Source organism: Sphingobacterium sp. 1.A.4 (assembly GCF_002734245.1).
In the GTDB taxonomy this organism is placed as follows: Bacteria; Bacteroidota; Bacteroidia; order Sphingobacteriales; family Sphingobacteriaceae; genus Sphingobacterium; species Sphingobacterium tenebrionis.
In genome coordinates this window covers 57,672-288,357 of sequence record NZ_PEAZ01000001.1, presented here as the reverse complement: position 1 = coordinate 288,357, position 230,686 = coordinate 57,672, and the positions used below count along the sequence as shown (strand labels likewise).

The window sequence follows — 230,686 nt, the reverse complement described above, 5'->3', positions numbered from 1 at the left end:
AAATGTATAAATGCTCCGGTACACCTGTAGACTGTGTTAAACTTGCTGTTAACAAGATATTCAAGGGTAAAAAACCTGACCTATGTGTATCGGGAATCAACCATGGACTAAATTATTCCATCAATGTACTTTATTCCGGAACGATGTCTGCTGCGGTAGAGGGGGCAATAGAAGGGATTCCATCGGTTGGCTATTCATTAGATGATTTCGCCTACAATGCCGATTTTTCCCATACAAGACCTTACGTAAAAGCAATAGCGATGCAGGTTTTGGAACATGGACTCCCTAAAAACAGTCTACTGAACGTGAATTTCCCTAATGTGAAAAAGGAAATTAAGGGCATAAAAGTATGTCGGCAAGCAAATGCCAAGTGGTTTGAGGAGTTTGATGAGCGCCTAGACCCCTACCAAAGGGAATATTTTTGGATGACGGGTAAGTTTGATCTACAGGATCGTGGCGAAGATACCGATGCTTATGCCATCAACAATAGTTTTGTTTCGATCGTTCCTACGCAATTTGATATGACGGCACACCATGTGATTCCGGAGTTGAATTCATGGAGTTTTGATATTAAATAGATGAAGAATAATTTATTGATCGGCTTTGTGCTGGGCTTAATTTTTCCGGTCTTGGCCTTTTTCCTGACCAAGCATACGGATGTTCAGATGCAGCTTTTCCCCGATAAGCCAACAGGATTGTATGTTATTGCGGGAGCCATCAACCTGATGAGCTGTTATGTTTGCTATAAAAAAGGATTGGATAAAGTTGGAAACGGTTTTGTGTTGGCTACCTTTCTAGGCATGTTGCTGATGGTCTTCAGCAAAACCTTGTTCATTCCAACGGAATAAGATGAAGAATATGGAATTAACATTAGGGTTTTCACCCTGTCCGAATGATACGTTTATATTTGATGCATTGATCCACAATAAGATAGCTTGTGATGATCTGTCGTTTCACGTGGAATATCATGATGTGGAGACCTTGAATGAAAAGGCTTTCCGTGGAGAGTTGGATATTACCAAATTGAGCTACCATGCATTTGCTTATGCCACAGAAGATTATGAACTTTTGGACGCAGGAAGTGCTTTAGGCTTTGGTGTTGGGCCTTTGTTGATCAGCAAGGATCCTGCTTTGGCCGAAGAGCTGCGTGCTTATGCTGGCAAACCTCTTCCAGAACACTTGCGTGGGCTGAAAGTGGGCATTCCTGGAAAATTTACCACCGCCAATTTCTTATTAGGATTGGCCTATCCGGAGCTGACCAACAAACAGGAAATGGTTTTTTCGGATATTGAAAAATCGGTATTGGATGGTTCCATCGATATTGGCCTGATCATCCACGAAAATAGGTTCACTTATATGGATCGTGGGCTGTACAAAATCCAAGATCTTGGCGATTATTGGGAGAAAACAACCGGCTCCCCGATTCCATTGGGCGGTATTGTGATCAAAAGATCATTGCCTGAGGAGGTAAAGCTCCAGGTGAATCGGCTAATAAGGGAAAGTGTGTCTTTTGCATTTGCCAACCCCAAATCAGGGATTGACTATATCCGTTCTCATGCGCAGGAAATGGATGAAGCCGTGATGTATAAGCACATCGAACTGTATGTGAACAAATATTCAGAGGATCTTGGAGAAGAGGGTAAAAAAGCTGTAATTGAATTGTTTGAACAGGCTAGGGCCAACAATTTAATTCCTTCGAGCACTAAAAGTATATTTTTAGTAAAATAATTGATAAAAAAGGTTTTGGGTTTTGTTAGTTATCAACCTTAATAACTAAATTTGCCCGATTAGTGTCAAAATGTCTGCATCTTTTGTTTGGAGTCATTATTGTACAAGCGATTACAGAAATAAAAAATTATGTTAAAGTTTTTAAGCAAATTATTCGGTAGTAAGTCTGAGCGAGATATCAAGGCTATCATGCCTTTAGTAAATAAAATCAAGGAAGAGTATGAGAAATTGGCTGGCTTATCACATGATGAGCTTCGTGCGAAAACTCAAGATTTTAAAAATAGAATCAGCGCTTACTTGCAAGACATAGATAATGAAATCGCAGATTTAAAAAAGAATGCAGACTCGACAGAGGATATGGAAGAAAAAACTTCCATATACGATAAGATCGATAAATTAACAAAAGACCGTGATAAAAAGCTTGAGGAAGTATTGTTAGAGATATTGCCTGAAGCTTTTGCTGTTGTTAAGGATACGGCTCGCCGTTTTACCGAAAACAAGGCAATCGAAGTTACGGCTTCTGATTTTGATAGAGAAATTGCTGCCCGCAAACCGAACGTGACCATCAATGGCGATAAAGCTGTTTGGCAGAACTCTTGGTTAGCGGCAGGAACCGAGGTAACCTGGAACATGATCCACTACGATGTACAGTTGATCGGTGGTATTGTGTTGCACCAAGGAAAGATCGCGGAGATGTCTACGGGTGAGGGTAAAACCTTGGTAGGAACACTACCAACCTATTTGAATGCATTGGCTGGTCAAGGTATCCACATCGTAACTGTGAATGATTACTTGGCACGTCGTGACTCGGAGTGGAACGGACCAATCTTTGAATTCCACGGAATGAGTGTGGATTGTATCGACAAGCACCAACCGAACTCCCCACAACGTCGTCAAGCCTACCTGAGCGACATCGTTTATGGTACGAACAACGAATTTGGTTTCGATTATCTACGTGATAACATGACCAACACGAAAGAGGCCATGGTTCAACGTAAATTGCACTTTGCGATGATCGATGAGGTGGATTCGGTATTGATCGATGATGCGCGTACGCCTTTGATCATTTCTGGTCCTATCCCAATGGGTGACCAACATGAATTCCATCAGTTGAAACCAAGAATCGAACGTTTGGTAAATGCACAGAAAGCATACATCAACACGGTATTGAACGAAGCGAAGAAAGCAATCGCTGCTGGAGATACGGATGTGGAGAAAGGTGGTTTAGCTTTATTACGTGCTTACCGTGGTTTGCCTAAGAACAAAGCGTTGATCAAATTCCTATCGGAAAGTAACCACCGTCAGGTATTGCAGAAGGTAGAGAACTACTATATGCAAGAGCAGAACCGCCAGATGCCTAAAGCTGATGCGGAATTGTTCTTTGTAATCGATGAGAAAAACAACCAAGTAGAACTTACGGAGAAAGGTATTGAACTGATCACGGCCACAGGTGAGGATCCAAGCTTCTTCATTCTACCGGATGTAGGTTCGGAGATTGCAGAAATCGAGAAAATGGATGTTGCTTTGGAAGAGAAAGCAGCCAAAAAAGAAGAGTTGATGCGTGATTATTCCATCAAATCGGAGCGTATCCATTCGATTAACCAACTTTTAAAAGCGTATACCCTATTCGAACGCGATGACCAATACATCGTGGATGAAGGTAAGGTAAAGATCGTTGATGAGCAGACCGGTCGTATCATGGATGGCCGTCGTTATTCTGACGGATTGCACCAAGCGATCGAGGCTAAGGAAAACGTGAAAGTAGAAGATGCTACGCAGACCTATGCAACGATTACCCTTCAGAACTACTTCCGTATGTACCACAAATTATCAGGTATGACGGGTACCGCTTCTACAGAAGCTGGTGAGTTATGGGAAATCTACAAGCTAGATGTTGTTGAAATTCCAACAAATAAACCAATTCAACGTGATGACCGTCAAGATTTCATCTACCGTACAGCACGTGAAAAATATAATGCCGTAGCGCAAGAGATCCAAAAATTGACAGAAGAGCATAGACCAGTATTGGTGGGTACTACTTCGGTTGAGATTTCGGAATTATTAAGCCGTATGTTGAAATTACGTGGTATCAAGCACAATGTCTTGAACGCGAAATTGCACCAGAAAGAGGCTGATATCGTTGCGGAAGCGGGACGTCCGGGACAAGTAACGATTGCTACCAATATGGCGGGTCGTGGTACGGATATTAAGCTTATTGAAGAAGTTATCAATGTAGGTGGTTTAGCGATCATCGGTACAGAGCGCCATGAGTCTCGTCGTGTTGACCGTCAGTTAAGAGGTCGTGCGGGACGTCAAGGAGATCCGGGTTCTTCCCAATTCTTTGTTTCCTTGGAAGATCCATTGATGCGTTTATTTGCATCGGAGCGTATTTCGAACCTGATGGTTAAAATGGGTGTTGAAGAAGGCGAAGTGATGCAGCACAGCATGTTGACCAAATCTATCGAACGTGCGCAACGTAAGGTAGAGGAGAACAACTTCGGTATTCGTAAGCGTCTATTGGAATATGATGACGTGATGAACTCCCAACGTTCTGTAATCTATACCAAACGGAAGAATGCTTTATTTGGAGAGCGTTTAGACGTGGATTTGAACAATACCATCTATGATGTTGTTGAAGATGTGGTATTACAGGCGAAAGAAGATAATTCTTACGATGAGTTCCAAATTGAGGTGATCCGTATTTTTGCGGTTAACCCAGAAATCTCCCAAGAAGAATTCAGCAGCAGTACAGCGAACAGCTTGGTAGAGAAACTATTTGATCAGGTAATCAATTTCTATCACCGTAAATCGGAGCAAGTGGCTATACAGACTTTGCCTGTGTTGACCAATGTGCTTGCTGAGCGTGGTGGAATGATCGAAAATATTATAATTCCATTTACAGATGGTATTCGTGGCATCCAAGTTGCTATAAATTTGGTTAAAGCTGTAGAAACTGAGGGTAAGGAAGTTTTCAAATCATTTGAAAAGGGAATTGTGTTGGCATTGATCGATGAGGCTTGGAAAGAGCACTTACGTGAGATGGATGATTTAAAACAATCTGTTCAGAATGCGGTTTATGAACAAAAGGATCCGATCATTATTTATAAGATGGAAGCCTATAACTTGTTCAAAACCATGTTAGCAGGTATGAACAAAGATATCGTTAGCTTCTTGTTCAAAGGAGAGATCCCTGGACAGGAGCAACAACCGCAGAACATTCAGGCAGCACGCCCAGAGCAAAAGGTAAAAGTAGTGGAATCTAAAGCGGAAATCAGCTCTCCGACAGGTGTGAGTGAAGAGGATCTGAATACTCAGGAGCCTCAGGTAACTCAGCCGATCCGTAAAGAGCAAGCGATTGGAAGAAACGACGAATGTCCTTGTGGTTCTGGTCAGAAATATAAGAACTGTCACGGAAAACAAGCATAAAAAAATGATTAATAAAGGATTTATTGTAGGTTGCATCATCTTATTGTCTACACAGATTACGAAGGCACAGGATGGAAAAGTAGAGGTAGTAAAGGACACATTGATTAGCCTATTACAAGACTTCAGAGCATTTCATGCAATAAATCCAACTGCTTCTAAAGCACCAGTAAGTTTGGAACCTAAAATCTTGGACAAATCGAAGGCACGCCGGGTGAAAGTGCGAGGTTTTAGGGTACAGATTTATTCTGGTGGTAATAGGAATGAAGCAACCAATGTTCAGAATAGCTTTATTCGCCAAAACCCTGATATGAACGCTTATCTTGATTACGTGGAACCGAATTACAGGGTAAAAGTTGGTGATTTTACCAGCCGTTCTGAAGCTACAGCATACATGAGACGTCTTCGTGGTACATACAGCAATGTATTTGTATTTGTAGAGGATGTCTGGACGTGGCAATAGTGGAGGAAAATCATGTCATCAATCAAATCCAGGATTCAAGAGCTAGCGCAATCCTATTTTCAAGATACGGTCAATAACCGTAGGTTTCTACACCAAAATCCAGAACTTTCTTTTGAGGAATACCAAACATCTGCCTTTGTAAAAAGGGTTTTGGATGATTTGCAGATCCCTTATGAATCCATGGCAAACACGGGAGTGGTGGCCTTGATAAAAGGTGATTTACCGTCTGACAAGGTATTGGCCTTGCGTGCGGACATGGACGCTCTACCGATCACCGAGGTAGAAGGACGCAGCTATGGTTCACAGAACATTGGCGTAATGCATGCCTGTGGGCATGATGTGCACACTTCTTCCCTATTGGGTGTTGCGAAGATTTTATCAAGTTTAAGAGGTGACTTTGGAGGAACGGTCAAACTGATTTTCCAACCTGGAGAAGAACGTTTGCCGGGAGGAGCTTCCCTGATGATCAAAGAAGGGGTATTGCAGAACCCAAGCCCTCAAGGTATTGTTGGTCAGCATGTGATGCCTTTCATCGAGGCAGGTAAAGTTGGCTTTCGATCCGGTAAATATATGGCCTCCTGCGATGAGTTGTTCATGACGGTTCGCGGAAAAGGTGGTCATGGCGCTCAACCCCATCAAAATATCGATCCAATTGCGATAACCGCACAAATCATCACGGCTATGCAGCAGATTGTTAGCCGCAATGCCGATCCACGTACGCCTTCGGTTTTATCCTGGGGTAAGATCGTGGGTAATGGCGCTACGAACGTTATTCCAGATGAGGTTTACTTGGAAGGAACGTTTCGTACGTTTGATGAGGCTTGGCGTGCAGATGCGCATGAGAAGATGCTGAAGATGGCGGTAGGTATTGCGGAAAGTATGGGCGCAAGTTGTGATTTTGAGGTACGTAAGGGCTATCCTTTCTTGATCAATGAACCGGTTATTACGGAAAAGGCACGTTCTTATGCCGTTGAATATTTAGGAGCAGATAACGTGTTGGAACTGGATCTATGGCCTGCAGCGGAGGATTTTGCCTATTATTCTCAGGAAACCAATGCCTGCTTCTATCGATTGGGTACTGGAAATGTAGAAAAAGGAATCAATTCAGCGGTGCATACCCCGACATTTGATATCGATGAAGAAGCATTGAAAACCAGTATTGGTTTAATGTCTTATATTGCTGTTTCCTATTTAGCGGATTAGGCCATGTCTTCCCACCACATCGTTCGAGAAAACCAAGAGCCTGCTTTATTTATTGGAGATCCACATCTTTTGGCGGATGAATATGTCAATCAATTGTTGGAGTGGAGCCCAACCATTATTACTTTATCTTTCCATTACGAAACGCTTAAATCCAGAGGGATCAAGATCGATGTGCTTTTGAATTCGGAGGAGTTGATTCGGGAGGAATTGGAGGAAAATCTAGTGGTTATTCCTTATTGGGAGGATTATTTGGCGGTGCTTTTCCAATATTTGAAAGAGCGGAAGAATTATGCCGTGAACCTGATTATGGATCAGATAGGTTGCAAGGACCTTCTGCCCTATCTGCCTGATTTCACAGTCAATGTTTTTAATGGATCGTATAAGTTGATCTTCATCAAACAGTATGATAAATGGTTGCCGGAAGGCTATCAATTATGGATCCCTGATTCGGAGTCTCTTCGTATTTCGAACGTGCGATGGATTACTGAAAGCCTATTCGAGGTTGAATCGGATGGTTTTGTAAAGATTGCCCCTTTGTCGGATTACATCATGTTAGGAGAAGAATTATGATTAAGATTATTCCAGCGACCGTAAATGATGCCCGGATCATCCACGAATTGGCCCATGCCATCTGGTATCCGACCTATAAGGATGTGATCAGCCTAGATCAGATTGATTTTATGTTGGAGAAATCCTATACGGAGGAAGCACTTATTGCGGCGATGGAAGCTGATGTTTCCTTTTATATCTTATTAGAAAGAGGCTTTCCGGTGGGTTTCATGTCCTTGGAACCGCAAAAGGAATGTTTACGAATCGGGAAACTTTATCTTTTGCCCAATACGCAGGGAAAGGGATATGGTAAGGTGTTTATTGATTTTGCCGCCGAACAGGCTCTGAAAGCTGGAATTACTGCGCTCGAACTGAATGTCAATAGAAATAATCCGGCTTATGGCTTCTACCTAAAACAGGATTTTGAGGTAGTAGAGTCTGTGGATATCCCCTACTACCAATATGTTCTGAACGATTATGTGATGCGCAAGCCGCTTCAACACTAATGTATTAATCTCTTAATTTTTCTACACGAGAAGGTGTCTGTTCGCCTTTGATGATCCCTCCCAATCCTGCTGCAATAGCTTCAATACTCGATTTGATATTCTGGATATCCAAGGTTTCTACTTCATCATCCACGGTATGGTAATAGATGTCCTTATCGATCTGGGATGTAGAGAAAGTATGCGCAGGTACGCCCAATGCGGCCAGAACTGCATTATCGCTGCGATAGAATAGGTTCTGTGTTTTGTAAGGATCCGGATGGAACGTAAAAGCGGAACCCTTAAGGTTTTCCTGCATCAGTTTGCCTAAGTTGGAGGCATCATATCCGGTGATGTAAAGGCTGTTCGGCCCAAACTTCGAATCCTTTCCGATCATTTCGATATTGATCATCGCAACGACCTGCTCCGGATTGATGTTATTGGAGAAATATTTTGAACCAAACATACCGATCTCCTCTCCTGTAAAGGCCACAAAAATCAATGTTCTTTCGTTGTTGTCCAGCTTTTTGTAATATCTCGCCAACTCGATCATAGCTGTTGTGCCGGAAGCATCATCATCTGCCCCATTAGCAATAGAATCCTGGTTAACTGCTGGCAGGATGCCAATATGATCGTAATGTGCAGAAATCACTACATATTCATCTGGTTTTGATTTTCCTGGGATAATACCGGCCACATTGAACATGGGATGTTCGGATTCATTAGTTTTTTGAGATATTTTACGGTTTGCTGGAAGTTCATCCGCAATGATAAAGATCTTTCCTTTTGTGGTTTTCGGAGCCTGTTCCTTGAAATAGATGTTTTCTCTGCCCATCATCCGTTTGAATCTGGCCAAGAAAGCAGCATGCGCCTTATCGACCAAGACAATAGCTTGGTTGGTATCCTTTTGTACAATCTCCCGGAATCTTTTGGAGAAATCCTCCTCAGCTGATATTCTCAGTTGTTTGACATCCACATTATCTTGATGGATTTGTGAAGGATAATTTCCAATGATCAGGAATTCCTCTGGTTTAAGAGCTTTCCCATCAAATTCAACCGACTCTTCCCCTTGTTTTTTTCGAAGGACCTTAAAAGATTGTCTGTAATTCGCTTCTGCATAAGGTTTAAGGCCAATACTTTTGAATTCCGAAGCAATAAAATCGGCTGCTTTCTCGATATCCGGAACGGAAAGGGATGATCTTCCTCGCATATCGTCGGAGGCCAGGGTATTCAATATTCTGGTAATATTTTCTTTGCTGCTGATTTCAGTGGTTTGGGCAAAGGATAGCTGGCAGGCCAATCCTACTCCTAACAAGGAAAGTAATAACTGTTTCATGTTTATGGTAATAAAGTGAACAATAATGTCATAATTTAAATTGTAGGTTTGAATTTAAAAATTTGGACAGACATTTGCTGTAAATGTAGCTGTAAAATTAATTATATTTGATAAAAAGCAGATCATGAAAGAAATAAGTGTTCAAGAATTAAAGGATATGATGGATCACAACGTTGAATTCCAATTAATCGACGTACGTGAGCCATTTGAATATGAAGTATCGAACTTAAACGGTGTAAATATCCCATTATCGGGCGTGGTGATTGAAAAGGACAAGATTTCTAAGGATATTCCTGTTGTTATTCAATGCCGTTCTGGAAAGCGTAGTGCACAGGCAGTTATGCTTCTGGAGCAAGAAGGTTATACCAACCTTTCCAATCTTTCAGGCGGAATTTTGGCTTGGAAGGAAGCCTTTGACCCAGAAATGGATGTTTATTAAGAAATAATATTCAAAGGAAATGCCCAAGTATACTTGGGCATTTTTGTTTTTATAGATTTTCATTGAAGTTCTGTTAAAATAATTTAGGCTTTATTAAAAAAAGATTAAAAATGATGTTTTCTGAGGCTTTGTTGTTATAAAAATTTTAAAAGAACTAACTTTATAATATTATACCAAAATGTAAACAAATACATTATTTATGTCTAAAGAAGCCAATATAACACAGAGTTTCTTCCAAGGAGTAGCACGTAATTTTGACAAGGCTGCAAAATTCACCAAATTCTCTCCAGGAATCCTAGATCAGATCAAAGCATGTAATTCAATTTTAAGGGTAAAGTTTCCGGTGAAGATCGGAGATGGCATCGAAGTGATTGAAGCCTATCGTGTACAGCATTCCCATCACAAGCTGCCGTGTAAAGGTGGTATCCGTTTCAGTATGGAAGTAGATCAGGATGAAGTAATGGCTTTAGCCTCCTTAATGACCTACAAATGTGCCATTGTGAATGTGCCTTTTGGAGGTGCCAAGGGAGGTATTAAGATTGATGCCAAGAAGTATAGCGAATATGAGCTAGAAAAGATCACACGTCGTTATACGACAGAATTAGTGAAAAAGAATTTCATTGGTCCGGGTACAGATGTTCCTGCTCCGGATTACGGTACTGGTGCGCGTGAAATGAGCTGGATCGTGGATACTTACACTACTTTAAATCCAAATGAAATCAATGCTCAGGCCTGTGTGACGGGCAAACCTATTTCCCAAGGTGGTGTTCGTGGTCGTACGGAAGCAACGGGTTTAGGGGTTTTCTTCGGTGTTCGCGAAGCATGTAAGGTGCAGGAGGACATGGATGCCTTAGGTTTGACGGTAGGTGTGGAAGACAAAAGGGTAATCGTTCAAGGGTTAGGCAATGTGGGCTATTATGCGGCCAAGTTTTTCCAGGAAGCGGGTTCTAAGCTTGTCGGTTTGATCGAATATGAAGGAGCAATCTATTCAGAAGATGGATTGGATTTGGAGGCTGTTGTGGCGCATCGTAAGCAGACAGGGTCTATTTTAAACTTCCCAGGAGCAACCAATATTGAGGAGTCGGCTAAAGGATTGGAATATCCATGTGATATCTTGATCCCTGCGGCTTTGGAGTCTGTTATTCATAAAGGAAATGCGGATAAGATCCAAGCGAAGATCGTTGGTGAGGCGGCAAATGGTCCATTGACACCTGATGCGGACGAAATCTTCTTGAAAAAAGGAATCATGGTAATTCCAGATATCTATCTGAATGCTGGTGGTGTAACGGTTTCCTATTTTGAGTGGTTGAAAAACCTGAGCCATGTGCGTTACGGACGTTTGGAGAAACGCTTCAGCGAAAATATGTATGCTGAGATCCTGAACATCATTGAATCCATGACGAACCAAAAGGTATCTAAATTGGAAAGAAAGATTATTCTAAGAGGCCCTGATGAGGTTGACTTGGTGTATTCAGGATTGGAAGACACCATGATCGGATCGTACCAGGAGATCCATCAGATCTTGAAAAACACAGAAGGAGTGGATGATCTACGGACTGCTGCCTTTATCTGTGCGATCAATAAAGTGGGCGAATCCTATAAAGAATTAGGCATCTTCCCGTAGGTAAGCGTTATTATCCTTACCTTTGTTAGTATGAACAAGATGTTTCACCAGACTAAGCAGGCATTTATGTTTAGTCTGGTTTTTTATGCTTTATCTTTTCTATTGCTACTTTTTAAGGTAGGCATGGCCCCAATTATGTTCAGCATTTCCATGTTGTTGTCTTTGGTATGGGTAGTGCTGGTGCTCATGGAGATTATGAAATCAGGGCGCATATCGAATTCAGAAAGACTTTTATTAGCCCTATTTATCATCGTATTCAATATTGTCGCTGGAATCGTTTATTTTTACCTTTTGAGGGAACGGGTTACCGGCATTAAAATCATAAAAAAGAAATGACAAAGAAATTTATATTAAACATTGTACTGAATTTATTCATCGTATTCTTGGTACTTAGTGGCTGGGCGGCTTTTAACAGCGGGAATATGTTGATCTTGGGGATTTCCATCGCCTTAATGGTTGTTCTGATCTATTTAAAAGTAGTTTTATTGAAGCAGGTGAAGCGAGAGGTAAAAACGAAGCAGAATGAAAGATTCCAACAACAACAGCAAAGTGTAAAGCATAAAAAAGGGGCTAGAAAATAGCCCCTTTTCAATTATAATTTATTCTATTTTACGAAAGGAGGTTTTTTAACCACCGCTTTGATCGGTTGATTACGGATCGAAATAAAGATTTCGGTTCCTTCTTTTGTAAATGCTGTATCCACATAGCCTAAGCCAACAGATTTTTTAAGGGAAGGTGATTGTGTTCCAGATGTAACACGACCAATTTTATTACCTTCTGCATCTACAATCTCATAATCGTGACGAGGAATACCTCTATCGATCATTTCAAATCCTACCAATTTTTGGGATACTCCTTTTTCCTTTTCTGCTTTCAGGTTTTCCGAGTTTACAAAATCCTTGGTGAATTTAGTAACCCATCCCAAACCTGCAGCTAATGGAGAGGTGTTATCGTCGATATCATTTCCATATAAACAGAAACCCATCTCTAAACGTAGGGTATCACGAGCACCTAAACCGATAGGTTTAATGCCATAAGGCTTACCAGCTTCCATGATCGCATTCCATACTTGTTCTGCATGTTTATTGTCCACATAGATCTCGAAACCACCTGCACCAGTGTAACCTGTAGCAGATACCAATACGTTCTCTACACCTGCAAATACCCCTTTTTGGAAGGAGTAATACTCCATTGGTGACAATTCGATATCTGTTAAACCTTGAAGTGCATCAGCAGCTTTTGGTCCTTGAACGGCGAATAAGGAAGTTTCGTCGGAGATGTCTTTCATCTCTACGCCAAATTCATTGTATTTGCTGATCCAGTTCCAATCCTTCTCGATGTTGGAAGCATTGACAACCAATAGATAGGTCTGATCGTCGATTTTATAGGTTAAGAAGTCATCAACAACACCACCGGTTTCATTCGGAATGTAGCCATACTGTACTTTTCCATCATAAAGTTTGGAAGCATCGTTTGAAGAGATCTTTTGGATGAGGTCTAGGGCTTTTTCGCCTTTTAGGATAAATTCTCCCATGTGGCTCACATCAAACATACCTACGCCCGTGCGCACGGTTTCATGCTCGTCGTTGATACCTGAATATTGCACAGGCATATTAAAACCAGCAAAAGGAACCATCTTAGCACCCAAAGCGATATGTACGTTTGTTAACGCAGTATTTTTCATGATAATTCAATGAGTTTTAGTTCTTACAAAAATAGGAATTTAAACGACAAAAGGACGTTGTTTTACTAAAAGTTAAGTATACTATAGGGAAATATTCAGGATTTGGAGTGCTTTTAGGAATTCAGGTTGCAAATCGGCCTGTATAAGGATCTCTTTTCCGGTTTTTGGATGATTAAACTTCAACTGGCTCGCATGCAAAAGCATGCTGTCATGGTTAAAAGTTTCTTTCCAAAGTTTGTTCTGTTTGTTGCAGCCATGTGGCCGATCTCCGATAATGGGATGGAAAATATGGGCAAAATGCCTTCTAAGCTGGTGCATCCTTCCTGTCTCGGGCATCGCTTTGACCAAACTGTATCTTGATGTGGGGTGTTTTCCGAAAGGAAGATCGATTTCAGCTTTTCTTAGCAGTTGGTAATGGGTCAATGCATCCTGCAGGAGCCCGTTCTCTTTTTTCAGCGGATAGTCAATAGTTCCCTGATCTTCTGGATGGCCTCGCAATATGGCCAGGTATTCCTTTTTGACCAGGTTATTGGCGAAAGCCTGTTGGATAAGGATGTCCATCTCTTTGTTCAGGGAAAACAAGAGCACCCCACCTGTTTTTCGGTCGAGGCGATGGGCTGGGTAAACGGCCTGTCCAATCTGGTCACGGAGTTTTTGCAGGGCAAATTCTGAGGTGTCGGCAGCAATGGATGAACGATGAACCAAAAGACCATGCGGTTTATTGATCGCGATCAGTTCTTCATCTCGGTAAAGAATCTCTAACATTATTGGTTTTTGAGTACTTCGATCAATTTATCTGCTTTTTCATCCAGTTTAGGGCTTATCCAGACTTGGCCAAAGGCCCCTCCACCCACTATGACCTTCTCTCCATTCCAGTTGATCTTCGACAAAGAAAACAGATAATAATTGGAGGTAGTGGTATAGGAATTGACGAATTCGCGGATCACCTGGTCTCCGAAAAGCATCATGCCCAGTTCTACAGCACCTTTATCTTCGTATTTCAATTGCTTTTGCAAGATATCCTTTGCCTTGGTGCTCAAGGCAGCCTCCATTTTTTCTTTGGAAGGGTTGGTGAATACAGCCGCCAACATGATCACCACTAAGGTAATCGCGAAGATTCTGGTTTTGCTCATGGGGTAAAGTTAATGCTATTTGGGCAGATAACTAAAAAATCAAACCAATTAACCATAAGGTCAATGCATACATCAGGAACAGGAATACCAACACGAAAGCAAATAGGATAATGCCTATGGTCAAAAGAATGCCGACACCAGATCCTTGATGCTTGTTTTCATAATAGTGTTCCCGAAGTAGTTTGATGTTCTTTTCATTTGCCTTGTTGAAAAAATCGAAGATGTTTCCAAGCAAAGGAATGGATCCCAAAATAGCGTCATAGGTTACATTGAGCAACATTTTAATGGTCAGTTTTCCACTTGCCCCGTTTCGGTACATGACCGTTACGAGCACCAGGGAAATGATCAATGTGGCTGCCTGTCCAGCAAATGGGATAAAATTAAGAATGGGGTCTAGGCCAAACTTGAAGTTTCCAATGCGGAAACGACTATCCATTAAAACAGATAGCCGTTCCACCCATTGGAAATCCTGGGATATTCTTTCTTGCTTACTTACGTAGCGATTTTCCATATTATTTTAACTCGAAAACTGCATCAATGTTGCAGGTCAATTTGATAGGACGAATGTTCAGGTCCAAGCCCTCTCCTGCAGCATCCATTTCTGCATTTGCCGTTTTGGCCATGCTGTACATTCTTGGTTGTGGCATGATCTCGTTCCAGTTAACATTACTATTATCATTGATCATTAAGGCCTTCCCTACCGATCCACCATCAGCATTCGCTAATATTTCAGCATTCGTACGGGCATCTTTGACCGCTGCGGTTTTCAATTCCTTTTCGATCTGTCTTTTTTGCGAATGATCATAACCCGAAATCGATGTGCTCTGCAGTCCTTTAGGATCAACTTCGTCCATCATGGTGTTCAGGTTGTTCAAATTAGTTACCTTAATGCGGTACTGTCTAGATTGCAAAAGCTCATTGTTCTTCTTTTTGGTCTCTGCATTATAGCTATAGATGTTCTGGATGGTAAAATCGTCCTTCCTTACACCATTTTTCATGGCCGCATCAAAAAGTTGTTTTTCCAATGTTTCGATACTTACTTTCTTCTTGCTGTTGCCATCTTGGTAATATTCTTTCAATGAGATGGATAAGTAAATGATATCCGGGGTTACTTCTTTTTCTGCATAACCACGAGTTGAAACTCTTCTGCTATTTTCCATAAGTGAATTTTGGGCTTGTGTACTAACAACTGCGGTTAATAAAACAAGGAGTGTTAATATTTTTTTCATATTATTTTTTGTTTCTTTAAGGTGATTGACAAAAACCTTTCCAAAATAGACAGATAAAAATTTAGATTGTTTAAAAGGAAAGGGGAAAAAATTAATTCATTTTTAGAAAAAATATAATATCTTTAAAAAAAACAATAATTAATAACATGCAAGAAGGAGTAGTAAAATTCTTTAATGAAGCCAAAGGTTTCGGTTTCATCATTCCAAATTCTGGCGAAGGTGAAATCTTTGTTCACGTTTCAGGATTAGTAGACAAAGTTCGTGAAAAGGATCATGTGTCTTACGAAGTGGAACAAGGCCGTAAAGGTCTTAACGCGGTAAATGTAAAACTTATCTAAGGAATAGATTCAAAATATATTTATTGTGGCAAAGCTCATTGGTTCATCATCAATGGGCTTTTTCATTTGTAGGGAATGGAAAACTTAACTAAAGATTTCCTCCAAAATGTACAAAGCATTCAATTCGCCAAAATTCTCCGTATGCAAACGATAATAATCGATTATTTTCTGTAATAAATACGATCGATCCTCTTTATTTAGTTTTATTTTGTTACAATCGTTAAAATTTGTTTGCAGTAAATCCCTTAGGATCTGGCTGTAAGGTTCCTGAATGACCTGTACATGCCCAGGTAAAACCGAGGTAAACACCCCCTCTCGAAGATCAAAATAAGGTTTATTGCTGATGGCGGGTCTAAAGCCGAGGTAATGGCTCAATTTCAGGAGGAATACCAGATGGTAGTTGGCAAGTCCTTCAGAACTTTCATCCAACCAGATGATGGCATTTTCCAGAAAATGAAATAACTGTGGATCGGAATGCTGATGACGCAGCACCTTATATAAAACCTCATTGAGGAAAATGGCCAAGGAACTTTTTACGATATCCAAAGGAATGGATCGTAAGGTAGGCACCTGATGCGCCTCTTTTATCCGTTGCAGGCTGCCACCCTCTTTATTATAGACCACCAATTCCAATAAATGCAGGGGTTGCAGCATATTCGTTGGAATCTTGGCCTTAGGCTTCCGAGCGCCATTTATTAAATACGATTGAAGCCCGAGTGCTTCTGTATAAATCTGTGCAACGACAGAGCTCTCCGAATAATTGGTGATCTTTAATGGAATACCCTTGGTTTGGATCAGCATATCCCCTATTCTTTCTCCTGATTCTGTTCTTCCTGTTTTTTATTCCGATCATCGATCAGGGTTTTCCGGTCGATCTTACGAAATATGCGATACACCAAAAGAACAAATCCATATCCAAACAAGATCACTCCTACGGTCATGAGTATCTTATACCAATGATTTTCGGCTTCCATCAGGTCGTAACTGATGTAAACGGCGATTATCCCGGTAATTGCGAGTGATAATCCTTTAACTAGATATTTATTCATTGTGAATTGTTGAAAACTATTGTTGGCAATAGCTATTAATGCTTATGCAAAATACAGTATTTTTGTTGACTTCTACAGACTCCACAGATATTTTTAAAATATTTCCTAAATTTCTATTGTATTTCCCAAAAGAAATATAGATATTTGCACACTCGTTTCTAAGAGACGTTTACAAATAAGAACAACAATAAAAAATCGAATATCATGTCAAGAATTTGTGATTTAACAGGCAAGACGGCATTAAAAGGAAATAACGTATCTCACTCGAACGTTAAAACTAAACGTAAATTCTATCCTAATTTACAGACTAAACGTTTTTACATTCCTGAAGAAGACCGTTGGATTACATTGAAGGTGTCTACATCAGCAATCAAAACTATCAATAAGAACGGTATTACAGCAGCGATCGATAAATTCATCAAAAAAGGTCATATTTAATAGATAGACGCCTGTTGTATCAACAATAATAAGAATCATGAAATTCACCCGTGAGGGTATAAATAAGTAAGACAATGGCAAAAAAAGGAAATAGAGTACAAGTTATCCTTGAGTGTACTGAACACAAAGAAAGTGGTCTTCCGGGAATGTCTCGTTATATTACCACGAAGAACAAAAAGAACACAACTGAGCGTTTGGAATTGAAGAAATTCAACCCAGTATTGAGAAAAGTAACTGTTCATAAAGAAATTAAGTAATTAACTTTGGATAGCGCGCTATCCTGATAAAAATATAATACCATGGCAAAGAAAGCGGTTGCATCATTACAAAAAGGTGGTGGTAAGGAATACACTAAAGTAGTTATCACTACTAAATCTGCAAAAACTGGCGCTTATACTTTCAAAGAAAGTATGGTACACAACGACAAAGTAAAAGAGGTTGTTGCTGCAGCTACAAAATAAGCAGATCGATATTCCTTTTTTTAAAGTTTTTCTTTAAAAATCTTATTCATAGCCGTTTTGGTATATCCAAAAGGGCTTTTTTAGTATCTCGTATTTCAGTATATTTGGTTCAACATCATCCGGTATTATAACACATTAACATCATGGGATTATTTGATTTTTTCAAGAAGAAACAGGAGACCGTAGAGGTACAAGAGGCCTTGGATAAGGGCTTGGAGAAAACCAAAGAGGGGTTCTTTTCCAAGATCACAAGAGCCGTAGTAGGGAAGTCGACCATTGATGATGATGTGTTGGATAACCTGGAGGAAGTATTGGTGACTTCTGATGTCGGTGTTACCACCACATTGAAAATCGTAGACCGTATCCAAAAACGGGTAGCGGAAGATAAATATGTATCTACGGATGATCTTAACCGTTTATTGAAGGATGAGATCCAAGGATTATTGGCCGAGAACAACAGCAATGATTTCGAAACCTTTGAGTATGGAAATCAGAAACCCTATGTGATCATGGTGGTGGGTGTGAATGGCGTTGGCAAAACAACGACCATTGGTAAGTTGGCCCACCAACTGAAAGAAGCAGGAAACAAAGTGGTACTCGGTGCTGCCGATACCTTTAGAGCGGCGGCAGTCGATCAGATCCAGCTTTGGGGAGAACGTGTGGGTGTTCGTGTTGTTGCTCAACCGATGGGGTCCGATCCGGCATCCGTTGCCTATGATACCGTTAAATCGGCGGTAAGTAATGGCGATGATGTAGCGATTATCGATACTGCAGGACGTTTGCACAATAAAGTAGGCTTGATGAACGAGCTGACAAAGATCAAGAATGTGATGCAGAAGGTCATTCCGGATGCTCCGCATGAGATCTTGTTGGTATTGGATGCATCGACGGGCCAAAACGCGATCGAACAGGCAACCCAGTTTACCCAAGCTACCGATGTAAATGCCCTGGCATTGACCAAATTAGATGGAACAGCAAAAGGTGGGGTGGTCATCGGGATTTCAGACCAATTCAAAATACCTGTAAAATATATTGGAGTAGGGGAGAAGATCGGTGATTTACAGTTATTTAACAAAAAAGACTTTGTAGATTCTCTATTCAAATAGGGGTAGATTCTCTATTCATATAGGCTACAACATTCATATGAAAACAAAGAAAGCACAAATCGGTTCAGCGATCCAAAAACCACGCGTCAATGTGGTTACTTTGGGCTGTTCCAAGAATATACACGATAGTGAAGTATTGATGGGTCAATTGAAGGGCAACCAATTAGAGGTTGTTCACGAGGCCAGCAACATCCAATCTTCGGATATCGTGGTCATCAATACCTGTGGATTTATCGATAACGCCAAACAGGAATCCATCGATACGATTCTACAATTCTCCGAATTGAAAGATCAGGGGAAAGTGAACAAGGTGATTGTAACAGGCTGTTTATCCGAACGCTATAAGCCAGAGCTGCAATCGGAGATTCCAAACGTGGATGCCTTTTTCGGCACCAATGATCTTCCGGAATTATTGTCCAGTATCGGAGCGGATTACCGCCACGAATTATTGGGAGAAAGATTATTGACCACGCCTTCCCACTATTCTTATTTCAAGATCGCAGAAGGGTGTAACAGGCCTTGTTCTTTCTGTGCCATTCCTTTAATGCGCGGAAAGCATGTGTCCAAATCCATCGACGACCTGGTAAAGGAAGCTAAATTTTTAGCCTCCAATGGTACCAAAGAATTGATCCTGATTGCTCAGGATCTTACCTATTATGGGTTGGATATTTATGGTAAGCGTAATCTTTCGGACCTGATGCGTCATTTATCGGATGTGGATGGAATCGAATGGATCCGCTTACAATATGCTTATCCTTCTGGATTCCCCATGGATATCCTGGATGCAATGAACGAGCGTTCCAACATCTGTAACTACCTGGATATGCCTTTACAGCATATCTCCGATCATATGTTGACCTCCATGCGCCGCGGTACCAATAAGCAAAAACAGATCGACCTGGTGAACAAAATCAGGGATAAGGTGCCTGATATTGCGTTGAGAACAACCTTGATCTGTGGTTATCCAGGCGAAACAGAAGATGATTTTCAAGAGATGTTGGAATGGGTAGAAGATACCCGTTTCGATCGTTTAGGATGTTTTACCTATTCCCACGAAGAAAAAACCCATGCTTATTCCTTGGAGGACGATGTTCCTGAGGAGGTAAAACAAGAGCGTGTAGACCAGATCATGGAGGTGCAGCAGGAAATTTCCTACGACATCAACCAGACGAAAGTCGGCAAGGAATTTAAGGTCCTGGTGGACCGTGTGGATGGTGATTTCTTTATCGGCCGTACCGAGTACGATTCTCCGGAAGTGGACAACGAAGTGGTATTTGATGCAAAAACAAATTATGCTCGAATAGGAGATTTTGTGCAAGTGAAGGTGGATCGGGCTGAGGACTTCGACCTCTACGGATCTATTGTCAGATAACTTACTCCCTCTTCAATTTAAATAAGACCAGGATTAGATGAAGGCCACTTATATAGACTACAGTGACACCAATAGTTTTTCAAAAACCCTATTGGCCTATTTAGGGAACAATGAAAAATTGGCGCCCTTTTATGGCAATAAGCCTGATATAGCCGGATTTGGGGAGCAGATCAAACTGAAAAAGGGATTTGCTCACCGAGAATTATTGGCCAAGGAACTGAAAGAACAGTATAAGGACCTGTTGGAATCTTCTCCACAGGTGGCCCAACATATTCAATTATTGTCCGATGAAAACACCTTTACGGTAACCACGGGCCATCAATTGAACATCTTTACAGGGCCCCTTTATTTCATCTTCAAGATCGTAACGGCTATCCGTTTAGCAGAGGATCTGAAGAAAGCATACCCCCACAAAGAGTTTGTTCCTGTTTATTGGATGGCTACTGAAGACCACGATTTTGCAGAGATCAACCATACGCGGGTGTATGGCAAAAAGATCGAATGGAACGAAGATGGAGTTTCTGCTACCGGCCGGATGAGCACAGATACCATGGCAGAGGTCGTGAAGCAATACACCAATACGTTTGGATTATCCGATACGGCAACCAAGCTTACCGAGATGGTTCAGGAAGCCTATCTAAAAGGAAGGTCCTTAGCGGATGCCACCCGAGTCTTTGTCAATGAAATCTTCAAAGATTACGGTCTAATTATTATCGATGCTGATAGAAAGGCATTCAAGGAGCTTTTTGCGCCCATCATGACCGAAGATGTCCTACAGGAAAAAAGTTTTAAAGCGATCAACAAGACGTCTGAACAATTGGAGGAGGAGGGTTTTGATACCCAGGTTCATGCGCGGGAAATCAATTTCTTTTACTTAACGGATGAATTCAGGGAGCGTTTGATAAGAACTGAAGACGGACGCTTTGAGGTACTGCATCAGAACCTCTTTTTTACCGAAGCAGAACTCTTGGAAGAGATCAAGAATTTCCCGGAAAGGTTCAGCCCGAACGTGGTCATGCGGCCGATGTACCAAGAGATCATTCTTCCAAACCTGGCCTATATAGGAGGGGGAGCGGAGATTGTTTATTGGTTACAGCTGAAAGCAAATTTTGATCAATATAGCGTACCTTTCCCGATCCTGATCCCGAGGAACTCGGCCATGATCAGCGACGATGGTTTGGCAAGTAAGATCTTCCGGTTGGATTTTACCTTTAAAAGTATATTCAAGCCTTTGAATTCCCTGAAGAATGAATATGTAAAGCGGAAGACCAAACAGCGCTTGCAGCTTCAGGATGAATGGATGGAAATGAATGCCATTTTTGGACGCATCAAGTTAAGGGCCCATAAGATAGACCCCACTTTGGCGGCAAGTACCGATGCGGTAAAGGCAAGGCTGAAGAAGGCCATGAACAACCTGGAGAAGAAATTCCTGAAAGCGGAAAAGAGAAACCACGAAGATGCCTTGATCCAGATCGAGCGCATCAAGGATAGGTTGTTCCCTGGGGGAGGATTACAGGAACGTACCGATAATTTTGCCGTGCTATACCTAAAATACGAGGAAGATTTGGTCAAGGAATTGGTCAAGGCATTCCATCCGTTGGATTTTAAATTCACCATCCTTTATTAGTTTTTTTATCATGACGGAAGAGCAATTAAAAGGCAGTAATTTTTATAGCTACTATAGTGAAAAGGCTGGCTTAACAGATGCTGATTTCCAGGCCCTTCAGCCGTATTATGAACTGAAGGAGCTTTCGCACAATCAGTATGTGATGCGGTCTGGTGAAGTATGCCGTTCCGTGCTGTTCGTGGAAGAAGGTCTCCTGCAGTTTTTATCCCTGGATGAAAAAGGAGGGGAGCATATCCTTCAGTTCGCCCCGGAAAACTGGTTGATCTCCGATCGTTCCAGCATGTACTTTGATGAACCTTCCTTGTATTTCATAAAGGCCATTGAACCCAGCAAAGTGGTGTTCATTCATCCGAATTTCTTTACAGAAGCCGGTAAACTGAATTTTGATTTCAGCATGTTCACCGAAAGGTCATTGCAACGGAGTATCTATTACCTGCAGAAAAGGATCAACTCCTTGCTGGCGATGACCGCTAAAGAGCGCTATCTGGAGTTCATGGAGCTTTATCCAAGCCTTTTGTTACGGGTTCCATAATGGATGATCGCTTCTTATCTAGGCATTACCCCCGAAAGCTTAAGCCGTGTAAGAAGAGAGATCGCTAAAGACAGTTTTTAAGTAGCAAAATAAAGAAGGCAGCGCCATTCTATTCATAGAACAACTCTGCCATCATGCATCTCGCACTTCCGCCACCATATTTCTCAATACTATATAGCGGGGCATGCAGTATTTTCCCATGCTTCTCCAAATGCTTGATCTGCTCCTCATCCAACGCTTCAAATGCCTGACTACTCATACAGATATAGGGCTCCCCATCCGTGTTTTTTACTTCAAGGATATTGCCGGCAAATTGATGCATCTGCTTTTCGCTAATGCGGATGATCTCTTTTCCCGTTTCCTTAAGCTTATCAACAACCAACATCCTTTCCTTTTCTTCCTTGATGCTATCCAGGCAGATCAAACAGAAAGCTGTCCCTACGGACATCATCACGTTGGTATGGTAGATCGGAAGGTATTGGCCATCGACCAACTGAACGGCATGGAAAGCGATGGTTTGATACCCCTGATCTTCGCCGTACTGTTGGAGCACCTGTTCATCCGCACGGTCGGAAATAGAGCAGTAGGCAACCTTGTTCACGCGATCCAAGATCAGGACACCCGTTCCTTCCAGAAATTTGTTCTGATCTTCAAAATGGGTGTAATCCGTTAGTTTGTCAAAGTGATAGCCCAATTTGTCCAATTTTCCCAAGTAGTTCAATGTCCTTTCACGGCGTCTGTTTTCGGCAAACATCGGATAGATTATGGCTTGGTTCTGATGGAAGGAGATCACGTTGTTCGGGAAAAGACTATCGGGCGTATCCTTACTGCCGTCATCTTGAATAACAACAACCTTTATACCTGCGCTTTTTAGCGTGCTCACAAAATTATCAAACTCAGCTAAGGCCAGTTCGGCCAATCGTTTCGATTCGCTATCATCTGATTGGAAATAGTTGTTTACCGCAGTCTCTTCATTTTTTCGAAAGCTGGATGGCCTGACCATCAAGATGCTATCCGTTGTTTGCATATATGATATCTAAAATAATTATCCTCTGTATAAAGGAAGGGTTGAACAGCGCAAAAGTCCCTCTTGTTTACCGATTTCATGGTAGGGAATGGGTTCCACCACAATGCCCTGTTCCGTTAGCCAGTTGTTCAAACGGGTGAACCGCTGCTCGGATACTACTACCTTTTCATCGATAGAGAACACATTGGAGAACATCTGGTACATCTCATCAGCTGTAATATGGAACAGGTTTTCCTTGCCAAATAGCTCAACGAGGTAGGTATAATCTTCCTGATCCAAAAATCCACCCGGATAGATGATCCCTTTATCCTTGCCAACAGGTTGGAAACAGCAATCCAGATGAAGGGCATTCTCCCGGGCATTGCTCATGGACTTGACCAAATTGAATTCTTTTACTTTTTTGCCCGGAAAAAGATCCCGTATAAATTCGACACCCTTCATGTTGGTCCTGGCCGTATTGTAATCCGCGTAGTCCGCTCCTTTATAGGTACCGATAAAGATATGATCGTTCCAGAGGATAACATCTCCACCTTCCATATGGATATCCTCAGGTGCGGTAATGAGCTTTTCCGAGGGGATTTCTTTGACCAGGTATTGGATAGCTTCCCACTCTTGAGCCCGATCGGGCAGGATATTGGATTTTATAAAATAATCGTCGATCACGAAACCGATATCGCGGGTAAAAATCTGGTTCAGGTTGGGGATAAGCTCAGGACGGTATACCTTGACCTCATAACTTTCAAGAACCGTTTTAAAGGCATCCATTTCTGCTACCATATCGCGTTCGGTGGGGTATGTTCCAGCCAAGATATGTTCCAAAGATTTGGGGTCGTAAGCCTCTTCGGCCTTGGGGGTAGGACCATTTTGATGGGCAATACCCAGGATAACAGCTTTTAATCGGTTTGTTTCATTGTTAACTTGTAGTTTCAGCATAAAATTTTTAATTGGCTTGCGCCTAAATTAACAAAGATTCCTATCATTATTAAAAACGGCGATATTATTATAAATTCTTAATTTTTAAGGCGTTAATGCTGTTATTTCTTTATAGAATGGGCGGTCCTCAATAGCGAAAATGAAAGGAAATTGTTTATTGATTGTCTTTTTTTTAAAATATAGGTATACATTGATTTACGATAATTCAGGAAGCGTATTGCTGTAAAAACAAGGAATTAACCGCCTTTTTAAAATTCTTGTATCGTATTGGGTTTGAAATTGTTTTGCGCATAAAATTATACGCAATCGTTTGATATAATTATAAAAGTTTTGCACCCTATTGTAGGTTAAGAAATTCGCGTGAAAAAGCGTATCTTTGCACATCAGTTCCAAAAAGTTACAATAAATACAACAATGAGTAACGTATTTTACCAAGAGAAATTTGAGGATCGCCACAACGGTCCAAGTTCTACGCAAGTAGAAGAGATGTTAACCGTTTTAGGCGTGAGTTCCTTGGACGAGTTGATCGAGCAGACAGTTCCAGCGCAAATTCGTAAGAAAGAGGCATTAAAGCTTCCAAAAGCACTTAGCGAAGTGGCTTACCTGGAAAAGATTGCTCAAATCGCAGAGAAGAACAAGGTTTTCAAGTCTTATATCGGTCAAGGGTATAATGATGTGATCCTTCCTGGGGTTATTCAGCGTAACGTGTTTGAAAATCCAGGATGGTATACGCAATATACGCCCTACCAAGCGGAGATCGCACAGGGCCGTTTACAGGCTTTGTTGAACTTCCAAACGATGGTGTCTGATCTGACCGGATTGGAAATTGCTAACGCTTCCTTATTGGACGAGGCTACAGCAGCAGCCGAAGGGATGTTCATGTTGTACAGCGCACGTAAGAACAAGGATGCCAATGTATTTTTGGTTACTCCAAACATCTATCCACAAACATTGGATGTATTGCAAACAAGAGCGGTTCCATTTGGTGTGGAAATCCGCGTAGCAGACCTTACGGTAGAAAATCTTACCGATGAGGTGTTTGCTGCCTTCATCCAATATCCTGCAGCAGATGGTTCCATCGCTGATTATAAAGAATTCACGGCATTTGCCCATGATAAAAACATCACGATCTGTGTTGCTACCGATCTGATGTCATTAGCATTATTGACGCCTCCAGGAGAATGGGGAGCAGATGTAGTGGTAGGTAACTCCCAACGCTTTGGTGTACCAATGGGTTTTGGTGGTCCTCATGCGGCATTCTTTGCTACAAAAGATAGTTTCAAACGTAATATTCCTGGTCGTATCATCGGGGTAACCTCTGATTCGAACGGGGAATACGCTTTGCGTATGGCTTTACAGACCCGTGAGCAACATATCCGTAGAGATAAGGCATCTTCCAATATCTGTACAGCACAGGCATTATTGGCAATTATGGCCTCTTTCTACGCGGTTTACCACGGTCCAAAAGGCATTAAGAACATTGCATCAAGAATCCATGACCTTGCTCGTTTGACTTCTAAAGCCATCCAAGCATTGGGCTATAAACAAACCAACGAAGCTTACTTCGATACCTTACGTTTTGATGTAGCGGATCAGTTTGTGGCGTTGAAGTCTGAGGCGTTGAACAACGAATTGAATTTCTTCTACGGTGAAGGTACCGTAGGGATCTCCATCGACGAAACGACTACTTTCCAAGATGTGGAAACCATCGTAAAGGTATTCGCTAAGGTAATTGGCAAGTCCTTGAACGAAGTGGATGTACAGAGCTTTGTAAACGAATTAGAGGTGGTTATTCCGGAGAACCTAGAGCGTGCTTCAGAATACCTTACCCACCCTGTTTTCAACAGCTACCACTCCGAAAGTGAGATGCTTCGTTACATCAAATCATTGGAAGCTAAGGATCTTTCTTTATGCCATTCGATGATTCCTTTGGGGTCTTGTACCATGAAATTGAATGCAACTACGGAAATGGTTCCTGTAACATGGGCTCGTTTTGGTGGTCTGCATCCATTTGCTCCGGTTGACCAAACAAGTGGTTACATGCAATTGATCAACGAATTGAACGATTGGTTGTGTGAGATCACCGGATTTGCAAAAATGTCCTTCCAACCAAACTCTGGTGCACAAGGTGAATATGCTGGATTAATGGTAATCCGTGCTTACCACCATAGCCGTGGAGATTTTGATAGAGATATCTGTTTGATCCCTGCTTCGGCACACGGAACCAACCCTGCATCCGCTTCTATGGCCGGATTGAAAGTGGTTGTGGTAAAATGTGATGATCGCGGAAACATTGATGTGGAAGACCTTAAGGCAAAAGCAACAGAGCATGCCGCTAAGTTGAATTCCTTAATGGTGACTTATCCATCTACCCACGGTGTATTTGAAGAGCCGATTGTAGAGATCTGTAATATCATCCATGAAAATGGTGGTCAGGTCTATATGGATGGTGCGAACATGAATGCGCAGGTTGGATTGACCAGCCCAGGTTATATTGGTGCAGACGTTTGTCACTTGAACCTGCACAAAACTTTCTGTATTCCACATGGTGGTGGTGGTCCAGGTATGGGTCCTATCGGTGTGGCAGCACACTTGGTACCATTCTTACCTAACCATGAGGTTATTGAGATCTCTGGCGAGGAAGGTATTTCCGCAGTTTCTGCGGCTCCATTCGGTTCGGCTTCCATCTTGGTTATCTCCCATGCCTACATCGCTATGATGGGCGGAGAAGGCCTAACAGAGGCTACCAAAACAGCGATCTTAAATGCCAACTATATCAAAGCTCGTTTAGAGCAACATTATCCGGTATTGTATGCGGGTGCCAACGGTCGTTGTGCGCACGAGATGATCTTGGATTGTCGTTCTTTCAAAAACGTAGGTATTGAAGTAGCTGATATCGCAAAACGTTTAATGGACTATGGATTCCACGCTCCTACGGTTTCTTTCCCTGTGGCAGGTACCTTAATGGTAGAACCAACTGAGTCGGAATCTAAACCAGAATTAGATCGTTTCTGTGATGCCCTGATCGCTATCCGTAAGGAAATTGCTGCGGTTGAAAATGGTGAGGCGGATCAAAAAGACAACGTACTTAAGCATGCGCCACATACAGCGCGCGTAGTGACAGGTGATGAGTGGGATAGACCTTACTCCCGTCAGACTGCAGCTTATCCAATCGAATATTTGAGGGTGAATAAATTCTGGCCTTCTGTAGGTAGGGTGAATGATTCTCAAGGAGATAGAACATTGATCTGTTCTTGTCCTCCAATCGAGGCTTACGCGGAAGCATAAGCTTAGGTAAAATAAAATTTTTTTAGAAGCCGTATCAATCTTGTTGATACGGCTTCTTTTTTATCCCCGAAGTTTCGTATACTAGTTGAGCAAAAATCTTATGTTTTCCTATGGTAAAACCATGATTTCGCTGTGAAATCATGGATAAAGTATGTTTAAAGCATGTTTTAATATGTACAACATAGGATTTACATACTTTCACCATGCTTTCACTATGGTTTCGGAGCGAAGCAAATTTTTCTTATTTTAGGTTCAAATCAACCCCTTGACCATGAACAAATACGCCTACCTTATCCTATCCATCCTTACCTTTAGCCTTTTTTCCCTACCCTTACATGCCCAGAAGAAACTATTCCAGTTCGGTATGGAAAAAAACTTTGATGAAAGCATCATCAACCCCAAAGCGAAAGGGAAAGCCATTACCTGGTATGATGTAAACACCTCCGATACCACCTGGAAAGCCAAGGGAAATCTCCTTAAGAATTTGGGAAACCCAATCGGAGTGGTTCGATCGGAGAAAATGTATGAGAATTTCATCATGCATGTAGAATGGCGGCATTTGGAAAAGGGGGGCAACTCGGGGATTTTTGTATGGTGTGATGCCAAGGCGGATCCCAAAACCCGATTACCCATGGGGATGGAAGTGCAGATGTTGGAGCTGGATTGGGTGAACATCAATGCGGTAAATGGGGTTCAGCAGCCTATCGCCTATGTACACGGCGAGCTGTTCGGAGCCGGTGGCATGACCGCATCCCCCGATAATCCCAGAGGGAGCAGAAGCAAATCCTTGGAAAACCGTTGCCTAGGTGTAGGGGAGTGGAATAAATACACGGTGGTCTGTATTGATGGGACAGTGAAACTCGCGGTGAACGGAAAGTTTGTCAATAGCATCCGTTTGGCCTCCAAGAGGAAGGGATACCTCTGTCTGGAAGCAGAGGGAGCCAAGATGGAATTCCGCAATCTGCAGATCATCGAATTGGAACCGGGAATAGAAAGATCTGAATTCGTTGTAGATGCGCTCTAAAACCTTATATTTGTTTACCTATTTAAAAAGACCATGCTAAAAAATACCCTAACATATTTGTTCATCGCCCTGTTGGCTACCTCCTGTGGTGGCGGAAAATATGCGGCAACAGAAAAGGTTTATAAGAAAAAGGCCAAGGAATACGCGGCCATCTATAAAGAAGCCCCTGTAGAAAGCCAGATCGCAAAAATAGCTGCAGCCAACAAGGAATGGATCGGTTCCATCAATTTCGGGATGAGGAAGCCGAATTATGTCATGATCCACCATACGGCTCAGAAAGACCTGGACCAGACGGTAAGAACCTTCCATAGTGAAAGAGCTGCGGTAAGTTCGCATTATGTTATCGGTAGGGAAGGAAAAATCGTTCAGATGGTGAATGATTATTACCGAGCGCACCATGCCGGGGCAGGAAAATGGGGAAATGATACCGATCTGAATTCCTCTTCCATCGGGATTGAGTTGGACAACAACGGTACAACAGATCCTTGGCCGGAAGTACAGATCAATGCTCTGATCCAGCTATTGGCTTACCTAAAAGAAAGCTATAAGATTCCGCAGGCCAATTTTATAGGACATATGGACTATGCTCCAACCCGCAAGAACGATCCTTCCCGGTTTCCTTGGAAAACATTGGCCGATAAGGGATATGGGTATTGGTACGATGGGGTGTTGGAAACTCCTCCAGTAGGTTTTGATCCTAAAATTGCGTTACGCATTATTGGATTTGATGTGAAGAATCTGGATGCAGCCATTAAGGGATTCAAATACCATTATATTCAAAAAGACGTTACATCCGCTACCTTAACGGAAGAGGATATGAAGATTCTGTACGCCATATTCAAGAAATTTCTATAGGAAAGCCAAGGGAAAATACGTAAATTAGGTAGCAACCATAGATCCTTTTTTTATGAAAAGATGCCTGATTATCTGTCTGCTGTTGGTACAGTACATTTTTGTGCAAGCCCAAACAGCAAAAATCACCTTTGAAAACACGCTGTCCAAAACTGGGGAAGTCGGTTTCTATTTACCCGGACCTCCCAAATCCTCTTTCCAACTTTTTGGGGATTCAGCCGAAGGAAATTACTTTTTTAAGGATGGGATATTAAAGCAGGATATCCATGTTAAGGAATTAACCCCCATCTATTATTATGCTGGAAAGCTGAGAGGATACCTGTATGTTTCGCCAGGGGATGATCTTCATGTAAAATTTTCCAGAATAGGAGACAAAGACAGTGTTACCATCACGGGTAAAGGGGCAAACAATAATCAATACCTAGGATTAACAACTTCGCTAAATAGGGAGGCCTTTAAAAATGATACCCTTCCGGATCGGGTATTAGCCGAAATCAAAAAAATGGATCTCCAGAACCAAGTAGCTATTCAGCGTTATATCAAAAAGCATAAGCCTACAAAGGCTTGGAAAGATATGATGGCGCTTAACCAGAAATATACTCCCCTCGACCTATTTGTAGGTTTCAGTGGCAACCAAAAATTCAGCTATCGAAATAAAAAGAACTATAGGGAACTGAAAGCGGTATGGGACAAAAAGCAGGATAGTTTATTGAATGCTGTGGATATTCAGGATACGAAAGCCGTCAAATCGGAAGTCTTTTACAGTTTCTTGAGTGATTACCTACTGCGTAAAAAGGAATCCTTATGGGAACAGATGAAAGATTCTACCGTGATGCAGAAATATTATCCAGGCATGACTCGGGAAGAGGCCTTAAAAATGCATTCCAGTGATTCAGAAAACCAATTTGTAGAGCGGATGATAAACCAGGAATTTCAGGGCAAGGTGAATGAATTGGCCTATGCCAGTTTGTTGAACAATATCCAGCGTGACAAGAAGACCAATGCTGCAGCAATCATTGACAGATTCGAAAAGAAATATCCAGACAGCGAATACCTGAAAGTATTTGCACCGATGATTTCGGAAGTAAGGACCAATGAAGCCAGGAAATTGAACGATAAAATGATTTTCATCCCTGGCGGAACCGAATTCAGCAATTTCGATCAGGTATTGGAAAAAGTGAAGGGGAAAACCGTATTGATCGATCTTTGGGGCAGCTGGTGTGGGCCATGTCATCAGGAGATTCAAAAAAATGCTGGGCCATTGAAGAAACACTTCGCAGACAAGGACGTCACGTTCATGTACATTGCCAACTATGATGAAGGCAAGGACGAGCAGCTTAAGAAACTGATTGCCTACTATAACATGGAAGGCTTACATATCAATGCTAATAGAACACTTACGGACGATATCTTAAAAAAAACGGGAGCCTCTGGCTTCCCGTCTTATATCATCATCAAAAAAGATGGTTCTTATGAACTGTCCAAGGCCGGTTACCCGATGAAACGGGATGAGCTCATTAAACAGATCGAAGAAAGTCTTTAGACTGTTTTTACGAACTTCTCATCGAAGTTCTCGATATCTACAATGTACTTGTTGTTGATCAGGAAGTCGAACAAAGGTTTTGCTTCCTCGGATACCGGTACGTTCTTCGTCGTTACGATCTTATTGTTTTTCTTGTCCAAATAAGGATAAGCATATAATTTCACGTTTTTACTGAACATGCCGGAAATATAGGATAGCAATTCGTTGGTGTACTGCTCCTTGTTGTAATTATCGGTATTGAAAATATTCTTCAGGTTGGATACGTTGGTCGCAATTCCTACATTCTTCGGTTTGAAGGTCTGTACGAATTCTGCCAAATGATTGTTCCTACGGAAGTTGGAAACCAGGATATTGTTCCCTGTGGAACATAGGTATTCAGCGCGTTCAGCGAAATACACCAGATCCTCATCTGTAATGCTGGCGTTCTCATCCAATACATTCCCCATCAATACCTCAATAAGCACCACGCTATCTTCCGGAACTGCGCCGGTGTTCTTCCGGAATTCCTCCACCGCTAGGTTGAAGAGGTCAAAGTTTGGATTGGACTTTTGGCGGTATTTGGTACGAAGGATAATGATGTTCTTTTTGTAGAGGTAATCCTTGATCTGCGCGGCTTTTCCGTCGGGCCTGAAGATGGCTGCCTTGGCGAATCCTTTTGCGATCAGGTATAGGTTCAACAGACGCTCATTCGCATTGGCAAACAAGGGCCCGGATACTTTGACCAGGTCAATCTCTACCGAACCTACCGAAAGGTTGTCTACCAGCGATTCGATCATGGTCTGCAGGTTCTCTGCGTAGTAATAGGCCGCAAATACCAGGTTTACCCCTAAGATACCCAATACTTTGGATTGTAGCCTGTTGTCACTATCCAACAAACGAACGTGCATTACGATGTCATTGGTCGGTCCATCCACCTCATGTTGGAAACGGATCCCGATCCAGCCGTGCGGCTCGTTGGTCTTCGTGAAATTCAAGGTGGTTACCGTATCGGCAAAGGCAAAGAATTTTTTGGTCTGGTATTTATCACCCTGTAAACGTTCGGTCAGGAGGTCGAACTCATGGGTCAACATTTTATTCAATCTGGTACGGCTCACATATCTTCCGGACTCTTCCACGCCATAGATGGCGTCGGAGAAAGCCATATCATAGGCCGACATGGTTTTTGCTATGGTACCTGAGGCAGCACCGGCCTCAAAGAAGTTCCTTGCTACTTCCTGTCCGGCTCCAATTTCAGCAAATGTACCGTAGATATCTGCGTTGAGGTTGATTTTAAGCGCTTTTCGCTTGGTTTCGTAAATTTCTCTAGCCATACGGCAAAGGTAACAAAATACCGCTAAATATTGCTTACAGCAGGCCTAACTTGTTAAAGGTATAGAATAGGGCAGAGCTGTGTAGCGCCTGCCCAATCTTGTTGTCCAATAGAAATTGTTTGGCTTCATTGATGCTCATCAGCACGACCTCGATGTCCTCCGAAGCGTCAAGTTCCTGTTCCTGAACCTTCTTGCCCCCTTGAAGTAGGTAGGTATAGGTCAGGTTGCCCGATGTGGCCGGATTGGCGAACAGTTCGCAGATATATTCGATGTTATCAAAAGCGTAGCCGGTTTCCTCCAACAATTCCCTGCGGGCAGCGAGTTCCGGATCTTCCCCCGGCTCTACCACACCAGCAGGCAATTCGACCATGATTTCATTTGCACCATGTCGGTATTGCCGCACGAAAAGGATTTCCTGGTCTTCGGTAATCCCTACCATATTTACCCAGGTAGGGTATTCCAGCACGTAATATTCTTCTTTGATATTCCCATTGGGCATCTCCAGCTTATCAATGCGAAGGGTGGCCCAAGGGCGTTGGATGATATAGTCACTTGATAAAACTTTCCACTTTTCCATCTGATCGGTTTAATCTCTTGTTCCGTTTGTTCCTTTATTCCAATTAGTCTTTTACAATATCGGCCATCATCTGCCTTACCTTATCGTCTAATCGGTTAGAAAACTGACCATAATCCTCGGTAAATTCCAAGGGTTCTCTTACGGAGCAATAGAATTTTATCTTAGGCTCGGTGCCGGAAGGTCTTGCTGAAATAACATCCCCATCCATGGTGATGAACTGCAGCACATCAGATTTTGGAAGATCGATCTTGCTTTTCTGCCCGGTCTTCATATCTGTAGCTTCGCCTTTTTCATAATCACGCACTTCCGAAACGGCGATTCCACCCAGTTCTTTGGGAAGATCTGCCCGTAGATCGGCCATCATCTGTTTGATCTCATCAGCTCCCGCTTTCCCTTTTTTCGTTAAGGAGATCAACTTCTCTTTGTAGTAGCCATATTTCATGTAAAGGGAGATCAGTACATCAAAGAGCGATTTCCCTTGGTTCTTGAAATAGGCCGTCATTTCGGCGATGAAAGCACAGGCATTTACCGCATCTTTATCGCGAACCAGGTCGCCTACCAAAAAGCCATAGCTCTCTTCGCCGCCTACCAGGTAATTTTCCTTTCCCTGTACCTTGGTCATTACCTCCCCGATAAACTTGAATCCGGTTAGGGTCTCATAATACTTCACATCAAAACTTTCGGCGATATCCGAGAAGAGGTTTGAGGTAACAATGGTTTTGACGATGTAATCGTTTGATTTTAGCTGTCCCAGATCCTTTTTGCTGGAAAGTACATAATAGGTCAACAGGGAACCGATCTGGTTTCCATTGATCAATTGGTATGCTCCTGATGGCAATTTGATGGCTACACCGACACGGTCAGCATCAGGGTCTGTGGCCATGACCACATCGGCATCCAGTTCCTGGCCTTTCTGCATGGCTTTGGACATGGCTTCTTCTTCTTCCGGATTTGGATAAACCACAGTTGGGAAGGTTCCATCGGGCTGCGCCTGTTCATCGACCACAGCCACCTGCTCAAATCCCCAAGCGTTCAGCATCTTCGGAACAATGGTGATACCTGTACCGTGGATCGGAGAATAGACAATTTTTAGATCCTTTTGGGCTTTGACCGCTTCCGGATGTATGCTCAAGGCCAGATTGGCATCGATATAGATCTGATCAAAATCCGCATCGATCAATTCGATATTGGAATCTTTACGCTCAAATTTTATTTCTGATACCGATTTGATCGCATTGACCTCGGTAATGACATTCTTATCATGTGGAGCCACCAATTGGCCACCATCATTCCAGTAGGCTTTATAGCCATTGTATTCTTTGGGGTTGTGGGATGCGGTCAGCATCACACCACCCTGGCATCCGAAATGGCGCACGGCAAAGGACAACATCGGCGTAGGACGTAATTCCTTGAACAGGTAAACCTTGATGTCATTGGCAGAGAATACATCCGCCACCAGATGGCCAAAGGCCTTTGAGTTATTACGGCTATCGTAAGAAACGGCTACACTGATCTGTTGGTCTGGGAATTGTTTTTTGAGGTAGTTGGCCAAGCCTTGGGTTGCTTTTCCGATGGTGTATTTGTTCATCCTATTGGATCCTACTCCCATAATACCACGCAATCCTCCAGTTCCGAACTCCAATTCTTTATAGAAGGAATCCAACAGTTCGGTTTCCTCATTCTGATCTACCAATTGTTGGATTTTGGAAACGGTTTCCTGATCGTACTCACTGCTCAACCATTGGTTGATTCTGTCTTGTGTTTCTTTATCTAAAGTGCTCATAAAGCGTATTTTGGCAATATTAATAAGTTTTTGTGTGTTTAGTGGTTCCTGTGGTGATTTTTAGTTGTTGTGTTTAGGCGTCGCAGCCGGCATAGGCACGATCCAAAATGGTCACATACCAACTCCTATCAAATTTCTTCACATGGAAAATAAGGTGGTCATTTTCTTGGGCCAGAATAACGCGATAAGCACCATCTTCTAAGGCTGCTATTTCTTTTTTCTCCGCAGCATCAAATTTGGTATCCTCGAATTCTTCCAAGAATTTGGCGATGGCTTCCAAAGGTCTATTTACAGTTGTTGCTGTTGTATCGCAAAAGAAACCGATTTTGTCCCATTTCATGGTTCCGCAATCATAGCTTGGAAGGGATTCGAATTTCAACACCTGGTTATTGACGAAAACAGGATAGGCATAATAATGAGGCATCGGGTTTTTAAAATCGATGCTATCGATGATGGTATAGGTATCTGCTGCACCTGGCCGATGGATTACCGCAATACCATGTTCCGGATGGATCAAGGCATTGATCTTTCCATTGTCCTCACTCAGGTAAGCCCTTGCGAAACGCGTAATCACCTCGGAAATCTGTTGTATTTCTTCCGGATTGTTCATCTCAACACGTTGTGTGCTATCCTGATGGGCTTCCACTTTTTTGCCCGAATTGTTACATCCCGTAACGAACAATAATAGTAGGCCAAGTAGGCCTAACAAATTCTTTTTGATCATGTTATTTGTTGTTTTTACGGATCATCTCCTCAATGGAATCCCACATGTCATTTGGGATAGCTTCCAGCCCGCTCAACTGACCGGCACCTTGCAACCATTCGCCTCCATCGATACTGATGATCTCTCCATTGATATATCCGGCAAAATCTGAAATCAAAAACGCAGCCAAATTCGCCAATTCCTGATGCTCACCAACACGTTTTAAAGGTACGCGTGTTTTGAAGTCGAATTTCTTGGCGAGATCGCCGGGTAATAGCCTATCCCAAGCCCCTTTTGTAGGGAAAGGTCCAGGAGCGATGGCGTTGTGACGGATTCCATATTTTCCCCATTCTACCGCCAAAGAACGGGTTAATGTTAAGACCCCACCTTTGGAAACGGCCGAAGGTACAACATATCCAGAACCTGTGAAAGCATAGGTCGTAATTATGTTCAGTACGTTTGCAGCCTGTTTTTTCGCAATCCATTCTTTACCAAATTCTAGGGTACAATTGATGGTACCTTTCAGCACGATATCAATAATGGTCGAAAAAGCATTCGCCGACAATCGCTCGGTTGGGGAAATGAAGTTTCCCGCGGCGTTGTTCACCAATACATCCACTGCACCGAAGGCTTCTTCCGCTTTAAGGCGTAATTGTTTCACGTCTTCCACATCGCGGATGTCGCAGGCAACAGGTAATACGGGGTTTCCGGTCTTGTCCGAGATCTCCCTTGCGGTAGCTTCTAGGACATCGAGTTTCCGGCTACTGATGACCAGGTTTGCGCCCAGTTCAGAAAAATAGGTAGACATGGCTTTTCCAAGTCCGGTTCCTCCGCCCGTAACCACGACGGTTTTCCCTTTTAGGGCATCCTTTTGTAGTGCTCCTTGTACTGCCATATTATTTTTTCGTTAAGTTATCGATGATTGTCTGTAGGATGGCCCGAGTAGATGGTGCCCACCATTGTTTCAATACCTGTTCAATGGCATCGCCTTTTGTTTCCATCACCTGGGACAAGAGGTTTTTTCGGATGTTCAGTTTGGAAGCCTGCCAGGCTTTCTTGTCGTACTGCATATATTGCTTGGCTTTTCGGCCAGCTGCGGTCTGAATCCGATCAAAGGAAACAACCTCATCGATAAGCCCTACTTTCAAGGCTTCTGCAGGAGGCAATAGTTTTCCTTCTAACAAAAAGCGCGCGGCATTGGCAGAACCTATCCAGAAGCTATATAGTTCGAAGATGCTGCTCGGCACGATGATGCCTACAGGAACCTCGTTCAATCCGATGATGTAATCACCTTCGGCCATGATCCGATGGTCGCAGCATAAGGCGAGTACACAACCTCCTGCTGGGCTATGCCCTGTAACTGCAGCGATGCTTGGCTTCGGAAAGGAAGCTAATTCGTAGATCAGGTTGATGAATTTTTCCCAAAAGGTACGCATCTGTCCTTCGTCGTATTGAAAAAGAGTGATCAGGTCCAATCCGGAGGTGAAGAAAGCTTCCTTGCCCTGAAGAACGATGGCTTCTATAGCTGCATCTTCCCTTTGTGCGATCAAAGTGGCTGTTAATTCTTCGATCATCTCCAAATGCATGGCATTGGATTTCCCACGATCCAGCTGTATATGACAAATATGATCGGTAACTTGCGTTTTTATGAATGTTCCCATTTTTTACTGTAAACGTTGTTTTAGGGTAATTTACATAAAAATTTTATTTTACTTCAAAATCCAGGACTTTCCTGACCAATCGGCCATCGATATCCACGCCTTCCACGATCATGCGGTAGGTGCCGATTTCATCAGAAGTATAGAAGTCAAAGCTGGTTTTCCCGTCCTGTTTCGTTACGATTCCCGGTTCCCAATGTATGGTCGTGCGGAGATCCTGATCGAACTGGGTTTTGGAATCCACTTCATATGCTGGTTTATAGTATTCTTTCATCAGGGAGATTCCTTTTGGAGTGATCGCCAATAGACCTCGAGGTTGGAAATTGCTGCGGCTGGCATCACGACCGGTTTTACTGGTGATGATGATCAATCCGTTTGCACCATAAGATCCATAGATGCTGGTATGGTTAATATTTCTTAATACCTCTACGCTGGCTACATCAACGGGATTGATGGTGGAAAGCATGTCGGATTCCACATACATACCGTCCAATACGATCTGCATTTCTACCATTCCGCGGGTGTTCATGGCCTTACCACCTTGAAACATTACCCCGAGTAATCTGCCGTTCAAACACATCTCCAAGGTTGTACAGGTGGAAAGGTCATCCGCGGTCAAGATCTGATCGGCTCGTCCAGGACCGTTCAGGTTGGAAGAGTTTTCAGGTACCTTAGGTCTTTCAGCGCGAACCACGATCTCCTCAATTTCCGTCACCTTATCCATCAGACCACGGTTTTCCAATTGGCTGTAGAATAATTTTCCGGCCAGAAGCTGTTCACGGAATGCAGCATTGACATCATTGAGCATGTTCGGCTCGTTCTTCGCCATGTTCAACGGCGGGTTTTCAAATCGTTCCACCGAAATATCGATGTTCTTTTTCCCTTTTTCATCCTTGGCACTGACCAAAAACTTCACGCTATCTGGGAAAATCAGGTTGTCGAACACAAATTCTCCTTCTGCATTGGCGGTGGTATCGATATAATCCATAAAATTTTTGGTGGAGATCAATTGCATCTGCGCATTGGGAACTGGAGCTTTACGGCCCAGTTTTTTCGCTTGACCAACAATACGTAGGCCTTTTTCCGCCTCGTATTTTACCGGATTATTCAGGGAATCCAATTGTTTCCAATCGATCTTCCGCCAGCCCTGGGTCAATAGGAGGTTGTCCAGTTCAAATTCTTTGATACTGCCATCCTCGTTAAAATAATAAGCTGGATTTTCGAGGTATCCTTTCAGGTCTCCATTCAAGTATAGGCTACTGAGGATACTCACTTCATCTTTTGCGTCCTTGCCATATTTTGTCAGGTTCAATACGGATGCCGAAAGACTGGCTATCCTTATGGAATCATTCGTATTTCCCACCTCGACCTGGGTAGTCACCTTACTGCGTTTGCCATAGCTGTCCTTATCCAGATTAAGCTTCAGCGGCAGATTGCTGTTGCGGTTGAAATTAAACACCACTCGCTCTACCAGAGGGGTAAAGTTGCTGTTCAGGATACTGATGGTAAATACTCCGGTTGGCAACCTGTCTTTGGTCAGGCTGAAAAGCACGTTTTTACTGGATGCTTTTTGTTTAGCGATGTAGAATACATTTCCTAGATGTTGTATGGCAATGTAAATTTCCTCATTGTTTACTTTATCTTCCGAAAGATTTACCTGGGCAAAAAGTTTGGAGGCACTGCTCTGATTAACAGAAATGGAGTAGCCACTTTTGGTGATTGCCGGTAGGTTGATGGTCTTTTCGGTATTATCGTCGAATTTGACATGGACGGTATAGCTCTCAGCATTCGAAATGTAACAAGGAACGGATGCCATTCCTAATATATTGGTCTCCACCTGTGCGGCGGTATCTTTAGAGCCCGTTAGTAAAAGGATCTTTGCCTTGATGCCCTTGCCTTGCGGGTTGAGGGTTTTAAAAGCCATTCTGTTCAGCTCATCGCCGAGGATATAACCTCCTTCAGGAAATACCTGAATACTGTTTTCGGAAAAATAGGCTTTGGTATTGATGGTTTTCTTTACCCTTCTTTTTTCGGGGTTCAGGAAACTCAATAAGAGAAGTTTCCCTCTGTTTTTATCGGTGACTTTGATCTTGAGTTGACCGTTGGCATCAATGGATTCCCTTCCTTTATCCACTGTTTTTTCGCCATCTATGAATTCATAATTGATGGATGTCTTTGGGATGGCAGCGCCATTGATATTGTTCAGTTGGACCAGGTAATAATCTACGCCATTCTCTTGGATCACTGTGCTTTTCGTCTCTACATTATCAGAGCGAACATTTCCGATATTGATGACCTTTTCGAAGAAATAGTCGGGATCATCGTTTCGCATCCAATTGGTATAGGCGCGAAGTCGGTAGGACCCTTCGACCAGGGAATCTACGAGTTCTATATTTCCCACACCCACGCCGGAGAATAGTCCATTTATTTTTTGATTGACGATCTTTCCTGTTGGGCTTACCAACTCTACATAACCGATATTGGATAGGACGGATAGTTTATTTTCCAGACCGATGACACTGTAGATCTTGTACCAGATGGTTTCTCCGACACCGTAGAAGTTTCGGTCTGTCTGTAGGTGTAATTTTTCTTGGGGTCTTTTGGCAACATACTCGCTGAGGATTTCTTGTGCTTTTTCTACCTGTTGGGCCATCAGGAAATGGGTCGTGCAGCAGGCAATTAAAGTCAGAAGAAAGATCGATAGTCTCTTCATAATCAATTTGGCTAATTTCCCATAATGTTACGAAAAAATAGACGTATTTCAATATATTTGCGCTATGAATATTCTGATCATTGGTTCAGGAGGTAGAGAGTCTGCCTTTGCCTATAAAATCTCTAAAAGCCCAAAACTTAATCAATTGTTTATTGCTCCTGGAAACGCGGGTACTTCACAATATGGACAAAATGTTGCCCTTAAGGTGACCGATTTCCAAGCAATCGGTGAGTTTGTTTTGGCTAACCAGATTGAAATGGTCGTGGTAGGACCGGAAGAGCCTTTGGTAAAGGGTATTCATGATTATTTTCTAGCTGATGAGGCTTTGAAAGGAGTTGCGGTTATCGGCCCACAACAAGAGGGTGCTCAACTGGAAGGATCCAAGGATTTTTCCAAAGAGTTTATGATCCGTCATCAGGTTCCAACGGCTGCTTTCCGATCTTTTGATAAGGATTCCTTAGAGGCAGGATTAGCGTATCTGGATACACAGAAACTGCCGATCGTGTTGAAAGCAGATGGTCTTGCACAGGGTAAAGGGGTATTGATCTGTGAAACGTATGAGGATGCCAAAACGGAGCTGAAGGCAATGATTGCAGATGCAAAGTTTGGGGATGCGAGTAGTGTGGTGGTTGTTGAGGAGTTTTTGAAAGGGATCGAGCTTTCGGTCTTTGTATTGACTGATGGCGAAAATTATAAAGTATTGCCTTCGGCTAAGGATTATAAGCGTATTGGTGAGGGGGATACGGGATTGAATACCGGTGGTATGGGTTCAGTTTCGCCGGTTCCGTTTGCTGATCAGTCATTTTTGGATAAGGTGGAAGAGCGTATCATCAAGCCTACCGTGGAAGGTTTGAAGAAGGATAACATTCCTTATAAGGGTTTTATTTTTATCGGCCTGATGAATGTGGATGGGGAGCCTTATGTGATTGAATACAATGTGCGAATGGGCGATCCGGAAACGGAATCGGTGTTGGTGCGTATTGAGTCGGATTTGGTGGATCTATTGGAAGGGGTAGCAAAAGGTGATCTGGATAAACGGAATTATACGGTTACTCCAAAGACAGCTGCTACGGTGATGATTGTTTCAGGAGGATATCCCGGAGCCTATGAAACCGGAAAAGTGATCACGAATATGGAGAATGTGAAGGAGTCTATTGTGTTCCATGCGGGGACCAAGCAGGAAGGTGGAGATGTGTTGACGGCTGGTGGTCGAGTATTGGCGGTTACGGCTTTGGAGGATGATCTTTTCTCGGCCTTGCAACAGGCAACAGCGGATGCGGGAAGGATATTTTTCCAAGGAAAATACTTCAGAACGGACATCGGATTCGATTTGATCTAAAAATATCGATTTAAAAGCCAGTGAGTTATATTTTTGCGGTGTAAAATATTTTGGGAGTATGGATAAAGAGGCTATATTTGCATCACCAAAGCAAAAAGGCCCGTTCGTCTAGGGGTTAGGACGCAAGATTTTCATTCTTGAAACAGGGGTTCGATTCCCCTACGGGCTACCAGATCGAAGATTAAAACATACAAAAGCTTGCAAATTGAACATTTGCAAGCTTTTTTGTTTTTATGGCAGATCAAAATGTTCAGAAATTCGCAAACTTTTAGTGAGTCATTCGGTGAGTCATTAAATTTGATCGAAGTACTCACTGAAACGTATTCAATTCACTGATTTACAACATGTTTTATAAATAAACATCTTGATATGTTTTCGCTTCAAGGCTAATTTTGTTACACTTTTAAATGTTAAATAATGAGTACAAATTATTCCTTGCTCTTCTACTTGAAGAAACCAAAGAATTATGTCAGTGGAGCTAAGCCCATTTACATGAGAATTACGATTAATGGATCGGTCTGTGAAATCTCCACAGGAAAGAACTGTGACCCCAATCGATGGCATTCCAAAGCAAATCGATCAAAAGGAAATACCGAGGAGGTCAAGACTTTAAACAGCTATCTAGAGATGTTGAATCTGAAAGTTGCAGCCATCCATCTTGAAATCCTGAAAATGGGAAAAACCCCAACAATTGAATTGTTAAAGGCTAAACTTACAAGTAAGTCAGAAAATCAAAAGACATTATTATCGGTTCTAAAAGATCATAAACTTAAAATGGAATCATTGCTGGGCAATGGATTTCGGGAAAACACACTAAAGGGTTATAGGACGACTTATTCGCATTTAGAAAATTATATAACAAAGGAATATACAATTGCAGATATTGAACTCCGCAGAATTGACCATTCTTTTATCGTAGGCTATGAATACTATCTTCGGTCGGAAAAAGCCTGTTCGGATATTTCAGCAGCAAAAAACATCAAGCATTTAAGAAAAATTATTAATTTATGACTAGCACATGGATGGATCTCGGGCAATCCTTTCAAGTTTTATAAGACAAATGCAAAGCCTAAGGAAAAATCCTATCTAAACAAAGCGGAACTGACAAGAATCGAAAATAAAAAGCTTGATATTCCAAGACTTCATCAAGTCAGGGATATTTTTGTGTTCTGCTGCTATACCGGACTTTCCTATGCTGATGTTACAAAATTGAGTAGAGATAATATTGAGGTTGGTATTGATAATAAATTTTGGATTAAGATCAGAAGACAAAAAACAAACACACTTTCTTCTATCCCGATTCTTCCAAAGGCTCTTGAAATCCTTGAATCCTATCGAGATTATCCGCCCTGTCAATCAATTGGCCTAATGTTACCCATATTGAGTAATCAAAAGATGAATAGCTATCTGAAAGAAATTGCTGATCTCTGTGGAATAACGAAAGAACTGACCTTTCATATTGCTAGACATACATTTGCAACTACGATTACTCTTTCAAATGGAGTACCAATTGAAACCGTTTCAAAAATGCTCGGCCATCTTGATATTCGTACTACACAGCATTATGCCAAACTATTGGACAATAGAATCAGAAAGGATATGGAAAATTTAGAGATTAAATTATATGGATCAAAATAAGAAGATTATATCATTTTAAAAGTAGTCCCAAGGAAGAAACCATTCTGGGATTATTTACTATCTACCCTTCTTCAGGTTCCAGAGCGGAGGTCAGCGAACTAAAGAGGAAGAGAGAAGAAGATTGGGAGGTGCTCCAATCAGTCAAAAAAGACAAAAGTGATCTCTGGGAACGACTCTCAAAGTTTGTGGACAGCGACAACGAAGGTGCGACCGAATCCATAAAAAACAACAAGTTGAGGATGTATTACCTGTACAAGCTTGGTTTTTTGAACGATGCCATTTGGAATGAAAAGCTCGGTGACGAACAGCGGGCCAAAATATTGTGCAAAATACTGGAAGGAGGGCGGTTGAAAATAGGCACAGCTCTGCAATATTACAAACTGTTCAATTCCATAAGTTCAGCTGAACTTAGAGCCTATGTGGTGGATAATAAAAAGGTCGTCTTTGATTATATTAAAACTATATGTTCTGATATTGAATTAAAAAGAGGTGAATTCATCAATAGCTTGAGAAAAAAATAAGAGGGACCAAAGGATTCGCAGACTTGTTAATCTGGATTCCCACAAAAAGAAACAGATTTATCCGTTTGGATGGACACGGACAGGCCCAGTAGAGATCATTGCTAATTTGCATAAAAGAATGAACTTATGATCAACTCAAAAACTTTCTATCTCGCAATGCTCATTGTGGCAAGTTATTTTACCGCGTCAGCACAGGTAAGCACAGCCACAATATCCAATAGCAATATCAATCAATTGTACAATCGTTTAGACACTGTCATTCAGCAGGAACATATTCCTGGTCTACTGGTTGCTATTGTAAAAAAAGACAGTATACTATATTCTGGTGGACTGGGGTATGCACATCTGAAACAACGTCTTCCAGTAGAAAATCAGACACAATTTCACTTTGCTTCCGTCACCAAATTTTTCGTGGCAATGGGTATACAACAATTAGTTGCTAACAGGAAGCTAAAGCTCAATGACCGTATTCGTGATATAGCGCCTGAAATACCTTTTGACAATCATTGGGAAGCTACAGATCCGGTACGGGTAGTTCACTTGCTCGAACATACCGCGGGCTTTGACGATGTTCAACTCAACAGCATGGTGGATACAAGAAAAAAAAATGCACTTGCTGGTATCGATGCCATTAAAGCTGTTAGCAATTCACTTACGGTGCGCTGGCGGCCGGGAACCATGATGTCGTATTCCAACCCAGGTTATAATGTACTCGGCTATATAATTGAAAAAGTTTCGGGCATGCCTTGGGATAGGTATTTAAAAGAACAGATTTTTTTACCATTGAACATGCAAAACAGCTTATTTGATCTTGATGGAACTCATAGACCCAGCTTTGCCACAGGCTATGACTTTCAAAAGGGAGAATACAGGCCAATGCCATTCTATCGTCCGAGCGGAAATGGGGCCGGAAGCGCGTTGGTATCCAATGCTGATGACATGGCAAAATTCATGCTTTACCTGCTCAATGGTAGTGCCGACATCAGGTTATTGGATAATGCCGGCCTGAAGGAAATGGAGACCATTCACAGTACCTTAGCCAGCCAAGCTGGATTACAAACGGGATATGCCCTCGGCAATGATCTATTTCCGAATAATAAAAAGGTCAGTTTAAGGGGCCACAATGGTAAAGGGGAAGGCTTTGTATCCTGGTTATTCTTTAACCGTGAAGCTGGTATAGCCTATGCAATAGCAGCGAATAGTGTTGTCAATCTTTGGCCAATCTCACAGGCTATTGAAGAATTTTTGACAAAGGACATATCTGCTCCAAAACCAGTCAGCGTACCGATAGATGAACAAAAAATTAAACCACTACTCGGATACTATCAATTTATGAATCCCAGAAACGAACGCTGGGAATTTTACAGACGCATCTTTGGCGGCATTGAACTAACGGCGGTCAGCAAAGATAGACTCGTCGTAAGAAAAGAAAACGGACAGCTCGATTCTCTTGTCCATATGGGCAATGGCATCTTCCGGCTAAAAGATGATATTCTCCCGGCTTTTGTGTTAGCCAAAGATCCCAACGGCCAGCCCTTCTTTCAAGGTTATGGCAATAGTTTCTATCGTAAAGTATCTCGGGCTTCTGTTTTAATCCAAAAGTTGCCTATCTATCTTGGACTTATGGCTATTTTAATTTATCTCATCTATAGCTTTATCGGAATATTTCTTACGCTCTTTCGAAAAATGAAACTGATAGACCTGGCCATTCCTTTATTGCCAATAGTAGGAACATGCTGTTTTCTCGCTGCTTATCGACTTATGGGACAAACAGACGCCAGCCATAAAGAGTTATTTGTCTCTTTTAATGGAACAAGTTTTTCGATATTTCTGGGCATGATCTTATTTGCTATTTTGGTTGCCGTAAGCAGCATGTTGCTTTATAGCCGCTGGTCTCGACTGAACCCATTATGGCTTCGTCTGTTTTTAGCCTTCAATAACTTCTTTTTATGCTATCTCGTCGCCCTTCTATCCATCAATGGTTGGATCGGAGTACCTATATGGATGATGTAGCTCCCTTTGATCAATTATGTTTAAATTCACATTACAATGATAACTTGTTACTGCCCATGATCAATATACTGTATACCTTTCATGCTTTTTCAGCAGGTGCATTTCTGCTGCTCGGTACCTTAATCTTTATGGGTATCAACCACACTTGTTCCCAGGCGGATCGATGGCTAGGAACATGGTATTATTTGATGGGATGCTTATTTACCCAGCTTTTTCTAGAAGGTTTTCATATCGAGAGCGAAGGATTGATCCATACGCTGGAACTCCCACGGTGGGCTACACTTCCCTGCTTCTACCTGGCCGTTCACTACATGGTCAAACCAACAGCAAAAATGCGGTATTGGGGACTACATTTTATTCCGTTCCTCGCTTACCTTTTCTTCTCCATCATCTATTTAATACCCGGCCTTTTTAATAGTCACATCCATCCGCCGCAGTTACCGCAGTGGATCATATTTGCTATCAAATATTTCTTTTTTGCACAATGTATCTTTTATTGGATTGCATGTTATAGGCTCTTCAAAATACACCAGAAAAACATTCGCCAGCTATCTTCCTATACGGAAAAGATAAACATGGCCTGGCTGAAGTATCTTTTGATCGCGCTATTATTGATGATTGTAGCCCGTCTGCTGGCTATGGTTCATTTAGTTTTTAGCTCAGTGGCTCCAATTCTATATTTTATGGGCACAGTGGCGCTTGGGTACGCAACGCTAACACAACGGTCAATTTACACAATTGAGTCTACAGAAAACCTGATCAACGAAACGGAGCATAAAAAGGTCAAGGCCGAAGAGCGGCTGACAGCACAACAGGTAGACACATTAAAAGAAAAATTATTGCAGAAAACAACAGCTGAAAAGCTATATCTCGATCCTGGATTAACACTATCATCCCTTGCGGACCATATCGGAATCAATCCGCATGATCTTTCCTATATCATAAACAATGGATTGGAAAAAAATTTTTACCAGTTTATCAACGAGCTTAGGACGGAGAGAGCGAAAAAACTTTTATTATCCGACGAAGCCAAACAACTTGATATGTTTGGTATCGCAATAAGGGCAGGTTTTAATTCAAGAACAACTTTTTATAGCAGCTTCAAAAAAATAACCGGTATCACGCCAACAGAATATATGAAAGTCTATAGGAAACAATCAAATTAACGGTGCACAATGAAGTTTGTTCGATTGCATCCATTCGGACTGTTAGCCGATCAAAAAGACCTACTCTTGCATCATATCAACAAAAAGAATTATGATACAATACATCAAACCAAGCGGGAGCTCGAAAGCGATCCGCCAATTTTGCACAGCAACATATGGTCTTCTGGTGGGAGCATGTTGCCTTTTTTCTTCGATCGATACATTCGCACAGACCGCCCCTAAAGATGCCTCCCAGCAACAACAGCTTGTTCCGCTAAAATCATTTCAGGGCTACTACCAGCTACCCAATAAAGTGGCTTTCATTGCTTTCGAGGAGCAAGATAATAACCTTTATGCCACACAGCTGTGGGATCAGAAAAAAAGATATCGGCTGGTCCGTAAAGATGATACACATTTTGAATCCAAAAATGAAGGATATTCAATTGAGTTCTTAAAAAATAGCTCAGGTGATTTTAGCCAAACCAAGATTCTGGGTAGAATTATCTGTGAGCGCGTGCCATTTGACCCCAATAAAATTGCGAGTTTAACCACATCTCAACTGAAACAGCTTGCCGGAACTTACCTAAAGGTAAATGACAACAACTTTAAGATTCAAATAGACCCCTCCTCAACAGGCTTAACGCTTACACAATTGTGGGATAACAGAACAATTTCATTTACTCCTCGCTCGGAATTTTTCTTCCTCAATGATGATGGCACATTTCCATTGACATTTTCTGTTGCCAATGGAAAAATAGAGCAGATGCAGTGTTTCGAAAATGATGTTTGGATAAAAACTGACCAATAATCCTATTCAAAAAAATAATATGAACAGATTTATTTCCAGTTTGTTCCTACTGCTGGTGGGTACAGCTCAGCTTAGTGCACAACAGATAGCAGATGAACAGTTCCATTATCCCATCACCGATCCGCGGCACCGGATAGGTGATGGACCGATACTCCTATTTGACGAGGCACACAACAATCCAGTTACTTTGAGAGGAGCTTACGCACCATTTTCAGATCTCCTGCAAGCTGACGGATATCGTCTCCAAAGTGCGAAGGAAAAAATCTCTTACGATCAATTAAAGGAGGTGAAAATCTATATCAGCATAAATGCCTTATATAATCTGGAAAACTGGAATTTACCCACATATTCAGCCTTTACCGATCAGGAGATAGAAACTCTCCGTCAATGGGTATCTGATGGCGGAAGCCTATTTCTAGTCACCGACCATATGCCATGTGGAGGCTCAGTGCAAACTCTTGGTGCGGCATTTGGCATTCATATCGTGAACGGTTATGCGTTACCTAAGAATGGACGTCCGGAAATATTTTCAAAGCATAGAGAAACACTGTTATCCAACGAAATAACTACGGTACCAGGTAAGGAAATAGACAGTATCATGTGCTGGAGTGGAACGGGATTTATAGTCCCAACGACCGCATATATTATTTCTCTGTTGAACGAAGAATATGAAATTTTTCTACCTAATGATGCGGATCAGATAAAAAGGCCTATTCCAGACAATATTCCCCGATTGTCGGGCAAAGGGTTTGCAAACGGTGCTTATCTCCGCTTTGGGAAAGGGAGGATTGTGATCTTCGGGGATGGCGCTCCTTTTTCGGCACAACTCCATGGCATCAAAAGTGAAAAAAGAGGAATGAATCATCCTTCTGCTTACCAAAATGCACAGTTTCTGCTTAATATCGTTCATTGGCTTGACCAATGAACTGATTTGTCTAAAAGACATTCAACATATGACCTTCGAGGGGTGTAAAGAGAAGAGCAATCAGATTAGTAAACCTATAAAAACTTTTAAATGGTCGCAATTATTGAGTTGTTTTCCTTTTTGTGATTCATAAAGCGTTTTATAATCTATTACCAACGCTAATTTTCCTTAGATCAAGTCAATGATTAAAAATCCAAAAATATCTGAAAAAATAATCGATGATGGTCTCAAGCTTCTCTAGATATAAGGAAATCTATTGAAAATGTGTAAAAACTTAATGGTATAGACCTTGTGAAAAATCCCAAAAGAATAGATAGTGACCAATCCCATAATGAATCCCTCTGAACATTGTGCTATACAAACGTATTTCGTATGAAACAGATACTTACATATCCATCGTCGTCGCTGGACGGTCCTGGATACCGGACAGATCATCACAAGGGATTGGATCCTGGTGAGTGAGGGTGCTTGAATGACTACGGAATTCGGGCTTTTTTTAAAGAAGATATTTGGATAACCATCCAGTAAGCGCCCAGTTGGTAGGTCTGTTCTTCCAAATGGACGGTAAGCAACTATAGGATCAATACAAGAACGATCTCAGCGACTTTCATGCCTAGGACCAAAAGCTCACGCAGAGAGCTGGACCTTATTCCCTGATAACATATCGGAACACCTGAGCATCGAAATAAACAATCTTTCAGTCCAAAAGCCCATCATCAAACTGCAGCGATATAGCCTTGATCAGCAAATCACAAGAAAAAGGACTTAGGATGTAAAATGCATCACATCCCAAATTCTTCAGTTAGACCGGTCTTTGGTACCAATTCTAAAACTACTGTTTTTCTCCCTCAAAGCTATATGGGATTTCCAGTGTATTCACAACCAAAGTTAATTTTTTCTCCGCAATCTTGTAACCAAATAGCCCTTGGGCATCATCTCCATTGACAAGCCCTGGAACATCAGCTTTTGCCCGAATGGTCCTGGAAGCTGCATGTGAATATGGTTCTCCAGCTTTAGCGTCGAATTTTAGGCGATTATCATCTACTTTCGAAACAATTAAAACAGCATTAAAATAATTGACACCATCAATTCTATAGGCGCCCTTATATGTACCTACTGCAACGTCAATTGAACCTGTTCCCTGATTGGGGTTATCATCATCTTTGCTGCAACCCACAAAGTTTATGAGTGCAACCATCAAAACTAAAGTCTTGCAAAATCTAATTTTAAAATTTGTCTTTTTCATACTTTACTATGTTTATTATTAATTAATGTTAAACCAAATGTTTCAGAATAAACCGCGATCTGTTAATTGATTCCATCAGTCCCATGCTGCAAAGGGTATCAGATTATATGACCAGAGTGTTATAACGAATTGTGAAACCAAAACCATCAGCCAAAAATCAATGCGTTTTATACTTTTACTTAACGTTGATCCATAATTTATCAGAGATATAAAACAACCAGCCGGAAGTAAAAAGGTACACGCATAGATCAGCATAGTAGGAGGGGATTTATTTCCTATTCTTATCATATCAATACTTGATACTAATAGTAAGGATAACGTGAACAATATCAACGTCGAAATACAGAACATAGACGTTGATCTGAAATATTTCCATTTTCTCCTGAATAAATTAATGATGAAACCAAGGATGAGGAATAATGCCGCTACGACCCCAAGAACAACACTAATGGTGGTCAGGTAAATTTTCCAGCCGCCTATCTTTTTTAAGGTCATTGCGCCGGTGGTGAGAAATGTTTCGCCCGATCCATCATTATAGAACAAATAGGAAGCTGCTGTTCTAGCCTGTGCAACAAACAGCGCGTTACCTATTGTCTTTGCAAAAATTTCTTTCTTTTGAAAGGGTCGGATAGAAATATCGTTTCCGATATTTTTCACAACAGTATATCCGCAGATGACATCAATGAGTTCCATGGGATGAATCTTTGTAAAGACAGGGACATAATAACCTTCCCATTCGGAATCCTGTACAACCGACGACCTCTTTACGGAACCGACATGCAATTGTAAAGTATCCATATCCAGATGATCAATTAAGGCTTTATTGAACAGTTCATAATCGGCCGTTTCGCTGTCCATATTATGCGCTATGAAAAATGCTTTTTTTTCTTTTGGAAAGAGGTAATACATCGCCCGGAAGCCAATCGTGTTTCCCGTATGGGCTACCCCGACAACACCATGGCGATCTCTGGAGAGAGCTCCCAGAGCATAGCCCAATCTCAGTCCATTTTTTGCGGCAATGGTATTTACCGGTCTTCCCATTTGATCGATGAACTCCTTTCTGATGAATTCCTGGTCATTTAATCGCCCACCGTTGAGCAAAAACTGCAAAAATTTTCCCATATCCTCAGCTGTAGTTGTAAACTGGCCTGCTGGACGCACATATATCGGCATTGCAAAGGCAGGATCTCCATTGTCAAAATGCCCCATGGCCAGCTTTTTGTCTTTTTGCTGGGATCTGAAATGGAAAGTGCTGTTCTTAAGACCAATGGGCCGGAGAAGGTTTCTGTCGAGATAATCTTCGTATGGTTCCTTTACGAAAGTTTCTATCAGCATGCCAAGCAGCGTGTACCCCATATTGGAATAAGAAAATAATGATCCGGGCTTAACATGTATATCCAGTAGCTCGGGATTCCTTTCGTAAAACTCTTTTAATGGTGTTAGGGCGGTTGAGCCCGTACTGAAGAAGTGCCACAGTCGAATGTCGGACATGCCAGAAGTATGGTCGAGCAGATGCCGAATCGTAACAGGGTTTGAATTTTCCCAAGGGTTGTCCATCGGCAGGTCTTTCAAATATTTCTTTATCGGGTCATCCAGATTGAGCATATTCTGGGTAGCCAATCGCAAGATCCCCATTGCAAGGAAGGTCTTGGTTAAGGAACCGACATGTACCTTATCGTCCCTAAGCATTGGGTCGCCCGTACGTCTGTTTTTGAGTCCGGAACTATACGAAGTAATCTGTCCGTTATTAACAACCGAATAAACAGCCCCTGAAAGATTTTCCTTTTTTAGAAGAACATCTATTTCCTGTAACGATTGAGCGGCTGCAACTGAAGGCTGAAGTAAACATAACACGATATAACTCGTTACCTTCCAAAAGTTAACCGGCTTCTCCAAAAGTGAAATTTTACGCGACAGGTATTTGAAGATCATTACTTTTGATTGAAAAAATTCCACATATATTCATTGATATCAAGTTCCTTCGATGTAGGTCCGATCGGCAGGCCTATGTTGAAGTCATCCGCTCCTGGCCAGGTGTGGCCCCCGTCTTCGATCGTGATCAATGTCAGGATTCGATCTGTATTTTTTGTTTCCAAAATCGTTATCGATTTTCCATTTTCTGTTTTTCTGTCTGTATAAAGAGGTTTAATTTTTTCAATAGTAAAGAGGTTCGTTTTCCAAAAACTATAGGTATCCAGAGCAGAAAAATAGCCACCTTTTTTTCCATCATATTTGACAATCTGATCTGCCTTTCCGTTCACCATCAGGACAGAAATCGGGTTTTCCGGCTTATGGTGGTAGGCTACCGAATCGGGAAGATTTGCCCCGATGCTTGCGATTGCAGAAAACCGATGTGGCAGTTCCGATGCAATCCTATGGCAGAAAAATCCTCCACGTGACAGTCCGGTAGCAAAAACTTTATTCTTTATAATGTTATGTTCCTTTTCGATATGCGAGAGAAGGCTGTCCACGAAACCTATATCGTCAGTCCCGTCTTTGTAGGACATTCCATAACCTACATTCCAATCTTCGTTTACTCCCTTTGGATAGACAACGATAAATCCATGCCTATCAGCCGTTCTGTTCATACCTGTATAGAGCATCTGCTCGGCAGGCGTCATTCCTCCGCCATGAAAATTGAAGACTACCGGGTAAGATTTGTCAACGGAATAATTTTTCGGAGTATAAATAATGTATTTCCTGTTAACTCCATTGACCAAGATGCTTTTTGTTTGGCCAAACACGAAAATCGGTATACAAACAAGTAAAAGGAAAATAATATTTTTAATCATATTGGAAGATTTCTACTATTTTGGATGATAGTCTTTGGTTCTTTCTTTTTATCCTTTTCGAGAGGATGGGTTTCAAAATTATCCATACAAAGCTTATAAGGGTCAATAAAAGTGTTGATGAAAGCATAACGCCGGCAGGAGATTTAAACATTGAATCTAAAAAATGTAGATAAACCGAAATAAGAAAGAATGTGGTTACAATACAGAACATCATCAGGTCACGTTGCCCTTGCTTCAAATAGATATCCGGAAGAGTCCGTATAAAATCGGTACTGTTCGACAGATATTCTTTCCGTTCTCCGGTAATCCTGCCCCAGGAATATCCGAACAGATGAACCGAAATCACGAGCAGGATGATTTCTGAAATGCTTTTATAAATGCTGTTCAGTTCATCTGTATGTATAACGTAGGCAAAGCATATTGCCGAAAAAAATATAGCGGCAATGAACCAAAGGAGAATAGCCATCCTTTTCCTTTTTCTCCATTGTTGCAGGGTTTGGCTAAATTCATTGAACGATTCGTCCGCGTCCACCTCCAATGATTGCCAGGTTTTTTTTAAGTCCAAAAAATTATTCATCTTCCTTCATTTTTTTTGATAGTACTTCTTTTATTCTATGGATACGAACCCGTACGTTGGAGTGGCTCAGTCCTAATATTTCAGCGATTTTATCCTGCTTTAGATCTTCCAGATAAAAGCCGATGATCAGTCTGTCCATATCCGGAAGTTCAGCAATGCACCGGTGTAGCCTGACAAAGTTTGCGTCTTCCACACGGTGATCTGTTTCCTCATGATTTAAAAAACTATATTCACTACCAAGTTGTTTTTTCTTTTCATTCTCGATTTGTCTCAGGCATTTGTTACTTGCGATTCTGTAGATCCATCCGGCTATATTTTCTTGATGTTTGATCTCTTTCAGGTTGGTAAATACCGTAATAAAAGTATCCTGCATCACGTCCTTGGCCATTTCTGTATCATTGAAATAGCCAAAGCAGACCCTGAATATTTTACTAGAGTATTCTTTATATAGATGTTCGAATTCCATTACGATAGATTTCCATTATACTTTGATAAATACAGAACTACTCAAAATGTTACAGATTATTGAAAAAAATCCTAATCTGTTCTCTTTGTTGCTTAATTTCCAAATGGTCTTTCCACCCCACCCCCGAATTGCTTAGTATCTAATTTGAAAAAAAGCCATAAGCTGCTTTGACTTTAAATAGTATAGTTAGAAAAAGTCTCGATATTTCATGGTCCACCAGCTTTACAGATTTTTGAAATATATTGAATACAAATACTTGTTAAAAAACTGGTTAAAAAAAGGTCAGTCTCTGTACACTATGATATTATTTCGATATCCAAACCAACATACAGAAGACAAACTATTGATCCTACAAATCAAAATTAAATTCGAATTAGTGAACAGTCCCTCAGTGAGTCTCGTCGAACATTGTGCTATTCAAACGTATTCCGTATGGCACAGATATTCTCAAGTTATTCGGATTCAGAGTTTAAGGAACTTCTATTCGTGAATTTCAAAAGGCTGTCAGGGAACCCATTGATGGTAATCCAATAGCAAAAGTAAATCCTGACACCGAAGGGATAGGATACAGAACAAGGTCAGAAACCAGAAAATTGTTGGGGGGAATATTCCAACACTCACTATTGGGAAAAAGCTGGGATTTTGATTTCCCACAGAATAGGCCAAAAAGTATTCTATTGGATCGGACAATCCGGGAGGACCTATCAAAGGCAGGAAGGGAGGTTAAGGATGGGACGGATGGACAACATTCCGAACGCAATACCATCCAATATATCTGCATACCACGATATAAACGTATCCGAATATCTATTAATCCGTGTATGTACATACATATGTATTTATGTATCCGGATATGATCTATACCAATGTATGGATATATAGTTATATTGTTATATGCTTATCCAGATATAAGTTAGGATATACCATTGGCAGGTTAATTAGCTCGGCCAATAACCTAACAACATACCCCTCTACTCTTTTCGAGAGACAAAAACGGCCATGCTATTCCTTCATTCTTCCAATCCCCATTTGTTTGGAGAATGAGGATCTTGGACGTAAGAAGCCTTTTAACAATAGTAATGGAACTTTAGAAATATGGAAATAGGAGGGAATTCCAATTTTGAAAGTGTCAATAAAATGGCTATTGTTATTCCAGGAAATCATTATCAATTTATCAATATCCCTAAAACTAATGGATTTATTGAGTATACCAGTTCTAGAAAGGTTTTAGATATTTACATTTAGGAGGATTTTTAATTTGAATTGCTTAAAACACAGGGTTGTTCCGAAAAACAACTGCAGGAACATTTTATATTAAAGAATTATACCTTTTACCGGGATGCAGCCCTGATCAATGAATATCAATAAAGTTTAATCGAGGAATTGTTGAATCATTCCTATCAATCAGAATTTGCCAAACAGTTTATTAGAACAAAGGCATTAGAATTTATCATTACTGTTTTTGCTGGCGCAAATAATCAGCTGACCGTTAAAAAATGGTCTCAGCATGATGTGGAAATTATTCATAGTATAAGTAGGTGTTTAAATGAACATTTTCATGAGGATTACATTTAAAAACAATAATGCGTAAATTTGGAATCAATGAATATAAATTGAAAAATGCGTTCAAGGATATATTTGGTGATACGGTTTTCAGCTTTATCCGAAAGCAAAAATTAAAGCGTGCAAAAGATCTTTTATTAAACTCTGAATTAGAAATCAAGGAGATTGCTTTCTTGACCGGTTTTAAATATTCGCATCATTTCTCCAAGGTGTATTTTGTATATTTTCATATGAAGCCGCAAGAAGTGCGAATTCATCAGTCTTGTTAGCAATTCTTTTCTAGCCACTGGCATATTTTCCATAGGGCAGCTTTCGAATTAAAAACGTAATACCTATGGAAACTATGATCGTGCTGATGGTTGCTAGAGGGATAACCCAAGCTGTGCTGAAAAATTTGTAAATCAGTGGATGCAAGAAGTTTAACGGAATAATATGGCAAAGGTAAATCCCAAAGCTATATTTGTCAATTGTTGCTATCCAAGCTGGAACTTGAAGATTCTGGGTCCATTCCTTAACCCAAAGAAAGAGTGATCCGGCGGCGATGGTAGTGGTTACAAAAACATAATTATAAAAGAAGGGATCCAGCCTTTTAGCTCCTTGGTTAAGGATGTTCGTGCCGACGGCGCCGATGACAACCATCAATAAATAAAGAAAAGCAAATACAAACCAGCTCTTTTTAAAATCAAAGTTTTTCACGCTTAAGTAGTATCCCAAAACCAAGTAACCAACATAACCCGAAAAAAAGGTCAGATCAAATTTGGGCATGACTTTGTACAATGATTTATTGCTGAAGCACATCGATAATAACCACAGAACCAAAAACACTTCCATTTCACTGGTGGAAGATCGTATCAGTAATTTTCTTAGAAAGGGGATCGCCAGGTAAAGCCCTATGATCATATATAGATACCATAGGTGGGCATTGGCTCCATGCAGAATCTTATCAAAACTAATGGACCATATTTTTTCTGTGGATAGTGACTCAAAATTGGTATACCGGTAGAAATAATAGATCAAGTAGACAAGGGTCCAGAAGGCAAAAGGATAAAGTAACTTCGGAACACGTTTTTTGTAGAAAGTCCAGGTGTCTTCATCCTTAGGGATCAGCAAAAACCCGGAAATGATAATAAAAATAGGTACAGAACATCTGGTGGCAGCATTGATCCAATTGGCGTAATTCCAATCAAATCCCGCTGTATTGATCCGGTAAAGAAAGCCTGTCGAGGCATGTATCAAAACTACAAAGATGGTTGCAATAACACGTATATAGATCAAGTAGTTGTTTTTCTCTGTCATGCCCTTAATTTCCGAAAATATAATTGAATCCAATGAGAATCCGCAAATTTGAAAAACATTATTTTAAATGATCGGTTTATGCGTATTATTTCAAGATTGCGATCATGCCTTTCTTGTTTAAAGCTAAGAAAAACTAAAATCAACAACATTTATTGGATAGAAGGGGCTATTAAAACTGTTTTAATTGTATTAACTAATAGGAAACGACTGCTTTAATCGTGGTCATCTACTTTATTTGGGTTTGGAGGCAGGGGATTAGTGTCCTTTTCTGGCCTTTTTCCTGTATTGTCTTCCACGTTGGTTTTCTTTTCCTCTGGAGTGGGATATTTCCTGTTTTTCTCCGTTTCCTTGATTTGTTCTGATTCTCTGTATGGGGCTTTTTCCTGTTTGCTCATGATCGCTCTTTCTATTATAACAAAGTGGGGAAAGGAATGTTCTGATAATTGCCAAATTGGCTTTAAATGCAATCACCAAATAAAAATAGCGACCCCCGAGCGTCGCTATTTTTATATTTAATTGGTGATTTCCATTCGGAGTTCCTCTTGCATGAGGATTGTTTTTTTGTTGATGGTATATTCATAACTCAATAGAAAAACATGGAATTTTCTTCCATAAATCTCCTCTAAAGTATAGGTGTTTGGATATCTGCTGTCCCCATCGAGCTGTTTGATCTGAAGATCTTTAAAGGGTTTGATGGTTACTTTTTTATCTTCGTCCACCTCTAAAACCATGGAAGTTTTATTGATGTGCTCCAGATTGTTTTCAAAGGCTTCCGTTCCGGTAATTAATCTTACGGTGTTTTTGGCTAGAGGGAACATTTTTTTGTTTCCTGCAGTGACTATTTCATTTGCAGCTCCGGTCATGGTGTAAAGGGAGTTCGTCGCCTGAGATGCATAATCATTCCTTATCTGGATCTGGTAAAGAATAGTGCTCTTTAGTGTGTTAAGTTCCACTCCAGGGGTTTCCGTGGCTTTTAGGGAAATAAAATAAGTCGAATCAGGAGAAAGACCATCAGCACGTAATTTAACCATGGTCCTTCCTGTGCGTTCGCCAGCATTGATCTGGATCTTATAATCTTCGATCACATACTTGTCGCGAGGAAGAAGCTTTGCATAGAGTTTTTCATCCGCATCATAAAGGGCCCTATTGTATTTATCCAAGGCAGCTTGGTCTTCCTCCAATTGGATGACCATATTGCTTGCCGGAACATCTGTACCGCCAGAGGAAGCTGCGATATACCCGGTATATTCTTCCCCGGTTAAAGGGACTACTTCCTGAAAAGTATTATGGTAACTGCTGCTGATCAAGGCCACCACATTTTTATACATTTCCTTTTCAAAAATCTCGTTGTCCTTGCATGAAGTCAGCACCAATGGAAGTGCCAACATCGCTATATATTTACGTTTCATGTTGCTCTATTTTAAATTTCCTAATAACCTGGGTTTTGATCCAAAGAAGGCAATCTTCTCATTTCTGTACGTGGAATCGGAACCCAAACCAGTTTTTTGTCCACTACACGGGTTAAGAAAGAGGAAGTACCAGGGATTACGCGTTGGTAATAGGTCTCCTTCGTAGCACCATCCGGGTTCATACCACGGATAGGTTCACGTTCGGTTTCTTCCATGATTCCCCAGCGTCGAACATCATAATAGCGTCTGTTTTCCCAAAGGAATTCTACCATACGTTCGCGTTCAATCTGTTTCTGAATTTCAGCTCTGCTTCCTGTTTGTGAACTTGTCAACCCTGGAAGTCCTGCTCTATAACGTACCTGGTTGAATGCTTTCTGGATCTCTTCCGCATCACGGCTGATGGTATAGGTTTTATCGCCTAATTGAACAGAGTGACTACCCGTGATGTTATTCAACGCTTCTGCATAGGATAACAGGATTTCGGCATACCGGATAATCGAGTATGCTTTTTTGATCCTACGTGCACCCGTACCTTGAAAAGCATCCATAGGGTGGTTGTATTTCTTGATCACATAACCTGTGATCGGATAGTTGGGTGAAGTGGCAGTAACTCCGCCACGACCATCTGCATCTTGGTAATAATATTTCGCGGTATAATTGTTCAAGGTCGTACTTGATCCTGCTTGCCAAACGGCTTCGTTGAATCCGACCGATGCATAGAAACGCATTTCGCGATTGTTGTACATGTTGTAAACACCAGAATTCAACGGATAACCCGAGAATCTTTTAGGGGATGTGGTAAAACCTGTCTCTGAATAATAGCCATCTACCGAAGCTTCTTCTTTCGTGCGGCCATCATCCATTAAATAAGCATCAACTACCTTTTGGGTAACACAGAACCTACCCCAACCGCCTAAGGAAGGTGGAAAGGAACCTAAATTGATATAGGCATTCAGGTATTCTGTGTTTCTTCCCCAGATAACCTCCGGATTGATTCCAGGTACTGCTTCTCCGGTAAAGATATCCGAGTAGGATTTGAAGGCATCAATACCACCTGCTCCATTCGGGAAGGCACTATAGAAGTTGGGGTCGGAAGTGACATTTTTTGGTAACTCAGGCGTATTTGCATCAGCAACAACAGTATAGAGTTTGTATTTCCCCATTTCCATCACGCGTTTGGCGGCTGCAGCGGCGACCGCCCATCGTTTCTCATCATATTGTTGGGAAACATAATGTACATTATCTGTTTTACGTGTCCAGTTTCCAAAATAGGAATTGGCTACTGGTCCACCATTGAATAATGGGGATGCATGGATCAATCTCAAGCGAGCGATCAAGGCATAGGCAGCGCCCTGGCTCGGACGACCGAAATCCAGAATGGAGATTTCTTTCGGCATCAATGCAGCGGCTTTTTCAAATTCCGCACAGGTGTATTCCATGGTCTCATCATAGGTTGCTCTAGGGCGGTCGTAATATTCGATCGGCTCATTCGTGTTAACCACCTCATCGCCCAATAAAATGGCCGGACCGTAATCCACTATGATGTTATAATAAGCATAAGCTCGGATAAAGCGGGTATACCCCTCGATACGTAATCGATCGGCATTCGTTAGATCTCTTGGTACATCCAGATTGGCCAAGATACTATTTGCTTTACGGATGATCTTGTAATACCGGTTCCACTGATTCAAGTTGTAATCGTTGGCTCCAGCACCTGCTCCGTAATAATCTGGCGTGATGTTCCCAGTTACAAAATCCATCCCGTAATACACGTTGGTGGTTCCGGTTCCGGTCAATCCATTGAATCCTTCATCGGTTGCCATTGGTCCAGGAGTGAAGCCAAACCTTACGGTATTGGATTCATCTGGGAACATCGATGCTGCACCCCACATGTAGGCCTCTATATTACGGGTGTTACTGAAGGCAGAATCAATATTGAATTCGTCATCGAAATAATTGTCGATATTTAGATAGTCTTTACAAGAGCTGCTCATGAATACCGTAGTAACCAAAAGCCCTGCTTGCACGATCCTTTTTATGAGTTGTTTTTTCATTGTCTTTACGGTTAAGGGTTAGAAGTTCAAGTACAACTGTACAGAATAAGTTGATGGAATTGGATATTTACGGCCATTCCATGCGGCTTGCTCGGGATCAAAAATTTTGACCTTATCCCAAACGTACAGGTTGTTTCCTACAAATTGGATGTCCATTGAAGATACCCCGATACGCTTCATGAAATTAGGGTTCACATTGTAGTTCAAGGTGATCTCTTCCAAACGGATATAGCGGGAATCACCTTGCCAGAAATTGGAGATCTGGCTGTTGTTCTGGTTATTTCCATATTGTAAACGTGGGAATCTTGCATTCGGATTTTCAGCCAAGGAAGGATCGATGCCATTTGCTATGGCATAGTCCATCGGGATCCAACGGTTTGCGGGATCAGCGGCAATATCCAGAACATTACCTAGGTTCCCTTCAAAGAACGGCATATAGCCCATTCCATTGGTTTCCCAAACATTATTCACTTGCATACGCTGTCCTACATAGAAGAAATTCGTTCTTCCAGTCCCTTTGAACAATACACCTAAGGTTAGTGCCTTATAGCGGAATTCCCCCCCAAAACCAAACATCGTCAACGGATAGTTACTATGCGTCAGAGGAACCATATCCAATTTGTCGATCGTACCGTCACCATTCACATCTTTGTATTTGATGTCTCCAGGTAGTACGGTGCCAAAGGTTTGTTTAGGGCTATATTTGATGTCCTCCTCGTTCTTGAACAATCCCAAGGCTTGATAACCCCGAATGGAATTGTAAGGGAAGCCATTGAATTCCAAATAAGGATATTCTAAATAAGCCTGCTCCCAATTTTGGACTACGTTCTTAGAATAGGTGAAATTACCTCTTAATGTGATTCCAAAATCTTTGGACAGGTTGGTGGTGTAGCTCAAGTTTCCATCGATACCCGAACTCTTCATGCGCCCTACATTGGCAAATGGATTCGAAATTACCCCTACATATTCAGGAACCTGAACCCGTTGTTGGAAAATACCGTTCCGCTGATCGCTAAAGAAATCGATTACAAAGTCGATTTTATTGTTGAAGAGCTTTCCTTCGAAACCAATGTTAGACTTTACGGCTCTTTCCCAGGCCAAATTATCTGCTCCAATTCGGGTTTCCATAATGGTTTCAATGCCTCCAACCCCCCAAACATCATCATCTTTAACATCCACTTTCGTCAAATAAGGGAATCGAATGCTGGATATACGGTCATTACCCACGGAACCGTAGGATGCCCTGATCTTGAAGTAGTTCAACCAAGGAGCTGATTCCTGTATGAATTTATAGCTTGTAGGAACCCATCCTAAAGCAACTGATGGAAAAAATCCATATTGTCTGCCCGGCTGGAAGTTTTCAGAACCGGTGTACCCAAAGTTCACATCCAATAGATAGGTGTCACGGAATCCGTAGGTCAATCGGCTGGATACCCCTTGATAGCGCAAAGGAATCGCCTCTAAGTTGCCTGTTGCATCAACGGTATTCTTCGCATCACTGATGTAGTAGTATACCAGAGCGGAAGTTCGGTGATCCGATCCAAATTGCTGGTCGTAATTAAGGACCGATTCCAAGTGGAACTTACGGTATTGGCTGATGCCTTTGGTATAAGTAGCCTTTTGCTCCTGTACCACTTCTTGCATCACCAATGAACCATCAGCTGCACGGCTCAATGCTTTATGTAATGCCGGTTGTACCCTTCTTCTTTCATTAAAGAAACTGTGGATATCGTAAGCTCCTTGTGCGCGGAATTTCAAACCTTTCACCAAAGGGCTCAAGTCTTGGTTCAACGCTAATGTAACTTTTCCTTTAAAGGCTTGATCGGATGCTCTACCCGTGCGGTTGATCATCACATAAGGCGATGAACGGTCGTCGCCTCCGATTCCCGGAAGCATGCCGTTCGAATATTGTGTAGGAATGGATAATGGAGTCAATCTGGATTGTGTTCTCCAGATGTATTCCGTATTGGCTACACCAGGTTGATCTAATTTAGAAAGGAAACCATCGGATCCCAAGAAGACTTTCGTGGTCTTGGTCAGGTTCAGATCCAGGTTGATGCGGTAGTTATACGTGTCAAATCCCACATTCGAACTATATACACTATTCTTGTCTACCTTATAAGCAGCAGTTTCACTCTTACCTCCCAAACTTAAGAAGTAGCGAGCTACCTCTGAACCACCTCTACCGGAAACATAATAACTCTGCCTCCAATAGTTTTTGTTCAGGATTTCATTTTGCCAATTCACATTCGGATACATATCTGGGTCTAATCCATCCCGGATGATCCCCATTTCTGTTTGATCGTACAATGGGCTTTGTCCGCGAACGGCAGTTGCTTCATTCGCTAATTGCGCATATTCATAAGCACCTAAGTAATTAGGTAATTTATTCAGGACCGATAAGGTAGAGTTGGCTCTGGCCGTGATCTGGATCCGGTCTACCAACCCCCTTTTCGTGGTTACCAATACCACACCATTTGCCCCCCTTACCCCGTAAACTGCAGTGGCTGAAGCATCTTTTAGGATGGAAAAGCTTTCCACATCGGCAGGGTCAATGGTGTTCAGGTCACCTTCTAGACCGTCGATCAATACCAGGGCGCTACTATTAGCACCGAATGTACCGATACCACGAACCCAGAATTCGGAAATGTTTTTCCCTGGTTCACCGCTTGACTGCAAAGAGATAACCCCAGCAGCACGACCACCCAATAGATTGGCCATGGAAGGAGCCGGTGTCTGTAGCGATTTCACATCTACGGTGGTGATAGCTCCCACAGAGCTAATCTTACGCTGGGTATTTCCAAGTCCAACCACGATGACCTCATCGATGTCGGCACTTTTCTCAGCGATTTGAATGCGTAGGGCTGTCGTAGATTCCACAGCAACATGTTCTACATTCTCATATCCCGTATGACTGAATACAATCTTATCCCCATATATCGCTTGGATGCTAAACTTACCATCAGCATCGGTAGATGTACCTGCAGATGGGCGGTCTTTGATAAAAATTGTTACACTTGGCATGGGGTTGCCCTGTTCATTAACCACTGTTCCGGCAATGGTCAATTCTTTTGTTTCCTGTGCGTATGCCGAAGGAAAAGTAAGGCATAGAAACAGTAAACAGATCGTTTGAAATATCTTCATTTTAATTTAAGCTAGTATAAATTTGTTGGAAAGGTTGATTTGCCTAATTATTCGATCACCAGTTTTCGGATGCGCGCATTACTCCAGTCTGCGATATAAATATCGCCCTGTTCGTTTACTGCAACGCCCCAAGGTTGATTGAACATGGATTCTACGGGTCCACCATCTTTGTAGCCAGCAGTTCCAGGTTGCCCGGCAACTGTAGTTACGATGTTGTCCGCAGATACCATACGAATACAATGGTTTCCATAATCGGCAACAAACATGTTCCCATCGTTATCAAATTTGATGTCCTTTGGAAAATTGAATAGGGCATCAGCAATTGGGCCATCACGGAAACCGCTTCCTCCAGGCGCATTCATTCTTTTAAAACCTCCTGAACCATTCGGGTCGCGTAGGTCTAATACTGATATCCCCTGTCTAAATTCCGTTGGAGAGGCATTGGAGTGTAAAGTGATGTATAATAACCATGGTTTTTTAGGGTTGATCGCCTGTCCATACTGAGATCCATATGGACCTTGATGAACGATTTTTGCTTCCATTGTTTCCGGATTGATTTTTGCGATCTTCCCATCGCGGTACCGGGTGTATAAGTGACCATCATAAGGGCAGAAGGTCACGAAGTTCTTATAACGATCTGCATCCACAATGGAGTTAAGATCTGCAGTTGAATATTTCACGTTACGTTGTCGAGGGTACCAAGCCTCCCGCGGATCGAAAGTAAAGATTACCTCTTTAGTGGACTCATGGGCAGCTGTAAGCATACCTGTCGCACGGTCTACTGTCAATCCATTTGCATAAAGGATCCGGGTAGACGATTCTGCTTCGATCAATGGCGTTACGATGTTCTCCTTTTCATTGATACGTGCCACACCGAATGTTGCTGGTGAACCACCATCACGCCAAGACATGAAAATGTTCCCTTCAGCATCCAGTTCCAGGTACTTTCCATAAACTTCTGCCTCAGAAAGCACTCCTGGTTTGAAGTTTTTCTTTCCATTTCCCGTTACTGTACTGACTTGAGCTTGCGTATGGTAGACAAAACTGTTCTCATACACCATCGAATCTTGGCCAATGACCACAGATATTTTCGGATCCTCCCCGGGTAAACGGGGAACAATAGCATAGATGCGTTCGCCGCTACTGGAAACTACCGATGCCAAGGCATTATTGAAATAAACTTTGATTTTTGATGGATCGGAACCGAAGTTTTCTCCATCTAAGAGAATTTTAGTCCTTGCACCCCCTTCTAGTGGGAAGAATGATTTTAGCACGATTGGTTTGCTGGGATCATGCTCACTCTTTTTAAGGTTCTCCTCGTCTTTACAGCCTGTGAACAGCAGCAAAGAGCACAGGGAGACTGTTAATACATGTAGAAGTTTCATAATTTGGTTAGTTAATAAGTAAGTAAAAAATTCATTTTGCTTATAGTTTGTATATGTTTTTCATATTTCTGTATAAAAAGAAACAAAATGTAAACTATGTCAACATCGAAAACGGGGTAGAAAGCCGTTTTTAGTTTCTTAAAATACTTCGCAAAGCTATTGAATCCCCCTCTAAAGGGTATTTAGGTTTTATTATGTTTATATTAAAGTTATATTAAATATTTTAAAAAACGTTAATTTAATTTTAATATTTATCAATTTTTTGGTATAAACACGGAAATAAGTAAGAAAAAGAAAGAAAAATAAAGGATCAGGATAGGAGTAGATTGAAGGAGGTCATTTCAAGATAAAAAATGCCAGAAGCTTATGGAAATTCGTAAAAATTAACCAACTTAGGCGGTTGCACAACATAATATAGAGGACCAAATCATATATAAACCAATAATGAGGGAAAATATGCAGTATAAGCTTATGTGGGAAAGAATACGTTCTGGAGAAGAGGAAGCGTATTTTGATCTCTATGCAAAACTGTATCCCGAATTGGTTCGATTTGCCATTAAAACTTTCGGTGACTCGGAACTGGCCTATGATGCCACAGATGATGTTTTTCTTTCCATCTGGGAGCGAAGAGATCACCTAGATCGAGTGGAGAACGTTCCGTCCTACCTGATTACCATCCTGAAAAGAAAGATTATCCGTTTATTGGAACGCCGGGAGAAACTTTCCAATGCCGTTAAATTATTGGTTGAACAGGATGAGTGGACAGAAATGCCCTACGATGAATTTATTATTCGGGTACAATCAGATGAAATCGTACAATTAAAATTGAAAGCTGCCCTCGCTAAGCTCACCTTTCGACAAAAGCAGGTCGTTCAATTAAAGTTTTTTGAGAATCTGGGCTATGAAAAGATTGCTGAAATGACGAATATGTCCGTCAAGACCTGCTATAATACCTTGTATGATGCCCTAAAGATCATGCGACAGGAATTCTATGACTATTGATGTTCTAAAATCCAGTTTTTTAATAAGTTAAGTGCCTGATATTCAGCTATGATAAAAAAACTTTAAATTTCTCTTAGGCAATATGATGCTTTTCCTGCACTATATAGTAAACACCTAAAGAATGAAAGAACATAAATTTGTGGAGATCGAAGATTTCTTGATAGATCCTACTTTCCAGCAGTATTGTGGAGAAGAGAATGATCTTAGCATTCAATATTGGGAAAATTACCTGAAAAACAATCCCCACCAAGCGGAAACCATGGGAAGGGCTAAACGCCTTTATCAGATATTAAGTGCCAACCGTAGACCAATCCAAAAACAGCTTCTTCAATTTAAGCAAACAGTAACAGATAAAACCACATATCAAAAACGGACACCAATCATTAACTATTGGAAATGGGCATCCATAGCTGCTGTTCTCCTGGCGGTATTAAGTGTTGGTTATTATTTTCTAAATCTGGAAAAAGATGGGACAGTTTCTACTGCGGTCGTATTTAGTCAGCAAAACCTCAGCACTAAGAAAGGAGAGAAAAAGGAATTTACATTGCCCGATGGAACGGTTGTTAAATTAAATGCAGCGAGCCAATTGCAGCTTTCCGAAGATTTCAATCAACATGAACGTCGGGTAAAATTAATTGGTGAAGGTTTTTTTGAGGTGAAGAAGGATGCCGAAAAACCATTTTTGGTGGAAACGGAAGATTTTGATATTAAGGTATTAGGTACTGAATTCAATGTGAAAACCTATCCAGAAGCCAGTGAATCCGAAGCTTTTCTGTTGGAAGGGTTGATTGAGATGCACAGTAAAGGTAAAAATGCCAATGCCATTTTGATCAAACCGAATCAACGCGTATCCATCCAGCGGTCCTCCAAGTTAATTCCGATTGAAGAGCAAAAGCTATCTTCGGCAAAACAGCAAGCTGCAAAAGAGATCGTCATCCATGAACTGGAGGAAGATCTTGCTGCGGAGGAGATCAACGACATTGCCTGGAAGAACGGGCGATTGGTGATGTCCGATCAAGATTTTGAAGAGGTAAAATATATGTTGGAAAGATGGTATGATGTGGAAATTGAATTGGCTGGTGAGAAAATCAAAGACTATCGTTTCACCGCCACCTTCAGCAACGAAAGTATTCGGGAAGCTTTAAAAGCATTGCAAGATGTTCAACCTTTTAATTTCAAGATTTATGGTAAGAAAATAACTATTTCAGAAAACTAAGAAAGGATAGTGCGCTAACACTATCCTTTGAATCGATTAAAGTAGGCAGCCACATCTGACCATGTGTCTGCCAAGTATAAAATTAACCAAGTACTAAAATATGATTAAAAATGACTTGTTGCAAGTGCATTCTAACCGGCACTTGTACTTTAGATTCATTATCCGAATGAAACTAACCTTGATTATGATTTTATTGTTTCTGCTCAATGTGAAAGGGAATGTATATTCCCAGCAGAAAGTAACCCTCGATGTACAGAAAACAAAACTGAGCCGAATCCTCAAATTAATTGAGGATCAGAGCGACTATTACTTCGTTTTCAACCCGGGAATTAAGAATTTCTCCAAAGAAATGAGCCTTTCCGTGGAAAATGAACTGGTGTTGGACCTGCTGCCTAAACTGTTCAAAAAGAATGGATTGGCTTTCAGTGTCTCCGAATCGGGTTTGGTAGTTGTCAATCAGCAAAAACTGCAGACGGTAAAGGGTTTGGTAACAGATTTGGAAGGTCATCCATTGGCTGGAGCAACCATCCGCTTGAAAGGATCTTCCATTGCAAAAGCAACGGACCTGAACGGACAGTTTGAAATAGAGGCTACTTCAGGAGCTGTTTTGGTGATTTCCTATACCGGATTTACCTCTAAAGAGATTACTCTGGGTGCTGAGACCAACTTAAAAATTGAATTGGTTCCAGATCAGATGATGTTGAACGAAGTGGTGGTGACGGCATTGGGTATCACCCGCGAGAAAAGAACATTGGGTTATTCTGTAACCCAGGTAAACGGGGAAAGCCTGACCCAAGCTCGTGAAAACAACGTGGCAAACGCCTTGGTTGGTAAAGTTGCGGGATTGGATGTTACCTCTACCGCTGGTGGAGTGGGCTCGGCGACCAGTGTGATCATCCGGGGCGCATCCAGTTTAAGCCAAACCAATCAACCCTTATATGTAATCAATGGAGTGCCTATGGAGAATTCTCCATCCGGCATCATCAATACCAACCCGAATGGAAATAAAGGTAGCCAATGGGATAATGCACCGGATATGGGAGATGCCATCGGGAATATCAACCCCGATGATATTGAAAGCATTTCTGTACTGAAAGGCGCAGCGGCATCCGCATTATATGGCTCACGCGCAAAAGCGGGGGTAATTTTGATCACCACCAAGTCTGGCAAAGGATCTGGCATCGAGTTCAGCAGTAACTTCGTTCTGGAGCAAGTGATGGACCGCACGGATTGGCAATATGTGTATGGCCAGGGAACCAATGGAGAAAAACCGGCGGATGGCGCAGCAGCGGCCCAAGTTGGCGGATCAAGTTGGGGAGCCAGACTGGATGGTTCCAGTGTCCCGCAGTTTGATGGTATTTCCAGACCCTACATCGCCCAAAAAGACAATATTGAAAATTTCTATGACAATGGGCATACCTGGACCAATTCATTGGCCTTGAATAAATCATTCGAAGGTGGAGCCTTGCGCTTGTCCATTAGTGACCTGAGGAATAAATCCATCATGCCAAATTCAGGCTTGGATAGACAATCCTATAGTTTGACCGGCACTTTTGAACCCATCAACCGATTGAAGATAGATGCTCGGGCCAACTATATCATCGAAGATGCCAAAAACCGCCCGATGCTTTCCGATGGGGCAGGTAGTGCCAATTATAATGCGGTATTTTTACCAACCAGCGTGGATATCCGCGATCTGAAACCTTGGAAAACTGATGCAGGACAAGAAATACCTTATAATAAAGGAAACCCTTGGGATACCAATCCCTATTTCGCGGCCTATGAGATCGTGAATAATACCGACAGAAACCGTCTGATCAGTTCCCTTTCTGCCCGTTATACCCTGGATAATGGACTGTTCATCCAAGGACGTGCAGGACAGGACTACTATACCAACAGTTATTTTAGTGTGTTTCCGGAAGGATTGGCCTATTCGGCGCCGAGCAATCTTGTGGCGCAAAAGATGCGTTTCTCCGATGTCAATGCGGATATGTTGATCGGTAAATCCTTCTACTTGGCGGAAGATTTTGGCTTAACACCTAATATAGGTGCGAGTTACCGCAATACCAAATCAGACATCACCACCAACCAAGGTACGCGTTTCTTGGTTCCAGGAGTACATACCATTGTAGGCTTAAAGAATAAATCGGTTGCCTATGCAGAATCCGAGCAGGAAATGCAATCCGTATATGGGACGATGGAATTGGCCTATAAAGATTACCTGTATTTAACAGGAAGTGTCCGGTCTGATTGGTTCTCTACTTTGGCTGCCCCTGGGTTGAACAATAAACTGAACGTGGTTTACCCATCGTTAAGTGGATCATTTGTATTCTCCGAATTATTGGAGTCCAACTCGATCAGTTTTGGGAAACTTCGTGCGGGATATGCGGTGGTAGGTCAAGCTACAGACCCTTATCAAACCGCGTTGACCTATAATTTCAAAAGCGAATCGTTAAATGGAGCGCCTCTAGGTCAGATCTCTTATGATTATATCCCAAATTCCAGTTTAAAGCCTTCCAAAGCATCAGAGCTGGAAATCGGAACGGATATTCGTTTCTTTAATGATCGGTTAAGTCTGGACTTGACCTGGTATAAAAAACGCTCTGAAGATGAGATTATCCGGGTCACCATCCCTACTTCTGTGGGCTATGCCCAATCCGTTTTGAATTCCGGATCCATCGAAAACAAAGGTGTTGAAGCATTGATTACGGGGACTCCTATTAAGAACGACCAATTTTCGTGGACCAGTTCCTTGAACATGACCTTCAATGATAATAAAGTGATCACTTTGGCAGATGGTTTGGATGAACAATTGGTTGCCACCTCCCGCTCAGGGGTTGGGTTCCTAAAGAATATTCCAGGAATGGCCATGGGACAGATCGTCGCCTTTGATTATGCTTATGATGATCAAGGACAGATCGTAAAAAATGCTGATGGAACGCCAAAACAGGGCGATTTGAAGGCTTTTGGGTCTGCCTATAACAAGTGGTTTGCCGGCTGGAACAATGAATTCAGTTATAAAAATATAAACCTTGGATTTTTGATCGATGGTAAATTCGGAGGCAAATTATTCTCCGGAACAGATTACTTGGGTTATATCAAGGGATTGCACAAAGCAACCCTGGAAAACAGGGAAGAATTGGGCAACCTTGCACCAAAATTCTATGAGAATACCGCCAATAATGCTTCCCATTTATTTGTCAATGATGCTAGTTTCATCAAATTTAGGCAATTGACCTTAGGATATAGTTTTCCTGGAAAGTTGTTCAATGACCGGATCAAAGCATTGAATGTTAGTTTCGTGGGTAGGAACCTGTTTATTCTGATGAAGAAAACAGATAATATCGACCCTGAATCGAGTTACAATGCTACTTTCCCTGGTCTTGAGCTCGGAGGGATGCCTCCGGCAAGAACCTTCGGCCTTAACCTCAATGTTAAATTTTAATTCCTGAATGAAAATGAAAACGAAATCACTAAAAATAATGGGCCTAATCCTGTTTGCAGGTGCTGCGATATTCCAGAGCTGTACGAAGGATTTTGAACAGATAAATACGGATCCAGTGGCTTATGGTCCAACCAATTTCGACCCTAATTTTACCTTTAGCACCGCGCAATTGACCTATACCGGGAGTATAGATTTTGCCTACGAAACCTGGCGGGCAAACCTTATCTATGCCGGGACGATGATGCAGGGACTATCTTCGGTGGTGAGTTATTGGGCAGGCGATAAATACCTCAATACCCCTTGGTATACTTCCGCTTATTGGGAAAGAGCTTATGCCGAACAGGTCAAGCCCATAGTCGATGTGGTGGAAGTCACCAAGACCAATCCAAAATATAAAAACCTACATCAAGTTGCACGTATCTGGAAGGCGTTGGTCTTTGCCCGTTTGACAGATCTATATGGAGATATTCCCTATTCAGAGGCTGGACAAGGCTACTACATGAAAAACTTGTCCACAAAGTATGATAAGCAACAGGATATCTATATGGATATGCTCAAGGAACTGGAAGATGCGGTTTCTAAATTGGATTCAGCAGCTGATCAGGTAAGTGGCGATGTGATCTATGATGGCAATCTAGACAAATGGAAGCGTTTTGGAAACTCGCTGATCCTACGATTGGCCATGCGATTGACCAAAGTGGATGAGGCGACTGCCAAGGCATATGCAACCAAGGTCATGGGAAAAACCTTACAGGGCAATGGTGAAAATGCTTTTTTAAAGCATGATGAATCCGGTGCCCGTGTTACCCAGAATAGAAATAGTCAGGTATTATTGGGTGATGGTGGGCAAGAGCATTATTACGTAAAATGGTCCGATACTTTTATCAATGCACTCAAAAGCAAAAACGACCCGCGTATCAATGTTGCTGTGAGCAAGTTATGGATGAGCGATGGGGTGAAAGAAATGAACCCGAATTATGTAAGCGATCCGGCCCAACAAAAAGGAATGCCCAATGGTAAGGATTTAGGGAATAATCCAGCCTATCGAATTGGTTCACACCCTTCTTATACAACCATGCCAGATTACTCTTCCCCGCATCCGGGTATGATCAAAAGAAATGGAATAACGTTTATCCTAACCTATAGTGAATCGGAGCTCTTGTCTGCCGAAGCTTCCCAACGTTGGGGAATAGGTGCTGCGGCGAGCACCTACTATAAAAACGGCATAAAATCGGGAATTACCTTTCTCGGACAATATGATCCTGCCTTGGCGATTACCGATGCAGCGGCAGAAGCGTATGCCAATGCGCATCCTTTAACCGAAGGACTAAAACAGATCGGCATACAGTATTGGTTGCACCAAAATACAGCCTTAAATTTTTATGAATCTTGGGCAAATTGGCGCAGGACTGGATTTCCAGAACTGGTTCCGATCGTATACTCCACAAGCGATACACAGGGTCAGATCCCTAGACGCTTCCCATATCCCGTTTCTGAAGCTGCAAACTCCAATGCAGAATATTACAAAGCCGCTGGAGCCGCCATTCCAGGAGGGGATAACCTGACCGGTAGGGTCTGGTGGGATAAACAATAGAATAAGTTTAATAGTATAGGTGAATTAGGCGTTTTTTCCTTCTGGGAAAGGCGCCTTTTTTGAGTTTATAAGCAATGGGTTGCCTCGGAGGCATCGTATTCCATCTACAAATAGCTAAAATTCTTACCAATTAACTTTATTGAGTTTCGGCAAAATGTTAATATTGATCATTATTTAACAGATCATTTATTGACTAAAACAATGAAAAAAGGAATGAAATCTGCAGTAGCTATGCTGTTTTTTGCTATCTGCACCTTACAGGTTCATGCCCAAATGCAAAAACCTGCCTCCAATCAAACAGTAAAATCAACCAACAATGCCGGAATAACTACAGAAAATGCTGCGGAATTAAAAGCGGCTGCTGCAAAGGCCAAAGAAGAAGCTAAGATGATTAAAGCTGCTGAAAAAGCGGAAAAGAAAAGAATCAAGGCGGAAAAGGATGCGTTGAAACGTTTAGAAAAGATAAAGAAGGAAGAGAAGAAAATAGCCAAAGCTAAGAGAGAGAAAGAAAAGGCTTTGAAAAATGTGGCTGATCTGGAGGAGAAATTAAGCAAAACCCACAAAAACATCGAGAAGATCGGAGAGAAATTGGAAAAATTAGACCGTAAAGGGGAAGTGCCTGATACGGAACAGGAGAAAGCGATGAACAAAATTTCGAAAGAAATGTTGAAGATCAAAAAATTAGAGCTTGAACTGGAAAAGGCCAGAAGGAAGGCCTATAAGCTTTAATTACTTAGTTGCTTTCTAAGTATCTGCAGCAGGCTGAGCACCATAATGCCCGATGCTAGAAACAGTCCTTCATGTGTGTAGGGATAGGCATGTCGAATCAGGCCGCCAATTCCCTGCAACATTAATAGGAATTCATTCAAAAAGATACCCAAAAGCAGTCCATAAATGCCGAGTTGAATATGTTTTCTGATCAGCAACAGACCTTTTTGAATGGCATAGGCCAAAATAAATAGCGAAATAATCACCAAAAGGACGAGGTGAAGATAGGCAATAACAATAGGCCTAAAACCATAAACCAATTGGCTTAAGGATGGGATGATGGAAACGGCCTGCAAGACCAATTTCATACAAACCGCTAAGGCCACACAAGTCCAAATTACCTGTACTTCTTTTCCGATACCTGCCTCTCCCGGCTTAGCTTTTACTTTTATGGCCCGAATTATAAAGGAAAGCCATAAGAACAGTTGTACAATAACAGTTACAATCAATAGCCCGTATAACCAAGCCGGAAAACCTTTCCACCATAATACGGAAAGAAAATAGGCCGGAACTACCGTTATACTATATATTAAGGCAAATCTTTCAGAGATGATGTTTTTTCCTGCTCTTTCGGAAAGCCACTGATTGATCAAGGCAAAACAGCCAAAGAAAAACCAGCCATTATACTGAAAATGTAAATAGAAATACACTGAGGCCAATTGTTTCAAGGGATCCAATTGATGGGTCACCTTCAGATAGACTAAAGCATAGGTACCTATCGAACTGAGTACATGAAACAGCAGGGCGGTTTTTACAAGAATAATGATCGGTTTTGTTAGGTTACTTGATCGAAGATCCTTCCAGAGCATATAACAAAATCCATAGGAAGCTAAGACTACCAAAAAGGAAAAGACAATTGAAAAGAAGGCATATCCTGTGATTGAAAAAGCAATCAACATACAGAAGGAACTTAACAGGTTAAGCCATAAAACAGACTGGTATTTTTTAGGAACCTTATCGGTGGATCCTAAGCCAAGTACAGCTAGAACCAAAAAAACCATCAATGCTTGAGAAACCCAACCCGCAAAAGCAAAATGGGAATGCGCATGCATGATGTTTTTCTGATCGATCCAAGGCAAGGGAAAAAGGAATTTCATGCGCATCATAAAACCCCACAATCCAACGATCAAAAAATTGAATACACACCATTGTATCCAATTTCTAAAACTCATATTTCCCAAAGCTTTTAACATACAAAGACTTTCCCCCGCACGATATTCAACTTTTCTTCCTTTTCCATGATTTTCATGGTTCTTATGATGGTTTCCACCCTTAAGCCGGTCATGTTGGCCAATTGCTGTCGGGTCAACATTAAGCGGTTGCATTCTGGGCAGATCAATCTCCTCTCCTCGTTCAACTTCTGTAATAATCCCGAGATGATTTCTTCTGGGCTATGGTTACAGATCAGTTTGGTAATAAAATGTTTAAATCGAAGGTCCTTAGCAATCTGTTTGGTAATCATAAGCTGAATACTTCCATGCTCATTTAATATCTCTAAAAATGCCGCTGTACTGATTTTTAATATAGTGCAGCTGCTATCTGCAATGGCGGTAACCACATGCACTCCTTCGTCAAGAATGGCCACCTCCCCAAAACCCTCATTGGCACAGACCATTTTGTGTAGGACTTCTTTTCCATCCTCCAAAAAGTTACTGATCCGAACTCGACCACTCTCCAATTGGTAGTAATAATTGGAAGGACTGTTCTCCCGATAAATAATCTCCCCAGCGGTCCATTTTTTGCTGCTGGCTCCTTTTTCGATTAATAGTTCCACTGGGATCATAAATATCTTATTAGGTAAAATTCATATTAAGACAAATTTATCCACAATATGTCGTTCCCCTACTGACATTGGTCACCCCAAATAGTGATTAAAATCAATTTAATTTATAAGATATTGAAATAAAGACTATTGCGATATAAAAAATGAGATTTTGAAAGAAGCCGAAACCGTTTTATGATTCCACGCATAAAATCCTGGCGGAACTTGAGGATAACTTTGTGGAAAACAAAATACACAAACATTGTAAAAACAAAAACCAACGAAGCTATGAAAAAACTAATTGTATTCTGTTTGATGAGCTTGTTCATGTATGCATGTTCATCAAACAACAACGAGAAAAAAGAAGAGCGTACTTACGCCGAAGAGAGTGCTCCAGCAGCAAGTGATGCCAGTACATATGATCCACACCGAGGTGAAGGAAAGTTTGATAAAGTAGAAGTGGGCGAAAAACTGGACGTGTCTATGGCCAATGACGGAAAAGTGATTGCCGATCTGAAATGTGCTTCCTGCCATAAGATGACCGATGAGAAATTGGTAGGTCCAGGCTGGAAAGGCGTGTCAGAGCGTAGAAAACCAGAATGGATCATGAATTTCATCACGAATCCAGACGCCATGATCGATAAGGATCCGGAATTGCAGGCACAATTGGAAATATGTCTTGTGCGTATGCCTAATCAAAACCTGACCGATGATGATGCTCGCAAAATCTATGAATACATGCGCCAGAATGATGGTGTAAAATAATATCAAACGAGTGTTTTATTAACCTCAAAAATCATAAAACAATGGAATTAAAAAAATATTTATTAACAGGTTTAGCAGCCGCAACGCTGTTATCAACTTTCCAAGCCTGTAAGCCAAAAGGCGCAGGTGAAGCCGTGAGCGGTGGTGCTGCCGAGAAGGCATACGTAGCTCCTGGAAAATACGACGAATTCTACAATTTCGTTTCTGGAGGATTTAGTGGTCAGTTATCTGTCTACGGTTTGCCTTCAGGTAGATTACTTCGGGTAATTCCGGTTTTCTCCCTTGACCCTGAAAAAGGATGGGGTTTCAGTGAAGAAACAAAACCGATGTTGGAAACTTCACATGGTAATGTGCCATGGGATGATTTGCACCACGTGCAATTATCTAAAACAGATGGTGAATACGATGGTAAATGGGTATTTGTCAATGCAAACAACACCCCGCGTTTAGCGCGTGTGGATCTGACCACCTTCCGTACAGCGGAGATCTTAGAACTTCCAAACAGCGGTGGTAACCACTCCTCACCTTTCATTACAGAGAACACCGAATATGTGGTGGCTGGAACTCGCTTCTCCGTGCCTGTAGACGGAGAGTCTGGTGATGTGCCGATCAATACCTACAAACAAAACTTCCGTGGTACATTGAGTTTTGTGAGTGTGAATAAGGAGAATGGAAATATGGATTTAGCCTTCCAGATTGAAACACCAGGTGTCAATTACGACTTAAGTCGCGCTGGTAAAGGGGTTTCCCACGGTTGGTTCTTCTTCTCTACCTACAATACTGAACAGGCAAATACTTTATTAGAGGTAAATGCTTCCAAAAACGACAAAGACTTTGTCTTGGCGGTAAACTGGAAAAAAGCAGAAGAATACCTGAAAGCTGGAAAGGGTAAGAAAGTTACCGGATTGAAGTATGCCCACAATAAATACGACGAGAAATCGCATACCTCAAAAACCGAATTCAAAACAGAAACCATTGTGTTGAATGCCGAAGAGTTAGAAGGATTATGTTATTACATACCATGTCCTAAATCTCCACACGGCGTGGATGTCGACCCTTCAGGTGAATACATCGTAGGTTCAGGAAAATTGGCCGCTTTGATACCGGTATTCTCTTTCAGCAAAATTCAAAAAGCGATCGAAGGGAAACAATTTGAAGGAAAATTTGGTGGTATTCCAATCATTAAATACGATGCTGCCTTGTATGGTGAAGTTGAAAAACCAGGTTTAGGACCATTGCACACCGAGTTTGACGGTAAAGGAAATGCGATTACTTCCTTCTTCGTTTCTTCTGAATTGGTGAAATGGAACATCAAAGACTTAAAAGTACTTGACCGCGTTCCTACCTATTACTCTACTGGACACTTAATGATCCCAGGTGGTGATACCAAGAGCCCAGACGGAAAATACGTAGTGGCATATAACAAGATTACAAAAGACCGTTTCTTGCCAACTGGACCAGAACTATCTCAAAGTGCGCAGATCTTCGACATCTCTGGTGATAAGATGCAACTGATCCTTGACTTCCCAACCATTGGTGAGCCGCACTATGCACAAGCGATCCGCGCAGAAAAGGTGAGGGATAAGAGTGTGAAAATCTTCAAGATCGAAGAAAACACTAACCCTTATGCTACCAAAGGTGAAAAAGATGCACGTGTAGAACGTAAAGGAAATCAGGTACATGTGTATTTAACATCCATCCGTTCTCACTTTGCTCCAGACAATATCGAAGGTGTACAATTGGGCGATGAGGTTTACTTCCACGTTACCAACATCGAACAGGATTGGGATATGCCGCATGGTTTTGCAGTGAAAGGTGCCAGAAATGGTGAGCTGTTGATCATGCCAGGTGAAACCCAAACATTGAAATGGGTGCCGGATCGTATAGGCGTGTTCCCATTCTATTGTACAGACTTCTGTAGTGCGTTGCACCAAGAAATGCAGGGATATATCCGCATCTCTAAGAAAGGAAGCAATGTGCCTATTTCTTACAGTGTTGGAACAAACTTACCTAAAGAAGGTACTAACTAAACACCATAAAGATGGAAACTACAAACAAAATGTCAGCCTTACACAGAGTTTTATTGGTTCTTTGTAGCCTGGCTTTAGTAGCCGTCATCTTCCTTCCTATTTGGCGTATTGAGCTGGATGCAGCTCAATACCCCGAAGGGTTGGAATTGCAGATATACAGCCATAAACTGGCCGGTCAAGTGGAGATCATCAACGGTCTTAACCACTATATCGGTATGAAAACCTTGCATGCAGACGATTTCGTTGAATTTACCGTGCTGCCCTATATCATTGGTTTTTTTGCCTTGGCCTTTTTAGCCGTAGGATTGGCCAATAAGCCAAAATGGGTGTATGTACTGTTTGGAGCTTTCCTGCTTTTTGGAATCGTAGCGATGGTCGATTTCTACATTTGGGAATACGATTATGGTCACAACCTTGACCCCAACGCTCCGATCAAAGTGCCGGGAATGGCCTATCAGCCACCATTGATTGGTTACAAACAACTTTTAAATTTCGGGGCATATTCCATTCCTGATATTGGCGGTTGGATTTTTATAGGATGCGGGATCCTGTTAGCCTACAGCGCTGTTCAAGAATGGCGGAAAGCCAAACAATAATCAAAAAAACAAACTCGATAATCATGAAAAATTTTAGAATAATATGTATTTGCCTGAGCAGTTTGATGCTCATGATGTTAGGATTGCAAGCTTGTCAAGGAAACAATGGACCAAAACCGATCAAATACGGGACTGATCAATGTGCTTATTGTAAGATGACCGTCAGCGATCAACGGTTTGGAACCCAATTGCAAACCAAAAAAGGAAGGGTATATAATTTTGATGATGTATCCTGTATGGTAGCCTTTGTGAAAGAGAGTAAGGTGAAGAAGGAAGAGGTGGCCAGTTATTACCTGCCGGACTATACCAATAATAAATTGATGCCTGCAGAAAAAATGTTCTACCTCAAAAGCGAGGAATTGAAAAGTCCAATGCGTGGTAATGTCGCTGCATTTGGCAACAAAGCAGATTTAGAGAAAACGAAAGCATCCTTGGGAGGAAAGATCCTTACATGGGATGATTTGTGGAAATAATCTGAACATTATGAGAAGCTCAGCTTTGAATATAGTTGGTACAATGATTTGTTTATTTATGGTAGTGGACATGCTACATGCCACTACCATTAAAATAGGCAAAGACCAAGCTGTAAAAACCATCAAACAAGGTATCGAGATGGCAAAGGCCGGAGATACCGTTTTGGTCAAAGCAGGATTGTACAAAGAAGGTAACATCATCGTGGATAAAGCCATAACCCTGTTGGGCGAAGGCAGACCAACGTTAGATGCCGAGAAAAAGCATGAACCCCTATCTGTAAAATCCCCACACGTAACCATTAAAGGTTTTGAGATCAAGAATTCCGGTCATTCTTCCATTAACGATATTGCGGGTATAAAAATCTACAATACCCATCATGTCAAAGTGATCGATAATATACTGATTGATAATTTCTTTGGGATCTATTCGCAGAACTCCAAGCACCTGGAAATCCTGGATAATAAAATCGAGGCTTATGGAACGGCGGAACAATTGATCGGCAATGGAATACATGGTTGGAAATCAGATAGTCTGCATATTGAGAGAAATACGGTCACTGGCCATCGGGATGGCATCTACCTGGAGTTTGTAACCCATACCCATGTGTTGAATACCATCTCTGAAAAAAACCTTCGCTATGGTCTACATTTTATGTTCTCACATGATAACAGTTATGTAGGCAATACCTTCCGTGCAAATGGAGCAGGGGTGGCCGTCATGTACACCAAAAATGTACATATGGAAAACAACCTGTTCGAAGAAAACTGGGGCGATGCCTCCTACGGAATTCTTTTGAAGGACATTTCAGATAGCCAGATCATCAACAATAAATTTGATCGAAACACCACGGGGATCTTTATGGAAGGATCCAATAGGATACATATAGACAACAACAATTTCATAGGAAATGGTTGGGGGATCAAAATCCAGGCAAGTTGTATGGACAATACATTCAGGGACAATAATTTTATGCAGAATACCTTTGATGTAGCCACTAATGGAACCTTGACCCTGAACAATTTCACCCAGAATTATTGGGATAAATATGAAGGGTATGATCTGGACAGGGATGGAATTGGCGATGTGCCGTTCAGACCGGTCAGCTTGTTTTCCATGTTGGTAGAACGATATCCTTCCGTGATGTTACTGTTCAGGAGTTTTATGGTCACCTTATTTGACCGTTCGGAGAAGTTATTACCAAGTTTAACACCAGAGGGGCTCAAAGATGAGCAACCTCGCATGAAATCAGTGAAGGTATGATCCAGATTCAACATATTTCCAAAGACTTTGGCAAGTTCAAAGTGCTAAAAGATATCAATCTAGATTTGCAGGGCGGGGAATGTATTGCCTTGATCGGGCCAAATGGAAGCGGTAAAACCACCTTGATCAAATCGATCTTAGGCATGGTCGTTCCAACAGCTGGTGATATCCTGTTCGATGGAAAAAACATCCAACAGAAATGGACCTACAGGAACGAGATCGGATATATGCCACAGATTGGGCAATATCCTGAAAACATGACCATCGGTCAGGTGTTGGATATGATGAAGGACATCCGTAAGATGCCGGAGGATACGCTGGACCTCGATCTTTTCCATTCATTTAATCTACCCGCTTTATTGGTAAAAAGAATGGGAACCCTATCGGGTGGGACCAGACAAAAGGTGAGTGCCTGTTTGGCATTCATGTTCAATCCTAAAGCTCTTATATTGGATGAACCAACAGCCGGGCTTGATCCCTTGTCCACCGAGATCTTAAAAGATAAGATCAAGAAAGAAATGGGGAACAATAAATTGATCATCATCAGCTCCCATGTACTCAGTGATTTGGACGACATGGTTTCCCAGATCATTTATCTACAAGATGGAAATCTGATCTTTCATAAATCACTTCATCAATTAAAAATGGATACCGGAACAGATAAGCTCTCGAAAGCGATAGCCCATATCATGTCTGTTTCCAGTCCTTCTAAATAAGGTTCCCATGAATAAAGTAATAAGATATGTCCTGGCAGATTTGTTAAGGAACAAAACCATCATATGCTATACCATTCTCCTATTTGCACTTTCCATTAGTGTTTATAGCATGGAAGATAACTATGAAAAGGGCTTGATCAGCTTATTAAATATCGTCCTTTTTGTGGTGCCTTTGATGAGTATCGTGTTTTCAAGCATATACCTGTATAACAGTTCGGAATTCATCAACCTATTGGTGAGCCAACCACTCAAAAGGACCAATATCTGGTTAAGCCTTTTTGCTGGGCTGGCCGGTGCCTTGAGTCTTTCATTTTTTATCGGTGTAGGTGTGCCTACATTGATGTATGCGTTCAGTAATTCGGGCCTGATCTTGATCGGATGCGGTCTATTGCTGTCCCTGATCTTTGTTTCCATCGCCATGTGGACCTCGGTATTGATCCGGGATAAGTCCAAAGGAATTGGGCTTGCCATCTTATTATGGCTGTATTTCGGCTTATTGTTCGATGCATTGGTCTTGTTCCTCTTGTTCCAGTTCTCCGATTATCCGATCGAGAACATGATGGTGGCCTTATCCATGTTCAATCCCATTGATATCAGTAGGATATTGATCCTCTTGCAGCTGGATCTCTCCGCCATGATGGGTTATACCGGAGCAATTTTCAGGGATTTTTTCGGAACAGGATTAGGAATGGGGATTACCTTGGGTGTGATGTTGCTGTGGTGTCTGATCCCCCTTTGGTTATCCGTAAGGCATTTCCGGAAAAAAGATTTATAAAGAGATATTTTTCAAATGAGCATATCGAGTGCTGTTTTTAAATGTGGCCATGAGGATAAACCAACATACAAAGATATCCGCGCTAATAAAAGCCAACGAATCTAGCATTGATGCTATCGCATCTATAGCCAAGCCTTTGCGTAAAATAAAAATCCCGTTATTGCGTAAATTCTTAACCCCAAGGGTATCTATAGTCGAAGCAGCCAGTATCGCGGGTTGTGAAGTGCAGGATTTCAAACGTGTGTTGGTGCCTCTTGGTTTTATTTGGGAAGAGGATGAGTTTGCTGAAAATACACAACAGGAAGTCAATAAACCCGAAAAACCAGCTTGGTTAGAGCATGCAATCATTGGTAAAGAATTGGATGTCCGTCCTATTTTATTGGGTGGGCAGGATCCATTGAAAGAAATCCTTCAGGCCTATCATCAAGTGCCATCAGGCTCGGTTTTCTTGCTTATCAATTCCTTTATACCCTATCCATTGATACCTATACTGGAAAAGAAAGGGGCTCAATGTTTTGTGGAAGAAATGGAAACGAGAGAGAATCCTGTCTACCATTGTTCTTTTTTGAAAGAGGAGCCCGTGCAAGAGTTGGCTGAACCCATTTCTTTTATCGCTATCCATGAATTGGAGGAAATATTAGAAAATTATCCCTCGGAAAAGATCCTTTTCCTTGATGTACGTGGGTTACCCATGCCTCAACCCATGGAACAGATCCTGATGAAACTGAATGATCTCCAAAAAGCTGAAATATTGTATGTACAACACCATAAGGTGCCCCTGTATCTGATGGAGGAATTGGAAAAGGAAAGATATACCATGCGGATTGCAGAAGTCGGAGAAGGAGATGTAAGGATATTATTTTATCTAAAATAAAGCGAAAATGTCCAGAATAGAAATAAATAAAGCGCCAGAAGCCTATGTGGTCGTTCCATGTTATGTAACTGCTGCACTGTTCTTTGTGCTTGCTTCTATTTTGTTGGGGATTACCGGTAAAGAGATCCTGGGACATTATTTCCAACCCAAGGTGTTGGCCATCGTGCATACACTTGCCTTAGGTTGGGGAAGCATGATTATTTTAGGCGCGGCCTACCAGTTGGTTTCCGTCATCTTTGGAAAGAAACTCTTTTCGCCTCCGATGGCTTTCGGGAGTTACCTGCTGTTGATGATGGGCTCTTTGCTATTGATCTATTGTTTTTGGCATTTCAAAACCGATCATTGGATGATCATCGCTGGGTCACTGGTCTGTCTGAGCTCCTACTTGTACTTCCTCAACCTTTGGATGACCATTAAAGATGTTTCGCATGGTTTTGAACTGAATCTGTTCTTTTCGTTTTCTGCTTTCTGGTTCTGTTTCACCACGACCATTGGCTTGCTCTTGGCGATCAATCTTTACCATGGTTTCTTATCTAAAAACCATTTGGATATCCTAAAACTTCATGCACATGCCGGAATTGTAGGTTGGTTTCTGCAATTGATCCTAGGTGCTGGCGCTAAGATGCTGCCTATGTTCCTGTTGGGAAAGAGCAATAAAACCAGATTCCTGTATGCCGCGGTTGTTTTAATTAATCTGGGTCTGTGTGTATTCTTAGCAGATGGCTATCTGAATAGTGTAGGGTTGAACTCCCTTTGGAGCGCTAGTTTAATTTTCTTAGGGTTTATTTCTTGGGCAATCTATATCCTAGATTGTATAAAGAACAGGGCAAGGAAAAAAATAGACATACCCATGAAGCATGCGCTATTATCTTTTATCTGCTCGCTCATGGCCTTTGCTATGCTGCCAATCGTCGTACAAACTCCCGCTGGAAATGTGATCAGCCTATATGCCTTCCTCATTTTTATGGGTTGGATCACTGGAATTGTGCTTGGGATGACCTTTAAAACCTTGCCATTTATCATTTGGAACTTAAAATTCAAGGATCTGAATGGGAAAGAAAAGATTCCCATGCCCAAGGATATGTATAGCCAGCAATTACTAAAAGGTCAATTCTTCCTTTTCATTGGCAATCTCCTATTATCCTTATTGGGTATCAGCTTGAAGATTTCTTGGTTACTGGAAGGAGCTACCTACCTATGGACCTTATTGTCCATCCTTTACCTATGGAATGTCTTGATGGTGGTCTTCTATAAAAGAAGGAGGAGTGATGCAGATTAACCTAAGCGATCCATATGCGGCTGAAAAGATCAAAGCGCTACAGGCTTTATCGCAGGTTATCGATCCTGAATTAGGGATCAATATTATAGATATGGGTTTGGTCTACGACCTGGATTTTTCCGAACCGACCAAAATAAAGGTAGAAATGACGCTTTCAACCCCAAATTGCCCGATGGGCGATGCTATTATACAGGGAGTTGAAAATAGACTGTTAACCGCTTTTCCAGCGCTGAAAATCGAAATAAACTTGGTTTGGGAACCTTTTTGGTCGATAGACAAAATGAGCGATGAAGGAAGAGCACAATTGAATATGTGAAAATCAAATCAAAAAAATCATGAAAAAGATGTTATACCTCCTCATGATGAGCATCGGAATGCTGTTCATGGGATCATGTCAAAAAGATGAAGTATTGGATTTGCCGATGGATGGAAAGATTAAATTGGCAGAAACAAGTTTGCCTACTGGAGAACAGCTTAGTGTTTTTGCTGATAAAGCTTTACAAGTAGGCTATCAGAACCTATATTTTCAGGTCAAAAAGAATGGGTTAGCGGTGAAAGATCAGCCATTAACTTTTGCGCCAATCATGGATATGGGCAGCATGGCCCACGGGGCGCCATCAGGAAACCTGACCTATCAATCCAATTTAGAAGCCTACCAAGGTTTTGTCGTATTTACCATGCCTTCAGGAGAATCTGGAACTTGGAGCTTAAAAGTAACCTACCAAGGAAAAGAGGTGGAAATCCCTGTAGACGTAACAGCAGCGGCTACTGGAAATACCCCAGTAAAAACCATTTCTGGAAATGATGGTAAGAAATATGTGTTGGCTTTAGTAGAACCTTCCAAACCAAAGATGGGCATGAATGATTTAGTGCTGATGGTCTTTTTGCGGGAAAACATGTTCTCTTTTTCACCGGTAGAAGGATTAGCCTTAGGTTTCCACCCGGAGATGACTTCGATGAACCATGGTTCCCCAAATAATGTAGTTCCTGTTTCCATCGGCAAGGGCCAATATCAAGGCAAGGTGAATTTTATCATGACGGGCGATTGGCGCTTGTTCTTTGATTTGAAATTGGGAGAAAATGAAATAGCGAAAGACATCTATTTGGATTTACTTTTTTAATATAGGTAGCATATGAAAGCTGTAGCAATAGGTTTGGGACTGGCTGCCATCTTTCTTGGGCATTCCGGTTTTGCACAACATCATGAAAACCACGATACCCTTCGGAATGTAGAAATCGAAGAGGTTGTCGTGGTCAGCCAAGTTGGGATCAATAAACAGGTAGAAAAGGAACAACGTGCTTCCAAGCAGGCCAATATCGACCAGATTCTGGATCGGGTAGCAGGCGTGCAGATGATCCGTCGCGGTAACTACGCCTGGGAACCCAGTATCCGTAGTTTGAATGCCGCCCAGATCAACCTGAGTATAGACGGAATGGCCATTTTCGGTGCTTGCACCGATCGGATGGATCCCATCAGTTCGTATATCGAACCGAGCAACCTGCAACAGATCAATGTGAATTTGGGGTCCTCCTTCCAAAACTATGGTGGTGGAATGGCCGGAGGAATAGACTTCAAACTGGCTGTTCCGGATTTTACCGATCAATCAAGCTTTAAGGGTATGCTTGGAACTGGATATGAAACCAATGCAAAGGCGCTACAGACTTTAGGATCCTTACAATACACGACCGATAGATATGGTTTGTTGATCAACGGGATCTTCCGAAAATCAGGAAATTATAGGGCAGGAAACCAGGCTATCATTTCCAATTCCCAATTCCAGAAATGGAATGCATCCGCGGCTTTCCATTACAAGCTGAATGACAAAAACACCTTGCTTGCCCAATACCTGGCCGATTATGGGCAGGATATTGGTTATCCGGCTTTGACCATGGATGTGGCATTCGCGAATGCCAATATTGCTTCCCTTACACATACCTATACTTCTGCTATTCCCGAGATGTCCCCCATCCGCTCGAAGGTCTATTTCAACCATATCGACCATGCCATGGATGATACCAAAAGACCCATAGAAACCGTGCCTATGCATATGGATATGCCCGGGTTGTCATGGACAGCGGGTCTCTATTCTGAAACAGGATTATCCAAAGGGAATCATTTCTTTCAGGCCAGGGTCAGTGCTTATCTGAACCGATTAACAGCCAATATGACCATGTATCCAAAGGATGCAAATCCCATGTTCATGTATACCCTGCCCGATGTACAGCGCCATTTTTACAGCTTGGATATTTCCGATCGCTACGTATTCAACGAAAGATGGGGCTTGGATGTGATGGGGACGTATAGTCTTTCCCAATCTAATGTATTTAGTACCGAAGGAAAGGAACAGCTTTCCAGTTTTCAAAGAGCTCACTTCAACAGGAATAATCATTTGGGGAATGTGAACCTGACAGGACATTATCACCCAAGTAGCAATTGGCATGTTATGGCCAAAATAGGGTATGCAAACCGAGCCGCTAGTCTGCAGGAATATTATGGTTTTTACCTGTTCAATAGAATGGATAATTACGACTATCTGGGTAATATGGATCTTCAAACCGAAAAATCCCTACAGGCCAGTTTAGGTTTGAGTTTCCAGAAAGAATGGCTGCGATTGGAGGCCACAGCCTATCATTATGCCTTCAAAGACTATATTGTAGGCTCCATTCTCCCCGATTACCAAGTGATGACCATCGGAGCAACTGGTGTCAAGCAATACCAGAACATTCCGGATGCACAGCTTTCGGGAGCAGAACTGTCCTTCAGGATCCAAGCTTTGAAAAACCTCGAATGGATCAGTACAAGTTCCTATACCTATGGTCAGGACAAATGGGGAAATGCGCTGCCATTGATCGCACCATTTACGAATAACAACACTTTCCTTTGGAAAATAAAGGATTGGGTTGCACAAATGGAAGTCGCTTATTATGCCGAGCAGCAGCATGTAAGTCCGGAGGTTTATGGAGATACGAAGACGGGATCTGCTACCCTGCTCCATGCTGGCATCCGAAAAAGCTTTCTTTTCAAAAAGAATCGCATCACAGCTAATATGCGTGTTGAGAATATGCTCGACAGCTATTATTACAGGCATCAGGACATCATGAAAATTGCACGCCCTGGACGGAATTTTATAGCGCAACTGAACATTTCTTTTTAATATTTTTTAATTTATTTAGGCTTATGTTTAGCCTCATAAAATATTCGTTTTTTAGTTCATAGCTTTAGGTAATTCCTTAAAAATCAAATAATAAGTAATTTCTAAAGCTATGATAAATGTGATTAAACGTGATGGGCTGGTTACGGCCTTTCAAGCCTTCAAAATTGAAGATGCGATCCGGAAAGCTTTTCAAAGTGTCAGTCTCCCTTATGATGAAAGTATCCTGGAATCAGTCCTTGCAGAAATCGATTCGAGCAGTCTAATTGATGTGGAGGATATCCAAGATCTGATCGAAACAAAACTCTATTCCCGAGGACATTTCCAGGTGATGCGATCTTTCATGTTATTTAGGCATACCCGAAAACTCCAACGGGAACACATTGATCGGTTCATAGATTCCGGTACCTATGTAGACAGTAGCCACGCGGTTGAAGAATACATCTACCAGAACGATTGGCGGATCCAAGCCAATGCGAACAATTCCTTTTCAAATGCCGGATTGGTGAATAATACCGCCGGAAAGATTATTGCCAATTATTGGTTGGACAAAGTATATAACCGCTTGGAGGGACATGCCCACCGAAATGCCGATATCCATATCCATGACCTTGACTGCCTGACCGGTTATTGTGCCGGTTGGAGCCTACGTGTTTTATTGGATGAAGGGTTCAATGGGGTCCGAGGAAGGGTTGATAGCCGACCTCCATCGCATTTCAGGGAAGCACTTGGGCAGATGGCCAATTTCTTGGGCATTTTGCAGAGTGAATGGGCCGGTGCACAAGCATTCAGTTCCTTTGATACCTACCTGGCGCCCTATGTGTTCAAAGACCAACTATCTGCTGTAGAAGTTAAAAAAGCCATTCGAAGTTTTGTTTATAATTTGAATGTACCGGCTCGATGGGGGCAGTCGCCATTCACCAATATCACCTTGGACTGGAATGTTCCCCAGGATCTTCAGGACCAGATCCCTACCAAAGCCAGTCAACATCTTTTCAAGGGGCTTTCCAGTCCGATTCTCGAAGACCTTGCTAAGGAAAGAGGCGTAGCGTCCTTGTTGGATCTGTGTTATAAGCATTTCCAAAAGGAGATGAACATGATCAATAAGGCCTATTATGAGGTGATGACAGAAGCGGATGCGAACGGGCAACCTTTTACCTTTCCCATTCCGACGGTGAATATTACCGAGGATTTTGATTGGGATGGCGAAAATGTAGAAGTGCTTTTTGAGAATACCGCCAAGATAGGGTCATCCTACTTTCAGAATTTTGTGGGCAGCCAATACCTGATCGATGCGGAGGGAAATAGGGTGGAAAATCCGGATGCTTACAAACCGAATGCGGTTCGGAGTATGTGCTGTCGGCTTCAGCTCGATCTAAGGGAATTGCTCAAAAGAGGCAATGGCTTGTTCGGCAGCGCAGAAATGACTGGAAGTATTGGTGTGGTGACTTTGAATATGGCGCGTCTGGGCTATCTGTTCCAAGGAAATAAGGCCGGTCTTTTCGAACGGATCGATGAATTGCTGCTTTTGGCAAAATCCACCTTGGAAAAGAAAAGAAAATTCATCCAGACCATGTATGATAATGGGCTTTATCCTTATACAAAACGGTATTTACCGCATTTCAGAAACCATTTTTCTACGATTGGCGTAAATGGCATGAACGAAATGATCCGGAATTATACCGCGGATGAGGAAACCATCATCAGCGATTGGGGGATTTCTTTTGCGAGTGAAATCCTGGATTTTATCCGGACACGGTTAAGAACATTTCAGGAGGAAACCGGAAATCTTTATAACTTGGAAGCGACTCCGGCAGAAGGGACCACCTATCGATTTGCGAAAGAGGATAAAAAAAGGTTCCCTGATATTTTACAGGCCGGTATAGACGATAAGATCTATTATACCAATAGTTCCCAGATTCCGGTGGACCACACGGAAGACCCTTTTGAGGCCCTGCTCTTGCAGGATAAATTGCAGTGTAAATATACCGGCGGAACGGTCCTGCACTTATATATGCGCGAAAAGATCAGCACTGCCGAAGCCTGCAAGGAATTTGTGAAAACGGTGATCTCCAATTTCAGGTTGCCCTATATTACCGTAACCCCCGTTTTCAGTATCTGTCCGAAACATGGCTATTTGAATGGCGAGCATGAATATTGCCCAAAATGTGACGAAGAAATCCTTATGAATCATAAATTAACAAATGCAGATGGAAACATGTAAAAATGAAACCTTGCAGGTGTTGGAGCAACATCAGCAGGATAGAAGTAAATGTTTGGTGTATACCCGTGTGATGGGGTATCATCGGCCAATTGAGAGTTTCAATATTGGAAAGCAGGGAGAACATAAGCAGCGAACGCTTTTTAAGGAAAGAAATGACAAAACCGATCTATGATATCAGCCCATTTACTTTATTAGATTATCCGAATAAATCAGCCTGTATCCTTTGGTTTACAGGCTGTAACATGCGTTGTTTGTACTGCTATAATCCCGATATCGTACTGGGAAAAGGTAAGATGAGTATAGAAGATGCGCTGCATTTTCTTCGGAAAAGGAAGAACCTATTGCAGGCAGTGGTTTTCAGTGGCGGTGAATGCACAATGCACCCCGCGTTGTTGCAATTGGCACAGGAAGCTAAGGCGATGGGGTATCTGGTAAAGGTCGACACCAACGGCAGTCGACCAGCTATTATGATGGAATTAATTCGACGAAATTTATTGGATTATGTCGCCTTGGATTTCAAAGGATTGGGCGAACGATTTAAACATATTACGGTAAGCAATTTGTTTGGCGGATTTGAAGAAACATATGCGCTCTTACAGGCGAATAAAATTCCTTTTGAGGTTCGAACGACTGTACATTCGGAATTATTGAGCTTGGAGGATCTACAGGAAATGATTTCGTATCTGGAGAATAAGAAATACGTTGGTACTTACTATCTGCAGTCGGCTTTAAATGATGTGATAACATTGGTCGATTTGCCTAGATCTAGTTACCCATTGCAACTCGAAAGATTAGTGTCCCATAATTTCAACATATTGTGTAGGTGATGGGACCAAAGTGAAGCCGGATTTTAAGTGTGGTGTAAGTGTGAAAAGGCACTTACACCTCACTTACATGTCACTTAAACCCCACTTAAACCTCGAATCAAACAAGCTCCTGAAGGAAGTTTTCCAGGTCGGATTCTTTCGGCAGACCAAACTTCTGTTTCAGTCGATATTTGAACATACGTACCGATTGGGGTTCCACATGCAAGACCTGCGCTATCTGTTTTGTAGAAAGCTGCAGATAGATATATGCACAGTATTTAAGATCCAATTGGGTCAATTTTTGGGTGGATTTATCCATTAATTGCTGAAAGAAATTAGGATGTAACTGCTGGATCTGCCATTTAATATCTTCAAAATCTGCACTCAATAGATTTTCCTCCTTCAACAGTTTTTTCAGTTGTGAAGAATCGCCTTCTTGAATTTTGGATTTGATCTGTTTGAGCATGTCGTTTTTATGCTCAATGATCAGGTTATTTGCCAAAGCCTCCTTCTGCAGCTGTTGATGTTTTAGTTCCATGATTTCCTGTTCCGCCTCTTTCTGTTTGGCCAATTGAATTTCTCGTGATTTAGCGTATTGCAGCTTGAACTTGTATGATCTTAACATAAAAATCAATACCAGTACAGCAAGAATGGCCGCTCCACCATACACGTAATTCAACTTCTTCTGCAGCGTTGCGGTCTCTTCCAAAAGTTTCAGTTGTTGATCCTTTCTTTCCGTTTCATATTGGATATCCAATTTTTGGGTATTGAACAGCTGTACCTGATCGAAATTCTGTTTCAGTACCATTTCCGCTTTTTTGTGATAGGCCAGGGCAGAAGCTAGATCGTTCTTTTTTTCAGATAGCGAAGATAATTCCTGATACAGTTTATATTCCAATTTTAACAGACTATTATCTTTTCGGTCATTCAATAGGTTGCTGACAGCGATAAGATATTGTTCAGCGAGCGGAATATTCCCTTCCAATTGCGCAAAAGAGCTCTTGATACCATAAATATTGACCCACCTTCCAAATTGGCCTTTGTTATTCTTTAATTCTTCCTCTGCCTTTTCCAGATAACCATAAGCCTTCTTTTTTCTTTCTAAGACTGGACCCTCCGCAAATTCCAAATAATAATTTGCCAGATTGACCGCGGTGACCACCTTCGTATTTCCACTGATCTGCTCGGGATGTATTTCATGTATGCTATAGGATTGTAGGAGATGATGATAGCTACTATCCAGATCAGCCCTCTTTTTGTGTTTCCTATATCGGGCAAGGTAAAGACTGGAATAACCGATCTGTACATTGGATTGCTGGTTATAATTCTTTCCCAAATTGGCATTCAACTCACATTTCCTAATGTTCTCCTCCATTTTTTCACTATCGTTCCAGCCACTATAGGTGGAATACAACAGATAATAAAGGGCATATTTCAGGGAATAGGCTTCTGGAACTTGTTGGAGTATGTTTAACCCTTCATTCGCTTCTTTTACGACCTCATCAGATAGGTTCAGAAAACTTTTCAGGTAGGCCGAAGAACGATAGGTAGCAGCCAAGGCTTCGGGATTCAAAGCTGAACTCCTTTGGGCAACACTGAGATCATTGAATTTTTTGCCTTGTTGTAGACTATCCTTGCTTAAATATATGGAACTCAACTGACCATAATAAATAGCAAGCGCATCTGCCGACTTCGTTTTATTGACCTCGCCCATCAATAGATCAATCGCCTCCTCATTTTGGGAATTTAAGACCATTTTCTCTATATTTAAGAGAATACTTTTGATAGAAGGGTCTATTTCCTTCGAATTACCTTGGGCGAGAAATAGGCTAAATAATAATAAGATCAATACAATTGCGTTCTTCATAGTATACTGCGTTCGAAACCTAATTTATGAGCAATTCTTATTTTATGCTAATCCTATGTTAATTTATGTATATAATTCTGTTAACCTACAAGATTGCTAAATACTGATTATCAGTCATATACGAAAAATGTAGACATTCTGTATATGTAACATAGAATGCCTAAAAATAATTATGGTATAAGATGTGTGATGATTAGAATCAAGATATTAAACAAATCATAAACTAATAAAAAACATATTATGGATTCAAAAGTTCAATCAATCTTAAGCTATTTAGGGATTTTATGGCTAGTTGCTTATTTCGTAGGAAAGGATAATAGAGATCAGTTCAGTCGCTTCCACCTTAAACAAGGGTTGGGATTGATCGTCACATCGATCATCTTTTCTATCGCCATCGGGATTATTGTAAGTATAATTCCTTCTTTGGCCTTAGTTGGAAACATTGTTGGTCTATTATTTTTGGTGCTGATGATCATAGGGATTATCAATGCAGCAAATAACAAGATGGCGGTACTACCGGTAATCGGAAATTATTTTAACAGCTCGTTTAGCTTTTTGGATCGTGATTAAAAGCTAAGATCAATCTTAATAAACAACAGGTTATGTCAGAATTAAGTTCCTTATATGTCAAAGTTCCCATCAGTAAAGAACAATTGCAGAAGTTCAAGAAAAGTCGCCCAGTAGCACCTGCCCTGAACAGCAATTGGACAAATTGGTGGGATTCCCGTGAAATGTACAATAAACAGCCCTTACAGGTGGTTCAATCTTACCATGCAGAGAGCTATGGTCAAGTGATTGAAGAAATCATTGATGAAAGGTTTACAGGCGCACAGGAAACATATGATGAACAAACCAAGACCTGGTATTTCATGGTTTTGCAGTTCAGTGAGAACTATCATGAAATTATTCCGATGATATCCATGTTGAAAGATCTGGCCAATTACCTCGAGCCAAATGCAAAGGGATTGGCCATTTTATATGATTTTATGTGGGATAGGCTGGAACTTATGTTCGAGGTGAATTATCAGGATAAAGAAGCAAAGTTAACTACTGCCCATCGAATCGGGGAAGTGGACGCTCAGGAGATGGAGGAAGCGAATCGATTAATGGAAAGCTGGCAACAGTTCCTGGCATCGCAATATGATTGAGATTAAACTGATATTCTTGTTGATTGGGAGCTTCTTTATGTTGGAGCAACCAAGCCTTTTTGCACCTAAAGCGGTGGTAACCGTTGATCCGATAAAAAAGACCGTACAGATTGATCAGGTTGGAATGATTTCCACGGATATGGAGTCTGACGTTCTGAAAAATCCGGATTATTTAAAGATCAAGGATAAGGAGGTGAAGTGGGTGGCAGAAACGGATGCCTTTAGCAATAAGGAGGTGTCCTGGTCCGTAGAGGGTAATAAACTTTCCTCGAGTATCCGAATGAATTATACGGATGAGCATGATCTTTGGGCCATGGGGATTTTTTATGAGGAATCTAAGTTTTCCATTATCACGGACCAGAACATGAAGGCGTTAAAGGGGAAGTCGAAACAAGAAGGCGATTATTTACATTTTGCGGTCAATGAACCTTTTTCGTTTGAAGTGAATATGGATCCCAAAGGGATGGAAATTTTTGAAGGGAATGGTGCGGATCTGCGACTGAAAGAAAATTTAAGGGGTTTCCCGCTTTTCGGAAAGAAATCCAACGAAATCCGTGAGCAGACTTTTCAACGTGCAGAAATTATCAATGAGGTTTTCGAAACCATGGATGCAGGGCCATCTTTTTCAGTGAATAGGGTCGGTAATAAAGCATTGGTCAACGGAGATGTTGAAGCGGAGTTTGATTTTAAGGACAATAATATCCTGCGTATTAAATTGTCGAAAGATATTCCAAATTTCCTGATTTGGGGTATATCTGGAAAATTATACCGATATAGCTTTGATAGTGCACATCGGGTATTGACTTTGAATCAACTTGACGATCCAAAAGGCCTCAATAAAAAAGATATGGTCCTTTATTTTAAAGGTATCGAGTAACGATTTTAATAGCCCTAGTTCTAGATTCTACGCGCGTCCGTGCGTGATTTAATTTCCGTATTGATCTCGCCCAAGCGCATATATGCTGGCAGAAGCGTAAAAAGAGCTGCTGCTAACATGACCGGAAAACCGATCATGTCACTTTTGAAAAAGTAAAGGTGAAGAATGGTCAACATCAAGGTCAATACCAAGGCACCGATCAATAAGATCATTTGTAAGAATTTCCGCTTTTTAATTAACTCCCCTAGAGAGTTTGCTCTTAAACTTAGCTGTTTCATGGATGTTGCCGATAATGGTTTGGCTATTGAAGCTTGTCGAACTTGTGGCTACTTAGCTACAATATAATGCTAACATAAGAATATTTTTAGAAATATTTCAACCTAATTTTTTAAAATTTAATTAAGGGCATATGGTCAAACAGCTAATGCAATTAAAGAGCCTTAAAAAAGACGTTAAAATTCACATACGTAAAATATATCCAGGTGAAAATAAATAGGATATGAATACCGGTTTCTACTCGTTTTCCTCGCCATAACAAGGAAGAATAACCAAAAAATTGTATCCCTAGTCTGAATAACCAAAAGATGCCCATACCTAAACAGATCCGTTTTCCAAGCTCTGTGTTGATCAGCAGTTCGGCAGAACTAAGATTGAGTATGCCCATCAAAAAAACAGTCAATGCGATAAAAAAAGTATGCACCTGCATCATCTGTTGGTTCAAAAGACTTAATTTATGTAGCTCATTTTTCCAATCGAATTTCCTAGGAAAAAAAAGATGGATAATGGCCAATAGGATTTGAACTATCCCAACTATTTTAAGCTGTACTTCCATTTTTTTTAAATTTATAAGCAGTAATCAATTGATGGATTCCTTGCTTCTCTTCGACCTTAAATCCTGCTTGCTTAAAGTTGTTTAGCCATTCTTTTTCCGAATAGAAATGAAAGAAACCTATGTTATAAACCAAAAAGTTCTTCCAATCTCTACGATGTTCCACGAGGAGAACTTCGCCATCAGGATGTAGAATGCGTAGGAGTTCTTTTAAAAATGTTTTCCTTTCTTCCCGATTCCGGATTTCATGCGCTGAAAATATTAAAAATACCCGATCAAAATAATTGTTTTCGAAGGGAAGGTGGTTGCTTTTTATTGGAATACAATCTTCCCTGTTTGGATACATTTTTCGAGCTCTTTTAATAGAGATTTCGGTATGTTTTTGGGGGTCATAAAAATCAGCAATGGCTAATAATGAGGGAGATTTTTCTTTTATGATAGCACTGCTTTCATCAAAACCTGCATGGATATTTAAAACTTGGAGACCCGTCAGATCTTTTACAAAATGGAATCGATAGAGATCAGATTGGTCATACAGCAACCAAGAAACAATCAATGATACCAAAGTGGATAAGGTGGATATCCATAAAAAAACCTTTAAATAGACCGCGTAAGGAAATGGTATGATGAGCAGGATATTTATTCCACCTAATACTATCAGCAGGAAAATAATATAAAAGTGCCAATTGAAATAAATGATGTTTTTGATCCCTTGAAATCGTCCTCTTTCTAGCCCCATTTTTCAACCCTTCCTTTCTTCCAATAATAGGGGATATTGGTAATGCTGAACGCACTGGCCAATATCTTTTTTCCGGAAATGTAATCATCTAGAAATCCAATTTGATAATGCTGGATGTGGATGGGGTTCGGAATCCAATCTGTTCTTTTTCCTTCTACGATATGGATCTCCTTATTTTCTTTGTTTATATAAAAAGTAAAGGGTAGGGGCCCGGCATAGCGTCTTGCTGTTTTCCAATCTGGGAAGGGAGAATCCACAGGTAGCTTCGGATCATGGATATGCGTTGGAAATTCGATCTGTAGACGATGTTTTGAGGATTGTACAAGCGTTTGATGCGCTTGTTCTTCCCATTGTATGTCCATGTGCTTATAATGGTAATTGGTCAATACGTTTCCCATGATTTCCATTAAGCGGCTATCTGTCGCTGATCCAAGGATATAAAGCCCTCTAAGATTTTTCCTCTTTTGCGTGGTATACCGGACAAAAATTCGATACCCTACTAAGATAAAATTCCTTCCAAGGAATTTTGGAAATCCCTTTGGTCTTAAGTGCTTGGTCCTTACTAAAGCAACCGCCAAAAAAGCCCATTTATTATCGTAAATCTCCAAAGTCAGCGGTTCTGGAACATAGTTAAGTAGCTCTTCGGCCGGAACGGAAAAGGTGAGCACAAGGGTCTGTTCCAAATTGGCCTGCATGGCAATTTGCTGATTATTGAAGTTTCCCATAGCCTTTCTGATGTGGGGAAGACGATAGTACAAACGCTTCCAAAAATATCAAACATGCAAAAAGTATGGCAAAAACTAAATTGAACCTACCCCATAGCAACAAATTCGGCGCTAGGAAAAATTCAATTACATTCATACCGAGAACTAAAATGATCTGAAAGATGGCTGTAGGTTTAGGATATCTTCTGAAAAAAATCCAAATACCCAATAGGATTTCCATAAAGCCAATAATAATGGTTAAAGTCCTTGCATGTTCCTTTGATAGGATCTCTCCAACGATCTCCTGATGTCGTGGCACCTGGTTAAATATTTTACAATATAGACCATTGATTAACCAAACCAGAACAATGAAATAATGCAGGAGTTTTTCCATAGAAAGGTGATTAATGCCATCTTATTGGCTTCATTAGTTTAAATATAATAAAAATGCGGGTAACCTTCGGCAAGCTCCATTAAGAGATTATTTTCCCGTTTTAACATTTATTGGCATAATGATTGGAAAGTATGGCTTGGAGTAATAGATAAATGTTAGAAAATAGCAGCATAATTATGAAAAAGTTAATGATATTGGGTTTAGTGGCTTTCGGTTTAGCTTCTTGTAGTGAAGATACTATTGATAATATCGGCCGAGATACCGCTCAGAACATCATCCGTTCCAACCAATGGGAGGATGTGGTAAGAACAGAATTTGTGGACGGTAAAGAGGTCTTTAGAGATACCTTGGTAAAAGATCCACAGTATATGAATTTCAATAAGGATGGGTATACCTACATCATGATGGGTCAAGATGGAGCGAAATCTTATCCATATGAAATGCCAAACTCGAAAACTATGATTTTTGATGGCGTTACTTATACCATCAAGGAAAATATTATCACTACCATTGTGAAATTCAGCATGGAAAACGTAACGAATGGTAAAACCACGAGATACGAATTTAAAAGACGTTAAGATTAAACTTAATATGAGAACGTAAGCCGTATCATTTTAAAATGATACGGCTTCATTTTTTCTTCCCATTTTTGGCTTCGATCCAAAGAGACATGTATTTGCTGGCAGCAAATTGATTGCTCCATAGTATCTGCCCTACAAAATTCCTTGCGCGATGTATTTCTAGATTATCCTTGATAGGAAGCAAAACATTTAGCAATTGTTTTTTCTCTTGCTTTGCTTTCCATAGCTCACTTAAATGCTGTCCTCGATCCTGCGAACTTCTCCAAATATCTTCCTGATTATACAATTCAATGGATCGTTCTACAAATTCATCATCTTCCTCACAGATAAACCCTGGCCAATTTCCCTCGATAAGCATGCCTTCCGCACCAACCGCACTCGTAACAATGGGCGTCTGGGTAGCCAGTGCATCCATGAACTTACCTTTTTGCCCGGCCCCAAAGGGAATCGGAGCTAACAAGACCCGATAACCTTTCATGGTTTCCAAAGCAGATTCTGCCCTTCCCTTAATAATAAAACCGGAAGAAGGTTTATTTAGTTCCCAAACCTTTTGGCTGGGATACGCCCCATAGATATGCAATTCTGCCTGAGGAAGTCTTTTCCTGATCGATGGCCAGATCCGCTTTAATTCCAAAATCGTCCGCCAATTCGGCTCATGAATGAAATTCCCAATAAACATAAAATCCTTCCTTTCCTCGAAAGATGGGAGTTCATTGTCAGGGATGTAATCCCGGTTTAATAATGGAAGATAGACCAATAGGGATTCCTGAATATGAAACTGCTTAATCAACAAGTTCATTTCGTATGCTGAAATGATAATGGTAAGATCCGAACGATAGATGCTTGCGATCTCTCGCTTGGCAAGATCGGAATATAAGGAAAGCTCATTCAATTCCATCTCCTTTTTGAAGGCATCCTGCCTCGCCTGCCTCAAAAAGTGGAGATCTTCCGTATCCAGGATATAGATCGCTTGCGGACAATTTTCCCGAACTCGCCAGCTGTACTGTTCTTCCACCATAAATCGATCGAACATCACGTAATCAGGTTTCAAATCTCGTACATACGCATCAAAGGAGTCGTCGTTCAAGAGGATCGCCTGTTTTTGTATTCCCAGTTTTTCCAATGGATAGGAATGTTCGCTTTTACTGGCCGCCGAGGCAAAATGGATCTCAAATCCCTGCTCCCGGAATATTTCGATCAATTGGAGGATCCTCCAACCAGCGGCGGAAGATTCTGGTTCTGGCCATACCAGACCAATAACGAGCAAACGATTTTCCATTCTACAAAAATGAGTAAATTAATTCTATAAAGCTTAATTTACTACCTTTGTAATTTATATTGAACAGGCTATGTTAGGACTTAAACTATTAACAGATCCCCGTTGGGCAAATATTGCAGAATCCAATCTATGCGAAATATTGACAGATCATGCTTGGTGTGAACAAAAGGCGGCCTCAAATGCCATCACCCTGATCACCCAGAACCCTGAATTTGAAGATCTGGTGCATGAACTGACCGCGATTGCCATCGAAGAAATGGAACATTTCAAAATGGTGATCGAAATCATCAAAGCCAGGGGCTATACCTTGGGCCGCGAGCGCAAGGACGATTATGTAGGTCAACTGATGAAATTTGCTAAAAAGGATGGATCCAGAAACATGGCTTTTATCGATCGGTTATTGTTTGCCGCCATGATCGAAGCGCGCAGCTGCGAAAGGTTCCGGGTGTTGTCCAAAAATATTGAAGACCAGGAATTGGCAACCTTCTACCATGACCTGATGGTATCCGAAGCCAATCATTACACCACCTTCCTCAACTTTGCCCGTAAATACAGCACGGATGTTGATGTGGACAAACGTTGGAAGGAATGGTTGGACTTCGAAGGGGAGCTGATCCAATCTTATGGAACCAAAGAATATATCCACGGGTAATCTTAATTACCCATGGATATTCTTTCTTATCATACATCAAGGAATAGGGAGTTTATACTCCCTATTTTTGTAGTATAAAATAGGAGCAAATTATGTTAGAATTAGGAATAGGAATGTTTGGGGATTTGCAAATAGATCCACAGACAGGAAAAATACAAGCTGCGCAAGATCGCATGCAGGAAATAATCGAAGAGATCAAATTGATGGATGAAGTTGGTTTGGATTTCTTTGGAATGGGCGAGCATCACCGTGCCGATTATGCGGTGGCATCTCCCGAAATCATTTTGGCAGCGGCAGCTTCCGTGACCAAAAAAATCAAATTGGGAAGTGCTGTTTCGGTATTGAGCTCAGCCGATCCCGTGAAATTATTCCAGGATTTCGCAACAGTGGATCTGATCTCCAATGGCCGTGCTGAAATCATGGCGGGACGCGGATCTTTTATCGAATCATTTCCACTTTACGGCTATGATCTGAAAGATTACAGTTCCCTGTTTGAAGAAAAATTGGAGCTTTTGCTTCGTCTGAATAAATCGGAAACGGTTAATTGGACCGGAAAACACCGTGCAAGTCTGGTGAACCAGACCATATACCCAAGACCGGTGAACAACAGCATGCCGATCTGGGTGGCTGTAGGTGGCACAACTGAATCTGTTATCCGTGCCGGACGCTTAGGTCTTCCTGTTATGTTTGCCATCATCGGTGGTTCGCCGATCAATTTCAAACCTTTGTTTGAAGTGTATGAACAAGCTTATCAGGATAACGGCCACGATATGGCAAATTTCCAGGTAGGTGTGCATATGCATTCTTTCTTTGGAGAAGACAGCAATGAGATTGCCGATTGGTATTACCCATTCTATTCCGCTCAGATGAATAGGATCGGAGCTTCTAGGGGATGGCCTGCCTATCAAAAATCGCAGTATGATTATGGTCGTTCAAGACATGGCCACTTGATCGTAGGCGATGTGAATGAGTCGGTAGAGAAGATCCTACAAATGCAGGAAACCTTCGGTTTGACCAGGTTCTCTGCCCATATGGATGTGGGTAGCCCTGACCATAGCAAAATGATGAAAGCCATTGAATTCTATGGCAATCAGATTGCACCAAAGGTTAGAGCTGCGGTGAATAAATAAACAAATCACATTGTTATAGCAATGCCCTCTAGGATGAAAATGACTAGAGGGCTTTTTTATTTTAGAATTCTTTATGGAATTGTTGGAAGAAACGCATCCTAGCTTAAACTCATAGCCATGAAAAAAATATTTTTAATCTTACCCTTGAGCATGTTGCTGTTTGCAGTAGGCTGTAATAGAAGCATGGAGCATTCGGAAGAGGCGCTCGTTTCGGAGGTATCGACCAGTAAACAGGCTGATTATGCAGAAGCTCCAGAAGTTGCTGCCGCTGATGTTGCTGCAGGAGCAGCGGTAGATGCTGCAGCAAACCCTGTAAACCCCGTGAACCAACAGCTTAAAATCATCCGTAGAGGTGATCTATCCATAGAATCCAAAGATATTCAAGCAAGTAAAAAGAACCTGGATGTTTTGTTGAAGAAGATGGGTGGCTATTATGAGCAGGAATCCTCCACATCCAACCGGGATGAATTGACCACATATAACCTGGTGATCCGCGTTCCTTCCAAACAATTGGATGCCTTTATGGGCAACCTGGAAAATGGGAAGGACAAAATCACCTCCAAGAGCATGACCTCTGAGGATGTTTCTATCCAGTATTATGATGTGGAATCCCGCTTGAAAAGCAAAAGGGCATACCTAGCGCGGTACCAAGGAATGGTAGCATCGGCAAAGTCCGTGAAGGACCTGTTAGAAATACAGGAGCAGATCCGTTTGTTACAAGAAGAGATCGATAGCTCGGAAGGTTTATTAAGGAATCTGGGTGGTCAGGTGGATTATTCCAGCATCAACATCAATCTATTTGAATATAATGCCAATCTGCCAATGGGTAGCAACTCTTTCTGGTCGAGATTGAAGGATTCCTTTGTTTTTGGATGGAATCTGATCGAAACCTTGGCTTTGGGTATCGTAGGATTATGGCCGGTCTTAATCGTTGTTGGTTTAGCCGTTGCCTTGATAAAAAGAGTCCGCAAGAACAGAAAAAACAAGTTTTTGAATAAGGAATAATTTTTGACGTATCTTTGTAGCGTGGAAAAAGCAATTAAATTGGTAGATATTAGAAGTTTGAGTTTGGCACAACTCAAAGATGCACTGGTAGAAATGGGCGAGCAGGGCTTTCGTGCAAAGCAGATTTATGAATGGCTTTGGCAAAAATCCTGTACCGATTTTGATGACATGAGCAATTTGAGCAAGCCTTTGCGGGATAAATTGAAGGAACGATTCGCCATCAATGCCGTAAAAGTACGCCAATCACAAATCAGTTCTGATAAAACCATTAAAAGCAGCTTTACTTTGTATGATAACAATGTTATCGAAGGGGTCCTTATTCCTGCAGACGATCGGATGACCGCCTGTGTGAGCTCCCAAGTAGGCTGTAGCTTAACCTGCAAATTCTGCGCTACGGGGTATATGGATCGCAAAAGAAACCTCAATGCAGATGAAATTTACGATCAGGTAGTATTGATTGCTAAACAAGCGGAGGAGAAATATAACCACCCATTGACGAACATCGTGTATATGGGGATGGGTGAACCTTTGTTGAACTACAGCAACATGATGAAGTCGGTAGAGCGGATTACAGCTCCCGATGGGCTGAACATGGCAGCTAAACGCATTACCGTATCCACAGCGGGAATAGCCAAGATGATCAAGAAGTTGGGCGATGATGAAGTACGCTTCAATTTGGCGCTCTCCCTACATGCGGCCAACGATAAGAAACGCAACGAGATCATGCCGATCAACGAGCAGAACAGTTTGGCGGCCTTGGCAGATGCACTCAAGTACTTCTATGCGAAGACCAAAAACCCTATCACTTTTGAATACATCGTTTTCAACAATTTTAACGATGAACTGGAAGATGCCAAAGAGTTAGCGAAATTCTGTAAACATGTTCCTTGTAAGGTGAATATCATTGAATACAACCCCATCGCCTTGGCAGACTTCTTAAATGCCGAAGCTGATAAGATCGATCAATTCGCTGAATACCTTAGAAAGCAGGGAATCATCACCAATGTACGCCGTAGTCGTGGAAAGGATATAGATGCCGCCTGTGGTCAATTGGCGATCAAGGAAAAGGAAAACACCGAAGCTGTTGATCAAGCTTAAAAATAAGTTAATACCTGTTCAATAGGGATTTCATAACAGATACCTAGCTTTCTGAAAAGATATCGCTTGCAGGTGTTAACAAATTATTTCCAAGCATTTTTCCATTAATTCTTTCCTGAACAGTGTCATGCCTGTTCAGCCTTATTGGTCGTTCAGGAAGAGTTTATTTGTACAAAATGCCTATTCCACCTCCCTTTTACACAATTTTACAAAGATCCTAACAATCCATGTATACAACAGTTAAAGGGCAGAGTGCCTTTAGTCAAGGCAGCTGCCATGCTGCATTTGAATGCCTCTAGCCGTGTAGAAGTATTGCTCTATCACCTGAAATACGGAAATAAACCCAAAGTAGGATTATTCTTGGGAAAGCGTTATGCTGAAATACTGATGGAAGATGGTTTCTTGAAGGATATGGAGGCCTTTATCCCCATACCTTTGCACCCCAAAAAAAGAAAATGGCGGGGGTATAATCAAACCGAAGAATTTGCCAAGGGTTTGCATCAAATAAGCGGGATTCCAATTCATACCAACATCCTGAAAAGGAAAGTCCATACCAAAACACAGACCTTGCTTTCTAGATACGAACGCATGAAAAATGTAGAGGGGGTATTCGAAGTACTGCCCAATAAGCTGCTTTCCGGTAAGGAGTATATCCTATTGGATGATGTATTGACCACAGGAGCTACGCTTAGTTCGGCTTTAGAAACTCTTCAGGCCACCTATCCAAGCACTAAATTCTCGGTGTTATGTATCGCTAAGGCTTAATCGTACTGTGCCCGACGGTTGTACAACAGTAAATAGCTGAATAGAGCCATCCCAATACCTACATAATCCGCAAAAACATCCCACCACTCTGCATGTCTGCTATTGGTGAAATACATCTGCGCACCTTCCGTTAAGAACGCAAAGAAAGAAGCGGATATCAAGGCGATGAAAAAGGTTTTCCATTTTCCAGCTCTTCGTTTCGTGTCTATGACTCTTCCAAATAATATTAAGGTTGTCAATAAATAAAAACAGCCAGTGTGTACCAATTTGTCAAAACCGGGGAAGTAATTGCCTGATGGTAGGTTGTCGGGTGGCAACAATAGCAACGTCATCATGATTATTGCCCAAAGAATTGCCCATGCGTAATTTATAAGCCAGTTCATTATGCCTAAAATCGGATTAATATCTCGTAATAAAAAGTCTTTTCAGGTATTTTTTATAATGATTACATTTTCTTAATCTTTTTATTTAAAAATTATTACGCTGTAAATCAGCTAATTACATATGTATTTTAAATTTTTATAGTACTATGTATTGCAAAGTACCATCCAAAGGATATATCTTTGTATTGTTATGATAGCAGAAAATACACAAACCCAAATGAGGAAAGGAATACTGGAGTACTGTATTCTATCCATAATTTCTCGGGGAGAAATATATGCCTCAGACATCATTGCCGAATTGAAGAAGGCAGAGTTGTTGGTGGTTGAAGGGACGCTCTATCCACTATTGACGAGGTTGAAGAACAATGGCTTGTTGAGTTATAGTTGGCAGGAGTCTACATCAGGTCCACCAAGAAAGTACTACCAGATTACTTCCGAAGGATTGGAAGTGTTGAAGAAACTGGATATCACCTGGAAGGAATTACTGTTTGCCGTGGAGATATCGATTGCTAACCGTGAAATATAATCTAAACTATTAACTAAATACTGTCATGAACAAGACCATCATCATTAATATAAATAGTATCGTTTTCCACATAGAGGAGGATGCATACGAGACCCTAAGGGCCTACATGATCGAGATCAAGAGGCACTTTGGAAAATCAGAGGATAGCCGAGAAATCCTTGAAGATATCGAAAACCGTATTGCTGAAATGTTTTCCGAGCGCATCCATAGCGGGCGTAAGGAAGTCATCAACATGGAAGATGTCAATGAAGTCATCGCCCAAATGGGACGCGTAAGTGATTTCGATTCGGAATTAGAGGATGAAATCCAGAACGAAAACCGTTCGGAAGCACGTACTGAAGCGAACACATTCCAAGCGGAGGGAGAGCCTACTTTTGCAGAAGAGCCGAATGCTACACAAGAAGAGCCCGTTGATAACGAATCGAGCTTTGCGAATTATACCATGTCGAAAAGATTGATGCGCGACATGGACGATAAGGTTTTCGGTGGGGTATGTAGCGGTTTGGCGCAATATTTCAACATCGAATCGAAATGGGTAAGGATCATCTTCATTCTGTTTTTCCTTTTCGGAGGATCAGGGGTGTTATTATACTTTGTACTTTGGGCGGTCATGCCGAAAGCATTAACACGGGCAGATAAATTGGCGATGCGTGGGGAGCAGGCAAACCTGCATAACTTCAAGAAATCGTTCGATGAAGAGATGAAGAATGTACGGGAAAATTTTTCGGGCGCCGGCGAGCAGTTTAATCGAGGAGCACGTTCGGCAGGTGATGTGATAGGTAGATCCTTCTCGATTATAGGTAAGATATTTGCATCCATTGGTTTGTTTGTGTCTGGAGCGACCGTTGTTGGTCTGTTCATCTTCTGGGTGTTCAATGTACTGAACATCATGGGATATGATAATGACATCTACTTTCCACCGTTGGAAATATTGGAGCCAACCTCTGCATTCATCGCGATAACAGCAGGATTTTTAGCTATCGGTATTCCTTTCTTGGCTTTTTTCTTCCTGATGTTGAGGGTATTGTTCAAAGGAAGTCCATTGAATAATTATGCAAGTGTTTCCATGTTTGCCGCTTGGGTAGGTTCCATCATCGTGATCCTATATATGGTGATCGTTACGAATCAGGAATTTAAAGAGGAAAGTACGATCAGTGTGGAAAAACCATTGGAGAAAAAAGCCCAGTATACCATTTCCTTAAATGATGTTCGAGTGATCAAAGCTTCGGATGAGGATTTCAGATCCAATAAATTTGAGGTGACCAGGAATGGAAAAACCATATCCGGGGTATTAAGGGACAATATCGGAATCCGTTTCGAAGCCATTGATTCCTTGAAGGCGCCTTATATGCAGTACAATTATTTTTCGAGAGGAAACAGTTATGGTGATGCATCAGCACGTGCTTCCCAGATCAAATACCAGGTACAGCAGAACGGAGAAAATATCCTTTTCGACAGCCATTTCTCGATCCTTAAACAACCGATCATTAGGGATCAGCACGTGAGCATCAAAATGTTCCTACCAATCGGTACAAAAGTGATGATCAACGACAATGTAGAAAACAAGGTGCAGGATATTTGGGCTTATGACTGTCCGAACAATGAAGGCGAGAAACTTTCAGAATGGATCATGACCAAAGCGGGATTGCGTTGTGTGAAGAAAATGGAAGAAGAGCGTTTAAAAGCTTTGGAAGACGCTAAAGAAGAGGCGGAAGAAGCGGAGAAAGATGCCAAAGAAGAAGCAGAAGATGCCGTTAAAGAGGCACAGCGAGAAGCGAAGGAAGCCTTGAAGGAAGCGCAGAAAGAAGCAAAAGAAGCGCAGAGAGAGGCCTTCAAGCAGATCAAAGAAGCGCAGGATGAGGTTAAGAAACAGATCCGGGACGCTCAGGGTAATAGCTAAACAAAAAAATAACATAGACGAAGCAACCTATAGAAAGGAAGCTTCGTCTATTAAATAAAACCAAACTTTGAAAACATATAAAAACTAATCATGGGAAGAACAATTACCCTCTTTATTTTGATGCTTGTCGGGATGATAGGCCAATCATTTGCGGGCATGCAGGATGCGGATGTAAAGGGCAAAGTCATCAATGCAAGCAATCAACCAGTAGCCTCCGCTTCGGTTTACCTGATGTCGTCATCAGCAAACGTGCTGATCAAAACGGCAGTAACCGATGAGAATGGCGATTACAGTATATTAAAAGCCCCTAAAGGAAGCTATTACATCCAAGTGACATCGGTAGGTTTTGCCGTGACAAAATCGTCCGTTTTTGAATTGGGCGATAAAAATATCCAGGTGCCTACTATCCAATTGAGTCCACAGAGCCAAGCTATTGAAGCCGTAACGGTTCAGGGACAAGTTCCCATGGTTCAGAGCAAAAATGGAAAACTGGTCCTTAACGTGGAGAATTCCACCGTTGCTGCAGGTAACAATGCCTTGGAGGTCTTGAAAAGAGCGCCAGGGGTAAGCGTCGATAAGGACGATAATCTGCAATTAATGGGACAGCAAGGTGTAACAATTACCATCGATGGGCGACAAACCTTTATGACGGGAGAGCAATTGGCTACTTTCCTGAAATCTACCGATGGTAGTATGATCAAAAGTGTGGAAGTAAGTACCACACGTTCCGCAAAAGATGATGCGGAAGGTGCGGTAGGCTCTATCAATATCGTGATGAAAAAGAACAATTTAGAAGGATTTAATGGAACATTCTTGGTGAGTGGCGCCAAAGGCGAACACTACCGTGGGAACTCCAGCTTAAACCTCAACTATAAAAAGAACAATACCACCTTGTTCGGTTCTTATGCCTATACCCAGAACAAACGTCAATTTGATCTTGATCTGGAACGCACCATCGCCAATGGCAATGTTTCCACCGATTTTAATCAGGAGGCTTTCTTGGTGGAAACCGAAAAGAACCACAATTATAGATTCGGCGTGGAGCAGAAGACTTCCAACAGGAATACCATGATGCTCCAGTTCACCGGAAACAATAACGAGGAGATCAGTGAGAATATTTCCAATACCGATATTTCCAAAAACCCTTCGGTCGTAGATTCTATCCTAAGAACCACCGCCATCAGTGATAATCGTTTCAACAGATACTCGACCAACTTTAACAACGAGTATAAATTGGATACATTAGGTAGCAGGTTGGTATTTGATTTTGATTGGAGCATGTTCAAGAACAGCAACGACAATGATTATATCTATAGAACCGAAAGACCGGATGGCAGTCTTTATTATCCAGTTCAAAAAGAACGTTCAGCCATGCCATCGGCCATCGATATCTATGTGGCCAAATTAGATTTAGAGAAAATCGTTGGAAAGGGTAAAATAGAAACCGGACTGAAATACAGTAATGTAAAATCCGATAATAACCTGCAGTTTGATTCCTTAACGCAGGCTGGGGACTGGGTAGACATCGCCAATCGCTCGAACCTGTTCATCTATACCGAACAGATTGCAGCCGCCTATGCGGATTACAGCAGAGCCATCGGAAAATGGTCGTTGAAAGCAGGTTTACGCGGAGAATATACCATTTCGGATGGTAATTCCGTAACCAAGAACAACCGCGTAAAACGGGATTATTTTGACCTGTTCCCTTCTGCAAATGTAGGGTATAACATCAGTCAGAACCATATCCTTAACTTTGGCTATGCGAAAAAGATCACCAGACCGAATTATAGGTTCTTGAATCCTTTCCGTTATTATATTGATAAGTTGACTTACCAGGAAGGTAACCCTTATGTAAAACCACAGTATACGCATGGATTGACATTGACCTATACCCTGATGCAGATGTTCAACTTTACCTTAGGTACCGATATCACGAACGATGCGATGGTGGAAAGTCTAGGTCAGGATTCCATTAGCAACGAAACTTGGATAACACGTGATAACTTGGCGAAAACAAGCACATCCTATATCAACATCAATGCCCCTTACCGGGTTGGTAAGTTCTGGACGATGAACAATAACTTCACCGGTATTTACATGCACTTTAAAGGACCGATCGCAGGGTATTATGCAGACCTTGGTTCCTTCTTTATCCAAGCAAACAGTATGCATACCTTTAAGATCAACAGCGCCCTATCGGCAGAATTGAGCTTTAACGGTAGCACACCATTCCTATACAATGTGTACAAGATTCACGGTAGATGGAACATCGATGCTGGGATGAACTATAATTTCAATGACCAACGCAGTTCCCTGAAATTGGCAGTGACCGATATTTTCAGGACAAATAAAAATACCGTAAGTACAGATTTCAATGAATTCCAATCCACTTTTAGGCAATATAATGATAACCAGACAGTGCGATTGACATATACCTATAAGTTTGGTAACCTGAAACAACAATTCCGCAAGAAGGAATCGAACAACGAGGAAACCAATAGGGCAAATTAAGATTTTGTTTCAATGTTTAGTTAATAAAGGTCGTTGGCTCCCCGCCTCCGGCCTTTTATTTTGATAAAATTGCTAGATTGCAGCATGAAATTAAAACAGATTGTGGTGTTCTGTGCCTCAAGTCCAGGCCACGAAAAAGTATATATGGAAGCCGCCCGCATGGTGGGGAAGGTATTTGCCGAAAAGGGCATTCAATTGGTTTATGGCGGAGGAAGAGTAGGTTTGATGGGCGGAATTGCGGATAGCGTGATGGAGAATGGCGGTCAGGTGGTCGGTGTGATCCCAAAATTTCTGAACAGCAAGGAGATAGGTCATACCGGAATCAGCCAACTGATCGAAGTGGATACCATGCATGAACGTAAAGCAAAGATGAATAACCTGTGCGATGCGGTTATTGCGCTGCCCGGAGGATTCGGTACCATGGAAGAACTCTTCGAAATGCTGACCTGGGGGCAATTGGGACTGCATCAAAAACCCGTCGGGCTATTGAATGTGGATGGATTCTACGATCATCTTATCCAGTTCATCAAACATATGGTGGATGCAGGGCTCTTGAAAAAGGAAAACCAGGACATGTTGCTCTATGCCAACAATATCCATGATCTTTTGGATAAAATGGATGCTTATGTTGCCCCTGAAGTGCCTAAATGGCTCAACCTGGAAAGATCCTAACCCTGGAACGGGAAATAGGATTTGGCATTATAATAACAGATATCCTGGATCATTTTTCCGATCCATGGCATATCATGCGGTAATTCGCCATTTTTGATGTCCTCCGCGAAGATATTGCAGAGCAAACGTCTGAAATATTCATGTCGAGGGAAGGAAAGGAAACTCCTGGAATCTGTCAGCATACCCACAAAGCGGCTCAATAGGCCAATATTGGAAAGGGCATTGATCTGTCTGGTCATCCCTTCTTTTTGGTCGTTGTACCACCAACCGGATCCGAACTGCATTTTTCCGATGATCTCGCCATCATTGAAATTCCCGGCCATCGCCGCGAACAGCTCATTATCGGATGGATTCAGGTTATAGATGATGGTTTTTCCGAGCTGCTCCCGGGCAGCCATATTTCCGAAAAAGCGCACCATGGCTTCTCCCTGTTTGTAATCTCCAATACTATCGAACCCCGTATCTGGACCTAAATTCTTCAATGCCCAAGTATTGGTATTCCGGAAAGCACCCACATGGAACTGCTGTACCCAACCTTTTTCGTAGTCCCAAGCCGCAAAATGCACCAACATGGCCGATTTGAACTTGTTGATCTCGTCGTGCATCAAGTGAGATCCGCCCCTGACCTTTTGGAATATCTTGGCGATTTCCTCATCCGTATAATCCTCCGCATAGAGGTGGCTCAAGCCATGGTCGGAAAGGCAACAGCCATTGGCTGCAAAATAATCATGCCTAGCCTTTAGGGCATCCAGGAATTTCTGGAAATTCTGTATCTCCAGGTTGCAAACCTCGCCCAAGCGGTCGACATATTGGTTAAAGTTCTCCGGATGCTCCGGGCTCATCGCCTTGTCCGGTCGGAAAGCAGGAAACATCTTGAAGGAAGATGGATGCTGAGCATATGATTGATGGAATTCCAGGCTATCGATCGGATCATCCGTGGTACAGATTATCTCCACATTCATCTTATTCAACAGGCCGTGCACATTATAGGCGGGATCTCTTAATTTTTCATTGCAATCATGGAAGATACTTTCCGCATTGTTGGAGTGTAAAGTTTCCCGCACATCAAAATAGCGCTGTAGTTCCAGATGGGTCCAATGGTATAAAGGGTTCCGCATGGTATAGGGAACCGTATCGGCCCATTTCTGGAATTTTTCTATATCCGAAGCTTCACCGGTAATATAATGCTCATTGACCCCATTCGCACGCATTGCCCGCCATTTATAATGATCGCCATATAGCCAAGCCTGGGTGATGTTTTCAAACTGATGGCCCCCCGAAACCTGATCGGGTGGTAGGTGGTTATGGTAATCTATGATTGGTAGATCCTTGGCATACTGATGATATAGTTCTTCTGCAATGCTGCTCTGTAATAGAAAATGCTCGTCTAAGAAAGGTTTTATGCTCTCCATTAAATTTAGGGTGAATGGTTAAATTATAAGGAATGAAATTAAGAAATAATCTTTATTTATTGATGTTTACCTTATAATTTTTATAATGGTTATCAAAGTGAGGCCAAAATTTTCCAGCTTTTAAATACGTTCAATTGAATGTGGTCTGGGTATAATGTAGCATTTTCGATTTCATAATCTAATCCGGGTACTAGTCCATTCTTAGAAAGCAGGAGTTTAGTTTGGCCATCTGCACTCCTGACACGCAGAATAACTTTTGTTACCAAATTGTTTTCTAATAGTTGTTCGTGGTTTTTAATGATGAACGTAAGATTGTTGATTTCGTATTTTTCATCGTGTCTATCGCTTATTTGAGCGAATGATGACAATTTGAATAATACTAGAATTATGGCAGGAAAAACACCTTTTGCTTTATAGAGATAGCCAATTGATTTTATCGTAAGGTAAAATCCATAAAAGACTAAGGCCAAGTTGATGAGGATCCAAAGTGCTTCAAGCATATTATAATAATTAGAGTTTAATAATTAGTTAGTAGCTGTAAATACAGAGGTTTACCTGAATTTTCTTGCGTTAATAGAATATTAATTTTCGATTGGGTTAATGTGAAATAGGGGGGTTGAACTTTTCTTGCATTAATTTGTTAATTTAGTGAAAACAAACATTTTAACTATGAGATCTTTATTTCTTTCCGCTGCTTTATTAAGTTCTTCTTTATTAGGATCATCCATGCAATCTCATGGGCAGGCTAAATTGGCGCCCTTATGGGAGTCTAAAGAACAGTTACCTGTTCCAGAGTCTGTTCTATATGTTCCAGAACGTAATGAACTTTTTGTTTCCTTGATTGATGGTGATGGGTCTGCTGCTGATGGAAAAGGTGGGGTAGCGATTTTGAACATGGATGGCAGCCTGAAAAATGCAACTTGGATGGAAGGGTTGAACGCACCAAAGGGAATGGCTTTGTATAAGGATCAATTATATGTGGCGGACATCAATGAGGTCGTGGTGATAGATATTATTACCGGGAATGTGATCAACCAGATAAAAATAGAAGGGGCAGTATTTTTAAATGATGTTACCGTGGATGCGTCAGGAAAGGTGTTTGTGTCGGATACTAGGGAAGGAAAAATATATATGCTCCAGAATAATAGACCAAGTCTTTATATGAGCGATGTGCCAAGTGTGAATGGGCTGAAAGTGATCAATGGAAGTTTATACGCGATGGCAGGTCCAGAATTATGGAAAATTGATAATAAAAAGAAAACGGTTATTGCGAAGGGATTGAAACTTGGTGGTGATGGTTTGGAACCTGTGGGTGATGGGAGTTTCTTGGTGACTTGTTGGGGTGGGTTGATATATCATATCTCTGCAAATGGGGAAGTGAAGGAGTTGTTGGATGTGCAAGGGAAAATGAATACCGCAGATTTGGGGTATAATGCAAAGGAAAAGATTTTATATGTGCCTACTTTTTTGAATAACTCAGTGATCGCTTATCAGTTGAGCTTGTAGGTACCGCGTCATTGCGAGGAGGCACGACGAAGCAATCTTTCTATTCGTATAAAAGATTGCTTCGTTCCTCGTAATGACGTGGCCTTCCTTACTTCAACACCTCCGCCAATAAAGCATTCAAATCCTCGCCGTGCAAATTCCTTCCGATAATAATCCCATTCGGATCCACCAGCACATTCTGCGGAATCGCCCGAACCCCATAAGTCTGTCCTGCAGAATTATTCATGTTCTGCAAATCCGAAACATGTTTCCAGGCCAAATTCTGCTCCTTCACATATTTTGCCCAAGGCTCATACTCCCGATCAAAAGAAACCCCTAAGATCTCAAAATTCTTGTCTTTAAACCTCCCATAAGTCTCCAACAAAGCAGGAACCTGTTTCCTACAATCCGGACACCAGGACGCCCAGAAATCGATCAATACATATTTCCCCTTCAGATCCGACAAAGAATAAGGGTCTCCCTCCAAGTTCAACTGCGTAATACTCGGTGCCTTTTTCCCGATCTGCGTACTTTTCAACGCCTTTAAGTATCTTTCAAACAACAATCCATCATTCGATTTCCTTACCTTCTTATCCAATTTCTTAAACAGATTGTTCAATTCTACATATTCCGGGTCATACCCACCAATCCGTTGGATCAACCGTAACGAATTCGCATCTTTCGGATTTGCCTTTACCTGCGCGATCATCTCCTCCTTGCTCTGCCCAAATACCAAACACGGCACCAACATCAGCAAAAACCATATACTTTTCATAGTTCTACAAATTTTATCTATCAAAAATAAAGATAAGCCTTTCATTTAAACGCATTAACATGTAAAAATTATAACATATTTTCAATAAATCTGAAAAAGAAATTGCATTTTTTGCGTTTGAGGGATTTTAAATTGTTAAATTTGAAACTCACTAAGGTATTTTTTAATTTAAATGGCAAGATTAAATTTATTAGAAGAAACCCGATTTGAGAAAGTACCAGTTACGGTATACCCCACTCAAGAGGAAGCTTCTATTCAAGTCGCTCAACGCATCGCAAACCTCATCAGAGGCAAGCAGGCAAAAGGGGAGCAGGCTGTACTTGGACTAGCAACAGGTGCTACTCCAGTAAAGGTTTACAAGGAATTGGTGAGGTTACACAAAGAAGAAGGTTTAAGTTTCAGTAACGTCGTTACCTTCAATTTGGATGAATACTATCCAATGCAACCTACAGCAGAGCAAAGTTATGTGGTGTTCATGAACAGAAACCTGTTCGATCACATCGACATCCCAAAAGTAAACATTAACATTCCTGATGGCACTTTGGCTCCAGAAGACGTACAGGCGTTCTGTATGGCGTATGAGCAAAAGATTTCCAGCTTAGGAGGATTGGACATCCAGATTTTAGGTATTGGACGTACAGGCCACATCGGTTTCAACGAACCGGGTTCTGCACCTAACTCTGGTACGCGCTTGGTAACCTTAGATGACCTTACCCGTAGAGATGCTTCACGCGATTTCGGTGGTAAGGAAAATGTACCAACGAAAGCGATTACCATGGGGGTTGGAACAATTTTCAAAGCAAAGGAAATTGTGTTGATGGCTTGGAACGAGAAAAAAGCCGAAATCGTTAAAAAAGCAGTGGAAGGCGAAATCTCTTCCGATATCCCGGCTACCTACCTACAGATGTCGGACAATGTAGAATTTGTTCTTGATCAAGATGCTGCTTCCGCACTTACGCGTTTCAACCTTCCATGGTTGGCGCACGACGTGGAATGGGATGATACTTTGGTGAAGAAAGCGGTGGTTTGGTTGTCCCTTCATTTGGACAAGGCCATCCTTAAATTGACCGACGACGATTATAACAATAATGGCATGGCGCAGTTGATTACGGAACAGGGTACTGCCTACAGTATCAACATCCGTATCTTCAACGAGCTGCAACGTACCATTACGGGTTGGCCAGGAGGAAAACCAGGTGTCGATGATACCAACCGCCCAGAACGCGCGGAACCTGCCCGTAAGAATGTGATCCTTTTTTCGCCACACCCGGATGATGACGTGATCTCGATGGGAGGTACGTTCATCCGTTTGGCCGATCAAGGACATAATGTCCATGTAGCTTATCAAACCTCCGGTAATACCGCCGTTTGGGACGATGATGTATTGCGTTATTTAGAATTTGTACAGGATTTCGCTGTTGCAGTGGAAGATGATAATGGGGTTACCCGTAAAATCTACGATGACTCCCGCGAGTTTTTCAAAGTTAAGAAACCAAATCAGGTAGATCCTGAAATCGTACGTACCATTAAAGGATTGATCCGCAAAGGGGAAGCAATTGCCGGTGCACGTTTCGTAGGCCTTCCGGATGAAAATATCCACTTCATGGACCTTCCGTTCTATGACCGTGGAAAATTCTCCAAAGAGATCGACTTTGAGGACGATATCCAGCAGACCATGGAATTATTGCGCCAAGTAAAACCTCAACAGGTATTTGCGGCCGGTGATTTCGCTGATCCGCATGGAACGCATAAGGTTTGTTTCGATATTATTTTAGAAGCCTTGAAACGCCTTCGCGAAACGGACGAATGGACGAAAGACTGTTGGTTGTGGTTATACCGCGGTGCATGGCATGAATACCCAATCCACGAGATTGAAATGGCGGTTCCTCTGTCGCCGCAAGAGGTTAAACGCAAGCGTTTGGCGATCTTCAAGCATCAATCACAAAAGGATCTTCCAGTTTTCCCCGGAGATGATCCAAGAGAATTCTGGGTGCGTGCAGAAGACCGTACTAGTGAAACCGCTGGCCTTTACCATCAATTGGGATTGGCAAACTACGAAGCCATCGAAGCTTTTGTTCGCTGGAACTTCGATGAGTAGGCATTAAGAATTACTTTAGAAGTAAGCATACATATCGAAGCCGGATCAGATAGCAATGTTTGATCCGGCTTTTTTCTTGCGATGTAGTCTATGTTTTTCCTATGTAAATGGGATGTTTTCGAGGTAAAAACAAGGTTAAAGCATTCTTAAAGCACGTTTTTAATATGCTGATTTACTAAAAGCATACTTTTACATTACTTTTCAGTATGCTTTCAATACGAACCTAAACACTCTCGCGGACTAAAAAATTTCGGATTTTGAAGCTTTTTGTCGGATTCTTTATTTTTTGGTAGCGCGCTGGAGCTTATTTTTGCCTACTATTTAGATTTAGTACAAATAAAGATGAAGCTCACGAAACTATTTATCCTCTTAGCGGCAATGGCAATTGCACAGGAAGTGGATGCCCAAACAACCGTAAAGGGAAAGATTCTTAACCAAAAAGGCGAATCCTTGGCGGGAATCAGTGTTCATGGATCGAACAAGCATACAAAAACCAATGATCAGGGCGAGTATGAACTCTATATCCCAACTGCAGGAACATTTCAATTGCAATTTACGGGCATTGGATTTCAAAAACAAGAACTTGCTGTTGTTCCACAGGGAACAATCACGGAATTATCGGCGCTGATCTTGCAACAAAATAATCAACAGATCGAGCAGATCGATGTAAAGGGGTACAATTCGGTGAACCATCGTTCCTTGGAGGTCAGTAAATCGGGGGTGAAAGATCTAGACCTTCCGCAAGCGGTACAGGTCATCAATAGCCAAGTGATTTCGGATCAACAGATCAATGTGTTGAGCGATGCCTTGAAGAATGCCAATGGAGTAGCCTTGGGTGCCAATAGAGGTGGTGTGAATGAGAATTTCTATGCGAGAGGGTATAGCTTAGGAACGAATAATATATTTAAGAATGGGGCGAGGACCAATAATGGAGGATCCATCGAGGCGAGTACCCTGGAGTCTGTTCAGATCTTAAAAGGAAGTGCGGCCTTGCTGTATGGCGGAGTGACCGGCGGGGCAGTGGTGAACCTGATCAGCAAGAAACCAAAGTTTGAACATGGTGGAGAGGTGGCCATGCGAATCGGTAGTTATAACCAATACAAGCCCATGGTGGATGTTTATGGCCCATTATCCCAAAAATTGGCTTTCCGGATTGTGGGTACAGGTGGCTACGCAGAGAGTTACCGCGATCAGGTAGAATCCAAAAGGTTGTATGTAAACCCTTCTTTATTATACAAAATATCGGATAAATCGGACATCAATGTTATGTTTGATTATCTCAAGAGTGATTTTACACCCGATTTTGGAATAGGCTCCGTAGAGGGAAAAATAAATGAAAAAGTGGGTAGAAATAGTTTTATCAATGTGCCTTGGGCATACAATAAAACCAATTCTTCCAATGCACAGGTGGATTTTGGCCATCAATTTTCCGACGATTGGAAATTGAATGTGTTGGCCAGCTATCAGAAATACCTTCGGGATTATTATGGTTCTGAACGTATTCAGGCGAATGCGCAAGGGATTGCTCCCCGGGCACTGAACCGTTCGGAACAGGACGAACTGACCTTCAACCAACAACTGAACCTGACCGGGAAACTGCAGACAGGTATCTTCCAACATCAGGTCTTGGTGGGTGCAGATGCGGATCAATCCAAAGTCAAGAATTATGCTTTCAACATCTTCGCCAATGGAACCGGCGAGAATGTGGCGCCAAGTACGGCCTATGATAACATCAATGTTTTTGATCCTTATGCAAGTGGCATGCGCTCGGATATGCCTACGGCAGACCTGAAGACACGAACGAATACCAATATCAGCAGATACGGGGTTTTTGTGCAGGATTTGCTATCGATTACGGATCAGTTTAAGGTTTTGGCGGGTATCCGATATACCTATCAGAAAACAGGTAGAAGTGAGGTTTATGATTATAAAACCAATACGACCAGCGTAACGGAGAACCCTGGTAAAGATAAAGTGGATATGGGCGATAAGGTGGATAAAGCCTGGTCACCTAAATTTGCCTTGATTTATCAACCGTTGAAGGCAACAAGTCTGTATGTAAGTTACGCCAATAATTTCATCTCGAATTCGGGCTATGATGTGAACTATCAACCGATGGGACCATCGCTATTGGATCAATACGAGGCTGGGATCAAGAATGATTTTTTCCAAGGACGCTTATCGACGAACGTGACCTGGTATAAGATCATCAATAATCGGTATGCACAGACCATCATCGGAGATGATGGTAAAGTGGCCGATAGTAATATGAAAGAGTTTACAGGAAGATCAGCTTCTGATGGTGTGGAACTGGATGTGGCAGGGGAATTGGCCAAAGGACTTGATGTACTTGCTGGATATGCCTACAACTATATGCGCTACTTGGAGACCAATGAAAATGGTATCCTGGAGGATATGCGATTGGTCGGAACCACTGCCCATACGGCCAACGGAACGGTATTTTATACCTTTCAGGATGGAGCGGCCAAAGGGTTGAAACTGGGAGCTTCCGTATTCTACACCGGAAAACGAAACGCAGGTTGGAATACCACAAAAGCTAATCAACGCGATGGTCTGGACAGGATTATTCCGATCGGGGCTTTTACCACCTTTGATTTTTCTGCGGGATATCAATATGGTAAATGGAATATCTTGGCTAAAGTGAGCAATATCGGAAATACCTTCAACTATTACGTGCATGAAAACTATAGTGTGAACCCTATACCTCCGCGCAGTTTTACCACGACTTTAAGCTATAGGTTTTAAAATATAGATTTTGGTTATTATCAGCGGATATAATATTCAACCAAATCAATTATTAATTGTTTGAGAGCGGTTCTATAGCAATATAGGCCGCTTTGAACATTTGTTAAAAATTAGCTATATTTACCCTATAAAAAGATTATTTTTTTGAACATGAATCTATTAGAGAGAGTTGAGCAGGCATTAGATACCATTAGGCCCTATCTGGAAACAGATGGAGGAAATGTATCTATAGAGGAGATTACCCCCGACAATGTTGTTAAATTGAAGCTGTTGGGCACATGTGCTAATTGCTCCATGAGTATCATGACTTTTAAAGCCGGTTTGGAACAAGCGATCAAAAAGGCCGTTCCCGAGATTGTAGCGGTGGAAGCCATCAATTTAACGGACATGAACGATCCTAATGCCATTACCCCAAACCAATTGTAATAAAATTTTTAGATACGGTTAACACAATTTAACAACGGTCTATGAATTAATGTGTTAGTTTTGTGGGAAAGATGAAAACCTGGATGAAATATATTTTAATGGCTACCCTATTTGTTTTTTGTTTGCAGGCAAGTGCACAACAGCGAAAAATAGTGCAGCTTTCTGGGTTTACCTATGCTCAGGGCACTGAAATCGCAGTCCCTTTTGTTACCGTTAAAAATTCTAGCTACCTGAATGAAACCTATGCGGCAAACCATGAGGGTTACTTCTCTTTTGTTGCCCATGTAGGCGATGTGATCGAATTCTCCTCCATTGGATATGCCCCCGTTAAATTCACCATCCCTAATGTGAGTTCGGATAAATATACCGCAAAGATCGAATTGGAACCTTTAGTGGAAGAACTTCCTGTGATCACGCTTGGCAGACCTTTGCCTTGGGCGAGTATTGAGGAGTTCAATAGGGAGTTCCTGGCCATGAATGTGTACAGTGATGATCTGATGTCGGCCAAAAGGAATACCTCCGCAGAGTCTATTGCTTCGTTATCTCGTATTTTGCCACGTAGCGCTGGAGAAATCCAGGCTTTTAACAGCATGCAAAGACATCTTAACATGTCGAATAGAAACATCAATCAGAATTTCAACAATCCTTTGTTGAACCCATTTGCTTGGGGACAATTGATCAACCAGATCAAGCGTGGTGATTATAGCCGCGAACGATTGAAATACTAATTCTTTTTTTAAATTCTTTAGAATTGGGAATGCTGTTATTAGGATTCCAACATGGTTCTTTTGTTGAAACCTTTGATGTTCAATCTTGATGCAAGATAGGACACCAGTGTGGATACCAACATCACCGTCAATAGGATCAGGAAGATATCGCTGTATCTGACATCCACAGGGTAAGCATCAAAAAGGGATCCCTCATTGGTGGTAACCAAGCCATAACGTTCCTGCAGCCAACAAAAAACGAGACCGATTGCAGCACCCACAAGGCTTCCGATCAAAGCGATCATGATCCCCTGGTAGAAGAAGACGTTCTGGATCAGCCCATCATTCGCGCCTAGGCTTTTTAGCACGACTACATCCTGTTTCTTGTCGATCACCAGCATGGTCAAGGAACCAATGATATTGAAGATGGCGATGATGCCGATGATGGTGACGATAAAAAAGACGATCCATTTCTCGGATCTCACCGTTTTGTATAGCGTCGGATTTTGTTGTTCCCTGTTTTTGACCAGAAAATCATCACCTAATAAATGCTGGATCTCGGATTTTAATTTCGGATCGTTATCATTCTTCCCAAACAGCTCAATGGCTGAGATATGCTGATGTTCGTTCAATAGGTCCTTCGCGAAATCTATAGGAACGATGATGAGGTCATCGAAACCGGGTTGGAACCGGAGGATGGCATTCGGGGTGATCGGTCTGGAACGGATATCCTCCAAGGGATTTATATTGTTTGGAGAAGCATTTTTGTCAGGAATATGCAGAAGCACCTGATCGTCTGCCCCACGTAAGGGCACTTGCAGATTGGCCTGTACCTGAGCCCCCAATATCCCAAAATTTATACTGTCGCCCTGAATGGAAAGATTCCCCGCAAACAACATATCCTGTGTTGCGTGGCTTTTGATGCTTTCGGGTTCAATCCCTTTGATCTTTCCAATGAATTGTTGATGGTTGTATTCTGCAAGTACTTTATCTTCCAAAACCTCACTATAGGAGGAGATATTTGGGTTTTCGCGAAGTTGCTTGAACTTTTCGCCCTGGCTGGAAAAGACTTTCCCTTTGGACGGTTCTATTCGCAGCTCGGGTGAGAATATGCTGTATTGCGACAGGATAAACTTCTCCAAGCCGTTGTAGAATGATAGCACGATGACCAAGGCTGCTGTACTGACCAGAACACCGACCACACTGATTCCGGAGATAATGTTGATGGCATTAACTGATTTTTTGGAAAATAGATAGCGCTTGGCGAAGAATACAGGTAACCTCATGGTTTATGCGCGGATAAAAGGGTTCATCTGTTTCTCTTCCGCAACCGTGGTTGAAGGACCATGGCCTGGATGGACTACCGTCTCCTCAGGCAGGCTGTAGATATTCTGGGCAATACTGTTCAATAACTGCTGATGATTGCCTCCTGGAAGGTCTGTGCGGCCGATACTGCGATGAAAAAGGACATCTCCACCGATCAGAAAGCCATGGTCTTTACTGTACAGACATAAATGACCAGGGGAATGCCCTGGAGCGAAGATCAAGGAAATGGTTTCATCACCAATTTTCAATTGATCGGTTTCCTTTAAAAAGGTTTCCGGGATTGGCGATGGCTCATATCGTATGCCCATCTGAGGCGCGTAATTCTGCACTTGAACGACCAATGGAAGCTCCAGTTCATGGAATTGTGGCATTAGGCCATAGGTTTCATAGATAAATCTATTGCCCAAAACGTGGTCGATATGGCCATGTGTATTGATCAGGGCAATGGGTTTGAGGTTTTGCTGTTCTACATAGGATTTGAAGACTTCTTCTTCCTGGTAATTATGCATGCCAGGGTCTACAATGATGCATTCTTTCTCATCATTATAGATGATATAGGTATTCTCCTGGTAAGGGTTAAAGGTGAACGTTTTGATATGTAGCATATCCAAAAATAGGAATTATTATTGATTCCAGACTTCCCAGTTTTTCTCCGCCTGCAATACCAGCATTTCGAATCCATTCTTGATGGCGGCCCCCCGCGCCTTTCCCTTTTGGAGGAACAGGGTTTCTTCGGGATTATAGATCAGGTCATAAAGCAGATGATCTGGTCCAATGCCTTCATAGGGGATGTCCGGACATTGATCGATGTTGGGATAAGTGCCCACAGGCGAGCAGTTGATAATGATTTGATGTTGTGAAATGATACTGTCGGTAAGATCAGCATAACTGATGTTTTCTGCGTCTTTGGTCCTGCTTACGACTTGGTAGGGGATGCGAAGTTTATCCAATACATACTTAACGGCCTTGGTCGCTCCACCATTTCCTAGTATCAGGGCTTTTTTGTGCTCAGGTTTGAGGAAGGGCAATAGCGATTGCTCGAAGCCATAGGCATCGGTATTGAAACCTTTTAAATAGGGCCTTCCATTCTCTTGTCGTTTGATCTGAATGCAATTGACCGCCCCGATTACCTTTGCTTCTTCCGATAGCTCATCCAAATAAGGAATGACATCCTTTTTATAAGGAATAGTTACATTGACACCGTAGAAATCAGGATTGGAGGTGTAAAGTTCTGGGAACTTTTCGATATCAGAAATAGGGTATAGATCGTAGTCTATACCCTGTATGTTTTCTTTATCAAATTTATCTAAATAGTATTTTTTGGAAAAGGAATGTCCCAGGGGATATCCTATCAATCCTAAGTATTTCATTTTCCTTCGGAGTACTTTTTGATGATATCTAAAATTATCGGATTACCCTGTAACTGCGGAAGGTATTCGAATAAGATGTAATGTTTCTCAGGGTCGCTGTTCAAGGCGATTTCCAGATAATTCAATGCGTCGTTATATTTTCCTGCAGCAAAAAGGTAGGCGACCATGCGGTAATAAAGGACCGCTTCATCCGGGTTGCATTTGATGGCCTCAGCAATAACTTCGGTAGCTTCCTGCAATTTGCCCAATTCGTACAATAACGATGAAAAGTCTAACCAGGCTTCGATATCGGTACTGTTCAATTCCACTACCTTGGTATAGGCCTCGATGGACTCATCGTATTGTTTCAATTTGTATCGAGCATCAGCAATGGCAAACCAGTAGTCCGGATTCTCATCATCGATATCCAATGCTTTTTTATAGAAATGCAGGGATTCGAAATAGCGTTCCTCAAAATCAAGTGTTACACCGATTCCAAACCAGGCATCGCTTTGATTGCTATCCAGTTTTACCGCCTTCTTGTAATAGGAACGGGCTTCATCCATCTGTTCCAATTTTTCATAGCATTCACCAATCGCGCAATAGGTATCGGCGGTTGGGGGTTCGTATTCAAAAGTATGTTTATATACTTCGATGGCTTCCGCATATCGATCTAGATTGACCAATGCGTTTCCTTTATTATAATAGGCCGATGAGAAATTATCCTTGATAAGGATTGCATAATCGTATGCATCTATGGCGGCCGCATATTGTTCTAATTTATGATGTGCATTGCCCAGGTTGTACCATGCAGCATAGGAATAAGGATCGGTATCTATATATTGCTTATAAAATGCGATACTTTCTTCCTGTTGCTCCAATACATCATAGCAGAAGGCTATTTCGTATAGGGCATCCTGGTTTTCATTGTTAATTTTTAAACATTTCTTTAAATAATGAATGGCTTTGGCATAATGCCCCTGCATCTGGTATAGACCGGCTATCTGATAGTAAATCTCGTCTTTGGCATCACTTAATGATAATGCCTTGAAGAAGTTTTCTTCCGCAAGTTCATGATCCTGCATGGCGGAGAAAATTGTTCCCTTGATTAGATAGATGTCGGCTTCCGAAGGCTCTAGGAATTCCACTTTGGTCAAAGCTTCCAACGCTTGCTCGTACTGCATGGTACTTGCCAATAGTTGGGCTTTTTTTAATAAGAATGTTGTTTCAAATGGGTGTTGAGCCGCGGCGAATTCAATAACTTGTAGAGCTTTTACGGAGTCATTTTTCGTTATGTAATAGTCAATGATGCTTTCAAAAGCCTTGGCATCGAAAAAGTATTGATCTTCATTCCTCAGCATCTCTTCATAACGATCAACTGAGAATTTTTGCTCTTCAGGTGATTCAAATTCAAAGTCTTCTTCCATTTTTCTCCTCCTTTAAAATTATCGATTAACTTCTTTCCCTTGTTGAAAATAGCAAATTAAATTACGGAACGTATCATATTATTTTCAACATATCCACAATCCTATGACTGTCAGTGGGTAGGAAAGTAAAATTTATGCATAAAAAAAGTGCCGGTTGTTGAACCGGCACCTCTTTATGTGTTAATTATTATTGCTAATAATTATTTTTTGATTTCAACACGACGGTTTTGGATTCTTCCTTCTTCAGTAGCGTTAGATGCAACTGGGTTAGCTTCTCCGTAACCTGTAGCAGTGATGCTTGATGCAGAAACTCCAGCATTTACTAAGTATTGTTTAACTGCGTTTGCACGGTCGTTAGAAAGGTTCATGTTGTAAGCTTCAGTACCTTCTGCAGATGCGTATCCATCTAAAGTTACGTTAGAGTTGTTAGCTTTCAATTCTTGAGCTAATTTATCTAAGGTAGCGTAAGATTCAGTTTTCAATACAGAGCTATCAAATTCGAATTGAATTGGAGCATAGTATCCTGAAGAAACAGTACCATCAGTTAATTGTTGCTCTGGGAATTTGATTGGACATCCTGAACCATCAACTACAGTACCTGCAGGAGTTCCTGGACATTTATCAAATTTATCAGATACACCGTCACCATCAGAGTCTTTGCTCAATTGATCAACAGTACCTTCTAAAGTGGATACACGTTGTTTTAAAGCTTCAACTTCGTTACGTAATGAAGGGTCTTTCAACTCATCATATAAAGTAGCAACTGGGTTAGTGAACGTTAAGTTCTCTTTATCACGAGATCCTAAAGTGAATTCTAAACCACCGTATAGGTTAGAGAATTTTTGTTTTCCGTCGTAACGAACTGGTCCGTATAACAAGTTATCATCAGTGAAGTTCATTGTGTAACCTAAGTTCAAGGCAACAACTTCAGATAATTTGAATTTAACACCAACACCTACAGGGATAAATCCTGTTAAACGGTTGTCACGATCTCCAACATCAGTACGGTCACCGAATACTTCTTCACCCCAATTACCTTCGTTGTTGTATACAGGAGTTCCAGAGAAATCAGTAGTTGAGTATTGTACTGGGTTATGAGCCATAACTCCCATACCTACTTTAGCGTAGAAGTTAACAGCATTCTCTCTTCTCATGAAGTCGATAGTACCTAATTGGAATACACCATTTAAGCTAGCAGCCCAGTTAACTGCAGTCTCAGCAGATCTTGCACCATTAGCAGTTTCTGGAGTAGTAACCATTTCATGGTTATATGTTTTGATACGACCACGGTTACCTTCTAATTCTAAACCGAATAGGTGTGAGAATTGTTTACGGATAGTTAAACCATAGTACTCACCCACTTTATTTTGGAAGTAACCTACTTTTTGACCAAAACCGTTCTGACCACCTAAGATAGTGTTAGGAGTAGTAATACCACCTTGAACACCGATAGACCAAGTTCTGTACTGACCTCTACCACCAAATACTGTTGGGGTTTGTGCTTGTGCAGTCTCAGCGAAACCTAAAGCGGCTACTAAAGAAGCTGCAACAGCTGTTTTTTTAATTGTAGAATAGTTCATACTCTTTTTTTTAAGGTTATTAAAATTTTTAATTGTTTCTAGTTGTTAATCAATTTAACATAACTTAACAATAACGATGCCAAAAAATGTTAAAACTTAAAAAGCGTATTTTCAATACTAAAAACGGTGCTTTTTCTGCGTAAAAATAGTTATTAACATTTTATAACGCAAATTTTTTGATAAAACTTTGTTCCAATTCAATAAAATTGACACAAGGTTAATCCCCTTGTAGCCTTTTTGCTACAAGATGTAATGGATAACTGCCAAGGTAAGGCCACCTAATAAGGCACTCACAGGTATGGTTAGAATCCATGCCCATAATAAACTAATGGTTACTCCCCATCTAACAGCCGATACCCTTTTCACTACACCAACCCCAATGATCGCACCGGTAATAGTATGTGTCGTGGAAACCGGAATACCAAAATGTTCCGTAATACCTAAGGTAATCGCACCTGCTGTTTCCGCACTAACCCCTTCCAAAGGCGTTACTTTTGTAATCTTAGTTCCCATGGTCTTCACGATTTTCCAACCGCCACTCATGGTTCCTGCAGCGATAGCCGCATAACAGGCCAATGGCACCCACTCAGGCATTTCTTCAAATGTACCTATTACGCCTTGCGCAATCAATGCCGTAGCGATGATACCCATTACCTTTTGTGCATCATTACCACCATGAGCAAAACTCAACCCTGCTGATGAAATCAATTGCAGGATCTTGAACCAACGTTCAGCAACTGCCGGACGCGCTTTTTTACAGATATTGATAATAATTAAAGTAATGATGATCGAAATCGTCATACCTACTAGAGGCGCTAGGATAATAAAAGATAAGATCTTTAATGTAGCACTCAAGTTAATGGCTTCAATTGGATTTACACCTTGGAAAACAGCGAAAGCCATCCCCGAACCGGCAAAACCGCCGATCAATGTATGGCTCGAACTGGATGGAATTCCATAATACCAAGTGAATAAGTTCCAAGAAATGGCCGCGACGAGGCCGGCGAATATCACCTCGAGGGTGATGTACTCTTCAATTACCGTCTTGGCGATCGTATTGGCAACCTTATGGTCAGTAAATACGAAATAAGCAACGAAATTGAAAATTGCCGCCCAAAGAACCGCCATAAATGGCGTAAGCACTTTGGTCGATACGATGGTCGCGATGGAGTTTGCGGCATCATGAAAACCATTGATATAATCAAAGGCAATCGCCAAAACAATCACGACAACTAATAATGTGGTTATCCCCATGATAAAATTTTGTAATGAAATAAAGGTTAAAAAACGATTACGCGTTTTTCACTAGGATACTTTCTAATACGTTGGCAACGTCTTCACATTTATCGGTAGCATCTTCCATGGCCGATAATACCTCTTTGTTCTTGATCAGGTTGATCGCATCCTTCTCATATTCGAAAAGATCAGCTACAGCTTTATCAAAAATATAATCCGCTTTGTTCTCCACGCTGTTGATACGAACGCAAGAATCCGTAATATTTCTGATGTTTTTCAGGTCTTTCAGTTCAAATAATGCTTTAGCAACATGTTCGGTAGCTTCTACGATAAGATCTGAAATTTCTTTCATCGCATCACTCGGGTTTTCTACCTTATATAGTTCCATACGGTTTGAAGCACCATGGATAAAGTCAGCAACATCATCCAATGAGCTCGCAAGAGCGTGGATATCTTCACGGTCAAATGGAGTAATAAAGTTTTTTCCGAGTTCTAAATGGATCTGGTGGGTTAGGTTATCCCCTTTGTGTTCTAGGTCTTCCAACAATTTGGAATTGTTTTTTCTAAGTTGTAGATCAGAGGTGTGAACACTCTCTTTTAATAACTTAGCCATTTCGATCAAATTCGAGCCAGCTTGCTCAAATAAAGGGAAGAATTTTTTGTCCTTCGGAACGAAGTATTGAAAAATGCTATTCAACGACATATTTTGAATTTTAGTAGCGCAAAAATATGGACTTAATGTTAATTTAATGTTAAGTTTTTATAAATAGCCCCAATTAAGCCTTTTCCAATGTAAAAGAAAAGGTAGTCCCAATGCCTTCAGTACTACGCACATGCACATTTTGACGATGAGCTTCGATGATATGCTTCACAATAGCTAAACCCAAACCCGAACCGCCTATCTCCCTCGACCTACTTTTATCTGTCCTAAAAAACCGCTCAAAAACCCGTGGCAGGTTCTTTTCCTCTATGCCAAGGCCATTATCCGTAATCTCGATCAATATCTGATCGATTAAAGGATGAGTCTTTATGCTCGTTTTTCCGTTTCTCTTTCCATATTTGATGGAATTGTCGATCAGGTTCACCAAAACCTGCTGTATCTTCTTCCGATCAGCTTTTACAAAAATCGGGTGATTCCCTTTTGAGCTAAAATCAAGAACAATGTTCTGTTCGTTGGCTTTGTATTCCAAGTCATCCAGCGTCTCCTTGATCAACACCTGTAGATCAAATTTTTCCTTCTCGATAAGCACCGCCCCGGATTCCAATTTAGCGATTTCATCCAGGTCATGGATCAAATAGCTTAACCTATCCAGGTTCCGAGAAGCCTTATTCAGGAAATTAACCGCCATTTCCGGATTATCCTCCATCATCCCATCCTGCAAGGTTTCGATATAACCCTGAATAGCGAACAATGGTGTCTTAAATTCGTGTGAAATATTGGAAAGAAATTCTTTACGGAATTTCTCCTGGGCTTTAAGTTGATCAATTTCAGACGCCTTCTGTTTCGCCCAATCCCTAACCTCTTTCTCCGCATCCCCGATAGGGTCGTCAGACTTATGGTCACCTAAGGCATCCTTAAGCTCTTTACCCAACTTAAGGTTGTGGATCAATTTATAGACAGATTTTATCCTTTCGTATACAAATTTCTGAAAAACATAGTTCAGCAGGGAAAACGAGAGGATAAAACTCAGGATGAGAATAAAGATGAAAGTTGGGAAATCCCGTTCATAATAAAAGTTCATGCCCGCCAGGATCAGCGAGAACACAAAACTGATGATCAATATGAGCGATCTGAAATTCATGGATTATACGCGGGCTATAACCGTTTTTCCACCTACCACTTTATCGTTGATTTTAACATTGATTTCGGCATTCAGAGGCAAGAATAAATCCACACGGGAACCGAATTTGATAAATCCGAATTCATCGCCCTGTTTTACTTCCTGACCTTCCTTTACATACCATACGATCCTTCTGGCCAAGGCTCCGGCGATCTGGCGGAACAATACCTCCACGCCATCAGCACGTTTTACCACTACCGTCGTACGTTCATTATCTGTGGAAGACTTCGGATGCCAAGCCACCAAAAATTTACCGGGATGATATTTAAAGAAACTTACCATTCCAGAAACAGGATTTCTATTCACATGCACATTCACAGGCGACATAAAGATCGAAACCTGCAATCTTCTTTCCTTGAAATATTCCGTTTCCTCCGCTTCTTCGATAACCACTACTTTTCCATCCGCCGGGCATAAAATTACACCATCATCGATGCTGATCTTTTTTATAGGGCTCCTGAAGAACTGCACAATCGTGATAAATAAGATCGCAGATATAATATAAAGTATCCAGGTAACTACCTTGCCTGCATCAAAATAATGCCCAATGGCCAAGATCACGAATATGAATAAAACAACAAGTGCTAAACTGGTATATCCTTCTTTATGGAATTTCATGATTAAAAATTTCTCCAAATATAATTAAACTTAGGAAATCCTAAGGGTTCTCTGCTTTTCTAATGATTTTAACCGAATGAAAGAGCAACGAACCATCCCCAGCTTTTTGCGCTATGAGATTCACTGTCAATTCATCATCCACATATTCCCCATTTACAAAGGAGGGAATATAATTTCCGATTTCCCCCAAGGCAGAAGCAAAAATACGGTCAAAATCCGGATTGAACTTGGTCGCTACCTTTGCCTTTTTAGGAATTCCTTTCTTATCCACCTCCACGGTATAGGTGATTTCATATTTGGATAGATCAGGGATTTCTTCGCCATCAAAATAATCGCTGATGGCCTTTCCTAAATACATGGTATATCCCGTAAAGTCATCAAATGTACAATCTTTGGACACAAAATGTTCGCCGCGCATAAAAGGCTCTATAGGCCAAAGTGGATATCGAGCAGCATCATATACTTCTTGTGTATAGTAATCGTAGCCCTCCCTGAATGCGCCATTAGGCGCATAATATTCTTCGCCGGCTTCCACCGTGCCCTTGTCATCCTCAAATAATACCTGCCATTTTCCTACTGCAAAACCATCCCTGATATTTCCGCGCAAACGCACAAATGGAAATCCATAGGGGTTATAGCCTGCGTAAGGCACCTTGAAATTATACTTTCCATTGCCATCCATCACCAAACGGCGACCCCGGTCATCCATCAATGTCATTAATTTCACGGTTTCACCCTGATGCAGCACCGTCATCAAAAGATTGCCATTAGGATAGAAGAAATTCAATTCGCCAACAGGGACACCCTGTTGATAAGTCATCTGCCATTTTAATTGACCATTTGTATGATAGGCTTTAAAAATACCCTCTTTGATGCCTTGACGGTAACTCCCTTCTAGCAATAACTTACCATCCAGCGAATAATCCTTGAACTCCCCAATAAAGAAACTTGTTTTGGAATCAAATTCAGCAATCCGTTCAATGGAATGGAACTCACAGTTTTTATCGACCAAAAAGTAGTTCTTGTCGTAATAAAAACGGACCAGATTACTATCCGCCCTTTCCATAAATACAGGTTTCGCTTCCTGAGCTTGGGCGTTCCACCCAAGGACAAAAAGCATGATCCCTATTAAGATTGCCTTGAATATCCTCATTATTATTATCCTTCCAACACACTTAATTAATGTGCCTCTAACCAGTTTCTTCCTTGACCAATTTCGATCTCAATAGGAACTTCCATATTGATCGCCGATTTCATACGATCTGAAATGATCGCTTTAAAAGTTTCAATTTCGTGATTCGGAACATCAAACACAAGCTCATCATGCACCTGCATGATCATTTTCCCCGCCAAGCCCTTCTCCTCAATATCCTGTTGTATATTGATCATCGCAATTTTGATCAGATCTGCCGCAGAACCTTGAATAGGTGCATTGATCGCATTTCGTTCCGCAAAACCACGAACCGTCATATTGGCCGAATTGATATCCCTTAAATAACGACGTCTTTTTAAAATTGTTTCCACATAGCCATTCTCCTTTGCGAATTCGATCACCTCACTCATGTATTGGCGAATACCTGTATATTGTAAGAAATATTGGTCAATGATCTCAGCCGCTTCTTTTCTTGGAATCCCCAAACTTTGCGATAGGCCGAATGCCGATTGCCCATAGATAATCCCGAAGTTCACCGCCTTGGCATTCCTACGCATATCCGAGGTCACCTCATCCAAGGCTACCCCATAAACCCTTGCCGCTGTCGCACGGTGAATGTCCAAACCTTGATGGAAAGCATCCTGCATATTCTTGTCCTTGCTCAATTCGGCCATGATCCGCAGCTCAATCTGCGAATAATCCGCCGATAACAGCGTCCAATTTTCATCCCTACTGATAAAAGCTTTTCGAACCTCCCTACCTTTTTCCGTACGAATAGGAATATTCTGAAGGTTCGGGTTGGTTGAACTCAAACGTCCCGTTGCGGCCACAGCTTGGTTGTAGGAAGTATGGATCAATCCGGTCTGCTGGTTGACCAATGTTGGCAGCGCATCAACATAAGTTGATTTCAATTTCTGTAATTGCCTAAAGGAAAGGATGTCCTGAACAATGTCCGACTTGTTGGCCAGTGCCAACAATACGTCCTCTCCGGTTTTATATTGTCCGGTCTTTGTTTTCTTAGCCTTCGGATCCAATTGAAGTTTATCGAACAACACTTCGCCCAATTGTTTTGGAGAAGCGATGTTAAAGGTACAGCCAGCCTTTTCATAGATCTGCTGTTCCAATAATTTCACATCCTTTTCAATCTCTTTCGAGAAATTCTGCAAGGTCAGCTCATCTATCTTTACCCCATTGCGTTCTACCGAAGCCAACACCCTTAATAACGGAAATTCCACATCCTCTGCCAATTGCAAGGTCGAAGTCTCTTGTAGTAAAGGTTCAAATTTATGTTTCAGCTGCAGTGTAATATCTGCATCCTCGCCTGCATATTCCTTGATCTTCGCCAATTCCACATCGCGCATATTCCCTTGGTTCTTTCCCTTGGCACCAATCAGTTCGGTGATAGAAACCGGACTATATTTCAGGTACGTCTCGGCCAGATAGTCCATATTATGGCGCGTATCAGGATCGATCAGGTAATGGGCCAACATCGTATCAAATAATTTCCCTTTTACCTGTACATCATAGCGGGAAAGGATAAGCATGTCGTATTTGATGTTCTGCCCGATTTTCTGGATCTGTTCATTCTCAAAAATCGGTTTGAACAGGTTAACAGTTTCCTGTGCCTGAAGCGGATCCGAGGATACCGGTACATAATAGGCTGTCCCAGGTTCAAAACTGAAAGACATTCCGACCATCTCCGCATTTAAGGCATCCAATCCGGTCGATTCCGTATCAAAAGAAAAGGAAGGTTGCGAAACTAAAAGTTTCACCAGCTTTTCCTGTTCAGCCAGTTCATCGGCCAAAATATAAGTATGCGTGGTGTTTTCAATGGTATTCAATGGGGAAGAATCCTCCATTTCCTCCGCTACAATACCAACACCAGCATCCGTCGGAATGGCAAAAAGATCCATCTGTCCGCCTTTAGGCACCGCATTTTCGGCCATATTAAAACCATCGCCAAAAATCCGTTTTCCTAAGGTTTTAAATTCCAGTTCCACAAAAAGTGGTTCCAAAACATCTTTATTAGGCTCTTCCAGTTCCAAGCCCTTTTCGTCCAATTCAACAGGAACATCCAATAAAATGGTCGCCAATTTTTTGGAGATCAACCCTTGATCCGCAAAATTCTCCACATTTTCCTTCAGCTTTCCCTTCAATTTGTCGGTATTCTGGATCAGGTTCTCCACAGAACCAAATTCTTGGACCAATTTTTTTGCGGTCTTCTCGCCAACTCCCGGTATGCCGGGGATATTATCCACCGCATCACCCCAAAGACCCAATATATCAATCACTTCATGTACGTTGTTGATCTCCCATTTCTCCAATATTTCCGGAACCCCCAACACCTCCGCCCCATTGCCCATCCGAGCAGGTTTGTAGATGAAGATATTTTCCGATACCAATTGGCCGAAATCCTTGTCCGGCGTCATACAATAAACGGTATATCCTTCTTTCTCGCCTTTTTTTGCTAAGGTACCGATGATATCATCAGCCTCATAGCCGTCCATGGTGATGATCGGGATGTTAAATCCTTCGATCAAACGGAAAATATAAGGAATCGAAGCAGCTAGATCTTCCGGCATTTTTTCCCGCTGTGCCTTATAGGTTTCAAACTCCAGATGTCTGTTGGTAGGGGCTTCTGTATCGAATACAACGGCAATATGAGAGGGTTTCTGGTTTTTTAAGACATCCAATAGGGTATTGGTAAAACCCATGATGGCACCTGTATTTAAACCGTATGAAGTTAACCGTGGGGTCTTGCTCAAGGCAAAGTAGGCACGGTAGATCAATGCCATCCCGTCGAGAAGAAATAACTTTTTCAAATTTTTAATATTTACGATATAAACAAAGTTAACAAAATCATTAGACCCAAAGATTAACAAAATTTTTCCATTTTTGCGAAAGGATATGCGGATTCATCTGTTAATGAAATAGAAAATGAGAGGAATAGTAACAAAATCTACAGGAAGCTGGTACCAGGTCATGGACGATGATGGGCAGAACTACGAATGTCGTATCAAAGGGAAGTTCAGGACCCAAGGCATAAAAACAACCAATCCCATTGCGGTGGGCGATTTTGTGGAGTTTGAACTCGAACCTGGGCAACAATCCGGTGTCATCAATACCTTGCTGCCGAGAAGAAACTATATCATCCGTAGATCGGTGAACCTTTCTAAACAGACCCAGATCATTGGTGCTAATTTAGATCAAGCGGTTTTGGTCGTTACTTTAGCATCTCCGGCCACCTCCACCGGTTTTATCGACCGGTTCTTGGTTACGGCCGAAGCGTACAGCATTCCGGCGGTCCTTGTCTTCAATAAATTAGACCTCTTCTCCGAGGAAGGATTGGAAATCCTGGCGGAATACATGGCATTATACGAAGGCCTAGGATACCCTTGTTATGCCGTATCGGCTTTGAAAGGCGAGCATATCCAAGAACTACGAGAACTCTTAAAAGATAAAACTACTTTGGTGTCAGGACATTCAGGCGTAGGGAAATCGACCTTGATCAATGCCGTGGTGCCAGGATTGGAACTGAAAACAGGGATCATCTCCGAGTGGTCCGACAAAGGAAAACACACCACCACCTTTGCCGAAATGATCATCCTTCCATTTGGAGGAAAACTCATCGATACCCCTGGAATACGCGAATTGGGGATCGTTGATATCGAACAGCAGGAACTATCCCATTATTTCCCCGAAATGAGGGCTTTGATGAACCAATGTAAATTCCACAATTGCCGACATATCAACGAACCTGGATGTGCTGTTCTGAAGGCTTTGGAGAATGGCGAGATCGACCCTTCCCGCTACGATAGCTACCTCAGCATCTACAATAACGAAAATAATCGCAACTAACTAAACATATTGGCCATAAATTTGTTTCGTATTATTGAACGACAATAAACCATCGTTTACAGAATCGTATGAAACCAGTTTGGAAATGGATTATAGGGGTACTAGTAGTTATTATTATCGCCGTTACTGGGGTGGGTTGGTATTTTAACCGAAACTGGAAACCTTTATTGGAAGAGCGATTGAAGGAAGTGGTGCATAACTCCACCAACGGCCTCTATTCGCTTCGTTACGACGACCTGGACCTGAATATCACCCTTGGAAATGTGACCTTGAAGAATGCCGAGCTCATTCCAGATTCTGCTGTTTACCAAAAGATGGTCCTGGCCAAGGAAGCTCCGAACAGCCGTTTTCATATCAAACTGACCAATCTGAAAGTGCGCAGCTTCAACCTTTGGGATGTGATCCGGAAAAGGAAATTGTTCATAAAGAACATCAGTTTTGAATCGCCTGATATTCACATGATCTCCGAATACCATGCCTATAACGATACGATCAAACCTAAGGAAACTAAAACCTTATACGACAATATCAAGGATGTATTCAGTTCCGTGAATGTAAGGGATATCAAGATCGATAACGTGAAGTTTAAGTTCTCCAAAGTCGAAGAAGGGAAATCTTCCGACATTCAATTGGATAGCATCGGAATCAAGGTGCATGATGTCTTGTTGGATGAAACCTCCATCAAGGATACCACCCGCTTGTTCTACACAAAAATGGTGGAAATCGATGTGCCTGGTTTTGAGTACGACCTTTCCAACGGGTTATATGTGGCCAAGTTTGACCGCTTGACCATCAATACGCAAGAACAGAACGTGCTCTTGACCAAGGTGGAATATAAACCCAAAATGAGCAAAGGCAACTATTTTAAGGCAAGGGGCCAGAATGTAACCATGGCTGATCTTCGCTTTGATACCCTTCGTTTTGAAAAACTGGACTTTAAAAGAGTGATCGATGACCAACAGACCATTGCCAGGAATGTGCAGATCAAAAATGGATCGATCTCCTTATACAACGATAAACGATATCCAAAGAAGAGCTCCAATAAAATTGGGAAATCACCACACCAACAATTGTTGAAACTGAAGCAATTGATCCATATTGATACTGTTTTCTTAAGCAATGTAGATGTCTTATATGGCGAATTCTCCGCGAAATTCCATCAAGAGGGAGTTATAACCTTCAACAATGCGTCGGGGATCATCACCAATGTCACCAACGATAGCCTTCACCTCAAGAAAGAACCTTGGATGCGGGCAGATCTGAGCGCGAAAATTATGAACCAAGGATTGCTAAAGATCAATTTTGGATTCAATATGATGAGCAAGGCCGGTGAACATACCTATAAGGGAACCTTGGGAAGGATGCAGGCCACTACTTTCAATAAAATATTGAAACCTTTGCTGAACGTAGAGATCGGCGAAGGAAATATCCGTGGAATCAGCTTCAACATGCAAGCGAATGACCGACGTAACTGGGGTGATTTCCGTTTCGATTACGACCATTTGAAGATCAACCTGCTCAACAAACCTGGAGAGGATATGAACAAAACCAAAAAGGGGATTTTATCCTTTGTGGTCAATAATGTCCTGATCAATGATAGTAACCCCGACGCCAATGAAGTTTATCATATTGGAAAAGTCAACTATACCCGTGTTCCGGAACATACCTTCTTCAAAACTTTGTGGCAAAGTCTATTGGAAGGAATTAAGCAATGTGCAGGAATCAGTAAGGAACGGGAGGCGAAACTCCTAGGGGCTGCGGAAAACGTGAAGGAAATAACAGAAGGCTCTAAAAACGTTATCAAAAAAACAGGTAATTTCTTTAAAGGACTGTTCAAGAAGAAAGATAACGAAGATAAAGAAGAAAAAAAGGAGAAGTAATCCTATGTTTGTAGAATGGATTCATTTTTCAGCTTCCTAAAATTTATATTTCGATACCACAATAAGGTAGTGGATCAGGTGCTGTTCTACATCAGCCTGATCTGTACCATCACGATGGTCCTGCACGTAGGCTATATTACGGATCCAGAATTAGCACGTTATACCGAAACGACAGTTGTTTTCATGTATTACGGGCTATTTTTATTTGAGGCCATCCGGACGATTTCCTCCATTCTGGTGGCCCGGAGGATCAATGTTTCCCATTATTCGGGGGTCGTCGTAACAGCCTACTTTTTGCTGATCACCCTCGCGCGTTTTACCGGTGGATTTCTTGAAAACTTCGCAAAAGATGAATGGCTCTACCTGGGGATATTCATTATGTTCATCTCAGAACTGTCCAGAAGCAGCCTCTTTTTTGATAACTTCTATTTCAATCCGACCATATTATTCGTCGTTTCCTTCTTGGGACTGATCGTCTTGGGATCCTTTTTATTGATGCTCCCAAGAACGACCATTGAAGCTCCACTCAGTTTTGTGGATGCTTTTTTCATGGCCACTAGCGCCGTCTGTATTACCGGACTAACCGTAACAGATATATCGACCAATTTCTCCGTCTTTGGGCAATCGGTGATCATGGCATTGATTCAGATCGGTGGTTTAGGGATCATGACCTTTACCGGTTTTTTCGGATATTTCTTTTCCGGCGGTTTTTCCTTCAAGAACCAATTGATGTTCGGGGAGATCTTGGGCGAGGATAAATTGAACTCCGTTATTTCCACCTTATTGACCATTATCTTTATCACTTTCCTCTTTGAATTTATCGGTGGGGTCCTGATCTTTTTCTCCTTGGATCCTAAATTATTCGGTTCCATTGGAGAACAGATTTTCTTCTCCGCGTTCCATGCCATATCTGGATTCTGTAACTCCGGATTTACCATTATCAAAGATGGGGTGACCAATGAAAATTACCGATTCAATTATAATTTCCAATTGGCCGTATCTTCCATGTTCATTCTTGGTAGTTTAGGTTTTGGGACCATCTTCAATTTTTATACCCTGGTAAAGGAAAAAATTACCTCATTTTGGTGTAAGTTTATCCGAAAAGGAAGCTATCGACATAAGCCCATGGTTTTTTCCTTCAATTCGCGCTTTATTGTCCTGTGCAATATCGTAGTGATCATCCTGGCTACCATTTCCTTTTTCTTTCTGGAGAGAAACCATACCCTGATGGACGACAATTCTACTTACGGGCAATGGGTATCTTCCATATTTATGGCCAATTCTTCCCGATCTGCAGGATTCAACAGTGTGGATCTGAACTTTGTGAATATCCCAACCTTGATCATGATCGTGACCTTGATGTGGATTGGGGTATCTCCAGGCTCTACGGGTGGGGGAGTGAAGGTAACAACTGTGGCCATTTCCCTGATGAATATCGTCGCATTGGCAAAAGGAAAGGAATCCATTGAAATCTACAAAAGAAAAATTGCCTCCGAATCGGTCAATAAGGCATTTGCCATTATCCTGTTATCGATCTTGACCATTTCGTTGAGCTTTATCTTATTGAACTTTTCCGATCCCAACCAGGACATGATGTCCCTGCTTTTTGAATCGGTATCCGCATATACCACTTGTGGGCTTTCATTAGGCATTACGCCTTCCTTGAGTTCCACCAGTAAGATTATCCTGATGGTTACTATGTTTGTTGGTCGTGTCGGGATGTTGACCCTTTTGGTGGCCTTCATCAAGAATACCAAGAACAAAAGTTATATTTATCCAACTGAAAAAATTCTGTTTTAAGCGCTATGAAATATATTGTATTAGGATTAGGACATTTTGGGAGATCCCTGGCGATCCACTTAACGGAGTCGGGACATGAGGTCATCGCGGCTGATATTAACATGAATCTGGTTGAGCAGAACAAAGATAAGATTACCCATACCGTCTGCTTGGATAGTACGGATAAAGAAGCGGTGAGTTCGCTTCCTCTTCGGGATAGCAATGCCGTGATTGTAGCGATCGGTGAAGATGAAGGCGCATCCCTATTGACCATCGCGCTGCTGAAACAGCTCAAAGTAAAGCGGATCATCGGTAGGGTAGTCTCCGACCTGCAGAAAACCGTCTTGGAAGCGATGAACATTGAGGAATACATTATGCCGGAAGAGGAAGCCGCAGAACGATTGGCCATGCGCTTGGACAATATCGATATTGTGGACTCCTTCAAGGTTTCCGAAAAATACAGCATCATCGAAACCAAGGTTCCTGCCAAGTATATCGGCATGACCTTGAAAGAAGCTGACCTGACCAATAAATATAAGGTTATCGTTCTGACTACCGTTCAGGTAGAAACAGAAACCTCTGGGGATGGAGTGACCCGAACCTCCAAAGAAGCATCCGGTATTGCCAAAGCCGATATGGTACTGCGGGAAAATGATCTTCTTGTCCTCTTTGGGGAATTGTCCAATATTAAGAACTTGATTCAAAAAGCATAAATATTAAAATCATTTCTATATTTTTGGGCGTATATCATTAATAACCCTTTATTACAATTCATGAAAAATTGGTTTAAGGAAAATCAGACACATTTGTTTATCATCGGGATTTTCCTCCTTATCGTTGTATTTTACTTTACGCCTGTATGGCAGGGTAAAACCTTGTTGCAGAGTGATGTAATGCAAGCCAGAGGAAGTCAGAAAGAGATTTTTGATTTCAGAGAAAAAGACGGTAATACGCCCTTGTGGACCAACTCCATGTTCGGCGGAATGCCAACCTACCAAATATGGTACGACCATGCCAACAACGTGGCAAGTTATATAGGTCCAGCTTTGCGTAAAGCTTTCCCTCCACCGGCAGATGTGCTTTTATTGTTCTTATTAGGGGGCTATTTCCTGTTTTCGGTATTAAAGATTCGACCTTGGTTGGCCGCCATCGGAGCGGTTGCCCTGGCGTTCTCCTCGTATAATTTTATGTACATTGAGGCTGGGCATATCAATAAAGCCTATGCCATTGCCTATATGGCGCCCATCATCGGAGCGGTGATTCTCTGTTATCGGGGGAGCCGACTCTGGGGACCAGCAATCTTAGCCTTATTCCTTGCCTTAGAGATCCGTTCAAACCATATCCAGATGACTTATTATCTGTTTATTGCCTTACTGGTATTAGTGGGCTTTGAACTGTACTATGCGATTAGAGACAAGAAACTTAAAAACTTTTTGCAGGCAACGTCCATGCAGCTGATCGGGGTATTGGTCGCTGTTCTGGTCAATGCTTCGGTATTATTCCCGACCTACGAATATTCCAAACTGACCATCCGCGGAAAGGCAAATATCACGAAAGTGACAGAGCCAGGCAAAGATGCGCATGGCTTGGATAAGGAATATGCCTATGCTTGGAGCCAGGGTATTGGGGAGACCATTACCTTCTTGATTCCGCACGCTTATGGCGGTAAAACATCGGGCCTATTGGATGAGGAATCCAATGTGGTAAGAACGTTTTCCAAAATGGGCATTCCAGCGGATCAGGCCCTGCAATATGCCAATGGCTTAACACCAACCTATTGGGGTGAAAAGAGTTTTACCCAAGGAACCTGGTATTTTGGTGCGGGAGTTATCTTTCTGTTTATCCTGGGTTTGGTCATCGTAAAGGATCGATTGAAATGGTGGATCCTTGCTGCAACCTTATTGACCATCTTCTTATCCTTCGGACGCCACTTCCCATTGATGTCGGATCTTTTCTTCGATTATATCCCGATGTACAACAAGTTTAGGGCCGTGGAATCGATCTTGGTGATCCCTTCGGTGTTGATTCCTTTATTGGGGATCATGGCGGTTCATGAAATCATCACGAGGGGATCTGAAATCGTGGATCTGGATAAAAAAGTGTTGTACACCGGTGGAGCAGTTGCTGCCATCTGTTTGCTGATTGCTTTGATGCCTAGTTTACTGAATCTGAGAACCTCTACCCATCAGGAATATGTTTCCATGCTTCAAGAACGTACCGGGGATCAGGCTTTGACCACGGAGATTGTCAATGCATTGATCAAGGATCGTTCGGCGATGGCATCTGCGGATGCTTGGCGTTCCTTCTTTATTGTAGCCTTGACATTCGGTTTTGTTTGGGCATTTATTAAGAAGAAAGCGAATGTAGCCATTATGTTGGCCGGAATCGGGCTGATTACTTTGGTAGATCTTTGGTCTTTTGATAAACGCTATTTAAACAATAATTCTTTTGTAGATAAGGATATTTATGAACGTCCGATCCCGGAGCGTGAGGTTGATCAGTTGATCCATATGGATAAAGATCTTTCTTACCGGGTATTGGATCTGACGACCAGTCCTTTCCAAGATGCATCGGCCTCTTATTTCCATAAGAGCTTGGGTGGATACCATGCGGCGAAATTGATGCGTTTCCAAGAGGTTATCGAGAATCTGTTTGATAATGGATTGAACGAGGATGTATTGGATATGATGAATGTTCGCTACTTAATCGGGAAGAATCCAGAGAATGGTTCAGAGAATATTCAGCGTCGTAGCTCGGCATTAGGAAATGCGTGGTTTGTGAACAATGTGAAGTTTGTGAATGGCAGCAATGCGGAGATGGAAGCGATGAAAACCTTCGATCCTAAGAAAGAGGCGATCGTGAATGAAGGCTTAAAGGATTTGTTTGGAACAGCTTCTATTGGTCAGCCGGTAAATTCAGATATCAAATTGGTTTCTTACCACCCTGATACCATGAAATATGAGTATTCTGCGCCTAATCAGGTTTTTGCGGTGTTCTCGGAAGTGTTTTATGATAAAGGTTGGAAAGCTTATGTGGATGGCGAGGAAGTGCCAATTATCCGTACGGATTATCTGTTGCGTGGATTGTCATTACCAGGCGGTAACCATAAAGTGGAATTTGTCTTTGCTCCGAATAGTATGAAGGTTTCTAATGTTATTTCGTTGATCGCTTCTATTATTTTGGTGCTGGGATTTGCTGGGGCGATTTATATATCGCTGAAGCATAGAGGGAAATCACCGCAGGTAAGTAAGGCGCCGCAGGTAGTGAAATAATATTCTCGTCATTGCGAGGAACTCTACCGTCATTGCGAGGAGGTACGACGAAGCAATCTTTCGATTAGTCCAAAGATTGCTTCGTTCCTCGCAATGACGTGTTTTTTTACAAAACCAACTTCAACTGCGGATACGTCACCCTAAAAGTCTTTCGATGATGTGGCGTTATCCCCAGCTCCAAAACCGCCTGCCTATGCTTAATAGTTGGATATCCCTTATTACTCCGCCAATCATATTCCGGAAAATCTCCAGCAATACCCTCCATATACTCATCCCTATACGTTTTTGCCAATATAGAAGCTGCTGCAATTGACAAATACTTCCCATCTCCCTTTACTATACAGCTAAACGGCAACTCCCCATAAGGAATAAACTTATTCCCATCAATAATTAAATACTCCGCCTTCACCTGCAACATATCCAATGCCCTATGCATCGCCAAATACGAAGCCTTATGAATATTAATCCGATCAATCTCTTCCGCCGAAACACTTGCCACCGCAAATGCCAAGGCCTCCTGTTCAATAATCGGCCTTAATTCCATCCTTTTCTTCTCCGAAAGCTTCTTGGAATCGTTCAAAACCGGATTACAATACCCCGCCGGAAAAATAACCGCCGCAGCAAAAACAGGCCCTGCCAAACATCCTCTTCCAGCCTCATCACAGCCCGCCTCCAAAAATTCCTCCTGAAAAAACGACAACAAATCCATGAAACAAAGATAGTAAAGATAGTATTTAGTAGTTAGTATTTAGTATTAAGAGCTCGGCGCCATACGTCTAACTACTAACTACTGAAATGTAATATATGTGATATAAACCGCTATTTACATTAATTTACACTTCTTATTATTTTCTTTGCAGGAGATTCATGATAAGTAAACTTTTTTACTTATACTGTTGTCAATAAGAAGGTTATCAAAGTAAACATGAAAAGAATTACCATTTTTAGTTGTTTAATTTTTGCTTGTTCTAGCTTATTGGCTCAGAAAAAGAAGGAAAATTACCAGATCCTGCCCAGCTTTCCGGTGAAAGTGGATGCACAATTGACAGAGTGGAACGGAAAGTTAAATCTGATCGATGCAGATAGCAGTTGGATGTTTGGGGTCAGCAATGATGCCGAATACATCTATGTGGCGATGCGGATCAAAGATGCGGTATTACAGCAGGATGCGGTTCGCAATGGGATTATCATCAATGTGAATACCGATGGGAAGAAGCGGGATGGTGCGCAGTTGATTTTTCCGGTACCCGACAGTGAGACCCTACGGGCAATGGCCAATGATGAGAATCTTCCGAACATGAATGTACGCGAAGAACTGATCAAGAGAAGTAGAGGTTATGGGGTGAAAGGATTCTCCAGGATTGTGGATGGTCGTTTGTCTTTCGACAATACCTACGGGGTGCAGGCCGTTGCGAAACTGGAAGGTAATGAAATCTTGAGCTATGAATCAAAAATTCCTATCAGTGCATTAGGGTTGAAAGATCCTAAGCAAACGTTGGGTATACAGGTGATGATCAACAATCGTTTTGCCCAGTTGCAGAAGATGTTGAAGAACCAACCTAGCCAGACGGGAAGGTATGGAGGGATGTACGGTCGGCCGGCACCATCCATTAAGAATCCTTACAAGATGAAGACGGATGTTTGGATTGTAGGGAAGCTGAATGAGCAATAAAATTAATTTATGGATAGAATTAGAAAAGCTTTGATGTTGGTTTGCATCTTAGCGCTGAGCATGAATGTTCATGCACAAGCAAATCGAGTGGTCGAGGGTATGCTGCGAGACACGGAATCTAGACCTATTTCTGGGGCTACGGTTTACTTAATGTCAGCTACAGACACCCTTAAAACAAGTTCAACGAATGCGGGTTTCTTTACGTTTACCAACGTAGCTGCAACGAAATTCACCATTCGCGTAAGTAGTTTAGGCTTCCAAGCGGTAGAAAAGGAAGTGGAATTTCCGGAAGGGCAAAAGGAAATCCGCGTACCTAGCTTCGCATTGGCGGTAAATGCCAATCAAATAGAAGAAGTTGTGGTTGCAGGGGTCTTGACCGTACAGGTAAAAGGCGACACCGTAGAGTACAGCACGAAAGACTTAAAATTACGCCAGGGAGCAGTGGCCGAAGACGCTTTGAAACGTCTTCAAGGTGTGGAGGTTGATAAGGATGGTAATGTAACTGCACAAGGGGAGAATGTTACCCGTGTACGCATTAATGGTAAGGATTTCTTTGGTGGTGATGTGAAAACTGCTACGCAGAACCTACCTGCCAATATCATCGAAAAGATCCAGGTGGTAGATGATTTCGGCGATATGGCCAACATCACCGGTAATAAATCGGGTGATTCCGAAAAGGTATTGAACATCCAGATCGATCCGAAATTTAACAAAGGTTTTATGACCACCCTCCGGGCGGGTTATGGTACGGATAATACCTACCAGGCTACCGGTATGTGGATGGGCATGACCGATAAGACCCAAGTGTCGGTTTTAGGAAACCTTAATAACATCAATGCCCCTCTATTTGATTTCAACACTTCCGGTGGAGGTGCCAGAAGAAGAATGGGTGGCGGTGGCCGTCCAGGTGGAGGTATGTTCGGTAACCCAAGTGGTATTACAGATGTAGGTTCCATCGGGGTGAATATCCGTCATGATTTCTCTGAAAAACTAAAAGTATATGGTAACTATTCTTTCGGAAGGGATGATAATAACACTTTTACAAAGAGTTTGATCGAATATACACTTCCTGAATTGAAGCAGGTGGAAAACACCGAAGATAATGGCAATAGAATTACGACCAGTCATCGTATGGAAGCCAATCTAGAATGGAACATTACCGATAGGGATTATATCAAACTTACTCCACAGTTCGGATACAACGATGTGAACAATAACTCCAATACCTTTGCAAGCACTTTTATCTCCGACTTGTTGGATAATGAGCAAACCCAAAAAGTATTGACCAACACCAATGTTCCACGTTATAGCATCAGTGGTTTGTATAACCGTAAATTGAACGATAAAGGGCGTAATCTATTCTTCAATTTCAATTACGATAATTCAGCAACCGAAAACGATTACGACAGAGTATTGGAACGTATGGTGGCTGATCCCGAAAATGCGAATACGCCATTAATTGAAATCTATGAAAAAACCTTGCAGGAAGTGAATAACAAAAGTTGGAATGCAGGTACTACCTTATCCTATACAGAGCCTCTTTCCCAATATGGTAAATTGGAATTGACGTATGACTTTAATAAGAACGCATACAACAATAAAAACTTCCAAGATGCCTTTAATGAAGATGAATCCTCTAATCCTGATGAGGAATTAAATTTCCACTACCTACAGGATTATTCCTTCACTACCCATCGTATCGGAGCAAGTTATATGCACGAGAACGAGAAGGTAAAATATTCATTGGGTGCTTCCGTTCAACCTTCCGTTTTGGAAGGAGATGCCTCCTCGGATGACGCCAGTGCGTTGATCAACCGTAAGAACTTCAATTTCATTCCTATTGCTAGGTTTGAATACAAGTTTTCCCGTCAGAAAAGTTTGAGTCTGAACTATTCCGGTCGTTCCAACGAACCTTCCGTTAATCAGATCTTACCATACCAAGTAAGTAACAACAGAACAAGTACAACGATCGGTAACCCTGATCTGGATCCTGAATTCAGACATCAGACGACCATCCGTTATCGTGGAGGAGATTTCCAAAAAGGAAATACATTCTTTGCGTTCGTTAATGGTAGCTTGACCAAAGACCGCATTACCAACTTCAACAAAAGTTATAATGAGCCAGGTTTAGGTATGATCAGAGAAACCAGGTTCTTGAATGCAGAAGATCCGGTGTATAACATCAGTTCCTTCTACCACTTCGGTAAATCGCTGAAAGAGAAAACCTACAACTTGATGTTGATGGGAGGGGTTACTTACAACAAGAACCTGTCGTATATCTCTAATGAACCTACTGCTGAAGTAGGTGAAAAGAACGTGATCAACAACTACGTATTCATGCAGGGATTAAGTTTTCGCTATACGCCTTCTGAAAACTTGGAGATCAGTCCAGGTGTTCGTTATAACTATAACTTATCGAGAAATCAGTTGCAGACACAGAATAACAACAATGTATCTTCCATCACACCAACATTGAACGGATCGGTAAACATTACCAAATCCACTATTTTTGGTGCCGATTTATCTAAGACCTTCAATAAAGGATATGGACCATTGACCAGTGCAAATCCATTTATCATCAACACCTATATCGAGCAGCGTTTCATGAAAGATGACCGCGCGACCCTACGTCTACAAGCCTATGACTTACTGAATGAACAGACCAACATCTCCAGAACAGTAGCAGAAAACTACTACGCGGATACCCAAACCAACAGGTTGGGCAGATATTTCATGTTGATGTTCACCTTCAAACTTCAGAAATTCTCTGGTTTGCCACCATCAGATGATCGTGGATTCCCAGGGCCAGGCGGTAGAGGGCCTAGGTTCTAATTTAGATCTCTTTAGATATTAGATGATAGATGTCAGAAGATAGAATCTATACGTCTGATAATCGATGTCTGATAAAGGATGTCTGATAATAAAAAGTAGAAAATAGATCACACCATAAAAGCGAGAGGCTTCTGAAAGGGAGCCTCTTTTTATATTCTTTATTTTATCCCATTTTCGTATGATAAGACACACTTTTCTTGATGAATTCGGTCTTAAAGTATGGTTAAACCAAGGTAAAAGCATCAAAATGGGATCAAACCATAGGAATTACATACTTTCACATTACTTTCACCATGGTTTCAGTACGACCCTGCCCAGAGTTAGGTATTCGAATTAACATCATGATTTACATTAGAAGACTATCTAAATAAGGCTATCCAACCCTAGGTCTTAATACTAACTACTAAATACTAACGCTAAAATACTACCTTTGCTTGATGGACCAAAAAATTTTCCAACTTGATAATGGACTGAGGGTGTTGTTGCATCCGGACAGGTCGGCGATTACCCATGCCTGCTTGATTGTCGATGTGGGTTCCAGGCATGAACAGTATGGGAAATTTGGAACAGCCCATTTTATTGAGCATCTCTTGTTCAAGCGGACGGAGAGGCGCAGTACCAATCAGATCCTGAACCGTTTGGAATCTGTCGGAGGCGATCTGAATGCATATACCACCAAAGAGTATACCTGTATACATGCCTCTTTTCTCCATCCTTACCTTGACCGGGCATTGGATCTATTTGAGGATCTAATTTTCCATTCTGTTTTTCCGATGGATGAAATGGAAAAGGAAAAAGGCGTAATCCTGGATGAGATGGCATCTTACCAAGATAGTCCGGAAGATGCGATCATGGATGATTTTGAGGATATGGTGTTTGCAGGATCTGGTTTGGGACATAATATCCTTGGTTTGGAGGATGATCTGAAATCTATTGAACAACAGGATATAAGGCAGTTCATAAATACCCATTATGCCACTTCCAAAATGGTGATCGCCATTTCGGGGAATTATACGGAAAAGAAGCTGTTGGCAATAGCCAACAAGGTTTTTGGACGAGTGGCCATTAACCCTTGGGATCATGCCGCAGAGAGTTTCCAAAAGCCTAAAAAGCAGGAGCTGGCATTGACCAGGCCGATTAATCAGGCCCATTATGTATTGGGTGGACATGGTTATGGGATCTATGATGACCGAAAAACGGGGCTACTGCTGTTGAACAATTTGTTGGGAGGTTATGGCATGGCATCTATCCTCAACCTGAATATCCGGGAGAAATACGGTATTGCGTATACCATCGAATCAAATTACAGTTTGTATTCGGATACCGGACTTTTCAGTATCTATTTTGGTACGGATGAGGAAAAGGTTGAGAAAGCCTTACGATTGGTCCGAAAAGAACTGAACAAACTAAAGGAACAGCCCTTGTCGGAGACCTTTTTACAAAGGGCAAAAAATAAGTTCAAAGGGCAGATCGCTTTGGCCGAAGAGAACCGGATGAACCTGATCATTGCGGAAGCGAAGAATATCCTCGATTATGACCGCGTAGTTACCCTTTCGGAAGTCTTTGAAAAGATCGATAAGGTGAGTACGAAGGAGATCCAGGAAATCGCCAACGATGTTTTTGGCGATGATAACCTTTCTTCCTTATCATTCATTCCAGAAGAATAAGGAATTTTTATATTTGTGATAGAAAAAAGAACCTGATATGAAGACAGCGTATATTTTCCCTGGACAGGGAGCCCAATTCGTAGGAATGGGTAAAGATTTGTATGACTCGAGTGAGGAATCAAAAGCACTTTTCGAACGTGCGAATGAGATCTTGGGTTTCCGTATTACAGACATCATGTTTGCCGGAACAGACGAAGAGCTAAAACAGACCAAGGTTACCCAACCTGCCATATTTTTGCATTCCGTAATTCTATCGAAAGCTTTAGGGGATCAATTTCAGCCTGCGATGGTTGCTGGGCACTCACTAGGAGAGTTTTCTGCCTTGGTAGCTGCTGGAGCATTATCTTTTGAAGATGGTATTCAGTTGGTGTCAAAGCGCGCAAATGCGATGCAGAAAGCCACAGAGCTGGAGCCTGGAACGATGGCTGCCATTTTAGGTTTGGACGATATTATCGTGGAAGAGGTTTGTGCGCAGATTGAAGATGTGGTGGTTGCAGCGAATTATAACTGTCCGGGACAATTGGTGATTTCTGGAACGGTAGCTGGAGTGGATAAAGCTTGTGAGAAATTATTGGAAGCTGGTGCGAAAAGGGCGTTGAAATTGCCGGTTGGTGGTGCGTTTCACTCGCCACTGATGGAAGCTGCAAAGCAAGAATTGCAGGCGGCGATTTTAGATACGGAGATTACTATTCCGGTTTGTCCGATCTATCAGAATTATGATGCGAACCCTTATCAGGATCCGGTGGCTATTAAGGAAAATTTAATTGCGCAGTTGACTGGGGCGGTTAGATGGACCCAAACGGTGGAAACGATGTTGGCAAATGGTGCTGAAGCTTTTGTGGAAGTTGGTCCTGGAGCGGTATTGCAAGGTTTGGTAAAGAAGGTGAATAGACAGATCCCGACCTCGTCTGCGACGGTATAAATAATAAAAAAACAGATCGGAAGGATCTGTTTTTTTATTTAAAAATTATTTTTTCGCCAATGAATGCTGCGAAATTGGTTTTTTAGCAGATTCTATGAGTTCTTTCATCTCAAGTTTTATATAATCTATTTCAGAAGAGGACCCTGTTAACTTATAACGAATGATACCATCTTTATCAACTATAAATTTGGCAGGTATTCCAGTAATACCCAACTTTTCAGCTAATATTTTTCCATTATTAGGATCTTTCTGATCATCATAAACCACTTCGAAAGGATAATTGTTTTTGCTAATAAAGCTTGCCACATTTTCTTTATAATTTTTATCCCTTTCCCAAGTGTTGATGAATAAAAATTTTACATTATTGTCATTGGCATACATTTCTTGTGCTGCTTTCATTGCTGGGAAAGATCTTATACACGGACCACACCAAGTTGCCCAAAAATCTAATACTAGTGTTTTACCTTTTAAACTTTCCAAACTAACTTTCTCGCCCTTAAGGTTTAGTAGTTCAAAATTTGGCATAGTTTGATTTATTGCAAATTGTGAAATATGCTCTTGAATGTATTTAATAACTTCATTATCCAATCTATTGATATAACCTTCAAAACCCTTATCGGAACCATTTAATGAAGTGTAAAGTTCATGCATTTTAGTTTTAAATGCAAAATTGCCCGATTTATAAATCATTTCTAATTGTTGAAGGGCCTCCAATTTTCTTCCTGCATTTTCCAAAGCCTTGAAATAGGTATTGCTGAACCGCGAAGCAAATGTTGGATTTTTTGAAATGGCATTTTCCAATAATGTCATCACTTCTTTATGCTTACCTTGATTACTGTAGATATTTGCTAATTGTGAAACATATCCAGGATATCCTACTGCAGCAAAACCAGCCTTATTATCTTGTTGATCTTTGGGGAGGTTCATAAAATATTCTGCATCTTCAATGGAGGTTTGAATTAATGGAATTGCCGTTAAAGTGTCTCCTTGTTGTAGTAGTGTTGTCGCAACAGGAATAAATCCTTGGGCCCGCCAAAAACGTTCATTTAATTGATTTAGATAAGATAAAGATTTTTCTTTATTGCCTTCTTCAATATATGAATTCGCAATATTTGCAATAAGGTAATCATATGCTATTTTAATTTCACCTGTTTTTGGGATCGGCCATTTTTTTAACAGTTTTTTATAGCTATTTTCTTTGTCTTTCGCAGTTTTCTGTTTATAGAAATCATTAGTAACAAATTCTTGTCTTGCCACAAGACTTTTCGGATATTTTTTTGCAATTACACTTCGTAGAGAATCAGAACTTTCTTCACGTCCTAATTGATATAAGTAATTACTGATTACTTCTAGACGGTTAGCATCCTTGGAGGTTTTTGCCTCTAAACTTAATTCATTCGCAAGTGTGTTTTTTTGAGCTAAGGAGCCATTTTGAACAATTTCATTCATTCTTTTTGTCGCATCATCAATTTTGTTCTGCGCGAACAATGAACTTGTCATAAATAGCAATGCTGCGGTAGTTTTAAATTTCATTTTTTTAATATTTATAGGCTAAATCAATTATTTTTCCAAAGCCAGAGAATGTTTTATCAAGACTCTCAATAGCTCCAGTCTGGTTTATTTTAAAGAAATATACTTTGCCTTCTGAACCGTTCCACGTGGATAAAATAAGACGGGGGATAGAATTGCCATATCCATGTTTTTGGAATTTTATTTTTGTTGCAATTTCATTTGAAGGAAGAGTGTATTCAATAGTATATGTATTTGAGGTTACTTCATAGCGATAGAGTTTTCCATCATTTACATAAAATAGATGCGGAGAAAGGGTGGAGGCAGTTATATCTGATGCCTGAGCAATACCCGGTGAAATTATTTCTTGTTTTCCAACAGTAATTGAAGGATTTGAGGCGTTTCTTAAGGTTCGGAATTGGAGCAGATATCCTTTGCCTCCATCATCCTTCATAATGGCATTGCGGATCTCTGTTATGTTGGAGGAGTCTAGTTTTATTAGATCTAAGCCAACGTTATTCATATCGAAGATGCTACTGTTTTGGTTCGCTTCATCAAATGAATTTAAAGCACTTGTGGTAACTCCATAAAACCGTTTGTTTTTTGTGTCAAACATGATGATGTTATAGGTATCTGTATAACTGTTGCCAGAAATATGTTGAGGGGCCAAAGCATAATCATAACCATTATTTGGAGACCTTAGCTGGGCTCCAAATTTTTTAGCTCCTGGGAAACCTCCGACCATATTAATATGAACATGCCCATCATTTAACAAAACACCAACATTACTACCCGAACTACCTCCCCAAGCAATATATGACGGCTTTATAATATTTGGTGGCGAAAAGAACAGGTATTCATAATCGAATCTTTTTTTCATGGTTGTTCCATCAAGTTCAACGGCATCAGTTTGCCCAACGATATAATATTTTTTACCACTGGGCCCGACATCATCAGTTATTGATGCATTCGAAATAGTAAATGATTTTGGATTTACGATCGGATGATTGCTGTTTCGAAATGAATAAATATCATGGTATACTGTGCCATTATTTAAAATCATCGATAAATCTGCTTTTCCCGATTTATCTTCTAAAAACATCCATCCTTGAGTGAAAATGTCAGATATACTTAACTGGTAAAAATGAAATGAAGAAATACCATTAATGTTGTTTGTAACCTTAAAGGTTAATTTATAAGTTTCCCCAATAGTAAATATATTTGGGTCAATGATGTAATCTAAATTCTTCGTATTAGAAATTTTTGTGCTATCCTGAACATAAGACGCACTTGGAGAATTTAAATAGACAAACCATTCGTAGGATAGATCATCATTATTTCCATTAAGTTGAATTTCAGGGTTTAATTTTAATGAAGATCCTTGTTGAATAAATATAGTTCCCACAATGGATTGATCATTAACCTCAATTTTTGGGACATTTTGGTATTCGTAATTTCCTTTATCTTTTGCGCATCCATACATAGTTAATCCCAATATGAAGGCTATAAACGTGTTTTCAAATTTTATTTTCATATCATTATATTAAGGGATTATCACTCTATTTCCGTTTTCATCCATTAAAGGACCATTCATTTTCTCATATTCATAAATTGCTATCCTAGCCTTGTTGATCATATTGCTTTGGTCTTGTGGGAATAAATAAGGCACGTTCCAAGCTGTATAATTTAACTGTTGGGTTAGAAATAAAATTTTAGTATTGGAATAATCCCCAAACATATTCTGCCATAATGTTTGCCAATTTGTTGGTTTACTCAATAAATCTGTTATCGAAAAACGTAGAGTAACTCGATTGATTTTTGAATTTCCTATTACATCTTCATATCCCACCTCGAAATTTTCATTTTCTGCAATTAATAAATCTGCTCTGACTGTACTATCCTTTAGACCCTCTCTTCTGAAAAAAATAAGTTCAGCTGACCCATTTGAGCTATTCGCGGGAATAAATAGATTATCAATTTTAAAATGATATCCTAATTTTGCCGTGGAACCTTCTTTAACTTTTACTGCAATTTCTCTATCTACGTCCTTAGGAAAGCCGATGATTCTAAAGTTGAGTGCAATAGTATCAGAAGTAACATTGGTAGGGTCAAAAGCAAAGCTTTTTTCGATACTATCTCTAGAAGTTTCAGTAGTATTTTTAAGAAAATATACTTTTGAATCTTCTTGATACATTAAGGGTTTATCTTCACTACAACCAATGAGGAATAGAAGTGAACATAAAAAGCCAAATATATTTGTCCAATTTTTCATTTTTTTGATTTTAATTTAATCCAAATTCGATTTCTTTATTTGGAATCGGGAAAACGTATTTTCCTAAGTTGAACGAGTAGTCCACTGTATTTTGAATGGAAGTGAATTTTTTACGTTTATAATAATACCATAATTGCCCTTCAGCGATAAATTCCTTTCGATATTCTTTAAAGATTTCTGAATCTAGTTGGCTTGAATTGGTAATGTTTGTATTTGTTAATGCAGGGATAAGGCGCGCTGTCCTTACTTTATTGATATATCCCAAGGCTTCCTGAACTGTAGGACTAGCTTCAGCTGCTATATAATACATTTCAGCTAATTTGATCACTGGAATTAATTTTTGGTTCACATTGTTAATGTTTGAACCCACATAATATTTATTGCTGTACACAGTTGATACATTAAATACATTCCACCTGGAGTTGGAGGCTTGAGGTCCTCGGATATCTATAGCATGGCCAGAAACCGATACTTCAAAATAATTGTTCAAATTAGTCTGAGTAGAAAAATAATCTTCACCTTCGGCGGCATTACTTTCAGTCTTGAAATAACGATCAGATACTGTTTTTAAATCTGATTTGTAGACTGAAAAGATATGTTCTGTACTAAAAATAGCATTTGAAGAAGCTAATGTAGGATTTGTAGTATTTGTGTTGCCATTTACGAAATAGAATTTTTCACTAGAAATCACTTCCTTAGAATATTTTAAAGCGTTTTCTTTATCTTCATTATATTGATAAACCCGAGCTAATAAAGCTTTGACTGCCCAATAATTTAATCGGTTCTGTCGGAATGATTGAAACAATTCTAAATTATTTTTCCCAGCATTGTCTTTAATTTGATCTATTTCCTGATCAATGGACAATAATTCTTCAGCAGCTTTTAGATCAATGATAATTTGAGAAATAATTTCTTCAAAGGATAATGATTTAGAAGGATTGACTGAAAATGCTGTCATATAAGGAATGGTAGATTGTTCGATAGGTTGTAATTGTGATTTTACAGGAGCGAACAATCGTAATAAATCAAAGTGGACCATTGCTCTAATTGCCAATGATTCCCCTTTGATCAAATTAAAATTATGCTGTTGAAATAAATGACGATTTGCATCAATATCCTTTAAAATGTAATTTGTTTGGGCAATAATACTATATTGTTCACTCCAAAGGCTGTTAATGGTAGCTTCAACACCAGCGTCGGCATAATTATATCTAGCTAATTGACCATACATATCAACAGTTTGATTCGCTTTGTTTTGGAACAATTGCGCCAAGACATCCAATACGCCATATCCTAAGTTTTTTCCATAGCTATTGTTTTCAGCCATTTTTTGGTAAGTGCCAATTAGTGCATCTATGTATCCTTGTTGCGAGCTGAATTGTTTGTTTTCCGTTGTTTGTGTGCTAGGTTGCACATCCAACCACTTATTACAGGAATTTAGCGTAAAAAATATTATTGATAAAAAGATTAGTCCAATGATGGATTTCTTTCTCATGTTGATTTTTATTATTAATTCCATCTTAATTAAAAACTAGTTGATATTTGAAATGTAAATGATCTGCTGAACGGATAATCTAAGCCACGTTCTCTTCGGATACTTGAAAATCGAAATACATCGTTTGAGAATGCCGTTATCTTCGTATTTCTCATACCCCATTTTTTAGAAATTTCATCATTGAAACGATAAAAGAGGGAGATGCTTTCTAAGGACAGGAGATTGTCATTTTGGACAAACCTTGATGTAGCATAGGTTGGTGTAGTATTTCCATATCCATCGGCATCTATTAGTCCTTTATAGAACGTGTGGTCTCCTTGATTTAACCAGCGTTCTTCTGAAACTCTTCTGTCAACATTATAAAGTCTAACATTTACATTTTCTACTCGGTCGACTAAGGTTTGATTATAAGATTGCCCCCCCATTTTGAACCGAAAAAATGCGTTTAATCCAATTCCATTATACTCAAAGTTTGTCCCAAAGGTACCCTCTAGATCTGAACGAGTATCACCCACAATAATTTGATCTAATGGATTGTATGTATTTGTTAATCGGCCATCCTTAGTTAGGAAGATTTCATAACCCGTAGCAGGATCAATTCCCAAAGATGGTACTGCCCAGATAGCCGTGGTGGATTGACCTTCAGCAAATCGAGTAATTGGTAAAGTAGATAATTGTTCATCTGCCGCTTTATTCAGAGCAGATATGGTGTTTGATACGCGTTCGATTTTATTTTTAACCGAGAATAGGTTCAAGAAAATAGACCAATTGTTCCGATTGTTAGGATTTGAAATAATATTAAATTTCGAATATAGTTCCCAGCCATTTGATTTTAAGTCGCCCATATTTTCCTTAAAATCGATAAACCCAGATGAAGGAGCTGTTGAAATAGAAGCAATTGACCCTTGGGTTTTCTCAATGTAATAATTCGCCGATAGATCAAGCCTGTTAAATAAGGTAATATCTACTCCTAAATTGTTCTTTTGAGTTTTCTGCCAAGCTAAATTTGGATTTCCGTATCCGAGTAAATAAGTGCCGATCATGCCACGATATTCCGTGGCTGTAAAATATCGTGATGTCGTAAGTCCGTAAAATGAATCAAAATTCTGTGATCCAGTGTATCCAAACGAATAACGGATTTTAAGTCTATTAATTCCTTCAATATCCTTTATTAGATTTTCATTATGTAAATTCCAACCTGCCCCAGCTGACCAAAATGGAGCGAACCGGTTGTTGGAACCAAATTGTGATGAGCCATCAACCCTATATGAAAAATCTAATAAATATCGATTGTTATGAGCAAAGGATATATTTGAAAACAGGCCAGCGAGTCGCTTTATGTTTTCAGTTCCGATAGGTTTACTGCCAAGGTCGAACTGAAGCCCTTGAGTTATGTCATCCATACTTGCATTTGGAAATCCAACAACCAAAAACCTTTGTGTATTGTTATCCTCCTGGGATATATTTGCTCCAAGGGTTGCGAATATGAGGTTTTTACCAAACGTTTTACTTAAGTTGGCTGAAAATATCCCCTCGTAACGCTGATTTTTTCCGTAACCTTTATTGTATGACCCCTTTTCAAATGTGGGTGTGTTAGCAAATGTTGAATGTTGTGCAGGTAAGAATTTATCGGATTCATCTGCTTGGAACAGGTAAGCAAATGTTCCGCGTAATTTTAGCCAGGAATAAGCTTGCCATTCCAAGGCAAAATTATTGATAATACTATGGTACTTCGTTTGATCCAAGATATTGAGACTGGCATCATATAATGGATTAGTCGGTCTTCCAACATAACCCGTTAGGTTATTGTAAGTATCAAAATTTGTTAGCCTTGCACCGGTATCTTCGTTATAAATTTCCTCGAGATATAACTTATATGAACCATCCGAATTAAACGGAGTCCAATATGGATTTAATTGGGTATACTGTTTAAAAGACCCAAAAGGTGAATTATTCCCTAAATTACTTACCAGTGTAAGATCGTTCTTGAACATTAGATTCTTAAAACGATAGGATAGAAAAGTATTACCAGTCATAGTCTGACGGTTAGAACCTTTCATAACTCCAGAGTTGTTATAATAATTTAAGTTGATTCCATATTGAATTTCGTCTTTCCCTCCTTCGACATAAATATTGTGTTTTTGTCCAATCCCTGTACGGATTGGTTGTGCTAGCCAATCTGTGTTTACTCCTGAAGTAACAGCCCTTAATCTCTCATTGTATATGGTTTTCAGTTGTTGATCGACTGAATTCCAGGAATAGTCATATACACCAATCTGCTTTTCAATGGCTAATTTTTCAGAAGAATTTAACACATCGTAATCTAAGATGTCAGGGGATTCAATGGTGGCATTTCCAGTATAGGTTAAATTTAGTTTCCCTGCTTTAGGTCGTATAGTTTCTATTACTACAACTCCATTCGCTGCTCTAGATCCGTAGATAGATGTCGCAGTAGCGTCCTTCAATAAGTCGATGCTTTTTATTCGTGTCAAATCCAGATCATTGATTCGTGCTAAAGAGACCTCAAAACCATCTAAAATAAATAGGGGAGTATTTGGATTGTTTGAATAATTAAATGGATTATTGGTGGAAGTGTTTGGATCTATTAGACTATTTCCTCCTCTTAGAGTTACCTCGGGTAGAGCATTAGGATTAGCTCCTAAATTTATGTTTTCCGGCATTTGAAAAGAGGGATCTAAAGATCGCAAAGCAGTTAATACATTGTCGCTGGAAACATTTTGTAATTGTTCTTGGGTGAAAGATCTTGCTGCCCCAGTATACATTTCCTTAGGTCTTTCAAATAAACCAGTAATTACCACATCTTCTATTTCTTGGGCTTTTGCAGGTTTCAACTGAATGGTTAATTCTGACCTTCCATCAAGTTCAACATCTTGGGTTTCAAATCCAATCATAGATAGGCTTATTGTTACCTGACTATGAGGTAAAATAAGACTCCAATGTCCATTTTGATCTGTTGCTGTGTTTAGTTTGAAGTTTGAAGAGTTAGTTTTTAGATTTTTTACCTGAACAGTAACCCCGGCAATGGGTTTATTTTGTTCATTAACAACTATTCCAGAAACCGTTTTTTGATAAACTTCAGAACTTTTGTTTAACTTTTCCGTTGGTTTATCTCCTACAAATAAAATAATGTTATTTCCTCGCTGTACATAAGTTAATGGCGTATTTTTCAGCACCATGTTCAAAACTTCAGCCATTATTTCATTGGATAAATCAATTGAAATTTCATTATACTGGGCAACAATATCACTAGGATAAAAAAAGCTAAACCCAGATTGTTTTTGTAAATCGGATAATATTTGTTTTAAAGTTGCCTGTTTAAAACTTATTTCGACTTTAGTAGTATTGACATTTTGTCCAAAACTATTTGGTGTCGCAAATAGGTTTAAGGTTATTGTGGACAACATTGCACAAACTAATTTTATTTTCATAAGAAAACGGAAGTTAGACTGTTTATGCAAGGTGGTAAGGAGATGTAATTTACCCCTTGCAAAAAACCGTAGTTTTTGCATTATTTGTAATGGGATTAAGTGTAAACAATTGATTTAATTCTCCGGACTCCCCATTATGCTTCCTAGGGCTTGGGGGGTCTTGTTTTTTGGATTAAGTAGAATCTGAGTTTAGTTTCATGTTTTTTGGTTTTAATGGTTGTTATTAGTTAAGGTTTTTGTTTTCTTTAATCTGATATGTCTTGTTTTCCAATTTTATAAAGGTTGTATTGGTAGTTACGCATAAATTAGTAAGTACATCCTCCAATTTTTCTGTTCCTTTATATACTCCGGAAATTTTCAAGTTGGCTAATTTGGGATCCATTAATTCTATATTAACTTGGTAACGTCGTTCCAGCTTTTTAGTTAAATCCGAAAAAGTTAAAGCTTCAAAATTCATGTCTTCTTCCATCCATGCCATTTCATTTTTGGAAACTTCATTTAGAATTTTTATATCCTCATCCACCCGTTGGTTTTCTGGGATGATTAACTTTTGTTTTGCTTGGAGTATTCCTAACGTTTTATTTTCTTTTTCAACCCGTACTTTGCCATGGTCAACTATAACTTCAATGGTTTTACCGTTTGGGTTAGCAAGAATTGAAAAAGCAGTTCCAAGTACAGTAGTTTTAATATTCGCTGAATTTATAATGAAGGGTTTTATTTTATTTGGTGTCACATCAAAATATGCTTCACCTATTAGTTCAACCTCTCTATCTTCAATTCCAAATTCTTTTGATAATAAAATTTCACTTCCGGGTCTTAGAATTACAATACTACTATCTGGTAATATGATATGTCTATTTTCAACTTGATTTATTGGAGTTTTAGCTAGTTGCTGAAAATCTTTCTGTTTGATTTGAAGAAATATCAAAAATGATGAAACCAACAAAATGGCAGCTGCTGCAGAATAAGATATCCATTTGCGATATTTTAGTTTTGCATGCTTATTAACTGTTTCTTCCCAAATGGCAGATTTTATTTTATTTTCAAAGGATTGAAAGCTTTGGTCTTCTAAATCCCATACGATATCATCCTCCAATTGGGATTTATACCAAATCTCTAGACTCTTTTTCTCTTCCAGAGATGCTTTTCCAGAGAGGTATTTCTCAATCAGAATTTTGATTTGTTTTTCATCCATAATTTTTGGGCTTCATATATATGTACCTTCTCGAAAGACATAACCCTATATGGAATTAAAAAAAATAGAAGTGAAATTAAAATAGTAATAAGAATACCAAGCTTAGGCCTACCTTATGGAGGTTTATACGAAGGATTTTTATGGCTCTGGTAATATGTGCTTCGACAGTTTTTACGCTAATATTTAAATTGTCAGAGATTTCTTGATTGGTTAAATAGGTTTCTCGACTTAATTTGAATATGATTCGACATTTTTCTGGAAGTTTTTCTATTACCCCATCTAAATAGTCTTTGAGGAAACGCGCTTCAATTTTGTCGTCTTCAAGATATGAATCTGCTTGTTGCAAACCTTGCTCAATCTCGTTGAGTCTTTTGTTTTTATATATTACTTTAAATGTGCTGTATTTTACTGCAGTTGCCAAGTATCCTTCAATTGAATCGATTTCAATTTCTTTTCGGTTATTCCAAATAGAAATAAAAACTTCTTGAACTACTTCTTGGGCTTGTTCTTTATCCTTTAAAATATGATAGGAAATAGCAAGCAGTTTTTTCCAATATTTATTATAAATTTCTGTAAACGCCTTCTCCGAGCCGGATTTTAAGGCGGTTATAAGTTTCCTATTTTCACTTAGCTTTTTCACAGAAATAGATTTAATCAGATTTTCAAATCTCATAAAAAAATGAATAATTCCAAAATCTGTCTTTTTTGTAGGAGATTACAATATAGGGAAATGTCAGAATTAAAGCAAAAAAGCAGATTCATTTGAATCTGCTTTTTTGCTTTAATTATCGGCTGATAATATTTTTAGACTTTTATCCTTTTACAGCCCGAAAGCCTTTTTCACCTTATCCACATAATCCAATTTCTCCCAGGTAAACAAATCGACTTCTAACGTCTTTATCTCCCCGTTCGAATTTTCAAATGTCTTAGTCACTGTTTTTGGGGTTCTACCCATATGGCCATAAGCAGCAGTTTCCGCATAGATCGGTTTTCTAAGTCCTAATCTAGTTTCAATCCCATAAGGCGTCATATCAAACAAATCTGTAATAATCTGAGCGATTTCACCATCGGTTTTATTCACTTTCGAAGTACCATAGGTATTTACATAGATACCCATCGGATCCTTCACACCGATCGCATAAGAAATCTGTACCAATAACTCATCAGCAACACCAGCTGCTACTAAGTTCTTGGCAATATGTCTTGTTGCATACGCTGCAGAACGGTCCACTTTGGATGGATCCTTTCCGGAGAAAGCTCCACCACCATGTGCACCCTTACCACCATACGTATCCACAATGATCTTTCTTCCCGTTAAACCGGTATCTCCATGAGGTCCACCGATCACGAATTTTCCCGTTGGGTTGATGTGGTATTTGATCTCCCCATTGAACAATGCCTGTAATTCAGGTTTCAATTGTGCCTTCACACGAGGGATCAGAATATTAACGATATCCGATTTGATTTTCTCCTGCATTTCCTTTTCTTCCGCAAAATCATCATGCTGGGTAGAAATAACGATGGTATCAATACGCACAGGTTTGTGGTTGTCATCGTATTCCAAGGTCACCTGCGATTTCGCATCAGGACGTAGGTAAGGAATGCTATCATTCTCACGGCGTAGAGCCGCTAATTCGTATAATAAACGGTGGGAGATATCCAATGCCAAAGGCATGTAGTTCTCGGTTTCATTGTTCGCATACCCGAACATGATCCCTTGGTCACCCGCTCCCTGTTCTTGCCTGGTCACGCGGTCAACCCCTTGGTTGATGTCTGCCGACTGCTCATGGATGGCCGAAAGCACACCACATGAATTGGCTTCGAACATATACTCGGACTTGGTATATCCGATCTTTTCGATCACCTGACGGGTTATCTTTTGAACGTCTAAATAGATTTTTGATTTTACTTCGCCAGCCAACACGACCTGTCCGGTGGTTACTAGGGTTTCGATTGCTACGCGTGCATCTTCGTCCCAGGCTAGGAAATTATCGATCAATGCATCCGAAATTTGATCTGCAACTTTATCTGGATGTCCTTCTGAAACAGATTCGGAGGTAAATAAGTATGCCATAAGTGTTTTTTTTACGGTGGCAACAAAGCTACGATAAGTTGCATTATTTAAAAAGTATTTCAACCAAATTATTATCTTTAGCGGAATTATCAGATTGAGATGGCAAAGAAACGCATACTGTTTATAGTCAATCCCATATCCGGGGGGAAGAAGAAAACGGCATTTAATAAACAGGTATTGGAGGTGTTGGATTTAAGCCGATTTGAACCTACCTTTAAATTAACAAATCATGTAAACCATGGCTATGAGCTGGCCAAAGAAGCCATCGAAGAAAAATACGATGCGGTAGTCGCTGTGGGGGGCGACGGTACGATCAATGAGATCGGTTCGGCTTTGGTAGGCTCGGAAATTCCACTGGGCATTGTCCCCGAAGGCTCTGGAAATGGACTCGCCTTATATTTAGGGATCCCCATGAACGAATCGGCCGCTTTGCGCCGAATCAACCGTTTCGAATTCCTGGCCGTGGATTGTGCCAAGGCCGAAGACCGGAATTTCTTCAATATCGCCGGCATCGGTTTTGACGCCTCGGTTAGCGATAAATTTGCGGGCGAAACCTTTCGTGGACCTGTAGGTTACTTACGTACGGTCATCAATCTATTGAGTAAATATAAACCCAAGAAATATAAATTACTGATCGATGGGGAGGAATACGAGCGGGAAGCCTTTATGATTTCGGTCGCCAATTCGCCCCAATATGGCAATAATGCCTACATCGCGCCGAACGCTTCGATCACTGATGGGGTGTTGGATGTATGTATTGTGCATAAATTTCCGTTATATACTTTACCCTTGATGATTTTCCACCTCTTTAATAAGACAGCCGACCAGTCGGAATATGTGGAGATCATACCTGGCAAAAAGATTTGTATTGAACAGGAAGGTAAAGCTCCGGTCCACTTGGATGGGGAACCGATGGATCTCGGCCAGCAGATCCATATCGAAGTATTACCAAAAGCATTAAATATTATTTGTTAATTATGGCAAAACAGAAGAAGCAACGCTTTGAAGGGATCGTATATTCTACGGATTCCGACTATTCCTATCAGGAATTTGATTCCGATGAGGGGCAGGATACGCTACCCAAGGAGAAGCAGAAGCTAAAAGTGGGTAGGGATAAGAAGGCCAGGAAGGGAAAAACCGTTACATTGGTGACGGGATTTATCGGCAAACAGGATGATTTAGAATCACTTTCCAAGCTCTTGAAGCAAAAATGTGGGGTAGGTGGAAGCGCGAAAGACGGCGAAATTCTGATACAAGGGGATTTTAAAGAAAAAATAATCCAGTATTTGGAATCCGAAGGTTATTCGGTGAAAGGCTTTGGCGGTTAAATGGTATTTATCGCCCTAACCTATTAAAAAACAAACAAATACTTGGTTTAAATGGTTTAAAATGGGTTGCTGTGGCAACGTTTAATGTGAGTGAATGCTCACTTAATTTTAACATTTAACGATTTGATAATTTGCATATCAGAAAAAAAATGGTTTTCATTGTAAAAAAAACAGTAATGTTAGACCGTTATGTACATAAAGTGATGAAGCATTGATTGGAAACTGCTGTAGCATATCAATGAGGACATAGACAGGCTTTAAATGCACTCTTATTATATTTTCAAATTAATTTTGTTTTTAACAGAAAATGCTATATTTGTTTTGAATTTATGTAAAATAACGCGATTTAGCTTGCATAAAATTGAATTTAACTTAATAATTAAACAACAGTAAAAAATCTAAAAATTAGTAAAAAAATGGCAAACGCACCAAAAACTACTACAGCCCCAGCTAAACAAGACAGTGGCACCGCGGGTAATTTATTTGCGAGTTTAGCAATTATCATTTGTTTGGTGATTGGTTACTTGGTTTACGAATTTGTAATGGGTGATCCAGCAAACTTTATCGACGGAAATCGCGAGAATCAACCAGTACCGGGTAACTATATGGGTATGGTTTATCATGCAGGTTACATCGTACCAGTTCTATTGGGATTATTCTTAATGGTATTCGTATTCTCTATCGAGCGTTTTATCGTTATTGGTAAAGCATCAGGTACAGGAAACGTAGGTAACTTCGTGAGAAAAGTACAAGGTTTGTTGAGAACAGGTAACATTGATTCAGCTATCCAAGAGTGTGATAAGCAAAAAGGATCTGTAGCAAACGTTATCAAAGCGGGTTTATTAAAATATAAAGATGTTGAAGCTAACCCAGGCTTAGATACTGAAAAATCGGTATTGGCTATCCAAAAAGAAATCGAAGAGGCTACAACATTAGAAATGCCGATGTTAGAGAAAAACTTAACGGTAATTGCAACGTTGGTTTCTATCGGTACATTAACAGGTCTATTAGGAACGGTAACAGGTATGATCAAGGCCTTCTCGGCATTGGCAACTGGTGGTGCTCCTGACCAAGCAAAATTAGCGAATGGTATCTCTGAGGCCTTGATCAACACGGCTACAGGTATCGCTACATCTACCGTAGCAATTATCATGTACAACATCTTAACTTCTAAGATCGATACATTAACATATTCTATTGACGAGGCTGGTTTCTCAATCGTACAAACATACGCTGCAAACCACAAATAAGAAGATCCTGAAAAAAAGTTGAAAATAATTTATGCATTCTTCAACTTTTCAGCATCATCCTTATGAAAGCAATAGAGTGTTAATTTAAAGAAGTAAAGAAATGGGAAAAGCAAAAGTAAAAAGAGCCGGTACCTCCATCGACATGACGGCGATGTGTGACGTATCGTTCCTGCTTCTAACATTCTTCGTATTGACGGCAACAGCACGTCAACCAGAAACGATGCCCGTAGACACTCCTGCCTCTACTACACTAGAGAAACTACCAGACGATAACCTGGCAGTGATCTCAGTGAACCACGGAGGAAAGGTGTTCTTAGGAATCAAGAATCCTAACGTTAGGAAACTGACTCTTGAGAAGATGTCTGCAAAATACAGCATCCCATTCTCGGCCGAAGATTACGAGAAGTTCAAATTGATGGACGACTTCGGTGTCCCAATGAAGGAATTGCGTGGTTTGTTGTCTTTGGAAAAAGACAAGCGTAAAGAGGATGTTCAAAAAGGTATTCCTGTAGATAGTACAGAGACCAATTCGAACGAGCTTTACCACTGGGTACAGCAAGCCCGTATCGCAACGGTGGAATTCAATCGTGAGCGCGCAGAAAAAGAGAAGAATTTCGTTGATCCAGGTCAATTGAAAGTCGCTATCAAAGCAGATGCAACCGAGAAATATTCCGTAATGAATTTGATCATTGAAACCTTGCGTAACCAAAAACAGAACAGATTCAGTTTTGTTACCGGATTACGTACGGAGAAATAATAGAATAAAATGGCAGAATTAAATCAAGACTCCGGAGGCGGTAAAAAAGGCGGGAAAGTCAGGTCGAAGAAAAACGGTGGTAAGGTAGATTTAACCGCGATGGTGGATTTAGCCTTCTTACTGATCACCTTCTTCATGTTGACAACGTCTTTAAGTAAGCCGCAAGCGATGGACATTGCCTTCCCTGATAAGAACAAAGATTTATCGGAGCAAAATCCAGAATTGGAAATTGCAGACAACCGTTCGATCACCTTATTATTAGGTTCAGACAATAAAATCGTTTGGTATTACGGCCAGTTGGCTAATCCGATCACTCCACCAACAGTAGTTGATTTCTCCAAGGAAGGTATCCGCAAAGTGCTTATCCAAATGAAAGCACAGGTTCCTCAAGCTACAGGCGGTAAAGACTTAATCGTCGTTATCCGTCCAAGTGATGAGTCGGTACACCTGAATACGGTAGATATATTAGACGAAATGAAAATCGTAGATATTAAACGTTACATGATTTCCAAGATCAAACCTGAAGAAGTACAGGTGTTGAAAGATAATGGAGCATACAACGTAAAATAATTACGGTAAAAATTTAAAGATATGATAGGTTCAAAATTAGATTTATTTAAGAAAGAATGGCTTGATGTCGTTTTCGAGAATAGAAATAAAGAATATGGAGCTTATGCCTTACGTAAGTTCGCGCCCAAAGCCACCAATATTGCTTTATTCTCCGTATCGGCAGTTGTTCTTTTCTTTGTAGCTGTGAAAGCCTTCGACCTGAACATCTTTCCTGAGAAGGAAGTGGTTCAAGAAGTTGATCTAGGCCCAGTTACCCTAGAGGATTTGGTACCTCCACCTGAGCCGGAAGAAGAAGAGCCTCTTCCACAAGAAGAGACACCTCCTCAACGTATACAACAAGATCCTCCAGCAGAAGATTTGATCCGTTTCCCAGAACCTAAGGTAGTGGATTCGAGACAAGTAAAAGAGGAAGTTGTTACCCAAGAAGAGATCAAGGAGAAAAACGCTACACCAGCAAGGTTGACCCTAAAAGGTACACCAGGTGGTACAGCAGTTCCTCCGGGAGAATTCGGAAGTAAAAAAGTGGATGGTGCTATCACAGGTTCCCTTAAAGGTTCACCTGATGGAGACCCGAACAAAGTTTATGACTTTGAGTCGGTAGAGGTTCCAGCAGAATACCCAGGTGGTATCAACGCTTTCCGTTCATTTGTTCAGAATGCATTGGTTTACCCTCCAGCAGCAATTGAGGCTGGTGTAAAAGGAACTGTTCAGTTATCTTTCGTTATCGATAGAAACGGAAAGGTGACAGACATCAAAATTGACAAAGATTTGTCTCATGGTATCGGGCAAGCAGCAGTTGCTGCATTGAAGAAATCCAAGAGCTGGAACCCTGCCGTTCAGAACGGTAGGAAGGTACCTGTGAAGTTCTCCTTGCCAATCCGTCTTGACTTGTCTCAACAATAAGATACATATGTCGGATAATCCAACAAGAAATTCTTTTAGACGGAAATCGCCCACACAGCGATTTCTGTCTATTTTAGGGCTTGCCATGTTCCTGTTCTATTTCGTGTTGGGGCTATTGATCATCTTTTGGAAAGGCTTTCCCATCGAAATCAACCCCGCCTTCAAGAACATCTTTGGCGTGCTATTAATTGTATATTCCTTTATGCGCTTCGCCCGTCTGTGGCAAAATAATTTTAGGGATTAAATTAATCCTTAGCGCATATTTATATTCTAAATAAATATGAAGCGTAAGTTTTTAAGTTCTTTGCTTATTATAGGTTTATTGACCTTTGGCATTTCTTGTTCCAATTCGAAAACTGCGGATAAAATAGAAGTAGCCCAAGGTACAGGTGAACCCAATGCCAGCACGGATAAAAATGATATCCTAACGGGGGAAATGACGGTCATCGTGGACGAAGCGGCCACTTCCATTCTGAATGAACAGTTGGAAGTATTTCGCTCTTCCTATGTGAACACGAAGATTCAGGTCATTGCTAAACCGGAACGGGAAGCGATCAACAGCCTGATTCAAGGTGAAGGTTCTATGGCAATTTTGGCCAGGGAACTGACAGAGCGGGAGAGCGCCGGGTTTGGAAATCGACAAATTACACCTAGAATCTTCCCAATATGGAATGATGGTGTGGTTTTTGTAAATAATATTTCATCCCCGGATACTTCGATCAACGTGCAGACGTTATCTTCATTGATGAAAGGTGATGCCTCCGGGAAAACCTTGTTGTTGGATAATATAAATTCCAGCATGGTTCGAAAAGTGAAGGAATACAGTAAAGTGGATCAAATTTCCGCTAAATCTGTTCAGGCGATGAAAACGTCTACCGAAGTTCTTAAACAAATTGAATCAAACGTTAATGCGATAGGTATAGTCTCCTATTCCCAGTATTTGGATTATAGAAGGCAATTTGGAGAAGAAAATAAAATTCGTATCTTAAGCCTTCAAAATACGGGCAGTGATGGCAAGACGGTATTTACCAAGCCTTCACAAACTACCTTCGCAACGGAGGAATACCCCTTGAAAACGACGTTTTACGTATTGAATTATCAACCGAACATGGGTTTGGGAATTGGTTTTTCAGCCTTCCTTACGGGCGACCGTGGGCAAAGGGTGGTGCTGAAATCAGGACTGTTGCCAGTTACCATGCCAGGTAGAGAAATATTAATTAGAGATAACATAAATTAGTTTATAACAAAGAGTAAATAATAGATTATGACAAACAGCAAATTATTTTTAAGTCTTTTGTTAGCGGGAGCAGTAGGAACTGCAAGTGCACAAAGTTTAAAGGATGCTAAGGCTGCCATGGAAGTTGAACAATATGGTAAAGCAAAGACCATGTTACAGCAATTGGTAACCAAAAAAGCAAAAGATGGAGAAAACTATTTTTATTTAGGACAAATCCACCTGATCAACGAGAAGGTAGACTCTGCAGCTGTCGTTTTCCAACAAGGTCTAACAGCTGATCCGAAAGAGAAGTTGAACAATGTTGGTTTGGGTACAGTTGATTTGGAAAAAGGTAATGTTGCCGCTGCTGAGCAGAAATTTGCAGAAGCTAGCAACAACATCGGTAAAAAAGAGTATTTAAATCTTTATTATATCGGTAGAGCGTATATCGATGCGCCAAAACCAGACTATAAAAAAGCGATTGAATACTTAACCAGAGCGAAAGAAATGAATGCTAAAGATCCATTGATCTCCGTAGCATTAGGTGACGCTTATGCTGGTCTTCGTGAAAACAGCCCTGCATATGTAGCTTACCGTGACGCTTTGGCGATCAATGATAAGTTATTGGCACCAAAGATCGGTCAAGCGATCATCAGTAGAAGAGCGCAGGCTTATGATCAAGTTTTGGAAGATTTGAATTTGTTAACAACAGAACATCCTGACTATGGTCCGATCTACCGTGAGATTGCAGAAACGTATTACCAATCATCTCGTAAAGCACCAGATGAGCAATACCGTGAGATCAACTTAAAAGCGTTGGAAGCTTATAAAAAGTATTTGACCTTAACAGGAGATAACTCCGTAGATGCTAAACTTCGTTATGCGGATTTCTTGGTATTCTCGGGTAACTACGATGAGTTGAAAACCGTTTCTCAAGAGTTGGCTGTGATCCCTGATGTAGATCCTAAAGTATTCCGTTATTTGGGTTACTTGGCTTTCACACAGGACAAAGATTACGCAAAAGCGAATGAGAACATGACGCAGTTGATGTCAAAAGTAGACACTAGCCGTTTGATCGGACGTGACTTCTTGATCGCTGGTATGTCAGCGGTATTAGCTGGAGACAAAGCAAAAGGATTGGAGTATCTGAATACAGCCATTTCGAAAGAAGGAGAAGATGATGACTTTGATGCAGAGATTGCAGAAACTGCTTTCTTGAAATACCAAGAAGGTGAGATCGAAGCAGCGAAGGAATTATTCAAAATCCCTGCGGCTAATCCAAAATCAGCATTCTATGCAGATGCTAACTACTATTTAGGACAAGCAGCTTATGGTGTAGGTTCGAAATTAGTAGCGGCACCAGAAGGTGTTGAATTGACTCCTGAGCAAGCGGCTGCAAAATACAACGAGGCAAAACCTCATTTGGAAGAAGCAGTAAGAGCATTAGGAATTGCAGCGCAAGCTACAGAGCAACGTGCTAAAGACATGTACCTGATCCCATCTTTGTACTACAAAGGTTTGTCGGAAATGGCATTGGATAACATGTTAGGTAATCCTGAAGCAGCTAAAGGTATTTTCGTAGATTCATTCACGAAATTATTGGATGCGATCAAAGCTTCTACCAAAGAAGATCCTAACAACAACGTATATGCAGCTGATGCGCATACTTACCTAGGATATTACGCATATATCAAAGGTGATAATGCAAAAGCGAAAGAGCATTTCAATCAAACAATTGCGTTAAGACCAGAAGATGCATTTGCAAAACAAATGCTAGAGAGTCTGTAATTTATAATGATTCAAAATAACAAAAAGGGGGCTGTTACAGATAACAGTCCCTTTTTTTGTTGACTTAATTTGCTATTTTTGTTATTCTACTAAATAGGGGTAAACTATAGATATGAATGAATTAGCTAGCCAAAGCGCACCTGTAGACTATATTCCAATTTTGATACAATTAGCTGTTGCTGTTGGGTTTGGTGTGACGACTATTATCGGCACCCATTTAATTGGTCCGAAGGTACGGACGGAGAATAAACTTGGCGCTTTTGAGTCGGGAGTGGAAGTGGTCGGAAATGCCAGACAGCCATTCTCTATCAAGTATTTTCTGGTTGCGATCCTTTTCGTGATTTTCGATATCGAGGTTATCTTCATGTATCCTTGGGCCGTTAATTTCCGTGAATTTGGGTGGCAGGGTCTAATCGAGATGTTCGTGTTTATGGGACTCTTGTTGTTAGGCTTTATTTACATTATTAAAAAGAAAGCATTGGATTGGGATTAACCTGAGCAGGTTAATCTTTTCCATTTAAAGGGAGACGAATAAAATGAGCAATATTACCTTAGCGGATAAGCCTCCAGGTGTAGAAGGGGCGGGATTTTTTGCAACGACTTTGGATAAGGCGATCGGATTGGCGCGTGCCAATTCCTTATGGCCTTTGCCGTTTGCAACATCCTGTTGTGGGATTGAATTTATGGCGACAATGGGATCGACTTATGACCTGGCACGTTTTGGTGCGGAGCGTCCGAGTTTTTCCCCACGCCAGGCAGATATGTTATTGGTGATGGGGACCATTGCCAAAAAGATGGCTCCGGTATTGAAGCAGGTGTATACCCAGATGGCAGAGCCACGTTGGGTAATTGCTGTTGGTGCCTGCGCTTCCAGCGGAGGTATTTTCGATACCTATTCGGTATTACAGGGGATCGATGAGATCATTCCGGTGGACGTTTATGTTCCTGGTTGTCCACCACGCCCAGAAGCTATCCTGGATGGCGTGTTGAGACTGCAGGATATCGTGAAGAACGAATCCCTCAACCGTAGAAATACCCCGGAGTACAAAGCATTATTAGAAAAATACGGAATCGCAACAGACAATGGATAAGTTGACCAATCAACTCGTTATATCAAAGTTACAGGCCGCTTTTGGCGACAAAGTGTACAACTTCAGCGAACCTAAAGGTTTGTTGACCCTTGAAACAGATCGAGAGACAATTATTGATCTGCTGATGATGATCAAGGAAGATGAATTTATGCAGTTTATTTACCTGACGGATATCACGGCGGTCCATTATCCTGAATTGGAAAAGGAATATGCAGTGGTATACCATGTGCATAGTCTGATCCATAACGTTAGGATCCGTATCAAGGTATTTATCACCGCAGCAGACCCTCGCATTCCTACAGCCTCCTTCCTTTGGAACGGAGCCAACTGGATGGAACGGGAGACCTACGATTTCTTCGGGATACAGTTTGAAGGGCATCCTGATCTGCGCAGAATCCTGAACATGGACGACCTTGGCGTATTTCCGATGCGCAAGGAATATCCATTGGAGGATCCGAACCGAGTTGATAAAAAGGATTTTTATTTTGGCCGTTAAGGGAGCAAGAAAATGAGTAAACCTATTACCCGTATATCATCCAACGCACCGGTATTTGAGGACAACGATCCGCAAGAGGATCTGATCACCCTGAATATTGGTCCTACCCACCCTGCCACCCATGGTGTATTCCAGAATGTGGTTCAGATTGATGGGGAGCGTATTGTGAGCGGTGTTTCCACCATTGGATACATCCACCGCGCATTTGAAAAAATAGCAGAACATAGACCATATTACCAAATCACGCCATTGACCGACCGTTTGAATTATTGTTCCTCACCGATCAATAATATGGGTTGGCACATGACCGTGGAAAAATTGTTGGATATTGAGATTCCAAAACGTGTGCAGTACATGCGTGTGATCGTGATGGAATTGGCGCGTATTGCCGACCATATTATCTGTAACGGTATCCTTGGTGTGGATACTGGAGCCTTCTCAGGCTTCTTGTACGTGATGCAGGAACGTGAGTTCATCTACGAGATCTACGAAGAGATCTGTGGTGCTCGTTTAACGACGAATATTGGTCGTATCGGGGGTTTTGAGCGTGATTTCAACGATGTTGCCTTTGAAAAAATCAGGGAATTTTTGGTTCGTTTCCCACCGGTTTTGAAGGAATTCCAGGAACTGTTTGACAGAAATAGGATCTTTATCGAACGTACGTCCAATGTTGCTGCGGTTATTCCGGAGCAGGCTTTGGATTACAGCTGGTCGGGACCAATCCTTCGTGCTACAGGGGTGGATTACGATGTTCGTGCGCATTCGCCATACTGTTCCTATGAAGAATTCGATTTTGATATTCCGGTAGGTACCAATGGGGATGTTTATGACCGGTTCATGGTTAGAAACGAAGAAATGTGGCAGTCGATGCGTATCATCGAGCAAGCCTTGGAAAAAATTGAGAAAGAACCGAAAGGGGTATTCCATGCGGATGTACCTGCTTTCTACCTGCCTCCAAAAGAGCAGGTCTATACCAATATGGAGGCCCTGATCTATCACTTTAAAATTGTGATGGGTGAATGGGATGCTCCAAAACAAGAGGTCTACCACGCGGTAGAAGGTGCGAATGGTGAACTGGGATTCTATCTGATTAGTGATGGAGGCCGTACGCCATATCGCCTGCACTTCCGCAGACCATCGTTCATCAACTACCAGATGTTTGCACCGATGAGCAGTGGTATGTTGATTTCGGATGCCATTATTAACATGAGTAGTTTAAATGTAATTGCAGGAGAATTAGATGCTTAGTGTAAAAGAAAATATGATCGTTGAGTTTTCAGCGGATCTATTGAAACAGTTTTCGGAGGTCGTAAGTCGTTATCCTGAAGGAAAACAAAAATCGGCACTTCTCCCAATCCTGCATATCGTACAAGCAGAATACGGATGGTTAAGTGTAGATGCGATGGAAAAAGTAGCGTTGTTTTTGAACATCCAGCCTATCGAGGTTTTTGAGGTGGCTACTTTTTATACCATGTTTCTATTACAACCATCAGGAAAATATCTTTTAGAGGTTTGTCGTACCGGACCTTGTTGTCTGGTAGGGGCCGAAAAGATCATGGACCACCTGGAACAGAAGTTAGGTGTAAAAGAAGGCGAAGTTACCCCGGATGGGCTATTTGCCTGGAGAGGGGTAGAATGTTTGGCCGCATGTGGTTTTGGACCTGTGCTTCAGATCGGTCCAAGCTATACCTTCTATGAAAACCTAACGGTTGAAAGTGTGGATCAACTAATCAGCGATTTAACCAATAAATCAAAAAACGAGGCTTAGTATCATGGGACGCAAGTTATTATTAGAACATATCAATGTGCCAGGAATCAATACCCTAGCGGTTTACCGCGAAAAAGGAGGGTATAGAGCCGTTGAAAAGGCCTTGAAGAGCATGTCTCCAGAAGATGTGGTGGAAGAGGTAAAGAAATCAGGGCTTCGTGGTCGTGGTGGGGCAGGATTCCCTACCGGTATGAAATGGAGTTTCTTGGCGAAACCTGAAGGTGTGCCGCGTTATTTGGTTTGTAATGGTGATGAATCGGAACCAGGTACATTCAAAGACCGTTATTTAATGACCTATATTCCCCATGCATTGATCGAAGGAATGATCGTTTCGAGTTATGCATTGGGCGCAAATACTTCCTATATCTATATCCGTGGCGAGATGATGCCACAGATCAGGATCATGGAAAAGGCGATTGAGGAAGCAAAGGCAGCTGGTTATCTAGGAAAGAATATTCTGGGTACAGGTTATGACCTGGAAATTTATGTACAACCGGGAGGAGGTGCCTATATCTGTGGTGAAGAGACAGCACTGTTGGAATCATTGGAAGGGAAACGTGGAAATCCAAGGATCAAGCCGCCATTCCCAGCCGTTGCCGGACTTTACAATTGCCCTACTGTAGTAAATAACGTAGAATCAATTGCTGCTACCGTTCCAATCGTGAATGATGGTGGTGAAGAATATGCAAAAATCGGTATTGAACGCAGTACTGGAACAAAATTGATCTCTGCATCTGGTAATTTGGTTAAACCAGGGGTGTATGAAATCGAAATGGGTCTTCCGGTAGAAGAGTTCATCTATTCGGATGAATACTGTGGGGGTATTGCCAATGGTAAGCGCCTGAAGGCTGTTGTAGCCGGAGGTTCTTCCGTTCCAATCCTTCCTGCGAACCTGATCACACATACCATCAATGGAAATCCGAGGTTGATGACCTATGAGTCATTGGCTGATGGAGGTTTTGTGAGTGGTACGGCGATGGGTTCGGGCGGTTTCATTGCGTTTGATGAGGATCAATGTATTGTGAGGAATACCTACAACTATACCCGTTTCTACCGTCATGAAAGCTGTGGACAATGTTCACCATGTCGTGAAGGAACTGGGTGGATGGAGAAGATCCTATACAAGATCGAGCATGGACATGGAAGCATGGAAGATGTGGATCTGTTATGGGAAATCCAGCGTAAGATTGAAGGGAATACGATCTGTCCTTTGGGAGATGCGGCAGCATGGCCTGTAGCGGCAGCGATCCGTCATTTCAGGGATGAATTTGAATGGCATATCCTGCATCCACAAGAAGCACAGCAACGTAATTATGGTTTAGCGCATTATGCCGATCCTTTGGTTCCCGTAACGGAATAAATAGGATCTTGATTTAAGAAGGATTATAATGGCAGAAGAAATACAAAAATTTAAGGTTACAATAGACGGGATCACCATTGATGTTGATCCTGGAACAACCATATTGAATGCGGCAAGACAGATCGGTGGGGAGATTGTACCTCCGGCGATGTGTTATTACTCCAAGTTGGAAGGCTCTGGAGGAAAGTGCCGTACCTGTTTAGTGAAAGTGAGCAAGGGATCAGAAAAGGACCCGCGCCCTATGCCTAAATTGGTCGCATCGTGTAGAACTACCGTAATGGATGGCATGGAAGTGTTGAACATCACGGCACCAGAAGTGGTAGAAGCTAGAAAAGCCGTGGTGGAGATGTTATTGATCAACCACCCTCTGGATTGTCCGGTTTGTGACCAAGCAGGTGAATGTAAGCTACAGGATTTAGGGTATGAACATGGCGCATTGCAACAGCGCTATGAATTTGAAAGAAGAACATTTGAGCGCATTGATATAGGCGACAAGATCCAACTGCATATGAATCGTTGTATTCTATGTTATCGTTGTGTTTTTGTGGCCAACCAATTGACGGAAAAAAGAGAACACGGAATCCTGAACAGGGGAGACCATGCCGAGATCTCTACGTTCATCCATCAGGCATTGGATCATGATTTCATTGGAAATGTGATCGATGTATGTCCTGTTGGGGCATTGACCGATAAAACCTTCCGTTTCAAGAACCGGGTTTGGTTCACCAAACCGGTAAATGCGCATTGTAACTGTAGCAAATGTTCCGGAAAGGTAACATTATGGTACAAGGGTACCGATGTGATCCGTGTTACGGCTCGTAAGGATGAGTTTGATGAGGTCGAAGAGTTTATCTGTAATGAGTGTCGCTTCGAGCGCAAGCATACGGATGATTGGGTATTGGAAGAACCAACCAAGGTAAGCGACCAATCGGTAATCGCTTCCAATCATTATGAGGCATTCAACCCACCTGCGGTGATCAAGAATGATCCGCTATTGAAAGAGGCGAATGTGGAACAGTTAGCAAGATCAGAAAAATTGAAATAAGCTAGGGAAATGGATACAGCCTTTATTATTGAAAAATTAATATTAGTAGTCATTGTATTTGTCATCACGTTGGTGATCGCAATGTACTCTACCTTGGCCGAGCGTAAGATCGCCGGTTTTATGCAGGATCGTCATGGTCCGGATCGTGCAGGGCTCTTCGGGATACTTCAACCATTATGCGATGGTGGTAAATTCTTCTTTAAGGAAGAGATTATCCCTGCAGGTGCACATAAATCCCTGTTTATTCTTGGTCCTACCCTGGCCATTATCACGGCCTGTATCAGTTCGGCAGTGATTCCGTGGGGACAGACCCTAACCATAGGCGACCGTTCAATCTTATTGCAGGTAGCAGATGTAAACATCGGCGTATTATACATTTTTGGGGTTATTGCCTTAGGTGTGTATGGTATAATGTTGGGAGGATGGGCATCAAACAATAAATTCTCTTTAATGGGAGCTATCCGTGCAGCATCTCAGAGTATCAGTTATGAGATTGCGATGGGACTTTCCATCATCGCCTTATTGATGGTTACCCAGACTTTATCCATTGGAGAAATCGTAGCACAGCAATCAGGCTTTGTCAATTGGAATATATGGGCACAACCTTTAGGATTCCTGATTTTCATGACCTGTGCATTCGCTGAATGTAACCGCGTGCCTTTTGACTTACCGGAGTGTGAGACCGAGTTAGTAGGTGGTTACCATACAGAATATTCGTCCATGAAATTAGGATTGTACATGTTCTCGGAGTACATCAATATGTTCGTTTCATCATCCCTGATGGCGGCGTTGTATTTCGGAGGCTATAACTTCCCATTCATGTATAATTTAGGTCTTTCGGAAAACTGGATCACCATTATCGGTACCCTGGTTTTCTTCCTTAAGATATTTGGTTTTATATTTTTCTTCATGTGGATCCGTTGGACCCTTCCGAGATTTCGTTATGATCAATTGATGAATCTAGGATGGAAGATGTTGATCCCATTGGCCATTGCGAACATCGTATTGACCGGGATCATCACGATTGTGAAAGATACATATTTTAATTAGCGGGGGTATTATGCAGTCATTATCGAATAGAAAAAAAGTATTAGAACAAAAACCCATGAGCTTTTGGGAGCGGATCTATCTTCCTGCGATCGCCAAAGGCTTATCCATCACCATAAAACACTTCTTCAAGAAGATCCCTACGATTAAGTATCCGGAGGAGATCCGTCCTTATTCAAAGAACTTCAGGGGACAGCACTCCCTAAAACGCGATGAATTAGGAAGAGAACGTTGTACCGCTTGTGGTCTTTGTGCCTTGTCCTGTCCGGCCGAGGCCATTACTATGACCGCTGGTGAAAGACAAAAAGGAGAAGAGAACCTTTACCGAGAAGAGAAATACGCCGTGGTATATGAAATAAACATGTTGCGCTGCATTTTCTGTGGTCTATGTGAAGAGGCATGTCCGAAAGAGGCCATTTATCTGGATGGAAAACATGTTACAGCCGATTATTTAAGAAAGGATTTTATTTATGGTAAGGACAAATTGTTGGAACCAAAATTTGATATCACCAAATTGTCTTCATCAACATCAAATAATTAACCTATGACTATTTTTTATTTTGTAGCCTTTTTGTCCATTTTCTTTGCGTTGATGACCATTTTCACAAAGAATCCGGTACATAGTGTGCTATATTTAGTAATTACATTTTTCACCTTTACCGTTCATTATATCTTATTGAATGCCCAGTTCCTGGCTGTGGTCAATTTTATTGTGTACATGGGAGCCATAATGGTATTGTTCCTTTTCGTACTGATGCTTTTGAACCTGAACAAGGATACGGAACCTATGAAATCCAATTTGGTGAAGTTCATGGGCGCTATTGCAGGGATGTGTCTATTGGCTACCTTCCTAGGAGCATTCAAGGTAATAGAAACAGATAATGGGATGGTGCAAGCGCACGAGAACATCGGTTTGGTGAAGAACCTGGGTAAGGTATTGTTCAGCGATTTCTTACTTCCATTTGAGATTTCCTCTATCCTGTTGTTGACAGCGATGGTAGGAGCGGTATTATTGGCTAAAAAAGAACCAAGAGTAAAACATGGATAGTCTTTTTCAAAATATGCAGGGGATTCCCATGAATCATTATTTGATTTTCTGCAGTATTATTTTTGTCATTGGGGTTATTGGGGTGTTGATCCGCAGAAATGTGATCATCATCATGATGTCTATTGAGTTGATGCTGAACTCCGTGAACCTTTTGTTAGCGGCCTTTTCGGCCTACAGTGGAGACCCAAGTGGACAAGTGTTTGTATTCTTTATCATGGCTTTGGCCGCGGCGGAAGTGGCGGTTGGATTGGCCATCATCATTATGGTGTACAGAAACACAAAATCGGTGGATATAGAATCCCTTAGTAAATTAAGGTGGTAGTATTAGAATATTAGATTGCTATTAGATATGATTGAATTAATTTGGACAATACCTTTAATACCACTTTTGGGATTTGTGGTCTTGGGATTATTGAGAAATCAACTTCCTAGACCTGTAATTGCCGTTATTGGTTGTGGGGTGATCCTGGTATCCTTTTTATTGAGCTGTGGAATCTTTAAGGAGGTATATGATGCAAGACAATTAGGAGAGAGTGGCGTATTCTCGAAAGAGATCTTCAATTGGTTTAACGTAGGTAGCTTTAGTTTGAACCTGAGCTTTTTGGTAGATCCATTAAGTGCCATCATGTTATTGATCATTACAGGAGTAGGGTTTTTGATACACCTCTATTCTTCCTGCTATATGTTGCATGACGATGGTTTTGGAAAGTATTTTTCCTACCTGAATCTATTTATCTTTTTCATGTTGCTGTTGGTATTGGGTTCCAATTACCTGGTGATGTTCATCGGCTGGGAAGGGGTTGGACTATGTTCTTACCTATTGATCGGTTTCTGGTTCAAGAACAGCAGCTATGCCAAAGCAGCTAAGAAAGCATTTGTGATGAACAGAATCGGTGATCTGGGTTTCCTGATCGCGATATTCTTTATCCTGGCGAATTTCGGCTCCTTGGAATACAGCGAAGTATTGCCAAAGGCAGCTTTATTGCCAATGGGCGATAGTTTGTTGCTGGTGATTACCCTATTGCTATTTGTGGCAGCTACAGGTAAATCGGCTCAGATTCCATTGTTTACATGGTTACCGGATGCGATGGCTGGTCCGACCCCGGTTTCTGCCTTGATCCACGCTGCGACGATGGTTACAGCGGGTATCTATATGATCGCCAGATCCAATATCATGTTTACCCTTTCGCCAATCACCATGCAGGTCATTGCGATTATCGGGGTAGCTACAGCATTGATCGCTGCTTTCATTGCGATCACACAAAACGATATCAAAAAAGTATTGGCCTATTCTACGGTTTCGCAGTTGGGCTATATGTTCTTAGGTTTGGGAGTGGGTGCTTTTACAGGTGCATTTTTCCACGTATTGACCCATGCCTTTTTCAAAGCCCTGTTATTCTTGGGTGCTGGTTCTGTTATCCATGCCATGAGCAGTGAACAGGACATGCGCTCCATGGGCGGTTTGAAGAAAGCCTTGCCGATTACCTTCATCACCATGATGATCGGTACAGTAGCGATCGCCGGGATTCCACCACTTTCCGGTTTCTTCTCTAAGGATGAGATCTTGGCCTATGCCTTTGTATCCAACCCTGTTTTCTGGGTCTTAGGTTTCTTAGGGGCACTATGTACGGCCTTTTATATGTTCCGGTTGATGTACCTGACTTTCTACGGGAAATTCCGTGGTACCAAGGAACAGGAGCATCATTTACATGAATCGCCTTGGCAGATGACCCTTCCATTAATCATCTTGGCAATCTTATCTTTTGTAGGCGGAGCATTGAATATTCCAGAAGCTTTAGGAGGCGGACATTGGTTGAAAGAATTTTTAAGTCCGGTATTTGCGCAGACCAATGCAGTGGCTACGCCATTTGAACTGTCGCACAGTACCGAATATATCCTGATGGCGGCTTCGGCTATTGGAGCTATCATCATGGCTTTCGTAGCTTATCAGAAATACATGAAGAAAGAAGATATCCCTCAAGCTGATGGAGCAACCGAACAATCCGGTCTATACAAACTATCCTACAACAAACTGTATGTGGATGAATTGTACGCCACGTTATTTGTAAAACCATTGAATGGCCTTTCGAAATTCTTCCACCGTGTAGTGGAGAAATCAGGCGTTGATGGTTTGGTAAATGGCATCGGAGATTTATTCGTTTCTTCGGGCAAAGGCGTTCGCCAGTTACAGAGCGGACATGTAGGGTTTTATATTTTCATGATGGTGATTGGAGTTATTGCCTTCATGCTTTACGGATTATTTACAATCTAGAACAGAATTTTAGGAATCAATGGATAACCTTTTTATACTGCTTTTATTACCTGTCGTAAGTGCCATCATTTTGGCATTTATGAAATCAACATCTGCAAAATGGGCAGCTTTTGTATTGGCCTTGCTACAATTGGGCCTGACCATACCATTTATCTGCAATTTTGTACCAGATGCCAGTGTACAGTTTTCACAATCCTGGAGCTGGATTTCCAACTTGGGCATTAACTTCCATGTTGGATTGGATGGCATCAGCCTACCGATGTTGATCTTAACCAATGGGTTGATCCCGTTGATCATCCTGGCGAGTTTCGGTCATCAGAAAACTGGAAATTTCTATGCCCTGATCTCCTTTATGCAGGCTGGTTTGGTCTTGGTATTTATTTCTTTGGATGCTTTCTCCTTTTATATAGGATGGGAAGCTGCCTTAATACCGATCTATTTTATCTGTGCCTTATGGGGCGAGGGCGATCGTATCCGCATCAACATGAAGTTTTTCGTGTATACCTTCTTCGGAAGTTTATTGATGTTGATCGCCATCATCTATCTATACCAACAATCAGGAACGAAAGATCTTTCATGGACTACCCTGACGCAATTAAGCTTAACAGAAGGATCCCAACGTTGGATATTCTGGGCATTCTTTGCGGCATTTGCCATCAAGATTCCTTTGTTCCCATTCCATTCTTGGCAGCCTGATACCTACACCCATGCACCAGCAGCGGGAACCATGCTGTTATCCGGGATCATGTTGAAAATGGGTCTTTTTGGATTATTGCGTTGGTTACTTCCTTTGGTACCTGATGCCGTAGCGAGCTATGGTATGGTGGCCATGATCATGAGTTTGATCGGAGTAGTCTATGGTTCCATCATCGCTTTCAAGATGAATGATGCGAAACGCTTGATCGCCTATTCATCCATTGCGCACGTAGGTCTGATTTCTGCTGGTATTTTCTCCTTCAGCCAAGAAGGTTTGCAAGGTGCGATTCTTCAGATGATCAACCACGGTATTTCGGTGGTGGGTCTTTTCTTTATCATCGATGTGATCCAACAGCGCCTAGGTACGAGGGATCTAAAGGAATTGGGTGGATTAGCGACAAAGATGCCTATTTTAGCCATCTGCTTTCTGATCATCCTAATGGGAGCGATCGGCTTACCATTGACCAATGGTTTCATCGGTGAATTCTTATTGTTGAAAGGGATCTTCTCCACAGCCGAGCATGGCGTTTGGTATGCCGTAATCGGAGGTACGACCCTGATCTTTGGAGCTGTCTATATGTTGCGCTTTTTCCAAAAGGCCATGCTGGGAACTGCTCAAAAGGATGTTTTGAATATTCAGGATGTAAGAGGATATGAAGCGTTATTGCTGATCATCATCAGTGCATTGGTTATTATTATCGGTATTTTCCCGAACTGCTTATTGCATCTTTCGGAGGCATCGGTAAGTCAATTATTACAACAAATTAAATAAAACAGGATTAACAAGATATTATGAGTGCGATTATCACACTTTCTCTATTAGGTATACTTATTTTGTATTTGGGTTTGTACAAGGCCAAAAATGCATTGTTGCCTGTAAGTATTTTAGGATTGGTTGCAGCTTTAGGCCTAGAGATCTATGCTTGGAACCAATCGGCAGAGCCATTGTACAAAGGCATGGTCTTATTTGACCATTTTGCACTTTCGTTTTCCATTGTCTGTATTTCATTGACCATCCTTATCCTATTCCTTTCCAAGGAGTACTTTAAAGCGATCTCTGATAACATTGCAGAATATTATACCCTGATCCTCTTTTCCCTGACCGGTGCTTTGATGGTATGTTCCTACCATAATTTTGCGATGCTGTTCATTGGGTTAGAGATCATGTCCGTAGCCTTGTACATCTTGGTGGGCATCCGCAGAAAAGACAAAGCTTCGAATGAAGCTTCCCTGAAGTACTTTTTGATGGGTGCATTCTCCACCGGTTTCTTATTGTTCGGTATTACCCTATTGTACGGTTCAACAGGTTCATTTGACCTGGCGGCCATCAAACAATATATCTTAGATAATCCAACCTCTGTTTCGCCGATGTTCTACGCGGGGATCCTGTTGTTGTTGGTAGGTCTATGTTTCAAAGTAGGTGTGGCTCCTTTCCACTTCTGGACGCCAGATGTGTATGATGGGGCACCGATCTTGATCACCAGCTTTATGAGTACCGTGGTGAAGATTGCTTCTTTCGCAGGTTTCCTGCGTCTGTTCAGTACCGTATTGGTTCCATTGAACGAATTCTGGACACCTGTGCTGATGACCGTAGTGATCATTACCCTTTTCGTTGGTAATATCTCAGCCTTGATGCAGACGAGCTTTAAGCGTATGATGGCTTATTCCAGCATTTCCCAAGCGGGTTATATGTTGTTTGCCATCCTTTCCATTGGACCTAATTCTGCCTCTGGTATCCTGACCTATTCCATGGCGTATGGCTTGGCATCCGTGATCGCTTTTGGTGCTTTGATCCTGGTGAAGAGACATGTTGGTTCGGACCAATTTGAATCCTTTAATGGATTGGGAAAAACAAATCCAGGTCTTGCATTTGCCGTAACCGTGGGTATGCTATCCTTAGCTGGTATTCCTTTGACCGCTGGTTTTATCGGTAAGTTCATGATGTTCAGTAATGTGATGAATGATTACCATACCGTTTTATTGGTATTGGCGGCAATCAATGCTGCGATAGGGGTTTATTATTACCTACGCGTGGTGGTGCACATGTATTTTATGAAACCATCCGAGGAACATGTGGTAAGTTTACCAATTAATTTCAAAGTGGTGTTTATCGTTGCGGTGATTTTAACCATCATTTTAGGTGTCTATCCGAATGCAGTAATCGCACTGATCTAGCTACTTAGGCTTCAGAATTAAATTTAACAGAATATTTTGGGAAAGCACAACATAAAAGTTGTGCTTTTTTCGTTTAATAATTTGAACTTTCACAACAAATTGTATCTTTATAAAGTTCCAGTTTTTATTATGAGGAGTGTCCGATTCTTTTGGGTTTTTTGTGTTTTTTTAGGCGTTCTATGCAATGCATGGGGCAACTTGATGGCGCAATCCCTCATCACTGGTAAAGTGGTTGATAAGGAAACCGGGAAGGCCGTTGCGGGTGCAACGGTAACCAACCTAAACAGTAGGGAAGCCACTTCCACCGATAGTATGGGTATCTTCCGATTAAAGCGCCCTCAATCTTCCAATAATTTTCATTTTCGCGCCCTAGGTTATAAAAACCTACGGACTCCTGCTGTTTTGGATTCCCTCCCGGATTCCATCGCTTGGATCATCGAATTGGATCCAGACGAAAACGCCATCCAGACTATTACCATTACCCATCGGGGAAAATACAGCAACAGGAACAATAGAGCGGTAGAGCTGATCGACCTGGTGATCCGCCATAAACATCAGAACCGATTGACCGGAAAGGACAGCCTGCAGTTTCAACAATATGATAAACTGAAGTTCGGCTTTGTTGACCCTAAACCGACCATCCGCAAAGGTATCCTAGACCTGAAGTTTCTTTTCCAGAACATCGATACCCTCAGTCAGCCTGGAAAGAAATTATTGGCGATGTACCAGGAGGAAAGCAACGCCCATGTGTATGGCAAAAGGAACCCATCAAAGTTCAAGAAACAGATCTATAGCCAGAAGAAAACGGAGTTTGACCAACGCTATATCAACAATCCCAACATTCAGGAATTCATGAACTATATGTTCCAGCAGGTAGATGTCTACGATGAATCCATCTACCTCTTGAATAAACAGTTCTTAAGTCCGATTGCAGACAATGGGAAGCTCTTTTATAAATATTATGTGGTAGATACCATTTTCAACAAGGAAGGGTATTTCATCAAATTAGATTTTGAACCAAGGAATACGCAGGACCTGCTGTTTTCGGGGACTTTGGAGATCAGTATGGATGGATCCTATGCGGTAAAGCAGGCTAATCTGAAGCTGAGCAGGAATGCCAATGTGAACTGGATCAAGGAAGCAGAGATCAAATTTCATTATCGGAAGGATGCCAGTGGGGTGATGCTTTCGGATACGACCAAAACATTTTTTACCCTTGGTGTCGGAAAATCGGAAACCCTATTTGCAGAACGTTTCAGTATCAATGAATCCTATAAGCTCAATGCAGCATTTCCAACGGGGGTATTTCAGGGTGCTCCAGTGGAGGTCTTAACCAATGCTGATGAAGTGGTCCCTGAAAGACCCGTCGCCTTGAATATTTACGAGAACAAAACCTATGAGAACATTGAGACCTTAAACAATAAGACGAGTTTTAAGTCGATGATGGCGGTGGGTTATCTGATTGCCCAAGGTTATTATAATTTGGGGATGTTTGAATTAGGTCCTTTGGAATACCTGTATAGCAGGAATAATATTGAAGGCAACCGCTTTCGTTTAGGTGGTCGAACCACGCAACTGTTGACCGATAAGGCTTATTTTGAAGGTTATATGGCTTATGGATCGGACGATGCCCGGTTCAAATATTTCCTGAAATCTGCTGTTACGCTGAATGGGAAATCCGTTGTGAACTTTCCTGCCCATTACCTGGAAGCATCGGTTCAAAATGATATCCTGGAGCCAGGAATGCAGATATCCTATCTGAAAGGGGATAGTTTCTTCCGTTCGATAAGGAGTAACCGCCCGACCAAATGGTTTGATACCCGTGGCTATCAGCTTCAACATGTCATCGAGTTTGGTAACCATGTGAGTGTGACTTCCGGTTTTACCCATATGGATAGGCATACTGTTGGCGATCTTCGCTTGGAAAGTTCCGCAGATCCGAATCAATTGTTGACCAATATTTCGACCAATGAAGTCCATGTTGATCTGCGCTGGGCGCCCTATGAGAAATTCTACTATAGGAATTTGACCAGAAACACCATCAAGGAAAAACATCCGGTATTCAATTTGAAATATACCCATAGCTTGGATGGTTTCTGGAACAGTAATTACAAATATGATAAATTGGTTGCTTCTGCTTCCAAGCGTTTTTTCCTGAACCAATTGGGGTTTGCGGATGTACGTTTGGTCGGAGGGAAGATCTGGGGAACTCTACCTTATCCGTTGTTGGAAATCCCTAATCTCCGCCAGAAGGATGACCGTCATAAGATCGATTTTGATATGATGAATTCGATGGAATTTGTTGCCGATCAATATGTGAAATTCAGTATTGACCATGAACTTCAGGGATTTCTGTTCAATAAGATCCCTTTGATCAAGAAATTGAATCTAAGAGAGGTATGGGGGGCTCAGATGTTCTACGGTAAATTGAGCGATCGCAACAACCCATACCTGAGTGATGAGGTAGTGCATTTTGACAGGGATGCCGATGGGCAATTATTGACCTATGTGTTGGATCGCGCACCTTATTGGGAAGGAACTGTCGGAATTGATAATATCCTGAACGTATTGAAGGTGGAATACGTGAAAAGATTGACCTATGAGGATGCTCCACGGGCCAGAGGAGACCGCTTCCGAGTATCCATCAATATTAATTTTTAAAACTAAAAGGAGCACATCCTTGATATAGATTTTAATTGTTCACAAACTATTCATTAATAATATGGAGAATTTTCAAAATATTGTCGTGGAGATTTTTGATCAGACTGCAGTGATCCGCATCAACCGCGAGTCGAAATTAAATGCACTCAATAAAGAAACGATCGCTGAGCTTAAGCATGCCGTAGCATCACTTGCTGAAAATAATGCGGTGAGGGGCTTGGTGCTAACAGGCACTGGCCCTAAAGCTTTTGTCGCGGGAGCAGATATTCAGGAATTCTTGGAAAAATCCAAGGCAGGGGCGATGGAGCTCTCGGCTTTTGGCCATGAATTGATGGATCGATTGGCTAATTTTCCAAAGCCGGTCATTGCTGCCGTCAACGGTTTTGCTTTAGGTGGTGGTTTGGAGTTGGCGATGGCCTGTCATATCCGTATTGCCTCATCGAACGCTAAAATGGGCTTACCTGAGGTTTCCTTAGGGCTTATTCCAGGTTACGGAGGAACCCAAAGGCTGCCTCAGTTGGTTGGAAAGGCAAAAGCCTTGGAAATGATGTTAAGTGGGGAGATGATCGATGCTGCCGATGGGTATAAGTGGGGTCTGGTGAATAAGGTGGTGGAGCAGGAGGTTTTAATGGAGGAAGTGTTTGCTTTGTTGAATAAGATGTATGCCAAATCGCGGAATGCCATTGCAACAGCGATTGAAGTGGTCAATACCGGGTTTGATGCAGAGCAGGATGGTTATAAGGCAGAGATCAATGCGTTTGGTCAGTGCTTTGGTTCGGATGATTTTAAGGAGGGGGTTTCTGCCTTCTTGGGAAAAAGAAAGCCTGATTTTAAATAAGATAGGTTAAAAATTATCTAAACCATCAAAAATTAGGTAAGCGGCAACAAACAAAAAGGCTTTATAAATTGTATCTATTCTTACAGTTTTCAATTATTACCATTATTTAATTTTTAAGGTCATTTTATGAGTTTAAATGATGTTTTTTCGCAAAAGGAACGGAATATCATTATTCTGCTTATCATTATTGTTTTAGGTGGGATAATCCTATATGCCACTTCCGGTATATTCGGTGCTTTTCTGGGCACAATGGTAATGTATACCCTTTTCCGAAATCTCAACATTTTTTTCATTGAGAAATGGCGCTGGCCAAAGCCCTTATCTTCTGTGGTGATCATTGTTATCTCGATCTTCATCATCGTCCTCCCATTCGTAGGGATAGGGAAAATGTTGTTCGATAAAGCGATCGAACTGCAGCAGAATCCCCAATGGATCCAGCGGACCATGGATGCGATCGATCGTTTTGCTGGAGATAAACTCGGACAACCTGACCTTATCGAAAAGCAGCTGGAGGCCAGTTCGGCCTATGCGGGTAAACTACTGACCTCTACCCTTAGCGGGGCAGCAAATGTGTTCCTTGAAGTCACTGTCATGTATTTTCTATTGTACTTCCTTTTTGTCAATTATAAAGGCTTTGAGGGGAGTATCGTCCATTATATGCCTTTTGATGATGAGAATGCCGTAGTATTTGGCGAGGAACTGAAGAACATCACCTATTCGAATATTATTGGGCAGACTTTCATTGCCATTGTTCAGGGCTTGTGCCTGGCCATAGGCTTTTACATCTTTGGTGCCAAAGACCCCATATTCTGGGGGGTAATCTGTGCTATTCTTTCCTTCATTCCTTTGCTTGGTCCGCCATTGATCTTTGTGCCTGCAGCCGTTATTCTTTTAACAGAAGGCCACAACTGGCAAGGGATTGGCCTACTGGTCTGGGGATTCGGCCTGGTGATCAATATCGATAATGTGCTACGTTTGGTAATTGCGAAAAAAGTAGGTGATATACATCCCATTATTACCGTTGTCGGGGTAATTATCGGTATTCCTCTGTTTGGGTTGATGGGGCTTGTGTATGGACCTTTGTTATTGGCGTATTTTCTGATTGCCGTTAGGATCTATAAAAGCAATAAAAGGCTCTCTTTGAAAAAGGATCAATTGCAGGAAACCTTGAATGAGGCGCCTTAGATTTAGATGGTAGATTTCATTCTCCCTCTGTCACGTACCCGAGCATGTATTCGTTAAAACGTTCATAGAATACCCGGAATGGCGTTTGCTCACCATCTTTTTGAAGCCAAAGTCTCATGGTTCCTTGGGGGTGGTAATTGAATGGTAGGATGCGCATGTCTTCCAAAAAGGAGACTCCTTTATTGCCCTGAAGTTTATATACGGCTTCTTTTGCGCACCAACAGGCATACAGCTGGTCAATTTCATCTTCCGGCTTAATGAACCCCAATTCATCAGGCTTAAGGAATTTGTTCTTGATACGGACAACCTTTTCCTTAACGATCTCCAGGTCGATCCCACACCTCCCTTTCAGGCTCAGCATTACCCCAGCATAATCATAGGAATGGGTCAGGGAAATCTCATATGGGAAATCGGGAAGATAGGGTTTGCCATTACCATCCGAAGGACAATTGATGTAATCCGGTGTCTGCAGCAAATACCTCAACAAAACCCTTGTCGCCAACCAATGTAAACTACGTTTTCCCTTCGCCAAACTGCGGAGTTTTGCTCTCTCGCGGTCATCCAACTGCAGAAAGCTCACCAGTTCTTCCTCTGATTCTTCAATTTTCCATAAGGCGATGCGACTGTTTTCGTCGAGTTCTTTGAGATATGCTAAGGCCATATGCAAATATAGCTGTTTTAGTATTTAGATCGAGGACTGATGGCCTTTTGATTTTTAGTCGATAACCTTTTAATATTTATTTGGATGCATGTGTATAAGTTTGGTTCATTCTGAGAATAGGACGAAAGTAATGTAAAAGTATGTGTTTTATTACCGGGCGCCTATTTTGGGCTTTTACATTGGTTTGGCCATACTTGAAGCTCGATTGCAGTTCGAAAAGAGGGTTTGACGATAAGGAAACGGCATTGAAATTCTAAGAACTTCATCTCCTATTGTCAATGCTGTTGCGAATGTGTATTTTTGAATCCCGCTTAATGGCAGGGTATTAGCTCAAACTTATGATTTTATCGGATAAAAGGATTTTAGAGGAGATAGACAAAGGAAGTATTGTCATCGAACCATTTGATAGGAAGTGTTTAGGGACCAATTCGTATGATGTGCATTTAGGTAAGTACCTTGCTACGTACAAAGATGAGGTGTTGGATGCAAGGAAACACAATGAAATCGACCATTTTGAGGTCCCTGCAGAAGGTTATGTTCTGATGCCTGGATCCTTATACCTTGGCGTTACCCTGGAATATACAGAGACCCATGGCCATGTCCCATTTTTGGAAGGGAAATCCAGTACAGGTCGGTTAGGGATTGATATCCATGCTACAGCCGGAAAAGGGGATGTAGGTTTCTGCAATACTTGGACCTTAGAGATTTCAGTAGCCCAACCGGTGCGTGTATATGCAGGCATGCCGATCGGGCAGTTGATTTATTTTGTTGTGGAAGGTGAAATCGAAACTTTTTACAACAGTAAAGGAAATGCCAAATATAATAGCAAAACCATCAGGCCAGTAGAAAGCATGATGTGGAAAAATGCCTTTTAGTTCGTATTTCTTATTAATACCCCACCCCGGATCTTCTTGGTTGTCTGATGGCAGGCCAGTCAGCTGGTTTCCCATCAGGACCGTTCGGTAGAATCCTTTTTTCCCGGTTTACCAATTCTGGTTCTTCGGAAGCTTTATAGGTGAGCACGGCGGTTAAGATGACATTGGAGATCAGATCATCAAAAACCAATTTATCGTAGGTATCCAAGTTGGTATGCCAGGTATTATTGAAATATCCCCATGATAGGGAGCTCAACATAAATCCCGGTACTCCGGCAGCCACAAAAGAGGCATGGTCAGATCCTCCACCACCGGGAGAACCTGGGAAGTCTGTTTTGATATCCTTGGTCACTTCACGTGGAACAGCCGCTAACCATCTGCCCATAAAATCATAGGCATGTACAAATCCAGAACCATTGATGTTGGCTACCCGACCTGTTCCATTGTCCAGGTTGAATACCGCTTGTGTCTTTTCGATAATGGCTGGATTATCCAATACAAAGGAGCGCGATCCATTCAGTCCTTGTTCTTCGCTTCCCCAAAGACCGATCAGGATGCTGCGTTTCGGGTTGGGTAATACTTTTTTCAAAACACGCGCAACCTCCATCATGGCAATGGTTCCTGTGCCGTTATCTGTAGCGCCGGATCCACCTTCCCAAGAGTCTAAATGGGCGGAAAGAATGATGTATTCATCTGGGAATTGAGATCCTTTTATTTCAGCTATGGTGTTGAAGGAAGGGACATTTCCGAGATGTTTTGAGGAGGTTTCTACCTTAATCTTTGGGGCATAGCCTTTTTCTGCCAAACGGTATAACATCCCATAATCTTCTAAAGAGATGTCAAGGGAAGGAACTTTATGCGATCTTGCACCGAATATCTTGTTTGCTCCGAATTCCATGGACCAGTAGCTTGTCAGGATGCCCACTGCTCCCGCTTCTTCCAAAACGGAAGGAATGGAATTGGTTTGCAGGCCTGTTGCCCTGATGCGGGCGTTCCAGGCCCGGTTCAAGGAATCGCGATTTTTCTGCATTTTCTCGATCGATTCTGGAGTTCCAAATTCTTTCCAATTGGCATCTGGGCGTCCGGTAGGTTGCGGCATGGATATCATGACGTATTTTCCTTTGACCTGAGGTAGCCATTGGCGGAAAGAAATGGAATCTTTAATGTCCGGTAACGCAATAACTTCTGCCTCGACCGCTTTTCCTTTGGTTGTGGGGCTCCAGGCAAGTTGGGTTCCCGCCAAGGATTTTGCACGAGGATGGGTCATATCGATATGGGAGATCCCCCTTTCCCAACCATGCCATTCGCCAAATTGTTGGTTCCTGGCTTCAATTCCCCAATTTTGGAAGGTTTTCAATGCCCATTCATTGGCTTTGGTCATTCCTGGAGTTCCGACCAAACGCGGGCCTACCACATCCAACAGCTCAAAAGCCAATTGTTCCAATTGGGAATTCCCTTTGGCTTCCTGAACGATTTTTTCAACGATAGGGTCTAATTTTTGCGGAGCCATCTGGCCACGCTGTGCGGATGCAGGGTTGATGAATCCTGCGCCAGTCAAGGTCAATCCTGTAAAAAGGAAAACAGTGGAAACCCGCCTGACGCGGAATATAAATTTTGTAATCATAATGGTTAGAATTTGGGTAAACCCCTAATTTCGCCAAAATAATTCGCTAAAGCAAAGCATATCCGATCTGTTAAGTTAACGATCTCATTTTCAACTTATTACCCCATTCTCCAAGCCTTGTATTGATTGATCAAGGCATTGGTAGAAGAGTCATGGCTACTGATTTCTTCGTTCCCTTTCAATTCTGGAAGGATTTTATTGGCCAATTGTTTTCCAAGCTCCACACCCCATTGATCAAAACTGAATATATTCCAGATCACCCCTTGGACAAAAATCTTGTGCTCATATAGTGCGATCAGCGTGCCAAGGGTCTTTGGTGTTAGCTTCTTGATCAGTATGGAATTGGTAGGTCTATTGCCTTCAAAAACCTTGAAGTTTTTCAATTCATCAATCTCACCTACCGATTTACCAGCATTTTTTAATTCTCCGACCACCTCTTCTTCGCTTTTGCCATTCATCAATGCCTCTGTTTGGGCAAAGAAATTGGATAGTAAAAGCTCCTGGTGGTTGCCAAGTGGATTGTGGGAGATGGCGGCCGCAATAAAATCACAGGGGATCATTTTTGTTCCCTGGTGGATCAATTGGTAGAAGGCATGCTGACCATTAGTGCCCGGCTCTCCCCAAATAATAGGTCCGGTTTGATAGTCCACCCGATTACCATTTCTATCGATATATTTGCCATTACTTTCCATATCGCCCTGTTGGAAATAAGCCGCAAAACGGTGCAGGTATTGGTCATACGGTAAGATGGCGTGGCTTTCTGCATCATAGAAATTGTTGTACCAGATACCCAACAAAGCCATGATTACAGGAATATTGCCTTCAAATTCTCTGTTTCTAAAATGCTCATCAGCTTCGAAGGCACCTAAAAGAAGGGATTCAAAATTGTCATACCCTACGGAAAGGCAGATGGATAGCCCGATGGCGGACCATAAGGAATATCGGCCCCCTACCCAATCCCAGAATCCGAACATGTTCGCAGTGTCAATCCCAAAATCGGCCACTCCCTTTTCATTCGTGCTCAAGGCAGCAAAGTGTTTCGCCACCTCCGTATCCTCGGCTCCAGTCTCAAGGAACCATTCCTTTGCTGAATTGGCATTCGCCATGGTTTCTTGGGTGGTAAAGGTCTTTGAAGCAATCAAAAACAAAGTGGTCTCGGGATTTAGGTTCTTTAAAGTTTCAGCAATATGGGATCCATCAACATTGGAAACAAAATGCACGTTCAATCGGGTCTTGTAAGCTCTTAAGGCCTCTGTCACCATGACCGGACCTAGATCTGAACCTCCGATGCCTATGTTTACAACATCCGTTATATCCCGTCCGGTAAAGCCCTTCCATACTCCTGATATCACGCGGTCTGTAAAATCCTTCATCCTCGCCAATACTTCGCGGACCTGGGGCATCACATCCTTTCCATCGACAAGAATCGGGCGATCGGATTGGTTTCTCAGCGCCGTATGTAACACCTCCCTTCCTTCTGTTTCGTTGATTTTTTCTCCATTGAACATCGCCTCGATAGCATCTTTCAATTGACATTCTCTTGCCAATTGCATCAACAGTGCCATTGTCTGCTCATCGATTCTGTTCTTGGAATAATCAAAAAGGATATCTCCGAGCCGTATGGAGAATTTATGAAAACGCTGGGGATCTTCCGCAAAAAGTTCCTTAAGGCTTTTTTCGTTGATGTCGATATAATGATCTGCTAAATATTTATAAGCTTGGGTGGTCGTAAAGTCTATTTTTGGTAACATATGTCGATTGATTTTCTTCAAATATAAGGATTAACAGCCTATCAATGGACAATTTTGTAGTATCTTTGTTCTATCAATTACATTTCAAATGTATAGAAAAAGCATTATTTTGAATAATTGAGGCAAACTCATCGCTTCCTCCATGCTGACTGCTATCATCTGTTCTATATTAGCACTTTCCTTAAAGCATTTTACAGAGTTTTTTGAAGAGACGGTATTCCATTTTGTTGAACAACGCAACACCTGGCTCTTTATCCTATTGCCCACCATTGGTACCACCGCGATATATTTTTTGCGTAAATACCTATTTCAAGGAAGAAAAAACAAAGGGATCACCGAGATATATAAAACATTATATGCCCGACGGGAGCATCTTCCTTTATTTAAGGTGGCATCCCATTACATCAATGGATTCTTGACCGTTGTCTTTGGGGGTTCAACAGGCGTGGAGGTTTCCACTGTTGTGGCTTCCGCTACTGTTGGGAATGCCATGTACCAGCGAAAAATTGCCGCAAAAAAATACAAGATAGAACTGATCTGTGCAGCTGTCACAGCAGGAGTAGGTGTCTTGTTTGTAAACCCTTTGGTGGGATTTCTCTTTTCCATGGAAGTTATCCACCGAGGTTGGACAAAAACAAAAATCATCGCCTGTTCTATTGCTGCGGTTGTTTCCCTGTGTATTATCCTGCTTTTTAATGAACAATCGATGTTTCAGGTAGCCGTAAATCATTGGTCCTATAAGGCGATACCCTTTATGCTGTTATTATCCATTTTGGCAGCTTTCTTAGCGGTATATTTCACCTTCATGGTTATTAAGGTGAAATCATTCTTTGGCAATATCAACAATAATTTTGTTCGTGTAAATCTTGGAGCCATTCCCGTTGGACTCTTTATATTCGCGATTCCGGCGCTCTATGGCGACAGCTATCATGGACTAAAAGAGGTGCTGCATGCAGGTACTAACTCTTGGGGAATGTTGATTCTCGTGGTATTATTGAAGCCGATCGCCGCTTCGCTTACCTTGGGAGATGGTGGAGTTTTTGCACCGAGTATCGTGGCTGGAGGATTTCTTGGATTAATGGTCTGCTACTTGGGGAATACCTTTTTTGGACTTGATTTGGTGCCGATCAACTTTCTGGTCATAGGTGCTGCAGTAGCGCTTTCAGCGGCCATTTTCGCGCCTTGGACAGCCGCAGTTCTGGCTTGCTCATTAGCGCCAAATGCGTTCGTTTTGATTGGTCCATTAGTGATCTGCTGCTTTATTTCCTGGCAATTGGCCAAAAAAATTCTTCCCTATAATGTTTATACCTATGAATTTCATAGGTAAGTTCCATTTTATTTTATCTTTGTGATATGACCAAGGAACAAATACAAGACTTGAGGGATCGATTGGCATCCCTGAGGAGGCATCTTTGACATTGATGCCAAAAAAGAAGAGATAGATCGTGATACCCAGATCACGCTTCAACCTGATTTTTGGGATGATCCCAAAGCAGCAGAAAAAGTATTACACGCGATAAAGAACCATAAAGTTTGGACGGATCAATTTGATGCGGTAACAGCTTCTGTGGAAGATACAGGGGTATTGTACGAGTTTTTCCAGGCTGGAGATGCAACGGATAAGGAATTGGAGGAGCAATACCAGATTGCTCTTTCGGATATCGAAGAACTGGAATTCAAGAACATGTTGAGTGCAGAGGAAGATCAGTTGGATGCAATTCTTCAGATCACTGCCGGGGCCGGGGGGACGGAATCCTGTGATTGGGCAGCCATGTTGATGCGTATGTATATCATGTGGGGCGAAAAACACGGTTGTAAGGTAACGGAGCAGGATTATCAAGAAGGAGATGTGGCGGGGATCAAGACCGTGACCCTTCAGTTTTCCGGAAACTTCGCTTACGGCTACCTGAAAGGAGAAAATGGCGTGCACCGTTTGGTCCGTATTTCACCTTTCGATTCCAATGGTAAAAGACACACCTCTTTTGCTTCGGTCTATGTTTATCCCCTGGTGGATGATAATATTGAAATTGAAATCAAGGATTCGGAGATCGAGTGGGATACCTTTAGGGCAGGTGGTGCTGGTGGACAGAACGTGAACAAAGTAGAAACGGCGGTTCGATTGCACCATAAACCAACCGGTATCATCATCAAGAATCAGGAATCCCGATCACAATTGCAGAACAAGGAAAATGCGATGCGTTTATTGAAATCGCAATTGTATGAGATCGAGATGCGCAAGCGCCAGGAGGCTACAGCTGCCATAGAGGGCTCCAAGAAGAAGATTGAATGGGGATCCCAGATCAGAAATTATGTACTTCATCCTTACAAGCTTATCAAAGACCTTAGGACGAATGTGGAAACTTCCAACACCCAATCTGTACTTGATGGAGATCTTGACAGTTTCCTAAAAGCCTATCTCATGGAATTTGGGGGATAAAATTTTGAATCTATTTTTTAAATATTGTCCTTTTAGGTTAATTGTTCCTAAATGGGAGCATATCTCAGGGATTTATGCTTATCTTAACGGTTGCATAATTAGATACCTGAGATATATTTATGAAGATCTTACCTACACCTGATAACGAAAAGGCACGGTTAGAGGCTCTGAACTCCTTCGGACTGATAGGGTTGGGGAAGATGCCAGAATTGGATGTTTTTGCCAAGCTGGCCTGCCTTTTGACAAATAGCCCCACCTGCATCATTGCTATCATGGAGGCGGACATGCAGCGAATCCAGAGCTGTATCGGAATGGATCTGGAAACAGTTGAACGGAAAAATACCGTTTGCCAATATACCCTGATGGGTGAAGGCCCCCTGATGATCCCAGACACCTTTTCTGATCCACGTACATCTGATAATCCGCTGATCCAAGCAGGCAATATCCGTTTTTATGCCGGTGTACCATTGAATGATGATCGTGGAATGGCCCTGGGGACGATCTGTGTGGTCGATTTTAAGGAGAAAACATTGTCGGAAAAGCAATTGGGGGAACTAACAAAACTTGGTGAAGCTGTTGTAGGCGTTCTACTTGCCAAAAGAAAGAGCCTTCAGGCGGGATATTTTAAGGAAATATTGTCAAATACGCAGAATATGATCTGTGTGATGGATGAAGGTTTCAGATTGAAGGAAGCGAACCCTTCTTTTGCTGATCTGTTCGGGATCCCAGTGGGCCAGCTCACGGGTATGGATTTCTTGGAGCTGATGCAGGTGAATGAGGAAGGAGAATTGTTGCTTCGGAACAACAACAATGAAATGCAGACACATACACTGATCTCTGGATTTCAGGAAGTTACCATAGATTGGAATATTAAATTCGATCCTAAGAACAGGGAAATCTTTGCATTCGGTCGGAATATAACCAGGGAAAATGCAGAGAAGTTGAAACTGGAGCTTTCCGAAAGAAGGTTCAGGAATTTCTTCGAGAACGGTATCGGACTGATGAGCATGCACGATATGGATGGGAATATCCTGGAAGTGAATGAGAAGGGCAGGGAGGTGTTGGGCTATAGGGCAGAGGAAGTCGAAGGGCTGAATCTCATCGACCTTATTCCCCAGGAGAACAAACATCTCTTAAGGGCCTATCTTGACAGGATCCAGGCCTATGGTGAGGCAAGGGGTATGATGGTGCTGGTTAGCAAATCCGGAGAGTGGATCTACTGGCTCTATAATAATATGATTGAGCAGGATGGAGAGGGCAGGCCCTATGTCGTAAGTACCGCCCTTGACATGACCGAGAGGATCATCTTGGAAAAGAACCTCTTACATACCCAACAGATACTTGAACAGACCAATCTAGTAGCACAGGTTGGGGGTTGGGAATCAGATCTTGTTAAAAATGAGATTTTTTGGTCGGATTCCACCAAACTTATCCATGGGGTAACGGTTGATTTCCAGCCAACTATGGAGAATGTTTTCGATTTCTATGCAGAGGAGGAAAAGAAATGCCTCCAGTCAAACTTTCATGAAGCTATAAAGGGCGGTAGACCCTACGATCTTGAACTGAAGCTAAAAAAGGACTCTGGCGAGGAGATCTGGGTCCGGATAAAGGGGATACCGGAGATGGTCAATGGACGGTGTGAACGTGTATTCGGCATTATCCAGGACATTGACCATAGCAAGCAAATGTTCCTGGAACTGGAACGTAAGGAGGCCATGCTACAATCTTTCGTGGAACATGTTCCGGCCTCAGTTGCAATGTTCGATAATGACCTTAACTATTTGGCAATCAGTCAACAATGGAGGGAGGAGTTCCACAAAGGCAGGTCTATTCAATTGAACCATAACCTTTATGAACTTTTTCCAAATATCCCGGATAAGCGAAAAAGAATATACGAGAACGCCCTACAGGGTATTGCCTACCGAAACACCGATGAGCTATTGTTGATCGAAGGGCGAGAGGAGGCTCAGCATTACAATTGGGAGGTCCGTCCATGGCGGTTGGGTGATGGTAGCATAGGAGGGATCATCATCTTTTCTCAGAACATCAGTGAACAGGTGGCCCAGAATGAAGAGCTCAAGAAGGCGAAGGAACTTGCTGATCTGTCCAGTAAAGCCAAGTCAGAATTCCTTGCCAATATGAGCCATGAGATCAGGACACCATTGAATGGAGTTATCGGATTTTCCGACCTTTTATTAAAAACCCCCCTGGATGATCTCCAGAAGCAATACCTTAAATACGTACATGAATCCGGTACCGGGTTACTCTCGATAATCAATGATATCTTGGACTTTTCAAAGATTGAATCCGGAAAACTGGAGTTATATGTCGATCGCTATGATATTTACGAAATGGTGAACCAGGTCATTCATGTCATCCTGTACCAGGCCCAGAATAAAGGTATTGAATTACTATTGAACATAGAGCAGGGTCTTCCAGGGGTCATCTTCATAGATGAATCTAGGATAAAACAGGTGTTGGTCAATCTATTGGGAAATGCCGTCAAATTTACAGAGAACGGAGAGATCGAACTGGGGGTATCAAAAGTTTGGATCAATGAGGAGATTGTTCGCTTGAAGTTCTCGGTCAGGGATACTGGGATAGGTATCCCAAAGGAAAAGCAACAACGGATTTTTGATGCCTTCACCCAAGAGGATAGCTCGGTTAGCAAACGTTTTGGAGGTACAGGCCTAGGCCTGACCATCTCCAACAACATACTGAAGTATATGGGGAGTGAACTGATGCTGGAGAGTACCCCTGGGATAGGTTCCACGTTCTGTTTTGAGATTGATGTTCCCTTTGAAAATCCAACCTCCCTAGAGAAGGCCTTGGCCGTGGAGAATGTACTTATCGTAGATGATAATGCCAATAACCGCATTATTCTGGAGCATATGCTCTCGTTTAAGGATGTACATACCCAATCCGTAGAAAATGGTTTCGGGGCACTGCAGTTGTTGATGGAAGGTCAGCAGTTTGATGCCATATTGATGGACTATCGGATGCCCATCCTGAATGGCCTGGAAACCATCGAAAAGATCAAGGATCTATATGAGTCAAGACAGCAGGCAACACCAATTCTAATCCTGCACAGCTCCTCAGAGGATCAGGAACATTTTGGTGACTTTCGACATCAGCCCAACTGCTACTGTCTGGCCAAACCTATCATTTCCGAGGAACTCTATCGAATCTTACGGAACAGGCCCAAAACAACCGATGAAATACAATCAGAGCCAGTGGATTCCAATCCCGGTCGCATTGAAACAGATCAGAAAAACTCAGGCCAGCATGAGCAAAAGCATATCTATAAGGTATTATTGGCCGATGATAATACCGTCAATATGGAACTGAACATACGATTGATCGAACAGGTACTTCCAAACAGTCTTACCGTAGGCGTAGAGAATGGTTTATTGGCCGTCCAAGAGTGCCACAAGGAGGATTTCGATCTGATCCTGATGGATATACAGATGCCATTGATGGATGGAACGGAGGCCACCAAAAGTATCCGAACCCTAAAGGGCTATGGACACACTCCGATCATAGGAATATCTGCAGGAACCATTAAGGGGGAAAGGGAGAGGTGCCTGGAGGCAGGAATGACCGATTTTTTGGCCAAGCCCATCCGGTTTGATGAATTCAGGGAGCGGGTGCTTAAGCAGCTTGGGCTCCATAAGCGTAAATATAACCTTACAGGGGCACTCGTACTACATATTGATAACCGGATAATCCGGCAGGCCACAGATTCAGATCCAGATTTTAGGAAGGTGTTCCTGGACCTGATCAAAAAGGAACTAAGATCCCAATGCGAACAGTTGAAAATGGCGGAAGACCAGGGCGATATGGAGGTTATCGGTCGTCTTCTCCATAAAATGAAAGGCACCTCAGGCACCTCTGGACTTGTTGAACTGAACAATCTGATTGTGGCATTGGAATCCTTGATACTGAGGGACCATGATTCGGCAACGGATATGTTAAATACCTCGTTCCGGGATAAAAAACCGGAAGATCCAATCCTGAATGAGGGTTTGGAAAATATTTATGCAGAAATTGAATTGATTTTTAAACTTTTAAAGCAGATAGAGGAGTAGATAAAATGGTTGTGTTATTGGCCGAGGACGATGAACTGATCCTCAGAACACTGGAACATAAATTGACCAAGGAAGGGTTCGATGTTGTGCTGACAAGAAATGGCCTTGATGCCATTTCCATAATCAGACAAGGAGGTATTGATCTGATTATTTCAGATATCATGATGCCCTTTGCCTCGGGCATTGAAATATTGGCCGAGGTCAAGATGATGGCCGAACCCATTCCCATCATCATGCTCTCGAGCATGGCTCAGGAGGAGATCGTTCTGGAGGCATTTGATCTTGGTGCCTCTGATTACATCATCAAGCCCTTCAGCCCCAATGAGCTGATCATCAGAATAAACAGATTACGGAGGAAATGACCATCTGATGGAGCCGGTACTGAACATTCATGAACTAATGATCGCTATCCAGGTCGTCTTGATCCTGGTGTTCCTTTTTACATTGGGTCTGCTTTTTTATAGTTTCAGGGAATATAAAGCGCTGGCGGACAAGACCCGATGGAAGAAGCTCCTGGATGATTACCTTATAAAATCGATAGTCACCCAAATGGAACAGTCCCTGCAGGTGGATCCGTCTCTGGAAAACTTGTGCAGGAAACAGACCTTCAGACGTTTTTTTATTGGTCAATTGATCGAATCTGAACGTAGGTTTACCGGTACTGCTGCAAAGACCATAATGAACATCTTTTACATTTACGGGTTGGATAAGGAAGCTTACCAGATGCTTTCCAACACAAGGCCCTACCTAATCGCCCGGGGCATACAGGCCTTAACAGTCATGCAGGTCAGGGAAGCACTACAGGAGATTCGAAAAAGATTGGAGCACCCTAGCGAAATTGTATACCAGGAGGCCCAATTGGGCATAGTTTATTTTGAAGGTTTCAAAGGACTAGCATTCCTGAATGGTGTGGAAAATATCATTTCCGAGTGGCAACAGCTCAGGATCCTGAATTCAATAAAGGTCCTTACGGAAGATGCTGTCACAACTCTTTTAGAGTGGTTGCATTCTACGAATGTTTCCGTCATCAGATTGGCCCTGAAGATAATCAGGAAATTCCAGTTATTTGAAATGGAAGGCGTGCTGTTGGAAAGATTGGAAAATTCGGACCTTAGGATCAAAGAGGAATTGGTCAGAACCCTGTTCAGTATTGAACAGGCAGATACCAGCACGGCATTGTTGGCCTATTTCCCAAAAGCGACCATGCAAGAACAGTTCTCCATAATAAAAGGCTTGGGACATACCCGCGCATTGGATAAATTGGATTTCCTGAAGGAACAACTGTTGGATTATCCACACCCTGAGGGAAAGGTTTTGATTGCCGAAGCAATGGCGAGTATGGGACAGATCCCTTTCCTGGTGCAACTTCGAGGACAGCTGCTACCCCAGGATCAGACCCGTTTGGTATTGAATCATGCCCTTAAGAGTAAGATATGAGCGAAGTAGCGAAGGTAATTTATGAAATAACCATTTGGTTATTCCTGCTCTATGCGGCGGGAATCTTTTCTATATATACATGGATAGCTATATTTTCCTATGGTGCTCTGGTGCGGTATAAACAGGGGAATGTCTTTACTGATTATTCAATCATTGCAACAGATCCAAATGCTCCAAGTTTCAGTCTAATAGCACCAGCATACAATGAGGGGATGACCATCGTGGAGAATGTACGTTCCCTATTGTCCATTTATTATCACAGATTGGAGATCATTATCGTTAATGATGGCTCTAAGGATGATTCCATTGAGCGATTGGTCAAGGCCTATCATTTAGTGCCTGTCCCTTATATCATAACGGGGAATCTGTCCACCCAAGAGGTCAAGCAGGTCTATAAAAGTACGAATCCGGCATTTAGGAAACTGATTGTTGTCGATAAGAAAAACGGGGGCAAGGCAGATGCGCTGAATGTGGGTATCAATATCTCCAAGTCAGATTATATCGTATGCATAGACGTGGACTGCATCATTGAACAGGATGCGGTACTCAAACTGGCCAAGCCCTTTATGGAGCAGACCGATGAACGTTTGATCGCTTGCGGTGGTGTAATTCGTTTGGCCAACAACTGCAGGATCGAACACGGGAAAGTACTGGAGGTCAACTTGCCCAAAAGCTGGCTGGGTCGTTCGCAGGCACTGGAGTATATCCGGGCATTTGTACTGGGAAGGATGGCCTGGTCCCGTGCAAGTGGATTGATCCTGATCTCTGGGGCCTTTGGGGCATTTGATAAGGAGATCGTTCTGGCTTGCGGGGGATATGACCATACTACTGTAGGAGAGGACATGGAATTGGTGGTGCGTATGCGCCGCTATATGATAGAGCATAATTTACCACATCAGGTGATCAATATCCCCGATCCATTGTGCTGGACAGAGGTTCCTGAAGATAAAGAAGTACTAAAGAAACAACGTAACCGATGGATGCGCGGTACGATGGAAACCCTTTGGAAACATCGCAAGCTGATGTTTAACCCGAAATATGGAAAGCTCGGCATGGTCAGTCTTCCGTATTGGTTCTTCTTTGAATTCCTGGGACCGTTTGTGGAGTTTTCAGGATATGCCGTCTTTTGGATCTTTGTTTTTACCGGGACCATCAACTGGTCTTTTTTTATCGCGTTGTATGCTCTTGTCGTCTTTTCGAGTGTACTGTATTCCACATATGCCATTGCTGTTGATCTGGTCAGCCGCCAGGTCTATTCCAAACAGAAGGATATGCGGAAATTGCTCCTAACGGCTGTATTTGAACCTTTTTATTTCCATCCGTTGGTCACCTGGGCTGGAATTCGCGGCATGGTAGATTATTTCCGCAAGAAAAGCGGTTGGGGCGAAATGACCCGACAGGGCTTTTCACAGGAAAACCAGGAAAGTTTAAGGGCCAGGCTGGTTAGGGCGGGGCAGCATATCCTGCAACATTTCTCTATGGTCGGAAGTCTTTTCATCGGCATTGGGCTTGTTTTTTCCGTGATCGAATGGTTGCACTATGGATCATTTATCCATCAGTTCAAAGGGTTAACTGAGTTTTTAATCCTGATCGGGAACAACCTGCTTTACAGTTTTACGCTACTAGTTGTTCTTGGGATGCTGTTCGGTCTTATTCACCTGCTTAACAGTACACTTTCCAAATGGTTATTTAATCTCCTTCTGGCGATTCTACTGATTTCCCAATTGCTGCTGGCCTACTACTTTTCATCCTCGAGAAACCTGTTGGGATCCGATCTCTTCTTTTATTCCGCTGAGGAAATAAAAAACATCCTGGAATCCAGTCAGGTTCTGACCTTGAAGAATATCCTTGCCCTGTTTGCCGGTCTTTTGGCTATCTATAGCCTTTTCCATTTTTTAGCTAAAAAATGGAAGGGCTCTACATATTTGGGATTAGGCTTAATGGGATTAGGTATTACCAGTATCCTTCTGCTGAGCCTATCCATGGAGTTCAATAGTGATAGGGACGAATCTGTTCAGACCGCCGAACGGAGTAAACTGGGGTTCTTTGTAGGATCCAATACCGAACACCTGATGCAGGAGATGAAGGCTGGATATTTTGACAGTAATCCAGGAGCTGTCTATGCGGGTATTTCTGCGGATTACCCATTCCTAAAACAGGAACAAACGAAGGATGTGCTAGGCCCATTGATGGTCAAGACCGATAAGGTTCCCAATCTGGTACTGATCATTGTTGAGGGATTGGGGAATGCCTATTCAGACCCCAAGGGCTATATAGGGGATTTTACCCCTTTTTTGAGCAGTCTGAAGGATAGCTCAATGGTGTGGGAAAATGCCTTAAGCTCTTCCGGTAGGACATTCTCAGCACTTCCGACCCTTTTGGGATCTCTTCCCTTTGCCAGTGCCGGATTCCTGGAACAGGCAAATTATCCCGATCATTTCAATCTCCTGAACGTACTGAAGCATAACCATTTCCAAACCGCTTTCATTTACGGTGGTGATGGTAATTTCGATTTCATGGCCAAATACCTGGAATTCAACAGGACCGATAAGATCATCGAGCAACGGAGTTTCCCCGAGGGTTATCGCAAGCTGCCAAGTTCAGCTGGTGAAAGCTGGGGATATGAAGATCAGGCCGTGCTGGACCAATTGTACAGGCAAGGGGATGGTGCGACGCCTCCATATTTTCATATCGCCCTTACCTTGTCCACCCATAATCCTTTCTTGATCAATGATGAGAAGAAATATGCGGATCTATATGAGAAGCGCCTTCAAGATCTTAGATTGACCAAGGAACAGCGTACGTTTGCCTTGGCCAACAGGAAACAACTGATCTCTGTGATTAACGTAGATGATGCCCTTAGGGAGTTTTTTTCCAAGTATGCAACGAGGGCCGAATTCAAGCATACGATTTTTGTGATAACTGGTGATCATGCCATGCCGGAAATTCCCCTGCAATCCAAGATCGATCGCTATCATGTACCTCTTATCCTGTATTCGAAAATGCTTAAGGTAAACAAAAGGTTCACCAATATAGTCAGCCATTTCGATTTTGCCCCTAGCTTGATAGCCTTTTATCGTCAGAATTATGGTTTGAAAGTACCACAAAAGGTTACCTGGATAGGAAATGGCCTGGATATCGGAGGTAGTAGACCGGGCATTGGTATTCCGATCATGCAGAGCAAGTCCCAATTGATCGATTTTGTCTATGATGGATACCATATCAATGATCAAAAACTCTTTCAGTTGGATAGGTCCCTGAATGAGGATCCGGTTGGTGAAGATGTTAAAGGATCAATCATAAGTGATAGGTTCGAGCAGTTTCGGGATATGAACAAGGATTTTATCCGCTCGGGCAAACTGATGCCCGATTCGGTTTACCATGAGTTCTTTAAGCAGTAAACTGGTCCTAGAACCTTCTTTTATATCCCAGGCTGATATCAAACTGGTCATCCTTGGTCTGCGGTCTGTATTCTACGTTATAATAGGTCCAGGTAATGGAGAACAGATTCTTCGATCTAACCGTGAAATTGTAATCCAGACCCGCTTTAAAGGATTTCAATCTATATGGATTTTCGGAAAAGAGGTTTTCACGGTTCTCCTCAGGGCTGATGCCGGTACCCACGATAAATCCCAAATAATCATCCGCGCCCCTGGTATAATATCGAACAGTTCCGGCATATGATTGGGAGATGTTCTCATTATCAGGAGTGAGGTATGTTCTGGCATTGAACCAGAAGTTTCCATAGTATTTTCCGATAGATGCGGTGTACATCCAGATATTCTCCGTAAATTTCAACTGTCTATAACCAATCTCAGCTTCAAAGCTTTTCGGTAGGTTAGCGTAAAGGGATGCCCCGGACCTGAATCTTGGGAATATGCCCACGTTTTCGGAATATCCCACACCCAGGTACATGTAGAATATGTTGGAAAGTCGCGGATAGGACTCCAGTTCAAATTGAACACCATTGTCTGCAAATTTGTTTGCGTAGTTTGTCCGGAATATGAATGAACCTATGGGTGTGGCACGCTTATAACTTGTACCTAAAACATGCCAATTGTCCTCAAACTGGGTGTTAAAGTACATGAAATTATAATTGATTCCGATTTCATGTCCTGTTTCCTGGTTCTTTAAACGAGCCAGCATATCCCTGGCCTCCCCATTTTTGGGGTTTACCTCCAAAAGGGATTGGAGAGAGTTCAGGGCATCATCATATTGTTTCGCGCTCTGAAGGATCTTCGCCTTTAATAAAAGGAGGTATTCTGTTTTTGGCGAGATGGACAGGCCTCTATTAACGATCTGCAAGGCTTTGGGGTGCTGGCCTTCCCAATACTCTAGGGAACCATAGGCTAGGTAGAAATCAGGATCCTGGGGGGGGGTAAGCGCGATCATTTGAAAAACCATACGGGCGGAATCAGGCTGATCGGACCAGGTGTATAATCTTCCCAGGAAGACCTGGATGTCCGTATAGTCAGGGCTTCTTGTCAATGCCTGTTTCGCGATATTAATTGCCCCGGGATAATTTTTGTTCTCAAATGCTTCAATCCTTGCTTTTTGGAAAAGCTGATCAGAGTTAAGCTCCTGTGAATGGGCTGTGCTGGTTCCGAGGCACAATATGACCCAAATGAGCGCAGGATATAAAAAGTTATTGTAGAGGAATGATTGTTTTCCGTGTAAGCGCATGATGATATAGTTTATGCAAATGTAATAAATCTACCTGTCATTGAGAGAAACTTCGCTGCCCCAACCAGGCTATCTGTTAATTTCGGGATACAAGACGAGCAGGCCTTGAGGATCATGCTGTCAGGACAGGCGATTTGCAAATATGCGCACTTTCCAGCTTCCCTGTGGGAACCTGCAATGAGGGATGATCTTGGCAATGAGGGATCAGGGTCAATGGTCTCCCTGTTCTTGGATCTTTGAACCCCTTACGGCGTTTTATGCTGGACCTACAGAGGTAAAATATCCGGGTTCGTCCCGGTACATTCAATTATCCCCTGCAATAAGGTTTTCCATACGACCTTAAAATAGGGGTGCTCTGGAGTTCGGGTATAATAAATTTGGGCCACTGTATATTTCCCATTGGCATCCGGATTACTGTCCTTGATCAGAAAGGTATTTGCCAGAAGGGACAGAAAGCCTTTCTTTCCTTTCTTACCACTATCCGGATCCTGCAATATGCTCACTTTAAAATGGTCATAATCAAAATGAAAGGTCCCGTTACTATTGACGTCGTCCCCATGGATATCAAATTTAATCTGTCGGATATTCCCCGAATTGAGCTCGATGTTCAATAATGGAATCAGGATCTTGTTGTATGCAGGTGCTTGCATCCTTTCCAGAGACCCTTTATAACTGTATCTCCCATTTCTGCTCAACATATCAAAGTTAAAATGGGCCTTCAACAATCCTTCCCCCATTGCGTATCCCTGAAGATCTGCTTCCATATGGCTGTTCCTTCTCAAACTTAGGGTATCATTGTTCACATTCCTTAAAGTTCCTTGGATCTGGTTGAAATGGACCGTGCCGTCCCGATTGTATCTCTTGCTCCTTTCCGTATAACTTAAACGGATTCCTTTCAGATCCACCCGATCCAGGATGATCCGTTGGTTGAATGCCATGATCTGTTGGGCCGGATTCTCGCCGATCTTTGATACATTCTCCTGTTGGTACCGTTTATCCTTGGAAAGGTCGATATTTCCCTTCTCCAATAACAGATGTTCAGCTCTTATCAACCTATCCTGGATAAACCTTCGCAAGTGCAGACCGGTCATCCTGAAACCTCCCAATTTCAAGTCGATCATCGATTTGTTCTCTTGATCGTTCTTTGCAAAGGTGGTCCTGGATACCATGGGTCGGATCATAAGGTCCGACATAGTCAATAAACTGTCCTTGGCATTCAGCCTTAGATCCTTTAAGGAAAGTTTATAGGGACTGTTGGGTATTTCAAAATCAAATTGGGGCAAAGATACCTGGATATCCTTTGCAAATAATACCCTTGAAGGGTTTTGTTCTGACTTACCATCGATCAGAAAATCCTTCATTTCCAGATCAATTTTTTTTACATGAAGGTCCTCTCCGTCATTTTTTATCGTCAGATCGGCTTTTTTGATATCGATAATTCCAATATGTAGGGACTTGAGATGCTTCTGGAACAACTCATAGGCCATTTTGGGTTTCTCTTTTTTCTGATTGTTTGTTTTATGTTGATGAAGGACAAGATTCAGAGCATCCAATCTAATGGAGGATATGCGCAATTTTTTGTATAGAAGCAGATCGATGATCCCTAGCCCTGATAGTCTCAGGCTTGGTGAACTGCCTTCAAGAACGAATTCAGTGAGCGAATCCTGACTATTCAGTTTTTTGAGGATGTTGGGGTCGGCAGAAAGTTTGAGTTCCTGTATTTGGATGGTCCCAGTTGCCAAGGTCACATCCAGATCTTTCATATCTAATTTATATAGGCCATCCGATCCTTCATGAACCTTTTGGGTGATTTCACTTTTCAGGTATGGTGCAAGATAGGAGGATAATATCCAAGAGGCTATTAAACCGATTAGAAGGATACTGCCTAGGCTGTTTAAGATTATTCTTAGGGTGCGATTTTTCTTCGTTTGATCGCTTTTTCTGTTAACCATTAATGGAGGAACCGATGAAGGGCGGTTTTGTTTGGTATGGAAATGCCATAATTCCTGCGTTCTGGACTCCAAAGGCCCTGAAGAAAATAATAGCCAGTCAATTTATCTGAGTTGGGCTAGGGGCCCATTCATAATGTTGGAATCATTGCATATAGGATTAATTACTTCCCTTATTTTCTATTTTAAGGTTATTTGGAAAAGGCTGGATCGGATGATTTTTAAGCTTTTATAAAGATTATCAAAAATGTCAGGTAACTATTTGGTAATGATGCTTATTGCTTTGCTTTTCAACGTGTTTCAGTTAGATTATAGCTCATATAATAATTATGAGGAGAAATTTATTCAGCATTTATAAAACCAAATGATGTTTGCTTATTGAAAAAAACGGTGTAAAATGTAGTCATTGTCGGAAGAACTCGACCATTTTTTATCTTTTAAAGACTTTATCTATTTAAGACAGATTGTTCACCATCACTTTGTAGTTTCAAGACCTCAAGACATTTCAATAACTGCTATAGTAAAGTAAGGATAAACTATTGGGCAATTAGCTGCCCGGTCCGAGCTATCTGCACAAAGTATGGTGAAGACCCAAGCAATGGTTAGGACAGACAATATTGAACAGAGTTTCGAAAAAACATATTATTATTAAAGATATTTGCCCACATAATTGTTGGAATGCAGTGGTCTGTGACCCATCGGTCGGATTGGTCGAAATAATCCTTATTAAAAATGGGCAGCACGCTTGAGTGCTACCCTAAAATAAAACCTAATCGTTCCATCAGGATTGATATTGTACGATCAACTCTGACTAATGAATGTTTAAATCTAAAAAAACTATTTAAAAAACACAAGCCTACGATCGGGAGATGTAGGCTTGCTGACTATTTATTAACCAAAAGTCTTAAGACTTATATTATCAAAGTGAATATAGAAAAAAATATACTAAAATAAGCCCCGCCTGTTGATATAAAGGGGATGGACACGAAATCTTTAGGTTAAAAGTGTAGTATAATTGATTTGGAGTATCTGTCTTCGCCTGGATAGGATATATTCGTTAGCATAATTGTAAAAAAAAGGCTAATGTTGATACATCCCATTGCTTAGAAAATCGCTATCCTCGACTTTCATCTCCCGTAATCCGTCAATACGGTAGGTGATTGCATTCCATAACTTGAAACTGCGAATTTATTTGCGCCTGCCATTTTTCTAAAATTCATCCATGCAATTTTCGACCTTGTTCCATTTCTTTAATCCAGAATGGCTATTCTTCTTTTCATACAAGGTGACATTTAATGTCGGTACTGATTTCCTGTTCAGGATTATCTTTGGCCAATAAGCAATCTTCTGGTCTTTTGCATTCTGGCGGGCAGTTCAATGTTTTTTCAAATACTAAAATATCCGACCGGAACAAATCATCAATAATCTCCTTTCCCGATATAACCTACTTTTCCATTAAAATTCTATTTAAACTAACATGAATTCGAGATAAGCAAAATCTCAAATCCGATCTTTTAGTTTGAGTACACACCACTTTTGTCCAGATAGATTTCATTCCTTCCATTCTGGAAAACCTCATCAATAGGTGCAAAAACATCGATTAGATCCTCGCGATAACCTTCCAATAAAAATTCTATGCTCTCTGGACTAACCTTATACATGTTATAGATAGCATCCTCCTCCAGGAAACTGATGTCCGATTTGAGCAGGTTGACTTCATATCTTTTAAATAGTTCAATTGCTGAAGCCTTGTCGATCTTTACGAGGTTTTTTGCCGAGAGGTCAAAGCTTTGCATTTCTTTCTGCAATTTCTCCGAATACCTATTAGTGAGGTATTTTAGGTACAGATCTCTGTCTGCTGTCCTTAGGGCTTCATTTCTGTAAGCGATCTTCTCCGGAGACATGTCGAACTCAAATAGTTCAGGTTGTTCTTTATAATGGAAATGCTCATTGAATTTTTCCAATCTTTCATCCAAGGTCATATTTTTTCTTTGTTCATGTTTCTGAGGCCAAATTAGATAAAAAATCCGAACCAATTTACATGAACAAATACTTTTTTTTCAGGACAAAATACCTGGGATAACCGCTGATTTTAAACCAAGGACTTAAATGGGGCTCAGGTGCTTGAACTAAACATTCCACGATATTCATACCTGTAGTGAAATTGAATATCACCATTCCATTATTGTCCTACCATTTCAACACAAATGTACATATTGAATACGGCCTTGAATGATTTAAAATCAAGTGCTGGTCCTGGTTAATGGTTGCCAGCTCCCTATGGGTAGATGGAACAACTTATTTTCCATTTCGGGGATAGATCGGAGCTGAACCCCGAAGTAGGATTATCGCTATTGCCAGGAGTGCCCAGGATCCGGAATTCCCAAAAGCGAAACAGTATTTGTGCCCAGCGTCCGAAGTGCAATAAGCAGTACACCAGAAGTCCCACTACATCCAATCGGGACTTATAACCAAAATCATTCTCCGAGCAATAACCGAGCCTTTCGGATATTGGCGTCAAAAACCGATAAGGACAAAGATTCTTCTAGAAAATTGCCTTTTTTATGGACTATGGTGCCTATCTATCGGAACTCGAAAAGATCATTATCCACTGTTGGGCAAGAGCCATCCCTTGGTTATAAAATGCACCTGCCAAAAACCGGAAAAGGAGTATGGGAAAATATTTTCCCATACTCCTTTTTAATCCAACAATAAGCGTCCTTTGCGGTGCCCTTGCTTGCAGCGGCAGCCATTTTTATGAACGAACGGTCAAGCTGCCCGCTGTTGATTTATTTCTTCAGATTGATAAAGTCCACCATGATCTTCGCACTTTCATCCAGAACGAAATCGTATTCTATCTTGGGTTGTGGTTGGCCCTCTTCCCACAATGGTTTTCCCTCGAAAGCTAATTGCTTATTGATCCTATCACGTAATTTCAAACGGTTCTTTTCTCGTTCAGCCTTCAGTTCCGCTTCATTCAGGCTTACGGATGGCATCTGTTCCGCTCTATTGAATTCCTCGATATCTTCCAATAGGAAACTGTAGGCTGGTGATTTCTGAACACGGGCCTTATGCAGGGTTTCCAATTTGCTGTTGGTTCCCGTCAGTTCCCGGATCTTTGAAAAATTGGTCGGTTTGATCTGGTCCCAGGGCAATGCCGAAGGCTCTGAACTTTCTCCGAATTTCTCCGCGGTATACTGGGTCGGAAATGTGACATCCGGGGTGACCCCCTTATGTTGGGTGCTGCTTCCGTTGATACGGTAGAATTTACCCATCGTAATATTGATCTGCCCAAATTCAGGTGCTCCATTAGGGGTATCCGGATCATTGTTACCAGCTGCTTTGATCAAAATCTTATTGGTTGCTGATATAAATCGGGACATATCCACCGCACTCTGAACCGTACCTTTACCATAGGAGGTTGAGCCAAGGATGACACCACGACCATAATCCTGGATGGCACCTGCGAAAATCTCTGAGGCCGATGCCGAGAAACGGTTGATGATCACACCAAACGGACCTTCCCAGGCCAAGCCCGGTTCTTCGTCACTATCCACCTGGACGCGGTTCCTGGTATCACGAACCTGTACAACAGGTCCTTTGTCGATGAACAATCCGGTAAGTTCTACAGCTTCTACCAAAGAGCCGCCGCCATTGTTCCTCAGGTCCATTACGATAGCGTCGACCCCATCGCGTTTCAGGCTGTCGATGATCAATCGGACATCTCGGGTGGTACTCTTATAATCCGGGTCCCCTCTTCGGACTGCCTCAAAATCTATATAGAATTTCGGAAGGTCGATTATACCAACTTTATAGTCCTTTCCATCCGTTCCTTTCACTGTTTGGATCTTACGTTTTGCGGATTCCTCCGAAAGGACGATCTTCTCGCGGGTTAGTGTGACTGTTTTTGGCGGGGTGGACAATGCCGCTCCGGCAGGTAGAACCTTCAGGCGGACAACCGTTCCTTTCTTACCTTTGATTTTTGCGACCGCCGCATCCAAGCGCCATCCGATAATATCCTCGAACTCACCGTTTCCTTGTGCTACTGCAACAATGCGGTCATTGATCTGCAGGGATTTTTCCTTAAATGCAGGGCCTCCGGCGATGATCATCTTGATGGTCACCATTTCGTTTTCCATCTGCAATTGGGCACCGATACCCTCCAGCGTGTTAGACATGCTCTCGTTGAAACCTTGTGCCAAGGATGGGTTAAAATAGTTTGTGTGCGGATCCACAGCGTCCGTAAAAGAAGTCATGATCACTTGGAATGCATCATTGGCATTCGTTTTTTTGATCTGGGATATCAAGTTGTTGTAACGGCTGCGCAAGGACTCCTTGCTTTTATCCAGGTCGAACTTTGCTGAATCCGTTGATGCCAACTTTAGGTTCAGAAGATCATACTTGACCCTTTTGCGCCATTGGTCCTTCACCTCTGCAGCGGTTCTGAACCAAGGTAGTTTCTCACGAAAGCTGGTGTAGTTTTCATCCAAGGTAAAATCGTGGACTGCATCGATCTGTGCCAAGGCATAGTTCATGGCCTCAATATAGCGGTCCACATATTTGCTGAAAATGTAGAAGGTGCTTGTGAGGTCCCCTTTTCGGAAATCCTGGGAAATGCTGTTCTTGTACTGTTGGAAGTCATCGATGTCCGATTGCAGCAGATAGTTTTTTCCTGGATCAATTGTCTCGATGAGGTTGTTGTAGATTATGTTCGACAGGGAATCGTTCATGGTGGCTTTCTTATAGCTGACATTCTCCAGAAGATTCGCAACCTCCTTTGCTATGATTTCATGCTGTGTGGTCGGCCTCAGCTCCATTCCCTGCTTCTCCAGGTTTACTCGTGGTTTTGCGCCGCAAGCGACCACTGAAATCAACGCGAGACAAAAAATAAGATTTTTAAACATATATGTTCCTGACTTTAGATGTAATTATTTCCTTGTTTTATCAAAATATGTTAAAATTAATCAAAATTTCAACAATCCTGCGTTGCCACAACGTAAAATAATCATGCCAATTGTCAAAAATTCGTGGTTTTAAGTTTATTTAACCAAAAATCGACATTCATTCTCACATTTCTCCATACTGGGTCCGGTGATGTCTATACGGATGGGTTAATGTGGGCAGGAAAAGGACATGGGTATTTGGACAGCACTGTTATAGGGCGGCGAGGCTTCAAGGGAAGACTTCTCGGCGCAATTGCCAATAGTCCACTAGAGCGGATTCTGCTTCTTTATAATCCCCCAATTTCATATAGGTGTCCCCCAGTTTATCGGAGATGGCCAACTGAAGGATTTTATTGTTCTCCCGATTGGCCATGGACATGGCTCTTTCCAGTTCCAGTTTGGCCACACTATAATTCTGCTGGACATACTTGGAATACCCCAGCATATATTCCATTTCGGCCAAATCGTTCCGGTAATCCCTGGAAATGGCAAGCTCCCGGGCCTGGATAAGGAACCACTGCGCCTGGGTGTGTTTGTTCTGAATCTGGTAGATCCTTGCCAAGCTTGTCCATGCGTTGACTTTTCCCATGGTATCCTTGATCTTATTATATAGGGGGATGGCCTTTCTGATGATCGTGTTCTCCGCTGCACGGTAATTCCTGCGGTCCGCCTCGCTGCGTGCTATGGCGACCAGGATATCAGCCTGGTCCTTTATATCTCTGTTGATGGATGCACTGCTCAAGTAGCTCTCCTGCAGGGCAGTGGCTCCATTGTTGTCCCCGATATACAGCAGGGTGTTTGATAGGTTGAACTGGAGCGCCATACGTTCGGATCCGGGCTGCAGACCGCTCATTCCGGACCTCAGGACTGAAATGGCCTTGGATGTCTCCCTGTTCCTAAGAAGTTCAAGGGCAAATTCGTTGGCGATCCCTGCTGCCAGGGGCCTGTTGTTGTTCTGTTGTAGTTTATTGATCAATTCCTCCCATTGCTCTGTGGAGCTGGGCAATGGGTTGATGTTCTGAAGGATATACCCTTTGTTGGAGGTGCTCCTAAATCCTTCAATGAGTTTTTGGTAATCCAGATGGTGAGAAATGGAGTCAAAGAAGTCGGATTTCTCCCTATAAGTATCCACCAGTACCTCTTGCTGGCTCCTTGGTGCAGGGAGAACGTATACTTCGGGACCAATGCCATCGAAGTCTGTGTTGTACTTTGTGACAAATCCAGATGGGTCCAAGGGTACCTTGCCAGGTGTCTGGGCATGCGCCATCATCCCTATGATACAGGTGCCCACCAAGGCCAGCCAATATTTTTTCGATAAATCCGGAATATAATTCATATGGTCCAAATCTACAAAAAAATGTACTCAGTAGGAAAATTGCAAATTGGCGATGGATGTCCCACCGGTTAGCTTACAGATTAATCACTTTTCAGGTTATCGGTTATGTCTTACGCGCGGAATCCCGGTGACAAGGCTCATACAAAAAAATGATCCATGCTATTGACAGGATGTATAAATAATCGGATGTTTGATCCATAAACCTTATAAGAATGGAATTCGGAATCAGAGAGATTACTTCGGGGGATCCGGTCGTTTCGGATCTGCCACAGGACTGGCAGGACTCCCTGTACAAGATCCTGTTCATCAATGAATCCGGCTGCAGCCTACGGGTTAACGGAAAAAAAGTGGAGCTAGAACCCCTAAGCCTGGTCTTCCTTGCAAAAGGCATAGGGATTGCCCCTTGCAAAGGGGAGTCACGGATTTTCCAGATGCTCTATTTCTCCCAGGGGTTTGCTGCCCGGACCGAGGATGAACTTTCCTTTTTGCTGAGCTTTGGACCACTTCAGAAAAGTTTGCAGGGGTATACCATATTGAAGCTCACCGAACAATATTCGAGTTACTACCATTTAATGGTCAGCCATCTGGAAATGGCAAGGTGCAATTACAACCGTGCCATCTACCGGGATCTTGCTTTCAATATGGTAAGGCAGATCCTGTTGATGGGACATATCTATCTGCAGCAGTCCGAGTATGCCCCAGTGCACTCTGCCGATAACGAGTCCAGACTGGTCAGCGAGTTCCGTATCCTTGTCCAGAAGTCAGTCCAGAGAGAGAGAAAGGTTTCCGGATATGCCGACCAGCTCAAGGTAAGCCAGCGTAAACTCACGCAGATCACCAAGAGGATAACAGGCAGGACCCCTAAGGAGCTGATCAACGAGCATCTGGGTGATCTGGAAAAACGGATGCTAGCCGATGGGGACAGGAGCATAAAGCAGATTGCCTGGGACCTTGGCTTCAGGGATGTGAACAATTTCAGTGCGTCATTTTCCAAAAGGTTCGGTATATCACCCAAGGAATTCAGGAAAAAATGGAGATTGTAACATTTGTGGGTCAAATCGATTTTTTTTTTTTATCCGGTGGGCCCATGTGATGAAAAAAAAACTATATTTAGTCAATCAGAAAAAGGAGGGGAAATGAACAGGATCATATTATCTTTGTTGTTGTTGATCGGAGCCGGCATCATGGTTTCCAATGGGCAGAGCGTAAGGTTGAACATCGTACTGAACCGCGTCCAGAACCTCACCATCCATCCACAGCAGGAGCAGATCACGCTCTCATATTCCAATATGGATGATTATAGGCAGGGGGTCCAGAGCCTACAACTTGCCCATATTTCTCTGTTCAGTACCGAGGCATTTGAGGTCAAGGTCAAACTTGCCAACTCCGAGTTCATCAGTCTGGATAGCGGACCAGGTCGCAGACATCCGCTCTCTGGAATCAGGATGAACGCAAGGGCTGTCGTCCATGATGGGGACCTCTCGATGAACCAGGTCAGCCTGGATAACCGAGAGTCGGTCTTTATATCTTCCGGCCGTCCGAACCTCGGGGCCACATTCGATGTGACCTATATCGGTCCCAGCGGTAGCGACCTCCTTGACTTGGCATCCCAACAGCAGGCCCTCACACTGACCAATGACATCCTGTACAGTATCGAGACCAGGTAGGGCTCTTCAAGGTCCCCTTTGTGCAAATGGGGATTGTGGATGGTGGTACCTATGCTCTCAGTGACATTCCTGGAAATCGATCTGATGCCCATCCGGATGGTAGCGTACGCTTGTAGAGATGTGACTACATAAATTCCAACGGAACGTTTTTCATAATTTTTAAGCATAAAATCATACTTTTTTTTAGGCAGATACCTCTAGTTTTGCATCATCAATTTCAACCGGCATCCAAACATGGTAGGGTTGAAATAGAATCTTGAACAAACTTAACTAGATAGAAAAAAATGAAAAAAATGATCCTGATCGTTGCAGTTATCCTAGCTGGCATCAACATGGTGAACGCGCAGACAACTTCCGGTAGCGCAAAAGTAAAAGTGAACGTTATCCTTAACCCTTTCCAGACCATCAGCATTGGTTCCGGTGCTGGGCAGGACGGTCCGGTGAGCAGTGGGTATGATGATGAGGTGACCTTGGAATATAAAAACACCCAGGACTACAACAATGGAGTGGAGAAGAACGTCCTAAGGCAGCTCAAAGTTTCATCCGTTGGCTCAGGTTATCAGGTGAACGCAACTCTTTCTGATGGGGCAAAGCTTAAGAAAGCCCAGGGGAGTGGTGAGGATCTAGTGGATGCCAGCCAGGTGCTGAAGATTGCCGTTGGCAATAAGCAGACCCTGGATGCTGCTGCAAACATGAGCTGGGGTCCATTCGGCAGCTCCAGCGGAGCGGAATCTTCCGTACTTGACCAGGAGATCGATGTGAAATATATCGGAAAGCCGATCACGAATGCAGATCTTCTCAGAAAGATGTTGAACAACAAGGAATCCATTGCGAAATATTCAGTGGATGTGGTTTACACGATTGCTGCAAACTAATCATCCAAGAAGTTTTTCTGAAAAGCAGGGCCATTTAGGATGGATCCCTGCTTTTCTGTATACCTGGTAAAATTATATAATAGCATGAAATTTATTTACGTTCTCTGCCTAATGGTGCTCTCGGGGATTCATTGTGGCCACGCCCAGACAGGTCTTACTGCGGGTCCCCCCAGGATCTATTTTGTATCGGAGCCGGGACAGGAGCAGGTCCAGTTCGTGGAGGTGAGCAATCCAAGTGCGGACTACGAACTGCAGTTGGCTGTTTCGTTCGAGGACTGGTCCTATTCGGAACTGGGCGAGAACCAGCTCTCAACGGGTGGGTCGCTTTCCAATTCATGTGCCGATTGGTTATCCGTTTCAGAAAAGTATTTTTCGCTCAAACCCGGTGAATCCAAACGTATCCAGCTCCGGATGAAGGTCCCGGAAAACGGGGCGGTGGATCCGGATGTTCCGGTTCATACAGCCATGCTGTTCATCACCCAGATGAACCCAAGGGCCCGCCAGGAAAGGGATGGGGCGAATATCCGGCTTGCGGTCCGCTCAGGGATCAAGGTCTACCATAGATTTCCGGCAAGGGAGTCGATCGATCTGGAGGTCACCGATCTCAGGCCCATACTTCTGGATAGCATTGGACGATTCCTGGAGGTTAGTTTCCGCGTTGAGGGAAACGTGTGGGTCGAAGGAAGGATCAGGGCCGAGTTCCTGAACCAGCAGGATGGGAGCAAGACCCAATTGCAGGACATAAGTCTGTACAGCCTGCCGGGGGACCGAAGGAAACATTACATCCCTATACCCCAGGATCTCTCAAAGGGCAAGCACCTGGCTTCTGTGATGTTCCTTTTCGAGGACCAGGACCTGGTGAAGATCGCGGAAATCGAGTTCAATTCGGAGGAGTGAAATGGGTGGATGCTGCAGATCCTTCGTGGGTTTTATTTTCTTATACCTAGTGAACCTTGGCCAGTTGGGGGCTCAGGTACAGTTCACTGTGTGGTCGGATAATTATTTCCAAGTCAGTTCGTACCTTGGAAGGACCACTCCAGAGCGATTCAATTCCTTCCAGTTCAATATCTCCGGACAGGGAACCATTGTGCCCAGGTGGAGCATTGGGGTCAGGGTACTTGAACCGATCGTCCCCATTTCCGGAGGGCCCAACCGGTCGGGTAGGGCCTTCCCAAGCGAAAGGATTTCGCTGCAGTGGACCCTGGATGACAACCAGTCCGTTTTTTCCCTCGCCGGGATTGGAGCATCACGCAATCCGATTAAACTTCAATCCTCATCTGAGGTCCGGTTGATCGAATCCTCCGGCCAGCCATTGGCTTCGCATGGATCTCATTATGTTCAGTACAGGCTTTTCGGCCTACTGAAGGTCGAGCCGGGCAAGTACCTGGAGGAGTACCTCAGTACGGACCAATATAGGCATATCAAGTACAGGATCCCATTGGTCTTCACACTGTATGATGCTCAGGGGAAGGTTTTGGGTATGCAGCGGGTGAACTATGAAATGCAGATGCCCCCCAACCTTAGCGATGGTGGAATGGTCGATGTAGAACCGGATTTCGGATTCTTTTTCTCTCCCCAGACTGCCACCGCGAATTTGGAGTTCAGGAATTCCAGAGATTATGCACAGGGGGTCTCCCTGACCATCAATGATGCCCTCAAAGTGAATTCCGCGACCGATTTCGAGGTCAGGGTCAGCTCGATGGATAGTGAATTCAGAGGGGTTAATTCGTCTTTTATTCCAGTTTCCATCCTTTCGGTTCAATTACTGCCGGGCCAAGGCTCGATAATTCAGTCGAACCCCAGGACTATAATCTCCCAAAATGAGTCCCTATTGGCAAGCTGTCTTTCCTCGGATAAGGGAGTCGAACGCAGATTCCATCTGGAGTACCAGGCAAAACCGACCATACAGCAGATCAAGGGGCTCTCCATGGGGAGCTATCAGGTCTCCATCCTCTATCTTTTATTACCCAGGTAATGAAGGTAAAAGTAACCATCAAACATGTTTTTTATATCCTGGAGGCCCTTTGCCTGACCATCACGTGCTGTTATGCCCAGAGCTCGAAAGAATGGCCGCAGATAACCGTCCAAAGGGAAATGAGCGTGCATCCAGGGATCAATTCGCTTGATCTGAGCATCAGTGCCTCCCAGGTCGAAGGCTTCAAGGGCTCGGTTAGGCTTGCTCTTCCCCAGGGGGCAGATGTTCTAGGTCGGGAACTGATACCATTGGAGATCGGGGAATCACAGGTGCGTTATTTTTCCATCAAGTTCCGTATGTCAGGGCTTCACCTGGCCCAGGATAAAGAGGCGATCCTGGAACTCATGGACTCCACGGGCAGGATCAGGGAATCTGTAGGGATCAGGCTTACGGTCCCCTCCAGACGTTTGGTGAGGATGGCAAACGAGACCCTGTTCCAGTACATCAGGCAATTGGGTGATTCCATTGAGACCAGGGTCAGGGTCTCCAATCTGGGGACCCGGCGCGAGGTGGTGAAGATCGTATACTCCTCTGATGACAGGATAGGTAAAGCAGAATTCCTCGAATCCACCATTGAACTGGGCCCGGGAGAAGATACCCTGATCAGGCGCTCGATCATCGTGGAAAGGTATATACTGCAAAGGAGCCAATATACCGTGAATGTGAGCGGAATGTATCAGAACAGTGATCTGGTGGACAATATTTCTCTTGTCTTTACCAGCCTTTCCTCCCATCGGGACTTCGCCAGGATGTTCCCCAGTGATGCATCAAGGGCATGGCAGACCCCTAATTTTATGGAACTGCAGGCGGACAATCTGGCCAGTCCGCTGCCAACCTACCATCTCAGGGCACAGGGGGACTATACGCTGATGGGGAGCAGGACGCACTTCGGTGCGATGATGTACCATGTGAACGGCATGTCGCGGCCGGTCATCAGCAATACCTACATGGAGATGGCCCTGGGAGGGCATGTGCTCACACTTGGAAACATCCAGGAATCTCTGGAGATGCCAGTGTATGGAAGTGGGGTCCGGTATTCCCATCGGGATACCTCTAAAACGATCTCCTATACCCTGGCGCTGCTGGAGAGATCCTCCGATCTTCTTGCCGGACTATACGGACAAGGGCTAGGCCATGCGGCATACGCAAAATTTGAAAAGTGGGTACGCCCTGCCGGTAGGATGGCATACCAGGCAGAGGTTGTGATGGAACGGAATGATCTGGACAGCACCAGAAGCCTTTTGGTTTACAACCAGTTCGATCTGTTGGCCGCCAGGGCTCCAAGAGGTGCCAGTCTGAAGGGCAGACTTGGTTTTGGGCTCCATGGTCTCCAGGGTGAAGGGGAAGGGCGCCGGCACTTTATCCCTTCGGCTGCCGGTGGGCTCAATTTTACATGGCAGCCCGGGAAATGGCAGCTCAACAGTGAAGGGTTCTACAGTTCCCCTTACTACCCCGGGAACCGAAGAGGGACCCTGCAGGTCCTGAACAGACTATCCAGGAACTGGAGAAAGGCCAATTTGAGCTTGGACCAGACCTTCATGGACCAGAATCCGAGCTACCTTTCGTTGAATTCCTTCCTTTACCACCAGCGTTCCTCCAGGATCTCTGCTTCGGTCTTTGCCCCCTTAACTCCACGGATGAACATTGGCTTGGTCCCCAGGTTGCTTTCCGAGCAGACCAGATTGCAGACGGCCCTTGGCGAGAGCATACTCCAGACCAGGTCAATGGGACTGCTGTTCTCTGGGAATCTACGATCTTCTGATCTGAGGCACCAATTTAACTTCTCCCTGGAGAACGCTCTTGTCGACCGTAAAGGACAGGATGAAACCGATTGGGCGATGCGTGCGGACCTTGGATATTCCTATGGCGAGTTTGCAATGAACGGCTCCTACCAAAAGGGAGCCATGCAGTCATTGGATCTGATTGGAAGTAGTTCAATGGTGGGCCAGCCCGACCGTTTTTCGGTCAGTGCCCGGGTGGGGGGTAAGCTCCTGGATGGAAGGTTTGGGTGGAATGCCGGATCCATGGCCTTTCTATCCAGCAGCAACGGAGATAGTTATGGCGTCAACCTCGGCCTGAGATACCGTGCCATGCCACGAACGGAAATCCAGGGGAACCTCCAGCTTAGCAGGAACTCCAATGGGAGAGGGGATGCCTTCATGTACAACAACCTCCGTCTGGGCGTTCGCCAGATCCTTCCCTACAGGGATCCGATGTCCCCACGGATCAGACGGGGGAATATCCAGGTGCAGTGCTTTTTCGATAGTAACGGAAATGGGATCTTTGATCCCGATGAAAAACCAGCGGGGTCCTATAACTTTTCAATGGGGGATTTCCTGCTGACGACCGATCAGCAGGGGCTATCCACCTTTTCCTCTCTTCCCTATGGGACCTATAAACTGTACTTTCCCCCTCGGGAACAGTATCTTGCCGAAACCAGGATACTTGATCTTGACCATAGGAAGGTGGAACTGCGGATTCCTCTGCGTCTGGGGGGTGAGGTCCGGGGACGCCTTGCGATCGACTATGTCCCGGGCATCAGCAGAAGGGTAGATTATGAACTTAGGGACATCCGTGTCCTTGCTCTCTGCGATGGTGGGAGGTACGAAATGATGTGCGATTCCAATGGGGAATTCAGGGCAAGCCTGCCAGAGGGGACCTACAGCATCCAGGTGGACCTGCAGAGCCTACCTGCGGACATTGTCCATAATGGGAAGGGGACCGAGGTGCACCTGCGGCCAGGTAAGATCGCTGAAGTGCCCGTTATACATCTTTCTGTACGAGCAAAAAGGGTAGAAGTGAAGAGGTTCGGTACTCCTTGATTTTGGTGAATGGATCCGTCCGCACATGAAAGGGACCAGATCCCCCAGGGCCAATGGGATGTTCCAGTCAAGGTACATCCCATTGCCAGGGTATAATAGTTTAAGTGTTGGATCAGAGTATGTCGTTTTCTTTCTCGCCCTGTGGGAATAATATCTCCATTAATAGCAGGTAGTATCCCTTTTCCAATCCCAGGCTTTTGGCTTTTTCTTCGAGCGTTTCCATATGCTATCTTAATTTTGGTCCGATAATATATTTCCATATGCCAAATACAGGCCAAAATCCATCGAAATGATTATTAGGGATTTTTTTTGGATTTTCGTGCCACACGATGATTCTTTTTAACCAAATGACCTGCCGGATTAATTCATATGTAAAAAAAATCGACCGACCGGAAAATGGATGAAGGTCGTGATGTATAGTTTTTAGGACAAATATTCCCGTTACGGTTCCACTTAGCATATTATTTAACCCTGAGGACAGTTGTCCGGTGATTACAACATTGGCGCAAGGTTCCCTGGACCAACACCTTTTAAAATCAAAAAATCGTATAATTGTATATGTCTAAGATACCTCTGGCCGAAAGGATGCGGCCTAAAGAACTTTCGGATTACATCGGCCAGGAACATATCATGGGTAAGGGGGCCGTTCTCCATGACGCTATCAGCAGCCAGAATATCCCCTCGATGATCCTATGGGGGCCTCCGGGTGTCGGAAAGACCACACTTGCCCTATTGATCGCCCATTCGCTGGATCGCCCGTTCTATTCGCTTAGCGCGGTACAATCAGGGGTGAAGGATGTCCGTGAGGTTATCCTGAAGGCCGAGCAGATGAGCGCCTTCAACCAGGAGCGTCCCATCCTGTTCATAGATGAGATACACAGGTTCTCCAAATCACAACAGGATTCCCTCTTGGGAGCTGTGGAAAGGGGGACGGTGACATTGATCGGGGCGACCACGGAAAATCCATCCTTTGAGGTTATCTCTGCGCTTTTATCGCGCTGCCAGGTCTACGTACTGAGGGAGCTCGGAAAAAAGGACCTTATCCGGATCGTGGACCGCGCCATGCAGTATGATGAATTCCTCAAACAGGAAAATCTAAAAATCGAGGAGTACGAAGCCCTGTTGCAGCTTTCGGGAGGAGATGCCAGGAAATTACTGAATATTCTGGAGCTGGTGAGCAAGGCAGCAGGGCATCTGGGTCAACCCGTGACCAATGAGTTTGTCGCTAAGCACGTGCAGCAGAACCGGCTTCGATACGATAAGGACGGCGACCAGCATTACGATATCATATCGGCCTTCATCAAATCCGTCCGTGGTTCCGATCCGAATGCGGCTGTCTACTGGTTGGCCAGAATGATCGAAGGTGGTGAAGATCCAAAATTCATTGCCCGTAGGCTGCTTATCCTTGCCTCTGAAGATATCGGGAATGCAAATCCCAATGCCCTTCTATTGGCCAACAACTGCTTTCAAGCGGTGACCGTGATCGGATGGCCGGAATCAAGGATAATCCTTTCGCAAACAGTGACGTATTTGGCCAGTTCGGCAAAAAGCAATGCGGCATACGAAGCCATTAACAAAGCGCAGGCCCTCGTAAAGAAAACGGGAAACCTAACCATTCCTATCCACTTAAGGAATGCCCCGACCAAGCTCATGAAAGAATTAAATTACGGTACGGATTACCTCTATGCACATGCCCATGCCGGGAATTTCGTGGAACAGGAATTCATGCCCGATGAACTGAATGGACATAAATTATACGATCCGGGGAAGAACCCTGCGGAGGATAAATTGAGGGAATCCCTAAAGGAAAAATGGAAGGGTAAATATGGCTATTAGATTTTTGTTTACATTTGTGTATTGGGCAATAGGGATTTCCGATTTCTAATCATATTTATGAAAGCTTAACATGCTAGAAACTTTTACAACGATCGATTTTGAATTGGCGACGGCAAAATACAATAGCGTTTGTGCAGTGGGTATTGTGAATGTCGTAAGTGGAGAAATCAGCAATGAATTTTACAGTCTGGTACGACCGCCAGAGAATAAATACATGTGGCAGACCTCCCGTGTCCACGGGATAAAGCCCAAACATACAGCAAATTCACCTTCCTTCATCCAGATCTATCCGATCATAAAGGAGATGATCCAGGGCCAGCATATGGTGGCCCATGATGAACTCTTGGACCGATCGGTACTGAAAGAGACCATGGAGCACTATGGACTGTGCTATCCGGAGCTGATGCTGCCGGATAGCTGGGACTGTACAAGCAAGATCTACCGTTCCTACGGCTTTGAGCGGACCAAATTGAGCATATGCTGCGAACTTATGGGCGTTGAACTCAAGCACCATGATGCCCTTTCAGATGCCAGGGCGACCGCAGAACTTTTCCTGAAAAAGGATGCCGCCATGGAAATGATGAGGTCAGGGAAGGTCTACTAACTTGGCAGTCCATTTTATTATTAATCAAATATTATTACTTGCCAAGGTGAACTATTTCCTTTTATAAAGGTTATCCATTAAAGGATCGTTTTCATCTAGCAAAAGATTAGGGGAAGTCCCTAGACCAATACATATGAGTAAAATTATCAACGTTATACTTTCAGGCGGTGTCGGCTCCCGGCTATGGCCATTATCCCGTAAATCAAGACCAAAACAATACCTTCCTATTTTTGAAGGCAAGACCCTATTTGGACTGACCGTCGAAAGGAACCTCGAGGTTTCCTCGAAAGTCATCCTGGTGGGCTCCAGTTCCAACAAGGACCTGGCCGAACCATATCTGAAAAATGTAGAACACGATATCATCGCGGAGGCTGCCCCAAGGAATACGGCTGCTGCCATTGCCTTCGCCGCTTTCCATGCCGAACCGGATGATATCCTGGTGGTGACCCCGTCGGACCACCTGATCGAAGGCCAGGAAGCCTATGCGGAAGCCATCAACCAGGGGATTATGTTTGCCCAGCGGGGGTTCATCGCGACGTTCGGTATCATCCCCTCGAGACCGGAAACCGGATATGGCTATATCGAACACGATCAGAACAACGTTCTTTCCTTCCGTGAGAAGCCAAACGAGGATACCGCAAAGGAATTCCTGAAACAAGGGAATTTTCTCTGGAATTCAGGTATCTTCTGCTTTAAGGCAGGGGTCTACCTGGAGGAGTTGATGCGTTTTGAGCCAAAACTCTACAATGCATCAGAGGTGGCATTCGAGTATGCAGTGGACCTTGTCCTGGATGAGGACCATTCGATGAAGATCCCATCCAAGAGTATCGATTATGCCGTGCTGGAAAGATCGGACCTGATCAAGGTCGTCCCTGCCAGTTTTGAATGGTCGGATATGGGCGCTTTCGATTCGCTTTATACCTATTACAGGACCAAAGGGCACAAGCAGGATGAGAATGGCAACATTGTTGTGGGATCAAAAAAGCACACGGTATTTGTAGGGCTCAGCAACTGTATGCTGATCAGTACGGAAGATGCGGTTTTGGTGCTGGATAGAAGTCGTGCGCAAGATGTTAAACAGGTTTACGAAGCCTTAGAGAAAGATAATTCCGGATTTGTGTAGATACGTGTTGTATCGTTTAAGTATCTGATTGTAGCGTTTAGGGTTCAGACTTCGTTAAATACTTTATAGAAGCGTATTAATACAGTATTGCTTTTGCTACAAGTAGCCTGTAAACCAAACAATTTTTTACAAAGAAATACAACAACATGGGATTCTGGTCAAATTTATTTGGAGGAAACGAGAAGGAAAGGTCGCAGAGCGGTTCTCACCATAACAAACTAGCATGGATTGGTTGGGATATGCACAATCATATCCTGCCAGGAATTGATGACGGAAGTCAGGATGTCGAACAATCCATTGAATTGATAAAAGGACTCCAAGAATTGGGAATCCATCGTAGTATCTCCACGCCACATGTCATGGCCGGTGTGCATAACAATACTCCGGAGAGCATTTCCGGATCGCATGCAACCCTTCAATTTGCATTAAAAAATCAGAATATAGACTTCCAATTGCACTTCAGTGCGGAATATATGATTGATGATCAGTTGGATCAGTGGATAGAAAGCAATAAACTTTGCTTAATGGGTGAGAAATATATGCTGATTGAGATGTCCTATCTATCGGAATCCAAAGCCTTGTTCAGTATCATCAAATCCATCCAGGATAAGGGTTATCAGCCTATATTAGCGCATCCAGAGCGTTATAATTATTACCATAATAATTTCAAGATTTTTGAGGACATCAAGAATGCGGGCTGTATGCTGCAGTTGAACCTGCTTTCCATCAGTAAATATTATGGCGAGAATGTGAAAACCGCTGCATTGACCTTGATCCGTTCAGGGATGTATGATTTTGTGGGTACTGATATGCACCATACTAGGCATTTGGAGGCGTTGAAGCAGGTGGTAAGTAAATATGATGTGCAGGACTTGCTGAACGAGAATCCGATCAGAAATGCGAACCTTTTTTCGGATAAAGTGAGGAATATAGCTTGATGTTCGATCTTCGATCAGAGATCGAAGATTAGATGTTAGATAATAGATAATAGAGGAGAGATGCCGTGGGCATCTCTTTTTTATTTTGATCCATTCTGGTTTTATTTCATGATCGACATATGTTTTAATGCAATTATCGTCATTTCGAGGTGGTACGACGAAGCAATCTTTGGACTAATCGAAAGATTGCTTCGTCCCTCGCAATGACGAGTGGTCGCTTTGTTCCTACGATGATAAAATGTTTTAAATGCCTTTCACAACGCTTCTGAATTATTTTTTTAATGATTTTTTTGACTGTCAGGTTTTGGCGGAGTGGCTTTGTTCCTTTGGAAAAATAAAGAGGTTGATGCAGAGCATATATTGTATTAAAATCATTGGAATATTGTATTTTACGGGAAACCTTTTTTTATTTTAAAACGGTAAATTTACTTTTGAAGATTTATCAGCCAAACCCTATTAGCAGATCAAATGATTAATAAAAAATTGGATTTATTATTTACTTCTTGGAAGAAAGAGATGGAAAAAAATGGGCATGAAGGATTTTGTTACGATGGCTTAATCTATCGTGGAGGACAAGAGGATGAACTGTGGGCATCCGCCTCAAGGAAGATACTCTTTCTACTTAAGGAACAGAATGATAATGATGGAGAGGATGTACGGGAGTGGAGTGGTTCCATTAATGGAAAAAGTCCATACCGAAATTTCTATAATCGCATTTCTGCTTGGCTTTATGGCCTTACCCACGCCACGAAAGCAGGCTATCTAAGTGCCTCAGAAGCCTTTGATGCTGGAAATCAAATGAAGGCATTATCAAGCTATCCCTATGCGTATGTTAACCTCAAAAAACAAACTGGAGGAGCACAAGCAAATGACAAAGAAATTTTGGCGCATGCCCTGAAATATCAGAATTTTTTGAGGGAACAATTGGATATTCTAGGAGCAAATATTGTGGTTTGCTGTGGGGATGTGGTGTTTCAATCAGCAAAAGAGGTATTATATGGTGATTTAGAATTTAAACAGGTCAATGATTGGATCTGGCTAAACAAAGAAAGGAATTTAATATTGATCCATAGTTTCCATCCAGCAGCGTTGAATAAATCCAACGAGCAGATGTATGATTGGATGATGGAGAAATTTATTGAAGTGTTGTAAAGTAAATATATATGGTAATTGATTTAAAATTAGAAAAACGAAAAGAGGATAAAATTATCCCATTAGTAATAGGAGGTATCTTAGGAGTCATAAGTTTATCTGTAGGTTTCGCTTATATTCTGGATAGAATTTTTGGTAATCAGAATGAAATAAAGCTCTCTGTTTTAGGTATGGAGTCATCTGGTAAAACGCTTTTTTTACAGCAGCTCAATTCAGCGTTAAAAGGGGGGGGTAGCTTCAGGTATTTCTGATTACGATGAATTTGTTATTAATCTAGGAAAAGATAAGGATTTAATTGTCCGTGCAGGTAAAGATATTCCTGGCTCCAATGCTTTTGTAAATGAGTATGAAAAATTATGTCAGGAGGGCGATGTAATTGTTTATCTATTCGATATCAGCAAATATCTAAATGAAGAAGATTTAGATTATAGACGTCAATGTAATAGCCGGTTAGAACTTATCTATGATTATGGTAGTCAATATCAAAAATTGGAGAATATAACCATCATTGGAAGTCATATAGATGTATGCAACAAATCGGAGCGTGAAGCAAAAAAAATATTGTATTCGCAGTTACAAGACAAAACATACTTTAAACTCCTCGAAAATCTACATTTGGTAAATGTTACCAATAAAAGAGCGGTGAAAGGACTAATAAAACCAATATTTGAAAGATATGCATAGAATTTTAGTGAGCCAAACAGCCAATAACGACGGACAAGGTCTGTACGTAGTTGATGGCGTCTTAGTAAAAGATGCAGATCAAAAATTAGCTGCCCATCGTAAAACCATGGAGGCTAATAATTGGCGAAAAGTATATCATTCTGAAGAATTCCAGATGCGAAGAAATGGAAATGCCCTTATTATGCAAGCTTATTTTACCAACAAAGATCATGTGGGGCGTAGGATCTTTTTCATGTATTTTCTGGATGACTTGAATTCTACAGATGAATTGATCCAAATACTTAATAAGGATGCTAACCAACTCGAAAGACAAATCGATGCGGATACCATTTCTATGGTAATTTCAAATATTCAGAAAGACAAAAAACTAATGAAGATAATCACCGCTTTCTTAGCCGCAATTGTCTTTGGGTTGGCATGTTACTACATTATTAAGAAAATATGAGCAGCTTAAATACCCCCGAAGTGATTTTGTTTAAGACTGATGAGGCAGCCTTAAATTACCGGTATAAAATTCCGTACGCGTTGGATCCGACAATCAGCGTTAAATCCATTGATTATGAAAACAATTATTTTAAAGAAAATAATTTGGAGGTTATTGGCGGTTTGCCCAAACTCAACTCCATATATTATAAACATCCCTACGAGCAAAATAAATATGTGTCGGCAGATCAAGGAGAACTCTACTTTTTAAAACAAAAAATGGCGCTCTATCGTATGGTTGGAACCAGGTTGGGTGCAAAAAAAATTAAAACCATTATTTGTTCAAGTAAATATCAGTCACAAAAATTGGATTTAGATAGTAAAGGATCAGTTAAGATAGTAAGTGGGGAATTAAAGATAAAAAAAGATCGGAATGAGAGTACAGAACAAGTATTAATGGTGGAGAGATCATGTGAAGTTCTGCCAACCTTCGATATTGACAAGAATATAGCCTTCTTAAAGGACTATTTTGATAGAAATAATTTATATCATGAGGTTGACCTGCTGACGTTGATTGAAGGCAGGAGTTTTAATGAAACTGGTGTGATTACAAAATCTGAAAAAAGCAGATCAGAGGTGACGCATGAATTTAACAGTTTGGTAAAAAAAGGATTGGAACTAACCCATCCTGCTTTTAACCTTTCTGCGGATTACCAAAGTTCTGTTCAGACTATTAATAAATTGGTTTTAGAAATTGAGTTTGAATTTTAAATGGAATCGAAATACAAATTCTGCGTCTGGTTGATCGATTCCTTGATGCGAAAGCCTTTAACCTTTTTAGAGATCCAGCAGCGCTGGGAGCAATCCGCTAGTAATGATGAGGGTGCTAAACTTTTTGAGCGAAGTTTCAATCGCTATCGTCGACATGCCGAAAAATTGTTTGAGGTTTTCATCATCTTTGATAAGCGGATTGGAAAATATACTATTGCCAATCTGGATGATCTGAAAGGTAATAAATTTTTAGGTTGGATCTTGTCCAGTTACCGCTTTAGCCATATTGCTTCGGATATCCGAAAAAAACCTTATGTGAAATTAGAGGCAGCCGCCCCTGCATCGGAACTCTTGGATCCCATTTTAGAGGCTATAGAGGAAAAGACCGTATTGAACTTCGATTATAAATCCCATTATAAGGATGTCAAGAAGGTGTATTTCCTCCCCGTATTTGTAAAATTATGCCAACAACGATGGTACGTGATTGGAATGAACATCAAAACTGGACAAGAAAGGATATATGCCTTGGAAAGGATCCAACATTTATCGAAATATGTGGAGTTATCGAATCAAAAAAAGAACTATGAACATACGATAAACCCTGACGAATATTTCCATCATAGCTTTGGGGTAATCAACGAAGGTGAGCCCCAATTAATTTCGATCAGGGCTTATTGGCCGCAGAATGCTTATCTAAAGGACGTGCCATTACATAGTTCCCAAGAATTATTGCGGGATACGGAAGATTATTCAGATTTTGAACTTTACCTGCGACCTACCTATGATTTCATTCAGGCGCTATTGGCCCAAAGGGAAAAAGTAGTGGTTTTGGAGCCTTCATCATTAAAGACTGAGATTAAAGCTGTGATTAAAGCCATGCTCAGGGAGTATGAAGCCTGCTAAATACGCTTTCCATCCACAAATCCGAATAATCCAGATTCACCTACAACAAAGGGCATCAATAATTTGTTATTTTAGCGGTTCATTTAAATAATCGCTTATATCAAAGGCAATTTGTTAAATTAGAATATGGATAAAACGATTCTCATTACCGGCGGTGCAGGCTTTATCGGTTCGCATGTGGTACGGTTGTTTGTGCAGAAATACCCGAATTATCGGATCATCAACCTGGACTCCCTAACTTATGCCGGAAATCTCGAAAACCTTCAAGATATTGAATCTGCAGAAAATTATACCTTCCATAAGGCCGATATCCGAGATAAGGATGCCATGGATGAGGCGTTCAACACCTACCAACCGGATGGGGTAATCCATCTGGCAGCCGAATCACATGTGGATCGTTCCATAACCGATCCTTTGGCATTTGTCTATACGAATGTGATCGGAACGGTAAATCTTTTGGAGGCTGCAAAACGTATTTGGGCAGGGAATTATGAAGGTAAAAGGTTCCATCATATTTCTACCGATGAGGTATTTGGCGCATTAGGAGAAACTGGATTCTTTACTGAAGAAACCAAATATGATCCCCATTCGCCGTATTCGGCATCTAAGGCTTCCTCCGACCATTTTGTAAGGGCCTACCACGATACTTATGGACTGCCTATTGTCATGACCAATTGCTCCAATAATTATGGTCCCAACCATTTTCCGGAGAAATTGATTCCCTTATGTATCCTGAATATTCTGAACAACAAGCCATTGCCTATCTATGGGGATGGAAAATATACCCGCGATTGGTTGTTCGTGGTGGATCATGCCCGCGCCATTGATCTGGTATTTCACCAAGCAGATGTCGGGTCTTCCTATAACGTGGGAGGGTTTAATGAATGGAAGAATATAGATCTGGTTCGGGAACTCTGCAGGCAGATGGATGTGAAATTAGGCAGAGAAACGGGAGCTTCGGAGAAACTGATCCAATTTGTAAAGGATAGACCAGGCCATGACCTGCGCTATGCCATCGATGCGAATAAAATTAAGCATGAATTGGGCTGGGAACCCAGTGTGACTTTTGTAGAGGGCCTTTCTTTGACGATAGACTGGTTCTTGAATAACCAAGAATGGTTGAAACAGGTTTCCTCTGGAAATTATATGCAATATTATAAAGATCATTACTCGTCGAGGTAGGTAAAATCTCGTCATTGGGCGGAGCTATTTCTTAATTGAGGAGATATTTCTTCATTGCGGAACTACCTCGTCCTTGCGGAACTACCTCGTCCTTGCGGAACTATCTCGTCATTGCAAGAAGGTACGACGAAGCAATCTTTTGATAAGGTAAAGATTGCTTCGTGCCTCGCAATGCCGCTGGAATCTAGCAATGACGCGGGAGGTCTATCAATGAAGGGGTTACAGATTAAAATATAAAAATGAAAGCGACAGAAACTATACTTTCCGGCTGTTTTATCCTTGAGCCAAACGTATTTGGCGATCATCGGGGATATTTCTTCGAGAGCTTCAATAAACAATCCTTCGAAGCTACCATCGGTGCCAAGGTAAATTTTGTGCAGGACAACCAGTCCTTTTCCTCCAAAGGCGTCCTCCGCGGATTGCATGCCCAAAAAGGAGAATTTGCCCAAGCAAAATTGGTCAGAGTACTTCAAGGCGCAGTTTTAGATGTGGCGGTAGATGCCCGTCCGGATTCCCCAACCTTTGGGCAACATGTGGCGGTAGAACTCTCTGCAGAAAACAAAAGACAATTGTTCGTTCCACGTGGATTTTTACATGGATTCATTGTAGTGAGCGATACAGCCGAGTTTTTTTACAAATGCGATAACTATTACCATAAGGAAGCGGAATGGGGCGTCAAATACAACGATACACAATTGAATATCGACTGGCTATTGCCTGCCGAACTGTTTAAACTATCGGAAAAAGATGAAATCCTGCCCAGTTTTGTGGAGGCAGTTAATCTCATTTAGAAATTCAGTAAATAATTATATAGAAAACATAACAATTTCAAGACTTAATCAGCAAGCATGAAGAAAAGGGTAGTAGTAACAGGGGCCACAGGTCAATTGGGGTCCGAAATTAAAAGTATCTGGCCTTCTGACGAAGCCTATGAACTGATATATCTGGGGAGGGAGGAACTTCCTTTGGACGATGTGGAAATGATCTATGCCCGATTACGTAAATACGATCCTGATGTGATCATCCATGCCGGCGCCTATACGGCTGTTGATCTGGCAGAATCCGAAACTGAACTAGCCGATAAGGTCAATAACCAAGCGAGTCGGGAAATTGCCAAAGTAGCTAAGGACTGTTCGGCCAAATTGATCTATATTTCTACGGATTATGTTTTTCCGGGAGATGTTTCCTTGTCTCTTACCGAAGATCAAAATACGGATCCCATCAACGCGTACGGACTGAGCAAATTGCAAGGAGAACAAGGTATACAAGCCATCCTTCCCGATAGCATCATTATCCGTACCTCTTGGTTATATTCCAGTTTTGGGAAGAATTTTGTGAAAACCATGTTGAACCTCATGGCCAGCAGGGAATCGATCAATGTGGTCAATGATCAGATCGGTTCGCCGACCTATGCAAAGGACTTAGCCAAGGCTATTCAACACATTATTAAGTCAGATAAATGGCAAGCTGGAATCTACCATTATTCCAATGAAGGTGAAGCATCCTGGTTTGATTTTGCAAACAAGATCAAGGAGCTATCCGGATCGGACTGTGAGGTGAATCCCGTTGAATCGAATGCCTTTCCAACCGTTGCCAAAAGACCAAAATACTCGTTATTGAACAAGGAGAAGATCAAAAAGACCTTTCAGCTGGAAATTCCGCATTGGGAGGATAGTTTGAGGCAGATGATGGGGGGATTGTAGATATTCGATAATAGACGATAGATGTTAGATCATAGACGTTAGACATTAGATTATAGATTTTAGATATATGAAGGGGATTATATTAGCAGGGGGATCAGGGACGCGTTTGCATCCGCTTACGCAGGTGGTTTCCAAACAATTGTTGCCGGTTTATGATAAACCGATGATTTATTATCCTTTATCGGTATTGATGTTGGCGGGGATTCGGGAGATCCTGATCATCTCTACGCCTCAGGATCTGCCCAACTTCCAACGCTTGTTCGGAAATGGGGAACAATTGGGATTGGATATTTCCTATGCGGAACAGCCCAAACCGGAGGGATTGGCCCAGTCTTTCATTATTGGTGCTGATTTTATCGGGAATGATTCGGTCTGCTTGATATTGGGGGATAATATCTTTTATGGAGCTGGTCTACAGACCCAGTTGATGGAAGCAAGGACTAAGGTGGAAGAAGGAAATGATGCGGTTGTTTTTGGGTATTATGTTGAGGATCCGGAGCGTTATGGCGTTGCCGCATTCAATGCGGATGGTCGGGTAACGGATATTGAGGAGAAGCCTCAACATCCGAAGTCTAATTATGCGGTGGTTGGATTGTATTTCTATCCGAATTCGGTGTTGGAAATAGCTAAGGGGGTGAAACCTTCGGCTAGGGGCGAACTGGAGATCACGACCGTGAACCAGACCTATCTGGAGCAGGAAAAGTTGCATCTGCAGTTGCTAGGAAGGGGATTTGCCTGGCTGGATACAGGTACCCATGAGTCTTTGTCCGAAGCAACGGAGTTTATTAAGACCATTGAAAAGCGGACGTCGTTGAAAGTGGCCTGCTTGGAAGAGATTGCCCTGAGCAAGGGTTATATCGATAAGGAGAAATTAAAATCGCAGATCGATGGGATGAAAGGTGTTTATTATGATTACCTGAAGAAGATCGTGGAGTTTTGATTTATTGTTCTCTTCATTGCTAGGAACGGAGCTGCCTTTGGATTAGTGTAATGATTTCTCCTTCGTGCCTCTTCGTCACTGACCATTACTTGTCCACTTTTTTCTTTAATCTTTGTTTTGCTTTCTTGACCCCTTCAACAGAAACTCCCAAAAGATCACTCATGCTTCTATTGTTTAGGTCCAGTTTCATTAAAGCGATCAGTCTAAGGTCGCTTTCAGAAAGCTTTGGATTTTCAAGCTTTTGGGTTTCCAGGAACTCCGGATATACCTTATCGAAAATATGCTTGAATTTCAGCCAACGTTCATCGGTCATGATATGGGATTCCAACATTCTGCTAAGGTTTTCGGAGATTTCCAGTGCAAGTAGAGGATCTTGGGTTTCCTTCTCATGTATCTCTTTCCTTAGCTGCCGAATGGTATGGTCATTATGCCTGACGGTATCCGTAAATTCCTGTAGGGAATTTTTGAGGACTGAAAGTTCCTGATCCAGCAACTGTTTCTCAAATTTCAGAGCGAGCTGCTCTTTTTCCAGTTCTGTGCTCCGGATCTGAATCCTGGTCTTCGATCGGTTGATCAATAACAGCACAATGATAAATCCGAGAATCAATACTACCCCGACATACTGATAGTTCTGTTTGATCTGTTGTCTTTTTGCTTCTGCCTGTTTATTGGCCTGTTCATATCGTTCGATTTCCCATTGCCAATAGATCTTCTGCATAGCCTCATTATTGCTTCTTGCCTCTAAAGAGTCTTTCAGCACCAAGTATTTTTTTAACTGCGTAAGTTCCAGGTCTTTTTGACCTTTCCCAGCAGCAATTTCCGCCAATATCTTTGCAGCATCCCGTTTGAAAACTAAAAAATAGGGTTTATCAGCCATTAATGCCATGCTTTCTGCGATATGCTTTTCAGCAATATCCCATTTTTTCTGATGGGCATACATTCGGGCAACCTCCAGGTTGGCGCGCATGGCATCCAACACCTCGTTATATTTCAAGGAGAGTTCGATATTCTGTTTGACCAAAGCAATGGCTTCATCTTCATTCCCTTTTTCCCATTCATAGTCGGCTAGATTCCCTGCAATAATACCCATCCAAACCGAATCTTTGGCCACAGTGGCAATCTCCAGAGCCTGCTTATAAAAAGGATATGCCTTGTCGAATAAGGCTGCTTTTTTGTAATAAACACCTATGGCATTGGTCATATCGATCTTCCTACGGCTATTTTCTTCGGTGTATGGTAGTGCAGTTTTGAGAAAGGAGATGGCTTTTTCCTGATCGCCGATGTAGGAATAGAAATTAGCGATAAAGCTATAATGATCCGGAAGCAAGGGGATTTTCGCTGTATTTACCTCTGCCTCGAGGTCAGTTGCCAATAGGAAGTAAGGAAAAGCTTCCTTCACTTCACGATAAGTATAGAGATAGTATCCCTGTCTGATATTGCCAATCATCCTTAGTTCGGGGAGATTTTCTCGTTCTATCAATTCCGAGGCTAATTTATAAAAGGCATTGCTTCGCGGATTTACCTGATCGAAAGCAATGGAAAAACCATCCGCCATCAGCATGTAATAGGCCCACTTTAGTGGGATGCTCCGTTCCTGATTGGCCAGTTCCATCAAGGGGTGCAGATTATTGATCAGCCCAATCGTATCTTTCTGAAAATCGACCTTCATCTTTAGGGCATGCTCCAATTGTTTTCTTTGGTTTTTTTCCGCGTTGATGTTGGTAATTTCCTGGGCAGATAAATGCACTATACTAAAAAGTACAACAAGATAGGTTAAAACTAATTTGGTTAATGTGGTTTGCATTGCCCTTAAATTTCGGTAAAAAAATTGTTCAAACAACGAGTAAGAGATAGATATTTTTTTCTTTTTCGATTGCAGGCTGGCTTTTTTTGAACGGGTAGTGGCTAGGTAGTGTGTGATTTTCGTATAGTTTTTAGGAATTGTTTTCATGATAATCGCTTGTTTTTCAATAAAAAAGAGTTTTTGTC

203 protein-coding genes and 1 tRNA gene (1 of these 204 running past the window's edge) are annotated in these 230,686 nt (G+C 41.9%); 132 read left to right on the top strand and 72 right to left on the bottom strand.

Annotated elements, in window-relative coordinates; genetic code table 11:
- From surE to CRJ00_RS01280, 8 genes are all read left to right on the top strand, one after another.
- On the top strand, positions 1–578 hold the 3' portion of the coding sequence (surE, locus tag CRJ00_RS01315; protein ID WP_099365131.1) for a 5'/3'-nucleotidase SurE. It extends 202 nt beyond the left edge of the window; the window shows 578 of its 780 coding nt (coding positions 203–780); the start codon falls outside the window, past its left edge; it ends in the stop codon at positions 576–578.
- A complete protein-coding gene (locus tag CRJ00_RS01310; protein ID WP_099365130.1) occupies positions 579–848 on the top strand; it encodes a hypothetical protein in 270 nt (89 codons plus the stop codon).
- A 10-nt stretch (positions 849–858) separates the two neighbouring features.
- Entirely contained in the window at positions 859–1,728 is an 870-nt protein-coding gene (locus CRJ00_RS01305) for a 1,4-dihydroxy-6-naphthoate synthase (RefSeq protein ID WP_099365154.1), read from the top strand.
- A 129-nt stretch (positions 1,729–1,857) separates the two neighbouring features.
- Positions 1,858–5,154: a preprotein translocase subunit SecA gene (gene secA, locus CRJ00_RS01300; protein ID WP_099365129.1), complete on the top strand. Its 3,297-nt coding sequence runs from the start codon at positions 1,858–1,860 to the stop codon at positions 5,152–5,154.
- A gap of 4 nt (positions 5,155–5,158) precedes the next feature.
- Entirely contained in the window at positions 5,159–5,614 is a 456-nt protein-coding gene (locus tag CRJ00_RS01295) for an SPOR domain-containing protein (protein ID WP_099365128.1), read from the top strand.
- 12 nt (positions 5,615–5,626) lie between these two features.
- Positions 5,627–6,817, top strand: a complete 1,191-nt coding sequence (locus CRJ00_RS01290; RefSeq protein WP_099365127.1) for a M20 metallopeptidase family protein — start codon at positions 5,627–5,629, stop codon at positions 6,815–6,817.
- Positions 6,818–6,820: 3 nt separating this feature from the next.
- Positions 6,821–7,387 (top strand): hypothetical protein, encoded by a 567-nt coding sequence (locus tag CRJ00_RS01285; protein ID WP_099365126.1) that lies wholly within the window; start codon positions 6,821–6,823, stop codon positions 7,385–7,387.
- The gene (locus CRJ00_RS01280; protein ID WP_099365125.1) at positions 7,384–7,872 is read left to right on the top strand and encodes a GNAT family N-acetyltransferase; all 489 of its coding nucleotides are present in this window, start codon (positions 7,384–7,386) and stop codon (positions 7,870–7,872) included. The genes CRJ00_RS01285 and CRJ00_RS01280 overlap by 4 nt, the downstream gene beginning before the upstream one ends.
- A 4-nt stretch (positions 7,873–7,876) precedes the next feature.
- Here the strand turns inward: CRJ00_RS01280 and CRJ00_RS01275 are convergent, their stop codons facing one another.
- Positions 7,877–9,184 (bottom strand): M20/M25/M40 family metallo-hydrolase, encoded by a 1,308-nt coding sequence (locus tag CRJ00_RS01275; RefSeq protein ID WP_099365124.1) that lies wholly within the window; start codon positions 9,182–9,184, stop codon positions 7,877–7,879.
- Positions 9,185–9,308: 124 nt separating this feature from the next.
- On the opposite strand from CRJ00_RS01275, the gene CRJ00_RS01270 reads away from it, so the two are divergent.
- Together CRJ00_RS01270 and CRJ00_RS01265 are read left to right on the top strand one after the other, a co-directional pair.
- Entirely contained in the window at positions 9,309–9,623 is a 315-nt protein-coding gene (locus CRJ00_RS01270) for a rhodanese-like domain-containing protein (RefSeq protein WP_099365123.1), read from the top strand.
- Between the two features lie 199 nt (positions 9,624–9,822).
- Positions 9,823–11,247, top strand: a complete 1,425-nt coding sequence (locus CRJ00_RS01265; protein WP_099365122.1) for a Glu/Leu/Phe/Val family dehydrogenase — start codon at positions 9,823–9,825, stop codon at positions 11,245–11,247.
- An 83-nt stretch (positions 11,248–11,330) separates the two neighbouring features.
- On the opposite strand, the gene CRJ00_RS18710 is transcribed toward CRJ00_RS01265, so the two are convergent.
- Positions 11,331–11,498, bottom strand: coding sequence for a hypothetical protein (locus CRJ00_RS18710; protein WP_180268393.1), 168 nt, complete (start codon positions 11,496–11,498; stop codon positions 11,331–11,333).
- Positions 11,499–11,579: 81 nt separating this feature from the next.
- Here CRJ00_RS18710 and CRJ00_RS01255 point away from each other — a divergent pair, with 81 nt between their 5' ends.
- A complete protein-coding gene (locus CRJ00_RS01255; protein ID WP_099365120.1) occupies positions 11,580–11,828 on the top strand; it encodes a DUF6358 family protein in 249 nt (82 codons plus the stop codon).
- 23 nt (positions 11,829–11,851) lie between these two features.
- Here the strand turns inward: CRJ00_RS01255 and gcvT are convergent, their stop codons facing one another.
- The 5 genes from gcvT to CRJ00_RS01230 all read right to left on the bottom strand — a co-directional run bounded on the left by gcvT (position 11,852) and on the right by CRJ00_RS01230 (position 15,224).
- The gene (gene gcvT, locus CRJ00_RS01250; protein WP_099365119.1) at positions 11,852–12,931 is read right to left on the bottom strand and encodes a glycine cleavage system aminomethyltransferase GcvT; all 1,080 of its coding nucleotides are present in this window, start codon (positions 12,929–12,931) and stop codon (positions 11,852–11,854) included.
- A gap of 81 nt (positions 12,932–13,012) precedes the next feature.
- Positions 13,013–13,696 (bottom strand): pseudouridine synthase, encoded by a 684-nt coding sequence (locus tag CRJ00_RS01245; protein WP_099365118.1) that lies wholly within the window; start codon positions 13,694–13,696, stop codon positions 13,013–13,015.
- Positions 13,696–14,064: a DUF4359 domain-containing protein gene (locus CRJ00_RS01240; protein WP_099365117.1), complete on the bottom strand. Its 369-nt coding sequence runs from the start codon at positions 14,062–14,064 to the stop codon at positions 13,696–13,698. Before CRJ00_RS01240 ends, CRJ00_RS01245 begins: the two co-directional genes overlap by 1 nt.
- Before the next feature lie 31 nt (positions 14,065–14,095).
- Positions 14,096–14,575: a DUF4112 domain-containing protein gene (locus CRJ00_RS01235; protein WP_099365116.1), complete on the bottom strand. Its 480-nt coding sequence runs from the start codon at positions 14,573–14,575 to the stop codon at positions 14,096–14,098.
- A gap of 1 nt (position 14,576) precedes the next feature.
- Complete coding sequence (locus CRJ00_RS01230; RefSeq protein ID WP_257213651.1) at positions 14,577–15,224, bottom strand: SIMPL domain-containing protein; 648 nt, start codon at positions 15,222–15,224, stop codon at positions 14,577–14,579.
- A 215-nt stretch (positions 15,225–15,439) separates the two neighbouring features.
- Here CRJ00_RS01230 and CRJ00_RS01225 point away from each other — a divergent pair, with 215 nt between their 5' ends.
- The gene (locus tag CRJ00_RS01225; RefSeq protein ID WP_099365114.1) at positions 15,440–15,631 is read left to right on the top strand and encodes a cold-shock protein; all 192 of its coding nucleotides are present in this window, start codon (positions 15,440–15,442) and stop codon (positions 15,629–15,631) included.
- A gap of 84 nt (positions 15,632–15,715) precedes the next feature.
- Here the strand turns inward: CRJ00_RS01225 and recO are convergent, their stop codons facing one another.
- Positions 15,716–16,432: a DNA repair protein RecO gene (gene recO, locus CRJ00_RS01220; protein ID WP_099365113.1), complete on the bottom strand. Its 717-nt coding sequence runs from the start codon at positions 16,430–16,432 to the stop codon at positions 15,716–15,718.
- 5 nt (positions 16,433–16,437) lie between these two features.
- On the bottom strand, positions 16,438–16,680 hold the full coding sequence (locus CRJ00_RS01215; protein ID WP_099365112.1) for a signal peptidase: 243 nt from the start codon (positions 16,678–16,680) through the stop codon (positions 16,438–16,440).
- A 204-nt stretch (positions 16,681–16,884) separates the two neighbouring features.
- On the opposite strand from CRJ00_RS01215, the gene rpmB reads away from it, so the two are divergent.
- The 7 genes from rpmB (at position 16,885) to CRJ00_RS01180 (ending at position 22,216) form a co-directional block, all read left to right on the top strand.
- Positions 16,885–17,118 (top strand): 50S ribosomal protein L28, encoded by a 234-nt coding sequence (gene rpmB, locus CRJ00_RS01210; protein ID WP_093100019.1) that lies wholly within the window; start codon positions 16,885–16,887, stop codon positions 17,116–17,118.
- 74 nt (positions 17,119–17,192) lie between these two features.
- On the top strand, positions 17,193–17,375 hold the full coding sequence (gene rpmG / locus CRJ00_RS01205) for a 50S ribosomal protein L33 (protein ID WP_002998409.1): 183 nt from the start codon (positions 17,193–17,195) through the stop codon (positions 17,373–17,375).
- Positions 17,376–17,417: 42 nt separating this feature from the next.
- Positions 17,418–17,579 carry a DUF4295 domain-containing protein gene (locus CRJ00_RS01200; RefSeq protein WP_099365111.1) on the top strand — a complete coding sequence of 54 codons (162 nt, stop codon included), beginning with the start codon at positions 17,418–17,420 and terminating at the stop codon, positions 17,577–17,579.
- Between the two features lie 143 nt (positions 17,580–17,722).
- On the top strand, positions 17,723–18,685 hold the full coding sequence (gene ftsY, locus CRJ00_RS01195) for a signal recognition particle-docking protein FtsY (protein WP_099365110.1): 963 nt from the start codon (positions 17,723–17,725) through the stop codon (positions 18,683–18,685).
- Between the two features lie 37 nt (positions 18,686–18,722).
- Entirely contained in the window at positions 18,723–20,057 is a 1,335-nt protein-coding gene (gene rimO, locus CRJ00_RS01190; RefSeq protein ID WP_099365109.1) for a 30S ribosomal protein S12 methylthiotransferase RimO, read from the top strand.
- Between the two features lie 37 nt (positions 20,058–20,094).
- Positions 20,095–21,684: a bacillithiol biosynthesis cysteine-adding enzyme BshC gene (gene bshC, locus CRJ00_RS01185; RefSeq protein ID WP_099365108.1), complete on the top strand. Its 1,590-nt coding sequence runs from the start codon at positions 20,095–20,097 to the stop codon at positions 21,682–21,684.
- Between the two features lie 10 nt (positions 21,685–21,694).
- Positions 21,695–22,216, top strand: coding sequence for a Crp/Fnr family transcriptional regulator (locus tag CRJ00_RS01180; RefSeq protein WP_218962155.1), 522 nt, complete (start codon positions 21,695–21,697; stop codon positions 22,214–22,216).
- 109 nt (positions 22,217–22,325) lie between these two features.
- Here CRJ00_RS01180 and ctlX read toward each other — a convergent pair whose 3' ends face one another.
- Both ctlX and CRJ00_RS01170 read right to left on the bottom strand, forming a co-directional pair.
- Positions 22,326–23,243, bottom strand: a complete 918-nt coding sequence (gene ctlX, locus CRJ00_RS01175) for a citrulline utilization hydrolase CtlX (RefSeq protein WP_099365107.1) — start codon at positions 23,241–23,243, stop codon at positions 22,326–22,328.
- An 18-nt stretch (positions 23,244–23,261) separates the two neighbouring features.
- The gene (locus CRJ00_RS01170; protein ID WP_099365106.1) at positions 23,262–24,176 is read right to left on the bottom strand and encodes a dimethylarginine dimethylaminohydrolase family protein; all 915 of its coding nucleotides are present in this window, start codon (positions 24,174–24,176) and stop codon (positions 23,262–23,264) included.
- A gap of 414 nt (positions 24,177–24,590) precedes the next feature.
- On the opposite strand from CRJ00_RS01170, the gene gcvP reads away from it, so the two are divergent.
- The 4 genes from gcvP (at position 24,591) to CRJ00_RS01150 (ending at position 30,883) form a co-directional block, all read left to right on the top strand.
- On the top strand, positions 24,591–27,464 hold the full coding sequence (gene gcvP / locus CRJ00_RS01165) for an aminomethyl-transferring glycine dehydrogenase (protein ID WP_099365105.1): 2,874 nt from the start codon (positions 24,591–24,593) through the stop codon (positions 27,462–27,464).
- 271 nt (positions 27,465–27,735) lie between these two features.
- Entirely contained in the window at positions 27,736–28,488 is a 753-nt protein-coding gene (locus tag CRJ00_RS01160) for a 3-keto-disaccharide hydrolase (RefSeq protein ID WP_099365104.1), read from the top strand.
- Positions 28,489–28,521: 33 nt separating this feature from the next.
- Entirely contained in the window at positions 28,522–29,343 is an 822-nt protein-coding gene (locus CRJ00_RS01155) for an N-acetylmuramoyl-L-alanine amidase (protein WP_099365103.1), read from the top strand.
- A 52-nt stretch (positions 29,344–29,395) separates the two neighbouring features.
- Positions 29,396–30,883 carry a TlpA family protein disulfide reductase gene (locus tag CRJ00_RS01150; protein ID WP_099365102.1) on the top strand — a complete coding sequence of 496 codons (1,488 nt, stop codon included), beginning with the start codon at positions 29,396–29,398 and terminating at the stop codon, positions 30,881–30,883.
- On the opposite strand, the gene CRJ00_RS01145 is transcribed toward CRJ00_RS01150, so the two are convergent.
- From CRJ00_RS01145 to CRJ00_RS01115, 7 genes are all read right to left on the bottom strand, one after another.
- Complete coding sequence (locus tag CRJ00_RS01145) at positions 30,880–32,193, bottom strand: nicotinamide mononucleotide adenylyltransferase (protein WP_099365101.1); 1,314 nt, start codon at positions 32,191–32,193, stop codon at positions 30,880–30,882. The genes CRJ00_RS01150 and CRJ00_RS01145 overlap by 4 nt on opposite strands.
- A 34-nt stretch (positions 32,194–32,227) precedes the next feature.
- Positions 32,228–32,770, bottom strand: coding sequence for an NUDIX hydrolase (locus tag CRJ00_RS01140; RefSeq protein ID WP_099365100.1), 543 nt, complete (start codon positions 32,768–32,770; stop codon positions 32,228–32,230).
- 43 nt (positions 32,771–32,813) lie between these two features.
- Positions 32,814–34,553, bottom strand: a complete 1,740-nt coding sequence (locus CRJ00_RS01135) for a phospho-sugar mutase (RefSeq protein ID WP_099365099.1) — start codon at positions 34,551–34,553, stop codon at positions 32,814–32,816.
- A 73-nt stretch (positions 34,554–34,626) separates the two neighbouring features.
- On the bottom strand, positions 34,627–35,277 hold the full coding sequence (locus CRJ00_RS01130) for a hypothetical protein (protein ID WP_099365098.1): 651 nt from the start codon (positions 35,275–35,277) through the stop codon (positions 34,627–34,629).
- A gap of 1 nt (position 35,278) precedes the next feature.
- Positions 35,279–36,151 carry an SDR family oxidoreductase gene (locus CRJ00_RS01125; protein ID WP_099365097.1) on the bottom strand — a complete coding sequence of 291 codons (873 nt, stop codon included), beginning with the start codon at positions 36,149–36,151 and terminating at the stop codon, positions 35,279–35,281.
- Between the two features lies 1 nt (position 36,152).
- The gene (locus CRJ00_RS01120) at positions 36,153–36,917 is read right to left on the bottom strand and encodes an enoyl-CoA hydratase/isomerase family protein (protein WP_099365096.1); all 765 of its coding nucleotides are present in this window, start codon (positions 36,915–36,917) and stop codon (positions 36,153–36,155) included.
- Positions 36,918–36,960: 43 nt separating this feature from the next.
- On the bottom strand, positions 36,961–39,627 hold the full coding sequence (locus tag CRJ00_RS01115) for a TonB-dependent receptor plug domain-containing protein (RefSeq protein ID WP_099365095.1): 2,667 nt from the start codon (positions 39,625–39,627) through the stop codon (positions 36,961–36,963).
- Between the two features lie 64 nt (positions 39,628–39,691).
- Here CRJ00_RS01115 and purD point away from each other — a divergent pair, with 64 nt between their 5' ends.
- The 9 genes from purD to CRJ00_RS01075 all read left to right on the top strand — a co-directional run bounded on the left by purD (position 39,692) and on the right by CRJ00_RS01075 (position 48,016).
- Positions 39,692–40,966, top strand: a complete 1,275-nt coding sequence (purD, locus tag CRJ00_RS01110) for a phosphoribosylamine--glycine ligase (RefSeq protein ID WP_099365094.1) — start codon at positions 39,692–39,694, stop codon at positions 40,964–40,966.
- A 97-nt stretch (positions 40,967–41,063) separates the two neighbouring features.
- Positions 41,064–41,138: transfer RNA gene (locus CRJ00_RS01105), tRNA-Glu, on the top strand.
- A gap of 245 nt (positions 41,139–41,383) precedes the next feature.
- Positions 41,384–41,977, top strand: coding sequence for a phage integrase SAM-like domain and Arm DNA-binding domain-containing protein (locus CRJ00_RS19075; RefSeq protein WP_257213650.1), 594 nt, complete (start codon positions 41,384–41,386; stop codon positions 41,975–41,977).
- A gap of 153 nt (positions 41,978–42,130) precedes the next feature.
- Positions 42,131–42,604: a site-specific integrase gene (locus CRJ00_RS19070; RefSeq protein WP_373560865.1), complete on the top strand. Its 474-nt coding sequence runs from the start codon at positions 42,131–42,133 to the stop codon at positions 42,602–42,604.
- 128 nt (positions 42,605–42,732) lie between these two features.
- Positions 42,733–43,125, top strand: a complete 393-nt coding sequence (locus tag CRJ00_RS18705) for a hypothetical protein (RefSeq protein WP_099365093.1) — start codon at positions 42,733–42,735, stop codon at positions 43,123–43,125.
- A 126-nt stretch (positions 43,126–43,251) separates the two neighbouring features.
- On the top strand, positions 43,252–45,138 hold the full coding sequence (locus CRJ00_RS01090) for a serine hydrolase domain-containing protein (RefSeq protein WP_099365092.1): 1,887 nt from the start codon (positions 43,252–43,254) through the stop codon (positions 45,136–45,138).
- Positions 45,126–46,304, top strand: coding sequence for a helix-turn-helix domain-containing protein (locus CRJ00_RS01085; RefSeq protein ID WP_180268392.1), 1,179 nt, complete (start codon positions 45,126–45,128; stop codon positions 46,302–46,304). Before CRJ00_RS01090 ends, CRJ00_RS01085 begins: the two co-directional genes overlap by 13 nt.
- Positions 46,305–46,395: 91 nt before the next feature.
- The gene (locus CRJ00_RS01080; protein WP_099365090.1) at positions 46,396–47,091 is read left to right on the top strand and encodes a hypothetical protein; all 696 of its coding nucleotides are present in this window, start codon (positions 46,396–46,398) and stop codon (positions 47,089–47,091) included.
- A gap of 55 nt (positions 47,092–47,146) precedes the next feature.
- Positions 47,147–48,016, top strand: coding sequence for a hypothetical protein (locus CRJ00_RS01075; protein WP_099365089.1), 870 nt, complete (start codon positions 47,147–47,149; stop codon positions 48,014–48,016).
- Positions 48,017–48,848: 832 nt separating this feature from the next.
- On the opposite strand, the gene CRJ00_RS01060 is transcribed toward CRJ00_RS01075, so the two are convergent.
- From CRJ00_RS01060 to CRJ00_RS01040, 5 genes are all read right to left on the bottom strand, one after another.
- Positions 48,849–49,262, bottom strand: a complete 414-nt coding sequence (locus CRJ00_RS01060; protein ID WP_134778313.1) for a hypothetical protein — start codon at positions 49,260–49,262, stop codon at positions 48,849–48,851.
- A gap of 75 nt (positions 49,263–49,337) precedes the next feature.
- Complete coding sequence (locus CRJ00_RS01055) at positions 49,338–51,194, bottom strand: serine hydrolase domain-containing protein (protein ID WP_099365087.1); 1,857 nt, start codon at positions 51,192–51,194, stop codon at positions 49,338–49,340.
- Entirely contained in the window at positions 51,194–52,006 is an 813-nt protein-coding gene (locus CRJ00_RS01050) for an alpha/beta hydrolase family esterase (RefSeq protein ID WP_180268391.1), read from the bottom strand. Before CRJ00_RS01050 ends, CRJ00_RS01055 begins: the two co-directional genes overlap by 1 nt.
- 40 nt (positions 52,007–52,046) lie before the next feature.
- Positions 52,047–52,631, bottom strand: coding sequence for a hypothetical protein (locus CRJ00_RS01045; protein ID WP_099365085.1), 585 nt, complete (start codon positions 52,629–52,631; stop codon positions 52,047–52,049).
- On the bottom strand, positions 52,624–53,097 hold the full coding sequence (locus CRJ00_RS01040) for an RNA polymerase sigma factor (RefSeq protein WP_099365084.1): 474 nt from the start codon (positions 53,095–53,097) through the stop codon (positions 52,624–52,626). Before CRJ00_RS01040 ends, CRJ00_RS01045 begins: the two co-directional genes overlap by 8 nt.
- 1,583 nt (positions 53,098–54,680) lie before the next feature.
- Between CRJ00_RS01040 and CRJ00_RS01035 the strand changes: the two genes are divergently transcribed.
- Entirely contained in the window at positions 54,681–54,929 is a 249-nt protein-coding gene (locus CRJ00_RS01035; protein ID WP_099365083.1) for a helix-turn-helix domain-containing protein, read from the top strand.
- Between the two features lie 10 nt (positions 54,930–54,939).
- Here the strand turns inward: CRJ00_RS01035 and CRJ00_RS01030 are convergent, their stop codons facing one another.
- The 6 genes from CRJ00_RS01030 to CRJ00_RS01005 all read right to left on the bottom strand — a co-directional run bounded on the left by CRJ00_RS01030 (position 54,940) and on the right by CRJ00_RS01005 (position 63,948).
- Positions 54,940–55,956 carry an acyltransferase gene (locus tag CRJ00_RS01030; RefSeq protein WP_099365082.1) on the bottom strand — a complete coding sequence of 339 codons (1,017 nt, stop codon included), beginning with the start codon at positions 55,954–55,956 and terminating at the stop codon, positions 54,940–54,942.
- A 212-nt stretch (positions 55,957–56,168) separates the two neighbouring features.
- Positions 56,169–56,351 carry a hypothetical protein gene (locus tag CRJ00_RS01025; RefSeq protein ID WP_099365081.1) on the bottom strand — a complete coding sequence of 61 codons (183 nt, stop codon included), beginning with the start codon at positions 56,349–56,351 and terminating at the stop codon, positions 56,169–56,171.
- Positions 56,352–56,468: 117 nt separating this feature from the next.
- Positions 56,469–57,365 (bottom strand): BT_3044 domain-containing protein, encoded by an 897-nt coding sequence (locus CRJ00_RS01020; RefSeq protein WP_099365080.1) that lies wholly within the window; start codon positions 57,363–57,365, stop codon positions 56,469–56,471.
- A 20-nt stretch (positions 57,366–57,385) separates the two neighbouring features.
- Entirely contained in the window at positions 57,386–59,419 is a 2,034-nt protein-coding gene (locus tag CRJ00_RS01015) for a RagB/SusD family nutrient uptake outer membrane protein (protein ID WP_099365079.1), read from the bottom strand.
- A gap of 18 nt (positions 59,420–59,437) precedes the next feature.
- Positions 59,438–62,563 (bottom strand): SusC/RagA family TonB-linked outer membrane protein, encoded by a 3,126-nt coding sequence (locus CRJ00_RS01010; RefSeq protein ID WP_099365078.1) that lies wholly within the window; start codon positions 62,561–62,563, stop codon positions 59,438–59,440.
- A 47-nt stretch (positions 62,564–62,610) separates the two neighbouring features.
- Positions 62,611–63,948 carry an IPT/TIG domain-containing protein gene (locus tag CRJ00_RS01005; RefSeq protein ID WP_099365077.1) on the bottom strand — a complete coding sequence of 446 codons (1,338 nt, stop codon included), beginning with the start codon at positions 63,946–63,948 and terminating at the stop codon, positions 62,611–62,613.
- Positions 63,949–64,419: 471 nt separating this feature from the next.
- On the opposite strand from CRJ00_RS01005, the gene CRJ00_RS01000 reads away from it, so the two are divergent.
- From CRJ00_RS01000 to CRJ00_RS00980, 5 genes are all read left to right on the top strand, one after another.
- Positions 64,420–64,950, top strand: coding sequence for an RNA polymerase sigma factor (locus CRJ00_RS01000; protein ID WP_257213649.1), 531 nt, complete (start codon positions 64,420–64,422; stop codon positions 64,948–64,950).
- 121 nt (positions 64,951–65,071) lie between these two features.
- Positions 65,072–66,166 carry a FecR family protein gene (locus CRJ00_RS00995; protein ID WP_099365075.1) on the top strand — a complete coding sequence of 365 codons (1,095 nt, stop codon included), beginning with the start codon at positions 65,072–65,074 and terminating at the stop codon, positions 66,164–66,166.
- 184 nt (positions 66,167–66,350) lie between these two features.
- On the top strand, positions 66,351–69,611 hold the full coding sequence (locus CRJ00_RS00990) for a SusC/RagA family TonB-linked outer membrane protein (protein ID WP_257213648.1): 3,261 nt from the start codon (positions 66,351–66,353) through the stop codon (positions 69,609–69,611).
- A gap of 13 nt (positions 69,612–69,624) precedes the next feature.
- Positions 69,625–71,205, top strand: coding sequence for a SusD/RagB family nutrient-binding outer membrane lipoprotein (locus tag CRJ00_RS00985; protein WP_099365152.1), 1,581 nt, complete (start codon positions 69,625–69,627; stop codon positions 71,203–71,205).
- Positions 71,206–71,406: 201 nt separating this feature from the next.
- Positions 71,407–71,934 carry a hypothetical protein gene (locus tag CRJ00_RS00980; RefSeq protein WP_099365074.1) on the top strand — a complete coding sequence of 176 codons (528 nt, stop codon included), beginning with the start codon at positions 71,407–71,409 and terminating at the stop codon, positions 71,932–71,934.
- Here CRJ00_RS00980 and CRJ00_RS00975 read toward each other — a convergent pair.
- Together CRJ00_RS00975 and CRJ00_RS00970 are read right to left on the bottom strand one after the other, a co-directional pair.
- Positions 71,931–73,145 (bottom strand): hypothetical protein, encoded by a 1,215-nt coding sequence (locus tag CRJ00_RS00975; protein WP_144038055.1) that lies wholly within the window; start codon positions 73,143–73,145, stop codon positions 71,931–71,933. The two genes, CRJ00_RS00980 and CRJ00_RS00975, sit on opposite strands and share 4 nt — an antisense overlap.
- Positions 73,146–73,159: 14 nt before the next feature.
- A complete protein-coding gene (locus CRJ00_RS00970; protein WP_180268390.1) occupies positions 73,160–73,747 on the bottom strand; it encodes a Crp/Fnr family transcriptional regulator in 588 nt (195 codons plus the stop codon).
- Between the two features lie 276 nt (positions 73,748–74,023).
- Here CRJ00_RS00970 and CRJ00_RS00965 point away from each other — a divergent pair, with 276 nt between their 5' ends.
- The 15 genes from CRJ00_RS00965 (at position 74,024) to CRJ00_RS00900 (ending at position 88,707) form a co-directional block, all read left to right on the top strand.
- The gene (locus CRJ00_RS00965; RefSeq protein WP_099365151.1) at positions 74,024–74,500 is read left to right on the top strand and encodes a c-type cytochrome; all 477 of its coding nucleotides are present in this window, start codon (positions 74,024–74,026) and stop codon (positions 74,498–74,500) included.
- A gap of 41 nt (positions 74,501–74,541) precedes the next feature.
- Entirely contained in the window at positions 74,542–76,530 is a 1,989-nt protein-coding gene (gene nosZ, locus CRJ00_RS00960) for a Sec-dependent nitrous-oxide reductase (protein ID WP_099365071.1), read from the top strand.
- A 29-nt stretch (positions 76,531–76,559) separates the two neighbouring features.
- The gene (locus CRJ00_RS18930) at positions 76,560–77,126 is read left to right on the top strand and encodes a hypothetical protein (RefSeq protein WP_257213647.1); all 567 of its coding nucleotides are present in this window, start codon (positions 76,560–76,562) and stop codon (positions 77,124–77,126) included.
- A 23-nt stretch (positions 77,127–77,149) separates the two neighbouring features.
- Positions 77,150–77,599 carry a nitrous oxide reductase accessory protein NosL gene (locus CRJ00_RS18925; protein WP_218962153.1) on the top strand — a complete coding sequence of 150 codons (450 nt, stop codon included), beginning with the start codon at positions 77,150–77,152 and terminating at the stop codon, positions 77,597–77,599.
- 43 nt (positions 77,600–77,642) lie between these two features.
- Positions 77,643–78,860, top strand: a complete 1,218-nt coding sequence (locus CRJ00_RS00950) for a nitrous oxide reductase family maturation protein NosD (RefSeq protein WP_218962152.1) — start codon at positions 77,643–77,645, stop codon at positions 78,858–78,860.
- Positions 78,857–79,576: an ABC transporter ATP-binding protein gene (locus tag CRJ00_RS00945; protein WP_099365069.1), complete on the top strand. Its 720-nt coding sequence runs from the start codon at positions 78,857–78,859 to the stop codon at positions 79,574–79,576. The genes CRJ00_RS00950 and CRJ00_RS00945 overlap by 4 nt, the downstream gene beginning before the upstream one ends.
- Positions 79,577–79,583: 7 nt before the next feature.
- Positions 79,584–80,351: an ABC transporter permease subunit gene (locus CRJ00_RS00940; RefSeq protein ID WP_099365068.1), complete on the top strand. Its 768-nt coding sequence runs from the start codon at positions 79,584–79,586 to the stop codon at positions 80,349–80,351.
- 49 nt (positions 80,352–80,400) lie between these two features.
- Positions 80,401–81,225, top strand: coding sequence for a DUF2249 domain-containing protein (locus CRJ00_RS00935; RefSeq protein WP_144038054.1), 825 nt, complete (start codon positions 80,401–80,403; stop codon positions 81,223–81,225).
- A 7-nt stretch (positions 81,226–81,232) separates the two neighbouring features.
- Entirely contained in the window at positions 81,233–82,504 is a 1,272-nt protein-coding gene (locus tag CRJ00_RS00930) for a hypothetical protein (RefSeq protein ID WP_099365066.1), read from the top strand.
- Positions 82,494–82,820, top strand: a complete 327-nt coding sequence (locus CRJ00_RS00925) for a metal-sulfur cluster assembly factor (protein WP_099365065.1) — start codon at positions 82,494–82,496, stop codon at positions 82,818–82,820. Before CRJ00_RS00930 ends, CRJ00_RS00925 begins: the two co-directional genes overlap by 11 nt.
- A 19-nt stretch (positions 82,821–82,839) precedes the next feature.
- The gene (locus CRJ00_RS00920) at positions 82,840–83,625 is read left to right on the top strand and encodes a FixH family protein (RefSeq protein WP_099365064.1); all 786 of its coding nucleotides are present in this window, start codon (positions 82,840–82,842) and stop codon (positions 83,623–83,625) included.
- 12 nt (positions 83,626–83,637) lie between these two features.
- The gene (locus CRJ00_RS00915; RefSeq protein WP_099365063.1) at positions 83,638–85,659 is read left to right on the top strand and encodes a TonB-dependent receptor; all 2,022 of its coding nucleotides are present in this window, start codon (positions 83,638–83,640) and stop codon (positions 85,657–85,659) included.
- A gap of 109 nt (positions 85,660–85,768) precedes the next feature.
- On the top strand, positions 85,769–87,880 hold the full coding sequence (locus tag CRJ00_RS00910) for a ribonucleoside triphosphate reductase (protein ID WP_099365062.1): 2,112 nt from the start codon (positions 85,769–85,771) through the stop codon (positions 87,878–87,880).
- The gene (gene nrdD / locus CRJ00_RS00905) at positions 87,867–88,052 is read left to right on the top strand and encodes an anaerobic ribonucleoside-triphosphate reductase (RefSeq protein WP_167554358.1); all 186 of its coding nucleotides are present in this window, start codon (positions 87,867–87,869) and stop codon (positions 88,050–88,052) included. Before CRJ00_RS00910 ends, nrdD begins: the two co-directional genes overlap by 14 nt.
- Positions 88,033–88,707, top strand: a complete 675-nt coding sequence (locus tag CRJ00_RS00900) for an anaerobic ribonucleoside-triphosphate reductase activating protein (protein ID WP_099365060.1) — start codon at positions 88,033–88,035, stop codon at positions 88,705–88,707. Before nrdD ends, CRJ00_RS00900 begins: the two co-directional genes overlap by 20 nt.
- A gap of 97 nt (positions 88,708–88,804) precedes the next feature.
- Here the strand turns inward: CRJ00_RS00900 and CRJ00_RS00895 are convergent, their stop codons facing one another.
- Positions 88,805–90,553 (bottom strand): helix-turn-helix transcriptional regulator, encoded by a 1,749-nt coding sequence (locus CRJ00_RS00895; RefSeq protein ID WP_099365059.1) that lies wholly within the window; start codon positions 90,551–90,553, stop codon positions 88,805–88,807.
- Between the two features lie 240 nt (positions 90,554–90,793).
- Here CRJ00_RS00895 and CRJ00_RS00890 point away from each other — a divergent pair, with 240 nt between their 5' ends.
- The 3 genes from CRJ00_RS00890 to CRJ00_RS00880 are packed head-to-tail and all read left to right on the top strand — an operon-like array spanning position 90,794 to position 92,578.
- Positions 90,794–91,123, top strand: a complete 330-nt coding sequence (locus CRJ00_RS00890; protein WP_099365058.1) for an import component protein — start codon at positions 90,794–90,796, stop codon at positions 91,121–91,123.
- 32 nt (positions 91,124–91,155) lie between these two features.
- On the top strand, positions 91,156–91,701 hold the full coding sequence (locus CRJ00_RS00885) for a hypothetical protein (RefSeq protein ID WP_099365057.1): 546 nt from the start codon (positions 91,156–91,158) through the stop codon (positions 91,699–91,701).
- Positions 91,694–92,578, top strand: a complete 885-nt coding sequence (locus tag CRJ00_RS00880) for a hypothetical protein (RefSeq protein WP_099365056.1) — start codon at positions 91,694–91,696, stop codon at positions 92,576–92,578. Before CRJ00_RS00885 ends, CRJ00_RS00880 begins: the two co-directional genes overlap by 8 nt.
- Positions 92,579–92,598: 20 nt before the next feature.
- Here CRJ00_RS00880 and CRJ00_RS00875 read toward each other — a convergent pair whose 3' ends face one another.
- The 5 genes from CRJ00_RS00875 to CRJ00_RS00855 form a co-directional block, all read right to left on the bottom strand.
- Positions 92,599–92,856, bottom strand: a complete 258-nt coding sequence (locus CRJ00_RS00875; protein ID WP_099365055.1) for a hypothetical protein — start codon at positions 92,854–92,856, stop codon at positions 92,599–92,601.
- A gap of 152 nt (positions 92,857–93,008) precedes the next feature.
- Positions 93,009–93,410: a hypothetical protein gene (locus CRJ00_RS00870; protein WP_099365054.1), complete on the bottom strand. Its 402-nt coding sequence runs from the start codon at positions 93,408–93,410 to the stop codon at positions 93,009–93,011.
- Positions 93,394–94,146: a class I SAM-dependent methyltransferase gene (locus tag CRJ00_RS00865; RefSeq protein ID WP_099365053.1), complete on the bottom strand. Its 753-nt coding sequence runs from the start codon at positions 94,144–94,146 to the stop codon at positions 93,394–93,396. The genes CRJ00_RS00870 and CRJ00_RS00865 overlap by 17 nt, the downstream gene beginning before the upstream one ends.
- On the bottom strand, positions 94,137–94,871 hold the full coding sequence (locus CRJ00_RS00860) for a DUF2071 domain-containing protein (RefSeq protein ID WP_099365052.1): 735 nt from the start codon (positions 94,869–94,871) through the stop codon (positions 94,137–94,139). Before CRJ00_RS00860 ends, CRJ00_RS00865 begins: the two co-directional genes overlap by 10 nt.
- On the bottom strand, positions 94,855–95,244 hold the full coding sequence (locus CRJ00_RS00855; protein WP_099365051.1) for a DoxX-like family protein: 390 nt from the start codon (positions 95,242–95,244) through the stop codon (positions 94,855–94,857). Before CRJ00_RS00855 ends, CRJ00_RS00860 begins: the two co-directional genes overlap by 17 nt.
- A gap of 176 nt (positions 95,245–95,420) precedes the next feature.
- Here CRJ00_RS00855 and CRJ00_RS00850 point away from each other — a divergent pair, with 176 nt between their 5' ends.
- Positions 95,421–95,822 carry a hypothetical protein gene (locus CRJ00_RS00850; RefSeq protein ID WP_134778283.1) on the top strand — a complete coding sequence of 134 codons (402 nt, stop codon included), beginning with the start codon at positions 95,421–95,423 and terminating at the stop codon, positions 95,820–95,822.
- A 52-nt stretch (positions 95,823–95,874) separates the two neighbouring features.
- On the opposite strand, the gene CRJ00_RS00845 is transcribed toward CRJ00_RS00850, so the two are convergent.
- Entirely contained in the window at positions 95,875–97,104 is a 1,230-nt protein-coding gene (locus tag CRJ00_RS00845; RefSeq protein ID WP_099365049.1) for a glycosyltransferase, read from the bottom strand.
- 70 nt (positions 97,105–97,174) lie between these two features.
- On the opposite strand from CRJ00_RS00845, the gene CRJ00_RS00840 reads away from it, so the two are divergent.
- The 5 genes from CRJ00_RS00840 (at position 97,175) to CRJ00_RS00820 (ending at position 101,754) form a co-directional block, all read left to right on the top strand.
- Entirely contained in the window at positions 97,175–97,756 is a 582-nt protein-coding gene (locus tag CRJ00_RS00840) for a tRNA-(ms[2]io[6]A)-hydroxylase (RefSeq protein ID WP_099365048.1), read from the top strand.
- Positions 97,757–97,848: 92 nt separating this feature from the next.
- Positions 97,849–98,886 (top strand): Atu2307/SP_0267 family LLM class monooxygenase, encoded by a 1,038-nt coding sequence (locus CRJ00_RS00835; protein ID WP_099365047.1) that lies wholly within the window; start codon positions 97,849–97,851, stop codon positions 98,884–98,886.
- A gap of 117 nt (positions 98,887–99,003) precedes the next feature.
- Positions 99,004–99,891, top strand: a complete 888-nt coding sequence (locus CRJ00_RS00830; RefSeq protein ID WP_099365046.1) for a DUF4349 domain-containing protein — start codon at positions 99,004–99,006, stop codon at positions 99,889–99,891.
- A gap of 21 nt (positions 99,892–99,912) precedes the next feature.
- Positions 99,913–100,989: a 23S rRNA (adenine(2503)-C(2))-methyltransferase RlmN gene (gene rlmN / locus CRJ00_RS00825; protein ID WP_099365045.1), complete on the top strand. Its 1,077-nt coding sequence runs from the start codon at positions 99,913–99,915 to the stop codon at positions 100,987–100,989.
- Between the two features lie 252 nt (positions 100,990–101,241).
- Positions 101,242–101,754: a ComF family protein gene (locus CRJ00_RS00820; protein WP_144038053.1), complete on the top strand. Its 513-nt coding sequence runs from the start codon at positions 101,242–101,244 to the stop codon at positions 101,752–101,754.
- On the opposite strand, the gene CRJ00_RS00815 is transcribed toward CRJ00_RS00820, so the two are convergent.
- Positions 101,751–102,089, bottom strand: coding sequence for a VanZ family protein (locus CRJ00_RS00815; protein ID WP_257213646.1), 339 nt, complete (start codon positions 102,087–102,089; stop codon positions 101,751–101,753). The genes CRJ00_RS00820 and CRJ00_RS00815 overlap by 4 nt on opposite strands.
- A 238-nt stretch (positions 102,090–102,327) precedes the next feature.
- Here CRJ00_RS00815 and CRJ00_RS00810 point away from each other — a divergent pair, with 238 nt between their 5' ends.
- The 4 genes from CRJ00_RS00810 to CRJ00_RS00795 all read left to right on the top strand — a co-directional run bounded on the left by CRJ00_RS00810 (position 102,328) and on the right by CRJ00_RS00795 (position 107,746).
- Positions 102,328–102,663, top strand: a complete 336-nt coding sequence (locus tag CRJ00_RS00810) for a PadR family transcriptional regulator (RefSeq protein ID WP_099365042.1) — start codon at positions 102,328–102,330, stop codon at positions 102,661–102,663.
- Between the two features lie 25 nt (positions 102,664–102,688).
- Complete coding sequence (locus CRJ00_RS00805) at positions 102,689–104,563, top strand: PspC domain-containing protein (protein WP_099365041.1); 1,875 nt, start codon at positions 102,689–102,691, stop codon at positions 104,561–104,563.
- Between the two features lie 90 nt (positions 104,564–104,653).
- Positions 104,654–107,074: a TonB-dependent receptor domain-containing protein gene (locus CRJ00_RS00800; RefSeq protein ID WP_099365040.1), complete on the top strand. Its 2,421-nt coding sequence runs from the start codon at positions 104,654–104,656 to the stop codon at positions 107,072–107,074.
- Positions 107,075–107,158: 84 nt separating this feature from the next.
- Entirely contained in the window at positions 107,159–107,746 is a 588-nt protein-coding gene (locus tag CRJ00_RS00795; protein WP_099365039.1) for a TIGR00730 family Rossman fold protein, read from the top strand.
- Here the strand turns inward: CRJ00_RS00795 and uxaC are convergent.
- On the bottom strand, positions 107,743–109,149 hold the full coding sequence (gene uxaC / locus CRJ00_RS00790; RefSeq protein ID WP_099365150.1) for a glucuronate isomerase: 1,407 nt from the start codon (positions 109,147–109,149) through the stop codon (positions 107,743–107,745). The genes CRJ00_RS00795 and uxaC overlap by 4 nt on opposite strands.
- A gap of 101 nt (positions 109,150–109,250) precedes the next feature.
- A complete protein-coding gene (locus CRJ00_RS00785; RefSeq protein WP_099365038.1) occupies positions 109,251–109,658 on the bottom strand; it encodes a hypothetical protein in 408 nt (135 codons plus the stop codon).
- 169 nt (positions 109,659–109,827) lie between these two features.
- Here CRJ00_RS00785 and CRJ00_RS00780 point away from each other — a divergent pair, with 169 nt between their 5' ends.
- The gene (locus tag CRJ00_RS00780; RefSeq protein WP_099365037.1) at positions 109,828–110,664 is read left to right on the top strand and encodes an ATP-binding protein; all 837 of its coding nucleotides are present in this window, start codon (positions 109,828–109,830) and stop codon (positions 110,662–110,664) included.
- A gap of 88 nt (positions 110,665–110,752) precedes the next feature.
- Here CRJ00_RS00780 and CRJ00_RS00775 read toward each other — a convergent pair whose 3' ends face one another.
- Positions 110,753–111,418, bottom strand: a complete 666-nt coding sequence (locus CRJ00_RS00775) for a peroxiredoxin family protein (RefSeq protein WP_099365149.1) — start codon at positions 111,416–111,418, stop codon at positions 110,753–110,755.
- Positions 111,419–111,590: 172 nt separating this feature from the next.
- Between CRJ00_RS00775 and nagB the strand changes: the two genes are divergently transcribed.
- The 4 genes from nagB to CRJ00_RS00755 all read left to right on the top strand — a co-directional run bounded on the left by nagB (position 111,591) and on the right by CRJ00_RS00755 (position 117,436).
- Positions 111,591–113,516: a glucosamine-6-phosphate deaminase gene (gene nagB / locus CRJ00_RS00770; RefSeq protein WP_099365036.1), complete on the top strand. Its 1,926-nt coding sequence runs from the start codon at positions 111,591–111,593 to the stop codon at positions 113,514–113,516.
- Positions 113,517–113,858: 342 nt separating this feature from the next.
- Positions 113,859–116,282, top strand: a complete 2,424-nt coding sequence (locus CRJ00_RS00765; protein WP_099365035.1) for a TonB-dependent siderophore receptor — start codon at positions 113,859–113,861, stop codon at positions 116,280–116,282.
- Between the two features lie 150 nt (positions 116,283–116,432).
- Positions 116,433–116,708, top strand: coding sequence for a NifU family protein (locus tag CRJ00_RS00760; protein ID WP_099365034.1), 276 nt, complete (start codon positions 116,433–116,435; stop codon positions 116,706–116,708).
- Positions 116,709–116,791: 83 nt separating this feature from the next.
- Positions 116,792–117,436 carry a hypothetical protein gene (locus CRJ00_RS00755; RefSeq protein ID WP_245153241.1) on the top strand — a complete coding sequence of 215 codons (645 nt, stop codon included), beginning with the start codon at positions 116,792–116,794 and terminating at the stop codon, positions 117,434–117,436.
- 38 nt (positions 117,437–117,474) lie between these two features.
- Here the strand turns inward: CRJ00_RS00755 and CRJ00_RS00750 are convergent, their stop codons facing one another.
- The 11 genes from CRJ00_RS00750 to polA all read right to left on the bottom strand — a co-directional run bounded on the left by CRJ00_RS00750 (position 117,475) and on the right by polA (position 130,767).
- Positions 117,475–118,701, bottom strand: a complete 1,227-nt coding sequence (locus CRJ00_RS00750) for an ABC transporter permease (RefSeq protein ID WP_099365032.1) — start codon at positions 118,699–118,701, stop codon at positions 117,475–117,477.
- Between the two features lie 3 nt (positions 118,702–118,704).
- On the bottom strand, positions 118,705–119,346 hold the full coding sequence (locus CRJ00_RS00745) for an MBL fold metallo-hydrolase (RefSeq protein ID WP_099365031.1): 642 nt from the start codon (positions 119,344–119,346) through the stop codon (positions 118,705–118,707).
- Between the two features lie 18 nt (positions 119,347–119,364).
- Positions 119,365–120,111, bottom strand: a complete 747-nt coding sequence (locus CRJ00_RS00740) for a shikimate dehydrogenase family protein (protein ID WP_099365030.1) — start codon at positions 120,109–120,111, stop codon at positions 119,365–119,367.
- A complete protein-coding gene (locus tag CRJ00_RS00735; protein ID WP_099365029.1) occupies positions 120,108–121,517 on the bottom strand; it encodes a tetratricopeptide repeat protein in 1,410 nt (469 codons plus the stop codon). The genes CRJ00_RS00740 and CRJ00_RS00735 overlap by 4 nt, the downstream gene beginning before the upstream one ends.
- A 200-nt stretch (positions 121,518–121,717) precedes the next feature.
- Positions 121,718–123,097, bottom strand: coding sequence for an OmpA family protein (locus CRJ00_RS00730; RefSeq protein ID WP_099365028.1), 1,380 nt, complete (start codon positions 123,095–123,097; stop codon positions 121,718–121,720).
- Positions 123,098–123,337: 240 nt separating this feature from the next.
- Entirely contained in the window at positions 123,338–124,351 is a 1,014-nt protein-coding gene (locus tag CRJ00_RS00725) for an inorganic phosphate transporter (protein WP_099365027.1), read from the bottom strand.
- A 37-nt stretch (positions 124,352–124,388) separates the two neighbouring features.
- Complete coding sequence (locus tag CRJ00_RS00720; protein ID WP_099365026.1) at positions 124,389–125,036, bottom strand: DUF47 domain-containing protein; 648 nt, start codon at positions 125,034–125,036, stop codon at positions 124,389–124,391.
- 73 nt (positions 125,037–125,109) lie between these two features.
- Positions 125,110–126,135, bottom strand: a complete 1,026-nt coding sequence (locus tag CRJ00_RS00715) for a sensor histidine kinase (protein WP_099365025.1) — start codon at positions 126,133–126,135, stop codon at positions 125,110–125,112.
- A 3-nt stretch (positions 126,136–126,138) separates the two neighbouring features.
- Positions 126,139–126,792: a phosphatidylserine decarboxylase family protein gene (locus CRJ00_RS00710; protein WP_099365024.1), complete on the bottom strand. Its 654-nt coding sequence runs from the start codon at positions 126,790–126,792 to the stop codon at positions 126,139–126,141.
- 40 nt (positions 126,793–126,832) lie between these two features.
- On the bottom strand, positions 126,833–127,945 hold the full coding sequence (locus CRJ00_RS00705; protein ID WP_099365023.1) for a toxin-antitoxin system YwqK family antitoxin: 1,113 nt from the start codon (positions 127,943–127,945) through the stop codon (positions 126,833–126,835).
- Between the two features lie 26 nt (positions 127,946–127,971).
- The gene (gene polA / locus CRJ00_RS00700) at positions 127,972–130,767 is read right to left on the bottom strand and encodes a DNA polymerase I (protein WP_099365022.1); all 2,796 of its coding nucleotides are present in this window, start codon (positions 130,765–130,767) and stop codon (positions 127,972–127,974) included.
- A gap of 115 nt (positions 130,768–130,882) precedes the next feature.
- Between polA and rsgA the strand changes: the two genes are divergently transcribed.
- The 5 genes from rsgA (at position 130,883) to CRJ00_RS00675 (ending at position 138,734) form a co-directional block, all read left to right on the top strand.
- Entirely contained in the window at positions 130,883–131,803 is a 921-nt protein-coding gene (rsgA, locus tag CRJ00_RS00695; RefSeq protein ID WP_099365021.1) for a ribosome small subunit-dependent GTPase A, read from the top strand.
- A gap of 68 nt (positions 131,804–131,871) precedes the next feature.
- Positions 131,872–133,683 (top strand): hypothetical protein, encoded by a 1,812-nt coding sequence (locus CRJ00_RS00690; protein ID WP_099365020.1) that lies wholly within the window; start codon positions 131,872–131,874, stop codon positions 133,681–133,683.
- Between the two features lie 15 nt (positions 133,684–133,698).
- Complete coding sequence (locus CRJ00_RS00685) at positions 133,699–135,483, top strand: TrkH family potassium uptake protein (RefSeq protein ID WP_099365019.1); 1,785 nt, start codon at positions 133,699–133,701, stop codon at positions 135,481–135,483.
- Positions 135,484–135,488: 5 nt separating this feature from the next.
- Complete coding sequence (locus CRJ00_RS00680; RefSeq protein WP_099365018.1) at positions 135,489–136,175, top strand: potassium channel family protein; 687 nt, start codon at positions 135,489–135,491, stop codon at positions 136,173–136,175.
- A 60-nt stretch (positions 136,176–136,235) separates the two neighbouring features.
- Positions 136,236–138,734 carry a YfhO family protein gene (locus CRJ00_RS00675; protein WP_099365017.1) on the top strand — a complete coding sequence of 833 codons (2,499 nt, stop codon included), beginning with the start codon at positions 136,236–136,238 and terminating at the stop codon, positions 138,732–138,734.
- 106 nt (positions 138,735–138,840) lie between these two features.
- Here the strand turns inward: CRJ00_RS00675 and CRJ00_RS00670 are convergent, their stop codons facing one another.
- Positions 138,841–139,443: a ribonuclease HII gene (locus tag CRJ00_RS00670; protein WP_099365016.1), complete on the bottom strand. Its 603-nt coding sequence runs from the start codon at positions 139,441–139,443 to the stop codon at positions 138,841–138,843.
- Between the two features lie 216 nt (positions 139,444–139,659).
- On the opposite strand from CRJ00_RS00670, the gene CRJ00_RS00665 reads away from it, so the two are divergent.
- From CRJ00_RS00665 to fabD, 4 genes are all read left to right on the top strand, one after another.
- A complete protein-coding gene (locus tag CRJ00_RS00665; RefSeq protein WP_144038052.1) occupies positions 139,660–140,406 on the top strand; it encodes a hypothetical protein in 747 nt (248 codons plus the stop codon).
- A gap of 9 nt (positions 140,407–140,415) precedes the next feature.
- Entirely contained in the window at positions 140,416–143,238 is a 2,823-nt protein-coding gene (locus tag CRJ00_RS00660) for an outer membrane beta-barrel protein (protein ID WP_099365014.1), read from the top strand.
- A gap of 437 nt (positions 143,239–143,675) precedes the next feature.
- Entirely contained in the window at positions 143,676–144,905 is a 1,230-nt protein-coding gene (locus CRJ00_RS00655; protein ID WP_099365013.1) for a M16 family metallopeptidase, read from the top strand.
- Positions 144,906–144,942: 37 nt separating this feature from the next.
- Positions 144,943–145,827, top strand: a complete 885-nt coding sequence (gene fabD, locus CRJ00_RS00650; protein WP_099365012.1) for an ACP S-malonyltransferase — start codon at positions 144,943–144,945, stop codon at positions 145,825–145,827.
- Between the two features lie 45 nt (positions 145,828–145,872).
- On the opposite strand, the gene CRJ00_RS00645 is transcribed toward fabD, so the two are convergent.
- The 8 genes from CRJ00_RS00645 to metK all read right to left on the bottom strand — a co-directional run bounded on the left by CRJ00_RS00645 (position 145,873) and on the right by metK (position 157,821).
- A complete protein-coding gene (locus CRJ00_RS00645) occupies positions 145,873–147,360 on the bottom strand; it encodes a TlpA disulfide reductase family protein (RefSeq protein WP_099365011.1) in 1,488 nt (495 codons plus the stop codon).
- Between the two features lie 4 nt (positions 147,361–147,364).
- Positions 147,365–148,870 (bottom strand): PKD-like family lipoprotein, encoded by a 1,506-nt coding sequence (locus CRJ00_RS00640; protein WP_099365010.1) that lies wholly within the window; start codon positions 148,868–148,870, stop codon positions 147,365–147,367.
- 9 nt (positions 148,871–148,879) lie between these two features.
- Positions 148,880–149,608 carry a DUF4843 domain-containing protein gene (locus tag CRJ00_RS00635; protein ID WP_099365009.1) on the bottom strand — a complete coding sequence of 243 codons (729 nt, stop codon included), beginning with the start codon at positions 149,606–149,608 and terminating at the stop codon, positions 148,880–148,882.
- A gap of 10 nt (positions 149,609–149,618) precedes the next feature.
- Positions 149,619–151,103 carry a RagB/SusD family nutrient uptake outer membrane protein gene (locus CRJ00_RS00630; protein ID WP_180268389.1) on the bottom strand — a complete coding sequence of 495 codons (1,485 nt, stop codon included), beginning with the start codon at positions 151,101–151,103 and terminating at the stop codon, positions 149,619–149,621.
- A gap of 29 nt (positions 151,104–151,132) precedes the next feature.
- Positions 151,133–154,552 carry a SusC/RagA family TonB-linked outer membrane protein gene (locus CRJ00_RS00625; protein WP_180268388.1) on the bottom strand — a complete coding sequence of 1,140 codons (3,420 nt, stop codon included), beginning with the start codon at positions 154,550–154,552 and terminating at the stop codon, positions 151,133–151,135.
- Between the two features lie 223 nt (positions 154,553–154,775).
- Positions 154,776–155,747, bottom strand: a complete 972-nt coding sequence (locus tag CRJ00_RS00620; RefSeq protein ID WP_099365006.1) for a FecR family protein — start codon at positions 155,745–155,747, stop codon at positions 154,776–154,778.
- 76 nt (positions 155,748–155,823) lie between these two features.
- The gene (locus tag CRJ00_RS00615; RefSeq protein ID WP_099365005.1) at positions 155,824–156,420 is read right to left on the bottom strand and encodes an RNA polymerase sigma-70 factor; all 597 of its coding nucleotides are present in this window, start codon (positions 156,418–156,420) and stop codon (positions 155,824–155,826) included.
- A gap of 147 nt (positions 156,421–156,567) precedes the next feature.
- Positions 156,568–157,821 carry a methionine adenosyltransferase gene (gene metK / locus CRJ00_RS00610; RefSeq protein WP_099365004.1) on the bottom strand — a complete coding sequence of 418 codons (1,254 nt, stop codon included), beginning with the start codon at positions 157,819–157,821 and terminating at the stop codon, positions 156,568–156,570.
- Between the two features lie 99 nt (positions 157,822–157,920).
- Here metK and CRJ00_RS00605 point away from each other — a divergent pair, with 99 nt between their 5' ends.
- The 26 genes from CRJ00_RS00605 to CRJ00_RS00480 all read left to right on the top strand — a co-directional run bounded on the left by CRJ00_RS00605 (position 157,921) and on the right by CRJ00_RS00480 (position 183,315).
- Positions 157,921–158,796, top strand: coding sequence for a diacylglycerol/lipid kinase family protein (locus tag CRJ00_RS00605; RefSeq protein WP_099365003.1), 876 nt, complete (start codon positions 157,921–157,923; stop codon positions 158,794–158,796).
- Positions 158,797–158,798: 2 nt separating this feature from the next.
- The gene (locus CRJ00_RS00600) at positions 158,799–159,149 is read left to right on the top strand and encodes a translation initiation factor (RefSeq protein WP_099365002.1); all 351 of its coding nucleotides are present in this window, start codon (positions 158,799–158,801) and stop codon (positions 159,147–159,149) included.
- Positions 159,150–159,565: 416 nt separating this feature from the next.
- The gene (locus tag CRJ00_RS00595; protein WP_099365001.1) at positions 159,566–160,399 is read left to right on the top strand and encodes a MotA/TolQ/ExbB proton channel family protein; all 834 of its coding nucleotides are present in this window, start codon (positions 159,566–159,568) and stop codon (positions 160,397–160,399) included.
- 100 nt (positions 160,400–160,499) lie between these two features.
- Positions 160,500–161,156 (top strand): ExbD/TolR family protein, encoded by a 657-nt coding sequence (locus CRJ00_RS00590; protein ID WP_099365000.1) that lies wholly within the window; start codon positions 160,500–160,502, stop codon positions 161,154–161,156.
- Positions 161,157–161,165: 9 nt separating this feature from the next.
- On the top strand, positions 161,166–161,726 hold the full coding sequence (locus CRJ00_RS00585) for an ExbD/TolR family protein (protein WP_099364999.1): 561 nt from the start codon (positions 161,166–161,168) through the stop codon (positions 161,724–161,726).
- Between the two features lie 21 nt (positions 161,727–161,747).
- On the top strand, positions 161,748–162,629 hold the full coding sequence (locus CRJ00_RS00580; protein ID WP_099364998.1) for an energy transducer TonB: 882 nt from the start codon (positions 161,748–161,750) through the stop codon (positions 162,627–162,629).
- Positions 162,630–162,636: 7 nt separating this feature from the next.
- Positions 162,637–162,873, top strand: coding sequence for a hypothetical protein (locus CRJ00_RS00575; protein WP_099364997.1), 237 nt, complete (start codon positions 162,637–162,639; stop codon positions 162,871–162,873).
- Between the two features lie 36 nt (positions 162,874–162,909).
- On the top strand, positions 162,910–163,866 hold the full coding sequence (locus tag CRJ00_RS00570) for a PstS family phosphate ABC transporter substrate-binding protein (RefSeq protein WP_099364996.1): 957 nt from the start codon (positions 162,910–162,912) through the stop codon (positions 163,864–163,866).
- A gap of 27 nt (positions 163,867–163,893) precedes the next feature.
- The gene (locus CRJ00_RS00565; RefSeq protein ID WP_099364995.1) at positions 163,894–165,633 is read left to right on the top strand and encodes a tetratricopeptide repeat protein; all 1,740 of its coding nucleotides are present in this window, start codon (positions 163,894–163,896) and stop codon (positions 165,631–165,633) included.
- Positions 165,634–165,745: 112 nt separating this feature from the next.
- Positions 165,746–166,126, top strand: coding sequence for an NADH-quinone oxidoreductase subunit A (locus CRJ00_RS00560; protein WP_099364994.1), 381 nt, complete (start codon positions 165,746–165,748; stop codon positions 166,124–166,126).
- 43 nt (positions 166,127–166,169) lie between these two features.
- A complete protein-coding gene (locus tag CRJ00_RS00555) occupies positions 166,170–166,724 on the top strand; it encodes an NADH-quinone oxidoreductase subunit B (RefSeq protein WP_099364993.1) in 555 nt (184 codons plus the stop codon).
- A complete protein-coding gene (locus CRJ00_RS00550; RefSeq protein ID WP_099364992.1) occupies positions 166,717–167,220 on the top strand; it encodes an NADH-quinone oxidoreductase subunit C in 504 nt (167 codons plus the stop codon). Before CRJ00_RS00555 ends, CRJ00_RS00550 begins: the two co-directional genes overlap by 8 nt.
- A 12-nt stretch (positions 167,221–167,232) precedes the next feature.
- Positions 167,233–168,468, top strand: a complete 1,236-nt coding sequence (locus tag CRJ00_RS00545) for an NADH-quinone oxidoreductase subunit D (protein WP_180268387.1) — start codon at positions 167,233–167,235, stop codon at positions 168,466–168,468.
- A complete protein-coding gene (locus tag CRJ00_RS00540) occupies positions 168,461–168,988 on the top strand; it encodes an NADH-quinone oxidoreductase subunit NuoE family protein (RefSeq protein WP_099364991.1) in 528 nt (175 codons plus the stop codon). Before CRJ00_RS00545 ends, CRJ00_RS00540 begins: the two co-directional genes overlap by 8 nt.
- Before the next feature lie 4 nt (positions 168,989–168,992).
- Positions 168,993–170,348 carry an NADH-quinone oxidoreductase subunit NuoF gene (nuoF, locus tag CRJ00_RS00535; protein ID WP_099364990.1) on the top strand — a complete coding sequence of 452 codons (1,356 nt, stop codon included), beginning with the start codon at positions 168,993–168,995 and terminating at the stop codon, positions 170,346–170,348.
- 28 nt (positions 170,349–170,376) lie between these two features.
- Positions 170,377–171,393: a 2Fe-2S iron-sulfur cluster-binding protein gene (locus CRJ00_RS00530; RefSeq protein WP_099364989.1), complete on the top strand. Its 1,017-nt coding sequence runs from the start codon at positions 170,377–170,379 to the stop codon at positions 171,391–171,393.
- Between the two features lie 9 nt (positions 171,394–171,402).
- Complete coding sequence (gene nuoH / locus CRJ00_RS00525) at positions 171,403–172,443, top strand: NADH-quinone oxidoreductase subunit NuoH (RefSeq protein ID WP_099364988.1); 1,041 nt, start codon at positions 171,403–171,405, stop codon at positions 172,441–172,443.
- A gap of 10 nt (positions 172,444–172,453) precedes the next feature.
- Positions 172,454–172,981 (top strand): NuoI/complex I 23 kDa subunit family protein, encoded by a 528-nt coding sequence (locus CRJ00_RS00520; RefSeq protein ID WP_099364987.1) that lies wholly within the window; start codon positions 172,454–172,456, stop codon positions 172,979–172,981.
- 3 nt (positions 172,982–172,984) lie between these two features.
- The gene (locus tag CRJ00_RS00515; RefSeq protein WP_099364986.1) at positions 172,985–173,488 is read left to right on the top strand and encodes an NADH-quinone oxidoreductase subunit J family protein; all 504 of its coding nucleotides are present in this window, start codon (positions 172,985–172,987) and stop codon (positions 173,486–173,488) included.
- Positions 173,481–173,810 carry an NADH-quinone oxidoreductase subunit NuoK gene (gene nuoK / locus CRJ00_RS00510; protein WP_099364985.1) on the top strand — a complete coding sequence of 110 codons (330 nt, stop codon included), beginning with the start codon at positions 173,481–173,483 and terminating at the stop codon, positions 173,808–173,810. Before CRJ00_RS00515 ends, nuoK begins: the two co-directional genes overlap by 8 nt.
- A gap of 27 nt (positions 173,811–173,837) precedes the next feature.
- Positions 173,838–175,760: an NADH-quinone oxidoreductase subunit L gene (nuoL, locus tag CRJ00_RS00505; RefSeq protein WP_099364984.1), complete on the top strand. Its 1,923-nt coding sequence runs from the start codon at positions 173,838–173,840 to the stop codon at positions 175,758–175,760.
- Positions 175,761–175,779: 19 nt separating this feature from the next.
- Positions 175,780–177,228 (top strand): complex I subunit 4 family protein, encoded by a 1,449-nt coding sequence (locus tag CRJ00_RS00500; protein WP_099364983.1) that lies wholly within the window; start codon positions 175,780–175,782, stop codon positions 177,226–177,228.
- A gap of 20 nt (positions 177,229–177,248) precedes the next feature.
- The gene (locus tag CRJ00_RS00495) at positions 177,249–178,631 is read left to right on the top strand and encodes an NADH-quinone oxidoreductase subunit N (protein ID WP_099364982.1); all 1,383 of its coding nucleotides are present in this window, start codon (positions 177,249–177,251) and stop codon (positions 178,629–178,631) included.
- A gap of 201 nt (positions 178,632–178,832) precedes the next feature.
- Positions 178,833–181,292, top strand: coding sequence for a DUF5686 family protein (locus CRJ00_RS00490; protein WP_180268386.1), 2,460 nt, complete (start codon positions 178,833–178,835; stop codon positions 181,290–181,292).
- A 61-nt stretch (positions 181,293–181,353) separates the two neighbouring features.
- Positions 181,354–182,130: an enoyl-CoA hydratase/isomerase family protein gene (locus tag CRJ00_RS00485; RefSeq protein WP_099364980.1), complete on the top strand. Its 777-nt coding sequence runs from the start codon at positions 181,354–181,356 to the stop codon at positions 182,128–182,130.
- A 126-nt stretch (positions 182,131–182,256) separates the two neighbouring features.
- Positions 182,257–183,315 (top strand): AI-2E family transporter, encoded by a 1,059-nt coding sequence (locus tag CRJ00_RS00480; protein ID WP_099364979.1) that lies wholly within the window; start codon positions 182,257–182,259, stop codon positions 183,313–183,315.
- Between the two features lie 16 nt (positions 183,316–183,331).
- Here the strand turns inward: CRJ00_RS00480 and CRJ00_RS00475 are convergent, their stop codons facing one another.
- Positions 183,332–183,976 carry a 4'-phosphopantetheinyl transferase family protein gene (locus CRJ00_RS00475; protein ID WP_099364978.1) on the bottom strand — a complete coding sequence of 215 codons (645 nt, stop codon included), beginning with the start codon at positions 183,974–183,976 and terminating at the stop codon, positions 183,332–183,334.
- A gap of 338 nt (positions 183,977–184,314) precedes the next feature.
- Between CRJ00_RS00475 and dcd the strand changes: the two genes are divergently transcribed.
- Positions 184,315–184,851 (top strand): dCTP deaminase, encoded by a 537-nt coding sequence (dcd, locus tag CRJ00_RS00470; RefSeq protein ID WP_099364977.1) that lies wholly within the window; start codon positions 184,315–184,317, stop codon positions 184,849–184,851.
- Between the two features lie 13 nt (positions 184,852–184,864).
- Here the strand turns inward: dcd and CRJ00_RS00465 are convergent, their stop codons facing one another.
- Positions 184,865–186,475, bottom strand: coding sequence for a M20/M25/M40 family metallo-hydrolase (locus CRJ00_RS00465; protein WP_218962151.1), 1,611 nt, complete (start codon positions 186,473–186,475; stop codon positions 184,865–184,867).
- 98 nt (positions 186,476–186,573) lie between these two features.
- A complete protein-coding gene (gene pgi / locus CRJ00_RS00460; RefSeq protein WP_099364976.1) occupies positions 186,574–188,226 on the bottom strand; it encodes a glucose-6-phosphate isomerase in 1,653 nt (550 codons plus the stop codon).
- A gap of 142 nt (positions 188,227–188,368) precedes the next feature.
- Between pgi and CRJ00_RS00455 the strand changes: the two genes are divergently transcribed.
- The 6 genes from CRJ00_RS00455 (at position 188,369) to CRJ00_RS00430 (ending at position 199,589) form a co-directional block, all read left to right on the top strand.
- Positions 188,369–189,553, top strand: coding sequence for a chloride channel protein (locus tag CRJ00_RS00455; RefSeq protein ID WP_099364975.1), 1,185 nt, complete (start codon positions 188,369–188,371; stop codon positions 189,551–189,553).
- A gap of 26 nt (positions 189,554–189,579) precedes the next feature.
- Positions 189,580–190,663, top strand: a protein-coding gene (gene prfB / locus CRJ00_RS00450; protein ID WP_144038051.1) for a peptide chain release factor 2 whose coding sequence is annotated in 2 segments (ribosomal slippage) — positions 189,580–189,639 and positions 189,641–190,663 — 1,083 coding nt in all. Because the reading frame shifts where the segments join, the coding sequence is not laid out codon by codon here.
- Between the two features lie 119 nt (positions 190,664–190,782).
- The gene (locus CRJ00_RS00445; protein WP_099364973.1) at positions 190,783–194,751 is read left to right on the top strand and encodes a response regulator; all 3,969 of its coding nucleotides are present in this window, start codon (positions 190,783–190,785) and stop codon (positions 194,749–194,751) included.
- A 5-nt stretch (positions 194,752–194,756) separates the two neighbouring features.
- On the top strand, positions 194,757–195,113 hold the full coding sequence (locus CRJ00_RS00440) for a response regulator transcription factor (protein ID WP_099364972.1): 357 nt from the start codon (positions 194,757–194,759) through the stop codon (positions 195,111–195,113).
- 7 nt (positions 195,114–195,120) lie between these two features.
- Complete coding sequence (locus CRJ00_RS00435; RefSeq protein WP_099364971.1) at positions 195,121–196,188, top strand: HEAT repeat domain-containing protein; 1,068 nt, start codon at positions 195,121–195,123, stop codon at positions 196,186–196,188.
- Positions 196,185–199,589 carry a sulfatase-like hydrolase/transferase gene (locus CRJ00_RS00430; RefSeq protein ID WP_099364970.1) on the top strand — a complete coding sequence of 1,135 codons (3,405 nt, stop codon included), beginning with the start codon at positions 196,185–196,187 and terminating at the stop codon, positions 199,587–199,589. The genes CRJ00_RS00435 and CRJ00_RS00430 overlap by 4 nt, the downstream gene beginning before the upstream one ends.
- A 7-nt stretch (positions 199,590–199,596) precedes the next feature.
- Here CRJ00_RS00430 and CRJ00_RS00425 read toward each other — a convergent pair whose 3' ends face one another.
- The 5 genes from CRJ00_RS00425 to CRJ00_RS00405 all read right to left on the bottom strand — a co-directional run bounded on the left by CRJ00_RS00425 (position 199,597) and on the right by CRJ00_RS00405 (position 209,099).
- Positions 199,597–200,871, bottom strand: a complete 1,275-nt coding sequence (locus CRJ00_RS00425; RefSeq protein WP_099364969.1) for a YaiO family outer membrane beta-barrel protein — start codon at positions 200,869–200,871, stop codon at positions 199,597–199,599.
- A 266-nt stretch (positions 200,872–201,137) separates the two neighbouring features.
- Positions 201,138–202,823 carry a hypothetical protein gene (locus tag CRJ00_RS00420; protein WP_099364968.1) on the bottom strand — a complete coding sequence of 562 codons (1,686 nt, stop codon included), beginning with the start codon at positions 202,821–202,823 and terminating at the stop codon, positions 201,138–201,140.
- Positions 202,824–204,334: 1,511 nt separating this feature from the next.
- A complete protein-coding gene (locus CRJ00_RS00415) occupies positions 204,335–204,802 on the bottom strand; it encodes a hypothetical protein (RefSeq protein ID WP_099364967.1) in 468 nt (155 codons plus the stop codon).
- 807 nt (positions 204,803–205,609) lie between these two features.
- Complete coding sequence (locus CRJ00_RS00410) at positions 205,610–207,724, bottom strand: carboxy terminal-processing peptidase (RefSeq protein WP_099364966.1); 2,115 nt, start codon at positions 207,722–207,724, stop codon at positions 205,610–205,612.
- Between the two features lie 268 nt (positions 207,725–207,992).
- On the bottom strand, positions 207,993–209,099 hold the full coding sequence (locus CRJ00_RS00405; protein ID WP_099364965.1) for a tetratricopeptide repeat protein: 1,107 nt from the start codon (positions 209,097–209,099) through the stop codon (positions 207,993–207,995).
- A 212-nt stretch (positions 209,100–209,311) separates the two neighbouring features.
- On the opposite strand from CRJ00_RS00405, the gene CRJ00_RS00400 reads away from it, so the two are divergent.
- From CRJ00_RS00400 to CRJ00_RS00385, 4 genes are all read left to right on the top strand, one after another.
- Entirely contained in the window at positions 209,312–210,142 is an 831-nt protein-coding gene (locus tag CRJ00_RS00400; protein WP_099364964.1) for a helix-turn-helix domain-containing protein, read from the top strand.
- A gap of 36 nt (positions 210,143–210,178) precedes the next feature.
- Entirely contained in the window at positions 210,179–210,766 is a 588-nt protein-coding gene (locus CRJ00_RS00395; RefSeq protein WP_099364963.1) for a hypothetical protein, read from the top strand.
- Positions 210,767–211,050: 284 nt separating this feature from the next.
- Positions 211,051–211,641 carry a hypothetical protein gene (locus CRJ00_RS00390; RefSeq protein ID WP_099364962.1) on the top strand — a complete coding sequence of 197 codons (591 nt, stop codon included), beginning with the start codon at positions 211,051–211,053 and terminating at the stop codon, positions 211,639–211,641.
- Between the two features lie 84 nt (positions 211,642–211,725).
- The gene (locus tag CRJ00_RS00385) at positions 211,726–212,538 is read left to right on the top strand and encodes a hypothetical protein (protein WP_144038050.1); all 813 of its coding nucleotides are present in this window, start codon (positions 211,726–211,728) and stop codon (positions 212,536–212,538) included.
- A gap of 102 nt (positions 212,539–212,640) precedes the next feature.
- Here CRJ00_RS00385 and CRJ00_RS18570 read toward each other — a convergent pair whose 3' ends face one another.
- Positions 212,641–212,853 (bottom strand): hypothetical protein, encoded by a 213-nt coding sequence (locus CRJ00_RS18570; RefSeq protein WP_144038049.1) that lies wholly within the window; start codon positions 212,851–212,853, stop codon positions 212,641–212,643.
- A gap of 226 nt (positions 212,854–213,079) precedes the next feature.
- Between CRJ00_RS18570 and CRJ00_RS18565 the strand changes: the two genes are divergently transcribed.
- The 15 genes from CRJ00_RS18565 (at position 213,080) to rfbA (ending at position 228,697) form a co-directional block, all read left to right on the top strand.
- Positions 213,080–213,616, top strand: coding sequence for a hypothetical protein (locus tag CRJ00_RS18565; RefSeq protein WP_144038048.1), 537 nt, complete (start codon positions 213,080–213,082; stop codon positions 213,614–213,616).
- The gene (locus tag CRJ00_RS00375) at positions 213,616–216,438 is read left to right on the top strand and encodes a hypothetical protein (RefSeq protein ID WP_099364959.1); all 2,823 of its coding nucleotides are present in this window, start codon (positions 213,616–213,618) and stop codon (positions 216,436–216,438) included. The genes CRJ00_RS18565 and CRJ00_RS00375 overlap by 1 nt, the downstream gene beginning before the upstream one ends.
- A gap of 558 nt (positions 216,439–216,996) precedes the next feature.
- Entirely contained in the window at positions 216,997–218,274 is a 1,278-nt protein-coding gene (locus CRJ00_RS00370) for a replication-associated recombination protein A (protein ID WP_099364958.1), read from the top strand.
- Positions 218,275–218,344: 70 nt separating this feature from the next.
- Positions 218,345–218,878, top strand: coding sequence for a 3'-5' exonuclease (locus CRJ00_RS00365; RefSeq protein WP_099364957.1), 534 nt, complete (start codon positions 218,345–218,347; stop codon positions 218,876–218,878).
- Positions 218,879–219,011: 133 nt separating this feature from the next.
- The gene (locus CRJ00_RS00360) at positions 219,012–220,001 is read left to right on the top strand and encodes a mannose-1-phosphate guanylyltransferase (RefSeq protein WP_099364956.1); all 990 of its coding nucleotides are present in this window, start codon (positions 219,012–219,014) and stop codon (positions 219,999–220,001) included.
- Positions 220,002–220,147: 146 nt separating this feature from the next.
- Positions 220,148–220,939, top strand: coding sequence for a tyrosine-protein phosphatase (locus CRJ00_RS00355; RefSeq protein WP_099364955.1), 792 nt, complete (start codon positions 220,148–220,150; stop codon positions 220,937–220,939).
- Positions 220,940–221,407: 468 nt separating this feature from the next.
- Complete coding sequence (locus tag CRJ00_RS00350) at positions 221,408–222,091, top strand: uracil-DNA glycosylase family protein (RefSeq protein WP_099364954.1); 684 nt, start codon at positions 221,408–221,410, stop codon at positions 222,089–222,091.
- 11 nt (positions 222,092–222,102) lie between these two features.
- A complete protein-coding gene (locus CRJ00_RS00345) occupies positions 222,103–222,342 on the top strand; it encodes a hypothetical protein (protein ID WP_099364953.1) in 240 nt (79 codons plus the stop codon).
- A 425-nt stretch (positions 222,343–222,767) separates the two neighbouring features.
- The gene (locus CRJ00_RS00340; protein WP_099364952.1) at positions 222,768–223,220 is read left to right on the top strand and encodes a hypothetical protein; all 453 of its coding nucleotides are present in this window, start codon (positions 222,768–222,770) and stop codon (positions 223,218–223,220) included.
- Positions 223,217–223,969 (top strand): hypothetical protein, encoded by a 753-nt coding sequence (locus tag CRJ00_RS00335; protein WP_099364951.1) that lies wholly within the window; start codon positions 223,217–223,219, stop codon positions 223,967–223,969. The genes CRJ00_RS00340 and CRJ00_RS00335 overlap by 4 nt, the downstream gene beginning before the upstream one ends.
- Positions 223,970–224,872, top strand: coding sequence for a WYL domain-containing protein (locus CRJ00_RS00330; protein WP_099364950.1), 903 nt, complete (start codon positions 223,970–223,972; stop codon positions 224,870–224,872).
- Positions 224,873–224,998: 126 nt separating this feature from the next.
- Positions 224,999–226,054 carry a dTDP-glucose 4,6-dehydratase gene (rfbB, locus tag CRJ00_RS00325; protein WP_099364949.1) on the top strand — a complete coding sequence of 352 codons (1,056 nt, stop codon included), beginning with the start codon at positions 224,999–225,001 and terminating at the stop codon, positions 226,052–226,054.
- 239 nt (positions 226,055–226,293) lie between these two features.
- On the top strand, positions 226,294–226,845 hold the full coding sequence (rfbC, locus tag CRJ00_RS00320) for a dTDP-4-dehydrorhamnose 3,5-epimerase (RefSeq protein WP_099364948.1): 552 nt from the start codon (positions 226,294–226,296) through the stop codon (positions 226,843–226,845).
- 57 nt (positions 226,846–226,902) lie between these two features.
- Positions 226,903–227,757 carry a dTDP-4-dehydrorhamnose reductase gene (rfbD, locus tag CRJ00_RS00315; RefSeq protein WP_099364947.1) on the top strand — a complete coding sequence of 285 codons (855 nt, stop codon included), beginning with the start codon at positions 226,903–226,905 and terminating at the stop codon, positions 227,755–227,757.
- 67 nt (positions 227,758–227,824) lie between these two features.
- Positions 227,825–228,697 (top strand): glucose-1-phosphate thymidylyltransferase RfbA, encoded by an 873-nt coding sequence (gene rfbA / locus CRJ00_RS00310; protein WP_099364946.1) that lies wholly within the window; start codon positions 227,825–227,827, stop codon positions 228,695–228,697.
- A gap of 85 nt (positions 228,698–228,782) precedes the next feature.
- Here rfbA and CRJ00_RS00305 read toward each other — a convergent pair whose 3' ends face one another.
- Positions 228,783–230,501 carry a tetratricopeptide repeat protein gene (locus CRJ00_RS00305; RefSeq protein ID WP_144038047.1) on the bottom strand — a complete coding sequence of 573 codons (1,719 nt, stop codon included), beginning with the start codon at positions 230,499–230,501 and terminating at the stop codon, positions 228,783–228,785.
- Between the last annotated feature and the right edge of the window lie 185 nt (positions 230,502–230,686).

Bases quoted from the DNA above. Each gene is read 5' to 3' on its own strand.
- gcvP (WP_099365105.1), top strand. From the start codon at position 24,591: ATGAGTAACGTATTTTACCAAGAGAAATTTGAGGATCGCCACAACGGT.
- CRJ00_RS00420 (WP_099364968.1), bottom strand. From the start codon at position 202,823: ATGGTTAACAGAAAAAGCGATCAAACGAAGAAAAATCGCACCCTAAGA.
- rsgA (WP_099365021.1), top strand. From the start codon at position 130,883: ATGAGAGGAATAGTAACAAAATCTACAGGAAGCTGGTACCAGGTCATG.
- CRJ00_RS00345 (WP_099364953.1), top strand. From the start codon at position 222,103: ATGGTAATTGATTTAAAATTAGAAAAACGAAAAGAGGATAAAATTATC.
- CRJ00_RS01015 (WP_099365079.1), bottom strand. From the start codon at position 59,419: ATGAAAAAACAACTCATAAAAAGGATCGTGCAAGCAGGGCTTTTGGTT.
- CRJ00_RS00890 (WP_099365058.1), top strand. From the start codon at position 90,794: ATGGATTCAAAAGTTCAATCAATCTTAAGCTATTTAGGGATTTTATGG.
- CRJ00_RS01020 (WP_099365080.1), bottom strand. From the start codon at position 57,365: ATGAAACGTAAATATATAGCGATGTTGGCACTTCCATTGGTGCTGACT.
- CRJ00_RS00725 (WP_099365027.1), bottom strand. From the start codon at position 124,351: ATGGGGATAACCACATTATTAGTTGTCGTGATTGTTTTGGCGATTGCC.
- CRJ00_RS00800 (WP_099365040.1), top strand. From the start codon at position 104,654: ATGGGAAGAACAATTACCCTCTTTATTTTGATGCTTGTCGGGATGATA.
- CRJ00_RS01040 (WP_099365084.1), bottom strand. From the start codon at position 53,097: ATGGAATTCGAACATCTATATAAAGAATACTCTAGTAAAATATTCAGG.
- CRJ00_RS00375 (WP_099364959.1), top strand. From the start codon at position 213,616: ATGAAGGTAAAAGTAACCATCAAACATGTTTTTTATATCCTGGAGGCC.
- CRJ00_RS01295 (WP_099365128.1), top strand. From the start codon at position 5,159: ATGATTAATAAAGGATTTATTGTAGGTTGCATCATCTTATTGTCTACA.
- secA (WP_099365129.1), top strand. From the start codon at position 1,858: ATGTTAAAGTTTTTAAGCAAATTATTCGGTAGTAAGTCTGAGCGAGAT.
- CRJ00_RS18930 (WP_257213647.1), top strand. From the start codon at position 76,560: ATGTCAGCCTTACACAGAGTTTTATTGGTTCTTTGTAGCCTGGCTTTA.
- CRJ00_RS01135 (WP_099365099.1), bottom strand. From the start codon at position 34,553: ATGAGCACTTTAGATAAAGAAACACAAGACAGAATCAACCAATGGTTG.
- CRJ00_RS00805 (WP_099365041.1), top strand. From the start codon at position 102,689: ATGAACAAGACCATCATCATTAATATAAATAGTATCGTTTTCCACATA.
- CRJ00_RS01025 (WP_099365081.1), bottom strand. From the start codon at position 56,351: ATGAGCAAACAGGAAAAAGCCCCATACAGAGAATCAGAACAAATCAAG.
- CRJ00_RS00760 (WP_099365034.1), top strand. From the start codon at position 116,433: ATGAATCTATTAGAGAGAGTTGAGCAGGCATTAGATACCATTAGGCCC.
- CRJ00_RS18710 (WP_180268393.1), bottom strand. From the start codon at position 11,498: ATGATAAATAGGGCTAATAAAAGTCTTTCTGAATTCGATATGCGCCCT.
- CRJ00_RS01180 (WP_218962155.1), top strand. From the start codon at position 21,695: ATGACGGAAGAGCAATTAAAAGGCAGTAATTTTTATAGCTACTATAGT.
- CRJ00_RS01010 (WP_099365078.1), bottom strand. From the start codon at position 62,563: ATGAAGATATTTCAAACGATCTGTTTACTGTTTCTATGCCTTACTTTT.
- CRJ00_RS01230 (WP_257213651.1), bottom strand. From the start codon at position 15,224: ATGGAAAATAGCAGAAGAGTTTCAACTCGTGGTTATGCAGAAAAAGAA.
- CRJ00_RS00580 (WP_099364998.1), top strand. From the start codon at position 161,748: ATGATAGGTTCAAAATTAGATTTATTTAAGAAAGAATGGCTTGATGTC.
- CRJ00_RS00910 (WP_099365062.1), top strand. From the start codon at position 85,769: ATGATAAATGTGATTAAACGTGATGGGCTGGTTACGGCCTTTCAAGCC.
- CRJ00_RS01000 (WP_257213649.1), top strand. From the start codon at position 64,420: ATGTGGGAAAGAATACGTTCTGGAGAAGAGGAAGCGTATTTTGATCTC.
- CRJ00_RS00795 (WP_099365039.1), top strand. From the start codon at position 107,159: ATGAAATTAAAACAGATTGTGGTGTTCTGTGCCTCAAGTCCAGGCCAC.
- CRJ00_RS00520 (WP_099364987.1), top strand. From the start codon at position 172,454: ATGCAGTCATTATCGAATAGAAAAAAAGTATTAGAACAAAAACCCATG.
- CRJ00_RS00625 (WP_180268388.1), bottom strand. From the start codon at position 154,552: ATGAAAATAAAATTAGTTTGTGCAATGTTGTCCACAATAACCTTAAAC.
- CRJ00_RS00680 (WP_099365018.1), top strand. From the start codon at position 135,489: ATGAAATATATTGTATTAGGATTAGGACATTTTGGGAGATCCCTGGCG.
- rfbC (WP_099364948.1), top strand. From the start codon at position 226,294: ATGAAAGCGACAGAAACTATACTTTCCGGCTGTTTTATCCTTGAGCCA.
- rimO (WP_099365109.1), top strand. From the start codon at position 18,723: ATGAAAACAAAGAAAGCACAAATCGGTTCAGCGATCCAAAAACCACGC.
- nuoF (WP_099364990.1), top strand. From the start codon at position 168,993: ATGGGACGCAAGTTATTATTAGAACATATCAATGTGCCAGGAATCAAT.
- nuoH (WP_099364988.1), top strand. From the start codon at position 171,403: ATGGATACAGCCTTTATTATTGAAAAATTAATATTAGTAGTCATTGTA.
- purD (WP_099365094.1), top strand. From the start codon at position 39,692: ATGAATATTCTGATCATTGGTTCAGGAGGTAGAGAGTCTGCCTTTGCC.
- CRJ00_RS01125 (WP_099365097.1), bottom strand. From the start codon at position 36,151: ATGGCAGTACAAGGAGCACTACAAAAGGATGCCCTAAAAGGGAAAACC.
- CRJ00_RS01145 (WP_099365101.1), bottom strand. From the start codon at position 32,193: ATGGCTAGAGAAATTTACGAAACCAAGCGAAAAGCGCTTAAAATCAAC.
- CRJ00_RS00485 (WP_099364980.1), top strand. From the start codon at position 181,354: ATGGAGAATTTTCAAAATATTGTCGTGGAGATTTTTGATCAGACTGCA.
- CRJ00_RS00400 (WP_099364964.1), top strand. From the start codon at position 209,312: ATGGAATTCGGAATCAGAGAGATTACTTCGGGGGATCCGGTCGTTTCG.
- CRJ00_RS01090 (WP_099365092.1), top strand. From the start codon at position 43,252: ATGATCAACTCAAAAACTTTCTATCTCGCAATGCTCATTGTGGCAAGT.
- ftsY (WP_099365110.1), top strand. From the start codon at position 17,723: ATGGGATTATTTGATTTTTTCAAGAAGAAACAGGAGACCGTAGAGGTA.
- CRJ00_RS00830 (WP_099365046.1), top strand. From the start codon at position 99,004: ATGAAAAAAATATTTTTAATCTTACCCTTGAGCATGTTGCTGTTTGCA.
- rpmB (WP_093100019.1), top strand. From the start codon at position 16,885: ATGTCAAGAATTTGTGATTTAACAGGCAAGACGGCATTAAAAGGAAAT.
- CRJ00_RS00865 (WP_099365053.1), bottom strand. From the start codon at position 94,146: ATGGGGCTAGAAAGAGGACGATTTCAAGGGATCAAAAACATCATTTAT.
- CRJ00_RS00595 (WP_099365001.1), top strand. From the start codon at position 159,566: ATGGCAAACGCACCAAAAACTACTACAGCCCCAGCTAAACAAGACAGT.
- CRJ00_RS01200 (WP_099365111.1), top strand. From the start codon at position 17,418: ATGGCAAAGAAAGCGGTTGCATCATTACAAAAAGGTGGTGGTAAGGAA.
- CRJ00_RS00575 (WP_099364997.1), top strand. From the start codon at position 162,637: ATGTCGGATAATCCAACAAGAAATTCTTTTAGACGGAAATCGCCCACA.
- CRJ00_RS01255 (WP_099365120.1), top strand. From the start codon at position 11,580: ATGACAAAGAAATTTATATTAAACATTGTACTGAATTTATTCATCGTA.
- CRJ00_RS01030 (WP_099365082.1), bottom strand. From the start codon at position 55,956: ATGACAGAGAAAAACAACTACTTGATCTATATACGTGTTATTGCAACC.
- nosZ (WP_099365071.1), top strand. From the start codon at position 74,542: ATGGAATTAAAAAAATATTTATTAACAGGTTTAGCAGCCGCAACGCTG.
- CRJ00_RS00435 (WP_099364971.1), top strand. From the start codon at position 195,121: ATGGAGCCGGTACTGAACATTCATGAACTAATGATCGCTATCCAGGTC.
- CRJ00_RS00605 (WP_099365003.1), top strand. From the start codon at position 157,921: ATGGCAAAGAAACGCATACTGTTTATAGTCAATCCCATATCCGGGGGG.
- CRJ00_RS00745 (WP_099365031.1), bottom strand. From the start codon at position 119,346: ATGCTACATATCAAAACGTTCACCTTTAACCCTTACCAGGAGAATACC.
- CRJ00_RS00895 (WP_099365059.1), bottom strand. From the start codon at position 90,553: ATGAAGAACGCAATTGTATTGATCTTATTATTATTTAGCCTATTTCTC.
- CRJ00_RS00950 (WP_218962152.1), top strand. From the start codon at position 77,643: ATGATTTGTTTATTTATGGTAGTGGACATGCTACATGCCACTACCATT.
- CRJ00_RS00670 (WP_099365016.1), bottom strand. From the start codon at position 139,443: ATGGATTTGTTGTCGTTTTTTCAGGAGGAATTTTTGGAGGCGGGCTGT.
- CRJ00_RS00815 (WP_257213646.1), bottom strand. From the start codon at position 102,089: ATGATGACGTTGCTATTGTTGCCACCCGACAACCTACCATCAGGCAAT.
- CRJ00_RS00425 (WP_099364969.1), bottom strand. From the start codon at position 200,871: ATGCGCTTACACGGAAAACAATCATTCCTCTACAATAACTTTTTATAT.
- CRJ00_RS00550 (WP_099364992.1), top strand. From the start codon at position 166,717: ATGGATAAGTTGACCAATCAACTCGTTATATCAAAGTTACAGGCCGCT.
- CRJ00_RS01160 (WP_099365104.1), top strand. From the start codon at position 27,736: ATGAACAAATACGCCTACCTTATCCTATCCATCCTTACCTTTAGCCTT.
- nuoL (WP_099364984.1), top strand. From the start codon at position 173,838: ATGATTGAATTAATTTGGACAATACCTTTAATACCACTTTTGGGATTT.
- CRJ00_RS01225 (WP_099365114.1), top strand. From the start codon at position 15,440: ATGCAAGAAGGAGTAGTAAAATTCTTTAATGAAGCCAAAGGTTTCGGT.
- CRJ00_RS00640 (WP_099365010.1), bottom strand. From the start codon at position 148,870: ATGAAAATAAAATTTGAAAACACGTTTATAGCCTTCATATTGGGATTA.
- CRJ00_RS01035 (WP_099365083.1), top strand. From the start codon at position 54,681: ATGCGTAAATTTGGAATCAATGAATATAAATTGAAAAATGCGTTCAAG.
- CRJ00_RS00690 (WP_099365020.1), top strand. From the start codon at position 131,872: ATGAAACCAGTTTGGAAATGGATTATAGGGGTACTAGTAGTTATTATT.
- CRJ00_RS00710 (WP_099365024.1), bottom strand. From the start codon at position 126,792: ATGAAATTCCATAAAGAAGGATATACCAGTTTAGCACTTGTTGTTTTA.
- CRJ00_RS00365 (WP_099364957.1), top strand. From the start codon at position 218,345: ATGCTAGAAACTTTTACAACGATCGATTTTGAATTGGCGACGGCAAAA.
- CRJ00_RS01155 (WP_099365103.1), top strand. From the start codon at position 28,522: ATGCTAAAAAATACCCTAACATATTTGTTCATCGCCCTGTTGGCTACC.
- CRJ00_RS00455 (WP_099364975.1), top strand. From the start codon at position 188,369: ATGCTGACTGCTATCATCTGTTCTATATTAGCACTTTCCTTAAAGCAT.
- CRJ00_RS00330 (WP_099364950.1), top strand. From the start codon at position 223,970: ATGGAATCGAAATACAAATTCTGCGTCTGGTTGATCGATTCCTTGATG.
- CRJ00_RS00780 (WP_099365037.1), top strand. From the start codon at position 109,828: ATGAGATCTTTATTTCTTTCCGCTGCTTTATTAAGTTCTTCTTTATTA.
- CRJ00_RS00845 (WP_099365049.1), bottom strand. From the start codon at position 97,104: ATGGAAAATCGTTTGCTCGTTATTGGTCTGGTATGGCCAGAACCAGAA.
- CRJ00_RS01275 (WP_099365124.1), bottom strand. From the start codon at position 9,184: ATGAAACAGTTATTACTTTCCTTGTTAGGAGTAGGATTGGCCTGCCAG.
- CRJ00_RS00930 (WP_099365066.1), top strand. From the start codon at position 81,233: ATGTCCAGAATAGAAATAAATAAAGCGCCAGAAGCCTATGTGGTCGTT.
- CRJ00_RS00370 (WP_099364958.1), top strand. From the start codon at position 216,997: ATGTCTAAGATACCTCTGGCCGAAAGGATGCGGCCTAAAGAACTTTCG.
- CRJ00_RS00585 (WP_099364999.1), top strand. From the start codon at position 161,166: ATGGCAGAATTAAATCAAGACTCCGGAGGCGGTAAAAAAGGCGGGAAA.
- CRJ00_RS00385 (WP_144038050.1), top strand. From the start codon at position 211,726: ATGAAATTTATTTACGTTCTCTGCCTAATGGTGCTCTCGGGGATTCAT.
- CRJ00_RS01170 (WP_099365106.1), bottom strand. From the start codon at position 24,176: ATGCTGAAACTACAAGTTAACAATGAAACAAACCGATTAAAAGCTGTT.
- CRJ00_RS00920 (WP_099365064.1), top strand. From the start codon at position 82,840: ATGAAAAAGATGTTATACCTCCTCATGATGAGCATCGGAATGCTGTTC.
- CRJ00_RS18925 (WP_218962153.1), top strand. From the start codon at position 77,150: ATGAAAAATTTTAGAATAATATGTATTTGCCTGAGCAGTTTGATGCTC.
- CRJ00_RS00545 (WP_180268387.1), top strand. From the start codon at position 167,233: ATGAGTAAACCTATTACCCGTATATCATCCAACGCACCGGTATTTGAG.
- CRJ00_RS01060 (WP_134778313.1), bottom strand. From the start codon at position 49,262: ATGAAAAAGACAAATTTTAAAATTAGATTTTGCAAGACTTTAGTTTTG.
- CRJ00_RS00975 (WP_144038055.1), bottom strand. From the start codon at position 73,145: ATGAGTTTTAGAAATTGGATACAATGGTGTGTATTCAATTTTTTGATC.
- CRJ00_RS00840 (WP_099365048.1), top strand. From the start codon at position 97,175: ATGTTAGGACTTAAACTATTAACAGATCCCCGTTGGGCAAATATTGCA.
- CRJ00_RS00445 (WP_099364973.1), top strand. From the start codon at position 190,783: ATGAAGATCTTACCTACACCTGATAACGAAAAGGCACGGTTAGAGGCT.
- pgi (WP_099364976.1), bottom strand. From the start codon at position 188,226: ATGTTACCAAAAATAGACTTTACGACCACCCAAGCTTATAAATATTTA.
- CRJ00_RS00305 (WP_144038047.1), bottom strand. From the start codon at position 230,501: ATGCAAACCACATTAACCAAATTAGTTTTAACCTATCTTGTTGTACTT.
- CRJ00_RS00440 (WP_099364972.1), top strand. From the start codon at position 194,757: ATGGTTGTGTTATTGGCCGAGGACGATGAACTGATCCTCAGAACACTG.
- CRJ00_RS01150 (WP_099365102.1), top strand. From the start codon at position 29,396: ATGAAAAGATGCCTGATTATCTGTCTGCTGTTGGTACAGTACATTTTT.
- CRJ00_RS00715 (WP_099365025.1), bottom strand. From the start codon at position 126,135: ATGAATTTCAGATCGCTCATATTGATCATCAGTTTTGTGTTCTCGCTG.
- CRJ00_RS00775 (WP_099365149.1), bottom strand. From the start codon at position 111,418: ATGAAAAGTATATGGTTTTTGCTGATGTTGGTGCCGTGTTTGGTATTT.
- CRJ00_RS00995 (WP_099365075.1), top strand. From the start codon at position 65,072: ATGAAAGAACATAAATTTGTGGAGATCGAAGATTTCTTGATAGATCCT.
- CRJ00_RS00665 (WP_144038052.1), top strand. From the start codon at position 139,660: ATGAAAAGAATTACCATTTTTAGTTGTTTAATTTTTGCTTGTTCTAGC.
- CRJ00_RS00565 (WP_099364995.1), top strand. From the start codon at position 163,894: ATGACAAACAGCAAATTATTTTTAAGTCTTTTGTTAGCGGGAGCAGTA.
- CRJ00_RS00430 (WP_099364970.1), top strand. From the start codon at position 196,185: ATGAGCGAAGTAGCGAAGGTAATTTATGAAATAACCATTTGGTTATTC.
- recO (WP_099365113.1), bottom strand. From the start codon at position 16,432: ATGCTGATCCAAACCAAGGGTATTCCATTAAAGATCACCAATTATTCG.
- nuoK (WP_099364985.1), top strand. From the start codon at position 173,481: ATGGATAGTCTTTTTCAAAATATGCAGGGGATTCCCATGAATCATTAT.
- CRJ00_RS00705 (WP_099365023.1), bottom strand. From the start codon at position 127,945: ATGAGGATATTCAAGGCAATCTTAATAGGGATCATGCTTTTTGTCCTT.
- CRJ00_RS00810 (WP_099365042.1), top strand. From the start codon at position 102,328: ATGATAGCAGAAAATACACAAACCCAAATGAGGAAAGGAATACTGGAG.
- CRJ00_RS00765 (WP_099365035.1), top strand. From the start codon at position 113,859: ATGAAGCTCACGAAACTATTTATCCTCTTAGCGGCAATGGCAATTGCA.
- CRJ00_RS00660 (WP_099365014.1), top strand. From the start codon at position 140,416: ATGGATAGAATTAGAAAAGCTTTGATGTTGGTTTGCATCTTAGCGCTG.
- CRJ00_RS01055 (WP_099365087.1), bottom strand. From the start codon at position 51,194: ATGATCTTCAAATACCTGTCGCGTAAAATTTCACTTTTGGAGAAGCCG.
- CRJ00_RS00630 (WP_180268389.1), bottom strand. From the start codon at position 151,103: ATGAGAAAGAAATCCATCATTGGACTAATCTTTTTATCAATAATATTT.
- CRJ00_RS01285 (WP_099365126.1), top strand. From the start codon at position 6,821: ATGTCTTCCCACCACATCGTTCGAGAAAACCAAGAGCCTGCTTTATTT.
- rfbB (WP_099364949.1), top strand. From the start codon at position 224,999: ATGGATAAAACGATTCTCATTACCGGCGGTGCAGGCTTTATCGGTTCG.
- CRJ00_RS00600 (WP_099365002.1), top strand. From the start codon at position 158,799: ATGGCAAAACAGAAGAAGCAACGCTTTGAAGGGATCGTATATTCTACG.
- CRJ00_RS01240 (WP_099365117.1), bottom strand. From the start codon at position 14,064: ATGAGCAAAACCAGAATCTTCGCGATTACCTTAGTGGTGATCATGTTG.
- CRJ00_RS00540 (WP_099364991.1), top strand. From the start codon at position 168,461: ATGCTTAGTGTAAAAGAAAATATGATCGTTGAGTTTTCAGCGGATCTA.
- CRJ00_RS00730 (WP_099365028.1), bottom strand. From the start codon at position 123,097: ATGAACTATTCTACAATTAAAAAAACAGCTGTTGCAGCTTCTTTAGTA.
- CRJ00_RS00735 (WP_099365029.1), bottom strand. From the start codon at position 121,517: ATGGAAGAAGACTTTGAATTTGAATCACCTGAAGAGCAAAAATTCTCA.
- CRJ00_RS01280 (WP_099365125.1), top strand. From the start codon at position 7,384: ATGATTAAGATTATTCCAGCGACCGTAAATGATGCCCGGATCATCCAC.
- rfbA (WP_099364946.1), top strand. From the start codon at position 227,825: ATGAAGGGGATTATATTAGCAGGGGGATCAGGGACGCGTTTGCATCCG.
- CRJ00_RS00590 (WP_099365000.1), top strand. From the start codon at position 160,500: ATGGGAAAAGCAAAAGTAAAAAGAGCCGGTACCTCCATCGACATGACG.
- CRJ00_RS00355 (WP_099364955.1), top strand. From the start codon at position 220,148: ATGGGATTCTGGTCAAATTTATTTGGAGGAAACGAGAAGGAAAGGTCG.
- CRJ00_RS01290 (WP_099365127.1), top strand. From the start codon at position 5,627: ATGTCATCAATCAAATCCAGGATTCAAGAGCTAGCGCAATCCTATTTT.
- CRJ00_RS00415 (WP_099364967.1), bottom strand. From the start codon at position 204,802: ATGACCTTGGATGAAAGATTGGAAAAATTCAATGAGCATTTCCATTAT.
- CRJ00_RS00620 (WP_099365006.1), bottom strand. From the start codon at position 155,747: ATGGATGAAAAACAAATCAAAATTCTGATTGAGAAATACCTCTCTGGA.
- CRJ00_RS00635 (WP_099365009.1), bottom strand. From the start codon at position 149,608: ATGAAAAATTGGACAAATATATTTGGCTTTTTATGTTCACTTCTATTC.
- CRJ00_RS00980 (WP_099365074.1), top strand. From the start codon at position 71,407: ATGAAAAAAGGAATGAAATCTGCAGTAGCTATGCTGTTTTTTGCTATC.
- CRJ00_RS01235 (WP_099365116.1), bottom strand. From the start codon at position 14,575: ATGGAAAATCGCTACGTAAGTAAGCAAGAAAGAATATCCCAGGATTTC.
- CRJ00_RS00465 (WP_218962151.1), bottom strand. From the start codon at position 186,475: ATGATTACAAAATTTATATTCCGCGTCAGGCGGGTTTCCACTGTTTTC.
- CRJ00_RS01305 (WP_099365154.1), top strand. From the start codon at position 859: ATGGAATTAACATTAGGGTTTTCACCCTGTCCGAATGATACGTTTATA.
- CRJ00_RS00875 (WP_099365055.1), bottom strand. From the start codon at position 92,856: ATGAAACAGCTAAGTTTAAGAGCAAACTCTCTAGGGGAGTTAATTAAA.
- CRJ00_RS00570 (WP_099364996.1), top strand. From the start codon at position 162,910: ATGAAGCGTAAGTTTTTAAGTTCTTTGCTTATTATAGGTTTATTGACC.
- CRJ00_RS01245 (WP_099365118.1), bottom strand. From the start codon at position 13,696: ATGTTAGAGATTCTTTACCGAGATGAAGAACTGATCGCGATCAATAAA.
- fabD (WP_099365012.1), top strand. From the start codon at position 144,943: ATGAAGACAGCGTATATTTTCCCTGGACAGGGAGCCCAATTCGTAGGA.
- CRJ00_RS00785 (WP_099365038.1), bottom strand. From the start codon at position 109,658: ATGCTTGAAGCACTTTGGATCCTCATCAACTTGGCCTTAGTCTTTTAT.
- CRJ00_RS00645 (WP_099365011.1), bottom strand. From the start codon at position 147,360: ATGAAATTTAAAACTACCGCAGCATTGCTATTTATGACAAGTTCATTG.
- CRJ00_RS01140 (WP_099365100.1), bottom strand. From the start codon at position 32,770: ATGGAAAAGTGGAAAGTTTTATCAAGTGACTATATCATCCAACGCCCT.
- CRJ00_RS00340 (WP_099364952.1), top strand. From the start codon at position 222,768: ATGCATAGAATTTTAGTGAGCCAAACAGCCAATAACGACGGACAAGGT.
- CRJ00_RS00740 (WP_099365030.1), bottom strand. From the start codon at position 120,111: ATGAAATACTTAGGATTGATAGGATATCCCCTGGGACATTCCTTTTCC.
- CRJ00_RS01005 (WP_099365077.1), bottom strand. From the start codon at position 63,948: ATGAAACTTCTACATGTATTAACAGTCTCCCTGTGCTCTTTGCTGCTG.
- CRJ00_RS01085 (WP_180268392.1), top strand. From the start codon at position 45,126: ATGGATGATGTAGCTCCCTTTGATCAATTATGTTTAAATTCACATTAC.
- bshC (WP_099365108.1), top strand. From the start codon at position 20,095: ATGAAGGCCACTTATATAGACTACAGTGACACCAATAGTTTTTCAAAA.
- CRJ00_RS00935 (WP_144038054.1), top strand. From the start codon at position 80,401: ATGAGGATAAACCAACATACAAAGATATCCGCGCTAATAAAAGCCAAC.
- CRJ00_RS01265 (WP_099365122.1), top strand. From the start codon at position 9,823: ATGTCTAAAGAAGCCAATATAACACAGAGTTTCTTCCAAGGAGTAGCA.
- CRJ00_RS00985 (WP_099365152.1), top strand. From the start codon at position 69,625: ATGAAAACGAAATCACTAAAAATAATGGGCCTAATCCTGTTTGCAGGT.
- CRJ00_RS00515 (WP_099364986.1), top strand. From the start codon at position 172,985: ATGACTATTTTTTATTTTGTAGCCTTTTTGTCCATTTTCTTTGCGTTG.
- CRJ00_RS01310 (WP_099365130.1), top strand. From the start codon at position 579: ATGAAGAATAATTTATTGATCGGCTTTGTGCTGGGCTTAATTTTTCCG.
- dcd (WP_099364977.1), top strand. From the start codon at position 184,315: ATGATTTTATCGGATAAAAGGATTTTAGAGGAGATAGACAAAGGAAGT.
- CRJ00_RS01120 (WP_099365096.1), bottom strand. From the start codon at position 36,917: ATGGGAACATTCATAAAAACGCAAGTTACCGATCATATTTGTCATATA.
- CRJ00_RS00685 (WP_099365019.1), top strand. From the start codon at position 133,699: ATGGATTCATTTTTCAGCTTCCTAAAATTTATATTTCGATACCACAAT.
- CRJ00_RS00675 (WP_099365017.1), top strand. From the start codon at position 136,236: ATGAAAAATTGGTTTAAGGAAAATCAGACACATTTGTTTATCATCGGG.
- CRJ00_RS00615 (WP_099365005.1), bottom strand. From the start codon at position 156,420: ATGAGATTTGAAAATCTGATTAAATCTATTTCTGTGAAAAAGCTAAGT.
- CRJ00_RS00475 (WP_099364978.1), bottom strand. From the start codon at position 183,976: ATGGCCTTAGCATATCTCAAAGAACTCGACGAAAACAGTCGCATCGCC.
- CRJ00_RS00835 (WP_099365047.1), top strand. From the start codon at position 97,849: ATGTTAGAATTAGGAATAGGAATGTTTGGGGATTTGCAAATAGATCCA.
- CRJ00_RS00410 (WP_099364966.1), bottom strand. From the start codon at position 207,724: ATGTTTAAAAATCTTATTTTTTGTCTCGCGTTGATTTCAGTGGTCGCT.
- CRJ00_RS00405 (WP_099364965.1), bottom strand. From the start codon at position 209,099: ATGAATTATATTCCGGATTTATCGAAAAAATATTGGCTGGCCTTGGTG.
- CRJ00_RS01215 (WP_099365112.1), bottom strand. From the start codon at position 16,680: ATGAATAAATATCTAGTTAAAGGATTATCACTCGCAATTACCGGGATA.
- CRJ00_RS00850 (WP_134778283.1), top strand. From the start codon at position 95,421: ATGAAAAAGTTAATGATATTGGGTTTAGTGGCTTTCGGTTTAGCTTCT.
- nrdD (WP_167554358.1), top strand. From the start codon at position 87,867: ATGGAAACATGTAAAAATGAAACCTTGCAGGTGTTGGAGCAACATCAG.
- rfbD (WP_099364947.1), top strand. From the start codon at position 226,903: ATGAAGAAAAGGGTAGTAGTAACAGGGGCCACAGGTCAATTGGGGTCC.
- nagB (WP_099365036.1), top strand. From the start codon at position 111,591: ATGGCAAGATTAAATTTATTAGAAGAAACCCGATTTGAGAAAGTACCA.
- metK (WP_099365004.1), bottom strand. From the start codon at position 157,821: ATGGCATACTTATTTACCTCCGAATCTGTTTCAGAAGGACATCCAGAT.
- CRJ00_RS01115 (WP_099365095.1), bottom strand. From the start codon at position 39,627: ATGAAGAGACTATCGATCTTTCTTCTGACTTTAATTGCCTGCTGCACG.
- CRJ00_RS00870 (WP_099365054.1), bottom strand. From the start codon at position 93,410: ATGGAAGTACAGCTTAAAATAGTTGGGATAGTTCAAATCCTATTGGCC.
- CRJ00_RS19075 (WP_257213650.1), top strand. From the start codon at position 41,384: ATGAGTACAAATTATTCCTTGCTCTTCTACTTGAAGAAACCAAAGAAT.
- CRJ00_RS00655 (WP_099365013.1), top strand. From the start codon at position 143,676: ATGGACCAAAAAATTTTCCAACTTGATAATGGACTGAGGGTGTTGTTG.
- CRJ00_RS00885 (WP_099365057.1), top strand. From the start codon at position 91,156: ATGTCAGAATTAAGTTCCTTATATGTCAAAGTTCCCATCAGTAAAGAA.
- CRJ00_RS00990 (WP_257213648.1), top strand. From the start codon at position 66,351: ATGATTTTATTGTTTCTGCTCAATGTGAAAGGGAATGTATATTCCCAG.
- CRJ00_RS00880 (WP_099365056.1), top strand. From the start codon at position 91,694: ATGATTGAGATTAAACTGATATTCTTGTTGATTGGGAGCTTCTTTATG.
- CRJ00_RS00360 (WP_099364956.1), top strand. From the start codon at position 219,012: ATGAGTAAAATTATCAACGTTATACTTTCAGGCGGTGTCGGCTCCCGG.
- CRJ00_RS00750 (WP_099365032.1), bottom strand. From the start codon at position 118,701: ATGAGGTTACCTGTATTCTTCGCCAAGCGCTATCTATTTTCCAAAAAA.
- gcvT (WP_099365119.1), bottom strand. From the start codon at position 12,931: ATGAAAAATACTGCGTTAACAAACGTACATATCGCTTTGGGTGCTAAG.
- CRJ00_RS00500 (WP_099364983.1), top strand. From the start codon at position 175,780: ATGGATAACCTTTTTATACTGCTTTTATTACCTGTCGTAAGTGCCATC.
- CRJ00_RS00925 (WP_099365065.1), top strand. From the start codon at position 82,494: ATGCAGATTAACCTAAGCGATCCATATGCGGCTGAAAAGATCAAAGCG.
- CRJ00_RS00900 (WP_099365060.1), top strand. From the start codon at position 88,033: ATGACAAAACCGATCTATGATATCAGCCCATTTACTTTATTAGATTAT.
- CRJ00_RS00940 (WP_099365068.1), top strand. From the start codon at position 79,584: ATGAATAAAGTAATAAGATATGTCCTGGCAGATTTGTTAAGGAACAAA.
- rpmG (WP_002998409.1), top strand. From the start codon at position 17,193: ATGGCAAAAAAAGGAAATAGAGTACAAGTTATCCTTGAGTGTACTGAA.
- CRJ00_RS00965 (WP_099365151.1), top strand. From the start codon at position 74,024: ATGAAAAAACTAATTGTATTCTGTTTGATGAGCTTGTTCATGTATGCA.
- CRJ00_RS00530 (WP_099364989.1), top strand. From the start codon at position 170,377: ATGGCAGAAGAAATACAAAAATTTAAGGTTACAATAGACGGGATCACC.
- CRJ00_RS00720 (WP_099365026.1), bottom strand. From the start codon at position 125,036: ATGTCGTTGAATAGCATTTTTCAATACTTCGTTCCGAAGGACAAAAAA.
- CRJ00_RS01130 (WP_099365098.1), bottom strand. From the start codon at position 35,277: ATGATCAAAAAGAATTTGTTAGGCCTACTTGGCCTACTATTATTGTTC.
- CRJ00_RS00490 (WP_180268386.1), top strand. From the start codon at position 178,833: ATGGCGCAATCCCTCATCACTGGTAAAGTGGTTGATAAGGAAACCGGG.
- CRJ00_RS00335 (WP_099364951.1), top strand. From the start codon at position 223,217: ATGAGCAGCTTAAATACCCCCGAAGTGATTTTGTTTAAGACTGATGAG.
- CRJ00_RS00555 (WP_099364993.1), top strand. From the start codon at position 166,170: ATGAGCAATATTACCTTAGCGGATAAGCCTCCAGGTGTAGAAGGGGCG.
- CRJ00_RS01080 (WP_099365090.1), top strand. From the start codon at position 46,396: ATGATACAATACATCAAACCAAGCGGGAGCTCGAAAGCGATCCGCCAA.
- CRJ00_RS00945 (WP_099365069.1), top strand. From the start codon at position 78,857: ATGATCCAGATTCAACATATTTCCAAAGACTTTGGCAAGTTCAAAGTG.
- CRJ00_RS00480 (WP_099364979.1), top strand. From the start codon at position 182,257: ATGAGTTTAAATGATGTTTTTTCGCAAAAGGAACGGAATATCATTATT.
- CRJ00_RS00855 (WP_099365051.1), bottom strand. From the start codon at position 95,244: ATGGAAAAACTCCTGCATTATTTCATTGTTCTGGTTTGGTTAATCAAT.
- CRJ00_RS00560 (WP_099364994.1), top strand. From the start codon at position 165,746: ATGAATGAATTAGCTAGCCAAAGCGCACCTGTAGACTATATTCCAATT.
- CRJ00_RS00915 (WP_099365063.1), top strand. From the start codon at position 83,638: ATGAAAGCTGTAGCAATAGGTTTGGGACTGGCTGCCATCTTTCTTGGG.
- CRJ00_RS01270 (WP_099365123.1), top strand. From the start codon at position 9,309: ATGAAAGAAATAAGTGTTCAAGAATTAAAGGATATGATGGATCACAAC.
- CRJ00_RS01045 (WP_099365085.1), bottom strand. From the start codon at position 52,631: ATGAATAATTTTTTGGACTTAAAAAAAACCTGGCAATCATTGGAGGTG.
- CRJ00_RS00390 (WP_099364962.1), top strand. From the start codon at position 211,051: ATGAAAAAAATGATCCTGATCGTTGCAGTTATCCTAGCTGGCATCAAC.
- ctlX (WP_099365107.1), bottom strand. From the start codon at position 23,243: ATGCAAACAACGGATAGCATCTTGATGGTCAGGCCATCCAGCTTTCGA.
- CRJ00_RS00755 (WP_245153241.1), top strand. From the start codon at position 116,792: ATGAAATATATTTTAATGGCTACCCTATTTGTTTTTTGTTTGCAGGCA.
- CRJ00_RS00495 (WP_099364982.1), top strand. From the start codon at position 177,249: ATGAGTGCGATTATCACACTTTCTCTATTAGGTATACTTATTTTGTAT.
- CRJ00_RS00860 (WP_099365052.1), bottom strand. From the start codon at position 94,871: ATGGGAAACTTCAATAATCAGCAAATTGCCATGCAGGCCAATTTGGAA.
- CRJ00_RS00350 (WP_099364954.1), top strand. From the start codon at position 221,408: ATGATTAATAAAAAATTGGATTTATTATTTACTTCTTGGAAGAAAGAG.